The 230686-nt window shown below is 69.2% G+C and carries 201 protein-coding genes, 2 pseudogenes and 1 riboswitch (2 of these 204 only partly in view); of the genes and pseudogenes, 123 read left to right on the plus strand and 80 right to left on the minus strand.

The genetic code is table 11. The features are described from left to right. Positions 1–460 carry the 3' portion of a phosphonate ABC transporter, permease protein PhnE gene (phnE, locus tag HNR09_RS09380; RefSeq protein WP_218881911.1) on the plus strand. The gene continues 368 nt to the left of window position 1, outside the view, so 460 of the gene's 828 nt are visible here — the last part of the coding sequence; its start codon lies beyond the left edge, outside the window; it ends in the stop codon at positions 458–460. Positions 461–513: 53 nt separating this feature from the next. Continuing rightward, positions 514–1092 (plus strand): dCTP deaminase, encoded by a 579-nt coding sequence (gene dcd, locus HNR09_RS09385; protein ID WP_179541792.1) that lies wholly within the window; start codon positions 514–516, stop codon positions 1090–1092. Positions 1093–1221: 129 nt separating this feature from the next. Here dcd and HNR09_RS09390 read toward each other — a convergent pair whose 3' ends face one another. Continuing rightward, positions 1222–2613, minus strand: coding sequence for an MFS transporter (locus HNR09_RS09390; protein ID WP_179541793.1), 1392 nt, complete (start codon positions 2611–2613; stop codon positions 1222–1224). 236 nt (positions 2614–2849) lie between these two features. Between HNR09_RS09390 and HNR09_RS09395 the strand changes: the two genes are divergently transcribed. From HNR09_RS09395 to mnhG, 6 genes are read left to right on the plus strand one after another with little or no spacing between them, the layout of a single operon-like run. Next, complete coding sequence (locus tag HNR09_RS09395; protein ID WP_179541794.1) at positions 2850–5879, plus strand: Na+/H+ antiporter subunit A; 3030 nt, start codon at positions 2850–2852, stop codon at positions 5877–5879. Further along, the gene (locus tag HNR09_RS09400; protein ID WP_070160239.1) at positions 5876–6415 is read left to right on the plus strand and encodes a Na(+)/H(+) antiporter subunit C; all 540 of its coding nucleotides are present in this window, start codon (positions 5876–5878) and stop codon (positions 6413–6415) included. Before HNR09_RS09395 ends, HNR09_RS09400 begins: the two co-directional genes overlap by 4 nt. A 3-nt stretch (positions 6416–6418) precedes the next feature. Beyond that, positions 6419–8125: a Na+/H+ antiporter subunit D gene (locus HNR09_RS09405; protein WP_179541795.1), complete on the plus strand. Its 1707-nt coding sequence runs from the start codon at positions 6419–6421 to the stop codon at positions 8123–8125. Next, the gene (locus tag HNR09_RS09410; protein ID WP_179541796.1) at positions 8122–8787 is read left to right on the plus strand and encodes a Na+/H+ antiporter subunit E; all 666 of its coding nucleotides are present in this window, start codon (positions 8122–8124) and stop codon (positions 8785–8787) included. Before HNR09_RS09405 ends, HNR09_RS09410 begins: the two co-directional genes overlap by 4 nt. Next, positions 8787–9479 carry an MrpF/PhaF family protein gene (locus HNR09_RS09415; protein ID WP_246349222.1) on the plus strand — a complete coding sequence of 231 codons (693 nt, stop codon included), beginning with the start codon at positions 8787–8789 and terminating at the stop codon, positions 9477–9479. The genes HNR09_RS09410 and HNR09_RS09415 overlap by 1 nt, the downstream gene beginning before the upstream one ends. Next, positions 9476–9883, plus strand: coding sequence for a monovalent cation/H(+) antiporter subunit G (mnhG, locus tag HNR09_RS09420; protein ID WP_246348775.1), 408 nt, complete (start codon positions 9476–9478; stop codon positions 9881–9883). Before HNR09_RS09415 ends, mnhG begins: the two co-directional genes overlap by 4 nt. A gap of 48 nt (positions 9884–9931) precedes the next feature. On the opposite strand, the gene HNR09_RS09425 is transcribed toward mnhG, so the two are convergent. Beyond that, a complete protein-coding gene (locus tag HNR09_RS09425; RefSeq protein WP_179541798.1) occupies positions 9932–10204 on the minus strand; it encodes a DUF4235 domain-containing protein in 273 nt (90 codons plus the stop codon). A 430-nt stretch (positions 10205–10634) separates the two neighbouring features. Between HNR09_RS09425 and HNR09_RS09430 the strand changes: the two genes are divergently transcribed. From HNR09_RS09430 to HNR09_RS09475, 10 genes are all read left to right on the plus strand, one after another. Continuing rightward, positions 10635–11288 (plus strand): ECF transporter S component, encoded by a 654-nt coding sequence (locus HNR09_RS09430; protein ID WP_179541799.1) that lies wholly within the window; start codon positions 10635–10637, stop codon positions 11286–11288. Positions 11289–11307: 19 nt separating this feature from the next. Then, positions 11308–13836 carry an ATP-binding cassette domain-containing protein gene (locus HNR09_RS09435; protein WP_179541800.1) on the plus strand — a complete coding sequence of 843 codons (2529 nt, stop codon included), beginning with the start codon at positions 11308–11310 and terminating at the stop codon, positions 13834–13836. A 714-nt stretch (positions 13837–14550) separates the two neighbouring features. Beyond that, positions 14551–15546, plus strand: a complete 996-nt coding sequence (locus HNR09_RS09440; RefSeq protein WP_179541801.1) for an ABC transporter permease subunit — start codon at positions 14551–14553, stop codon at positions 15544–15546. 4 nt (positions 15547–15550) lie between these two features. Next, positions 15551–16495: an ABC transporter permease gene (locus HNR09_RS09445; protein ID WP_179541802.1), complete on the plus strand. Its 945-nt coding sequence runs from the start codon at positions 15551–15553 to the stop codon at positions 16493–16495. Next, positions 16492–18651: an ABC transporter ATP-binding protein gene (locus HNR09_RS09450; RefSeq protein ID WP_179541803.1), complete on the plus strand. Its 2160-nt coding sequence runs from the start codon at positions 16492–16494 to the stop codon at positions 18649–18651. The genes HNR09_RS09445 and HNR09_RS09450 overlap by 4 nt, the downstream gene beginning before the upstream one ends. Before the next feature lie 142 nt (positions 18652–18793). After that, the gene (locus tag HNR09_RS09455; protein WP_179541804.1) at positions 18794–20656 is read left to right on the plus strand and encodes an ABC transporter family substrate-binding protein; all 1863 of its coding nucleotides are present in this window, start codon (positions 18794–18796) and stop codon (positions 20654–20656) included. Between the two features lie 188 nt (positions 20657–20844). Further along, a complete protein-coding gene (locus tag HNR09_RS09460) occupies positions 20845–21429 on the plus strand; it encodes a DinB family protein (protein ID WP_179541805.1) in 585 nt (194 codons plus the stop codon). Positions 21430–21507: 78 nt separating this feature from the next. Beyond that, positions 21508–22347 (plus strand): carbon-nitrogen hydrolase family protein, encoded by an 840-nt coding sequence (locus HNR09_RS09465; RefSeq protein ID WP_179541806.1) that lies wholly within the window; start codon positions 21508–21510, stop codon positions 22345–22347. A gap of 99 nt (positions 22348–22446) precedes the next feature. Continuing rightward, a riboswitch (TPP riboswitch) is annotated at positions 22447–22542 on the plus strand. Positions 22543–22643: 101 nt separating this feature from the next. Continuing rightward, the gene (locus HNR09_RS09470) at positions 22644–23459 is read left to right on the plus strand and encodes a 3-oxoacyl-ACP reductase (protein ID WP_179541807.1); all 816 of its coding nucleotides are present in this window, start codon (positions 22644–22646) and stop codon (positions 23457–23459) included. Between the two features lie 2 nt (positions 23460–23461). Next, positions 23462–24820: an LLM class flavin-dependent oxidoreductase gene (locus HNR09_RS09475; RefSeq protein ID WP_179541808.1), complete on the plus strand. Its 1359-nt coding sequence runs from the start codon at positions 23462–23464 to the stop codon at positions 24818–24820. Here the strand turns inward: HNR09_RS09475 and HNR09_RS09480 are convergent. Beyond that, positions 24801–25754, minus strand: coding sequence for an aminodeoxychorismate lyase (locus tag HNR09_RS09480; RefSeq protein ID WP_246348776.1), 954 nt, complete (start codon positions 25752–25754; stop codon positions 24801–24803). The genes HNR09_RS09475 and HNR09_RS09480 overlap by 20 nt on opposite strands. A gap of 116 nt (positions 25755–25870) precedes the next feature. Between HNR09_RS09480 and cls the strand changes: the two genes are divergently transcribed. The 4 genes from cls to HNR09_RS09500 all read left to right on the plus strand — a co-directional run bounded on the left by cls (position 25871) and on the right by HNR09_RS09500 (position 30975). After that, a complete protein-coding gene (gene cls, locus HNR09_RS09485) occupies positions 25871–27364 on the plus strand; it encodes a cardiolipin synthase (RefSeq protein WP_179541810.1) in 1494 nt (497 codons plus the stop codon). Positions 27365–27550: 186 nt separating this feature from the next. Then, entirely contained in the window at positions 27551–28342 is a 792-nt protein-coding gene (locus tag HNR09_RS09490; RefSeq protein WP_179541811.1) for a hypothetical protein, read from the plus strand. A gap of 267 nt (positions 28343–28609) precedes the next feature. Further along, complete coding sequence (locus HNR09_RS09495; protein ID WP_179541812.1) at positions 28610–29962, plus strand: hemolysin family protein; 1353 nt, start codon at positions 28610–28612, stop codon at positions 29960–29962. Further along, positions 29959–30975, plus strand: coding sequence for a CNNM domain-containing protein (locus tag HNR09_RS09500; RefSeq protein ID WP_179541813.1), 1017 nt, complete (start codon positions 29959–29961; stop codon positions 30973–30975). The genes HNR09_RS09495 and HNR09_RS09500 overlap by 4 nt, the downstream gene beginning before the upstream one ends. A 15-nt stretch (positions 30976–30990) precedes the next feature. Here HNR09_RS09500 and HNR09_RS09505 read toward each other — a convergent pair whose 3' ends face one another. Both HNR09_RS09505 and HNR09_RS09510 read right to left on the minus strand, forming a co-directional pair. After that, positions 30991–32652 (minus strand): anthranilate synthase component I family protein, encoded by a 1662-nt coding sequence (locus tag HNR09_RS09505; protein ID WP_179541814.1) that lies wholly within the window; start codon positions 32650–32652, stop codon positions 30991–30993. Positions 32653–32661: 9 nt separating this feature from the next. Beyond that, the gene (locus HNR09_RS09510) at positions 32662–32916 is read right to left on the minus strand and encodes a hypothetical protein (protein WP_179541815.1); all 255 of its coding nucleotides are present in this window, start codon (positions 32914–32916) and stop codon (positions 32662–32664) included. Between the two features lie 38 nt (positions 32917–32954). Between HNR09_RS09510 and HNR09_RS09515 the strand changes: the two genes are divergently transcribed. Together HNR09_RS09515 and HNR09_RS09520 are read left to right on the plus strand one after the other, a co-directional pair. After that, positions 32955–33566 carry a TetR/AcrR family transcriptional regulator C-terminal ligand-binding domain-containing protein gene (locus HNR09_RS09515; RefSeq protein ID WP_218881913.1) on the plus strand — a complete coding sequence of 204 codons (612 nt, stop codon included), beginning with the start codon at positions 32955–32957 and terminating at the stop codon, positions 33564–33566. Between the two features lie 219 nt (positions 33567–33785). After that, positions 33786–36422: an MMPL family transporter gene (locus HNR09_RS09520; protein ID WP_179541817.1), complete on the plus strand. Its 2637-nt coding sequence runs from the start codon at positions 33786–33788 to the stop codon at positions 36420–36422. Between the two features lie 121 nt (positions 36423–36543). Here HNR09_RS09520 and HNR09_RS09525 read toward each other — a convergent pair whose 3' ends face one another. Further along, entirely contained in the window at positions 36544–37374 is an 831-nt protein-coding gene (locus HNR09_RS09525) for an HAD-IIA family hydrolase (protein WP_179541818.1), read from the minus strand. A gap of 198 nt (positions 37375–37572) precedes the next feature. Here HNR09_RS09525 and HNR09_RS09530 point away from each other — a divergent pair, with 198 nt between their 5' ends. The 3 genes from HNR09_RS09530 to HNR09_RS09540 are packed head-to-tail and all read left to right on the plus strand — an operon-like array spanning position 37573 to position 39694. Continuing rightward, positions 37573–37962 carry a GntR family transcriptional regulator gene (locus tag HNR09_RS09530; RefSeq protein ID WP_179541819.1) on the plus strand — a complete coding sequence of 130 codons (390 nt, stop codon included), beginning with the start codon at positions 37573–37575 and terminating at the stop codon, positions 37960–37962. A 32-nt stretch (positions 37963–37994) separates the two neighbouring features. Further along, positions 37995–38882: an ABC transporter ATP-binding protein gene (locus tag HNR09_RS09535; protein ID WP_179541820.1), complete on the plus strand. Its 888-nt coding sequence runs from the start codon at positions 37995–37997 to the stop codon at positions 38880–38882. Further along, positions 38879–39694: a hypothetical protein gene (locus HNR09_RS09540; protein ID WP_179541821.1), complete on the plus strand. Its 816-nt coding sequence runs from the start codon at positions 38879–38881 to the stop codon at positions 39692–39694. The genes HNR09_RS09535 and HNR09_RS09540 overlap by 4 nt, the downstream gene beginning before the upstream one ends. Before the next feature lie 399 nt (positions 39695–40093). On the opposite strand, the gene HNR09_RS09545 is transcribed toward HNR09_RS09540, so the two are convergent. From HNR09_RS09545 to HNR09_RS09555, 3 genes are all read right to left on the minus strand, one after another. Next, on the minus strand, positions 40094–40474 hold the full coding sequence (locus tag HNR09_RS09545) for a Rieske 2Fe-2S domain-containing protein (protein ID WP_179541822.1): 381 nt from the start codon (positions 40472–40474) through the stop codon (positions 40094–40096). A gap of 128 nt (positions 40475–40602) precedes the next feature. Continuing rightward, entirely contained in the window at positions 40603–40980 is a 378-nt protein-coding gene (locus HNR09_RS09550; RefSeq protein WP_179541823.1) for an RNA-binding S4 domain-containing protein, read from the minus strand. Between the two features lie 239 nt (positions 40981–41219). Next, positions 41220–41960 carry a hypothetical protein gene (locus tag HNR09_RS09555; RefSeq protein ID WP_179541824.1) on the minus strand — a complete coding sequence of 247 codons (741 nt, stop codon included), beginning with the start codon at positions 41958–41960 and terminating at the stop codon, positions 41220–41222. A gap of 871 nt (positions 41961–42831) precedes the next feature. Here HNR09_RS09555 and HNR09_RS16595 point away from each other — a divergent pair. After that, a pseudogene (locus HNR09_RS16595) lies at positions 42832–43206 on the plus strand (M23 family metallopeptidase); the annotation flags it as partial. Between the two features lie 260 nt (positions 43207–43466). Here the strand turns inward: HNR09_RS16595 and HNR09_RS16165 are convergent. Then, positions 43467–43607 carry a hypothetical protein gene (locus HNR09_RS16165; RefSeq protein WP_246348777.1) on the minus strand — a complete coding sequence of 47 codons (141 nt, stop codon included), beginning with the start codon at positions 43605–43607 and terminating at the stop codon, positions 43467–43469. A gap of 31 nt (positions 43608–43638) precedes the next feature. Here HNR09_RS16165 and HNR09_RS16600 point away from each other — a divergent pair. After that, positions 43639–43704, plus strand: a pseudogene (locus tag HNR09_RS16600) (hypothetical protein); the annotation flags it as partial. Between the two features lie 50 nt (positions 43705–43754). Here HNR09_RS16600 and HNR09_RS16170 read toward each other — a convergent pair. The 3 genes from HNR09_RS16170 to HNR09_RS16370 form a co-directional block, all read right to left on the minus strand. Further along, entirely contained in the window at positions 43755–43952 is a 198-nt protein-coding gene (locus HNR09_RS16170) for a hypothetical protein (RefSeq protein ID WP_246348779.1), read from the minus strand. Between the two features lie 87 nt (positions 43953–44039). Further along, the gene (locus tag HNR09_RS16175; protein WP_246348780.1) at positions 44040–44252 is read right to left on the minus strand and encodes a hypothetical protein; all 213 of its coding nucleotides are present in this window, start codon (positions 44250–44252) and stop codon (positions 44040–44042) included. Positions 44253–44339: 87 nt separating this feature from the next. Beyond that, the gene (locus HNR09_RS16370) at positions 44340–44468 is read right to left on the minus strand and encodes a hypothetical protein (RefSeq protein ID WP_281366346.1); all 129 of its coding nucleotides are present in this window, start codon (positions 44466–44468) and stop codon (positions 44340–44342) included. On the opposite strand from HNR09_RS16370, the gene HNR09_RS16375 reads away from it, so the two are divergent. Further along, positions 44467–46329, plus strand: a complete 1863-nt coding sequence (locus HNR09_RS16375) for a transglycosylase family protein (RefSeq protein ID WP_281366347.1) — start codon at positions 44467–44469, stop codon at positions 46327–46329. The two genes, HNR09_RS16370 and HNR09_RS16375, sit on opposite strands and share 2 nt — an antisense overlap. Before the next feature lie 539 nt (positions 46330–46868). Here the strand turns inward: HNR09_RS16375 and HNR09_RS09565 are convergent. Then, positions 46869–47618: an IclR family transcriptional regulator gene (locus HNR09_RS09565; RefSeq protein WP_179541826.1), complete on the minus strand. Its 750-nt coding sequence runs from the start codon at positions 47616–47618 to the stop codon at positions 46869–46871. Between the two features lie 146 nt (positions 47619–47764). Between HNR09_RS09565 and HNR09_RS09570 the strand changes: the two genes are divergently transcribed. Genes HNR09_RS09570 through HNR09_RS09585 form a run of 4 tightly spaced genes read left to right on the plus strand, consistent with a single transcriptional unit; the run spans position 47765 to position 52192 of the window. After that, positions 47765–49108, plus strand: coding sequence for an RraA family protein (locus tag HNR09_RS09570; protein ID WP_179541827.1), 1344 nt, complete (start codon positions 47765–47767; stop codon positions 49106–49108). A 39-nt stretch (positions 49109–49147) separates the two neighbouring features. Beyond that, complete coding sequence (locus HNR09_RS09575; RefSeq protein WP_179541828.1) at positions 49148–50125, plus strand: Bug family tripartite tricarboxylate transporter substrate binding protein; 978 nt, start codon at positions 49148–49150, stop codon at positions 50123–50125. 38 nt (positions 50126–50163) lie between these two features. Next, positions 50164–50631, plus strand: coding sequence for a tripartite tricarboxylate transporter TctB family protein (locus HNR09_RS09580; RefSeq protein ID WP_179541829.1), 468 nt, complete (start codon positions 50164–50166; stop codon positions 50629–50631). Between the two features lie 34 nt (positions 50632–50665). Continuing rightward, complete coding sequence (locus tag HNR09_RS09585; RefSeq protein ID WP_179541830.1) at positions 50666–52192, plus strand: tripartite tricarboxylate transporter permease; 1527 nt, start codon at positions 50666–50668, stop codon at positions 52190–52192. Between the two features lie 115 nt (positions 52193–52307). Here HNR09_RS09585 and HNR09_RS09590 read toward each other — a convergent pair whose 3' ends face one another. Both HNR09_RS09590 and hisD read right to left on the minus strand, forming a co-directional pair. Further along, a complete protein-coding gene (locus HNR09_RS09590) occupies positions 52308–53060 on the minus strand; it encodes a phosphotransferase (protein WP_179541831.1) in 753 nt (250 codons plus the stop codon). 119 nt (positions 53061–53179) lie between these two features. Then, the gene (gene hisD, locus HNR09_RS09595; RefSeq protein WP_179541832.1) at positions 53180–54487 is read right to left on the minus strand and encodes a histidinol dehydrogenase; all 1308 of its coding nucleotides are present in this window, start codon (positions 54485–54487) and stop codon (positions 53180–53182) included. A 269-nt stretch (positions 54488–54756) separates the two neighbouring features. Between hisD and HNR09_RS09600 the strand changes: the two genes are divergently transcribed. Both HNR09_RS09600 and HNR09_RS09605 read left to right on the plus strand, forming a co-directional pair. Further along, the gene (locus tag HNR09_RS09600; protein WP_179541833.1) at positions 54757–56373 is read left to right on the plus strand and encodes a mechanosensitive ion channel domain-containing protein; all 1617 of its coding nucleotides are present in this window, start codon (positions 54757–54759) and stop codon (positions 56371–56373) included. Positions 56374–56481: 108 nt separating this feature from the next. Next, positions 56482–57309, plus strand: a complete 828-nt coding sequence (locus HNR09_RS09605; protein WP_179541834.1) for an AMIN-like domain-containing (lipo)protein — start codon at positions 56482–56484, stop codon at positions 57307–57309. Positions 57310–57366: 57 nt separating this feature from the next. Here the strand turns inward: HNR09_RS09605 and HNR09_RS09610 are convergent, their stop codons facing one another. After that, complete coding sequence (locus HNR09_RS09610) at positions 57367–58479, minus strand: SDR family NAD(P)-dependent oxidoreductase (RefSeq protein WP_179541835.1); 1113 nt, start codon at positions 58477–58479, stop codon at positions 57367–57369. A 180-nt stretch (positions 58480–58659) separates the two neighbouring features. Here HNR09_RS09610 and HNR09_RS09615 point away from each other — a divergent pair, with 180 nt between their 5' ends. Further along, the gene (locus tag HNR09_RS09615) at positions 58660–59067 is read left to right on the plus strand and encodes a hypothetical protein (protein ID WP_179541836.1); all 408 of its coding nucleotides are present in this window, start codon (positions 58660–58662) and stop codon (positions 59065–59067) included. Between the two features lie 82 nt (positions 59068–59149). Here the strand turns inward: HNR09_RS09615 and HNR09_RS09620 are convergent, their stop codons facing one another. Together HNR09_RS09620 and HNR09_RS09625 are read right to left on the minus strand one after the other, a co-directional pair. Next, the gene (locus tag HNR09_RS09620; RefSeq protein ID WP_179541837.1) at positions 59150–60370 is read right to left on the minus strand and encodes a cation:proton antiporter; all 1221 of its coding nucleotides are present in this window, start codon (positions 60368–60370) and stop codon (positions 59150–59152) included. 21 nt (positions 60371–60391) lie between these two features. Continuing rightward, entirely contained in the window at positions 60392–61285 is an 894-nt protein-coding gene (locus HNR09_RS09625) for an MBL fold metallo-hydrolase (protein WP_179541838.1), read from the minus strand. A gap of 69 nt (positions 61286–61354) precedes the next feature. Here HNR09_RS09625 and HNR09_RS09630 point away from each other — a divergent pair, with 69 nt between their 5' ends. Then, positions 61355–62509, plus strand: a complete 1155-nt coding sequence (locus HNR09_RS09630; protein ID WP_179541839.1) for a glutathione S-transferase family protein — start codon at positions 61355–61357, stop codon at positions 62507–62509. A 60-nt stretch (positions 62510–62569) separates the two neighbouring features. Here HNR09_RS09630 and HNR09_RS09635 read toward each other — a convergent pair whose 3' ends face one another. Then, positions 62570–63451 (minus strand): NAD(P)-dependent oxidoreductase, encoded by an 882-nt coding sequence (locus HNR09_RS09635; protein ID WP_179541840.1) that lies wholly within the window; start codon positions 63449–63451, stop codon positions 62570–62572. A 179-nt stretch (positions 63452–63630) separates the two neighbouring features. On the opposite strand from HNR09_RS09635, the gene otnK reads away from it, so the two are divergent. From otnK to HNR09_RS09700, 13 genes are all read left to right on the plus strand, one after another. Further along, a complete protein-coding gene (gene otnK / locus HNR09_RS09640; protein ID WP_179541841.1) occupies positions 63631–64938 on the plus strand; it encodes a 3-oxo-tetronate kinase in 1308 nt (435 codons plus the stop codon). Next, the gene (gene otnI, locus HNR09_RS09645) at positions 64935–65762 is read left to right on the plus strand and encodes a 2-oxo-tetronate isomerase (protein ID WP_343047507.1); all 828 of its coding nucleotides are present in this window, start codon (positions 64935–64937) and stop codon (positions 65760–65762) included. Before otnK ends, otnI begins: the two co-directional genes overlap by 4 nt. Continuing rightward, complete coding sequence (locus HNR09_RS09650; RefSeq protein ID WP_179541842.1) at positions 65759–66556, plus strand: DeoR/GlpR family DNA-binding transcription regulator; 798 nt, start codon at positions 65759–65761, stop codon at positions 66554–66556. Before otnI ends, HNR09_RS09650 begins: the two co-directional genes overlap by 4 nt. A gap of 35 nt (positions 66557–66591) precedes the next feature. Further along, positions 66592–67551, plus strand: a complete 960-nt coding sequence (gene denD / locus HNR09_RS09655) for a D-erythronate dehydrogenase (RefSeq protein ID WP_179541843.1) — start codon at positions 66592–66594, stop codon at positions 67549–67551. Positions 67552–67603: 52 nt separating this feature from the next. Next, positions 67604–69010 carry a GntP family permease gene (locus HNR09_RS09660; RefSeq protein ID WP_179541844.1) on the plus strand — a complete coding sequence of 469 codons (1407 nt, stop codon included), beginning with the start codon at positions 67604–67606 and terminating at the stop codon, positions 69008–69010. A 48-nt stretch (positions 69011–69058) separates the two neighbouring features. Beyond that, positions 69059–69676: a 3-oxo-tetronate 4-phosphate decarboxylase gene (gene otnC, locus HNR09_RS09665; protein ID WP_179541845.1), complete on the plus strand. Its 618-nt coding sequence runs from the start codon at positions 69059–69061 to the stop codon at positions 69674–69676. A gap of 133 nt (positions 69677–69809) precedes the next feature. Next, complete coding sequence (locus tag HNR09_RS09670; protein ID WP_179541846.1) at positions 69810–70601, plus strand: SGNH/GDSL hydrolase family protein; 792 nt, start codon at positions 69810–69812, stop codon at positions 70599–70601. A 161-nt stretch (positions 70602–70762) separates the two neighbouring features. Continuing rightward, positions 70763–71257 carry a hypothetical protein gene (locus HNR09_RS09675; protein ID WP_179541847.1) on the plus strand — a complete coding sequence of 165 codons (495 nt, stop codon included), beginning with the start codon at positions 70763–70765 and terminating at the stop codon, positions 71255–71257. Then, positions 71254–72822 carry a multicopper oxidase family protein gene (locus HNR09_RS09680; protein WP_179541848.1) on the plus strand — a complete coding sequence of 523 codons (1569 nt, stop codon included), beginning with the start codon at positions 71254–71256 and terminating at the stop codon, positions 72820–72822. The genes HNR09_RS09675 and HNR09_RS09680 overlap by 4 nt, the downstream gene beginning before the upstream one ends. A gap of 129 nt (positions 72823–72951) precedes the next feature. Further along, positions 72952–73281, plus strand: a complete 330-nt coding sequence (locus HNR09_RS09685) for a helix-turn-helix transcriptional regulator (protein WP_179543128.1) — start codon at positions 72952–72954, stop codon at positions 73279–73281. A 2-nt stretch (positions 73282–73283) separates the two neighbouring features. Next, positions 73284–73670, plus strand: coding sequence for a DUF1048 domain-containing protein (locus tag HNR09_RS09690; protein WP_179541849.1), 387 nt, complete (start codon positions 73284–73286; stop codon positions 73668–73670). Further along, on the plus strand, positions 73667–74467 hold the full coding sequence (locus tag HNR09_RS09695) for an ABC transporter ATP-binding protein (protein ID WP_179541850.1): 801 nt from the start codon (positions 73667–73669) through the stop codon (positions 74465–74467). The genes HNR09_RS09690 and HNR09_RS09695 overlap by 4 nt, the downstream gene beginning before the upstream one ends. Further along, complete coding sequence (locus HNR09_RS09700; protein WP_179541851.1) at positions 74464–75225, plus strand: ABC transporter permease; 762 nt, start codon at positions 74464–74466, stop codon at positions 75223–75225. The genes HNR09_RS09695 and HNR09_RS09700 overlap by 4 nt, the downstream gene beginning before the upstream one ends. 173 nt (positions 75226–75398) lie before the next feature. Here HNR09_RS09700 and HNR09_RS09705 read toward each other — a convergent pair whose 3' ends face one another. Further along, positions 75399–76661 carry an aminotransferase class III-fold pyridoxal phosphate-dependent enzyme gene (locus tag HNR09_RS09705; RefSeq protein ID WP_179541852.1) on the minus strand — a complete coding sequence of 421 codons (1263 nt, stop codon included), beginning with the start codon at positions 76659–76661 and terminating at the stop codon, positions 75399–75401. 171 nt (positions 76662–76832) lie between these two features. Here HNR09_RS09705 and HNR09_RS09710 point away from each other — a divergent pair, with 171 nt between their 5' ends. The 5 genes from HNR09_RS09710 to HNR09_RS09730 all read left to right on the plus strand — a co-directional run bounded on the left by HNR09_RS09710 (position 76833) and on the right by HNR09_RS09730 (position 82927). Beyond that, a complete protein-coding gene (locus HNR09_RS09710; RefSeq protein WP_218881915.1) occupies positions 76833–78323 on the plus strand; it encodes an NAD-dependent succinate-semialdehyde dehydrogenase in 1491 nt (496 codons plus the stop codon). 320 nt (positions 78324–78643) lie between these two features. Then, positions 78644–80503, plus strand: coding sequence for a molecular chaperone DnaK (dnaK, locus tag HNR09_RS09715; RefSeq protein WP_179541853.1), 1860 nt, complete (start codon positions 78644–78646; stop codon positions 80501–80503). Between the two features lie 13 nt (positions 80504–80516). Next, the gene (locus tag HNR09_RS09720; RefSeq protein WP_179541854.1) at positions 80517–81251 is read left to right on the plus strand and encodes a nucleotide exchange factor GrpE; all 735 of its coding nucleotides are present in this window, start codon (positions 80517–80519) and stop codon (positions 81249–81251) included. Positions 81252–81422: 171 nt separating this feature from the next. Next, positions 81423–82373, plus strand: coding sequence for a DnaJ C-terminal domain-containing protein (locus HNR09_RS09725; RefSeq protein WP_179541855.1), 951 nt, complete (start codon positions 81423–81425; stop codon positions 82371–82373). Between the two features lie 125 nt (positions 82374–82498). Further along, positions 82499–82927, plus strand: coding sequence for a heat shock protein transcriptional repressor HspR (locus tag HNR09_RS09730; RefSeq protein WP_179541856.1), 429 nt, complete (start codon positions 82499–82501; stop codon positions 82925–82927). A gap of 63 nt (positions 82928–82990) precedes the next feature. On the opposite strand, the gene HNR09_RS09735 is transcribed toward HNR09_RS09730, so the two are convergent. From HNR09_RS09735 to trmB, 4 genes are all read right to left on the minus strand, one after another. Beyond that, a complete protein-coding gene (locus tag HNR09_RS09735) occupies positions 82991–84229 on the minus strand; it encodes a M20 family metallopeptidase (protein WP_179541857.1) in 1239 nt (412 codons plus the stop codon). An 84-nt stretch (positions 84230–84313) separates the two neighbouring features. Then, a complete protein-coding gene (locus tag HNR09_RS09740) occupies positions 84314–86023 on the minus strand; it encodes an AbgT family transporter (protein WP_179541858.1) in 1710 nt (569 codons plus the stop codon). A 223-nt stretch (positions 86024–86246) separates the two neighbouring features. Beyond that, positions 86247–88403: a BCCT family transporter gene (locus tag HNR09_RS09745; RefSeq protein WP_179541859.1), complete on the minus strand. Its 2157-nt coding sequence runs from the start codon at positions 88401–88403 to the stop codon at positions 86247–86249. Between the two features lie 111 nt (positions 88404–88514). Beyond that, complete coding sequence (trmB, locus tag HNR09_RS09750) at positions 88515–89384, minus strand: tRNA (guanosine(46)-N7)-methyltransferase TrmB (RefSeq protein WP_343047508.1); 870 nt, start codon at positions 89382–89384, stop codon at positions 88515–88517. Positions 89385–89630: 246 nt separating this feature from the next. Here trmB and HNR09_RS09755 point away from each other — a divergent pair, with 246 nt between their 5' ends. From HNR09_RS09755 to HNR09_RS09770, 4 genes are all read left to right on the plus strand, one after another. After that, positions 89631–90602 carry a TetR/AcrR family transcriptional regulator gene (locus HNR09_RS09755; RefSeq protein WP_179541860.1) on the plus strand — a complete coding sequence of 324 codons (972 nt, stop codon included), beginning with the start codon at positions 89631–89633 and terminating at the stop codon, positions 90600–90602. A 192-nt stretch (positions 90603–90794) separates the two neighbouring features. Next, entirely contained in the window at positions 90795–91709 is a 915-nt protein-coding gene (locus tag HNR09_RS09760; protein WP_179541861.1) for a beta-keto acid cleavage family enzyme, read from the plus strand. Beyond that, positions 91706–92674, plus strand: a complete 969-nt coding sequence (locus HNR09_RS09765) for a 3-hydroxyacyl-CoA dehydrogenase NAD-binding domain-containing protein (RefSeq protein ID WP_246348781.1) — start codon at positions 91706–91708, stop codon at positions 92672–92674. The genes HNR09_RS09760 and HNR09_RS09765 overlap by 4 nt, the downstream gene beginning before the upstream one ends. Continuing rightward, the gene (locus HNR09_RS09770; RefSeq protein WP_179541862.1) at positions 92671–93117 is read left to right on the plus strand and encodes a thioesterase family protein; all 447 of its coding nucleotides are present in this window, start codon (positions 92671–92673) and stop codon (positions 93115–93117) included. The genes HNR09_RS09765 and HNR09_RS09770 overlap by 4 nt, the downstream gene beginning before the upstream one ends. Positions 93118–93190: 73 nt before the next feature. On the opposite strand, the gene HNR09_RS09775 is transcribed toward HNR09_RS09770, so the two are convergent. The 3 genes from HNR09_RS09775 to HNR09_RS09785 form a co-directional block, all read right to left on the minus strand. Beyond that, positions 93191–95152, minus strand: coding sequence for a penicillin-binding transpeptidase domain-containing protein (locus HNR09_RS09775; RefSeq protein WP_179541863.1), 1962 nt, complete (start codon positions 95150–95152; stop codon positions 93191–93193). Positions 95153–95227: 75 nt separating this feature from the next. After that, positions 95228–95959: an HAD-IA family hydrolase gene (locus HNR09_RS09780; protein ID WP_179541864.1), complete on the minus strand. Its 732-nt coding sequence runs from the start codon at positions 95957–95959 to the stop codon at positions 95228–95230. A 48-nt stretch (positions 95960–96007) separates the two neighbouring features. Beyond that, the gene (locus tag HNR09_RS09785; protein ID WP_179541865.1) at positions 96008–96949 is read right to left on the minus strand and encodes a DMT family transporter; all 942 of its coding nucleotides are present in this window, start codon (positions 96947–96949) and stop codon (positions 96008–96010) included. Here HNR09_RS09785 and HNR09_RS09790 point away from each other — a divergent pair. Further along, positions 96948–98360, plus strand: coding sequence for an aminotransferase-like domain-containing protein (locus HNR09_RS09790; protein WP_179541866.1), 1413 nt, complete (start codon positions 96948–96950; stop codon positions 98358–98360). The two genes, HNR09_RS09785 and HNR09_RS09790, sit on opposite strands and share 2 nt — an antisense overlap. A 4-nt stretch (positions 98361–98364) precedes the next feature. Here the strand turns inward: HNR09_RS09790 and HNR09_RS09795 are convergent, their stop codons facing one another. From HNR09_RS09795 to nirB, 3 genes are all read right to left on the minus strand, one after another. Then, complete coding sequence (locus tag HNR09_RS09795; RefSeq protein WP_179543132.1) at positions 98365–99486, minus strand: uroporphyrinogen-III synthase; 1122 nt, start codon at positions 99484–99486, stop codon at positions 98365–98367. A gap of 101 nt (positions 99487–99587) precedes the next feature. After that, positions 99588–100418 carry a uroporphyrinogen-III C-methyltransferase gene (cobA, locus tag HNR09_RS09800; RefSeq protein WP_179541867.1) on the minus strand — a complete coding sequence of 277 codons (831 nt, stop codon included), beginning with the start codon at positions 100416–100418 and terminating at the stop codon, positions 99588–99590. After that, complete coding sequence (gene nirB / locus HNR09_RS09805) at positions 100415–103153, minus strand: nitrite reductase large subunit NirB (protein WP_179541868.1); 2739 nt, start codon at positions 103151–103153, stop codon at positions 100415–100417. The genes cobA and nirB overlap by 4 nt, the downstream gene beginning before the upstream one ends. 214 nt (positions 103154–103367) lie before the next feature. On the opposite strand from nirB, the gene nirD reads away from it, so the two are divergent. Further along, the gene (nirD, locus tag HNR09_RS09810) at positions 103368–103763 is read left to right on the plus strand and encodes a nitrite reductase small subunit NirD (RefSeq protein ID WP_179541869.1); all 396 of its coding nucleotides are present in this window, start codon (positions 103368–103370) and stop codon (positions 103761–103763) included. Positions 103764–103965: 202 nt separating this feature from the next. Here nirD and HNR09_RS09815 read toward each other — a convergent pair whose 3' ends face one another. The 4 genes from HNR09_RS09815 to HNR09_RS09830 form a co-directional block, all read right to left on the minus strand. After that, entirely contained in the window at positions 103966–104325 is a 360-nt protein-coding gene (locus tag HNR09_RS09815) for a DoxX family protein (RefSeq protein WP_179541870.1), read from the minus strand. A gap of 157 nt (positions 104326–104482) precedes the next feature. Beyond that, positions 104483–106174: an FAD-dependent oxidoreductase gene (locus HNR09_RS09820; protein WP_179541871.1), complete on the minus strand. Its 1692-nt coding sequence runs from the start codon at positions 106172–106174 to the stop codon at positions 104483–104485. After that, positions 106174–108447: a molybdopterin oxidoreductase family protein gene (locus HNR09_RS09825; RefSeq protein WP_246348782.1), complete on the minus strand. Its 2274-nt coding sequence runs from the start codon at positions 108445–108447 to the stop codon at positions 106174–106176. The genes HNR09_RS09820 and HNR09_RS09825 overlap by 1 nt, the downstream gene beginning before the upstream one ends. Positions 108448–108508: 61 nt before the next feature. Next, positions 108509–109981 carry an MFS transporter gene (locus HNR09_RS09830; RefSeq protein WP_179541872.1) on the minus strand — a complete coding sequence of 491 codons (1473 nt, stop codon included), beginning with the start codon at positions 109979–109981 and terminating at the stop codon, positions 108509–108511. Between the two features lie 282 nt (positions 109982–110263). Between HNR09_RS09830 and HNR09_RS09835 the strand changes: the two genes are divergently transcribed. Further along, entirely contained in the window at positions 110264–111241 is a 978-nt protein-coding gene (locus HNR09_RS09835; RefSeq protein ID WP_179541873.1) for a hypothetical protein, read from the plus strand. Positions 111242–111268: 27 nt separating this feature from the next. Here HNR09_RS09835 and HNR09_RS09840 read toward each other — a convergent pair whose 3' ends face one another. Together HNR09_RS09840 and HNR09_RS09845 are read right to left on the minus strand one after the other, a co-directional pair. Next, positions 111269–112381 (minus strand): CPBP family intramembrane glutamic endopeptidase, encoded by a 1113-nt coding sequence (locus HNR09_RS09840; RefSeq protein ID WP_179541874.1) that lies wholly within the window; start codon positions 112379–112381, stop codon positions 111269–111271. 139 nt (positions 112382–112520) lie between these two features. Continuing rightward, positions 112521–113306 (minus strand): methyltransferase domain-containing protein, encoded by a 786-nt coding sequence (locus tag HNR09_RS09845; RefSeq protein ID WP_179541875.1) that lies wholly within the window; start codon positions 113304–113306, stop codon positions 112521–112523. A gap of 136 nt (positions 113307–113442) precedes the next feature. On the opposite strand from HNR09_RS09845, the gene HNR09_RS09850 reads away from it, so the two are divergent. The 3 genes from HNR09_RS09850 to HNR09_RS09860 all read left to right on the plus strand — a co-directional run bounded on the left by HNR09_RS09850 (position 113443) and on the right by HNR09_RS09860 (position 117230). Next, positions 113443–114918, plus strand: coding sequence for a hypothetical protein (locus tag HNR09_RS09850; protein WP_179541876.1), 1476 nt, complete (start codon positions 113443–113445; stop codon positions 114916–114918). Between the two features lie 402 nt (positions 114919–115320). Continuing rightward, positions 115321–116049 (plus strand): DUF6318 family protein, encoded by a 729-nt coding sequence (locus HNR09_RS09855; protein WP_179541877.1) that lies wholly within the window; start codon positions 115321–115323, stop codon positions 116047–116049. A 416-nt stretch (positions 116050–116465) separates the two neighbouring features. After that, entirely contained in the window at positions 116466–117230 is a 765-nt protein-coding gene (locus HNR09_RS09860) for a hypothetical protein (RefSeq protein ID WP_246348783.1), read from the plus strand. A gap of 27 nt (positions 117231–117257) precedes the next feature. Here the strand turns inward: HNR09_RS09860 and HNR09_RS09865 are convergent, their stop codons facing one another. The 3 genes from HNR09_RS09865 to HNR09_RS09875 all read right to left on the minus strand — a co-directional run bounded on the left by HNR09_RS09865 (position 117258) and on the right by HNR09_RS09875 (position 119767). Further along, the gene (locus tag HNR09_RS09865; protein ID WP_179541878.1) at positions 117258–118355 is read right to left on the minus strand and encodes an NAD(P)H-dependent flavin oxidoreductase; all 1098 of its coding nucleotides are present in this window, start codon (positions 118353–118355) and stop codon (positions 117258–117260) included. 10 nt (positions 118356–118365) lie between these two features. After that, complete coding sequence (locus tag HNR09_RS09870; RefSeq protein WP_179541879.1) at positions 118366–119298, minus strand: DMT family transporter; 933 nt, start codon at positions 119296–119298, stop codon at positions 118366–118368. A 103-nt stretch (positions 119299–119401) separates the two neighbouring features. After that, the gene (locus HNR09_RS09875; protein WP_179541880.1) at positions 119402–119767 is read right to left on the minus strand and encodes a metal-sensitive transcriptional regulator; all 366 of its coding nucleotides are present in this window, start codon (positions 119765–119767) and stop codon (positions 119402–119404) included. 117 nt (positions 119768–119884) lie between these two features. Here HNR09_RS09875 and HNR09_RS09880 point away from each other — a divergent pair, with 117 nt between their 5' ends. The 5 genes from HNR09_RS09880 (at position 119885) to HNR09_RS09900 (ending at position 126372) form a co-directional block, all read left to right on the plus strand. After that, positions 119885–120106: a heavy-metal-associated domain-containing protein gene (locus HNR09_RS09880; protein ID WP_179541881.1), complete on the plus strand. Its 222-nt coding sequence runs from the start codon at positions 119885–119887 to the stop codon at positions 120104–120106. After that, complete coding sequence (locus HNR09_RS09885; RefSeq protein WP_281366348.1) at positions 120103–122445, plus strand: heavy metal translocating P-type ATPase; 2343 nt, start codon at positions 120103–120105, stop codon at positions 122443–122445. The genes HNR09_RS09880 and HNR09_RS09885 overlap by 4 nt, the downstream gene beginning before the upstream one ends. Before the next feature lie 127 nt (positions 122446–122572). Continuing rightward, positions 122573–123619, plus strand: coding sequence for a siderophore-interacting protein (locus HNR09_RS09890; protein ID WP_179541882.1), 1047 nt, complete (start codon positions 122573–122575; stop codon positions 123617–123619). Positions 123620–123697: 78 nt separating this feature from the next. Next, positions 123698–125020, plus strand: a complete 1323-nt coding sequence (gene rlmN / locus HNR09_RS09895; RefSeq protein ID WP_179541883.1) for a dual-specificity RNA methyltransferase RlmN — start codon at positions 123698–123700, stop codon at positions 125018–125020. Positions 125021–125148: 128 nt separating this feature from the next. Beyond that, positions 125149–126372 (plus strand): pyridoxal phosphate-dependent aminotransferase, encoded by a 1224-nt coding sequence (locus HNR09_RS09900; RefSeq protein WP_179541884.1) that lies wholly within the window; start codon positions 125149–125151, stop codon positions 126370–126372. A gap of 32 nt (positions 126373–126404) precedes the next feature. Here the strand turns inward: HNR09_RS09900 and erm are convergent, their stop codons facing one another. The 3 genes from erm to HNR09_RS09915 form a co-directional block, all read right to left on the minus strand. Next, positions 126405–127226 (minus strand): 23S ribosomal RNA methyltransferase Erm, encoded by an 822-nt coding sequence (erm, locus tag HNR09_RS09905; RefSeq protein ID WP_179541885.1) that lies wholly within the window; start codon positions 127224–127226, stop codon positions 126405–126407. Positions 127227–127581: 355 nt separating this feature from the next. Beyond that, a complete protein-coding gene (locus tag HNR09_RS09910; protein ID WP_179541886.1) occupies positions 127582–128010 on the minus strand; it encodes a VOC family protein in 429 nt (142 codons plus the stop codon). Positions 128011–128209: 199 nt separating this feature from the next. Continuing rightward, positions 128210–128995, minus strand: coding sequence for a TetR/AcrR family transcriptional regulator (locus HNR09_RS09915; RefSeq protein WP_179541887.1), 786 nt, complete (start codon positions 128993–128995; stop codon positions 128210–128212). Between the two features lie 80 nt (positions 128996–129075). Between HNR09_RS09915 and HNR09_RS09920 the strand changes: the two genes are divergently transcribed. The 3 genes from HNR09_RS09920 to HNR09_RS09930 are packed head-to-tail and all read left to right on the plus strand — an operon-like array spanning position 129076 to position 131763. After that, entirely contained in the window at positions 129076–130038 is a 963-nt protein-coding gene (locus HNR09_RS09920; RefSeq protein ID WP_179541888.1) for an ATP-binding cassette domain-containing protein, read from the plus strand. Next, positions 130035–130871 carry an ABC transporter permease gene (locus HNR09_RS09925; protein WP_179541889.1) on the plus strand — a complete coding sequence of 279 codons (837 nt, stop codon included), beginning with the start codon at positions 130035–130037 and terminating at the stop codon, positions 130869–130871. Before HNR09_RS09920 ends, HNR09_RS09925 begins: the two co-directional genes overlap by 4 nt. Before the next feature lie 58 nt (positions 130872–130929). Continuing rightward, positions 130930–131763: a glucosamine-6-phosphate deaminase gene (locus HNR09_RS09930; protein WP_179541890.1), complete on the plus strand. Its 834-nt coding sequence runs from the start codon at positions 130930–130932 to the stop codon at positions 131761–131763. A 31-nt stretch (positions 131764–131794) separates the two neighbouring features. Here HNR09_RS09930 and purB read toward each other — a convergent pair whose 3' ends face one another. Beyond that, positions 131795–133258: an adenylosuccinate lyase gene (gene purB, locus HNR09_RS09935; RefSeq protein WP_179541891.1), complete on the minus strand. Its 1464-nt coding sequence runs from the start codon at positions 133256–133258 to the stop codon at positions 131795–131797. Between the two features lie 249 nt (positions 133259–133507). Here purB and HNR09_RS09940 point away from each other — a divergent pair, with 249 nt between their 5' ends. Both HNR09_RS09940 and HNR09_RS09945 read left to right on the plus strand, forming a co-directional pair. After that, complete coding sequence (locus HNR09_RS09940) at positions 133508–133975, plus strand: hypothetical protein (protein ID WP_179541892.1); 468 nt, start codon at positions 133508–133510, stop codon at positions 133973–133975. 97 nt (positions 133976–134072) lie between these two features. Continuing rightward, positions 134073–135980, plus strand: coding sequence for a hypothetical protein (locus HNR09_RS09945; RefSeq protein ID WP_179541893.1), 1908 nt, complete (start codon positions 134073–134075; stop codon positions 135978–135980). Between the two features lie 31 nt (positions 135981–136011). On the opposite strand, the gene HNR09_RS09950 is transcribed toward HNR09_RS09945, so the two are convergent. Next, the gene (locus tag HNR09_RS09950) at positions 136012–136407 is read right to left on the minus strand and encodes a phage holin family protein (protein WP_179541894.1); all 396 of its coding nucleotides are present in this window, start codon (positions 136405–136407) and stop codon (positions 136012–136014) included. A 55-nt stretch (positions 136408–136462) separates the two neighbouring features. Here HNR09_RS09950 and HNR09_RS09955 point away from each other — a divergent pair, with 55 nt between their 5' ends. From HNR09_RS09955 to HNR09_RS09970, 4 genes are read left to right on the plus strand one after another with little or no spacing between them, the layout of a single operon-like run. Beyond that, positions 136463–137608: a histidinol-phosphate transaminase gene (locus tag HNR09_RS09955; protein ID WP_179541895.1), complete on the plus strand. Its 1146-nt coding sequence runs from the start codon at positions 136463–136465 to the stop codon at positions 137606–137608. 21 nt (positions 137609–137629) lie between these two features. Beyond that, the gene (locus HNR09_RS09960) at positions 137630–138793 is read left to right on the plus strand and encodes a thiamine pyrophosphate-dependent enzyme (RefSeq protein ID WP_343047511.1); all 1164 of its coding nucleotides are present in this window, start codon (positions 137630–137632) and stop codon (positions 138791–138793) included. Positions 138794–138798: 5 nt separating this feature from the next. Beyond that, complete coding sequence (locus HNR09_RS09965) at positions 138799–139962, plus strand: alpha-ketoacid dehydrogenase subunit beta (protein ID WP_218881917.1); 1164 nt, start codon at positions 138799–138801, stop codon at positions 139960–139962. A gap of 34 nt (positions 139963–139996) precedes the next feature. Then, positions 139997–141466: a dihydrolipoamide acetyltransferase family protein gene (locus tag HNR09_RS09970; RefSeq protein WP_179541896.1), complete on the plus strand. Its 1470-nt coding sequence runs from the start codon at positions 139997–139999 to the stop codon at positions 141464–141466. Positions 141467–141526: 60 nt separating this feature from the next. Here HNR09_RS09970 and HNR09_RS09975 read toward each other — a convergent pair whose 3' ends face one another. Then, on the minus strand, positions 141527–142198 hold the full coding sequence (locus tag HNR09_RS09975; RefSeq protein ID WP_179541897.1) for a GerMN domain-containing protein: 672 nt from the start codon (positions 142196–142198) through the stop codon (positions 141527–141529). A 505-nt stretch (positions 142199–142703) separates the two neighbouring features. Between HNR09_RS09975 and HNR09_RS09980 the strand changes: the two genes are divergently transcribed. The 5 genes from HNR09_RS09980 to HNR09_RS10000 all read left to right on the plus strand — a co-directional run bounded on the left by HNR09_RS09980 (position 142704) and on the right by HNR09_RS10000 (position 147601). Continuing rightward, positions 142704–143549, plus strand: coding sequence for an HpcH/HpaI aldolase/citrate lyase family protein (locus HNR09_RS09980; protein ID WP_179541898.1), 846 nt, complete (start codon positions 142704–142706; stop codon positions 143547–143549). A 3-nt stretch (positions 143550–143552) separates the two neighbouring features. After that, positions 143553–144818 (plus strand): multidrug effflux MFS transporter, encoded by a 1266-nt coding sequence (locus HNR09_RS09985; protein ID WP_179541899.1) that lies wholly within the window; start codon positions 143553–143555, stop codon positions 144816–144818. Positions 144819–144985: 167 nt separating this feature from the next. Further along, positions 144986–146095 carry a 3-hydroxyisobutyryl-CoA hydrolase gene (locus HNR09_RS09990; protein ID WP_179541900.1) on the plus strand — a complete coding sequence of 370 codons (1110 nt, stop codon included), beginning with the start codon at positions 144986–144988 and terminating at the stop codon, positions 146093–146095. Then, positions 146088–146870: an enoyl-CoA hydratase gene (locus HNR09_RS09995; protein WP_179541901.1), complete on the plus strand. Its 783-nt coding sequence runs from the start codon at positions 146088–146090 to the stop codon at positions 146868–146870. The genes HNR09_RS09990 and HNR09_RS09995 overlap by 8 nt, the downstream gene beginning before the upstream one ends. Positions 146871–147070: 200 nt before the next feature. Next, on the plus strand, positions 147071–147601 hold the full coding sequence (locus tag HNR09_RS10000) for a DUF1648 domain-containing protein (RefSeq protein WP_179541902.1): 531 nt from the start codon (positions 147071–147073) through the stop codon (positions 147599–147601). Positions 147602–147606: 5 nt separating this feature from the next. Here HNR09_RS10000 and HNR09_RS10005 read toward each other — a convergent pair whose 3' ends face one another. Further along, the gene (locus HNR09_RS10005) at positions 147607–149406 is read right to left on the minus strand and encodes an AMP-binding protein (RefSeq protein WP_179541903.1); all 1800 of its coding nucleotides are present in this window, start codon (positions 149404–149406) and stop codon (positions 147607–147609) included. Between the two features lie 278 nt (positions 149407–149684). Between HNR09_RS10005 and HNR09_RS10010 the strand changes: the two genes are divergently transcribed. Next, on the plus strand, positions 149685–150860 hold the full coding sequence (locus HNR09_RS10010) for an acyl-CoA dehydrogenase family protein (RefSeq protein ID WP_179541904.1): 1176 nt from the start codon (positions 149685–149687) through the stop codon (positions 150858–150860). Positions 150861–150893: 33 nt separating this feature from the next. Here HNR09_RS10010 and ald read toward each other — a convergent pair whose 3' ends face one another. Then, positions 150894–152009 carry an alanine dehydrogenase gene (gene ald / locus HNR09_RS10015; RefSeq protein ID WP_179541905.1) on the minus strand — a complete coding sequence of 372 codons (1116 nt, stop codon included), beginning with the start codon at positions 152007–152009 and terminating at the stop codon, positions 150894–150896. Positions 152010–152318: 309 nt separating this feature from the next. Here ald and HNR09_RS10020 point away from each other — a divergent pair, with 309 nt between their 5' ends. The 4 genes from HNR09_RS10020 (at position 152319) to HNR09_RS10035 (ending at position 155018) form a co-directional block, all read left to right on the plus strand. Continuing rightward, positions 152319–152831 (plus strand): DUF456 domain-containing protein, encoded by a 513-nt coding sequence (locus tag HNR09_RS10020; RefSeq protein ID WP_179541906.1) that lies wholly within the window; start codon positions 152319–152321, stop codon positions 152829–152831. 238 nt (positions 152832–153069) lie between these two features. Beyond that, positions 153070–153933: a winged helix-turn-helix transcriptional regulator gene (locus HNR09_RS16380; protein ID WP_343047512.1), complete on the plus strand. Its 864-nt coding sequence runs from the start codon at positions 153070–153072 to the stop codon at positions 153931–153933. A 36-nt stretch (positions 153934–153969) separates the two neighbouring features. Then, a complete protein-coding gene (locus HNR09_RS10030) occupies positions 153970–154524 on the plus strand; it encodes an acyl-CoA thioesterase (RefSeq protein ID WP_179541907.1) in 555 nt (184 codons plus the stop codon). Positions 154525–154562: 38 nt separating this feature from the next. After that, positions 154563–155018 (plus strand): DoxX family membrane protein, encoded by a 456-nt coding sequence (locus HNR09_RS10035; protein WP_179541908.1) that lies wholly within the window; start codon positions 154563–154565, stop codon positions 155016–155018. 14 nt (positions 155019–155032) lie between these two features. On the opposite strand, the gene HNR09_RS10040 is transcribed toward HNR09_RS10035, so the two are convergent. Both HNR09_RS10040 and HNR09_RS10045 read right to left on the minus strand, forming a co-directional pair. Further along, on the minus strand, positions 155033–156391 hold the full coding sequence (locus HNR09_RS10040; protein WP_179541909.1) for a hypothetical protein: 1359 nt from the start codon (positions 156389–156391) through the stop codon (positions 155033–155035). A 269-nt stretch (positions 156392–156660) separates the two neighbouring features. Then, entirely contained in the window at positions 156661–157665 is a 1005-nt protein-coding gene (locus HNR09_RS10045) for an aldo/keto reductase family protein (protein WP_179541910.1), read from the minus strand. A gap of 221 nt (positions 157666–157886) precedes the next feature. Here HNR09_RS10045 and HNR09_RS10050 point away from each other — a divergent pair, with 221 nt between their 5' ends. Beyond that, on the plus strand, positions 157887–158408 hold the full coding sequence (locus HNR09_RS10050) for a ferritin (RefSeq protein ID WP_179541911.1): 522 nt from the start codon (positions 157887–157889) through the stop codon (positions 158406–158408). Between the two features lie 122 nt (positions 158409–158530). On the opposite strand, the gene HNR09_RS10055 is transcribed toward HNR09_RS10050, so the two are convergent. Next, positions 158531–159280, minus strand: a complete 750-nt coding sequence (locus tag HNR09_RS10055) for a TetR/AcrR family transcriptional regulator (protein WP_179541912.1) — start codon at positions 159278–159280, stop codon at positions 158531–158533. A 118-nt stretch (positions 159281–159398) separates the two neighbouring features. Between HNR09_RS10055 and HNR09_RS10060 the strand changes: the two genes are divergently transcribed. Together HNR09_RS10060 and HNR09_RS10065 are read left to right on the plus strand one after the other, a co-directional pair. Next, complete coding sequence (locus HNR09_RS10060) at positions 159399–160367, plus strand: ATP-binding cassette domain-containing protein (RefSeq protein WP_179541913.1); 969 nt, start codon at positions 159399–159401, stop codon at positions 160365–160367. Beyond that, entirely contained in the window at positions 160364–161260 is an 897-nt protein-coding gene (locus HNR09_RS10065) for an ABC transporter permease (RefSeq protein ID WP_179541914.1), read from the plus strand. Before HNR09_RS10060 ends, HNR09_RS10065 begins: the two co-directional genes overlap by 4 nt. 56 nt (positions 161261–161316) lie before the next feature. Here the strand turns inward: HNR09_RS10065 and HNR09_RS10070 are convergent, their stop codons facing one another. From HNR09_RS10070 to HNR09_RS10080, 3 genes are all read right to left on the minus strand, one after another. After that, positions 161317–162012: a GntR family transcriptional regulator gene (locus tag HNR09_RS10070; RefSeq protein ID WP_179541915.1), complete on the minus strand. Its 696-nt coding sequence runs from the start codon at positions 162010–162012 to the stop codon at positions 161317–161319. A 154-nt stretch (positions 162013–162166) separates the two neighbouring features. Next, a complete protein-coding gene (locus HNR09_RS10075; protein WP_179541916.1) occupies positions 162167–162829 on the minus strand; it encodes a response regulator transcription factor in 663 nt (220 codons plus the stop codon). Then, positions 162826–164052, minus strand: coding sequence for a sensor histidine kinase (locus HNR09_RS10080; protein WP_179541917.1), 1227 nt, complete (start codon positions 164050–164052; stop codon positions 162826–162828). Before HNR09_RS10080 ends, HNR09_RS10075 begins: the two co-directional genes overlap by 4 nt. A 132-nt stretch (positions 164053–164184) precedes the next feature. Here HNR09_RS10080 and HNR09_RS10085 point away from each other — a divergent pair, with 132 nt between their 5' ends. Further along, positions 164185–164634: a hypothetical protein gene (locus tag HNR09_RS10085; protein WP_179541918.1), complete on the plus strand. Its 450-nt coding sequence runs from the start codon at positions 164185–164187 to the stop codon at positions 164632–164634. A gap of 36 nt (positions 164635–164670) precedes the next feature. Here HNR09_RS10085 and HNR09_RS10090 read toward each other — a convergent pair whose 3' ends face one another. Both HNR09_RS10090 and HNR09_RS10095 read right to left on the minus strand, forming a co-directional pair. Then, entirely contained in the window at positions 164671–165423 is a 753-nt protein-coding gene (locus HNR09_RS10090; protein ID WP_179541919.1) for a maleate cis-trans isomerase family protein, read from the minus strand. A gap of 74 nt (positions 165424–165497) precedes the next feature. After that, positions 165498–166268: a maleate cis-trans isomerase family protein gene (locus tag HNR09_RS10095; protein WP_218881918.1), complete on the minus strand. Its 771-nt coding sequence runs from the start codon at positions 166266–166268 to the stop codon at positions 165498–165500. 218 nt (positions 166269–166486) lie between these two features. On the opposite strand from HNR09_RS10095, the gene HNR09_RS10100 reads away from it, so the two are divergent. The 5 genes from HNR09_RS10100 to HNR09_RS10120 all read left to right on the plus strand — a co-directional run bounded on the left by HNR09_RS10100 (position 166487) and on the right by HNR09_RS10120 (position 175271). After that, on the plus strand, positions 166487–167479 hold the full coding sequence (locus HNR09_RS10100; RefSeq protein WP_179541920.1) for a D-2-hydroxyacid dehydrogenase: 993 nt from the start codon (positions 166487–166489) through the stop codon (positions 167477–167479). Between the two features lie 114 nt (positions 167480–167593). Further along, positions 167594–169030, plus strand: a complete 1437-nt coding sequence (locus HNR09_RS10105; RefSeq protein WP_179541921.1) for an amidase — start codon at positions 167594–167596, stop codon at positions 169028–169030. Between the two features lie 39 nt (positions 169031–169069). Then, on the plus strand, positions 169070–169576 hold the full coding sequence (locus HNR09_RS10110) for a DUF3830 family protein (RefSeq protein ID WP_179541922.1): 507 nt from the start codon (positions 169070–169072) through the stop codon (positions 169574–169576). Between the two features lie 103 nt (positions 169577–169679). Continuing rightward, positions 169680–172715 (plus strand): FAD-binding and (Fe-S)-binding domain-containing protein, encoded by a 3036-nt coding sequence (locus HNR09_RS10115; protein WP_343047513.1) that lies wholly within the window; start codon positions 169680–169682, stop codon positions 172713–172715. Positions 172716–172805: 90 nt separating this feature from the next. Further along, positions 172806–175271, plus strand: a complete 2466-nt coding sequence (locus HNR09_RS10120) for an AAA family ATPase (protein WP_179541923.1) — start codon at positions 172806–172808, stop codon at positions 175269–175271. A 13-nt stretch (positions 175272–175284) separates the two neighbouring features. Here the strand turns inward: HNR09_RS10120 and HNR09_RS10125 are convergent, their stop codons facing one another. After that, the gene (locus HNR09_RS10125) at positions 175285–176271 is read right to left on the minus strand and encodes a DMT family transporter (protein WP_179541924.1); all 987 of its coding nucleotides are present in this window, start codon (positions 176269–176271) and stop codon (positions 175285–175287) included. Positions 176272–176353: 82 nt separating this feature from the next. Between HNR09_RS10125 and HNR09_RS10130 the strand changes: the two genes are divergently transcribed. From HNR09_RS10130 to rpsN, 5 genes are all read left to right on the plus strand, one after another. Continuing rightward, positions 176354–177298: a LysR family transcriptional regulator gene (locus tag HNR09_RS10130; RefSeq protein WP_179541925.1), complete on the plus strand. Its 945-nt coding sequence runs from the start codon at positions 176354–176356 to the stop codon at positions 177296–177298. Between the two features lie 15 nt (positions 177299–177313). Next, a complete protein-coding gene (locus HNR09_RS10135; RefSeq protein WP_179541926.1) occupies positions 177314–178537 on the plus strand; it encodes an acetyl-CoA C-acetyltransferase in 1224 nt (407 codons plus the stop codon). 472 nt (positions 178538–179009) lie between these two features. Then, complete coding sequence (gene rpmB, locus HNR09_RS10140) at positions 179010–179246, plus strand: 50S ribosomal protein L28 (RefSeq protein ID WP_179541927.1); 237 nt, start codon at positions 179010–179012, stop codon at positions 179244–179246. After that, positions 179246–179413: a 50S ribosomal protein L33 gene (rpmG, locus tag HNR09_RS10145; RefSeq protein ID WP_022872124.1), complete on the plus strand. Its 168-nt coding sequence runs from the start codon at positions 179246–179248 to the stop codon at positions 179411–179413. Before rpmB ends, rpmG begins: the two co-directional genes overlap by 1 nt. Positions 179414–179415: 2 nt before the next feature. Next, a complete protein-coding gene (gene rpsN, locus HNR09_RS10150) occupies positions 179416–179721 on the plus strand; it encodes a 30S ribosomal protein S14 (RefSeq protein WP_179541928.1) in 306 nt (101 codons plus the stop codon). A gap of 111 nt (positions 179722–179832) precedes the next feature. On the opposite strand, the gene HNR09_RS10155 is transcribed toward rpsN, so the two are convergent. Together HNR09_RS10155 and HNR09_RS10160 are read right to left on the minus strand one after the other, a co-directional pair. Continuing rightward, entirely contained in the window at positions 179833–180402 is a 570-nt protein-coding gene (locus HNR09_RS10155; RefSeq protein WP_246348785.1) for an NUDIX domain-containing protein, read from the minus strand. A gap of 32 nt (positions 180403–180434) precedes the next feature. Continuing rightward, positions 180435–182591, minus strand: coding sequence for an alpha-galactosidase (locus HNR09_RS10160; protein ID WP_246348786.1), 2157 nt, complete (start codon positions 182589–182591; stop codon positions 180435–180437). Positions 182592–182951: 360 nt separating this feature from the next. On the opposite strand from HNR09_RS10160, the gene HNR09_RS10165 reads away from it, so the two are divergent. The 8 genes from HNR09_RS10165 (at position 182952) to HNR09_RS10200 (ending at position 193557) form a co-directional block, all read left to right on the plus strand. Then, entirely contained in the window at positions 182952–185576 is a 2625-nt protein-coding gene (locus tag HNR09_RS10165; RefSeq protein ID WP_179541930.1) for a glycoside hydrolase family 2 protein, read from the plus strand. Between the two features lie 23 nt (positions 185577–185599). Next, positions 185600–186538 carry an N-acetylglucosamine kinase gene (locus HNR09_RS10170; protein ID WP_179541931.1) on the plus strand — a complete coding sequence of 313 codons (939 nt, stop codon included), beginning with the start codon at positions 185600–185602 and terminating at the stop codon, positions 186536–186538. Then, positions 186535–187872, plus strand: coding sequence for a mannose-6-phosphate isomerase, class I (gene manA, locus HNR09_RS10175; protein WP_179541932.1), 1338 nt, complete (start codon positions 186535–186537; stop codon positions 187870–187872). The genes HNR09_RS10170 and manA overlap by 4 nt, the downstream gene beginning before the upstream one ends. A 153-nt stretch (positions 187873–188025) precedes the next feature. After that, a complete protein-coding gene (locus HNR09_RS10180; RefSeq protein WP_246348788.1) occupies positions 188026–189801 on the plus strand; it encodes an ABC transporter substrate-binding protein in 1776 nt (591 codons plus the stop codon). 27 nt (positions 189802–189828) lie between these two features. After that, the gene (locus tag HNR09_RS10185) at positions 189829–190818 is read left to right on the plus strand and encodes an ABC transporter permease (protein WP_179541933.1); all 990 of its coding nucleotides are present in this window, start codon (positions 189829–189831) and stop codon (positions 190816–190818) included. Between the two features lie 11 nt (positions 190819–190829). Next, complete coding sequence (locus HNR09_RS10190; RefSeq protein ID WP_179541934.1) at positions 190830–191867, plus strand: ABC transporter permease; 1038 nt, start codon at positions 190830–190832, stop codon at positions 191865–191867. Continuing rightward, positions 191864–192754 carry an ABC transporter ATP-binding protein gene (locus HNR09_RS10195; protein WP_179541935.1) on the plus strand — a complete coding sequence of 297 codons (891 nt, stop codon included), beginning with the start codon at positions 191864–191866 and terminating at the stop codon, positions 192752–192754. Before HNR09_RS10190 ends, HNR09_RS10195 begins: the two co-directional genes overlap by 4 nt. Next, on the plus strand, positions 192751–193557 hold the full coding sequence (locus HNR09_RS10200) for an ABC transporter ATP-binding protein (protein ID WP_179541936.1): 807 nt from the start codon (positions 192751–192753) through the stop codon (positions 193555–193557). The genes HNR09_RS10195 and HNR09_RS10200 overlap by 4 nt, the downstream gene beginning before the upstream one ends. An 18-nt stretch (positions 193558–193575) precedes the next feature. Here HNR09_RS10200 and HNR09_RS10205 read toward each other — a convergent pair whose 3' ends face one another. Continuing rightward, complete coding sequence (locus HNR09_RS10205) at positions 193576–194490, minus strand: LacI family DNA-binding transcriptional regulator (protein ID WP_179541937.1); 915 nt, start codon at positions 194488–194490, stop codon at positions 193576–193578. A gap of 118 nt (positions 194491–194608) precedes the next feature. On the opposite strand from HNR09_RS10205, the gene HNR09_RS10210 reads away from it, so the two are divergent. After that, positions 194609–195874 carry an ROK family transcriptional regulator gene (locus HNR09_RS10210; protein ID WP_179541938.1) on the plus strand — a complete coding sequence of 422 codons (1266 nt, stop codon included), beginning with the start codon at positions 194609–194611 and terminating at the stop codon, positions 195872–195874. 57 nt (positions 195875–195931) lie between these two features. On the opposite strand, the gene HNR09_RS10215 is transcribed toward HNR09_RS10210, so the two are convergent. Together HNR09_RS10215 and HNR09_RS10220 are read right to left on the minus strand one after the other, a co-directional pair. After that, positions 195932–196471, minus strand: coding sequence for an ASCH domain-containing protein (locus tag HNR09_RS10215; protein ID WP_179541939.1), 540 nt, complete (start codon positions 196469–196471; stop codon positions 195932–195934). A 201-nt stretch (positions 196472–196672) separates the two neighbouring features. Further along, a complete protein-coding gene (locus HNR09_RS10220) occupies positions 196673–200122 on the minus strand; it encodes a pyruvate carboxylase (protein ID WP_179541940.1) in 3450 nt (1149 codons plus the stop codon). 433 nt (positions 200123–200555) lie between these two features. Between HNR09_RS10220 and HNR09_RS10225 the strand changes: the two genes are divergently transcribed. The 7 genes from HNR09_RS10225 (at position 200556) to HNR09_RS10255 (ending at position 209237) form a co-directional block, all read left to right on the plus strand. After that, positions 200556–200840 carry an HU family DNA-binding protein gene (locus HNR09_RS10225; RefSeq protein WP_179541941.1) on the plus strand — a complete coding sequence of 95 codons (285 nt, stop codon included), beginning with the start codon at positions 200556–200558 and terminating at the stop codon, positions 200838–200840. A gap of 218 nt (positions 200841–201058) precedes the next feature. Next, the gene (locus HNR09_RS10230) at positions 201059–201673 is read left to right on the plus strand and encodes a hypothetical protein (protein WP_179541942.1); all 615 of its coding nucleotides are present in this window, start codon (positions 201059–201061) and stop codon (positions 201671–201673) included. A gap of 116 nt (positions 201674–201789) precedes the next feature. Beyond that, the gene (locus HNR09_RS10235; protein ID WP_179541943.1) at positions 201790–202650 is read left to right on the plus strand and encodes a copper resistance CopC family protein; all 861 of its coding nucleotides are present in this window, start codon (positions 201790–201792) and stop codon (positions 202648–202650) included. Positions 202651–202660: 10 nt separating this feature from the next. Next, positions 202661–204865: a bifunctional copper resistance protein CopD/cytochrome c oxidase assembly protein gene (locus HNR09_RS10240; protein WP_179541944.1), complete on the plus strand. Its 2205-nt coding sequence runs from the start codon at positions 202661–202663 to the stop codon at positions 204863–204865. Beyond that, a complete protein-coding gene (locus HNR09_RS10245) occupies positions 204862–205686 on the plus strand; it encodes a hypothetical protein (protein WP_179541945.1) in 825 nt (274 codons plus the stop codon). Before HNR09_RS10240 ends, HNR09_RS10245 begins: the two co-directional genes overlap by 4 nt. Positions 205687–205780: 94 nt before the next feature. After that, positions 205781–207766, plus strand: a complete 1986-nt coding sequence (locus HNR09_RS10250) for an NHL domain-containing thioredoxin family protein (protein ID WP_179541946.1) — start codon at positions 205781–205783, stop codon at positions 207764–207766. Between the two features lie 118 nt (positions 207767–207884). Continuing rightward, positions 207885–209237: a dicarboxylate/amino acid:cation symporter gene (locus tag HNR09_RS10255; RefSeq protein ID WP_179541947.1), complete on the plus strand. Its 1353-nt coding sequence runs from the start codon at positions 207885–207887 to the stop codon at positions 209235–209237. Between the two features lie 46 nt (positions 209238–209283). Here HNR09_RS10255 and HNR09_RS10260 read toward each other — a convergent pair whose 3' ends face one another. From HNR09_RS10260 to HNR09_RS10270, 3 genes are all read right to left on the minus strand, one after another. After that, the gene (locus tag HNR09_RS10260; RefSeq protein ID WP_179541948.1) at positions 209284–210402 is read right to left on the minus strand and encodes an ABC transporter permease; all 1119 of its coding nucleotides are present in this window, start codon (positions 210400–210402) and stop codon (positions 209284–209286) included. Continuing rightward, positions 210399–211361 carry an ABC transporter ATP-binding protein gene (locus tag HNR09_RS10265; protein ID WP_179541949.1) on the minus strand — a complete coding sequence of 321 codons (963 nt, stop codon included), beginning with the start codon at positions 211359–211361 and terminating at the stop codon, positions 210399–210401. Before HNR09_RS10265 ends, HNR09_RS10260 begins: the two co-directional genes overlap by 4 nt. A gap of 170 nt (positions 211362–211531) precedes the next feature. After that, entirely contained in the window at positions 211532–212476 is a 945-nt protein-coding gene (locus tag HNR09_RS10270) for a helix-turn-helix domain-containing protein (protein WP_179541950.1), read from the minus strand. Between the two features lie 129 nt (positions 212477–212605). Between HNR09_RS10270 and HNR09_RS10275 the strand changes: the two genes are divergently transcribed. Beyond that, on the plus strand, positions 212606–213700 hold the full coding sequence (locus tag HNR09_RS10275) for a carbon-nitrogen hydrolase family protein (protein ID WP_218881919.1): 1095 nt from the start codon (positions 212606–212608) through the stop codon (positions 213698–213700). Positions 213701–213851: 151 nt separating this feature from the next. Here HNR09_RS10275 and HNR09_RS10280 read toward each other — a convergent pair whose 3' ends face one another. Further along, the gene (locus tag HNR09_RS10280) at positions 213852–214637 is read right to left on the minus strand and encodes a response regulator (protein WP_343047514.1); all 786 of its coding nucleotides are present in this window, start codon (positions 214635–214637) and stop codon (positions 213852–213854) included. Continuing rightward, positions 214634–216061, minus strand: a complete 1428-nt coding sequence (locus HNR09_RS16385; RefSeq protein ID WP_179541951.1) for a sensor histidine kinase — start codon at positions 216059–216061, stop codon at positions 214634–214636. Before HNR09_RS16385 ends, HNR09_RS10280 begins: the two co-directional genes overlap by 4 nt. A 190-nt stretch (positions 216062–216251) precedes the next feature. On the opposite strand from HNR09_RS16385, the gene HNR09_RS10290 reads away from it, so the two are divergent. After that, a complete protein-coding gene (locus tag HNR09_RS10290; protein ID WP_179541952.1) occupies positions 216252–216728 on the plus strand; it encodes a flavodoxin domain-containing protein in 477 nt (158 codons plus the stop codon). Positions 216729–216836: 108 nt separating this feature from the next. Here HNR09_RS10290 and HNR09_RS10295 read toward each other — a convergent pair whose 3' ends face one another. The 8 genes from HNR09_RS10295 to HNR09_RS10330 form a co-directional block, all read right to left on the minus strand. Then, on the minus strand, positions 216837–217847 hold the full coding sequence (locus HNR09_RS10295; protein WP_179541953.1) for a transketolase family protein: 1011 nt from the start codon (positions 217845–217847) through the stop codon (positions 216837–216839). Next, positions 217844–218761 carry a transketolase gene (locus HNR09_RS10300; protein WP_378939184.1) on the minus strand — a complete coding sequence of 306 codons (918 nt, stop codon included), beginning with the start codon at positions 218759–218761 and terminating at the stop codon, positions 217844–217846. Before HNR09_RS10300 ends, HNR09_RS10295 begins: the two co-directional genes overlap by 4 nt. A 31-nt stretch (positions 218762–218792) precedes the next feature. Continuing rightward, entirely contained in the window at positions 218793–219680 is an 888-nt protein-coding gene (locus HNR09_RS10305; RefSeq protein ID WP_218881920.1) for a sugar phosphate isomerase/epimerase family protein, read from the minus strand. Then, positions 219673–220455 (minus strand): SDR family oxidoreductase, encoded by a 783-nt coding sequence (locus HNR09_RS10310; RefSeq protein WP_179541954.1) that lies wholly within the window; start codon positions 220453–220455, stop codon positions 219673–219675. The genes HNR09_RS10305 and HNR09_RS10310 overlap by 8 nt, the downstream gene beginning before the upstream one ends. 71 nt (positions 220456–220526) lie before the next feature. After that, positions 220527–221798 (minus strand): TRAP transporter large permease, encoded by a 1272-nt coding sequence (locus tag HNR09_RS10315; protein WP_343047515.1) that lies wholly within the window; start codon positions 221796–221798, stop codon positions 220527–220529. Next, positions 221791–222420, minus strand: coding sequence for a TRAP transporter small permease subunit (locus HNR09_RS16205; protein WP_179541955.1), 630 nt, complete (start codon positions 222418–222420; stop codon positions 221791–221793). The genes HNR09_RS10315 and HNR09_RS16205 overlap by 8 nt, the downstream gene beginning before the upstream one ends. Then, entirely contained in the window at positions 222417–223508 is a 1092-nt protein-coding gene (locus HNR09_RS10325; protein WP_179541956.1) for a DctP family TRAP transporter solute-binding subunit, read from the minus strand. The genes HNR09_RS16205 and HNR09_RS10325 overlap by 4 nt, the downstream gene beginning before the upstream one ends. Before the next feature lie 280 nt (positions 223509–223788). After that, positions 223789–224439, minus strand: coding sequence for a GntR family transcriptional regulator (locus tag HNR09_RS10330; protein ID WP_179541957.1), 651 nt, complete (start codon positions 224437–224439; stop codon positions 223789–223791). A gap of 155 nt (positions 224440–224594) precedes the next feature. Here HNR09_RS10330 and HNR09_RS10335 point away from each other — a divergent pair, with 155 nt between their 5' ends. After that, complete coding sequence (locus HNR09_RS10335) at positions 224595–225344, plus strand: class I SAM-dependent methyltransferase (RefSeq protein WP_179541958.1); 750 nt, start codon at positions 224595–224597, stop codon at positions 225342–225344. Here HNR09_RS10335 and HNR09_RS10340 read toward each other — a convergent pair. The 5 genes from HNR09_RS10340 to HNR09_RS10360 form a co-directional block, all read right to left on the minus strand. Continuing rightward, on the minus strand, positions 225331–226110 hold the full coding sequence (locus HNR09_RS10340) for a GolD/DthD family dehydrogenase (RefSeq protein ID WP_343047516.1): 780 nt from the start codon (positions 226108–226110) through the stop codon (positions 225331–225333). The two genes, HNR09_RS10335 and HNR09_RS10340, sit on opposite strands and share 14 nt — an antisense overlap. Beyond that, on the minus strand, positions 226107–226580 hold the full coding sequence (locus tag HNR09_RS10345; protein WP_179541959.1) for a ribose-5-phosphate isomerase: 474 nt from the start codon (positions 226578–226580) through the stop codon (positions 226107–226109). Before HNR09_RS10345 ends, HNR09_RS10340 begins: the two co-directional genes overlap by 4 nt. A gap of 68 nt (positions 226581–226648) precedes the next feature. Beyond that, entirely contained in the window at positions 226649–228355 is a 1707-nt protein-coding gene (locus HNR09_RS10350) for a dihydroxyacetone kinase family protein (RefSeq protein WP_179541960.1), read from the minus strand. A gap of 93 nt (positions 228356–228448) precedes the next feature. After that, positions 228449–229948 carry an RbtT/DalT/CsbX family MFS transporter gene (locus HNR09_RS10355; RefSeq protein ID WP_179541961.1) on the minus strand — a complete coding sequence of 500 codons (1500 nt, stop codon included), beginning with the start codon at positions 229946–229948 and terminating at the stop codon, positions 228449–228451. Then, positions 229945–230686, minus strand: partial view of a zinc-binding dehydrogenase gene (locus tag HNR09_RS10360; RefSeq protein WP_179541962.1) — the 3' portion only. The gene runs 449 nt beyond the window's last position; the window shows 742 of its 1191 coding nt (coding positions 450–1191); its start codon lies off the right edge, out of view — the gene reads right to left on this strand; the stop codon is at positions 229945–229947. The genes HNR09_RS10355 and HNR09_RS10360 overlap by 4 nt, the downstream gene beginning before the upstream one ends.

Genomic DNA, 230686 nt, shown 5'->3' on the forward strand with positions numbered 1-230686 from the left:
TCTGCGTGCGGTGCCTGATCTGGTGTGGGCGATGATCTTCGTGATCTCGGTGGGGCTGGGGCCGCTGGCAGGGATCCTGGCGATCGCGGTGGATGTGCTCGGATTCGCCGGGCGGTTCTTCGCCGAACGCGTCGAGGAGGTGGACCGTGGTCCGTTGGACGCCCTGCGCTCCACGGGGGCGAAGACCTCTGCCGTGGTCGTCGGGGCGGTGCTGCCGGCCTCCCTGGCCTCTTTCACCGGCACCAGCCTGTACTGCCTGGAGAAGTCTGTCCGCGGGGCGGTGGTGCTAGGCCTGGTCGGCGCGGGTGGCATCGGCGTCGAACTCAACGTGGCGTTTCAGATGCGGCAGTTCGACACCGCCTTCACCATCATCATCCTGATCCTGGTGGTGGTCCTGGTGGCGGAGCGTCTCAGCTCGGCGGTGCGTCGGCGGATGATCGGTGCCGACCAGCTGGTGTGACATGTGCCGGCTCCCGCGCGGGTGCGCGGGGGCCGGTGCGGTACCTTGGCACCGTGCTGCTTTCAGACCGTGACATCCATGCCGAGCTCGACGCCGGACGCATCCAGCTGGATCCGCTCGACGAGAGCATGATCCAGCCCTCGAGCGTCGACGTGCGCCTGGAGCGTATGTTCCGGCTGTTCGACAACCACAAGTACGCGCATATCGACCCGTCGGTGGAGCAGCCCGATCTCACCCGGCTGGTGGAGGTCGACCCGGACGAGCCGTTCGTGCTGCACCCGGGGGAGTTCGTCCTGGGAGCCACCTATGAGGCCGTCTCCCTGCCCGACGACGTCGCGGCCCGCCTGGAGGGGAAGTCCTCACTGGGGCGGCTGGGTCTGCTGACCCACTCCACCGCCGGATTCATCGACCCGGGCTTCTCCGGCCAGGTGACGCTCGAGCTGTCCAACATGGCGACCCTGCCCATCAAGCTGTGGCCGGGCTCGAAGATCGGACAGCTGTGCTTCTTCCGCCTGACCTCGGCGGCCACCCACGGCTACGGCAGCGGCGCACACCAGTCCCGCTATCAGGGCCAGCGGGGCCCGACGGCGTCGCGGTCGCATGAGAACTTCCACCGCACGATCATCCGCTGAGGCGAGTGTCCCGCACGCCCTCCGCACCTACCTCTCCGTCGAGTGGGGGATCTGTGTACACCTACCGGCCGGTTCGGGCGAGTTAGCTGCACACAGATCCCCCACTCGACGGGACGGGTCCGCTTCGAGTCAGCTCCGGATGCGGTGCTCACGCATCTTTGCTGGGCCGGTGGGGTTCTTCACCAGCAGCATCGCGGCCAGCCCCATCAGCAGGATCGTCACGACGCCGAGGATGATCGCCTTGTCTCCGCGTTGCACGTCGGTGTCTTCGGCGCTGGAGATGAGCAGGATCAGCGAGATCAGCGCCGGAGTGAGGAAGCTGACGCTGCGCCCGGCGGTGGCATAGAGGCCGAAGAGCTCGGCGGCCCGCGACGGCGGCGCCAGCCGCCCGAGGAAAGCGCGCGATGACGCCTGGGCCGGTCCCACGAACAGGCACAATCCCAGGCCGAGGATCCAGAACGCGGTGGTCGGCTCGAGCACGAAGAGCCCGACGTCGCGTTCGACGTCGAGGAAGTACATGACGCCCGCGATGAGCACCAGGGCGGTCACACAGGTCATGATCACCTGCCGGGGGCCGATCCGATCGTCGAACCACCCGCCGGCGAAGGCGCCCAGCGCTGCGGCGATGTTGCCGGCGATGCCGAACAGCAGGATGTCCCCGGTGGTGAAGCCGAAGACCGTCACGCCCAGGATCGCTCCGTAGGTGAACACCGCGGAGAGGCCGTCGCGGTAGATCGCTGAGGCGAGCAGGAACCACAGGGTGTTGCGGTCCTCCTTCCAGAGGCCGACGATCACGTGGATCAGCCGACGGTAGGACTCGGCGATGGAGACTTTGTCCTGGACCACCTCGGTGTCGGCGGTCTTGACGTTGGTGAACAGCAGCGGCAGGGCCCACAGCAGGAACCACGCCGCGGCGACGACGGCGACCATGCGGATGTTGATGGCCTCCTCGTCACCCAGCCCGAACCAGTAGGGCGGATCCCCGGCGACCAGCCCGAAGTAGACGATGGCGAGGATGACGATTCCGCCCAGGTAGCCTGCGCCCCAGCCGATCCCGGAGACCCGGCCCATGCGCTCGTGATCGGCGATGTCGGTGATCATTGCGTTGTAGTTCAGGTTGGCGAGCTCGTCGAACAGCGTCATGGTGGCCATCAGCGTGACCCCGAGGACCAGGTACCCCTGTTCCGGCTTGATGAAGAAGCAGGCCGCCACGAGCCCGACGACGATGAACGTGTTGATCGTCAGCCACAGCCGACGGCGCCCGGCCCGGTCCGCGCGCTGGCCGATCACCGGGGCGGTCACCGCGATGATGCCGCCGGCGATCGCGTTGGCGGTGGTCAGGTACTGGGTGCCCTGTCCGCCGGGGCCGACGGCGTCAGCGATGTAGGTGCCGAAGACGAAGGTCACCATCACTGCGCTCACGGTGGCGTTGCCCCAGCTCCACAGGCTCCAGGCCGCGATCACCCGCTTGTGCAGCGGCTGGCCGGAGGCGGGGTCATCAGCGTGGACGGCAGAGGTCATAGCCGCATCGTATCGCTGGTCGGGTCGGCGTCCGGGGAGGCCGCCGGTGGACGAATGGCAGATGACTGCGCGATGAATAGTTCAATATTCTCGAAATGATTAAATATTCTTTGAATGAATCACGTTGTTTCGGGGGTAAAGGACAACCGTGTTAACATGGGACGACTCCTCCTCAGTGCGGCTGACGTGGAGCATCCCGCGCCGCACAGCCTGGTCCTCGACGCGGAAGGACACCTATGCTGCTGGTGCTCGCTGTGCTCTTCGCAGTGAGCCTCGCGGCGCCCTGGCTGTTCCGCCGATTCGGACGGTCCTCCTTCCATATCCTCGCCGCCATCAGCGCACTGGCCATGGTGTGGGTGCTGACCTATCTCCCGCAGGTGCTGCGCGCCGATCAGGGGGCTCCCTCCGGGGCGCCGAACGCGCCGCCGTCGGAGATCACCGAGTGGATCCCGGAGCTGGGGGTGGAGATCGCCTTCCGGATCGACGCGCTCGCGCTGATCATGTCCCTGCTGATCCTCGGGGTCGGTGCGCTGGTGCTGCTCTACTGCGCCCGCTACTTCCGATCCTCGGAGGCCTCTGCCGGACCCTTCGCGGGCCAGCTCTTCGCCTTCGCCGCGGCGATGCTCGGCCTGGTGCTCAGCGACGACCTGGTGATGCTCTTCATCTTCTGGGAGCTCACGACCGTCCTGTCCTTCCTGCTGATCGGCTATTCGGCGCATCGCCTCCTGGCGCGCCGCTCGGCGATCCAGGCGCTCGTCGTGACCACCTTCGGCGGCCTGGCCATGCTGGTCGGGCTGCTGTGGCTGGGCGAGCTCGCCGGCAGCTACCGGCTCTCCGAGATCCTCGCCTCGGCCGACCAGCTGCAGGGCACGGCGGTCGACGTCGCCCTGTTTCTGATCCTCATCGGTGCGCTCTCGAAGTCTGCGCTGGTGCCCTTCCACTTCTGGCTGCCGGCTGCGATGGCCGCTCCCACCCCGGTCTCGGCCTACCTGCACGCCGCCGCCATGGTGAAGGCCGGGGTCTACCTGGTGGCCCGCATGGCCCCAGGTTTCCACGAGACCGCCCTGTGGATGCCCACAGTGCTCGGCGTCGGGCTGGCCACCATGCTGGTGGGAGCCTGGCGGGCGCTGCGGCAGACCGACATCAAACTCGTGCTGGCCTACGGCACCGTCTCCCAGCTGGGCTTCCTGGTGATGATCAACGGCCTGGGCACCGAGGACGCCGCCCTGGCCGGGCTGGCCATGCTGCTGGCCCACGGGCTGTTCAAGGCGGCCCTGTTCATGGTGGTCGGCATCATCGACCATGAGACCGGCACCCGTGACCTCACCCGCCTCTCCGGGCTGGGACGCACCCAGCGCGCGCTGTTCTGGATCTCCGCCGTCTCAGTCGCCTCCATGGCGGGCCTGCCCCCGCTGTTCGGCTTCGTGGCCAAGGAGGTCGTCTTCGAATCCTTCTACGGCTACGCAGAGGTCCACCCGGGCTGGGGCTGGGTGGTCATGGTCGGCGTCGTCGTCGCCTCCGCGCTCACCGTGGCCTATTCGGCACGCTTCCTGTGGGGCGCCTTCGGCACGAAACGCGGAGCCACCGGCGAACCGCTGGAGACCACGCACTTCCACGCGCCGGCCGGGGCCGTGTTCCTCGCCGCCCCGGCGCTGCTGGCCGTCGCCACTGTGCTGCTGGCGCTGTGGCCGGCTCCGGTGCAGCGGCTCATCGACCCGTTCGTCTCGCTCTTCCACCCGGTCTCGGAGGGTGCCCCCGGCACCTACCTGGCGCTGTGGCACGGCCTGACTCCCGTGCTGGGCCTCTCGGTGCTGGCCTGGGGGCTCGGCCTGGGGCTGTTCGCGGTGCGGGAGCGCTTCGGCCGCCTGCAGCAGCGCACTCCCGCCGTGTTCGACGCCGAACGCGGCTACCGCTCCTCGGTGAAGGTGCTCGACGTCGTCGCCGTCTGGCTGACCTCGGTGACCCAGCGGGGATCGCTCGCCTGGTATCTGTTCATCATCATCGCGGTCGCCACCGGGGTGGTCTCCGGAGTGCTGCTGTTCACCGCCCACCAGGTGCCGCAGAGCTGGATCATCGCCGAGCAGCCGCTGCAGCTGGTGCTCGCCGTGGTCATCGTCGCCGGCGCGATCGGTGCGGTCTGGGCGCCCAAGCGTTTCATGGCGGTGCTGATGGTCTCCCTGTGCGGCTACGGCATCGCCGGGCTGTTCGCTTTGCAGGGCGCTCCGGACCTCGCGCTGACCGTGCTGCTGGTGGAGTCCATCGTGCTGGTGGTCTTCGTCCTCGCGCTGCGCAACCTGCCGGCGGGGATCTGGACCCAGAATCCGGCACGGTTCAAGATCGGCCGTGTGGTGCTCGGCATCGGCTTCGGGCTGGCCATGATGGGCGCGCTCGCGGTCGGCATGGATTCGCGGGTGGCGGTACCGATCTCCGAGGAGTTCCCCTGGATGGCCTACGAGGTCGGTCAGGGCGCCAACATCGTCAACGTCACACTGGTGGACATCCGCGTCTGGGACACCTTCGGGGAGATCACCGTGCTGGCGGTCGCGGCCACCGGGGTGGCCTCGCTGATCTTCGTCAAGCGCCGGGACGCACGACGCCGCAGCCTCCACGAGGTGCCCACCGGCTCGGTGGGCCGGGTGCTCAACGAGGACAACCTGACCCCGCGGCAGGCCAAGGAGATCCGGGTGGCCCGGAGCTTCTCCACAGTGGCCCGTGAGGCCTGGCTCGTGGCAGGACGCACGGTGGCCCCTGAGCACCGCTCGATCATCTTCGAAGTGGTGACCCGGCTGATGTTCCACGCGATCATCCTGCTCTCGCTGTATCTGCTCCTGGCGGGGCACAACCTGCCCGGAGGAGGCTTCGCCGGCGGTCTGCTGGCGGGCCTGGCCCTGACTCTGCGCTACCTGGCCGGAGGGCGCTACGAGCTGGAGGCGGCAGTGCCGTTCAGCGCCTCCTCCCTGATGGGCTGGGGTCTCGCGCTGGCCTGCTCCACCGGACTGGTGTCCCTGCTGGCGGGCGGGCACATCTTCCAGTCCGCCATGCTGGACGTGGACCTGCCGGTGTTCGGTGAGCATCACGTCGGCTCGGCGATCATGTTCGACGTGGGCGTCTATCTGGTGGTGGTCGGACTGATCCTGGACATCCTGCGCAGCCTCGGCTCCGAGATCGACGTGCGCTCCGAGATGGAGAACCGCGCCGCCGAGCGGGGCGACCCCTACCACGGGCACGGGCTCCACTCCGAGACGACCATGGGGGTGGCCCGGTGACGCTGAACCTGACTCTGCTGATCCTGATGGGCGTGATGTTCGCCGTCGGGATCTACCTGCTGCTGGAACGCTCGCTGACCCGCGTGCTGCTGGGCATCATCCTGATCTCCAACGGCGTGAACCTGCTGCTGCTGCAGACCGGCGGCCGGGCGGGGGACTCTCCGTTGGTGGTCGACGGCGACGTCGACGCCCCCTTCTTCGATCCGTTGCCGCAGGCGCTGCTGCTCACGGCGATCGTGATCGCCTTCGCCCTGGTCAGCCTGATGCTCGCGCTGATCTACCGGTCCTGGGTGCTGGCCCGTCAGGATGAGCTCTCCGATGACGAGGAGGACCGGCGGGTGGCCTCCCAGCCCATCTATGACCCGGAGGAGGACTCCGAAGTGCCCACCGAGACCACCGAGTTCGCGGTCGAGGACCTGGAGTCGTCCCGGCTGCTCAACCCGCGCACGGGGCGGGACGAGGACCTTCCGGTGGCCTCCGCGCACACACCTGAGGACGACGGCGACGGCCGCCCCGATCACGGGACGGGGCGCTGACCCATGCAGACCAACTTCGTGGAGCTGCTGCCCCTGGCGGTGCTCCTGCCGTTCTTCGGCGCCGGCCTCGCCTTCGCCTTCTTCCGGCAGCGGACCACCCAGCGGGCGATCACCATCGGCACGCTGGTGCTCACCGTGGTCCTGGAGATCACCCTGTTGGCGGAGACCTGGGACGGCGGGGCCCATGCGGTGCATCTGGCCGGCTGGCCGGCGCCCTTCGGCATCTCGATGGTGATCGACCGGTTCTCCGCGCTGATGCTGGTGGTCTCCTCGATCATCACCCTGGCGGTCCTGCTCTACGCGGTCGGCCAGGGCGCCGCGGAGGAGGGCGACGACGCCGGCCCGGTCTCGATCTTCTACCCCACCTACCTGATCCTGGTGGCCGGGGTGTCCAACGCGTTCCTGGCCGGGGACCTGTTCAACCTGTACGTCGGCTTCGAGATCTTCCTGACGGCGTCCTATGTGCTGCTGACCCTCGGGGGAGGGGAGTCTCGCATCCGGGCGGGGGTGACCTATGTGGTCGTCTCGGTCATCTCCTCGATGCTGTTCCTGATCACCATCGGTGTGGTCTATGCGGCCACCGGCACCGTGAACATGGCGGACCTCGCGCTGAAGCTGGGCGATCTGGACGGCGACATGCAGCTGCTGCTGCACGTGATGCTGCTGGTGGCCTTCGGCATCAAGGCGGCGGTCTTCCCGCTGGCGTTCTGGCTGCCGGACTCCTACCCGACTGCCCCCGCCCCGGTGACGGCGGTCTTCGCGGGCCTGCTGACCAAGGTCGGCATCTACGCGATGATCCGCACCGAGACGCTGCTCTTCCCGGGGGAGCGGATCAACACCGCGCTGATGATCGTCGCGCTGCTGACGATGATCGTGGGCATCCTGGGTGCGCTCGCCCAGGGCGACATCAAACGGATGCTCTCCTTCACCCTGATCAGCCACATCGGCTATCTGGTGTTCGGACTCTCGCTGGTCTCGATCGTGGGCATGTCGGCCACGATCTACTACGTGGCCCACCACATCACCATTCAGACCACGCTGTTCCTGGTCACCGGACTGATCGAGCGCAGAGGCGGGTCCTCCAACGTGGATCGGCTGGGGGGCTTGGCGAAGATCTCCCCCGCTCTGGCCGTCCTCTTCTTCATCCCGGCGATGAACCTGGCGGGGATTCCGCCGTTCTCCGGATTCATCGGCAAGCTGGGGATGATCCAGGGCGGGATCGCGGAGGGCACCTGGATCACCTGGACCCTGGTGGTCGGCTCTGTGGTGACCTCGCTGCTGACTCTGCTGGCCGTGGCCCGGATCTGGGCGCGCGCGTTCTGGCGCAAGGCCGAGGACGCAGACTCCCCGGACCGGCTGCTGATGTCGAAGACGTTGGCGCACGCGCGGGCGGCGAACAAGCGGCTGCTGCCGATGTCGGTGGTGGCGCCGACCGCCCTGCTGGTGACGATGTCCCTGGCGTTCACCGTGTTCGCCGGGCCCCTGATGTCCTTCTCCCGAGCGGCCGCCCAGGACATGTACGAGCGCACCCCCTACCTTGAGGCGGTGCTGGGGGAGGAGCGCGTGGACGGGGTCCGCGAGGAGCTGGAGGACCTGGCCTCGCAGATCCCTGACCTGGACACCGGCGACGGCGGCTCGGACGAGTTCGCCCCGGTGCGGACCTCCCTGGAGCCCGAGGACGAGTCCGTGCAGGAGGCTGATGACCGATGAAGCGACCCCGGACCCCGCTGCCGCTCGAGCTGCCGCTGATCGCCTTCCTCAGCTTCCTCTGGATGGCGCTGTGGCAGGACTTCACCCTGGGCACCCTGATCGTCGGGGCCGTGTTGGGCACTGCCGTGGTGCGGCTGTTCTACCTGCCGCCGCTGCGCGGCTCGGGTCGGATCAACATCTGGTGGGTGCTGGTCTTCACTCTCCGTTTCCTGGCGAAGATGGTGGCGGCCTCCTTCCAGGTGGCCTGGATCGCCGTCGTGCGCGGACCTAAGGTGCGCAACTCGATCATCTCGGTGCAGCTGCGCAGCCATGACGACTTCATCGTCACGGTGACAGGCCACGCGCTGGCACTGGTGCCCGGTTCGCTGGTGATCGATGTGGACCGCACTACGGCGACCCTGTACCTGCACTGCCTCAACGTCACCGATGACCACGACGCCGAGCGTATCCGGCAGGATGCCCTGCACACCGAGGCCTTGGTGCTCCGCAGCTGCGGGAACCGATCGGACCTGGCGGTGGTGAAGGCCGAGAAGCGGCTGGGGCGGGTCAGCGGCTTCTCCAAGACGGAGCGCGACCAGGCGATCCCGACGCGTTCCGCGGCTCCGGCGTCGGCGAGGCAACGTCGCGGCCCCGCCGGCGTCTCAGAGGAGGGAGGACGGTGATGCTGACCTACGCCTACTGGATCACCCAGGCGCTGCTGACGGTGGCCGTTTTCTGCTCCGTCTTCCGCGTGTTCCGAGGGCCTTCGGTGCTGGACCGGGTGATCAGTGTGGACGTCATCCTGATCATCGTCTCCTCGATGCTGATCACGGACATGGTCGCCCGAGGGCACCAGGACTTCATCCTCTTCGTCGTGGCCACCGCTGTGATCGGTTTCCTCGGGGCCGTGGCGATCGCTCGGTACGTGGCGGTGCGTCGGCCGGAGGACTCCGGGGTGAGCGTGCTCACCGGGGCGCTGCCGCAGGTGGCCACGAGCTCCGGCGACCCTTCGGGCGCACCGGACGGTGCGGATGCCGGGCCCCGAAGCGGTGGAAGCCCCGCCGGCCCCGGCATGTCGGGCGCCGCCCCCGCCGGTGATGGTGGCGCCATGGACGGGGGGCGGGCCCCGTATGCGGCCAGCCCTTCACGGCTCGGCGGGATGGATCCGGTGGATCCCCACGGCGGCACTCTCGCTCCCCGCGGCTACGGGGAGGACGAGGACCCGGCCACCTCGTGGTTCCGCGAGCTGACCCGCTCCGGCTTCACCACGCGTCGTCGCCGTGCGGCGGAAGAGGCGGAGGAAGAGGCTCAGCACGAGGCTGAGGAGCCCTCCGGAGAGACTCCCGACCAGGAGCCGGGGGAGGGGACACGATGATGGACCTTGTGGACGTGGAGCTGATGGATCAGATCCTCGACGCCGTGGCCGCCGTCTTCCTGGTGATCGGTGGGCTGATGTCGCTGGCGGCCGGAATCGGACTCGTGCGGCTGCCGGATCTGCACTCACGGATGCATGCGGCCACGAAACCTCAGGTTCTCGGCCTGCTGAGCCTGCTGCTGGCCGCGGCGATCACCTGGCGCAGCTGGAGCGGCCTCGTGCTCGTCCTGCTCGCCTGGGGTCTGCAGATCCTCACCGCCCCGGCGAGCGCCCATGTGGTGGGGCGCGCCGGGTACCGGACGAAGCACTTCAAGTCCGAGCAGCTGGCGCAGGACGAGCTGGCCCGGGCAGTGGACCGGATCTCGCACGGCCATGGAGCCCGCCGAGAGATCGACGGTGGCTGAAACCCTCGACGGGGGTCCGCGGTGTCGTGCTGTTGTGCTGCGCGCCGCTCAGACCTCGGCCTTGTTCGCGTAGGCGGCCTTGATCTTCTTCACCGAGGCCTTGGCTCCGCGCTGGGAGAGCACCTGGACGCCTGCGGAGATCGCGGCGGAGGAGATGGCGAACACCAGGGCCTTCTGCAGCGAGATGTCCTCTTCCTCGCTGGCCCGGGGAGTGTCCTCGCCGGTGGCCTGCCGCCAGGCGAACTCGAAGGCTTTGGTGGCGGCGTACCCGCCGGCCAGGGAGATTCCGGTGGTCAGCAGCTTGTCCATGATCTTGTCCATCGGCACTCCTGGGGATTCGGATGTGGGATTCGGATGTCGGGGTTCTCACGCGAGTCTGGCACAGGGGCGACGTCGGCGTCCCACTCGAGGGCGGGGATCATCGGTCACCTGCTCAGCCTCCAGCCTAACGGGCCGGGCCGCCAGGAGGGAGGGGATGCGCTACTGTGGGGCACGTCATTCGAGACACGACAGGGGAGCGCTCCCCGTCGCCCCCTGCGGGAGACGGAATGCGCTGAGAGTGGGCTGACGGCCCAGACCCTCGAACCTGATCAGGACAACCCGGGCGCGATGCCGCCCGATCAACGCCTGCGAAGGAAGTCGAGCTGTCCTCGGATGCCGGACCTGCACGCCGTCATCGGCTGTCCGCGGCGGCAGGTACGGCTCCCTCCCTGCGTGCTCGTGGTCCACGCTCGTCACACGAGGGAGCATCATGAGCAGCACGCACCGCACCACTGCACCGGCACGCGCGGGGACCCGGCCGCGGACCTTCCGCTGGTCGGTCTCCGACATCGTCGTCGCCTCCACTCTGGCGGTGGCCTCCGGGGTCATCTTCTGGGGATGGAACCTCAGCTACCACGTCGTCGGCGGGCTCTTCGCCGCCTACCCGCCGGCCGCGACGCTGGTCCACGGCATGTGGCTCTTCCCCGCCGTGCTGGGGATGCTGATCATCCGCAAACCCGGTGCCGCGATCTACTGCGAGATGGTCGCCGCCGTGGTCTCCGCCCTGCTGGGCTCCCAGTGGGGACTGACCGTGCTGTCCTCCGGCTTCGTGCAGGGGCTCGGCGCGGAGCTGATCTTCCTGGCCTTCCTGTACCGCCGGTACACGCTGGAGGTCGCGATGCTCGCCGGCGCGCTCTCCGGGTTCTTCGGCGGAGCGACCTATCACTGGATCATCCCCATGTACGCCTACGCGCCGCTGGAGACCTTCATCCACATCGGCTGCTTCACGCTCTCCGGGGCGATCATCGCCGGGCTGCTGTCCTGGCTGGCCACCCGCGGGCTGGCGGCCACCTCGGTGCTGGGTCCACTGGCCTCCCGCCGGGCGCATCAGGAGCCGGTGCTGCGCCGTCGTCGTGAGGGCTGAGCCGATGGCGCAGGACCGCATGACGACGTCGGCGCGCCCTCCCGGGAGACTCACCGGCGGTGCCGCCGTCGAGGTCCGGGGCTGGCGCTACCAGCACGCCGACCGGTCCGCCCCCGCCGTGGACGGGCTCGACCTCCACCTGGACCCGGGGGAGAAGGTGCTCCTGGTGGGGGCCTCCGGGGCCGGGAAGTCCACCCTGCTCCACGGCCTGGCCGGAGTGCTCCATGATGAGGAGGCCGTCTCCTCCGGTGAGCTGCTGATCGACGGACTCACCCCGGAGCAGGCCCGTGGCCGGATGGGCCTGATGCAGCAGGACCCGGAGTCCCAGGTGGTGCTCTCTCGGATGGGTGACGACGTCGCCTTCGCCCCGGAGAACCTCGCGGTGCCTGCGGACCAGATCTGGGACCGGGTGCGACAGGTGCTGGTGGAGACCGGCCTGGCCGGCTCGGGGGAGCAGGCCCACGCACTGCTGGACCATCCCACCGCGCGGCTCTCCGGCGGGCAGAAGCAGCGGCTGGCGCTGGCCGGGATCCTGGCCATGCGCCCGGCCCTGCTGCTCCTCGACGAGCCCACCGCCAACCTGGACCCCGAAGGCACCCGAAGAGTGCGGGACGCGGTCATCGAGGCTTCCGTGCGCCACGGATCCACCCTGCTGGTGGTGGAGCACCGGCTGTCCACCTGGGCGGACCATGTGGACACTCTGATCGTGCTCGACACCGCCGGAGGCGTGCGCCACCGGGTACCCGCCGGGCGGATCCATGACGACGCCGATCTGCGGGCGGATCTGGTGGAGCTCGGACTCTGGGTGCCGGGCCATGATCCGGTCCCGGACCTGCTTCTGGACACCGATGCCGGTGCCCAGCCTGAGGGCGCCACTGCGGGGCCCGAGGCCCCGAGGCCCCGGGTCCTGCTGACCGGACGGGAGCTCGCCGTCTCCCGGGAGAGGCCGCGGCGCCGTCAGTCCCGTCGTCCGGCACCGGTGCTTCAGGGGATCGACGTCGACCTCCCCGCCGGCCGGGCGCTGGGCATCACCGGACGCAACGGGGCGGGGAAGTCGACCCTGCTGCTGAGCCTGGCCGGGCTGATCCCCGTCCACGAGGGCGAGCTCGTCGCCACCGGACAGCTCAAAGGGCCGCGTGGCGAGGCGTTGACGGATGACCCGCACCGCTGGCGCTCGGCGGATCTGGTGGCTCGGATCGGGATGGTGTTCCAGGAGCCGGAGCATCAGTTCGTCCGGCCCACGGTCCGCGAGGAGCTTGCGCTCGGCGCCCGGCAGGCGCGGCAGCCCGGCGAGGACGCGCCGCTGTTCACCTCAGAGGACGTCGAGCACCGCGTGGATCGGCTGCTCACCCGGCTGGGACTGGCGCATCTGGCGGAGGTCAACCCGTTCACCCTCTCCGGTGGGGAGAAGCGCCGGCTCTCCGTGGGCACGGTGCTCGCCGCCGGGCCGGAGGTCCTCATGCTGGACGAGCCGACGTTCGGGCAGGACGCCCACACCTTCGCTGCACTGATCCGGCTGCTGCGCGAGCACCTCGACGACGGCGGCACCGTGGTCGCGGTGACCCACGACGAGGCGTTCCTGCGTGCCCTGCAGGCCGAGGAGATGCCGCTGCGTCCGGAGGCGACCGGGCAGGCCGCCGCGGAGGACGCGCTCGAGGAGGACGACTGCGCTGACGGGCGGACGCGGCGTGACGGCGTCGTCGACCACCGGGCCTCCCGCCCGCGCGGCACCGCCGCCCCGATGCTGACCGGGGTGCGCTCCGAGTCTCGGCTCGGGGGCGCCAACGCGCTGGCGAAGCTGCTCGCGGTGCTGCTGGTGACGGCCGCGCTGGTCTCCACCATGGACTGGGTCAGCTCCTCGGTGGTGATCGCGGCCAGCTTCCTGCTCCTGCCGCTGGCCGGTCTGCGGCTGGGCCAGTTCCTGCTGCGGATCTGGCCCTTCGCGATCGGATCCGTGGTGGCCGTCTGGGGCACGGCGATCGCTGCTGAGGAGTCCGGGGCGGTGCTGCTGGACTTCGGATTCACCACGGTCAGCGAGGGATCGGTGGAGCTGGGCATCGCGATGGGGGCCCGCGCGCTCGCCGTGGTGCTGCCCTCGGTGATCATCTTCTCCACCACCGATCCCACCGATCTGGCCGACGCGCTGGCCCAGCAGATGCGCCTGCCCGCGCGGTTCGTGCTCGGGGCGCTGGCGGCGATGCGGCTGCTGGGGCTGCTCGCCGAGCACTGGACCACCATCGGGCTGGCGCGGCGGGCGCGCGGCGTGGGCACGCAGGGCGGGCTCCTGGGCAAGGTCCGGGCGACCTGCTCACAGGCCTTCGGGCTGCTGGTGCAGGCGATCCGGGTGGCCACCCGGCTGGCGGTGACCATGGAGTCCCGCGGCTTCGGCGCGTCCTCAGGTGCCTCCGGGCCTGCGCCGGCCCGGACCTGGGCCCGCCCGGCGAGCTTCAGCGTCGTCGACATCCCTGTGGTGCTGGGCGGCGCGCTGCTGGCCGTCGGTGCGCTGGCGGCTGCGGTGCTCAGCGGCCACTGGAACCCAGCCTGGTGATCGCCGATCGACAGGTCACCGCCGGGGCGCGATCGTCACATTGTGTCTTTTTTCTCGGGCCCGCCCTGCGTGCCGGGGTGGGGAGGCGACGTCTCGCCATGTGACGCTCGCGTCACCAGCGTGTGACGGCCCGCCCCCTGCCCGGGGCGCCCACCATCGCCGGGCCACCTCTGATCGGTGCTTCTCGACCCCAGAATCACGCGGAACTTTGAAAGATGTGTTGCAGGTCTCCGATGATGCTGGCATGTTTCACACAGGGTGACTCCTGAGTCGTGACAGCAGATGGGGAATCGGTATGGATGACACTCCTGCGTCCTCCATCGCCGAAGCTCATGCGGCTGACCCCCGTCATCCCTGCTCAGACGGGCTCGTCCACGCGTAGGGTGGGCATCACCTTGTTCAGATGTTAGATACGTCACTTGAGCTGATCGCACCGGCGCCGAGACGACATCACGAGATTCACCGTCCGATGGCCTGGCCCGTCCCCTGGGATGTCCGGGTCGGGCGCCGGAGCCTTCTGCTCGAGCGACGACGAATCGCCGCCGCCGGATGGCGGACTGCGTCATGTGAGGAACGCCCGTCCGTGAGTACGTCGACCATCAGCCCCCGGGGCGCCCCGGCTGAGCGAACTGCCCAGCCCGCCGCCCCAGCCGCGCCGGGACTCGCCCGTCGTCCCTGCCGCCGCCACGGGGGCCCACCGCAGGAGGGATGCCTGTGCTGAAGTTTCTCTCCTTGCGCCTGGTGCGCTACGCCGTGATGACCTTCGCGGTGACCTCGCTGTCCTATCTGATGGCCGTCAGCTTCTTCAATCCCGAGGCGCAGCTCATGGACATCATGGGCGGAGGCCTGGACCCGGAGGCCAGCCGGGCGAACGCCCAAGAGTCGCTGCGCCGTCTCGACCTTGATCCCGAGCAGAACATGCTCCAGAGGTACTGGGTGTGGATCACCGGCATCATCACCGCCTGGGACTGGGGTCGGATGCCCAACGGCGGCTTCGTCAACGACGAGTTCGCCATCCGCGTCTGGATCTCCACCCAGCTGACCCTGCTGGCGACCGTGCTGACGATGGTCATCGGCATCATCCTGGGCGTCTACGCCGCGGCCCGCCAGTATCGGATGGGGGACCGGGTGACCACCTGGTACTCCTACTTCACGATGATCGTGCCCGTCCCGGTGGCCTACCTGCTGGTCCAACGGGGCGCCATCTGGGTCAACGAGCTGACCGGCCGACAGATCTTCTACGTCACGGGGTTCCGGAGCATCGGCGTGGAGGGCACCTGGAACCAGTTCGTGGACATGGCCGCCCACTACACGGTGCCCACTGTCGCGATGACGCTGTTCGGCTGGGCTGCGATGCAGATCTCGCAGCGGCAGTATCTGCTGGACTTCGTCAACGCGGACTTCGTCCGGACGGCACGAGCCACCGGTCTGACCCGGAACCAGGCGATCCGGAAGCACGCCCTGCGGGTGTCCTTCGTGCCCACCGCCCAGTCGATCGCCTTCACCATTCCGGCGCTGTTCACCGGCACGGTCATGGCCGAGATGGTCTTCAACTGGGACGGCCTCGGTTCCTGGGCACTGCGCGCGCTGCACGCCCACGACGTCAACTCCACCGTGATCATCGTCTTCTATGGCTGCATCATCTTCGCCATCGGTGCGATCCTCGCGGACTTCTTCACCTCCCTGGTCGACCCGAGAGTGAGGCTGTGATCCCATGTCCATCACTCCGCTCAGCACTGTGCAGAACACCCGTGCCTCCGCTGAGGAGATGCCCGGCCAGTCGGTGAGATTCCGACCGATGGGCAAGAAGCGGCTGATCCTCACCCGCTTCCTGCGCAACCGCCTGGCTGTGTTCGGCGTCTTCCTGCTGGCCCTGCTCAGTGCCTTCGCGCTCTTCGGGCACCACCTGACCCCCTGGCAGTACACGGAGCAGGACTTCCTCAACCTCGGCACCGGGCCCAGCGCGGAGCACTGGCTGGGCACCAACTCGGCCGGGGTGGACATGGTCGCCCTGCTCGCCCAGGGCACCCGGACCTCGTTGATGATCGGGCTGATCGTCGGCGTCCTGACCCCGCTGATGTCTCTGCTCGCCGGCTGTGCGATGGCGTATTTCGGCAAGTGGGTGGACCGCACCCTGATGTGGCTCATCGAGGCGCTGATCATGTTCCCGCAGATCATCCTGATCGGCATCATCATGACCGGGCGCGACGGCGGGCCGGTCACCCTGGCGTTCATCATGGTCTTCTTCGGCTGGATGGCCTCCGCCCGACTCATCCGAGGCATGTCGCTGTCCTTCGTGGATCGGGACTTCGTCAAGGCGGCCCGGTTCATGGGGGTCCACCCGCTGCGGATCGTCTGGCGGCACCTGGCGCCCAACTTGGCCTCGCTGGCGATCATCAACGCCACCACCAGCGTGTGGGGCGCGATCCTCGCGGAGATCTCACTGTCCTTCCTGGGCATCGGCGTCTCCGTGCCGGAGACCTCGCTGGGTCTGCTGATCTTCCAGGCGCGCAGCTACGTGTTCGGCCAGCAGCCGTGGATGTTCTGGGCGCCGGTGATCGCCTTCGGCCTCATCGTCGCGGCCCTGATGCTCATCAATGACGGGCTGCGCGACGCCCTCGACCCCGAGTCGCGTGCAGGAGGGAGGGCCACGGCATGAGCACCACATCAGTCGACGCCTCACCGCGCCCCCCGGGCGAGCAGTCCGAGGTCGTGCTCTCCGTGCGGGACCTCAACGTCCGTTTCCCGTCGGAGGCGGGCACCGTGCATGCGGTGCGCGGGATGGACTTCGACCTGCGGGCCGGGCAGGTCCTCGGGATCGTCGGCGAGTCCGGCTCCGGGAAGTCCGTGACCTCGATGGCCATCATGGGGCTGCTTCCGCAGAACGCTCGCATCGACGGGGAGATCCGCCTGGGCGGGGAGTCCCTGCTGGGACTCAGCGACAAGGAGATGAGCCGGCACCGGGGCAACACGATCTCCATGGTCTTCCAAGATCCGCTGAGCTCGCTGACCCCGGTACTGTCCGTCGGGCAGCAGATCACCGACGCCATCGGCAACCACAACCCGCAGATGACCCGGGAGCAGAAGGAGGCGCGCGCGGCCGAGCTGCTCGACAAGGTCGGTATCCCCTCCCCGGCGGAGCGGCTGAAGAACTTTCCGCACGAGTTCTCCGGAGGCATGCGGCAGCGGGTGATGATCGCCATCGCGATGGCCAATGACCCCGCGGTGATCATCTGCGACGAGCCGACGACGGCTCTGGACGTCACCGTGCAGGCCCAGGTGCTGGAGCTGCTGAAGGTGGCACAGCGGGAGACCGGGGCGGCGATCATCATGATCACCCACGATCTGGGCGTCGTCGCCGGTCTGGCCGACGATCTCATCGTCATGTACGCAGGGCGTCCGGTGGAGAAGGGGACGACCCGAGAGGTCTTCGCACGCCCGTCGATGCCCTACACCATGGGGCTGCTGGCGGCCGTCCCGCGTCTGGACGTCCACGCGGAGCATGCGCTGGCGACGATCCCGGGCCGGCCGCCGAATCTCACCGATCCGCCCAGCGGCTGCCCCTTCGCGCCGCGCTGTCCGATGGCCACCGGTCTCTGTGAGGAGGGCGAACCGGTGCTGCGGCCGGTGCCCATGCCGGGCGCGGACGGCGTCGGGCCGGTGCACAGCGCCGCCTGTGTGCGGCTCGAGGAGACGCATCTGTCCGACCCCCGGGTGGTCTACGGGGTGGAGAAGGTCGCCCCGTCGGCCATCGAGCTGACTCCACGGGAGTCGCGCCCGACGGTGCTGGAGGTCGCGCATCTGAGCCGGCGCTTCGAGCTGCGATCCCGGCTGCTGAAGCGCCGGCTGGGCACGATCCAGGCAGTGGATGACGTCAGCTTCGAGGTGCGGGAGGCCGAATGCTTCTCCATCGTGGGGGAGTCCGGCTCGGGGAAGAGCACCACGCTGCTGGAGATCATGGAGCTGGACCCGCCCGAGGGCTCCACGATCCATCTCGCAGGAACGGAGATCCTCGGCTCGAGGAAGAAGCACCGGGCGTCCAAAGAGCAGCGTGCCGGGATCCAGATGGTCTTCCAGGACCCCACCGGAGCTCTCTCCCCACGGCAGACCGTCTACGAGCTGCTCGCCGAGCCGATGCAGGCCCAGGGGTGGAAGCCGGAGCGCATCACCGCCCGGGTCTTCGAGCTGGTCGAGATCGTGGGCCTGCAGCCGGATCACCTGGACCGGTTCCCCAACGCCTTCTCCGGAGGGCAGCGGCAGCGCATCGGCATCGCCCGGGCGCTGGCCCTGGACCCGGAGGTCATCGTCCTCGACGAGCCGGTCTCCGCCCTGGACGTGTCCATCCAGGCCGGGGTCATCAATCTGCTGCAGCGGCTGAAGTCAGAGCTGGGGCTCTCCTACGTGATGGTCGCCCATGATCTCTCGGTGGTGCGCCACATCTCGGACCGGGTGGCGGTCATGTACCTGGGACGCCTGGTGGAGATCGGTGACGTCGAGCAGATCTATGAGAACCCGCGGCACCCCTACACGCAGGCTCTGCTCGCGGCGATCCCGGTGCCCGACCCTGAGGTCGAGACCCGCAGGAGACATCTCGTGCTGGAGGGCGATCTGCCTTCGCCCACGGACGTGCCGGTCGGCTGCAGCTTCCGTCCCCGGTGTCCTCTCTACGCGATGCTGCCGAAGGACAGGCAGACCGTGTGCGAGGAGGTCGAGCCCGAGCTGGAGCATCTGGACGGCAGAGGCGATGTCGACCAACGGGTGGCCTGCCACCATCCGACCGATCTGCTCGGTGTCCAGCAGACCTCGCTGAGCTGAGCGGCGATGTGCTGAAGAGTCTCCGGCCGGGGAGCCCGCCCGCCCCGACCGGTCAGTGGCCCTGAGACGGCGAAGCCTCGTCGGTCAGGGAGGGAAGAGCGGAGCTTGGGCGTCCGTGCATTCGTACTGGAGGAGAGGACAGATGACATTTCCGAAGAGAAGGACCCTGCGACGCAGGGCAGCGCTGCCCGGTGCCGTGCTGGCGATCGGCGCGCTGACCCTGTCGGCCTGCGGTGACGGTGACGGGGGAGGCGGTGGATCTGCTCCCGATGAGGCCTCACTGAGCGGCGACCTCGAGGAGGTCTATGACATCAACGCCCAGCCTGCCGACGCCCTCCAGGAGGGCGGCCAGCTCACCCTGCCGATCGGTCACTTGGGTCCGAACTTCAACGGTCTGACCAATGCGGGCAACGCGCAGGACACCCGGCAGATCCTCAGCGCCGTCCACACCGCCAGCGCCTGGAGGTTGGACCCGGAGGGCGACTACGTCCTGAACGAGGACTACTTCCTCTCCGCAGAGCAGGAGATCACCGACGACGGCGTCCAGCTGCTCCACTATGAGCTCAATCCGGAGGCCGTCTGGAACGACGGCACGCCGATCGACTTCGAGACCTATGAGCACACCCTCGCCATCCGTTCGGGGGACGAGGAGGGCTACGACCTGGTGAGCACCACGGCCTATGACCAGGTCGAGAGTGTCGAGCAGGGTGAGGATGAGTGGCACTTCACCATCACCATGGAGGAGATGTATCAGCCTTGGCAGAGCATCTTCAACGGGGGCAGTCAGGGGGACAGCCCCATCATCCACCCGGACGTTGACACTCCGGAGGAGTTCAACGACGGATTCGTGAACGACGTCCGTCCCGAGTTCCTCGCGGGCCCCTTCACCGTGGACACCATGGATCTGGCCGCCAATGTCATCTCGCTGGTGCCCAACGAGAACTGGTGGGGTGAGGCGCCGGTGCTCGATCGGCTGAACTTCGCCACCTATGAGACCAGTGCGACCATCCCGGCGTTCCAGAACGGCGAGATCGACGCCACCAGCGTCGCGACCCGGCCCCGCTACGAGGAGCTCACCGAGTGGTCCGAGGACGGTTACGACATCCGTCGGGGCCAGCGCATGGCCACCTGTGGCTTCGTGCTCAACGGGGACGCCACCAACCTCGACGACGTGGCGGTGCGTGAGGCGATCTTCCGCGTCCTGGACCGCGGGCAGCTCGCCGCCATCCAGTTCGAAGGCATCAACTGGGACGAGGAGACTCCCGGGTCCTGGCTGATGATGCCCTTCGATGAGCGCTATGAGGACGCCTACCCGGTCGAGGACGACGACCCGGAGGGTGCCGAGGAGGTGCTCGAGGAGGCCGGCTGGACCTTCGAGAGCGACGACGACGAGTTCCGCAGCCGCGACGGTGAGGAGCTCCGCGTCGTCTTCAACACCTTCGGGGATGACCCGATCAACCAGGCCATGGTCCAGGCCGCGCAGAGCATGGCGGCCGGTGCCGGGATGAACCTGGACGTCAACAACCAGGGGTCGGGGCAGTTCGGCGAGGTCGTCGGCGGACGTGACTTCGGCCTGGTCAACATGTGCTACGGCAAGGCCGGGGCGGACCCGACCAGTGCCCCCAACCAGTTCTACTCCACTGGTGACGGAAACCTGACCGGGCTGGGGAACGAGGAGCTCGACGACCGGATCAGCGAGCTGTTCGGCATCGAGGACGACGATGAGCGCTTTGCCGAAGCGCAGGCCCTGGAGCAGGAGGCGCTCAGCGAGTACTTCCACTACCTCGCCTACGCCAACGGTCCGGTGATCACCGCCTTCCGGGAGGGGCTCGCGAACTACGGTCCGAGCCTCTTCGAGACCACGGATTGGACTCAGGTCGGCTGGGAGGACGACGCCGGCCACGACGGCACCGACACCGGCGTCGACGTCGAGGAGCTCGAGGACACGGATCCCGAGGACGCGGACGAGGATGCTGACGAGGAAGACGCGGACGAGGAGGACTGAGGCTCTCCGGCCCCCGCGACGCGTCATGTGTCCCCGTCTTGTTCGTTCGTCCCCGTGCAATTCCACGGGGACGAACGAACAGGGCGGGGACAAGACGCAGAGCAGAGAGAGCCCGCCATGTGCGGGTGGTGTCAGGGTGCGGCCGGGGAACGGTGCCGTGGGAATGAGGCAGCTCTTACAGTTCCCCCATGAGCGATGATGATGCTGAGCCAGAGATGCTGCTGCGCTACCTGCAGGGGCTCCGTGAGGCCCTGCTGTGGAAGCTCGACGGCGTCCCGGAGCATGACGTCCGCCGGCCGCTGACGGCGACCGGGACGAACCTGCTGGGCCTGGTCAAACATGTGGCCAGCATGGAGATGGGCTACTTCACCGCACCGCTGGGCCGTCCCAGTCCGGTGCCGATGCCGTGGCTGGAGGCCGGCGCCGCCCTCAACGCGGACCTCTACGCGACTCAGGAGGAGAGCCGCGAGTGGGTGCGGGACTTCTACCGCACCTCCTGGCGGACCACCGACGACGCCGTCGCCGAGCTGGGCCTGGGTGCGCCCGCCCAGGTGCCCTGGTGGGGAGAGAACGGGCGCACCACTCTGGGGCGGCTGCTGGTCCACCTGATCGCTGAGACCGCACGGCACGCGGGTCATGCCGACATCCTGCGTGAGCAGCTCGACGGCGCCGTGGGCATGCAGGACGGCAATGACAACATGCCCCCGGCCGAGGATGCCGAGTGGCAGGACCATGTGGTGGAGCTGCAGCGCATCGCTGACGAATTCCTCTGAGCTTGAGGCGTCTGCGGAACCAGGGGAGGGATTCGGCCCGCGCTCCCGGGACGCGGCGCTGCGACGTAGGCTGGGCCCATGCGTATCGCAGCAGCACAGATCGTCACCGGTGAGGACCCGCAGCAGAACCTGGCGCTCGTGGAGAAGTGGACGGCGCAGGCCGCTGAGGCCGGCGCCCGTCTGGTGGTGTTCCCCGAGGCCGTGCAGCGCGCTTTCGGACACTCGCTGACGCCCATCGCCGAGCCTGTCGACGGAGCCTGGGGCACCGAACTGCGTCGGATCGCGGAGCGCCACGGGGTCGCGATCGTCGCGGGCATGTTCACCCCCGCACAGCCGGGGGAGCAGGGCCGCGAGCGGGTGACGAACACCCTGCTCGTGGTGGACGGCGCAGTGGACGGCACCGGAAACGGCGTGCTGGCCGCCTACGACAAGATCCACCTCTACGACGCCTTCGGCTTCCAGGAGTCCAAGACCGTGGCTCCCGGCGAGGCCCCGGCCCGGTTCGCTCTGGACGGGCAGACGCTGGGGCTGGCGACCTGCTATGACATCCGCTTCCCGAACCTGTTCACCGCCCACGCCCGGGCCGGCGCGCTCGCCACCATCCTGCCGGCGTCGTGGGGTGCCGGGCCGGGCAAGGTGGACCAGTGGCGGCTGCTGGCTCGTGCCCGGGCGCTGGACTCCACGCAGTACGTGATCGCCTGCGGCCAGGGCCTGCCCTCGGCCGCCGGCGTCGAGGCGGTGGAAGGGGCGCCCACCGGGGTGGGTCACTCGATGATCGTCTCGCCCACGGGAGAGATGCTCGCCGAGGCTGGCGAGGCCCCGGAGCTGCTGGTGGCCGACCTCGACGCCGACGTCGTCACCGCTGCCCGGCAGAGGCTCCCGGTGCTGGCCAACGCCCGGGAGATCCCGCAGGGCTAACGTTCACGGAGCCCAGAGGGCTCAGGAGTCTGCGGGACGCCGGCTGACGGCCCGTCCTGTCATCGACTGGCTGTGACGCCCGCCATGTGATGAGATGAAGGCTGTGACACGGGGTGCCGCGCACTGCGGCTGAGATGACACCCGTCGAACCTGATCCAGTTAGCACTGGCGAAGGGATCGTCCGGCTGGTGCGGCGTTTGGCCGCATCGCGGCGGTGAGCATCGGTCCGCAGATGGCCGCAGGCTCACGTCGCACATCGCCTGCGGGCTGCCTTCGCCTCGAGACGAGAGGCACGCATGAGCACCGCCACCATCACCACAGAAGTCACCTCCCAGCACGACGACGGCGCGCTGCCGCTGAGCGAACAGGTCGTCGTCGTCACCGGCGGCGCCCGCGGCCTGGGCGCGGCGATCACCCGCGCCTTCCTCAGCGAAGGCGCCCGGGTGGTGGTCAACTACCACTCCTCGCAGGCCGCCGCCGAGGAGATCGCCGCCGCCCACCCGGAGCGGGCGCTCGCGGTGCAGGCCGACGTCCGCGACGCGGAGCAGGTCCGCAGCCTGATCAGCACCGCGAGGGAGCATTTCGAGCGTCCGGTGACCACGGTGGTGAACAACGCCCTGGTGGACTTCGCTTTCACCGGCGACGCCCGCTCCAAGGCCGATGCGATCACCGCCGAGGAGTTCGAGGCCCAGTTCGCCGGCTCCGTGACCGGTCCGCTGAACCTCATCCAAGCGGCACTGCCCGGGATGCGCGAAGCCGGCCAGGGCCGAGTCATCACCATCGGCACCAACCTCTTCCAGCACCCGGTGGTGCCCTACCACGACTACACCGCCGCCAAAGCGGCCCTGCTCTCGCTGACCCGCACCTTCGCCGACGACCTCGGCCCCGAGGGCATCACCGTCAACATGGTCTCCGGTGGGCTGCTGCGCACCACCGACGCCTCCGCCGCCACTCCGGAGGCGGTCTTCGACGCCATCGCCGCCGGCACTCCGCTGCGCACGGTCACCACTCCGGAGCAGCTGGCTGACGCCGCGCTGTTCTTCGCCTGCCCGTGGTCCCGCGGGGTCACCGGACAGAACCTCATCGTCGATGGCGGGCTGGTGAAGGGCTGAGCATGGGAGCGGTCGCACCGGAGGTCAAGCTCAACCTGTTCCTCTTCGGCGTCGGGCACCACAAGGCCGCCTGGCGCGCCCCGGACTCCGCTGTCGAGCGCCTCGGCGACGTCGACTATTACATCGACCTGGCCCGCACCGCCGAGCGGGGGAAGCTGGATGCGGTGTTCTTCGCCGACGGCCACTCGCTGGGCATCGGCGCTGTCGAGGACGGCCCCACCTGGTTCCTGGAGCCGCTGACGCTGCTCTCCGCCATGAGTCAGCACACCGAACGGATTGGGCTGGTCAGCACGGTCTCCTCCACGTTCTGGACCCCGTTCCACGCGGCCCGGCTGCTCGCCGGCCTGGACCATATTACCGGCGGGCGCATCGGCTGGAACGTGGTGACCTCCATGTTCGACGCCGAGGCGCAGAACCACTCCTATCCGTCCATGCCTGCCCATGCAGAACGCTACGCCAGGGCCGAGGAGTTCATCGACGCCGTCATCCGGCTCTGGGACTCCTGGCCGCAGGAGTCCCTGCTGCACGAGCGGGACGGCCGCTACGCCGACGGTGGCATGATCGCGCCCATCGACCACCAAGGCGAGCACTTCCAGGTCGCGGGGCCGCTCAACGTGCCCCGCCCGCCGCAGGGCCGGCCGGTGCTCTTCCAGGCCGGGGCCTCGGAGCAGGGCAGGGACCTCGCCGCACGTCACGCGGAGGCGATCTACGCCGTCGCCTACGACGCCGAGGCCGCACTGGACTACAGCACCGACGTACGACGTCGGCTCGCCACCGTCGGCCGTGAGCCCCGCGGCACCGCGATCATGCCCGGGCTGGTCACCTACGTGGGCTCGACCATAGCTGAGGCGCGGGCCAAGCAGGCCGCTCTGGACGAGCTGCTGCCCACCGAAGCCTCGTTGCGCCAGCTGAGCGTGTTCATCGGTCAGGACGCCTCGGGCTGGGAGCTGGACGCGCCGGTCCCGGATCTGCCCCCGTTGGAGGAGTTCACCGGGCCCAAGGGCCGCTACGCGACGATCCTGCGGATCATCGCCACCGAACAGCCCACGGTCCGGCAGCTGCTGGGACGGCTCGCCGCCGGGGGAGGGCACTGCACCATGGTCGGCACCCCGGAGTCCGTCGCAGACGAGATCGAACGCTGGGTCGACTCCGGCGCCGCCGACGGCTTCAACCTCATGCCGCCCACCCTGCCGGGAGGGATCGAGGACTTCGTGGAGCACGTGGTCCCGGAGCTGCAGCGCCGTGGCCGGTTCCGGAGCGAATACACCGGCACCACGCTGCGCGACCACCTCGGCCTGCAGATCCCGGAGCGGCGCGGCTCCGAGGTGCAGGAGTCCGCGCTCAGTCCAGCGGGTGGTTGACAGGGAGGTCCTCGGCGAGCAGATCGATCAGCTCAGCGGTGAGCTCGTCGTCCACGGCCAGTTCGGCGTCGTCGAGGCGGGCCACCGGGGAGACCAGGCGCACGGAGGAGGCCAGGAAGAGATGGTCGGCGTCGAGCAGGTCCTGCGGAGTCAGCGGCCCGTAGCCCAGCTCCCACCCGGCCTTCTCGGCGGCGGTGAAGATCGCGCCCTGGGTGGTGCCGGGCAGGATGCCGGTCTCCAGCACCGGGGTGGTGAGTCGGCGGGCGCCGTTCGCCCCGCGGGTGACGATCAGCACCGTGGAGGTGGGTCCTTCCAGGACCTGCCCGTCGGAGGTGGTGTAGATGACGTCGTCGAAGCCATGCTGCCTCGCCCAGCGCAGCGAGGCCATGTTGACCGCGTAGCTCAGCGACTTCGCCCCCAGCAGCAGCCAGGGTGCGCGTTCGGCGGCGGTGGAGTCATAGCCGCGGTCCAGGAGGGTCACGCCCACCGGCTGGCCCCGGGTGGCGCGCATCGCCTCGGTCACCGGGCTCAGCAGCGCCCAGTACGTCCCGGCAAAGGCAGGATCGTCGGAGGCCGGCTCGCCCTCCACCCCGCGGGTGGCGACGAGCTTGATGGTCAGCTCATCCGGCAGGGCGCCGCGGGTGCGGTACTCCTCGAAGCCCAGTTCGACGGCCGCCCGCCAGCTCTGCGCCGGAGGGATGCTGATGTCCAGGATGTCCGCAGAGCGGGCCAACCGCTCCAGGTGGGCCTCGATCTTGCGGACCCGGCCCTCCACCGCGTACATGGTCTCGAAGACCCCGTCGCCGCGCACGGCACCGAGATCCGTGACCCGCAGCTGCGGCTGGTGCGGGTCAAAGATCAGTCCGTCAGGGTGCTCGACGTCGATCCGCACGGCGACGGCGGCGACGGAGTCCTCGTGGAAGTGCTCAGCCATGTCCCTCAGCATAGGCCGCTCAGAGGGCCGGAGAGAACACCTGACACCGTAGGATGGTGAGCCGTATGCGGCGCTGATCAGGGCGGAGCGACGATGAGAGACGGACGGAGCTGACGATGCTGTGGCCACTGAGCGGGCTGGGGATCGAGGGACTCCCTGAGTGGATCCTGCTGATCATCCTCGTGCTCGAGGTCGGTGTGCGACTCGCCGTGCTCGGCATCATCCCTGACAACCGCCGGCCCAACACCGCCATGGCCTGGCTGCTGGCGATCTTCTTCATCCCGATCGTCGCCCTGCCGCTGTTCCTGCTGATCGGCCGCAACAAGCTCTCCGCACGGCGTCAGGAGCGTCAGCGCAGCATCAACGAGTCCCTGCTGGAGGCGACCAGCCACATGGACCTGTCTGACCAGCTGCGGGACAAGGACGAGCAGTTGGGCGCCACTGCCGCGCTGAACCGCAAGCTCGGTGCCTTCCCCATCCAGGAGGGCAACCGCATCGAGCTGATCTCGGACTACAAGAAGTCCTTCGAGTGGATGGTCGAAGCCATCGACGGGGCCGAGGACTACGTCCATGTGCTCTTCTACATCGTCGGTGACGACTCCGAGTATGCCGGCCCGGTGTTGGACGCCATGGAGCGCGCCGCCGAGCGCGGGGTCCAGGTGCGGTTCCTCTATGACCATCTGGGCACGATGCGAGTCAAGGGATACCACCGCCTCAAACGCAGGCTTAAGCGTTCCAGCATCGAATGGCACCGGGTGCTGCCTGTCCGGCCGCTGCGCCGCCGGTTCTCCCGGCTGGACCTGCGCAACCACCGCAAGATCGTCGTGGTGGACGGGGAGAAGGCGTTGACGGGGTCCACCAACCTCATCGAGCCGCACTATCAGCGCCCCTCGGCCTTCCGGATGGGGCGCCGCTGGGTGGAGCTGAATGTGGTCCTCGCCGGACCTGCCGTCACAGGCCTGGACATCGTCTTCGCCTCGGACTGGTACGCCGAGACCGGGGAGAACCTGGGTGAGGAGCTGCTGGTGGACACTGAGGCCGACGAGGCGGCCGCAGGCGGGGCGTTGGCCCAGGTGGTCCCCTCGGGCCCCGGTTTCACCGATGAGAACAATCTTCGCCTGTTCAACGACCTCATCTATCAGGCCACCGATCGACTGGTCATCTGCACCCCCTATCTGGTGCCCGACGACTCGCTGCTCTACGCGGTCACCAATGCTGCGCACCGGAATGTGGAGGTCATCCTGCTCGTCTCGAAGAAGGCCGATCAGTTCACCGTCCAGCACGCCCAGCAGTCCTACTATGAGGCGCTGCTGGCCGCTGGGGTCCGGATCTTCCGCTACCCGGACCCGGACGTGCTCCACGCGAAGTTCATGATCATCGACGACGACGTCATGGTCATCGGGTCCTCCAACATGGACATGCGCTCCTTCTCGCTGAACTTGGAGGTCACGCTGATGGTGGCCGACGAGCAGAAGGTCCTGGAGGTGGAGGAGGTGTTCGCCGGCTACATGGCGATCTCGACGGAGCTGCATCTGGAGGAGTGGAGGCAGCGTCCCTGGCACGTGCGATACCTGGACAACGTCTTCCGGCTCACCGCCGCCCTGCAGTGACACCATCGCGGGCCCTCCACGGATGAGGTACTGTCAGAGGTTGTCTGCGCCATGCTGAGCTGATGTTCGACGCTGAGGCGCGCTCGCACGCAGGACAGACACCCAGGTGAGGCCACCAGTGGAGGGGCGATGAGCCGAGATCGCATGGTGCCGCCGGCAATGATGTCCGGCGCACGGAGATCCGCCGTGCCTGCAGCACTGCTGTCCGGCCTGCTCGCGCTCACCGGGTGCGCCGCGGGGGAGGAGGCCTCGGGGCCGCGGGACACGTTGGCCGCAGTCTCGTCCGCCGAGTCCGGGCCGCAGGAGGATGCGGATCAGGGTGACGAGATCCAGGACGCCACTCTCGAGGCTGACGACACCCCTGTCGAGGCTGCTGCCGGTCTGGGTCCTCTGCTGGAGGAGGAGATCTCCACGCTGCTGCTGGAGGAGGATGAGTTCCCCTTCGATCCCGACTCCTTCCTCGAGGAGAGCGGGGTCGACTACTTCCACGAGCACATCGGCGTCGTCGGAGACACCTACGTGAGTGGCTTCGGGGAAGACGAGTGCGCTCGCCAGATGGACGGGATCAACGAGCACCTGGTCGGCGACGATCCCCAGGACGGCGTGATCCGACAGGCGCTTCGCGACCGGCCCGCCGGCGAGGCGCGGGTCTACCTGTGGATGCTCAGCTTCACGAACCCCGTGGACAGTGCTCAGATCTGGGACGAGGTGCTCGACGCCTGTGAAGGACGACGCCTCGAGGACGGTGCGGACACCATCGACTTCGACGCCTTCTCCGCAGGGGGATTCCGCGGGCTCACCATGGAGATGGGAGTGGAGTCCGACGGCTCGACTGTCGAGATAGAAGGATTTTCCGCTACCCGTGACCTCGGCAGCAATCTGCTGATGATCAGTGCGGTCAACGTCGACGCCGCCACCTTCGACGAGGTCGTCGAGGCGCAGTCCGCCAAGATCGACGCACGCCTCGGCACCGGCTGAGCAGCCGCCGGGCGCAGCTCCGGGACGCTCGGGATGTCGACGGTGTGCAGCTGAAGACCTCTATGGCGCTGACCCGCTATGCTGAGATCGTCTCTCCCGACCACCGACGAAAGGGCCCGAGTCCCCCGTGGATCACGATCAACTCCTGGTCGTTCGTCCCCGAGGACGGACGGCCGAAATCTCCGCTGATCGTCCCGGCAGCCTCATCCACGGTGCCGGTCTCCCGCAGGCCGGATTCCTCGACGCGGCCCAGGAGAGGGCCCGTATATGACGGCCATCCTGCTCCTCGCGCTGGGCTGTTTCGTGATCCTGCTGATCATCGCGGCAAACGCGTACTTCGTGGCCCAGGAGTTCGCCTACATGTCCGTGGATCGGACTCAGCTGCGTACCCGTGCGGCTTCCGGGGATGTTGCCGCGTCACGGGCTCTTGAAGTCACAGATCGCACGTCCTTCATGCTCTCCGGTGCCCAGCTGGGTATCACGGTCACCGGGCTGCTCGTGGGCTACGTGGCTGAGCCGTTGGTCGGGGAGGCGCTGGGGGACCTGCTCAGCATGGCTGACGTCCCCCGCGCCGCGGCCGTCGGTGTCGGTACGGTCGTCGCGCTTGCCGTCTCTACCGTGGTGCAGATGATCTTCGGGGAGCTCTTCCCCAAGAACTACGCGATCGCGAACCCCACGGTGCTCGCCCTGCGGTTGGCGGGATCGACGCGAATGTATCTTGCGGTGTTCGGGTGGCTCATCATGTTCTTCGACCGATCTGCCAACGCCCTGCTCAGACTGCTCCGCATCGAGCCGGTCCACGACGTCAACTCCACGGCCGACGTACATGACTTGGAGCATATCGTGGACGAATCCCGGCAGAGCGGAGAATTGCCCGAGGATCTCTTCCTGGTGCTCGACCGGGTGCTCGACTTCCCTGACCACGATGTGGAGCACGCCATGATTCCACGCACCCAGGCCGGAATCGTGGCTCCGGATACGACCATCGGCGAGGTGCGGGAGCTCATGGCCGATGAGCACACCCGGTACCCGATCATTGACGCCGCGGACGCTCCCGTCGGCGTCGTGCACCTCCTCGATGTCCTGGCCACGTCACACCCGCGCAGCGCTCCAGTCACTGAGCTGATGCGACCGCCCGTGATTCTGCCGACCCTGATGCCGATGCCCGAAGCCGTGGAGGAGCTCCGCTGCCACCGGTCCCAGTTCGCCTGTGTGATCGACGAGTACGGAGGGTTCGCCGGGGTGATCTCCCTGGAGGACCTCGCCGAGGAGATCCTGGGGGAGCTCACGGACGAGCACGACGAGGAGATACCGCTCGCCATCGTCCCGATCGGTGGCTGTGCATGGCAGATGGAGGGCGCAGTCCACGTCGACGAGGTTGAGCGCGCTGTCGGTCACGATCTGCCGCGCGGGGACTTCGAGACCCTGTCAGGGCTCATCATCCATGAGGCCGGAGGGCTTCCCAGCCCCGGAGACCGGATCTGCATCGACCTTCCCTGGGCCGGAGTGCCGATGGCCGATGAGCCTCCCCTGCACCGCTGGCTCGATGTCGAGGTATGTACGGTGCAACGCCATGTGCCGCACACTGTGACAGTGGAGCTGAAGGAGGCTGAGCTGTGAGCGAATGGCTGCTCCCGTTGCTGGGCACGGCGGTGATCATCGCCCTCTCCGCGTTCTTCGTGGTCGTCGAATTCTCCTTGCTGGCCGCCCGTCGGCATCGTCTCGAGGACAAGGCGCAGCGCAGCGCCTCCGCTCGAGCTGCGGTCCGCGGGCTCGACCAGCTGACGGTCATGCTCGCTGCCGCGCAGCTTGGCATCACGGCATGCACATTCGCGCTCGGTGCGATCACCAAGCCGGCCGTGCACCACCTGCTCATGCCTCTCCTTGCGTTCCTGCCTGTGTGGGTCGCCGACGTCGTGGCCTTCACCCTGGCGCTGCTGATCGTCACGTTCCTCCACCTAGTGGTCGGGGAGATGGCGCCCAAGTCCTGGGCGATCGCCGATCCGGAACGATCAGCCACTCTCATCGCGTTGCCTGCTCAGCTGTTGGTCAGGCTGTTGGGGCCGGCTCTCCGGCTGATCAACGCCCTGGCCAACCGGCTCGTGAAAGCTGCGGGAGTAGAGCCGGTGGACCGAGCCGCGGCGGCCGGGTACGACTCGGAGACGATCCGCACTCTCGTGGAACACTCCACCGAAGCCGGTACTCTCGATGCTGAGTCCGGGCGGCAGATATCCGATCTTCTGGGCCTGGGTGTCAGGTCTGTGGACGAGATCGTCGAGGCGCACGCCCGGGAGGTGCCGCTCCTGCCGGCCGGTTCGACGGCCGGAGACGTGCAGGAGGCCTGCCGACAGTCTCGCCGCCTGCGAGTGTTGATCGAGGTGCCTTCCCCATCCCGCCTTCAGGTGGTCCACGTCCGAGACACCCTCCGGGCTGACCCTGACGACCTCGTGCAGGGCGTGGCACGCGCAGTCCTGGTCATCGCCTCGGGGACGACCGTCTACGACGCGCTGCAGGAAATGCGGGCCGCTGGTGAGCAGCTGGCCGTCATCAAAGCCCCTGGACGGATCGTGGGGATCATCACGTGGAAGGACATCCTCGACGAGCTCTGGCCGGGAGTCTCGAGGATTCAGTGAGCTGCCGACTCCAGCTCAGCGGTGCGGGAACTCCGTGCCCAGGGCGCCGAGCACTCCGGCGGACTTGGTGACCACCTCGTCCCATTCGGCCTCCGGGTCTGAATCCGCCACGATCGCCCCGCCCAGGCCCAGATGGAGGCCGACGACGTCGTCCTGCGCCTGGGCCGAGATCACCAGTGTGCGGATCAGCACTGACAGGTCCGCCGATCCGGTGGTGCTGAAATAGCCGGCGACCCCGGAGTAGGGGCCGCGTCGTCCGGTCTCCAGTCGCTGCAGGATGTCCATGGTGGAGATCTTCGGCGCCCCCGTCATCGAACCGGGTGGGAACGCGGCGGCGACGACGTCGGCGCGGGCCGTCTCCGGGCTGATCCGGGCGCTGACCGTGGAGACCATCTGATGGACCGTCGGGTAGGACTCCACGGCGCAGAGCCGTTCGGTCCGCAGTGTGCCGGGGATCGCATGGATCGAGAGGTCGTTGCGCACCAGGTCTGTGATCATCACGTTCTCCGCACGGTCCTTCGGGTGCGCGGCCAGATCCTCGCGCAGAGCGACGTCGGTCTCTGGGTCCTCACCGCGCGGCCGGGTGCCCTTGATGGGCTCGGAGCGCACGGTGCCGGCGACGTCGATGCTCAGGTAGCGCTCCGGCGAGGTGGAGACGACGTCGAACCCCTGCCGTCCCGCCTGCGGCCGGCCCTCGCCCGCAGGCGCCGGATCTCGGCGGCCGGGGCCCAGGCGCAGCAGCTGGGTGAACGGGGCGCGGTTGGCGGCCCGGAGCCGCCGGAACAGCGCCACTGGATCGGCCTCGTCCGCCGCGGCGAGCCCGGTGACCGCCGTGGTCAGACAGGCTTCGTAGGTGTTGCCGTCATAGATCTCTCGCTGCGTCTCCGCGATCGCCGCCAGGTGCTCCCGGCGGGTGTCCCGCACGCGCATCTCCCGCAGGTGAGGAGCTGGGGATGCGGGGGCGACGGCGTCCTCGGTGGTGATGGCCGCGACCAGCCGCGCCACGTGATCCCGCCACTCGGGGTCTGCACCCAGCGACTGAATCTCCACCTGGTCGGCCGCGTGGTCGATCACCACCGCATGGGTGGCGCGGAAGAGGTGGGCGTCGTCGTCGGGGGTCTCCGAGGGGGCACCGGCGTCCTGAACGTTGTGGCCGCGGGGGTGCGGTCCGGGGGAGGCTGGTTCCGGGGAGGCCGGTTCCGGGGAGGGTAGATCAGGGGAGCCGACCTCGCGACGGAGCTCATAGCCCAGCCAGCCCAGCCAGCCCAGTTGGAAGGGCTCAGCAGGGCCTTCTCCGGAGCCCTGGGCTTCGGCCCGGCCTGCGGGCGAACCTTTGTGTGGCCAGGCCTGGCGCAGCCAGGAGAAGAACGGGCCCTCGGTGCGGCGCAGAGGCTGCTGGGAGTGGTCCGGATGGTGCTCCACCGTGACCCCGTCGTGGTGGCGCACCTCCAGGGCGCACGGTCCGGCGGAGAAGGCCAGGATGCTGCGCCGACTGCGCTCGAGGGCCGCGGTGCGGGCATGGTCGCTGGAGTCCAGCAGAGCCGCAGGTGCCGTGGGCATGGCGGCGGACAGACGTTCGAAGAGCAGGATCGCGGCGTCCTCCGGCAGAGCGGCGGCCAACCGGTGGCGGTGCACCGTCGGCAGATCTCCGACGCCGGCGTGCTGAGACTCGTCCATGGACGTGCGTCAGCCGTCCCTGCCGAGGAGGCGTCGGCGTCGCAGCAGATGGCGGCCGCCGTCGCCGATCATCCAGATCCCCACGGCGACCTGCAGCACCGAGAACCACGTCCAGTCATGCCCGATCCAGAGGAAGTAGGCGCCGGTGGCGGCGATGCAGAAGCCCGCGATCAGCGTGAACCAGGACAGGCGGCTGGTCTGGACGGATCGGGCGGGCCCTGGGTCTGGCTCCGAGCCGGGGCGGCGCGAGGGGTCGGCGGGCATGGGCACCAGTCTACTGGGCACCCGATACGATGACGGGCGTGACTGAGGACGTGCCCATCGCAGAGACCCGCCGCGGCCGGCCGCGTAGCGCTGCCGCGCACCAGGCGGTGCTGGCCGCCACTGCCCGGCTGCTGACCTGCGGAGATCTGGAGTATGACGATCTCACGGTGGAGGGCATCGCCGCCGAGGCGGGGGTGGGTAAGCAGACGATCTACCGCTGGTGGCCCCAGAAGGCCGCCGTGGTGCTGGAGGCCCTGCTCACCGGGCACCTGCAGCTTGACTTCGCGCAGGTCCCTGACACCGGCGACCTGCGCGCCGACCTGCACACGTGGGTGGACCAGACCCTCGACGAGGCCTTCACCGAAGGGTATCGGTCCATGGCTCGCAGCCTGATCTCCGCGCTGCTGGCCGGAGCCGCGCACAATGAGGGGTTCCAGGCCGTCACCCGCATCTGGGAGGACTCGCCGGTGGCGGACCGGCTCCGCCAGGAGAGGGAGGCCGGGCACCTGCGTGCCGACCTCGACGCCAGCTCCGCCGCCGCGGCGATCGCCTCTCCGCTGGTGCTGCGCCTCCTCACCAGCGGTCGGCCGGAGGCCGCCTGGGCTCATGCGTTGGTCGACACCGCCTTGGACGGTGCCCGCACGCGGTGATCCAGGGTGGCGCCTGCCGCACCGAAGCGCTGAAGTGATCTTGCTCGCATTTCAGTCCTGGATCATCTCGACGTATTTGTGAGACGGCTCGTTCCGTTTATCCTAGGAGAGTGCGGCGAGCCTGCCGGGGTTTCGCGCACCCTGCGTGCTGAGTGTCGCTGAAGCGCGTCATCTTCCTCATCATTTCCTGCCATTCTCGACGGAGACGGACACCACCCCATGGCCAGACTCCTCCACCGACTCGGACTCTTCGCCGCCCGCCGGGCCAAGACGGTCATCGCCGCCTGGTTCGCCGTGCTGGCCATCGCCGTCACCTCCTTCCTGTCCTTCGGCGGTCAGCTCACCGACCAGATCACGCTGCCTGACCTGGAGACCACCCGCGTGGCGGACAGGCTCGCCGAGGAGCTCCCCGACGCCGGCGGCGGCAGCGCGATCGCCGTGCTGCAGACCGAGGACGGCGGGTCCTTCACTGAGGGGCAGCGCGACGCGGTCGCCGGCCTGACTGAGGACCTCGAGGCCCTGGACCCGGTCAACAGCGTGACCGACCCGTTCGTCAGCGCCCAGGAGCGCGCCGAGGGCGAGGAGGAGCTCACCGAGGCCCGCCAGGAGCTCGTCACCGGACAGGAGGAGCTGGAGGCCGGTCGTGAAGAGGTCGAGGACGGCTACGCCGAGCTCGACTCCGGCCAGCAGCAGCTCGATGAGGCCCAGGAGGAGCTCGACGACGCCTTCGCCCAGGCTCCGCCCGGCGGCCACGACGAGGCCACGCAGGCCCAGCTTGATGCGACACAGGCCGAGCTCGACGCCCAGCAGGCCGAGCTCGACGCCGGCCGTGAGGAGCTCGACGCTGCTCAAGACGAGCTGGAGTCCGGGGAGGAGGAGATGGCGACCGGCGAGCGGGAGCTTGAGCGCGGCGAGCAGATGATGGAGCTCACCGACGCCGTGCAGACCGTCTCCGCCGACGAGGACGTCGCCATCCTCACAGTGAACTTCCACGAGGAGCTGCAGTCCGTGGGCACCGGGGACCTCACCCTCGTCTCCGACGAGCTCGCCGACACACAGATCGACGGCGTGGAGATCCTGCCCTCCAGCGACCTCGCCTTCGAGATGCCGCACCTGTTCAGCACTGCTGAGGTCATCGGGCTGATGATCGCCGCGGTCGTGCTGCTGGTCATGCTCGGCACCTTCATCGGTGCGGGCCTGCCGCTGCTCAATGCGTTGATCGGCGTGGGCATCGGCGTCGCCGGCGCGATGTCGCTGTCCGGGTTCGTGGACATGATGAGTGTGACGCCGATCCTGGGGCTGATGCTCGGCCTCGCCGTCGGCATCGACTACGCCCTGTTCATCCTGCACCGGCACCGGAACCAGATGAAGGACGGCATGGAGCTGCGCGCCTCCATCGCCCTGGCCAACGGCACCGCCGGCAATGCCGTCGTCTTCGCCGGCGCGACGGTGATCATCGCCCTGCTCGCCCTCAACGTCACGGGCATCGGGTTCCTGGGGCTGATGGGCTCCATCGCCGCAGTCTGCGTGTTCATCGCCGTGCTGATGGCGGTCACCATGACTCCTGCGACGCTCTCACTGACCGGCCGACGCATCCTCGCCCGCAGGGAGCGCCGGTACATCGGGCTGCGGAAGGCCCGTCGCATCACCGAGCCGATGAAGACCCCGCGGGCGCTCGGCATCGCCGCGCTGGCCCTCGTGGGACTGGCCGTGCTGGCGATTCCAACCTTCTCCATGCGCCTGGGTCTGCCTGACGCGAGCTCAGAGTCCGCCGACTCCTCCTCCTACCAGGCTTATGTGGCCACGGAAGAGGCCTTCGGCGCCGGTCAGAACGGACCGCTGCTGATGGTCGCTGACCTGCCTGAGGGGCTCAGCGCGGGGCAGGCGACCGATCTCCGGATCGCCGTAGCTCAGGAGCTGGATCAGCGCGACGACGTCGCTGCCGTCGTCCCCGCCGCGATCAACGAGAGTGACGACGTCGCCGTCTTCCAGGTCATCCCGGAGGAGGGGCCCGCCTCGGAGTCAGTGGAGCAGCTGGTTCATGACCTGCGTGGCGATGAGGTGCTCACCGGCGAGGAGTTCGCCGACGTGGAGGTCTCCGTGGCCGGCATGACGGCGGCCAACATCGACATCTCCGAGGTCATCGCCGATGCGCTGCCGCTCTACCTGGTGGTCGTGGTCGGGCTGTCCCTGCTGCTGATGATCATGGTCTTCCGGTCCATTCTGCTGCCGGTGGTCGCCACCCTGGGCTTCGTCGGCTCCTTCGCCGCGGGGTTGGGCGGCGTGGTCGCCGTGTTCCAGTGGGGATGGCTGGGAGAGCTGTTCGGCATCACCGAGCCGGGGCCGATCCTGACCTTCCTGCCGATCATCATGGTGGGCATCCTCTTCGGGCTGGCGATGGACTATCAGCTCTTCACCGGCTCCGGTATGCGGGAGGCGTACGCGCACGGGGACTCGGCGCGGCTGGCGGTCCGCAAGGGCCTGCATGCTGGGCGCTCCGTGGTCACCGCAGCGGCGCTGATCATGGGCTCGGTGTTCGCCGGATTCATCTTCACTGACGATCCGATGGTGACCTCCATCGGTCTGGCGCTGGCTCTGGGCGTGCTGCTCGATGCCTTCGTGGTGCGCCTGGTGCTGGTGCCGGCCCTGCTGCACCTGGCCGGCCCCGCCGCATGGTGGCTGCCGAAGTGGCTGGACCGCCTCCTGCCCGATGTCGACGTCGAGGGCTCGGCGCTGGAGCGTCAGGTCATGGAGGTCGAGGACTGGGACGGCGCCGACTCGGCGGAGCAGGATTCGGCGGAGCAGGACTCGGCCCGGGTCGCGGAACCGGTCGACGCCGGCCCCGATAGGCGCTGAGGCCGGACTGCCGACCCAACGCATCGAGTGGCCGAGAATCACCCCACGTCCCCGACGACACGCCGCGTCGCGGGGTCAGGTGTCGGGATTCTCGGCCACTCGATGTGCTTCTGGGTCCGTCTCAGGCGGAGCCGCGCACGTCGACGTCGGCGTCGCCGATGAGCGGCTCGTCGAGCAGCTCGAAGACCCCGTCGATGATGCGGTTGGGGCGGAACGGGAAGTCCGCGATGTCCGCCCGGCTGGAGAGTCCGGAGAGCACCAGGATGGTGTGCATGCCGGCCTCCATCCCGGCCACGATGTCGGTGTCCATGCGGTCACCGATCATGGCCGTCTGCATCGAGTGGGCCCCCAGGTGGTTCAGGGCGGAGCGGAACATCATCGGATTCGGCTTGCCCACCACGTAGGGGTCGCGCCCAGTGGCCTTGGTGATCAGTGAGGCGATCGCGCCGGTGGCCGGGAGCACGCCCTCCGAGCTGGGGCCCGTGGCGTCCGGGTTGGTCACGATGAACCGGGCACCGTCGTTGATCAGCCGCACGGCCTTGGTGATCGCCTCGAAGGAGTAGTTGCGCGTCTCGCCGACGACCACGTAGTCAGGATTGGTCTCGGTCATGATGAATCCGGCCTCATGCAGCGCGGTGGTCAGGCCCGCTTCGCCCACCACATAGCAGCTGCCCTGTGCGTTCGACTCCGGCGAGATCTGGTTGGCCAGGAAGGTCGACGTGGCCAGTGCGGAGGTCCAGATGCGGTTCTCCGGGACCACCAGGCCAGAGTGGCGCAGTCGGGCGCTGAGATCTCGGGCGGTGAAGATCGAGTTGTTCGTCAGGACCAGGTAGGGGAGGTCCTTGCGGCGCCACTGCTCCAGCAGCTCCGCGGCCCCCGGGAGGGCCTCGTGCTCACGGACGAGCACGCCGTCCATATCGGTCAGCCAGCATTCCACAGAGTCACCGTTCATGACTTCATCCTATGCAGTCCCTGCCGCGCTGCCCATGCCCGTCCTCGTTGAGCTGGTGTGTTTCCGCCCAAATGCGGCGATCCCCAGGTCGATTCCGGCGGAAACTCACCAGCTCAACCTCGCGGGGGCCCTTGACGGGATCCTCGCCTCTGTGGTTAATTAGTGGAGTAATGAACCACAGAGGTGGTGAACTGGAATATGCTGGGTGAACTCCTGAAGGAAGGTGAGGCAGTGGAAGAAGGCCGTGCACTCTTCGTGCAGATCGCCGAGCACGTCGAGGCATCTGTGCTCGACGGCGCGCTCGCCGAAGGTGAGCGCGCGCCGTCAACCAATGAGCTCGCGGCGTTCCATCGCATCAACCCGGCTACCGCGGCCAAGGGGGTCAACCTGCTGGTAGACCGCGGGATCCTCATCAAGCGGCGCGGTCTGGGTATGTTCGTCGCCGAGGGTGCCCGTGAGGTCCTTCGAGCCGAACGGCGTCAGCAGTTCGCCGATCACTACCTCGACCCGATGCTCACCGAGGCCCGCGCAGTCGGGCTCACCACTGAGGCCGTCATCGAGATGATCCGCAGCCGCGCAGATCGCTGAGCGGCATCCCGTCACCAGGAGAGGAGGCGTCCATGAGCACCGCGATCGAAGTCAGCGGAGTCACGCGACGCTACAAGAACACGATGGCGCTGGACCAGGTGTCCGTCGCTTTCGAGAAGAACATGATCCATGGGCTGCTGGGCCGCAACGGAGCCGGCAAGACCACGCTGATGTCCCTGATCACCGCGCAGGACTGGCCCACTGCCGGAGACATCCGCGTCTTCGGCAAGAGCCCGCACGAGAACGAACAGATCCTGCCGCACATCTGCTTCGTGCGTGAAGAGCAGCAGTACATGGACGACGCCAAGGCGCACCACGCCTTCCGGGCGGCCGCGCTCTCGTTCCCGCAGTGGGATCAGGAGCTCTGCGACCGCCTGATCCGGGACTTCAAGGTTCCGCCCAAGACACGGATCAAGAAGATGTCCCGCGGCCAGCGTTCCGCGGTCGGCGTCATCATCGGTCTGGCCAGCCGAGCAGAGGTCACGTTCTTCGACGAGCCCTACATGGGCCTCGACGCCGTGGCGCGGCAGCTCTTCTACGACCGGCTGCTGGAGGACTACGCTCAGCACCCCCGCACCATCGTGCTCTCCTCGCACCTGATCGACGAGGTCGCTCATCTCATCGAGAACGTGGTGCTCATCGATCAGGGGCGGATCATCCTCGACGAACCGGTCGAGGACCTGCGCGACCGGGCGGTGACGCTGGTCGGTCGAGCTGAGGCCGTCGCGGAGATTGCGGCCGGCCGGGAGGTCCTGCACGAGGAGACCATGGGCCGCATGGCACGCACCACGGTGCTGGGAGCCCTCGACGACGGCGATCGCCGTCGGGTCGAGGTGCTGGACCTCGACGTCGTGCCGGTCTCCCTGCAGCAGCTGGTCGTCCGGCTCACCGAACGGGAGCAGAAGGAGGTCGCACGATGAGTCTCGAGATCAAGGAGCAGAGGATGCAGGCCGGAACATCGAGGATCGACGATCGAGCACCGACCGCTGATGCGCGTGAGGTCATGCCGGGGTCGCGCTCCAGCTACGCGCGCATCCCGGCCGCCTTCCGCCTGCAGTTCATCGTCCCGACCCTCATCTGGGTGCCGCTGCTGGTGTTCATGGCCTCGTGGGCGATCGCTCTGGTGATCGGATTCTGGGGTGACGCGATATCGGATGACCGGATCGCGGCCCAGGACCCCATCTACACGGGCGCTTCCCAGGCGGCGCTCTGGTGCCTGCTGTTCATGGCGGCGTACGCGGGGACGCACAACTTCCCGTTCTCGCTGGCGCTGAGCTACAGCCGGCGCGTCTACGTGATCGGCACCTTCCTCGCCTTCCTCGCCGTCTCGGTGGGGTTCGGCATCGCCTTCGGCCTGGTCGCCGCCATCGAGCAGTGGACCGACGGGTACGGCATCCATCTGTACAACTTCGCCCTGCCCTACCTGATCGGCGACGGTCTGTGGGCCGGTGGCCTGTTGGCGGCGACGGTCAGCCTGCTGCTGATGCTCGTCGGCTTTGCCTCGGTGATGTTGTACAAGCGGTTCAGCGTCGCGGTGCTGTGGGCGCTCATTCTGGGCCTGGTGGCGGTGCTCGCCGTGGCGGCGATGCTGATCACCCAGTCCCAAGGCTGGACGACGGTCTGGCAGTGGATGACCGAGCAGACAGCGCTGAGCTGGACGGCCTGGCTGGTTCTGCCGATCGCCGTGCTTACCGGTGGCAGCTACTGGATGATCCGCCGCGCGACTGCGTGAGGAGATTCGTCGTGAACCCCCTTGAGGGCGTCCTTCCTTCGGGAGGGCGCCCTCTTCGGTCTGCCAGGGCTGGGATTCAGGGCCCAGGTTGTCTTGGAAAGGGGAGAACCCCGAGCTGACCTGCGTGAGGGGGACGCATATGAGCGGTCAGCTCGGGGTTCTCGTATCACTCGCACCTTGATGAGGTGATAGTTACTCTAGGGACCTATCTTGATGGTTCGCCTGATAATCCCTGGGAGTTTCCTGAAATTTGGTGACCTTCGAGGGGGATTCAGGCGAGCTGTCCATGTGAACGCGGATCCCTCCACGTCAGCGCCGCGCCCAGGAGGTCGGGGACAGTTCGGTGACCTCACGCACAAGTGGCCCGGCGTGCGGCCTGAAAGGTCTGTGGCGAGCGGTTCAGGACCCCTGAGCTTCGGGGCGCGGAGTGCCCGGGTGGAGCATGATGTGGTCATGCTCCACTGTGACCAGGTGGGTCTTCACCGGGGTGAGCGCCGGAGGCGTCTCTGGGACCCCGGTGCGCAGGCAGAAGGCCGAGGCGTGCATGGGGCACTCCAGGGTGTTCTCCTCCACGAATCCGTCGGCGAGCGAAACCGACTCGTGGCTGCACTCGTCATCCAGTGCGTAGAACCCGCCGTCCTCGGCGTGCACCACGGCGATGTCAGCCTCATAACCGGAGTCCTCGGCAGCCACGCGCATCACCTCACCTTCTTCGAGGGTGTCGACGGGGCCGAGGTCGAGCGCGGTGCGTGTGAGGTCGGCGTCGGGGGACTGGGTCATCAGGACTGCCTTTCGAGTGGATGCAGCGCTGCGGCCGGCGGGTCGCAGCGCCTCTTTCGTGCAGGGTCATTCTTGCAGGATCGAGGGGGCCTCGGATCTGTGCGACTCAGTGTCGACTCAGTGTCGGCTCAATGGCCGCGAAGCTGCTCGAGCTGGCGGCGTTCGCGCTTGGTGGGCCGTCCGGCGCCACGCGCCCGCACCGGCAGGCCCACATCGCGCGGCCGGACGCGCTCCTCCGAGTGGTCCCGGTAGGCCTTCTGCGCCACGGGGGCGCCGACACGCTTCGACAGAGTGTGGACGACCTCGAGGACCAGCTCATGACCTGGGCGGCGCACACGAACCACGGTGCCCGGGGAGATCTTCGCGGAGGCTTTCATCGGCTCACCGTCGATCTTGACGTGGCCCGCACGGCAGGCCGTGGTGGCGGCCGAGCGTGTCTTGAAGATGCGCACCGACCAGAGCCACGCGTCGACGCGGACCGGAACTGTCGGGGCGTTCGCAGGCATGCCTCCAGTCTACGGTGCCGGGCTGGACGGGTGCAGCGGGCGGTCCGGACAGAGAAACAGGCCCCGTGCTGGGAGCGTAGAGGGGGGACGCTGCTTCCCAGCACGGGGCCTGCTGTATCACTCGCACCTTGAAGAGGCACTACCTACAGTACGGACCCATCGTGAACACTCAATGGGTGCTCCCTGGGAGTCTCCTGGGATTCTCTGAGCACGGCGCGTTCCATGGGTGCGGCAGGAGCTCAGCCCTCGCCGTCGTCAGCGGCAGAGGCATCGGCGTCCTCCTCGTGCTCCGGGGAGTCCTGCTGGTGATACTGGCCGTCGCAGGTCTCCAGCATCCAGGTGTCCAGCGGTTCGAGCTCGGTCAGGACGGACTCAGTGTCGACGGCGTCGTGGTCTGCTTCGAGCAGGCTCGCGATGCTCTCGAACGGGGCGCGAAGGTCCTCGGGCACGAGCAGGTATGTCTGCTCCACGGCCTCGTAGGCGCCGTCGGCGTCCTGCTCGGTCTCCAGCCCGTTCTCCATGTCATCGCGCAGCCCGTCCACGGTGGAGCCGACCGTCATACAGGCCTCCTCCTCTGAGAAGAAGGCCCCCAGCTCCTCGGTGCGCTCGACGTCGAGGGTGGTCTCGGGGTCGGGGAGCCCGTCACGGGTGATCGCCTCCTGGGAATCGTCGGCCCCATCCTGACTCTCGACGTCCTGAGCGCCGTCCTCGGAGGCGTCACCGTCGTCGTGAGGGTTGTCGTCGTCGGGGCTGGGGTCCTCAGCGGGCTCCGAGGTCGCCTCATCCCCATCCGCCTCCGCGGGACGGTCGTCGTCCCCGGTGTCAGCGGCACAGCCCATGAGCAGCAGCGGCGCGATCAGGGCGACGGCGGCTGCTGAAGGCCAGTGTCGACGCGAGGGGCGGGTGCCCTCGGCCTGGTGGAGCAGGACGGCGGTGGAAGGGGTCCGGGCGCTCTTCTCAGCGAGGATCTCGAAGTCCATGGAGATCAGTCTTGCATGCCTGAGGACTTCTGGGTCACGTTCTTATTACGATGTCACCTGAGGTTCCTGTCTGGCTCCCCCGCTCGCCAGGGAGGATGGAATAGTGGAGCAGGAAGAGGGCAGTGCGGCGACCCTGACGAGTGTCCTGCGGTAGTGGCATTCGACATGCCGCGCTGCCCTCCTCTCTCTTATCGCCGGAGGTTCCGCAGCGAGGCGATCGGACCCCGTCATTCCTTGTGAGCGCCAGTGATTCCCGCAGTGCGGGCCTCGGATGCTCCCGGTCTGCGCGAAGACGTTCCCGGCCCGGCAGATCACCGTCGGGCGACAGGACCATCACAGAATGGTTGAAGCTGAGGTCGAAGCTTTCTGAATCTTTCCTTGCTTTCCGCTGTGCATGCCGGGTTACAGTGGTGCCGACTTCTGATATGTCCGCTGAGACGCTTCCCATCGTGATCAGGTGCGGGCATGTTGGTTCCCCAGGTCGCATGTCAGCCTGCGAAGCGAGGGCTCTTCACTTCGAAGGACGGCGTGCTGATGCGTCGTGCCACGGCGTCCGGTGCTCCCATCACCGGGCGGAGATCCGTGACCGAAGCGGCAGCGCGACCGTGGTGCCTTCACAGCTTCAAGGGGACGGTTCTGCGCGAACGTCTAGTGAGGTAAAGCTGTGCCGAATAAGATCTCGACGGCCATTGTCGGCACTCTCGCCGTCGGCCTGACGCTGCCCCTCCACACTGGTGTGGCCACCGCCGCACCAGTGTCCCCACTCAGCCCGACGCTGCCTGGAAGCGGTTCGACCCTCCCTGCCACCGGTCTAGCCGGTGCGCTCGACGGCGTGGACATCACGACGAATCGCAGCGCCACTGACTTCCGCATGCCGCTGTCTGCCGGTTCCTACCGATACTCCTCCGAGTACGGCCCGCGGTGCATCCCGATCCAGGGTGGCTCCACGAATCACCTGGGGCAGGACCTCGGAGCTTCTGAGGGAAGCCCGATCTACGCCGTCGCCGAGGGCACAGTGGTCCGCACCTTCAGCGGAAACCGCTACAACTCCGGCTACGTCGTGCTTCAGCATCAGATCGATGGGAAGACCTTCCACAGCGCCTACTACCACATGTGGAATGCCAACACGCATGTGCGAGTCGGACAGACTGTCTCAGCCGGACAGACCATCGCGCTGGTGGGCAACTCGGGTCCCTCCACCGCCCCACATCTGCACCTCGAGGTCTGGGAGGGGGCGTGGCTCAACGGCACCTCCCACAACCCGACCTCCTGGCTGGCGCAGCGCGGGGTCGACCTGCGCGGGAGCGCCCAGCGGGTGCTTGACCTGGCCACTCCGAGCTCCTGCTCCTACTTCACGGCCCAGGACACCCAGCTGCGAGCGGCCGCGAGCTCCGGTGCGCAGGTGCTGGCTCAGCTGCCACGGGGCACGGAGATGACTTCTGTGCCTGGGGACATGAGCAACGGCATGGTCCGGGTGCAGGTTAACGGGCGCAGCGGCTGGGTCCCTCATCCGCACATCACCCCCACCCAGCCCTCGGTGCCGGCGGGCGACACCGGATCGAACTCTGGGTCGAACTCCGGGTCGTCGAACTCTGGGTCGAGTTCGGGTTCGTCGAGCTCGTCTGTGGCGGGGACGTATCGGACCACGACGGGGTTGAATGCTCGGTCGGATGCTTCGATGCGTGCCTCTGTGGTGACGGTGCTTAATCGTGGTGCTCAGGTCGAGGTGACCGGCACGAAGAACGGTTGGTACGCGATCCGTCACAATGGGCGGACTCTGTATGTGGGTCCGAGCTACCTGGAGCGGGCTTCGGGGTCGAACTCCGGCTCCTCGAACTCTGGGTCGAACTCTGGGTCGAACTCGGGTTCTTCGAACTCTGGGTCGAATTCGGGTTCGTCGAGCTCGTCTGTGGCGGGGACGTATCGGACCACGACGGGGTTGAATGCTCGGTCGGATGCTTCGATGCGTGCTTCAGTGGTGACGGTGCTCAATCGTGGTGCTCAGGTCGAGGTGACCGGCACGAAGAACGGTTGGTACGCGATCCGTCACAATGGGCGGACTCTGTATGTGGGTCCGAGCTACCTGGAGCGGGCTTCGGGGTCGAACTCCGGCTCCTCGAACTCTGGGTCGAACTCGGGTTCTTCGAACTCTGGGTCGAACTCGGGTTCTTCGAACTCTGGGTCGAATTCGGGTTCGTCGAGCTCGTCTGTGGCGGGGACGTATCGGACCACGACGGGGTTGAATGCTCGGTCGGATGCTTCGATGCGTGCTTCAGTGGTGACGGTGCTCAATCGTGGTGCTCAGGTCGAGGTGACCGGCACGAAGAACGGTTGGTACGCGATCCGTCACAATGGGCGGACTCTGTATGTGGGTCCGAGCTACCTGGAGCGGGCTTCGGGGTCGAACTCCGGCTCCTCGAACTCTGGGTCGAACTCGGGCTCCTCGAACTCCGGATCCAGCTCGACCTCGAACAGCCGTACTGCCGCGGCGACCACCTGGGTGAACATGCGATCCGGCGCGGGGAACAGCTACGGCGTCGTCCGCGTGCTGAGCCCGCAGCAGTCGGTCCGTGTGATCTCCGGACCGCGCAATGGGGGCTGGTATCAGGTGTCGGTGGGCGGTCGCACCGGATGGGTCTTCGGCACGTTCCTCAACTTCGAGTCCGGCGGCGAGGTCCATCACGCGGACATGGAGAACATCGAGCCCACCGATGTCGTCACCACGCAGGAGACCGTCTTGCGGGCGCAGCACGACGACGACGGCGCCTCGCTCGCCACGGTGCCTGAGGGGGCGAAGCTGACCGCAACCTCGTTGGTGGAGGGCTGGTACTTCGTGCACCACGAGGGCCAGGGCGGCTGGATCGATGCCGCCCACGCCGAGATCGTGGACACCGAGGCGGCGTCTGATTCGGACGTGTCGCAGAAGCCCGCCGAGAAGCCCGCCGAGAAGCCGGCTGAAGAACCGGCGGAGGACCAGGCGGAGTCTCAGGCTGAGGACGATGCACCGGCGGAGAAACCGGCCGAGAAGCCTGCGGAGAAGCCGGACGAGGAGCCTGCTGAAGAGGAGCTTGAAGCTCCCGGCGACGAAGACAACGACGCTCCGGCAGGGGACGAGGACGACGTCGTCGCGTCGCATTCGCTGGCCGACTACTTGCCCGACACTCGTGCCCTGGTCGCACAGCTTGCCGAGCTCGAGGGCTCCGATGCCGAGACGCTCTTCGACGAGCTCATCGGGGAGGAGGCCTTCACCGACGACGACGGCCTCCTCGACCACGATGCGCTCCGGGATCGCCTGGACGAGCTGAAGCCTGTTGAGGAGGAGCCTGTCGAGGAGGAGCCTGTCGAGGAGGAGCCTGCTGAGGAGGAGCCTGGGTCGATTGTCGCTGGGCACACCCTCGACGACTACCTGCCGGCTACCCGTGCCCTTGTCGAGCAGCTCGCTGAACTTGAGGGACAGAGCATCGACTCGCTCTTCAACGACCTTCTCGGGGACGACTCCTTGACGGATGATGCCGGTGCTCTCGACCACGCCTCTCTGCAGGGACGTGTCGACGAACTCAGCCCGGAGCCGGAGCCCGAGCCCGAGCCTGAGCCGGAGCCTGAGCCTGAGCCGGAGCCGGAGCCGGAGCCGGAGCCGGAGCCTGAGCCGGAGCCTGAGCCGGAGCCTGAGCCGGAGCCGGAGCCTGAGCCTGAGCCTGAGCCGGAGCCTGAGCCGGAGCCGGAGCCGGAGCCTGAGCCGGAGCCGGAGCCGGAGCCGGAGCCGGAGCCGGAGCCGGAGCCGGAGCCTGAGCCTGAGCCTGAGCCTGAGCCTGAGCCTGAGCCTGAGCCCGAGCCCGAGCCCGAGCCAGAGGACTCCACCCCGCCGCCGTCGTACAACTCGGTCTGGGACCGACTGGCCATGTGTGAGGCGACCGGCGACTGGAGCATCAACACCGGCAACGGATACTACGGCGGTGTCCAGTTCTCTCAGCAGTCCTGGGAATGGGTCGGTGGCACCGGAATGCCCCACCAGGCCTCAAAATACGAGCAGATCTCCCGCGCCTATGAACTCTGGAAGATCCAGGGCTGGGACGCGTGGCCCGGCTGCAAGGCCAAGTTGGGGCTCTCCGGGGACCCCGGCGGCGTCGACAACTATGAGATGGGCAGCAACGCGAGCACCGTCTCCAGCTCGGCGAACATCTGGAACGCGAGCTTCAGCGTCCCGCTGCGGGAGGATGCCGACTCCGGCAGCTCGAAGCTCGCACAGATCCCACGTGGCGCCGATGTCGAACAGCTCGACACCGAGGGCAGCTGGATCCAGGTGCGCTACGTCGAGGACGGTGAGACCCACATCGGCTGGGTGAACACCGGATACCTCTCCCACGCCTGAGATGGCTGACGATGTACGCTGAGGGGCGCTGATCTCTCGGCGTCATCGTCAGCCCTTTCGGGCTCCACACACTCCGTCGGCGGCTTCTCTCATGCCGCTGGCCGGTTGCGGATCGCTGCCCATCCATGTCGGGTGGCTCGCCGTGCGGCGGACGGCGCCGGTGCAGTTCTTCCGTTCGCGGGAAGAGCCGCACCGGCGCCGTCGTCGTGTCAGGCCCCCCATCTGCCTCCAGTGGCCGAGAATTCCTGCATCCTTCCGATGGCACGCCGGTCATGGGCCTGAGATGTCGTCATTCGTGGCCACTGGATCCGTCGGCCGTCGGAGGCACCGACGTCGGCGTCGGCGTCTCCTCGTGACAGGAGGATCCCCACCCTGTGGCGGGCGGCCATCACGTCGTCGTTCACGGCGAGCCGTTCCCCGGTGGCCGCGCCCTCGGTGTCCTCCAGAGTGCGCAGTCAGCCCAGCTCCTGATCGTTGCCGGTCCCTGATCCTGCGGGGCAGCTGAGGACAGCGACGCGTCCAGCGCCGTTTGCCTGGTCCTACACCTGCTGCCCGATGAGCTCGGCGGCCCGCAGCACTTCGGGGACCCGCCGTCTCAGCGCCTCGACGCTGACGGTGTCGTCGTGGGCGACGATGTTCAAGACGCCTGCGACCTCGCCGCGTGCACTGCGTATCACGGCCGCGACGCTCACCGTCCCGAGTACGCGCTCGGAGAGGCCCAGATGGTACCCCGTCTCGCGGATCTCGCTCAGTTCGGAGCGCAGACTCTCGGCAGTCTGCTGTTCTCCCGAGGCGAGCCGGGGTCCGGAGTAGTCCTCGAAGTACTCCTGCAGCTCCTCATCCGGGAGGTGCGCGAGCAGCGGCTTGCCAGCTCCGACGTCGAGAGGGAGTCGTCGGCCGATTGGGAACTGGTAGCGCATCGGCTCCGGCGCCTCCACGCGTGCCGTCAAGATTCGATCAAAACCGGAGCGCACGAAGATCGACGCCGTCAGGCCGGTCGAGTCCGAGAGCTCGGTCAGGACGGGGCGTGCGGCCTTGACCAGTGGGTCCTGCAGCACGAAGGCGTGAGCCTGAGCCAGCGCCACGGGGCCGAGCGTGTATCCGTTCTCCGAGGTCTGTGCGTAGCCGCTGTTCACCAACGTGGCCATGATCCGCTGAGTGGTGGCGATGTGCAGCCCTGTCTCACGGGAGACCTCGCTGAGCCTGATCGGTGACCGCGCGTTCTCCAGGCTCCGCAGCACGTCGAATGCACGCTCGAGTGTGCGTCCTTTGTTGCCCGACGTGTTCATAGAACTCCTGTCGTCTCGACGGTGGCACCTCTTCATTCTCCACGAGTGTGCCTCTCGCGGAGGTGTGGTTGACAACACGCGCGATGCCGTGTGATTGTAGGCACACTCATAAGATGAGAGTAACTATCACTCAGCGAGAGGCATTGATGACTGTAGCAGTTCTGGGGCTCGGCGAGGCGGGCCAGGTCTTCGCACGGGCCTTCAACCAGGCGGGAGTACACGTCGTGGGGTTCGACCCTGGGCCGGCCACGACTCCCGACGGCGTGCGCCGTGCAGCCACTGCAGCCGAGGCCGTCGTGGAGGCGGACTTCGTGCTGTCGCTGACCACCGCGCGCTACGCCGTCTCCGCGGCAGAGGAGTGCCGAGCGGCCCTGCGCCCCGGCGCCCTGTACCTGGACCTCAACGCTTCCTCTCCTGCAGTGAAGAAATCTGTGGCTGGAGTCCTCGACGGCGCCGCGCAGGTTGTCGACGGCGCGGTCATCGGCTCCGTGCGGGCCTTCGGAGCCACCGTTCAGGTCCTCCTCTCGGGGAAGGCGAGCGGGGAAGCCGAGCAACAGCTCAGGCGAGTCGGCACCCGCACCGAGATCCTCGGTGCGGAGGTCGGCGACGCCTCGCGGCGCAAGTTGCTGCGCAGCATCTTCATGAAGGGCCTCAGCGCGCTGGTGCAGGAGTCCCTGGAGGCCGCGGCCGGCGCCGGCGACGAACAGTGGGTGCGTCAGCAGATGGCGGAGGCGCTCGTCGGAGGTGAGTCCACAGTGGACCGTCTGGACAGCGGCATCCGGATCCACGCCCGTCGGCGCAGTCAGGAGCTGGCCGACAGCCTCGACCTCATCCAGGACTTGGAGGGCACCTGGCCCATGACCTTGGGGGCACGGGAGCGGCACCTGCTGCTGGCCCGACGGGCTGAGGACGTCTCGCCCGCTCTCGAGGTGCTGCGGCGCACGCCCACCGCCGCTCTCGGCGACGGCAGCGACCGGCTGGGATTCGTCGGCGCGGACCTGCACCCGGTGTGGGACTGCCCGCAGATCGCAGGACCGGCGCTGACGGTCCAGACCCAGGCCGGCGACAACTTCGCCATCCACCAAGCCCTGGCCTGTGTGAAGCCCGGGCAGATCCTCGTCGTCTCCGGAGAGCGGGGACGCGAACGGGCACTCATCGGGGACCTGATCGCTGAGCGGGCGAAGAAGGCGGGCGTCGCCGGGATGATCCTCGACGCCCCGGTGCGCGATGCCGCCGGCATCGCCGAGGTCGGCCTGCCCGTCTGGGCGGCCGGCATCTCGGCCGCCGGACCTTATAAGTCAGGCCCCGCCAGGCTGGGGCGGCCCGTCGCCGTCGGGCATGCTGTGTGCAACCCCGGTGACATCGTGGTCGCTGATGCCGAGGGCATCCTCTTCCTGGCCCCGGAGGAAGCCACCGCCGCGGCGGAGGCCGCCGAAGCGGTTCTGGCAGACGAATCCGCGCGGCGCGAGTCCATTCGCAGCACCACCTAGACCACGACCACGACGCCATTCCACAACTTGGGAGGAACCATGAAGGACACCCACACCCGCACCACACTCATCACCGGGATACTGGCCGTGCCGGCGCTGGCCCTGACCGCCTGCGGCGGTCAGGCTGACGGAGACGACGCGGAGAGTTTCCCCGACGAGACCATCACCTTCATCACCGCCTTCGCCGCAGGCGGGGCGAACGACTCGCTGGCCCGCATGCTGGCCGAGCACACCGAGACCGTCGACGAGGACTACGACTTCGTCATCGAGAACATCGACGGCGGGTCCGGTTCCGTGGGTCAGGCCGAAGGGGCCCAGGCGGACCCGGACGGGCACACCCTGCTGCTGGTCACGCCCTCGATCATCACCAATCCGATGTTCAACGACGTGCCGTACACCCACGATTCCTTCGAACCGGTCATTCTCATCAACAGCGAGCCCCACGTGCTGCTCGTCAACGCTGACGCTCCCTATGACGACTTCGCCTCCTTCGTCGAGCACGCCGAGGAGAACCCTGGACAGGTCAGCATCGGTGTCTCCGGGGCTGAGACCACCACCGCTTTCACAAGCCGTGACCTGGCCAGCGCGGCTGGGATCGAGACCACCACGGTGCCTCACGACGGGACGGCCGACGCCCTGCTGCAGGCTCAGGGTGGACACATCGACGGCGCGGTCGCCGGGGGACTCACCGAGGCACAGTCCGCGATCGACGAGGGCAGTCTGAAGCCCATTCTGGTGTTCGACGACGAGCGGCTCGAGGATATGCCGGACGTCCCCACGGCGAGCGAGCAGGACCTGGACACCATGCACAGCTCCTGGCGTGGCGTTGCCGTGCCCGAGGGCACGGACCCGGAGATCATCCAGGCCCTGCACGACGTCTTCCAGGAGGCGCTGGAGACCCCGGGCTACGAGGAGGCCTCCGAGAACCTGAATCTCTCCATCGACTACGCCGGCCCGGAGGACTTCCAGTCGCTGATCGATGCCACCTACGAGACCTACTCGGACTATGAGGACTGATCCTCATCGTGCGTGTTCTCGACCAAGGACGGTGAACCATGAAGGTCAGATCGGTTGAGCTGATCGTGCTGCTCGGCCTCGCGGCGGCCGGGGTCTGGTATCTGGTCAGCGCAGTGGATTTCCTGGAGGCCGAAGAGCAGGACTATTTCCTGAACCCTGGGTTCTTCCCCACCATTCTGGGCTGTGTGCTGCTGCTGTTCATCGCGGTCAGCCTCCTGCAGACGCTGCTCAGCAAGACCAACAGGGAGGCATTTCCGGAGAGCAACACCCGCCGGGTGATCCTGGTCATCGGGCTGACGGCCGCCTACCTCCTGCTCTGGAGCATGATCGAGCCGCTGTTCTACCTGTTCACCGTCCTGTTCTTCCTGGCGGTCTCCCTGGTGCTGACCCTGAAGAGAGGAGCCCCGCTGCTGCCGGCGATCGCCAGGCTCGGGCTGGTCGCCGTCCTGCTCACCGGACTGGTCTACCTCATCTTCGACGTCACGTTCGGGATCTCCCTGACATGACGGCCGCCTCGCCGCCCCGAAAGGACGTGTACACATGGGCTTGACGGAATTCGACGTCTCGGTCCTCTTCGATCCGCTCAACATCGTCGCCATCCTGGTCGGCTCCCTGGCAGGCATGTTCTTCGGTGCCATCCCGGGTGTCGGAGCGATGGTGGTGCTGGTCCTCTTCCTGCCCATCTCGTTCCTCCTGCCGCCACTGCCTGCGGTGCTCCTGCTGCTGGCCGTGTATCAGTCGAGCGAGTACGGCGGGTCGATCTCCAGCATCATCCTGGGGATCCCCGGTTCGCCGTCGAATGTGGCGACGATCCTCGACGGGCATCCGATGGCACAGAGCGGGATGCCGGGGAAGGCGCTGGGGTACTCGCTGTGGGCGAGCGCGATCGGCGGTCTCGTCGGAGGGCTCGCGCTGCTCTTCCTGGCGGTCCCAATCGCGGCCTTCGCGATGACGCTCAGCTATCCGGAGTACTTCCTCCTGGGGATGCTCGGCATCCTCGCCGTGGCGGTGATCAGCTCCCACGATCTGGTCCGCAGCATCATCTCGGCGATCCTGGGACTCATGGTCGGCACCGTGGGCATGGACCTCATCACCGGCGCCCCGCGGTTCACCGGGGGCCAGATGGAGCTCTACAGCGGGTTCACACTCGTGGCGATCATCCTCGGAATGTTCGCTTTCTCCGAGGTCATCACGATGATCCGTGACAACGGGAGCCAGCCGGCACCCGATACTCTGTCGGTGAAGACGAAGGTCCCGTTCGCGGAGCTGAGGACGACGGCCAAGGCAACCACCGGGGGCAGCATCATCGGCTCGCTGATCGGGATCTTCCCCGGCACGGGCTCTGGGACCGCTTCGTGGTTCGGCTACAGCCTGGCGAAGAAGCTCTCCAGGAACCCTGACAGATTCGGCAAGGGGAGTCCCGAGGGCATCGCCGGCGCTGAATCCGCCAACAACTCCTCAGTGGGCGGGTCCCTCCTGCCGCTGCTGACCCTCGGGGTCCCCGGGTCGCCGGCCATCGCGATCGTGATGGGAGCCTTCCTCATGCATGGCATCGTGCCCGGCCCCAACATCTTCGCCGAGGAACCCACTCTCACCTACGGAATCCTCTTCGGCTTCCTGCTCACTTCAGTGGCGATGTTCTTCTCCGGGAAGCTGGTGACGCCCATCTTCTCGCGGGTGCTGAAGATTCCCAGTGAGATGCTCATCCCCGCCGTCCTGCTCATCTCGATCGTCGGCGTCTATGCGGCGAACACCTCGAGCTTCGAGCTGTGGGTCGCACTCACCGTCGGTGTGATCGCCTACTTCATGAGGAACCTTGGTTTCTCGCTCCCTGCCTTCGTGCTGGCGTTCGTGCTCAGCGGGATCATCGAGGAGAACTTCCGCCGTGCCCTGCTGGTTTCGGGCGGGGACCTTACGATCTTCGTGACCAGGCCCTTCTCTCTCGTCCTGGTCCTGATCATCGTCGGTCTCGTGGGCCTGGGCATCTGGGGCAAGGTCAGGGGCACTCGGCGCGAGAAGATCCTCGCCGAGGTGCAGGGGACTGACGAGCAGGAGTCCAAGGCCTGACCTGTCCTCCACCCGCATCCAGTGGCCACGAATCACGGGATCTGCCCGGTGACACGCCGGTCAGGGGCCCGAGATGCCGGGATTCGTGGCCACTCGATGCAGTGAGAACACTTCTTCAGCGGCGGGGCCGCAGCGCCTCACGCCAGATCCGCTCGTGCGCGAGCACATATGCGGTCGCCGCAGCCCAATGCGCGCCGTGGCCCGTGAGGTACATGCTTCCCCACGGCTCGCGGCCGCTCGTGTGGGATTCGCGCAGCAGCCGGCACATGGCTGCGGTGCGGTCGCCCATGGCCTCGGGGAGGGCGGAACGCAGCGCGTGGTCCGCGCCGTACCCGTCGACGAATGCGGCGAGTCGGGCAGCCGCCGTCTCCGGATCCTCCGCAGGGTCATTCGCGGTGAAGGCCTGTGCGGAGTAGGCCAAGTCCCAGAGCCGACTGCTGGGTCCCGCGCCGTCCCAGTCGATGAACACGAAGCGCTCGCCGACCACCAGGTTCCAGGGGGCGAGGTCGTTGTGGCAGATCAGCTCGTGCTCCGGGGCGGGGAGGACGTTCTCCCAGGGAGCGTCCTCGTCGGGACGGTGCTGCGCGGCGACGTCGTGGATGCGCCGCACCAACGCGCCCACTCTGTGCAGCTCGTCAGAGGTGAGTCGACGAGCCTCGACCATGGGACCAGGGATGAACTCCAGGATCTGGCGGCCTCGGCTGTCCCTGCCCAGCACTCGGGGCACGTCGATGCCATGGTTCCCCAGATGGGTCAGGAAGGCGTGGACGCTCGCCGTCGCAGAGCTCCACGGCTTGCGGACCGTGCCTCCGACCCGGACGACGTCGTCGCTGACATTGCCGCCGGTCAGCGGCTGCTCGTGATCCACAGCTCCAGGCTAGTGCGTCGCCCCGCCCATCCAGTGGCCACGAATCACGGGATCTGCCCGATGACACGCCGGTCAGGGGCCCGAGATGCCGGGATTCGTGGCCACTCGATGCGGAGGCGTCAGCGGAAGCGGACCTCCACTGCTTCCCCGTGCGCCGGAAGCCCTTCGGCGGCGGCCAGGGCACTGACGTGGCGGGCCACCTGACCTAGTCCCTCGCGCCCGTAGCGGATGACCTGCTGGGAGCGCAGGAAGCTGGTCACGTTCAGCCCGGAGCTGTAGGCGGAGGCTCCGCCGGTGGGCAGTACGTGGTTGGAGCCGGCGCAGTAGTCGCCCAGCGAGACCGGAGTGTAGGAACCAAGGAACACCGCCCCGGCATTGTGGATACGGTCGGACAGGGCGACGTCGTCGCCGGTCATGATCTCCAGGTGCTCGGCCCCGTAGGCGTTGGCGACCTCGACCGCCACGTCCAAGGAGTCCACCACCAGCACCGCCGACTGCGAACCTGTCAGCGACTGCTTCACCCGGTCGACATGCGGGGTCTGCGCGGCCTGCTCATCCACTGCGGTGAGGACCCGCTCGGCCAGCGTCATCGAGTCGGTCACCAGCACTGCCGCGGCCAGCTCGTCATGCTCGGCCTGGGAGATCAGATCCGCCGCCACCAGGGAGGGATCTGCGGAGTCGTCGGCCAGCACCATGATCTCCGTGGGTCCGGCCTCGGCGTCGATGCCCACCACGCCCTGCACCGCACGCTTGGCGGTGGCCACGAAGATGTTTCCCGGGCCGGTGATGAGCTTCACCGGCGGGCACACCTGGTGCCCGGCGGCGTCACGGGCGCCGTAGGCGAACATCGCCACCGCCTGTGCGCCGCCGACGGCGTAGACCTCCTCGATGCCGAGCAGGTGCGCCGCCGCCAGGACGGTGGGGTGCGGGTACCCGCCGAAGTCCTTCTGCGGCGGGGAGGCCACGGCCAGCGAGCTGACGCCGGCGACCTGGGCCGGCACCACGTTCATCACCACCGAGGAGGGGTACACCGCCTGGCCGCCCGGTACGTAGAGCCCCACCCGTTCGATCGGGACCCACCGGTTGGTGATCCGCGCATCCGGGCCCGGCGACACCACCGACGCGGCAGGCAGCTGGGCCGAATGGACCTCCCGGGCCCGCTCGATCAGGGTCTCCAGCGCCTCCCGCACCTGGGCGTCCAGGTGGGCGAGGGACTCCTCCAGCTTCCACTGCGGCACCCGCAGGGATGGCGGGCGCACACCGTCGAAGGTCTCGGAGAGCTCGGTGAGCGCCTCGACGCCGCCTCGGCGCACCTTCTCCAGGATCGGCGCCACCGTCTCGACGGTGGCTGAGATGTCCTGTTCGGCGCGGGGGAGCACGGTGCTGACGTCTGCGGTGCTGACGCGGAGATCCTTGAGGGTGAGCATGTTCCTCCTCGGGGCGGATGGATTCATCGCCCATTCTCTCCCGTGGAGACGCAGGACGCAGAATCACATGACAGCAGGTCTCTACCCGCCGGGACGAGGGTGTGCGCGCCCCGCCCCGGAGGGGACGTGGCCCGGCTTCGGTTGCGATCCAGGCTGGCATGACACCATGCTGGGTGATCGCGTACCGGCAGATGCCGACGGTGCGGTCCCGCTCGAACTGTCTGCCGCCCGGCAGTGACCGACATGTGTGAGGAGAGTCCGTGATCGCCATGACCACTGAAGAGCCGGTCCCTGACGAGGATCTCAACACCATCGTCGACGACACGGTCCCTGAAGGGGTGCAATCCCTCGTATCCGGCGCCGGGCCCGTGCTGGGAATCTTCCTCGGCGTGGGGATCGCACTGCTCGTGGCGCTGGCCATCACAGTGGTCTCCTCCCTGGCGATGAAGCAGATATTCCGTCGCAGCTCCGAGGTCAAGCGGGCGATCAACCGGACCAGGCTCCCGTTGTTCTTCGCGCTCACGTTGATCGGCACGCGGGTCACCCTGCGCCTCGCCGCCGGCGATGCCGCGTGGTACTCCTGGCTGGCGTTCATCCTGTTCATCGTCATCGTGATCGGCATCGCCTGGTGGGCGATGCGTGTGGTGGGTGTGGTCGAGGCCGCAGTGCTGGCCCGTTACACCGGGGAGAACGACATCGACGACCGGCGGGGCCGCCGGCTGCAGACCCAGGTCTCACTGATCCGTCGGATCCTCGCCGCGATCATCATCACCGTGGCCTTCGCCGCAGTGCTGCTGAACTTCGAATCGGTGCGGGCGCTGGGAGCCGGTCTGCTCGCCTCGGCGGGTGTGGTCTCCGTCGTCGCGGGTCTGGCCATGCAGTCCACGCTGACCAACGTCTTCGCCGGCATCCAGCTGGCGTTCACCGACTCGATCCGGGTGGGCGACGTCGTGGTGGTCGAGGACACCTTCGCGACCGTAGAGGACATCACGCTCTCCGCCGTGGTGCTCAAGGTCTGGGACGAGCGGCGGGTCATCTACCCCTCCAGCTACTTCGTGGCCACACCCTTCGAGAACTGGACCCGGGTGGGCACCGAACTGATGGGTACCGTGGAGCTCGACGTCGACTGGCGGGTGCCGATGGATGAGCTGCGGGGCCGCCTGAAGCGCCTGCTGGACTCCACGGAGCTGTGGGACGGCAAGGACTATTCGATGCAGGTCACCGAGGCCACCGGCGGCATGGTGAAGGCCCGAGTGGTGGTCTCGGCCCGGAACTCCGGAGAGCTCTGGGATCTGCGCTGCCTGGTGAGGGAGGACCTGGTCAACTACCTGCGCGCGGAGCATCCCTACGCGGTGCTGACCCAGCGCATGCTGGTCTCGCACGAGGAAGCGCTCACCGGAGGGCCGTATCAGGTTCGGACCGGCCAGTTCGGCACTGTCGAGGAGCCCGCCGAGTCACGCATCGGGGACACCCGGGAGCAGCCGCAGGTGCCCGCCGCAGATTCCCGTGATGGTGCGCGGCCCGGAGCCGCCGGTGGCCGACGCCCCAGCCCTGAGGAGCAGGAGTTCATCCGCCGCTACGGCTCATCGGCCGAGTCCGCGGGGCATCCTTCTGCGGCAGAGGAATCGGAGGCTCCGGGGGAGGGCCCTGCTGCGGCACCGGCCTCGAGCGAGACTCCGCTGACCCAGGCGGGGGAGGGGGCCTCGGTGTTCACCGGCTCCATCACCGCCGTGGAGCGCAACCGTGAGTTCTCCGGTCCCGGTGAAGGCGCCTACCGGGAGCGCAGGGAGCGCCAGGAGGAGCACGACGGCGGCGACGAGGCCGATGAGGAGGAGTCCGAGTCCCAGGAGAACGCGCCCCGGTCCCGCGAGGTCGGCGACGACTGAACGGTCAGTGGTCAGGGATGCGGGGAGCCCGGAACAGTCTCGGACCGGCATGGACGGAGGTGACCTCGAGACCTCGGGGGTTCAGCTCGGCCGAGGCGACTGGGTACGGTGAACGGAACCCTGACCCCGATCTTCAGCTGGGTGGTCACCGTGCATCCCCGAGAACTCGATCCGAAGACACTGCACGACGACGGGCGGAGGTCCTGGTGGGCGCAACCGACGGCGCGCTCACGCCGCGCGGGTGTCCTCGGCGCCGGACTGCTGGCCGCGAGCCTGGTCGCCTGCGGCGCCGCCGGAGAGGATGAGCCGGCCGAGCAGGACTCACCGGAGGAGGAAGCCGTCGACGATGCGGGAGTCGCCGATGAGGGCGACTCCCGCGAGGACCCCGCTGAGGACCCCGCTGAGGACCCCGCTGAGGACCCTGCCGAGGACCCTGCCGACGACCCTGAGCTTCGAGAGGGTCTGAGCACGGACCGGTTCGGCACCCAGACCCGGCAGAGCGACGGCTTCCCGGACACGCTCCTCCCGCCGTCCGACGGAGACACCCTGCTGCTGAGCGAGGTGCGCCTGGGCGCCCATGACGGTTACGACCGGCTCGTCTTCGACCATGACGACGCAGGCCTGCCCGGCTGGCACGCAGAGTACGTCGATGAACCGACCGAGCCCGGCAGCGGGCACGCGATCGACATGGAGGGCACGGCCTGGCTGGCCATCAGCGTCACCGGGCTGAGCCCCGGCAACGCCGGTGAGGACCAGGGTCACCTGGTCATGCAGACCGACTGGCCGCAGGAGGACACGATCGTGGAGGGCACCGCGACCACCTTCGCCTACGAGGCGGGCGCCAGCTACTACATCGCGCTGGAGGACGTCCACGACTTCGACGTGTTCACCATCGAGGACGGCTCACGGCTGGTGGTCGACATCCTGCATCGGTGACGCTCTGCGGTGCCAGCTTCCTGCTGGGCTCGTCCCCGCGTGGGCGAGCCGGCAGGCTCACTTCTTCAGCGGGTTCCGCCCATTGAGCCTCATGCTGCCGGAAGACTCAGGCTCCCCGTGGGTGGTGGACTCCTCGGCGCGGACGGTGGAGGTCGGCGTCGTCGGCACCTCAGAGGTGGAAGTCTCAGAGCTCGCAGTCTCAGAGCCCTCTGCTTCAGGGCCCGCTGCCCCAGTCTCGGAGGAGCGGGGTGCCGCCGCGTCCCGGCCACGGCTGTCCTGGGCCTTGGCGGCCTTATAGGCGTCCACGGTGCGGGTCGCCTCGCTGGTCGGCTCGGCGGTGCCGTCGCCGCCGTGCCGCCGTCCTCCTCCGGACTCCAGCTGCGCCATGGCCTCGCCCTCTGTGGGGACCCCCACCCGGCGTTCCATCGCCCAGCGGACCATGGTGTCGGGGACGAACTTCAGCGAGGCGGTGAGCATCTGGTAGCTCCGCGAGGGCACGCACATCGAGGCACCTTGGGCGCTGGCGGTCAGCGCCTCACGGACGACGTCCTCGGCATCGAGCCACATCCAGCGCTTGGCGCCTTTGACCTTGATCCCCGAGCGTTCGTGGAACTCCGTGCGGACCAGACCGGGGCAGAGAGCGGTGACCGTGATGCCGTCACCGCGCAGCTGCTGGTGGACGGACTTCGTGAAGTTGATGACCCAGGCCTTGGCGGCCGAATAGGTGCCGGTGGGGGTGAACCCGGCCACCGAGGCCACATTGATGATCCGTCCGGCACGACGACGGCGCATCGCCCGGGCGGCGGTGTGGGTGAGCTCCATGGTGGTCTGCACGTGCAGCCGCAGCAGATCCCGCTCGGCGTCGAGCTCAGACTCCACGAAGTCTGTGGGAAGCCCGTGGCCGGCGTTGTTCACCAGCAGGTGGACGGGGTGGCGCGCATCGGTCAGCCGTTCCTGGACGGCGCCGACGCCGTCCTCGGTCACCAGATCGGCGACGAGGACGGTGATGCGCACACCGTACTGCGAGGTGAGGGATTCTGCCTGCGCCTGCAGGCGGTCGCCGTCGCGAGCCACGAGCACCAGGTCATAGCCCTGGGCAGCGAGCTGGCGAGCGAACGAGGCGCCCAGGCCGGATGTCGAGCCGGTGATCAGAGCGGTATGGGTACTCATGTCAGTATCCTAGGGCGACAGGCTGTGGTGCGCCGCCGATTCCGTTCAGCTGATGTTCAGCCGGTTCGGCGAGTGCGCCTGTGACGACGGCTCTCGGGTCGATGAATCCCGGGAGCCGCGTCAAGATGACGCGACGACGATGCATTGTTACTGCGAATCAGAGCTCAGGAGGAGGGGCCCATGCGTTGGCGCCAGAGGAACGACTGGGGGCCGCGGGCCCTCGCCGGGGACGAATGGGCGGTGCTCGAGGCACAGATCGACGCCGACGACCTCGACGCTGTCGAGAACGCGGTCGAGGAGCTCACCGGATTCATGGACTCGTTCCGGGAGGACGTCGACGGGCGCCCGCTGGTGGGCGTGACCGACGGGCAGCTCTCCGTGACCCAGCACTACACCGAGAACCGGCGCGGACGTCGCGTACTCCAGGTGATCTTCTATGCGACGGGTCCGGTGGGGGTGGGCCAGCCCCACGCCTTCGACAGGCTCGGCTCCGCGGCCACCTCGCTGGTGGACCACCTCCAGGCCGACGGCATCGCGCTCTCCGAGATCCGGTGGACCGAGCGCCCCTATCAGAAGCGCCCGTTCTGACCTACGGAGGGCCTGCCAGGACAGGTTCAGCGGGACAGGTTCAGCAGGACAGGTTCAGTCGGGGCAGCCCTGAGCAGGGTGCTCAGGCCGCGTCGAAGCTCGGTGCGGAGGCGCGGCCCTTCTCCACGATCTGGGCGAGCAGCGGGAACAGCAGCACCGTGATCGCCCCGCCGGTGACCATCACCGAGGCCATGGACTCCTCGATCAGCTCCGAGGAGACGGCGATCTGGGTGACCGCCACGATGATCGGCAGACCGGTGGAGGCATAGAGGGCCAGCGCCAGGCGATCGCGGACGGTGCTCAGCTCGGAGTGGGTCTCGGTGAGCTGCTCGCGCAGGAACACCGGCAGCCCGCGGACCACGGCGATCGAGAGCACGAAGCCCAGCAGCACCGGCCAGTGCGAGACCACCGAGCCGATGTCGATGGACATTCCGCTGGTCACGAAGAAGATCGGGATCAGGAAGCTGAAGCCGATGGTCTCCACCTTGTGGACCAGGGCGCGACCATGCTCTGCGGCGGCCCCGGCCAGCACGGCGTTGAGCAGCATCCCGGCGGCGAACGCGCCCAGTGCCACATCGAGCTGCAGGACCGCGGTCAGCAGCATCAGGGTGATCAGGATGAGCACCGTGAAGCGCAGCGTGGTCTGCATGGTGGTGTTAGCGCCGGCGGCCATGGCACGGCCCAGCAGGGGGATCCGGGTGAACAGCCGGTGCGGCACCAGCACCACCAGGACTGCCGCCAGGGCGAATGCCACCAGGACCAGGGCGGCGGCGAGCGTGCCCCGGGTGGAGAGCAGCAGGGACATGGCCACAATCGGGCCCAGCTCACCCAGGGCGCCGTGCAGCATGGTGGCTGAGCCGAGCGGGGTGACGGCCTTGCCGGAGTCCTTGAGGATCGGCAGCAGGGTGCCCAGCGCCGTCGAGGTGGAGGCGATGGCGAAGACGATCGCCACATGCAGCTCTCCCTGGGCGACGAGCAGCCCGGCGCCGATCCCGAGCACCAGGCAGATCACCCAGGTCAGCGCTGCGGAGCGCCCCTGCCGTCCGCGCATCTGACCGGTGTTGATCTCGAGCCCCGCCAGCAGGAACAGGAATCCCATGCCCAGCTCGCGCAGGAACTCCACCGCCTCGGTCTGCTCGGCGAGCTGCAGGCCGAAAGGGCCGATCAGCATTCCCAGGAGGAGCAGCCAGACGACGTCGGGGATCTTGCGCCGGGTGCCCAGGGCCAGCATGGGGGCGAGGAAGGCGGCGGCGACGATCCACCAGGTGGAGAGCAGGTTCTCCACGAGCATGTGTTCACCCATGAGGCGAGCCTACGCCGATGCTCAGAGTTCGCCGAGGTGGCGCAGGTGGTCCAGCTGCGCAGCAGCGATCTTGGTGGTCACCCGCGGCGGCAGGGTGCTGTGTTCCCCATAGAGGATCCGGCCCAGCGCCTCGGGGTCGGCCTCGCCGTCAGGGGAGAACGGTCGAGCCTCGGCCAGCAGAGCCCGGACCTGGTCGAGGCGTTCGTGCCGGTGAGCCAGGTAGGCCCGCGCGGACTCGGCCAGCGAGGGCCGGGCCGGACCGTGGGCGGGGAGCATGAGCACGTCCCCGTGACCTAGCCGGTGCTGGTCCTTCTGCCTGTCCCCGAGTTGGGCGAGGCGGTCGAGGCTGGTCAGATAGTCGGTGAGGGTGCCGTCAGGATGGTCGAGCATCGTGGTGCCCCGGCCCAGGATCGTGTCCCCGGTCAGCATCATCGCCGCCGGTTCCGGGGTGACGTGTCCCAGGCGGTCGTCGCCGGTTTCGTCGACCACCTGGGCCCGAGGCAGGAACAGGCATATCGAGTCGGAGGTGTGGCCGGGAGTGTGCACCACCTCAGCCACAGCACCGCCGAGATCGAGGCGCTCGCCGTGGGTCAGCGGCGCCGGGGTGAGGCTGTCTGCCCCCGGCAGGCACTGCTCCGGGTCAGCGCCCCGCACCGGTGCCCCGGTGCGCTGTGCGAGCACGGAGGCGGCACCGGTGTGGTCGCGGTGTCGGTGGGTCACCAGGATCTGGGTCACCCGGCGCTTCCCCAGGGCGGAGAGGATCGCCTCGAGATGCTCGGGGTGGCCGGCGGGTCCGGGGTCGACCACGGCGACGGCGTCCTCGCCGGCCAGGAGGTACGTGGTGGTGCCCTCCAGGGTCATGGGAGAGGGGTTCTCGCAGAGCAGGCGTGTCACCGACGTCGTCGTCATGGTCATGCCACCACTTTAGGACGAGGTGAACCTGCCGCTGTTCCACCGGACGGGGCCTCGTCGTAGGCTGGCGGAATGGCACCTGCACAGGACAGCACCACTGAGACCACCGACCCGCAGCCCACCGCCGGCACCGAGCATTCCACCTCCGGCGCGTACGTCACCGGGGGAGAGTTCACCCGGGACACGAACTACATCGAGGACCGGGTGGTCGCCGACGTCGACGCCGTCACCGCCGCTCCGCGTGAGGAGAGCTCGAGCATCGGCGACCCGCGGACCGCCGGACTCACCGAGGACGCGGAGGCCTGGCCAGTGGAGCCGGGGCGCTACCGGCTGGTGGCCGCCCGCGCCTGCCCCTGGGCGCACCGGTCGATCATCATCCGCCGGCTGTTGGGCCTGGAGGACGTCATCTCGCTGGCCACTCCGGGGCCCGTGCATGACGCACGGTCCTGGACCTTCGACCTCACCGAGGACGGGCGGGACCCCGTACTGGGGACGGAGCGGCTGCAGCAGAACTACTTCGCCCGGTTCCCCGACTACCCCCGGGGGATCACCGTGCCCGCGCTGGTGGATGTGCCCTCGGGCGGGGTGGTGACCAACAACTATCCGCAGCTGACGTTCGATCTCTCCACCCAGTGGCAGGCGCACCATCGCGCGGGTGCGCCGGATCTGATCCCCGCCGAGCTGATCGAGGACATGCTTCCGGTGATCAAGCGGATCTTCACCGAGGTCAACAACGGGGTCTACCGGTGCGGGTTCGCCGGCTCCCAGCGTGCGTACTCCGAGGCCTATGAGCGGCTCTTCACCGCACTGGACTGGCTGGAGGAGCGGCTCGACGACCGCCGCTACCTGATGGGCGAGCACATCACCGAGGCCGACGTCCGTCTCTTCACCACGCTGGTGCGCTTCGACCCCGTCTACCACGGGCACTTCAAATGCAACCGCAACAAGCTCACCGAGATGCCGAATCTGTGGGCCTATGCCCGGGACCTGTTCCAGACCCCCGGCTTCGGGGACACGGTCGACTTCGACCAGATCAAGGAGCACTACTACGTGGTCCACGAGGACGTGAACCCCACCCAGATCGTGCCGCAGGGACCGGACCTGGAGAACTGGCTCTCCGACCACGGCCGGGAGAAGCTCGGCGGCTCACCCTTCGGCGCGGGCACCGCCCCCGGGCCGGTGGCGGAGGAGGAGCGCCCGCCCGGGGCGAACCCGCTGCACGGTTGACGACGGCGGCACGGAGCGTGGAGGTCCCGTTCGATGAACGAGGAGGGGGCGTGGCGAGACTCAGCGGTAGGTCTGGATGACCTGGGAGTCGTCGCGGGCGATCAGGCCGGCGTCGGCGGCCTCGACGTACTTGGCCTGGGCTGCGTGCAGCAGCGGAGCGTCCAGACCCAGGGACCCGGCGATCTCCGCCACCATCCCGGAGTCCTTCACGAAGATCCCGACGGCGCTGCGGACCTCGGCGTCGAGGCCCTCCAGCATCCGCGGGCCGCGGTCGGCCAGCATCCAGGAGCCCGCGGCTCCTGAAGAGACCGCCTCGAGCACGGCGTCCTGCTCCAGCCCGAGCCGCTCGGCCAGTGCCAGCGCCTCCGCCGCGGCCACGATGTGCACGGAGCACAGCAGCTGGTTCACCGCTTTGAACGCCTGGCCGCGGCCGACCTGATCACCGCACCCCACCACGGTCCCCATCGCTCCCAGGAGCTCCGCGCTGTCCTCGAGGACGTCGGCCGCACCGGAGGCGAAGAGACGCAGGGCTCCTTTCTGCGCGCCGCCGACTCCGCCGGTCACCGGGACGTCGAGCAGCCGCACCCCGTGCTCGGCGGCCGGCGCCTCCAGGGCACGGACCGGTTCCGGCCCCACGGTGCTCATCACGATCAGGGTCGTGCCCTGACGCATCCGTGCCAGCAGCCCTTGCTCGCCGAGTGCGGCGGCGTGCAGCTGGTCCGGGGTGGCCACCATGACGACGACGGCGTCGGCCTCCGCCGCCGAGCTCGGGATCTCTTCGACGACGAGGCCGTGCTCGGCGGCCAGTGTCCGCCGCTCCGGGGAGGGGTCGACGCCGGTCACGGCGTGTCCGGCCTGAGCGACCTGCTGGGCCATGGGCAGGCCGATCGCGCCGACACCGACGAAGGTGACGCGCAGGGGCTGGGGCGGGCGGATGCTCATGATGTCTCCTGAGGGTTCATCGGGCGGCTGAGGTCGCGGTCGGGGCGGCGAGAATCGTGAGGTGCTTCACAATCTTGATGCGATGATGTTAGCGTATGTGAACTCGCAGCGCGAGATTCACATATCAGAACATCCAGGGTGGTGGTGCCGTCCTGGGCACTCCAGGAGAGGTGGGCAGGATGCCGCTTCGACTCGGCGTCATCGCCGATGACTTCACCGGCGCGACAGACATCGCCGGCTTCCTCGTGGCCGCCGGCCTGCGCACGGTGCAGCTCAACGATCCGAGACCGGGAACGTACCTGCCCGCCGATCCCGACGCCGTCGTGATCAGCCTCAAGACGCGCTCCATTCCCGCAGCGGACGCGGTGGCGCAGAGCCTCGCCGCCTGCCGCCTGCTCGAGGAGCTCGGTGCCGAGCGCATCGTCTTCAAATACTGCTCCACCTTCGACTCCACAGCGGAGGGCAACATCGGCCCGGTCACCGACGCGCTGCTGGACCGGCTCGGCGAGGACCTCACGGTCGTCGTCCCCGCGCTGCCGGTCAACGGTCGCACCGTCTACCAGGGGCACCTCTTCGTCTATGACCAGCTGCTGCACGAATCCGGCATGCGTGACCATCCGGTGACCCCGATGCGGGACTCGAACCTCCTGCGGCTCCTGGAGGCGCAGAGCACCGGACGGGCGAGGAACATCCCCTACACGGTGGTCAGCGCCGGTCCGGAGGCCGTCCGGGAAGCCCTGGCCCAGGCCCGGCGAGACGGCGTACGCTACGCCGTCCTCGACGCTCTGGACATGAGCCACCTGGACACCATCGGTGCAGCCACCGCGGACATGCGCCTGGTCACCGGCGGTTCAGGGCTCGGATCCGGCATCGCACGCGCGCTGACCGGAGCATCCGATGCGAGCCAGGACGCGGCGCAGCATGCTCCTGAGAAGAGCTGGAGCTTCACCGCCGGACACACGGTGGTGCTCTCCGGGTCCTGCTCCGAGATGACCCGGCGGCAGGTCGCCGCGTACCGTCCGCTGGCACCCAGTCTGACCGTCGACGTCGCCGAGGTCCTCGGCCGGGGAGCAGACTACGTCGCCGAGGTGGCCGCCTGGGCGGAGGACGCCCAGCGAGGCACCGAGTCTGCGCCGCTGGTCTCCGCGACCGCTCCGCCGGAGGAGGTCCGGGGCTGGCAGGACCGGTACGGCGCGGCGCGCGTCTCCGCCGCCGTCGAGGAGTTCTTCGGCCGCCTCGCCTCCGCGCTGCACGCACGCGGCACCACACGGTTCATCACCGCCGGTGGGGAGACCTCCGGCGCGGTCACCCAAGCGCTGGAAGTCACAGGCTTCGAGGTGGGGCCGCAGATCGCGCCCGGCGTTCCCTGGACCCGCACCCTCGACACCGGTGCCGATCGGGTGGACCTCGCCCTGAAGTCGGGCAACTTCGGCACGGAGGACTTCTTCTCCGCAGCCCAGCGCCTCGTCACAGGCAGGCACACGTGACCGCCCCGCAGCCCACCAGAACCGGAGACCCGATGCCCCGCTTCGCCGCGAACCTGAGCATGATGTTCACCGAGCTGCCTTTCCTGGACCGGTTCCAGGCCGCAGCCGACGCCGGGTTCACCGGCGTCGAGTACCTGTTCCCCTATGACCACGAGGCCTCGGTCGTCGCCGAGGCGCGCCGCCGTGCCGGCGTCGAGCAGGTGCTCTTCAACATGCCCCCGGGAGACTGGGCCGCCGGTGAGCGCGGCCTGGCCACCCTGCCCGGCCGCGAGGACGAGTTCCGCGCCGGCGTCGAGACGGCGCTGTGGTATGCCGAGGCGCTGGGCTGCCGGCAGCTGCACGCGATGGCCGGGGTCCCCGGCGCTGACGCCGGCACGCCGCAGGAGCTGCGGGAGCGCTACGTCGCACGGGTCCGGCACGCCGCCGAGCAGGCCGCCGCCCACGATGTGCGGGTGCTGATCGAACCGATCAACACCCGCGACATGCCCGGCTACTTCCTGGACTCCGTGGACCTCGCCCGGGACCTGATCCAGGAGATCGACCACCCCGCCGTCGCCCTGCAGCTGGATCTCTATCACGCCCAGGTCATCCAGGGTGACCTCACCGAACTCATCCGAGCCACCGCGGGGATCACCGCCCACGTGCAGATCGCCTCCGTGCCGGACCGTCACGAGCCCGACGGCGGCGAGCTGGACCTCACCCACCTGCTCAGCGTGCTGGAGGAGACCGGCTACACCGGATGGATCGGCTGCGAGTACCGCCCAGCGGGGGAGACCCAGGCCGGCCTCGGCTGGCTGCAGCAGGTCAGGGAGGCGCACCGATGATCCCCGACGAGCGACGCCGCCGGCTGTTGCACCTGGTCGAGGAGCAGGGCTCGGCCAGCATCGCCGCGCTCACCGAGGCCTTGGGCGTCTCCCATATGACGGTCCGCCGCGACGTCAGCCGCCTGGAGGAGGCCGGCCGGCTCGTCTCGGTCGCCGGAGGGGTGACGCTGCCCTCCCGCATCGCTCTGGACGCCACCCACCAGACCAAGCTGGGGCTGAGGCCCTCGGAGAAGGAGCACATCGCTGCCCGGGCTGCGCAGCTGGTCGGCGATGGCGACGTCATCTACCTCGACGCCGGCACCACGATGCTCGCCCTGGCCCGGCAGCTGGTGGATCGGGCCGTCGAGCATGCCCGGCAGGATACCGGGCCGACAGGCCCCGGGGACATCATCACCAATGACCTCGCCGTGGCCGCCGCCGCGGGAGAGCACCCGACCGCCCGGGTCCACGTGCTGGGCGGCCAGCTGGACAGCGCGAACCTCTCCACGCAGGGGCCGCTCGCCGCCGCGGAGCTGGACGAGTACAACATCGACCTCGCCTTCGTCTCCGCCTCCTCCTTCGACCTGCGCGGACTGTCTGTGCCATCGGACGCCAAGACCGTGGTCAAGCGCGCCCTGGTGGACAACGCCACCCATGCGTACCTGGCCACCGACAGCAGCAAGTACGGGAAGGTCGCGGCGTTCCGCGCCGTCCCCTTCGGCGCGTTCGACGGTCTCATCACCGACTCCGACCTGCCCGAGGCCGCTCGTGAGCGTGCCCGGGATCTCGGCGTCGAGCTGCTCATCACCGACTGACCCGCCCCCCCCACCTCCTGCGAAAGGACCCATCCATGCACGTCATCGTCACCGGGGGTGCCGGCTTCCTCGGAAGCCGCGTCATCACCGCCCTGCTGGAGTCCCACGACGCTGGAAGCCTCGGCTTTCCAGTGGAGAAGGTCACCTCCCTGGATCTGGCCGAGAGCCCGGTGCCGGACTCGCGCGTCGTCTCCGTGGTGGGCGACGTCGCTGACCCGCAGACGCTCTCCGACGTCGTCGAGACCGACACTGCGGCGATCTATCACCTGGCCGCAGTGCTCAGCGGAGGCTCGGAGGACGACTTCGACCTCGCCCACCGGGTCAACGTGGACGCGACCCGTCACCTGCTCGAGGCCGCCCGTGCGCTGGGCACCGCCCCGCGATTCGTGTTCACCAGCTCCATCGCCGTCTTCGGCGGGACGATGCCCGACGTCGTCCCGGCGAACCTGGCCGTGCAGCCCGAGTCCACCTATGGGGCCACCAAGGCCATCGGAGAGCTGCTGGTCAACGAGTACTCCCGGCGCGGATTCGTGGACGCCCGGATCTGCCGGCTGCCCACCATCTCGGTGCGGCCCGGTCGCCCCAACACTGCCGTCTCATCGTTCGCCAGCGGGATCATCCGCGAGCCGCTGCAGGGCGAGCCTTCCGTGTGCCCCGTGCCTCGGGACACCCGCCTGTGGCTCTCCTCCCCGGACACCGTGGTCGCCAACCTGGTGCACGCCGTCCGGCTCGACCCCGCTCAGCTGCCCGGCTGGAGGGTGCTCAACCTTCCCGGCGTCACCGTCACGGTGGCCGAGATGCTGGAGAGCCTCGAACGCGTGGGCGGAGCCGAGGCGCTGGCGCTGGTCTCCCACGAGCAGGACGAAGAGATCAGCCGGATCGTCCGCTCCTGGCCGGGAGCCTTCGACGTCGACCGCCTCCTCGCGCTGGGCTTCCGCCCGGACTCCAGCTTCGAGGACGCGGTGAAGCAGTACCGAGACGAATTCGTCGCCTGATGAAGGAACACCCGTCCCACCCTGGGGTCGGGAGCGTGTCAAGGAGGACACCATGACAGAGACAGACACTGCAGGGCTCACCGAGATCACCGCCGTGATCGGCCTCGCGGCCGCGGTCGCGCTGCTGATCTTCCTCGTGCTGCGGACGAAGGTCCACGCCGTGCTCGCCCTGATCATCGCCGCCTCGATCGCCGGCCTCGCCGCCGGCATGGCGCCAGCGAGCGTCGTCGAGGCCATCACCACCGGCTTCGGTGCGACCCTGTCCACCATCGGCCTGGTGATCGGGCTGGGCGTGATGATGGGCCGCGTGCTGGAGGCCTCCGGCGCGGCAGAGAAGCTCGCCGTCACGCTGATCCGCTGGCTGGGGAGGAAGAAGGAGGAATGGGCGCTCGCCGGAGCGGGATTCATCATCTCCATCCCGATCTTCGTGGACAGCGCCTTCGTGATCCTCTCCCCGCTGGTGAAGTCACTGAGCCGCACCTCCGGCCGGTCCCTGCTGACCCTGGGCATCGCGCTCGCCGGGGGCCTGACCGTCACCCACCATGCGGTGCCGCCCACCCCGGGCCCGCTGGGCGCGGCCGGGATCTTCGGCGTCGGCGTCGGGGAGATGATCCTCTGGGGCGTGATCCTGACCATTCCGTCCCTGCTGTGCGTGGTGCTCTACGCGAAGATCATGGGGCCGCGCATCGAGGCGATGATCGAGGCGGACACCGGGGAGAAGCTGTCTCCCCAGGAGGCCTTCGCCGAGTTCGAAGATCGCGCCGTCGAGCGGGAGCGCGAGCTGCCCTCGCTGACGATCTCCGTGATGCCGATCTTCGCGCCGATCGTGCTGATCTTCCTCAACACCTTCTCCACCAACCTGACCGAGGCCGGTGTGCTCGCCCTGCCGGAGTGGCTCGTGCAGGGTGCGGCGTTCCTGGGGAACCCGGTGATTGCCCTGCTGATCGGTGTGCTGATCGCCGTCTACGGACTGACCCGCGGGCAGGACCGCCAGGGCACGATCGCGGACCTGGAGAAGGGCGTGGAGAGCGCGGGCATCATCCTGCTGGTCACCGGTGCCGGTGGTGCGCTGGGCGCGGTGCTGCGTGAGAGCGGCACCGGCGACGCGATCGGGGAGTGGGCCGCCGGGCTGGCGCTGCCGGCGGTGCTGATCCCCTTCGTCATCGCCACGATCGTGCGGGCGATCCAGGGTTCGGGGACGGTCGCGATCATCACCGCGGCCTCCATTTCTGCTCCGATCATGGCGCAGATGCCAGATGTGAACATGGTCCTGGCCGCCCAGGCGGCCTGCCTGGGATCCATGTTCTTCGGCTATTTCAACGACAGCCTGTTCTGGGTGGTGAACCGGATGCTGGGAGTCAAGAACGCCAAGCATCAGATGCTCACCTGGTCGGTGCCCACCACCATCGCCTGGGCGGTGAGCCTGGTGACCCTGCTGATCATCAGCGCCGTCGTATGATCGCAGACGCGATCGGACCCCAGCACCCGCAGACGAGAGGACACCGCATTGACGGAGCAGCAGCTGCGTGAGCAGCTCGTGGAGATCGGAGCCAGCCTGTTCGACCGGGGGTTCTCGGTGGGCAGCGCCGGGAACCTGAGCGTGCGCACCCGTGACGGCTTCCTCATGACGCCCACGAACTCGTCGCTGGGACGGCTCACGGCGGACTCGCTCGCGGAGCTGGACCATGGGTGGAACCATGTGGGCGGGCCCCGGCCGTCCAAAGAGGTGGTGATGCATCGAGCGCTCTACGAGGTGCGTCCCGAGGCCCAGGCCGTCGTGCACCTGCACTCCACCTACGTGACGGCGGTGAGCTGCCTGGCCGAGGAGGGCCCGGTGATCCCGGCCCTGACACCGTACTTCGTGATGCGGGTGGGCCGTGAGGTGCCGATGGTTCCCTACTTCCGTCCTGGGTCGGCGGAGGTGGACGTCGAGCTGCGCGCCGCCGCGCGGCAGGGGCCGGCGGTGGTCCTGGCGAACCACGGATCGATCGTGGCCGGAGAGTCGCTGGAGGCGGCGTCGAACGCCGCCGAGGAGCTCGAGGTGTCCGCACAGCTGGCGTTCCTGGTCAGGGATCGCTCGGTGCGGCCGTTGACCGAGGCTCAGATCCAGGAGCTGCTGGACTGAGCTCGCCCGCTTCGCCCCGCCTTCACGTCGAGTGGGGAGGAGGGACCGTCCCTGAGGCCGTTCGGTGGTCCGGTCCGCCTCGCCCGCGATAGTGTGAAGGTTGGTGAACCTTCGTCTTCCGAGGAGCTCGTGCATGTCAGCAGCAGATGAACTCGACGGCCCGTTCGAGAAGCGGTTCGTGGCCCTGGGCGATTCGTTCACCGAGGGTGTCGGGGACATCGACCCTTCGAGCCCCAACGACTGCCGCGGCTGGGCCGACCGGGTCGCCGCGCAGCTGATCGCCAACGACTCCTCCTGGGGATACGCGAACCTGGCGATCCGAGGGAAGAAGATCGGCCAGGTCCTCGACGAGCAGCTCGAGACCGCGCTGGCCATGGAACCCACGCTGGTGACCATCTACGCCGGCGGCAACGACATCCTCCGCCCGCTGGTCAACATCGACGGTCTCATGGCCCGCTACCGGCATGCGGTGAAGAAGCTGGTGGACTCCGGCGCCAGGGTCGTGATGTTCACCGGATTCGACTCGGCCAAGGCGCCGCTGTTCAAGGCCACCCGCGGTCGCACCGCCATCTACAACGAGCACGTGCGCAAGATCGCCGATGACCTCGACATCGATCTCGTCGACTTCTGGCACATGAAGGAGTTCCAGGACTGGCGATACTGGGATGTGGACCGCATGCACCTGGGCATCGCCGGCCACACCCGCATGGCGAAGGCGGTCCTGAAGGTGCTCGGGGAGACCGACGAGATCGACGACCCGGAGATCGAGGAGCTTCCGCCGCTCTCCCTGCTGGAGAAGACCGTGGACAACGTCAGCTGGGGCCGTGAACACGTCTACCCGTGGGTGAAGCGGCGCCTGACCGGGCGCTCCTCCGGCGATGACATGTCTCCGAAGTACCCGGAACTGACCTCCCGCATCTGGTGAGGTCCGGAGCCTCGAGCCGCCGGCGCTGATCCGGGCTGCGGCAGGGCTTCCGCTCAGGGTCGGCTCAGGGTCGGCTCAGGGTCGGATGTCGACGCCCGTCGACACCGGCTGTCGCCTGGGGGCGAATGTGCGGTGATCCAGGGCTCCGTAGCGTCGGAGGCATGGATCGACCAGCCACCCAGACGACGGTTCAGCCCTCTGGTTGCCCCCGCCGCTCGCCGCAGGGCCTCGCCGTCGGCGTCGCCCTGACCTGCCGGTGGCTGTTCACCGGTGCGGTGGTGGTGCAGACGCTGATGGTCCTCGTCCAGCCGTTCCTCGCCGGCGGAAGCTTGGACGGGCATGCTGCGGCGCTGACGGCGCACGCCATCATCGGCGGTCTCCTCGTACCGGCCTCCATGGCCCTGGTGATCCTCGGCGTGCTGTGGTGGAGACCCGGCGGCGGCACCGTCTGGGGGCCGTCCCTGGCCCTGCTGCTGGTCGTGATGGTGATCGGCCAGGTCGCACTCGGGCACCTGCATCTGCTCAGCGTCCATGTGCCCCTCGGCGCGGTCATCCTGCTGGTGACGTGCCTGCTGTGCCTGCTCGCTCTCCGGGGCGTCTCCGGGCGCCGTGCCGCGCGGACCCGGTCCGGGCTCCAGGCCGAGGGCGTCCGATGAGCCCTGCCGACCGACTGCTCGGGCGTCGCCACGTCCTCAGGCTCGGAGTCAGCGGGCTCGGCCTGGCCGCCCTAGGGGCTGCGGGTTGCGGGTCCGCGCCGGTGCGCACCGCTCGCAGCACCGTGGGGCAGGTGGACTTCCGGCACGCCCTCCACATCCCGCCTCTGGCCGAACCGACCCGGGTACAGGGCGACGACGGCGCGCGTCTCACCTTCGACCTCGCCGCCCAGGAAGGGCGCGCGCACATCGTCGACCAGGGCGAGACCCGGACCTGGGGCATCAACGGGGACCACCTGGGCCCCACCCTGCGGGCGCGACGCGGGGACACGGTGATCGTCCGGTTCACCAATGGGCTCTCCGAGACCACCACCCTGCACTGGCACGGGATGCATCTGCCCGCAGAGGCCGACGGCGGCCCCCATCAGATGGTCGAGCCGGGGGAGAGCTGGGAGCCGTCCTGGCGCATCGCCCAGCCTGCGGCCACCCTCTGGTACCACCCGCACCCGCATGGGGAGACGGAGGCGCATGTCCATCGGGGGATCGCGGGCCTGTTCCTCCTCGACGACGACGAGGAGGAGGCGCTTGATCTGCCTCGGGAGTACGGCGTCGATGACATCCCGGTCATCGTCCAGGACCGCACCTTCGATGCACAGGGCCAGCTGGTGGAGACCTCGCACCGCAACAACGGGATGCTCGGGGAGACGGTCCTGGTCAACGGCACCGCCGACCCGGTCCTCGAGGTCTCCGCCGAACGCACGCGGCTGCGGATCCTCAACGGCTCCGGTGCACGCAGTTACGCCTTCGGCTTCGAAGACGGGAGGACGTTCGCGATGATCGCCTCAGACGGGGGACTGCTGCCCGCCCCGGTCCGGATGGAGAGGATCATGCTCACGCCCGGGGAACGCGCCGAGATCCTCGTGGACATGGAACCCGCCGAGGAGGTGGTCCTGCGCTCCTTCCCGCAGGACCTGGGCCTCACGCGCGGCATGGCGGACAGCACCGGGTCGGGGGACGAGCTGGACATCATGCTGCTCCGCGCTGCTCAGACGCTTCGCCCTGCCTCTGCCCTGCCGAGCATCTTGGCGAGGCTGGAGGCGCTCGAGGAGACCGCAGCCTCCACGGTCCGCGGCTTCGAGCTGCGCACCAACCGGATCAACGGACGGTCGATGGACAGGGGCCGGATCGACGAGGTCGTCACGGCCGGCACCACCGAGATCTGGGAGGTGTGGAACGACCACGGCCAGCCGCACAACGTCCACATCCACGATGTCCAGTTCCAGATCCTCAGTGTGGGAGCCGAGCCTCCGCCTCCGGAGCTGGCCGGATGGAAGGACACCGTCTACCTCCCGCCCCACGAGCGGGTCCGGCTGATCATGCGGTTCAGCGACTACACCAGCACCGAGATCCCCTACATGTACCACTGTCACCTGCTCTGGCATGAGGATCAGGGCATGATGGGCCAGTTCGTGGTCGTGGCCCCCGGGGAGGAGGACGACGTCGACGTCGCACCTCGCCTGGGTGACGATGGCTCCGGTCCGCGGGAGCCTGGCCCCCACGGCCATTGACTCCGTCCGACCCCGCCTCGAGAAGCCGGAGGGGCCCCTCGAGAACGGATCGTCTCACCCTCTTGCATCACTGGTACTCAGTGTTACTATGTACCAGTAATCAGTGTCACTGAGTAGTGGGGAGACATGGTGGGCAGACAGGTGACCGAGATGCTCAAGGGCACGTTGGAGGGCATCGTGCTGGCCATCCTGGCCGGCCGCCCCGCCTACGGCTACGAGATCACCGCGTGGCTGCGCGACCAGGGGTTCGCCGACATCGCCGAAGGCACCATCTACGCCCTGCTGGTCCGGCTGGAGAAGCGGCAGCTGGTGGATGTGGAGAGGACCCCCTCGGAGAAGGGCCCGCCGCGCAAGGTGTACACGCTCAACGATCAGGGTCGGCAGCACCTCGATGAGTTCTGGAGGAACTGGACGTTCCTGGCCGAACGCATCGAGCAGCTCCGTGAGGAAGGGAAATAGACATGGTCGAGAGAAAGAAGTGGTTCGAGTGGCTGATCGGCTCGCTCGAGCAGAAGAGGCAGTACAAGCAGCAGCAGGCCCGCGTGAAGCAGCTGCCGGCGAGCTACCGCCAGGCCCAGGAAGCGATCCAGCGCTACCTCCTGCACCGGGGTGGGATCAGCAACGGTGAGGAGCTGCTGCAGATGCTCGAAGATCTCACCGAGCTCATGGAACGCGCCGCGGCCGACGGCACGTCCGTCGCTGAGGTCTTCGGCGAGGACCCGGTGGACTTCGCCGAAGAGTTCCTGGCCAACTACACCGACAGCCAGTGGATCAACAAGGAGAAGGACCGCCTCAAGAAGTCCATCGACGAGGCCGTTCGCATCGAGAACCAAGGGAACACGTCATGACCACGACGACGCTCCCCGAGCCCGCTGTCGACGTCCGTGACCTGAGAAAGGCCTACAAAGATCATGAGGTGCTCCAAGGGGTGGAATTCGCCGTGGCGCCCGGAAGCATCTTCGGCCTCCTGGGCTCCAACGGTGCAGGCAAGACCACCACGGTGCGCATCCTGTCCACGTTGTTGACGGCAGATTCCGGCGCTGCGCGGGTCAACGGCTTCGACGTCGCGCAGGACCCTGGAAGAGTGCGGGCATCCATCAGTCTCACCGGTCAATTCGCGGCCGTGGATGAGGTGCTCACCGGTCGGGAGAATCTCATCCTGGTGGCCCGCCTGCGGCACCTGACGAACTCCGGCGCCATCGCCGATGTGCTGCTGGAGAGATTCTCCCTCACTGATGCGGGCGGACGCAGAGCCTCCACCTATTCCGGCGGCATGCGCCGGCGGCTGGACATCGCCATGAGCCTGATCGGCGACCCCGAGGTCATCTTCCTCGATGAACCCACCACGGGCCTGGACCCGCAGTCTCGGCTTGATGTGTGGGATTCCATCACAGAGCTGGCCCGCGGCGGCACCACCATTCTGCTCACGACGCAGTACCTCGACGAAGTCGAGCAGCTCGCCGACCGGATCGCCATCCTGCATGAGGGCCGGATCATCGCCGACGGCACCCTCGCCGAGCTCAAGGATCTGCTGCCTCCCGCTGAGGTGGAGTACGTGGAGAAGCAGCCGAGCCTGGAGGAGATCTTTCTGTCCATCACCAGAGAAGAGCCGCGGACACGGGCGACGGCAGAGGACAGCTCATGAGCACCCAGGCCCTCAGCGAGACCCGTACCCTCTTGGGACGCTCCCTGCGCCACATAGGGCGCAGTCCTGACACGATCATCACCACGGCGATCATGCCCATCGCCTTCCTGCTGCTCTTCGTCTACGTCTTCGGCGGCGCGATCGACGCTGGCGCTGACGACTACGTGAACTACCTGCTCCCAGGGGTCCTGCTGATCACCGTGGCCTCAGGCATCGCCTACACCGCATACCGGCTTTTTCTGGATCTGCAGGGTGGCATCTTCGAGAGATTCAGCTCGTTGCCGATCGCTCGTTCCAGCGTTCTGTGGGCACACGTGCTCACGTCTCTGGTGTCCAACACAGTCTCGCTGGTCATCGTGATCGGTGTGGCGCTGCTGATGGGCTTCCGCTCCGGCGCCGGCGTACTGGCATGGCTGGCGGTCGCCGGGCTCCTGGTGGTGTTCACCCTCGCGCTGACCTGGCTGGCGGTCATCGCCGGGCTGTCGGCCAAGACCGTGGACGGCGCCAGCGCGTTCTCCTACCCGCTGATCTTTCTGCCCTTCCTCAGCTCAGCCTTCGTGCCGACCGACTCCATGCCCGCTCCGGTGAGGCTCTTCGCCGAGAACCAGCCTGTCACCCCGATCGTGGACACGCTTCGGCACCTGCTGGGTGGGACGCCTGTGGGTCTTGAGGTCTGGGTCGCGCTGGCCTGGTGCGTCGGGGTGGCGGCTGTCGGCTGCGTCGTCGCAGCGAGCATCTATCGCCGCCGGGTCTCGTGATCGGTGAGGTCGGCGGGCTCCGCGCATGAGCCGCACAGCCGGTGGGAGGCGGCGGCCACAGCCGCTCCCAGGGCCACGCCCGCCGTGGGGAGGTGAGATGCACGTCGCTCGTGGTCGGCCCCGTCGGACGAGGTCGGCCACGAGCGACGTGCGTGGGTTCAGGGTGCGGTGCCTCAGTCGAGCACGGCGGCCAGGGTCTCCTCCCAGAGCTCCAGCGCCTCGTCCACCTCGGTCTCGCTGACCACCAGCGCCGGGATGAACCGCACGTTCTGCCCATACATGCCGTTGTTCAGCAGCAGCAGGCCCCGCTTGGCCGCCTCCTGCTGGACAGCCGCCGACGTCGCGCCGTCCGGTTCGCCGTCGGCGTCGACGAACTCCACCGCCAGCATCAGGCCGAGTCCGGTCACCCCTGCCACCTGTGCATGCTGTCCGCCGACCCGTTCCAGTCCGGCACGAAGCTGGTCTCCGCGTGCGGCTGCGTTGTGCACCAGGTCCTCCTCCTGGATGACCTCCAGGGTGGCCAGCGCCGCGGCGCACGCCACCGCGTTGGCCCCGTAGGTGCCACCCTGGGAGCCCGGCCGGGCCTTGGACATGACCTCCTCGGAGGCCGCGATGCCCGAGATCGGAAAACCCGAAGCGATCCCCTTGGCGAACATCATGATGTCCGGTGAGACCCCGAAGTGGTCGAGTCCCCAGAATTCACCGGTCCTTCCGAAGCCGGTCTGCACCTCGTCGAGGATCAGCAGGATCCCATGCTCGTCAGCCCGCTGGCGCAGCCCTTCGAAGAAGCGGCGGTTGCCGGGCACGTATCCGCCTTCGCCCAGCACCGGCTCCACCAGGAACGCCGCGGTGTCCGCCGGTGCCGACTGGGTCTGCAGGACCAGGTCCAGTTCGCGGAGTGCGAAGTCGGTGGCCTGCTCCGCGTCGAAGCCGTAGGCGCGGTAGTGCCGGGGGTTCGGGAAGGGCGCGACGACCACGCCGGGCATCAGCGGGGCGAAGCCGGTCTTGAACTTGGTGCCAGAGGTGGTCAGCGAGGCCGCGGCGACGGTGCGTCCGTGGAATCCGCCCTGGAACACCACGATGTTCGGCCGTCCCGTGGCCTGCCTGGCCAGGCGCAGAGCGGCCTCGGCGGCCTCGGAGCCGGAGTTGGAGAAGAACAGCGAGTCGAGTCCCGCCGGCAGCACGTCGCCGAGCCGCTCGGTGAGACGCTGCAGCGGTTCGTGCATGATCGTCGTGTACTGGCCGTGGATGAGCTTCCCGACCTGGGCCTGCGCGGCCTCGACCACCTTCGGATGGCAGTGGCCGGTGCTGGTCACCCCGATGCCCGCGGTGAAGTCCAGATGCCGCCGGCCCTCGGTGTCGTACAGGTTCACGCCTTGGCCGTGCGTGGCGACCACGGGGGTCGCCTGCTTCAGGAGGGGGGAGAGAGTCGCCACCGGTGCACCTCATTCTGATTGTTGACAATCCGTTCGTGGCCTAGGCTACTTGGGGGAGCGCAGAATGTCAGCCCGCCGCCGGGACCGGTGTCGTCGCACCCGTGACCGGCCGTGCATGGCGGGCGTATCGTGAGCACCACGCCGTGAGAACAAGCGTCAGAAGGAGTCCAGATGACAGGCAGCACCACTGAGACCGTGACACCCAGCCGTGAGGCCGACGTCGTCGCCCAGGCCCCGAAGCAGCTCTTCATCGACGGCCAGTGGGTCGATGCCCGCGGCAGTCGCACCCTCGACGTCGTCGATCCATCCACCGGGGAGGTGCTGTGCGCGGTCGCCGATGCTTCCGTCGAGGACGGCTGGGACGCGCTGAAGGCTGCCGAACGCGCCCAGCCGGACCTGGCCGCGCTGCCGCCGCGCAAGCGGGCCGACATCCTGATGCGGGCCTTCGAGCTCATGCACGAGCGCGTCGACGACCTCGCCCTGCTGATGACCCTGGAGATGGGCAAGCCCCTGGCCGAGGCCAAGGGGGAGGTCCGCTATGCGGCCGAGTTCTTCCGGCACTTCGCCGAGGAGGCCACCCGCATCGACGGCGGCTACCAGACCGCCCCCACCGGAGGCTCCCGCTTCCTGGTGACCCGTCAGCCGGTGGGGCCCTCCATCCTCATCACCCCCTGGAACTTCCCGCTGGCCATGGGCGCCCGGAAGATCGGGCCCGCGCTCGCGGCAGGCTGCACCTCGGTGACCAAGCCGGCCGCCCAGACCCCGCTGTCCATGCTGGCGCTGGGGGACATCCTCGCCGAGGCCGGCGCCCCCGCCGGCAGCGTGAACATCCTGGCCACCTCCACCTCCGGGAAGGTCATGGAGCCGCTGATCCGGTCCGGGATCGCGCGCAAGCTCTCCTTCACCGGCTCCACCGAGGTGGGCCGGAGGCTGCTGGAGCAGTGTGCGGGCAAGGTGCTGCGCACCTCCATGGAGCTCGGCGGCAACGCGGCCTTCGTGGTCTTCGAGGACGCCGACCTGGAGAAGGCCGTCGACGGCGCCATGCTGGCCAAGATGCGCAATTCCGGGGAGGCCTGCACGGCGGCCAACCGGATCTTCGTGCACCGCAGCGTGATCGAGGAGTTCGGCCGCCGGCTCGCCGAGCGGATGTCCGAGATGACGGTCGGCCGCGGCGTCGACGACGGGGTGAAGGTCGGGCCGCTGATCGACGTGAACCAGCGGGACAAGGTCGCCGAGCTGGTCCAGGATGCGATCTCAGGCGGTGCGCGTGTGCTCACCGGAGGCAAGGTGCTCGACGGCGGCGGGTTCTTCTACGCGCCCACCGTGCTGGCCGACGTCCCGGCCTCCGCCCGGATGCGCGACGAGGAGATCTTCGGGCCGGTGGCGCCGCTGACTCCATTCGACACGGAGGAGGAGGCGGTGGCCGCGGTCAACGCCACCGAGTACGGGCTGGTCAACTACGTCTACACGGAGTCTCTGCGTCGCGGGCTGCGCGTGGCGGAGGCGGTGGAGTCCGGCATGGTCGGCCTCAACCAGGGCGTGGTCTCCAACCCGGCGGCTCCCTTCGGTGGAGTCAAGGAGTCAGGGCTGGGGCGCGAGGGCGGCCCCACCGGCATCGACGAGTTCCTCGAGACCAAGCTCATCGGGATCGCGATGGACTGACGTCCGGAGCGCCCACACTGTCTGCACATCGAGTGGGGGATTCACTGCCGCTATCGCGCCGAATGTGGCCGATAGCGGCAGTGAATCCCCCACTCGACGTGTGTCTGGGGCGGGCACGGGTGAGAATGCGCGGGCGTCGGGAATGAGTCGGGAATGAATCGACGGACCTCTCCGTTGGACACAGCATGCAAAGTTGAGTCGACTTGACTCAAGTCAGTTTGACACCTCGGCAGCCGAGGTGGAGACTTGAGCCTGGTTCACTCAAGCAGACCTGCGCTCCACCCCCGGAGCGAGAACGTCCACCGAAGGGAGTCCCCCACATGTCACGTGCAGTCGGCATCGACCTCGGAACCACCAACTCCGTCGTCACCGTCCTCGAAGGCGGCGAACCCACTGTGATCGCCAACGCCGAGGGTGCTCGCACCACGCCGTCCGTCGTCGCCTTCTCCAAGGATGACGAGGTCCTGGTCGGAGAGATCGCCCGCCGCCAGGCCGTCAACAACCCGGACCGCACCATCGCTTCGGTCAAGCGCCACATGGGCACTGACTGGAAGAAGGAGATCGGCGGCAAGACCTACACGCCGCAGGAGATCTCCGCCCGCACGCTGATGAAGCTCAAGCACGACGCCGAGTCCTACTTGGGCGAGGACGTCACCGAAGCCGTCATCACCGTGCCCGCCTACTTCAACGACGCCGAGCGTCAGGCCACCAAGGAGGCCGGTGAGATCGCCGGTCTGAAGGTCTCTCGCATCGTCAACGAGCCGACAGCCGCCGCCCTGGCGTACGGGCTGGACAAGGGCAAGGAGGACGAGCTCATCCTCGTCTTCGACCTCGGAGGCGGCACGTTCGACGTCTCGCTGCTCGAGGTGGGCAAGGATGAGGACGACTTCTCCACCATCCAGGTGCGCTCCACCGCCGGTGACAACCGCCTCGGCGGCGACGACTGGGACCAGCGCATCATCGACTGGCTGGTCCAGCAGGTCAAGAACAAGGAGGGTGTTGACCTCTCCAAGGACAAGATCGCCGTGCCGCGTCTGAAGGACGCCGCCGAGCAGGCGAAGAAGGAGCTGTCCTCGGCGACCTCCACTGACATCAACCTGCAGTACGCCGCCATGACCGAGAACGGTCCGGTGCACGTCAACGAGACGCTGTCCCGCGCCAAGTTCCAGGACCTGACCGCTGACCTGCTGGACCGCACCAAGAAGCCGTTCCAGGACGTCATCACCGAGGCCGGCGTCAAGGTCTCCGAGATCGACCACGTGATCCTCGTCGGCGGCTCCACCCGCATGCCGGCCGTGGCCGACCTGGTCAAGGAGCTCTCCGGCAAGGACGCCAACAAGGGCGTGAACCCGGACGAGGTCGTCGCCGTGGGCGCCGCTCTGCAGGCCGGTGTGCTCGCCGGTGAGCGCAAGGACGTGCTGCTGATCGACGTCACTCCGCTCTCCCTGGGCATCGAGACCAAGGGCGGAGTGATGACCAAGCTGATCGAGCGCAACACCGCGATCCCGACCAAGCGGTCCGAGGTCTTCTCCACCGCGGAGGACAACCAGCCCTCCGTGGCGGTGCAGGTCTTCCAGGGCGAGCGTGAGTTCACCCGGGACAACAAGGCGCTGGGCACCTTCGAACTGACTGGGATCGCCCCGGCTCCGCGGGGTGTCCCGCAGATCGAGGTCACCTTCGACATCGACGCCAACGGCATCGTCCATGTCTCCGCCAAGGACAAGGGCACCGGCACTGAGCAGTCCATGACCATCACCGGTGGCACCTCCCTGGACAAGGAAGACATCGACCGCATGGTCGCCGACGCCGAGACCCACGCGGAGGAGGACAAGAAGCGCCGCGAGGCCGCCGAGCAGCGCAACGCCGCCGAGACCACCGCCTACTCGGTGGACAAGCTGATCAAGGACAACGAGGACAAGCTCCCCGCCGAGGTCAAGGACGAGGTCCAGGCCGACGTCGACGCCCTGAAGAAGGCCCTGGAGGGTCAGGACAACGACGACGAGATCAAGGCCGCGTTCGAGAAGCTGCAGGCTTCGCAGACCAAGCTCGGCGAGGCGCTGTACTCGCAGGCCGGTGCTGACGCGGCCGCCGACGGCGCGCCCGCAGGCGACGCCTCCGGTGAGGACGAGGACATCGTCGACGCCGAGGTGGTCGACGAGGACGCCGACGAGAAGAAGTGAGAGGTCATCCCTGATGGCAGAGCAGGACCAGAACCCGGGCCCGGACGGCGCTGACCGTCCGGAGTCCGAGGAGCCGATCCGCTTCACCGACAAGCGTCGGATCGACCCGGAGACGGGTCGGCCACGCCACGCCGAGGGCGAGACCGGCGTCGAGGAAGGGGCTGCTGCAGCCTCCGCCGCGACGCCGGCCGACCCCGTGCGGGACCCCCTCGCCCAGGCTGAGCAGATCCTTCGGGACCTGCCGGGTGAGAGTGCTGAGGGAGTCGACGGCGAGGTGCTCGAGGAGCCGGAGCTGCAGGAGGTCCCGCTGGAAGCGGCTTCTGCGGGCGACCGCGAGGCCGAGCTGCAGGCCGACCTGCAGCGTCTCCAGGCGGAGTACGTGAACTACCGGCGCCGTGTGGAGCGGGACCGGAGTGTGGAGCGCACCCGCACCGTCGGCCAAGTCATCACTTCCCTGACTCCGGTGCTGGATGACATCCACGCCGCCCGTCAGGCCGGTGATCTGGTGGACGGTCCGTTCGCGGCGATCGCGGCGAAGCTGGAGTCACTGCTGGAGCAGCAGGGTCTGGAACGGATCGATGAGGAGGCTGTGCCCTTCGACCCCTCGGTCCACGAGGCCCTGATGCAGCAGCCGCACCCGGAGATCCCGGCGGACCACGTGGCCGCCGTGCTGCGGGCGGGCTACCGCCACGGCGACCGTGTGCTGCGCGCCGCGCAGGTGATGGTCTCCACCGGCCCGGCTGAGTGAGCCAGGCCTGACGCGGGACGGCTCCCGGAGAGCCGCCCCGCGTCCCGGGCGGGCGCCGGCGTCGTCCGCATCAGGACGACGCCGGCACCCGGCGCCACAGACAGGACAGCAGCGCAGACCCCGCCCCTTCGGGCGGCAGGACCGCACAGATGAAGCAGGGAGGGAGGCGCCGTGGCCTCGCAGGACTGGATCAACAAGGACTTCTACGCCATCCTCGGCGTCTCCAAGGACGCCTCTGAGGAAGAGATCAAGAAGGCGTACCGCAAGCTTGCCCGCACCTACCACCCGGACAAGAACCCCGGTGATGAGGCGGCCGAGCAGAAGTTCAAGGACGTCTCCGAGGCCAACACCGTGCTCTCTGACAAGGAGCAGCGCGAACAGTACGACGCCATCCGCGCGATGGGCTCGGGCGCCCGCTTCTCCGGTGCGCCAGGAGGTGCTGGCGGGGCATCCGGCTTCGAGGACATCTTCGGCGGGCTCTTCGGAGACGGCGGAGGCTTCGGCCGGGGCCGCAGCGGGCCCGACTTCTCGGACATCTTCGGCGGGATGGGCGGACGGTTCGGCGGCGGCGCGCCCGCCAAGGGTGCCGACCGTACCGCGAAGACCACCATCTCCTTCGCCGGAGCCGTCCGCGGCACCACTGTGGGACTGCGCGAACCCGACGGCAACGTCATCGACGTGCGCATCCCCGCCGGGGTGAAGGAGGGCCAGAAGGTCCGGGTGAAGGGCAAGGGCCAGCCGAGTCCCGGCGGCGCCGGTGACCTGCTGGTGGAGGTGTCCATCTCGCCGCACCGGTTCTTCGAGCGTGACGGTGACGACATCCGCATCCACCTGCCCACCTCCTTCGACGAGGCGGTGCTCGGCACCACGGTGCAGGTCCCCACCGTCCACGGAGAGAAGGTGCGCATCAAGATCCCGGCCGGGACGACGTCAGGGCGCACACTGCGGCTCAAAGGCCATGGGGTGCGCCGGAAGTCCAGCCAGGGCGACATGCTCGTCGTCGTCGACGTGCAGGTGCCCAAGGATCTTCCGGAGGAGGCCGTGGAGGCCGTGAAGGCCTACGCGGAGGCGACCCGCGACGTCGACCCCCGCGAAGATCTGGAGGCCCGCGCCGCATTGTGAGACGGCGGATGCGCGATGATGGAGGCATGACACAGGCCTGATCCCGGGCTGCCGGGACGGGAGCCAGGAGGTGACCAGCAGTGGTCAGGAGACGCCGGCCCCAGATCGGGGGCGAAGACCCTCGGATGATCGAGGTCGAGCATCGTCACGCACCCCTGTTCGTCATCTCGGTGGCCGCGGAGCTGGCGGACATGCACCCTCAGACGCTGCGCCAGTACGACCGCATCGGGCTCGTGACGCCTCGCCGACAGGGCGGTCGGCACCGGCGGTACTCGCCCTACGACGTTGAGCAGCTCCGGCAGATCCAGCAGCTCTCCCAGGAGGGCGTCTCGCTGGAGGGGATCCGGCGGATCATCGAGCTGCAGAACCGTGTGCTGGAGCTGGAGGAGACAGTCGACGCGCTGCGCTACGAGCTGCGCGAGGCCGAGCGGCACTCCACCAAGCCTCGGGTCTTCGCCGTGGGACCCGGTGGAGACGTCGTCACCGTGGCACGCGGGCGGCGCGCCCGGTCGAGCACCCAGGCTCTGGTGCTCTGGGACCCCCGCCGCCGGTGAGCCGGCTGCCCGTCTCCGATGGGCAGGGCGGGACACCGGGCGGTGGCGAGGCGTGGCCCGGTGTCAGGGACGCTGTGCGACGTCGGCCAGCAGCCCGGCCAGAAGCGCGGTCTGCGGTGCGATCTCCGAGAGCAGGATGTGCTCGTGGATCGCGTGGGGCCCTTCCCCGACCGCGCCCAGACCGTCGAGCACCGGCAGGCCGAGGGCGGAGACGAAGTTCGCATCCGAGGCGCCGCCCACTGCCGCCGGAACGATCGTGCGCCCCAGGGCGGCGGCGAGACGTCCGAGCCGGGCCATGGCGTCCTGCGAGGCCGGCGTCGGGTTCATCGGCGGTCTGTTGGCATCGACCTCGACCACCAGGTCCAGCCGGTCCTCGGCGTCGTAGGGAGCCGGCAGTCGCAGCCCGCGCAGGGCACCGGCCACCCGTTCCTGCTCGGCAGGGTCGGTCACCCGCACATCCACCTGGCACTCCGCCCGCCCGGCGATGACGTTGCGGCTGGTCCCGCCGTGGAAGGTGCCCACGGTGACCGTGGTGCCTTCCTCCGGTGCGGCCAGTCCGACGATGGCGGGGACCACCGCGGCCAGGGCGTGGATCGCGCTGGCGCCCTTCTCCGGTTCCAGACCCGCGTGGGCCTGCACCCCGTGGACGGTGAGATCGGCGAAGACCATGCCTTTGCGGCGGTCCTTCGGCTGGCCGCCGGCGCTGGGTTCCGGCACCAGGGTCAGGGCCGATTCGCGCGCCGCGGCCTCGATGGCCGGTCGCCCCGCCGCAGAGCCGATCTCCTCATCGCCGGTGAGCAGCAGCCGCACCGGAGGGTGCGGGACGCCCAGCTCACGCAGTGCGCGCAGAGCCCAGAGGGTCTGCACGATCCCGAACTTCATGTCCAGCACGCCCGGGCCGGTGAGCCGGTCCCCGTCGGCGGTCAGCGGCCAGCCGGCGAGCGTGCCGGCGGGCCAGACGGTGTCATAGTGACAGACCGAGAGCACCGCTGCGGCCGGATCGTCGACTGTGCCGCCGTCGTGGCCCTGTCCGGGCCAGCGCAGATCCAGGACATCGCCGTGGACGCCCCCAGGGATGCGGGTCTCTGCGACCGGTTCGCCGAGGCGTTCGGCCGCCAGGGTGCGGATCTCCTCGAGGCCGGCATCGAGCAGCGCCTTGTCGTGGCTGGGGGTCTCGCAGTGCACGATCCGCTGCAGGTCCTCCAGGAACTCGTCGTGGTGGGCGGCTGCATGCTGGCGCAGCGCCTGCAGGGGGACCGTGGGCTGTGCGTCGGCGGGGCCCGCGGACGAGGTGGATGTCATGGGGCGGTTCTCCAACGGGGTCCTCTCTGTCCGGATCTGCTGTCCTGGCTGATCGTCTCATCCCGCCAGGGAGGGATGCCCATGTCATCTCACGGGCACGCCGGGACCCAGAGGGATGCCCACCGTCCACCAGAGCACGAAGAACAGGAACCACGCGCACAGCAGGGCCACGGAGAGGGGAAGGGTCAGCGAAACCAGGGTGCCGATGCCGGCGCGCGGGTAGTAGCGCTGCAGGTATCCCAGCACCAGAGCGAAGTAGGGGCTCATCGGGGAGATGATGTTGGTGGGGGAGTCGCCCATCCGGAACAGCATCTGGGTGACCTCCGGAGAGATGCCCACGAGCATGAGCATCGGCACCAGCACCGGGGCCATGAGGGTGTACTGCGCGGAGCCGGAGGTGATGGTCAGATTGAACAGCGCCACCAGCAGGACGACGCCGGCGAACATCACGAGCACCGGCAGGTCGAGTCGCTCGAGGAGGTGGGCCCCCTCGATGGCCAGCACCATGCCGATGTTCGACCACCCGAAATAGGCGATGAACTGGGCGGCGGCGAAGAAGAGCACCACCACCCCGGAGAGCTCCTTGACGGATCGGGCCATCAGCTCCGGGATGTCGCGGGGCCGGGTGATGGTGCCGGCCTTGATGCCGTAGGTGATGCCGACGGCCAGGAAGGCCAGGGCGATCGGCACGGCGATGTCGGTGAGCAGGGGTGAATCGAGCACGTCCCCCGTCTCCGCGCTGAACGGCGAGCCCGGCACGAGCAGGAAGGTGAAGTACACCGCGAGGAACCCCGCCAGGGCCAGCAGCGAGGCCTGCAGTGCGGAGACCTCTCGGCGACTGTAGGTCAGCAGTGAGCTGTGGTCCGAGATCGGAGCGGCCTGGCCGTCGTCAGTGGTGGGGGACGACGGCTGCTCGCCGGGACGGTCAGGGTCGAGGTGCGCGCCGGCCTGGTCGTTACGCTCGACATCGACGTCACGGCCGGCGGCGAGCACCGCCGTGGCCGCTCCGCCCGAAGCGTCCTCCTCGTGCTTCATCCGCTCGGTCATCCGCACCAGCAGCAGCTCGGTGACCAGGGTGACCACCAGTGCCAGGATCACTGCGGAGGCGGCGGAGAAGAAGTAGTTGGCCACCGGGGAGACCACGTAATCGGCATCGATCAGCTGGGCCGCCGAGGTGGAGATGCCTGCCAGCAGGGGATCGCTGGCAGTGATGAGCAGGGAGGCGTTGTAGCCGGCCGAAGCCGCTCCGAAGGCGACGACGGCGCCCAGCACCGCCGAGCGCCCACTGGCCTTGAACGCCGCGGCGGCCAGCGGGATGAGGATGACGTAGATGGCGTCCGAGGCCACTGAGCCGGTGACGCCGGCCAGGGCGACCGTGAAGGTCAGCCAGCCCCGGGAGACCCGCGAGACGACCACTCGGATCGCCGCGCTGATGAGCCCGGAGCCTTCGGCCACGGCCACCCCAAGCATCACGGTGATGATCAGCCCCAGCGGCGGGAAGGTCACGAAGTTCTCCACCGCATCGGTGACCATGCGCTGGAAGCCCTCCGAGGTGAGCAGGCTCTGCACCGCGATGTGCTGGCCGTCGGCAGGGTTGTCCGCCCCGACGCCGAGTGCCTCCAGCACTGCGGAGAGGAGGACGACGACCACGGCGAGGATGATGAACAGCCAGAACGGATGGGGAAGCAGGTTGCCGATCCGCTCGATCCACCGGAGGAGCCGGACCAGGAGGCCAGGGTTCTCGTTGTCCCGCCGTGATCGCCGGCTCGTCGTGGAGGTGGTGCGTTCGGCCATGGCGCGTTCCTTCCGACCTCGCCCGGATGCCAGGGCTCTTGAGGTGTCGAGACCTTGCAGATCGCGTCAGTCTAGCCACCTCCGGGAGCCGGGGGAAGACGTCTGGGCATCTCCGGATGCACATCGAGTGGGGGATCTGTGGCCGCTGTCGGCCCGATGGGGCGAGGCAGCGGACCCAGATCCCCCACTCGATGGAGTGAGGAGGTCGAGCCGGCGTCGGGGATCAGCGCGGCGGCGTCTCCTCCGCCTCGGCGTCGTTCTCCGCGGCGGGGACGATCGGCAGCGAGGAGGTGGCCAGGGTGGTCGCCGGGGTGTAGGCCCCGGCGTCACCGTGCCAGTCCTCGTCGCCCTCCGGGGTCCAGCCGTCCTCCCACGTTCCGGTGGTGAAGTCGTAGCCGACGGGTTCGCCGTTCTCATCGGTGCGCTGGTACCACTCGGTATAGATGTCGTCCTCCGAGTCCACTCCGGCTCCGGCTCCGAGTCCCGGCTCGGTGGGCGCCACCTGCAGGCTGAAGTCGTCGCCGTACCGGTCCACACCATCGATGACGGCGTCGCGCAGGGCCTTCTCCGCGTATTTGGTGCGCAGCGCCCGCGGGTCGGTGCGCACATCGCGCAGCCAGGCCACCATGATCAGCAGCATGATCACCGCGAAGGGCACTGCGGTCACCGTGACCAGGTTCTGCAGTCCCTGCAGCGCGGTGTCTCCACCGGTGAGCAGCATGACGACGGCGACGCCGGTCATCACGAGCCCCCAGAAGACCACCACCGATTTGCGGGGGTTGAGATCACCGCGCGTGGAGAAGATGCCCATGACCACGGAGGCGGAGTCGGCGGAGGTGATGAAGAAGATCGCCAGCACCACCATGATCACCGCGGGCAGCCACTCCACGTAGGGCAGATGGCTGATGATGGTGAACAGCACCTCGGCGGCGGGCATCTCGTCGTTGAAGCCCTCGAGGCCCTCGCGGTACATCCAGATGGAGGTGCCGCCCATCACGCCGTAGGCCACGAACAGCAGCGAGCTGGGGATGAGGATGACGCCGAGGACGAACTGGCGAATGGTGCGGCCGCGGGAGATGCGGGCGATGAAGACTCCGACGAACGGGGACCAGGAGATCCACCAGGCCCAGTAGAAGACCGTCCATGCGGACTGGAAGTCCATGGTCTCCTGACCCCAGGAGGAGGACCGGCCCATCATCTCGAACAGCGAGCCCACGTACTCCACGAAGGAGGAGGGCACCAGGTTCAGCAGGAACAGGGTCGGGCCGAGGAGGAACACCAGCGAGATGATGCCGATCGTCAGCACGATGTTGATGTTCGACAGATAGCGGATGCCGCGGGCGACTCCGGAGACGGCGGAGACCACGAAGCCGACCGTCAGGATGGCGATGACGACGATCAGCAGCGTGTTGGTGACCTCGTTGCCGGAGACGATCGTCCAGCCCTGACCGATCTGCATCGCCGCGATGCCCAGTGAGGCTGCGGTGCCGAAGAGGGTGGCGATGATCGCGAAGATGTCGATCAGTTTGCCCGCGAAGCCCTCGGTCTGCCGCTGGCCGAAGAGGTTCCGGAAGATCGAGGACATCAGCGGGACCCGTCCGCGACGGTAGGCGGCATAGGCCACCGCCCCGCCGACCAGGGCGTACATCGCCCAGGCGTGTACACCCCAGTGGAAGTAGGTCTGCGCCATCGCAGAGTGCAGGGCCTCTGTGGACTCGGCCTCGGCGGTCAGCGGGGCCGGAGAGTGGAAGTAGGTCAGCGGCTCGGAAGGGCCGAAGAACAGCACTCCGATGCCGATACCCGCCGCGAAGAGCATCGAGGTCCAGGAGAACGTGGAGAACTCGGGCTTCTCCCCGTCCCGCCCCAGCGGGATCCGCCCGTACTTGGAGAACGCCAGGCACAGCAGGAAGATCAGCACCACGATGGCGACCACGTTGAACAGCCACCCGAGGTTCTCCATCGTCCAGGTGAAGGTCGCTCCGGCGACCTCGGCGACGTTCTCCGGGTTGGAGACTCCCCAGATCACGAAGGCCACCGTCAGCAGTCCTGCCAGCAGGAAGACGACTCGGTCCACGGAGTAGCGCCGCCGCTGCTCGTCGATTCCGAGGCCGGGGACCAGCGCTGGGTGGATGTTGTGCGGGTACTCGCCTTGGGAATACACGTTGAGCCGCTTCAGGGCTGTGCCGGCCCGCCGCGTGGCGGTCCCGGCCTTGCCTGCGGCCGCGGCGGTCTTCTCCACGGGGGAGCGTCGGGGGTGGGCCGCAGCTGTGCTGTCCGGTGACTCCTGCTGGGCCTCATGGGCCCCATGCTCGGGGTCGCGGCCCTCGTCTCGGCGGGAGCCCTCGTCTGGGCGATGGTGGGGTGGCTGAGAGTCAGCCATGCTGATCACACCTCTGGTGTCTCGGGGACGGTTCTCTCATCGGGCAGAATCTCGTAGTCGCGCACCCCGCCCCGTCACCTGTCAGGTCTTGGTGTCGCGGGAGGGGCAGGCTCATGTGCGTGGAGTTCGTACGAAGGTCAGGTCGAAGATCTTCCGGCCTGCTTTCAGCGCCTTGGTCTCGAAATCGGTCTGGATGCGCCCCTCGAAGCGTGGCGCCCAGCCGCCGACGTCGTCGACGGCCTCGTCCAGCGGCAGCGGTTGCGGGGTCTTGCCCATGCTCCGCGCGTCGAGATCCTCGAGGCGCACAGCCGTCAGCGGAGACTCCTGACCGACGCGCTGGCCGGCGTGAGCGTTGGTGAAGGCGCGCGAGGCGGAGATGGTGTCCCGCATCTGCACGGCGTAGCCCGACCAGTCGGTGGCCAGCCTCCAGATCCCGCCGTCGGGCAGCACATGGGCGATCTTCTCCACGAAGGAGTCTTGGACGAGGCGGCGCTTGTTGTGCTTCTTCTTGTGCCACGGGTCCGGGAAGAAGACCCACAGCTCAGCGACAGAGTCCTCCGGGAGGAGCTTGTCCAGGACCTCGGTGGCGTCGACGTTGGCCACCCGCACGTTGCGCAGGCCCTCGCGGCGCAGGCGGCTGACCAGCTGGGCGACGCCGGGCCGGTAGACCTCCACGGCCAGGAAGTTCTTCTCGGGGTGCTGGGCGGCGGCGTGGGCGACAGCCTCTCCCGAGCCGGTGCCGATCTCCACGATCAGCTCGGCATCCCGGCCGAACTCGGTCTTCCAGTCGATGCGGAAGTCGTCGGCGACGGCAGTGTCCCGCTGGCCCTGGGGGATGTCCAGGAGCTCCTGGCCCAGGGCGGCGTCCCAGGCGCGCTGGCGGCGCGGCGTCAGCCGGTTGCTGCGACGTACGAAGGACAGCGGGTGGCGCATATGGCTCCGGGCGGGGGTCTGCTCGGGCTGCTGACTCTCAGGGGACACGGATCTCTGGCTCTCTGGTCGGGTGCGGGTGCTGCCGCTGGGGCCATGGTTCTGCCCGCTGGTCCTGCGGCATGGCGACGACACGTCATCGTAACGGAATACTGCCCGCCGGCTCAGGGGTCTGCGGGCCGCGGACCGGGTTCAGACAGGGGTCACCACGGGGCACCGAGGGTGAGCATATCGCAAGTTCTGATCAAAAGTCAGGTGACTTGCGATTCCGTGCTGGGGCTCAGTACGCTGATCGCCATGTCCAGGACGACGACGGGCCGCCCCTCTACGGATCGGGTGCGCGCTGCCATCCGCGCCAGCGGGCGCTCTCAGCGCCAGGTGGCCGCCGAGATGGGGATGGACGAGACGAAGCTCTCCAAGTCGCTGTCCGGGCAGCGTCGTTTCACCGACGACGAGTTCGTCACCCTGGCACGTGTCACCGGTGTGCCTGTCGGCGAGCTGCTCGAGCAGGGGCCGGGAGAGGCGCCGGTTTCGGTGGCTCCGCCGGAGACTGACCCGAGCGGAGCCTCGCCCTCGACCCCGGAGCAGGCTCGCCGCCGTCTGGAGATCATCGAGTCCGCGTGGCGGCTCTTCGCCCGGACGGGCTTCGAGGCCGTCCGCGTCAGCGACATCGCGGCGGCGGCCGGAGTCTCCAGCGCTACGGTGCACTACTACTTCCCGGCCAAGCCGGATCTCTTCGCGATGGCCCTGAGTCATTCGGTGAAGCTCGCCTATGACCGGCAGGTCGCTCGGCTCACCGGCGTCCAGGATCCGGTGGAGCGGCTATGGAGGCTGTTGGAGATGCAGTCGCCCCATGGAGAGGCCGGTCGGCTCGACTGGTCCATCTGGCTGCAGTCCTGGAACCGGGTGGCGTTGGCTGGCGGCCGGGACGAGGAGTACGTGGAGATCTACCGCCGCTGGTCCGAGACCGTCCGCAGCGCCATCGATGCAGGCCAGCGCGCAGGGACATTCCAACCGGGCCCCAGCGAGGACCTCACCGGAGAGCTCACCGCGTTCGTGGACGGCCTGGGCGTGCAGGTGCTGACCGGTGTGCTCTCCGAGGAGGACATGGAGCGGCGCCTTCGGGAGCATCTGCGACGTCGGATCCTCCAGCCCGACGTGGACCTGCCCGGTGAGGACCTGCCTGATGTGGACCTGCCCGGTGAGGACCTGCCGATCGAGCGCCCCGTGCCCTCCTCGCAGGGTTCGCCGCCCGCCGTCGAGGCGTGAGCGGCCGGAGGACGACACCCCGGCTGAGGCCGCCGTCCCCGACCCGACCGCATCTGCAGTCCTGACGTCGAGTGGGGGAATCCCTGACGGCCAAAGTCCCAGATCCGGCTCTCAGCCGCCATGAATCCCCCACTCGACGGTGGGTCATCCGTCTGCACCCGACCACCCCCCCCCCGAGAAGGAGCCCCCTCCATGCCACGCAGAGTCATCATCACCTGTGCGCTCACCGGAGCCGGAGACACCGCCGGCCGCAACGAGAACGTCCCGGTCACACCGGAGGAGATCGCCGCCGACGCGATCGCCGCCGCCCGAGCCGGAGCATCGATCGTCCATATCCACGTCCGTGACCCGCAGACCACACTGGGTTCCCGCGAGGTCGCCCATTATCGAGAGGTCGTGCGGATCGTCCGGGCCTCCGACGTCGACCCCGTCCTGAACCTCACCGCCGGGATGGGCGGTGACCTGGTCCTCGACCCGCAGCGCCCCACCACGCAGCAGGAGGGCACGGACCTGGTCAACGCCACGGACCGGCTGCCTCATGTGGAGGAGCTGCTGCCGGAGATCTGCACCATCGACTGCGGCTCGCTGAACTTCGGCGAGGGCAGCAACCTCTACGTCTCCACCCCGGACATGCTCCGCGAGGGAGCAGCGAGGATCCAGCAGCTCGGGGTGAAGCCGGAGATGGAGATCTTCGACACCGGGAACCTGTGGTTCGCCAACGTCCTGGTGGAGGAAGGGCTGATCGACCCGCCTCCCATGTACCAGCTGTGCATGGGCATCCCCTACGGCGCTCCCGCCGACCCGGGGCTGCTGCAGGCCATGGTGCACATGCTTCCCGCCGGCGCGGAGTTCACCTCCTTCGCCCTGGGCCGGAATCAGCTGCCATGGGCGGCCCGGTCCGTGCTGGCCGGAGGTCACGTCCGGGTCGGCCTCGAGGACAACCTCTACCTCTCAAAGGGAGTCAAGGCCACCAACGCGCAGCTCACCGAGCGTGCGGTGGGACTGGTGGAGTCCCTCGGCGAGAACGTCGCCACCCCGGACGAGGCCCGTGAGATCCTCGACCTGACCGTCCAGGTCCCCTCCGGCGGAGAGGGGGCCCGAGGATGATGGCGCCGGGACGCAGCATCGACGACGTCGGCACGATCGCCTGCATCGGGGCCGGCACCATCGGCGGCGGCTGGGCCGCCTACTTCCTCGCTCGCGGGCACCGGGTCAAGGTGTGGGACCCCGCCCCGGATGCGGAGGCCCGCCTGGCCCGTCTGATCGAGGCCGCCTGGCCCGCACTCGAGCAGCTCGACATGCTCGAGGGGGCGGACCGGGACGCCTGGAGCGTCCACACCGACCTGGCGGAGGCGGTCGACGGCGTCGGCTTCGTCCAGGAGTCCGCCCCGGAGGATCTGACGCTGAAACGTCGGCTGCTGGCCGAGCTGGATGCGGTGACCGCGCCCGAGGTCGTCGTGGGGTCCTCCACCTCGGGCTACGGGATGACGGAGATGGCCGCGGAGGTCAGCCGGCCGGAGCGCTTCGTGGTGGGGCATCCGTTCAACCCGCCATACCTGATCCCGCTGGTGGAGGTCGTCGGCGGTGAGGGCACCTCCCCGGAGGTCGTCGACTGGGCCGCGCAGTTCTACACGGCGCTGGGCAAGTCGGTGATCCGCATGGACCGCGAGGTGCCGGGATTCATCGCCAACCGGCTGCAGGAGGCCCTGTGGCGGGAAGCGCTGCACATGGTGGACAACGGCGAGGCCACCGTCGAGCAGATCGACCGCTCCATCAGAGACGGGCCCGGTCTGCGCTGGCCCATGCATGGCCCGATGCTCACCTTCCACCTCGCCGGAGGCGAAGGCGGAATGGCACACATGCTCGATCACTTCGGTCCCTCGCTGAAGTCGCCCTGGACACGGCTTCAGGCCCCGGAGCTCACCCCGGAGCTGCGGGGCGACGTCGTCGCCGGCTGCGAGGTGGCCAGCGAGGGTCGCAGCGTCACCGATCTGGTGGCTGAGCGCGATGCCGGGATCGTCGCCATCCGGCGGCTGCTGGGCCGGGACGAGTCGCCGGAGGTGCCGTCATGACCGCGTCCCGGCTGCCGGTCCACGAGAGCCAGGTGGCCCAGGAGTGGATCGACTACAACGGCCACATGTCCGAGGCGTACTACGTGCTGGTCTTCGGCCACGCCACCGACCAGACCATGGATCGGCTCGGGATGGGCCCCGAGCATCGGGCGGCCCAGGGCTGCTCGCTGTTCACCGTGGAGGCCCACATCCGGTACCTGCGGGAGGTCGGACTCGACACGTCCCTGACCGTGCGCACCCGAGTGGTCGGCCAGGGGCCGAAGAAGCTGCACCTGGCTCATGAGATGCACGCCGACGGCGAGCTGATCGCCACGGAAGAGGTCATGGGCCTGTACGTGGATCAGCAGGCCGGCGGCACGGTGCCGTTCCCGGACGCGATCGCCGAGGCGATCCGCGCGCACCTGGAACCGGCGCCGTCCTGGTGCGGCCGGCGGATCGGCTGAGCCGGATCGGCTGAGCCGGATCGGTCAGCAGGACTGAACAGCAGGGCCGGTCAGCCGGGGCAGCTCCAGCGGGTCAGTCGAGGACGTCCCGGGCTCCGGTGAGGAACTCCTCGAGCAGCGGCCCGTTGGTGGAGGAGCCGAACTCGCCCTCGTCCACGAAGATCGCCACCGCCAGGTCGCCCTGGAAGGCGATCACCCACGTGTGGGCGTACACGTCATCGCCGTCCCCGGCCTGCGCGGTGCCGGTCTTCGCGTAGATGTGCTCGCCGGGGACGTCGACCAGCCCGGAGAGGGTGCCGTACTCGATGGTGTCGTGCATCAGGGTGCGCAGGTCCTCGGCCTCGTCCTCGGTGAGGCCGGACTCCTCAGCTGACTCCTCGGACTCCGCCGCGGGGCCCGCCAGATACGGGTGGACCGTCTCTCCGGCGGCCACAGAGGCCGCCACCGTGGCCATACCCAGGGCAGAGGCCTCGACCACTCCCTGACCGAAGAGGTTCGCCGCGTGCAGGTTCAGCTCAGAGTCGTCTGGGATGCTGCCGAAACGACTGGCCAGTCCGATCCCCTGGCTCTCGTCGTCGAGTCCGAGGTCGAAGGCGGCCTCCTGCAGCTCGGCGGAGGAGACGTCGTCCCACGCGTTGACGAACAGCGTGTTGCAGGAGGTGGCGACCGCCTCGTCGAACTCCACCGAACCGGTGTGCTCGGCGGGGAAGCCTTCGTAGTTGCGGAAGACCTGACCGTGGACCTGGGCTGAGCCAGGGCACTCGACCGTGGAGTCGGGTGTGAGGCCGTCACGCAGCATCGCCAGGGAGGAGACGACTTTGAAGCTCGAGCCCGGTGCGTAGGTCGACTGGGTGGCGGTGGAGACCCAGGCGTCCTCCGGGTGGTGATCGGCGGCGGCCAGGATCCCGCCGTCGGAGGGGCGGATGGCGACCAGGGAGGCGATGGAGTCTTCGACTCCGTCAACGATGTCCTGCGCGAGGTTCTGCAGTCGCGGGTTCAGCGTGGTGTCCAGGTCCTCGCCGGACACCGGCTCGGTGGAGAAGAGCGTTTCGCCATCCATATGGATGCGCAGGCCGGGGGAGCCGCGAAGCGACTCCTCGTAGGCCGCCTGGAGCCCGGAGGTGCCGATCGTGTCGCCGGCGCTGAGGCTGGGGTCCTCCTCCAGGTGCTCGGCGGTGACCGGCCCCACCCGGCCCAGCAGCATCGGCGCGAAGTCGGCGGACTCCGCCAGCGGCAGTTGGTCGTCGGCGATATGGACCCCCGGGATGTCGGCGAGGTCGGCGGCGGTCACCTCGTCGGAGTCGCGCCGATGCACGATGGCCTCCACGAACGCCTGGTCTCCGTGGGCGACCACACGGTCCGCATAGGTCTCGGCGTCGATGCCGAGCACCTCGGCCAGCTGCTCGGCGACATCGCGCTGGGTGTCCTCCTCGGGGGCCTCCTCGCCGGTGGTGAGCTGGGACTTGTCGATGCCGATGCGCACCACGTCCCGGTTGTAGACCATCGCGCGGCCGGCGTCGTCCATGATCCTGCCGCGCTCTGCGGGCACCGTGGAGATGCCGATGCCCTCGTGCCCTGAATAGCCGGGCAGGACGATCTCGGAGTCGGGCTCCAGCCGCCACTGCTCCGCTTCAGCGTCGTAGGTGAACTCAGCCCGGGTCTCGTAGGTCCAGGTCTCCTCGTCCAGCCCCAGGTCCTCCAGGTTCCAGGAGTGCTCCAGGTCCACTGCGGCGCTGGGCGGACGGGGGGAGTCCTCCGGGGGCTCCTCCACGGCGATCTCGCCGACGGTGACCTCCGGGGCCAGGTCGCCGAAGGGGGCGTGGAGGGCGGCCACGGCGTCGTCGAGCTCCTGGGCCCCGGCGTCGGTGCGCACGGCGACCTCGGAGAAGTCTCCGGTCTGCAGCGCGGAGGCCAGCGCCTCGGCCTGAGACTCAGGGGTGGGGCGCGCGTCTCCGCAGCCGGTGAGCAGCGCCAGCGTACCGGCGGCCACCACGCTCAGACTGAGCAGGCGACGAGGGTGCGAGGTGAACGGCATGGGCACCAGTATGCCTGGCCTCTGTGACAGGAAGGGTGCTGACGTGCGGGGTGGGGTCGAGCTTTCGTGGTGGTGTCAGCTCCTGTCCCGGAAGGCCGCGGCGGTCGCCGCGGCGAACTCCTGCATCGAGCGGAATTCGGCGCCGTAGCTCCAGCCTTCCGCGGGTTCCGGCGTCGCGCCCCAGCCGGGGCGATCGTGGCGCCGGTTGATCCACACCGAGTCCAGCGCGTGACGGCGTGCCGGGACATGGTCGTGGAACAGGCTCTGGGCCACATGCAGCAGCTCTGACCGGGGTGTTCCCCGGTCGTCGAGCCAGGCCTCCAGCGACTCGAAAGGGGGCGCGGCCGGCTTGTAGGCGCCCGCGTCCTCGGCGGTGATGATCGCCGCGAAGTCGCCGCGGAGGTGCCGGTTGCTGCCGGCGAAGCCGGCGCGGTGCACGTTGGAGAGGATGACCAAGTCGTAGTGGCGGCCCAGGGACGCGAGCGCGGCGGCCGAGTCAGGAAACATCGGCCAGTCTGGGACTGAGTCGCCGAGCCGCTGCGCCCAGGAGTCGCTGACCGCCGTGCCCAGGTGACGGCCGGTGCGGCGGAAGGCCTCGGCGAGCACCTGCGGGTAGAGCCAGGAGGGGTGTTCCCGCATGACGGCGGCCTCCTGGGCCGAGTACGCCGTCAGAAGGTCCTCGGTGTCGAGTTCGAGGCCCTGCTCCTGCGCCCAAGGGGCCAGCACGGAGGAGAGCCCGGCCTCCCAGTCGATGAGCGTGCCGTAGCAGTCGAAGCTGAGGGTCGTGTAGGCGGTCAGATCCTTCATGGGCTCTCCTCGTGGTCGGCTGTGCGGCTCAATCTACCGATCATGGGATCAGCCGGATCGCAGCCGCACCCGCACCGCCGCCGCGGCGCAGAGCACCACGGCCAGGCCGCCCACCATCGTGGTCAGAGTGATCCGTTCTCCCAGGAGCACGGTGGCCCAGATCAGCGTCATCACCGGCTGGGTGAGCTGGATCTGGCTGACCTGGGCGATCGGCCCGATGGCCAGCCCGCGGTACCAGGCGAAGAAGCCCAGGAACATGCTGACCACCGCGAGGTATCCGAAGCTGGCCCACTGAGCGGGGGAGGCCTGCGGCACCTGGCCGTCCAGGCTGAGGGCCGTCAGCAGGATCGTCACGGGCAGGGCCGCCACCAGCGCCCAGGAGATCGTCTGCCAGGCCCCCAGCTCGCGTGCCAGCAGACCGCCCTCGGCGTAGCCGAACGCCGCGGTGACCACCGCGGCGAAGAAGAGCAGGTCGGTCCAGTGCAGGGACCCCACCCCGCCATGGACTGAGGCGAAGGCGACGGCGGCCGCCGCTCCGCCGCTGGTGGCCGTCCAGAACAGCGGCCCGGGGCGCTCCCCGGTCCGCACGACGGCGACCACGGCGGTGGCCGCGGGCAGCACCGCGATGACCACCGCCCCATGGTTCGCGGTCGCGGTGGTCAGCGCCAGGGAGGTCAGCACGGGGAATCCCAGGACGATGCCCAGCGCGACGATGCCCAGCCGGAGCCACTGCCGCCCCTGGGGCAGTCGCTGACGGGCGAGCAGCAGGGCCGAGCCTGCCAGGAACCCGGCGACGACGGCACGTCCGGCTCCGACGAAGAGCGGGTCGAGACCGCCACCGGGGACCCCCTCGGTGACGGCGATGCGGGTCAGTGGGACCGTGAAGGAGAAGGCCACGACGCCGAGAAGCCCCCACCAGACGCCCGAGGGTGGCGTGACAGGCGATAGCGGTTCCCTGGCAGTGAAAATATCGCTACTATGTCCCTTCATGACAGATAGTAGCACTCGTGTCGAGGAGCACCTGCGGCGCTGGATGGCATCGGCGCCCCCCGGCAGCCGGCTGCCCAGCAGCCGTGCGCTCGTCGCCCAACTGCACGTCAGCCCGGTCACGGTGCAGAGCGCCGTCGGACGCCTGGCCGCTCTGGGCCTGGTGGAGAGCCGACCCGGTGCGGGGACCTTCCTCCGCGGCACAGGCCCCCGCACGGCCAGCGACCACCGCTGGCAGACCGCCGCGCTGGCGCTGACCGGGGGAGAGCCCCGCGGCCTCCCCGCGGCCCTGCGACCTGCCGCCGAGGGCAGGATCGCCCTGCACGCCGCCTACCCTGAACCGGATCTGCTGCCCCGGCGCCTGCTGCAGTCGGCCTGGTCCCGGGTCGGCCGGACAGAGTCGGCGCTGCGACGACCCCCGGCCGCGGGGCTTCCGGAGCTGCGCTCATGGTTCGCGCAGGCGATCGGCGGGAGCGCAGGCACGGGTGCGCCGTCGTCGACCGACGTCACCATCGTGCCCGGGAGCCAGAGCGGACTGGCCGCCACCTTCGGCGCGCTCGTCGGCGCAGGCCGTCCGATCCTCATGGAGTCCCCGACCTACTGGGGAGCGATCCTCGCCGCCCGGCACATCGGCGCCCGCATCGTCGCCGTGCCGACCGGCCCGCAGGGGCCGGATCCCGATCAGGTGCGGATGGCCTTCGAAGAGACCGGCGCCCGCACCTTCTACGCGCAGCCGGCCTGGGCGAACCCCACCGGCTCCTGCTGGGCCCCGGACCGGGCGCGCGCGATCATGGAGATCGTCAGATCCCGGGGCGCCTTCCTCATCGAGGACGACTACGCCCGTGACTTCGGGATCGCTCCCGGCCCGGAGCCCCTGGCCGCCGACGACCCCGACGGGCACGTCGTGCACCTGCGCTCGCTCACCAAGAGCGTCTCACCCTCGGTGCGGGTGGCGGCGGTGATCGCCCGCGGGCCGGCCCGGGCCCGCATCCAAGGAGCCTGCCAGGCAGAGTCGATGTACGTCAGCGCCGCCCTGCAGGAGGTGGCGATGGAAGTGGTCACCCGCCCGGCCTGGAAGACGCACCTGCGGCATCTGCGCGGGGAGCTGGAGCAGCGCCGGGACGCGATGGTCCAGGCGGTCCATCAGCACATCCCCGAGGCCCGGCTGGAGACGATCCCCACCGGAGGCCTGCATCTGTGGCTGCAGCTGCCGGAGCTCGGCGACATGCCTGACTTCATCGCGGCCTGCGAGGCCCGCGGCGTCGTCGTCGCCGGGGGCGACGAGTGGTTCCCCGCCGAACCGGCGGGCAGCCATCTGCGGCTCAGCTACTCGGGGCCGCAGCCCGAGGAGCACCAGGAGGCGGTGCGGCGCATCGGAGAGGTGCTGCGGGAATGCCTCGAGGCGCAGGGCTGACGGCTCACACCGCCAGCCGGTAGCCCCGCTTGACCACCGTGGTCACCACTCCGGAGGCGGGCAGCGCCTTGCGCAGCCGCGAGACCCACATCTCCAGGGCATGCTCGGAGTCGCAGTGGCCCAGCACCTGCAGCAGATGCTCCCGGGAGAGCACCGCGCCTTCGGCCTTGACCAGCGCGCGCATGAGCGCGAGGGGCCCTGGGGCCAGACGCACCGGCCGCTCGGTGACCTCCGGGAAGCGGACCTCGGAGCCACGCATCTCCACCGGGCCGTGCCGGGTCTCCAGGCGCAGCGTCTGATGCTCCTCGAGATGCTCACAGACCAGCCGGATCATCGCGCCCAGCCGCCAGCGCTGGGGCGTGATCGGCCGGACCCCGGACTCGTGCAGCGGCGCAGCCGTCACGTCCCCGACGGCGGCGGAGACGACGTCCGAGCGGAACGCCTCCAACAGGGCGGCCGCCCTGCCGTACTGATGGGCGACCTCCAGGAACGCGTCCACCGCGGGAGCTGCGGTGAAGGTGACGATGTCCAGCTGCCGTTCGATGACGGCGTCGATCATCCGCAGCAGCGCGGAGTCCTCCTCCGGCTTCGCCCAGGCGTAGGGCATGACCGTGATCACCCGCGCGCCCGCCGACTCGATGCGGGCGATCTGCTCGTGGTCGGTGCGGCCGTGCAGCTGGAACGCCACGGTCTTCCCGGTGAGGTCCCGGGCCAGCAGCATGTCGATCACCGTGGCGGTGCGCTCGTCGTCGGCGGCGCCGTCGTCGTCGAGCCCGGCGGCTCGCACTGCGCCGCGCGCCTTGGGGCCGCGCACCAGGATGCTGGAGCCCTCCAGGGCTTCGTGGAGCTCGGTGCCCAGACCGTAGGCGTCGGCGGCCTCGGCCCACCGGCGCATTCCGTAGGCGGTGGTGATGATCGTGTGATCGGGACGCGCCTCGGTCACCAGTCGGGTGTCCCGCTGCAGCGTCACCGATTCGGTCATCGGTGCGATGCGCAGCGCCGGGGCATGCATGACCTCCGCGCCACGCCGCTCGAAGGCGGAGATCAGATCCTCGCTGCGGCGGTCCGAGGTCACGCCGATGCGGAAGCCTGCCAGCGTCTGCGGCAGTGCGGAGGCCGCCGGCAGCGCAGGGGAGGAGGCGCTGGCGGCAGAGGAGGTGCCGGCGGCAGGGGAGGGCCGCGGTGTGGGCCTGACCTCGGCGGAGGCGGGAGTGCTGGCGTCCGGACTCACCGCACGGCCCCCGCGAGTGCTCGGATGTGCTGCACGCCGTCCTCGCTGACGAGCATTCGCTCCGGGCCCCGCCGGGCGGCCTCCCCGGTGTCGGGCTCCACAGCGGCCAGCCGGACCACCTCCCCGATCACCAGCACCGCCGGGGAGCTGATCCGTGCCGCGGCGGCTACGCCCAGGATCTCACCCAGCGGCGCGATCGTGACGCGCTGCTCGGCGCTGAAGCCCTTCTCCACGATGCCCACCGGGACGCCGTCGGCCATTCCGTGGCGGCGCAGGCCGGTGACCGTGTGGCCCAGGGTGCCCACGCCCATCAGGATCACCGCGGTGCCCCCGACGCCGACCAGCCCGGCGAGCTCCTCCTCGCTGAGCAGGTCATGGCCGGAGATCACGGTGAACGCCTTGGAGACGCCGCGCGCGGTCACCGGGATGCCGGCGGCCGCGGGCACGGCGATGGCCGAGGAGATCCCCGGGACCACGGTGACCGGGACGTGGGCCTCGCGGCAGGCGGCGACCTCTTCGCAGCCGCGCCCGAAGACGAACGGGTCCCCGCCCTTGAGACGCACCACCGTCTTCCCGGTCCGCGCAGAGTCGATCATCATCTCGTGGATGGTCTCCTGCGGAACCCGGTGATGTCCAGGACGTTTGCCGACGTCGACCAGCTCCGCACGGGGGGACCAGCTGGGGAGATCATCGGTGGGTGCCAACCGGTCGAAGTAGACGACGTCGGCGGTGGCCAGCGCATCACGGGCGCGGACCGTCATCAGGTCCGCGGCACCTGGTCCGCCGCCGACCAGGGTCACCGAGCCGATGGCGGCAGCGGCGCTCATGACGGCACCCCTGCCGGTGTGACGTCGGCCCGGGCGACGTCGGTCCGGCTGAGCGCGGAGCTCTCACGCACCGGGATGCGCGGACCGGAGAGCAGCACCGGGCCCTCCCCGGCGGCTGCTGCGGCACGTTCCTCCTCCGTGGCCGGACGGCGCTGGTCGCGCTCGAGCACGTAGGCCAGCCCGGTGTCGGGGGCGTCCGGGGCGTTGACGAAGCTGCGGAAGCGCCGCAGCTTCTCCGGATCGCGCAGCGTGGCCGCCCATTCGTCCTCATAGCGGTCCACGTGCGTCGCCATGGCGGCCTCGAGGTCTTCGGCCACGCCCAGGGTGTCCTTCACCACGACGTCATGGATGTGCTCCACCCCGCCGGGCAGCTCCTCCATCCACCGGGCGGTGCGCTGGAGCCTGTCGGCGGTGCGCACGTAGTAGATGATGTAGCGGTCGATGTAGCGCAGCAGGGTCTCATCGTCCAGGTCCTTGGCCAGCAGCTCGGCATGGGCCGGGGTGGCGCCGCCGTTTCCTCCGACGTACAGGTTCCAGCCCTCGGAGGTGGCGATGACGCCGACGTCCTTGCCGCGGGCCTCGGCGCACTCGCGGGCGCAGCCGGAGACCCCGAACTTCAGCTTGTGCGGGGAGCGCAGCCCTCGGTACCGCATCTCCAGCTCGATGGCCATCGCCACGGAGTCCTGGACGCCGTAGCGGCACCAGGTGGAGCCTACGCAGGACTTCACGTTGCGCAGCGCCTTGCCGTAGGCCTGCCCGGACTCGAAGCCCGCGTCGACCAGCTTTCGCCAGATCATCGGCAGCTGCTCCAGACGGGCGCCGAACATGTCGATGCGCTGGGCGCCGGTGATCTTGGTGTAGAGGTCGAACTCCTGGGCGACCTCGGCGATGGCAGCGAGTTTGGCCGGGGTGATCTCCCCGGCGGGCACGCGTGGCACCACCGAGTAGGTGCCGTCCTTCTGCATGTTGGCCAGGGCCCGGTCGTTGGTGTCCTGCAGGGCGCCGCGGCCGCCGTCGAGGATGTACTCGTCGTGCTGGGCGGCCAGCACCGAGGCGATGACCGGCTTGCAGATGTCGCAGCCGAAGTTCACGCTCGGATCGGCCGGAGTGCCGAAGCGTTCGATGATCTCGGTGAAGGAGGACAGCCCGGTGGCCTGCACCGCCTCGAAGAGCTCGGCGCGGGAGAGGTCGAAGTGCTCGCACAGGGCGTGGGAGACCTCCATCCCCTGGGCGACCATCTCCTTCTCCATGATCTTCTTCGCCATCGGCAGGCAGGAGCCGCACTGGGTGCCGACCTTGGTGCACTTCTTCAGCGCACCGATGTCCGCGCACGGCGGGGTGGCGCCGTCGCCGGCCACGGCCTTCCGGAGGGTCCCGGCGCAGATGTCCTTGCAGGAGCACACCTGGGCGTCGTCGGGCAGCTCCAGCTCGGCGACGTCGCCGCCGGCCGCGGAGAGGAAGGCGCCGGGCTCGGCGGGAAGCTCACGGCCCAGCAGCGGACGCAGCGAGGAGTAGGGAGAGGCGTCGCCGACGAAGATGCCGCCCAGCAGGGTCCTGGCGTCATCGGAGACGACCAGCTTCTGGTAGACGCCGTCCGCGGGGTCGGCGTAGACGACCTCCAGGGCTCCCTCGGTCTCGGCGAAGCCGTCGCCGAAGGAGGCCACGTCCATGCCGGCGAGCTTGAGCTTCGCGGCGGTGTCGAAGCCGTCGAACTCAGCGGCCCCTCCGGCCAGCCGATCCGCGACCACCTCTGCCATCGCGTTGGCCGGGGCCACCAGGCCCATGCAGATGTCCTCGAAGCAGGCGACCTCACCGATGGCCCACACATGATCCGCCGACGTCGCGCAGGTGGCGTCGATGACCGCGCCCCCGCGGGAGCCGAGCTGCAGCCCGGCATCCCGGGCGAGCTCGTCACGGGCGGTGATCCCGATGGCGGCGACGATCAGGTCCGCCTCCACGGTGTCCAGGGTGGGGAAGGTCAGGGCGTAGCGGGGCTGGGCTGATCCTGCGCCCGGGGCAGCGGACGTCTCGGCGGCCGCGTCACGGATCTCCAGGCCGGCGGGGCGCTCGCCGCAGTGGAGGTCGTAGCCCTCCTTCTCCAAGAGTCGGTTCAGGGTGCGGCCGCCGAACTCGTCGAGCTGGGCGTTCATCAGCCAGCGCTTGGAGTGCACCACGGTGACCTCGGCGCCCAGGCCCTTGAGCCCTCCGGCGGCCTCCAGGCCCAGCAGTCCGCCGCCGATGACCGCGCACTTCGGGGTGCGTCCCAGTTCGACGCCGAGCTCGGCCACGCGCAGTCGCAGCCAGTCGACGTCGTCGAGGGTGCGGTAGACCGCGATCTGCTCGGCGCCCTCTAGCCCGGGGCGTGGTGCCGACGACCCGGTGGCCAGGACGAGCTCGTCGTAGCCGAGGGTTTCGCCGTCGGCGGTGGTGATGGTCTGGGCCGCGGTGTCCAGGCCGGTGACGGCCCGGGAGGTGTGCAGCGTGAGGCTCGGGGACTCCCACAGGCCGGGTTCGCCGAGGAGGAGGTCGTCGTCGGTGGCGAAGCGCTTGGAGAGGCCCACCCGGTCATAGGGGGGAAGCGCCTCCTCGGTGAAGACGCTGATCCGTGTGCCGGGGAGCTCCCGGGAGACGAGGGCTTCGGTCAGCCGGTGGGCCGCTGGGCCGCCTCCGACGATGACGATGTGCCGCGGGGCGGCGTCGGTCGGGTTCGGGCTCGCTGTGCTGGGTGCAGACATGGATCCTCACCTTGCCGGTCGTGAGGAGCGCAGCGGGTGAACGGCGCTCCAGGGTGGTCCCAGCCTAGGGAGGCGCGATTTCCCTGCCGTATCGCCTTTGTAAAGCCAGTATGTCGGGGTGTTCAGTGACCGAGAGGCCGCTGCTGAAGCCCTTTTCACCACCTGGAAACATGCGCGCACGATGAGGGAAACCCTGTGCGCCTAGCGTGGAGCCATGACTACAGCACTGCACCTCACCGAAGAGCAGGCCCAGCGGCTCGGCACGGCCGGGGGACAGGCGCCCGAGGACCGTCCTCATGCGGTCTGCCGGCTCGGGGACCTCGAGCCGCTGTGGGGTGAGGCGGCGCTGGTCGACGGTGCGCAGGTCGCGTTGATCCGCGTGCCCGGGGACCACGTCTACGCCGTCTCCCAGTGGGACCCGGTCGCAAAGGCCCACGTGATGGCGCGTGGGATCGTGGGCACCAAGGGCGGGCGCCCGACGCTCGCGTCACCGATCCACAAGCAGGTCTACGACCTCGAGACGGGGCGGTGTCTGAGCGAGGACGGGTTCGCGCTGAGTGTCTTCGCGGTCGCCGTCGATGCCGAGGGACTCGTCCACGTCACGGCCTGAGTCGTGCCGGGGCTCCGCCCTCCCCTCCGGCCCTCCTGGCGCGGTTCGCCGACATCCGGCGACGTTCGGCCGACTCTGACCAGAGAACGACGTTCGGCCGTTTCTTCCCCTCCAGAGGCGCGCTGACGCGCTTTCGCAGGGGAAGAAACGGCCGAACAACGCGGGAGGGACATTCTGGCCGAGCCTTGGTGGGGCCGACCGTTCAGAGCACGAGCGTGAGGATCAGTGTGGCGGTGGACAGGGTGAGCATGCCCAGGCAGTTGATCCAGAACTCTGACTCCAGGAAACGGGCCTTCACGTGGGCGACGCCGGCCGCGATGAAGTAGGCGATCACGCCCACGTTCGCCGCGATGCCGACGCCGGGGAACCAGAACCCGGCGACGAGTCCGATGACGGCAAGGACCTTGACGTAGATGAGGACCCACCACCACTCACGGGGGAGGTTGACACCGGTGAGGCATCGGGCGATGAAGGTGGCCGGTCTGAGTGACAGGAGCACATCACTGAGCACGACGGCCGCCAGCAGGGCTGCAGGCCACCACGGGGTCGATTCGATGACCATCGTTGTCCTCCCTCGAGAGCCGACACGTGGTGGCGGTCCCGGCCCGTACCGTGGGTATGGTGCGGACGATACCAGCGCACGGCGTTCGGCAGGGATGCCTGCGGAACCCTGCACGTACTGACCTCACTCGCAGAGCGATGTCCGGGACGACGGATGCTCAGACGACCGCGGGTTCGGCGGGCTCTGCCGCACCTTCCAACATCTTCTCGATGTTCCGATGGCAGGTGCCGCAGCCGGTGCCGGCGCGGCAGGCCGCCCCGACCTCCTCCACGGTGGAGCAGCACGACGCCGCCTCCTCCACCTGGCGGGCGGTCGCCCCGGAGCACCGGCACAGCACGTCGTCGGGACCGAGCTCCGCCTCCTTGGTGGCGTGCTCTGCGGCCAGCAGCGCCGTGCGGTCGGCCACCGGCAGGGTGCCCCGGTTGCAGTGCAGCGCCAGCTCCGCGGCCGAGCGGGGCATGCCCACCGCGACGAATCCCAACAGGCGCTCGCCTTCGGTGACGATCCGCAGGTACTGCCCGGCCTTGGGGTCGGACCAGGTGGACACGGTCGGGGACTCCGGATCCCAGGGGTCGACGGCGGTCTCCCCGGCGCAGGCCACCGAGAGGGTCCGCGACTTCACCAGGATCACATCCAGCTTCCACGGCGCCGTGCCCTCTTGCTGTGTGCTCGCATCCTCGGCCGCGGGCGGCATGGAACCGGCCAGGTCGACGGGCCGGCCGGCGGCATCACGTTCCACTGCGGCGGCCAGCTCCAGGTCTGTGCGGATCGCCTCCGCGGCGGCCTCGGCCTGCTCCCAGCCTGGGGCGATCAGCCCGCTGGGGTCACGGCCTTCGACGGCGGCGCAGTCGCCCACTGCGAAGACGTGGGGGTCCCCGGTGCTGCGGGACTGCCGGTCCACCGTGATGCCCCAGGCAGTGGGCAGCCCGGCGTCGTGGGCCAGGCCGTCACGGGGCCGCACCCCGGTGCAGGTGAGCAGCAGGGAGGTCTTGATCTTCTCGCCCAGGGAGGTGCGCACGGCCGAGAGCCGGCCGTCGTCGGCGACCACCGTGTTCACATCGCAGGCGGAGCGCACGTCCACCCCGGCGGTGAGCAGCTGGCGGCGCAGCAGTATCCCGGAGTCGGTGTCGATCTGACGGCCCATCGGCACGGTCCCGCGGTGCAGCAGGGTCACCGCGCCGCCGACCTCGGCGATCGCCAGGGCGGCCTCGACTCCGAGCACGCCGCCGCCGAGCACCACCACGGGCTCTCGCCGCTGCACGATCGTCAGGATCCGGCGGGCGTCGTCGAGGTCACGCAGCGCCATCACCCCGTCCGGGTAGCGCCGCGGCTCCTCGGGCTGCGCCTGCGGTGCGCGGGAGCGGCGGCCGGCGGAACGACCATTGGCCTTCATGGTCAGCTCGGCATCGATGTGTCCGTCGCGGCGCATCTCCAGCGTCATGCGCGGGGTGGTCGGCTCCGCGCCGGTGGCGAGGACCAGCTTGTCGTAGTGCAGGATGCCGCCGTCGTCGAGGGTGACGATGCGGGAGGCGGCGTGCAGCGCGGTGGCGGTGACCCCGCAGCGCACCTCGACTCCGGCGCCGCGCAACTCGGCCTCATCGGCCAGCGCCAGATCCTCCGGTGCCGCCCGCCCCACGCTGACATCGCCGATCTTGATGCGCTGATAGGCCGGGACGCATTCGGTGCCCACCACGGTCAGGCGCAGTCGGCCCGAGGCGACATGCCCGCTCAGCTCGTCGACCAGTCGGGCGGCCACCGGGCCGAAGCCCAGCACCACCACATGCGGGGCGGCATCGGGGCCGGATCCGGAGCGGGTGCCGGCGGGCAGGGAGGAGGTCGACGGGGACATCACGGGGTGGTCTCCTTCGAGGATGTGGTCTCGGACCGAGCAGCGCCGGCGACGCCGGCCGGGCGAATCGTCACCGGGGTGTTCTTGAACTCGGGCATCCCGCTCTGCGGGTCGGTCAGCGCCCGGGTGAGCAGGTTCGCGGTGCCCTGCCCGGCGTAGTGGAAGGGCGCGAAGATCGTGTCGGTGCGGATTCCGGCGTCCCACACCACGCGGGCGGTCATCTCACCCTGGGCGTTCGCGATGACGGCGTCTGCGCCCTCCTCGAGGCCGTGCTCCAGCGCCGTGGCGGGGTGGACGGCGATGGTCGCCTCCGGGTGGGCCTCCAGCAGCGCCGTCACGCGTCGGGTCTGGGTGCCGGATTGGTAGTGCTCCATGTGTCGCCCGGTGGTCAGCGTCAGCTCGCCTGGCGCCGGGGCGGGTGTGCGGCCAGGTGTGATGGCGATCAGCCGGGCTCTGCCGTCCGCGTGGGCGAAGCGTTCCAGGAACATCCGGGAGGTGCCGATGATCGGCTCCCCGGTCAGAGAGGACTCCCCGCCGAGCAGTGCGGACGGGACCGGCCAATAGGCGGCGTGGCCGTCGTCGAGGAGCTGCCAGTCCAGCCCGGAGTAGTCTGCGGCCGCCCCCTCGGTGGCCTGTCGGATCTCCGCGAACACCTCGGCGGGCTCCACAGGGAAGGTGCTGGAGCAGCCGAGACGGCGGGCCAGCTCATGCCAGATCCACAGTTCGGAGCGTGGTCCTGAGTCCGGTGCGCCTGTGCCCGGCCCCTCGGAGCCCGGTGCGGACGACGGCGGCTCCACCAGCTTCCGCCGGCGCAGCACCCGCCCTTCCAGACTGGTCATCGTGCCGTCCTCCTCGGCCCACTGCAGCACCGGCAGGACCACGTCAGCCTCCGCGGCGGTCTCGGAGAGGAAGAAGTCGGCGACCACCAGCAGCTCGAGCGCCCGCAGGTTCTCCACCACGCGGGCGGCGTCGGGGGCGGAGATGGCCACGTTGGAGCCATGGACGAGCAGCGCACGGACGCCGTCGTCGTGGCCCATGGTGTGCAACAGCTGTGCGGCGGGTCTGCCGGGGCCCGGGAGTGCCTCGGGCTCCACACCCCAGATCCGCGCCATATGGGCGCGATCGGAGGGGTCGGTGATGGAACGGATGCCGGGCAGCTGGTCGGTCTTCTGGCCCATCTCGCGCCCGCCCTGCCCGTTGCCCTGCCCGGTGAGGGTGCCGTAGCCGCCGGCGCGGGTGCCGGGCAGGCCGAGCAGCAGGGCGAGGCTGATCGCCGCGCGGGCGGTGTCGGTGCCGTCCTTGTGCTGCTCCACCCCACGGCCGGTGAGGATGTACACCGGGTCGCCGCCGTTGCGCGCCGCGCGGGCGGCGTGGCCCAGTCGGCGGGCGATCAGGCGGATCTGATCCGCCCCGACTCCGGTGAGCGACTGGGCGCGCTCGGGCCACCACTGGGTGACCGAACGGCGGAAGGAGTCGAGCCCGCTGACCCGCTGCTGCAGGTAGTCGGCATCGGCCAGACCCTCCTCCAGGACAACCTGCGCCACGGAGAGCAGCAGCACCAGGTCCCCGCCCGGGGCGGGGGCGATGTGCAGGCCGCCGCCCTCAGCGGTCAGCTCGGCGGTGTTGCTGCGCCGCGGGTCCACCACGATCAGCCCGCCGGTGGCACGGGCGCCCTCCAGATGCTGGACGAAGGGCGGCATGGTGTCGGCGACGTTGGATCCCAGCAGCAGCACGGTGCAGGCGGAGTCCAGATCAGTGAGCGGGAACGGCAGGCCACGGTCCAGGCCGAAGGCCAGGGTGGAGGCTTTGGAGGCGGAGGACATGCAGAATCGGCCGTTGTAGTCGATCTGTGCGGTGCCCAGAGCCACGCGGGCGAACTTGCCCAGGGCATAGGTCTTCTCATTGGTCAGCCCGCCAGATCCGAAGACGCCGACGGCGTCAGCGCCGCGCTCGCCCTGGATGCGGCGGATCTCGGTGGCCACGCGCCCCAGCGCCTCCTCCCAGGAGGCTGGGTGCAGTTCGCCGTCCTCCCCGCGCAGCAGCGGGGAGGTGAGCCGGTCGTGACGGCGGGTCAGCAGCTCGGCGGCGGTGCTGCCCTTCCGGCAGAGCCGGCCCTTGTTGGTGGGGAAGGAGGCTCCCTCCACCGCGAAGGTGTCCGGCTCGCCGGGACGTTCGGTGACGGTCAGGTTCATGGCGCACTGCAGGGCGCAGTACGGGCAGTGCGTCTGCACGGTCCTGCGTGGCATGGTGCGGGTGTCCGCCGTCGTGGTCATCGGGGAAGCTCCTGCTCGATCAGCTGGGCTCTGTCTGCCTGGCCGTGGGGTGCTCGGCCGCTCAGACGTTGGCCTTGGCGTAGATTGTGCCTGGTCGCATGTAAACGGCCCATGTCAGGAATGCAAAGCCGATGTACGCGGCGGCGAAGCACCAGAAGGCGACGTCGAAGGTGCCGGTGGCGTTGTGGGAGAAGTTGAGGATCTGCGGGATGGCGAACCCTCCGTAACCCCCGACGGCGCCGATCAGGCCCAGCGCGGCCGAGGCCTTGCGCTCGTGGCCGACCCTGTCTTCGGGCTTGACGGAGAGCCGGAAGACCAGCGGGATCATCCGGTAGCTGGAGCCGTTGGCCACTCCGGTGAGGGTGAACAGCATCAGGAACAGCAGCAGGTAGAGCCAGAAGCTGGCCATCGGCAGGGTGAGCACGACGCCGGCGGTCACCACGGCCATGATGAGGAAGCAGACCACGGTGACCCGCGCGCCGCCGATGCGATCGGCGAGCCTGCCCCCGTAGGGGCGGGACAGCGAGCCGACCAGGGGACCCATGAACGCCAGCGAGAGCGCGGCCCCCAGGACCTGGAAGCTGGAGAACTCCGGGAAGGTCATGTTGATCAGGGTGGGGAACACCGAGCCGAAGCCCATGAAGGAACCGAAGGTGCCGATGTAGATCACGGCGATGACCCACATGTGCTTCTCCTTCAGCGTGGAGAGCGAGCCCTTGATGTCGTTCTTCGCGTGGGACAGGTTGTGCATGTACTTCCAGGCGCCCCAGGTGGCCAGCAGGATGAACGGAATCCAGAACAGCCCGGCCATGGGTAGGTTGGGCTGGAAGGTCCCGAAGGCGAAGGCGGTGACCACGATGGGCACGGTGAACTGGGCGACGGCGACTCCGAGGTTTCCGCCGGCGGCGTTGACGCCCAGTGCGGCGCCCTTCTCCTTGGCCGGGTAGAAGAAGGTGATGTTGGCCATCGAGCTGGCGAAGTTGCCCCCGCCGAAGCCGGCCGTGGCGGCGATGGCGAAGAGCACCCAGGTGGGGGTCTCCGGGTTGCCGAGGGTGAAGGCCATCGCGGTGGTGGGGATGAGCAGCAGAAGGCCGGAGACGATCGTCCAGTTCCGGCCGCCGAACAGGGCGACGGTGAAGCTGTAGGGCACGCGCAGAGTCGCTCCGACCAGCGGCGGCAGAGAGACCAGCCAGAACTGCTGGGAGGTGGTGAGGTCGAAGCCGACCTGCGGCAGGAACACCACGGTGACCGACCACAGCTGCCAGACGGCGAAGCCGAGGAACTCGCAGAACACCGACCAGATGAGGTTCAGCCGTGCCGTGACTCGGCCGGGACCTTCCCAGAACCTCACGTTCTCGGGCTGCCAGTTGGTGATCCACCGGCCGCGCTCCACGACCAGCCGGTCCTCGGGGCCGGTGCTGCCCTCCGTCGGGCGGGGCGGAGCGGCATCGGGTGCTCCGGGGCTGCGGCCTGTGTCGGCGAGCTCGTGCTCGGCGTCGGTGGTGGGTCCGGTGCTGTAGGGCTGCGGGGTCATGATGTCCTGCTCTCCTCCGCGCAGTGGCGGGCACGTGATGGAACCTGCGGGGTCTCGTTCGGAGGGACGGATCGTCCTCACGGTGATGTCCAGAGTGCCAAGGTGGTGTTTCGCCGTGTGCATCGGGGAGTTTCAGGCAGGAAAAACCAGCCTCATCACGGAGTGATCCCAGGGTGAGGTGCCCAGGAGGTGGGCTCCCATCCCTCCCGGCAGGGGTTCGGGGATTGCTATGGTCAGGCCCAGCGGCGGCAGACGGACGCCGGGCGAAAGGGCGGGGTCATCATGCGCAGACAGAGCGAGTGCGGGCAGCGGGTGGTCTCAGGAGTGCCGGCACGGGCGCTGAAGCCTGGGTCCACGGCACGGGCGGTCGGCGTGCTCTCCGCGGCGGCGTTGATGCTCACCGGCTGCGTGACGTTGGGGGAGGAGGACCAGACCGCCGATGGTGGGGTCGAGGAGCCTCAGGATGTCGAGGAGCCGGATGAGGAGGAGCCCGAGGGGGAGGAGCAGGACGCGGCCGACGAAGGCTCGCTCGAGGACGACACGGACCGCGCGGGCGACGAAGACGAGGATGACGACGAAGACGACGGCGAAGATGAAGACGACGGCGACGACGACGAAGGTGAAGACGAGGAAGACGACGATGAGGACGGTGGGGAGGACGGCGCTGGGGAGGACGGCGCCGGCCCCGCCATCGAGCAGGACATCCTCTCCGGTTACCTCGGCGAGTCTGAGCTGCCGGACGGCTGGAGCTACTACGACGGGCCGACCCCTTACCTGACCGAGATCGAGCCGGACGAGGACATGATCAGCTATGACTTCGCGCTCGATTGGTCCGGCTACGCGGTGGACGAGACCTGTGAGGAGGCGCTCGCCGACATCGACGATCTCATCGCGATGGCCACGGGCTCCGCAGAGGCGGTGGTCTACGACGACGGTCTCGGCACCGTCGAGGTCGACGTCTTCACCTCAGATCGCAGCCTGAACCTGGTGGAACCCTACGGGGCACTGCCCGAGGCCTGCCCTGAGCTGGAGTCCGAGGACGGGGACGAGGCGTTCCTGGAGGGCTGGGACAACGGTGACGTCGGCGGCTTCTGGGCCGAGGAGTTCTTCGCGGGCCACGCGATGAGCTCCGGGCTGGCGGTCTGGGACGGGGACGGGGTCCATTTCTACATGTTCCTCGAGGACATGGAGGACAAGGCCGTCGCCGAGGAGTACCTGGAGGCTCAGATCGAGGCGCTCGAGGAGATCGACTTCCGGTGAGGGGGCGGGCTCGCCTGCTGCGTTGGCTCAGGCGCTCGCGGGGGCGAAGCTGCGGCGGCGGGCCAGCAGCAGCACGCCCAGCAGGGCGGCAGGCAGGAGCCATCCGGACCAGCCCTGCAGCGTGGAGTGCCGGAAGTCGAGCTGCTCGCCGAAAGCGGTGAACCAGTAGGCCAGGATCGTGGCCGCAGTGATCATCGACTGGGCGAAGGCCGCCGGCCAGATTGAGCCGGAGCGCATCCGCAGCCACGCGAGGATCCCCCCGATGACGATGCAGAACCCGATCATCAGCCCCATGGCCTGGAACACGTTCGCCTGGTCATAGAAGAACCCGACCGCCAGCAGCGGCGCGAACCAGAGGCCGTTGGCGGCGCCGGTGATCAGCACGGCACGCGTCGTGCCCCAGCGCAGCTGAGCACGGGGGAAGAACCAGCCTCGCCAGCCGATCTCCGTGCCGACGTGCAGGAACACCAGGCCGACGGCGGAGGCGAAGATGACCCCGGCCTCCACGAGGAGCCCCGTGGCGATGAACTCGGTGGGTTCATGGCCCAGTCGCTGGCCCAGATCCTGGACGAACACCGGCATGGAGGGGTCGAAGGCGTAGACGCCGAGCAGCCCGCCGATGGGGAGCGCAGCCATGCTGAAGACGAAGAAGAGCATGATCCCCAGGATCGACCAGCTGATCATCCGGGAGACGGGGCGCAGCGGGGTGATGCCCAGCGCGTCGGTGAAGCTCTGAGGGCGCAGCCGTGTGGTCTGGTCCTCTGGCGCCTCTGCACTCGTGGCGTCGTCGGGGTTTTGAGGGGAGGCGAGGTGGCCGTAGAGGACCCGTGCCGACTGGCGCCGCTCCAGCAGGTGGACCACCACCGCGGCCAGCGTCGGACTGAGCATGAACAGGTTGTAGAAGAGGTCCAGCGGTGCTTCGAGGCGGTCCGGCGGGTCCATCAGCACCAGCGGCAGACCGATCAGCCAGCCCAGCGCCAGCGTCAGGATCACGAAGGTGCTCAGCAGCACCAGCGGTGTGCGCGGGGTGGCCGGTGCGGTGCGGCGGCTCGTCCTGCTGGCGGCGGCATCCGACGGTGCGGATCCGTCGTCGTGCCGCCCTCCGGTGGCCGGAGGAGCGTCAGGGCTGTGGTGCGACATGGGAGGCCTCGCTGGTCTCACGGGTCGGGGAAGTTGCGGTCCAGCCCTCGATGATACGGGTTCCGGCTGACCTCCCGACGCCAGGGCCGGCCCTCCGCGGCGGTGTCCGAGGAACCGTCGCGGAGGACCGAGACGCGGCTCACTCCTGCGGACGGCGCGCGATGAAGAACAGCCGGCGGAACGGGAGGATGGTCCCCAACGCGGTCTGCGGATAGGCCTCGCGCAGGGCCGCCTTGTACTCCTCGGTGAAGCGGCTGAGCTCGGGCTCCGGCAGAGCCTGCAGCACCGGCCGGGCGGCGGCCGCGGAGATCCACTGGAACACCGGGTCCTCCCCCTGCAGCACGTGGTGATAGCGGGTCTCCCAGGCCTCGACTTCCCAGCCGGAGCGAGCGACGTCGAGCATGTAGTCGGTCAGCTCGTGGGTGGGCTGGAGCAGGGAGGCCTGGTCCAGGTGGCGGGCGTAGGGCTCTCGGGACGCGAACTCGGCCAGCAGCGCGTGGCTGGGTGCGCTGAAGTTCCCCGGGACCTGCACGGCCAGGGCGCCGCCTGGGGCGACGAGGTCCAGGATGTGGGGCAGGACCTTCCGGTGGTCGGGCAGCCACTGCAGGGCGGCGTTGGAGACGACCAGGTCCACCGGCTCAGCGATCTCGAGGTCTCGGATGTCGGCACGGACGTAGTCGATGCGGTCGTCATCCGTGGCCTCCCGCGCGCGGTCGAGCATCTCGGCGCTGGAGTCGACCCCGGTGATCTCCGCGTGGGGCCACATCCCGCGGAGCACCGGCATGCCGTTGCCCGGGCCGCAGCCGAGGTCCAGGATGGTCCCCGCCTGCGGGAGGCGGACGCGCTGGAGGAGGTCGATGAAGGGCTGGGTGCGTTCGGACGCATAGGTCAGATAGGCACCCGGGTTCCACTGGGTACTGGGCATGGTTGTCATTCTATGGAGGCCTGTCCCTGGGGTCGCGGGCGGCAGACACAAACCGACACCTGGTGCGGGGCGGGCCGGCGTCACAGGAATGCGAACGGTTTGCATTTGTTGCGAATCGTTCGTGATAATGAGTCGCATGAATAGGAACGCACTCACTCTCACCTCCCTTGCCATGGCCTCGGCCCTGGTCCTCTCCGCCTGCGGCGACGACGGCGCCACGAACAGCGACGACGAGGAGGAGCTGGATCCCGCAGCTCAGACGGAGGACACCGATGGTGGCGACGGCGACGGCGACTCTGGCGAGGAGGAGCGCATCGAGCCCTCCGACCGTGAGACGCATGAGGCCGGCGGCCCGACCACTCGCGTGGCCGTGACCTACGACGGCGGCGTCGCGGTCCTGGACGGTGCGACCCTCGAGGTGCTCGGGGAGTTCGACGTCGAAGGGTTCACCCGAGTCAACCCCGCCGGAGACGGGCGGCACTTCTTCCTCACCGAAGGTGAGTCCTTCCGCCTGATCGACGGCGGCAGCTGGGGCTCTCCGCACGGGGACCACGATCACTACCACACCACCGATCCGCTGCTGACAGACATCACTGTCGATGGGCCAGAGCCTGGACACGTGGTGTCCCATGACGGCATCGGCACACTGTTCTTCGACGGCAACGGTGAGATCCACAGCTACGACCTGTCCACGCTGGACGCCGAGACGGAGATCGACGCCGAGGTCTCAGAGACCGATGATGCCCACCATGGTGTGGCCGTGGTGAACGCCGACGGCTCCCGCTTCGAGACTCTGGCTGACCGCAGCGGCGCCCGCTTCCTGGACGCCGACGGAGAGGAGGTCGCCAGCAGCGAGGACTGCCCGGAGGTTCACGGCGAGGCGGCTCTGCCGGACCACTCGCTGGCCGTCGGCTGCGAGGACGGGGTTCTGCTCTTCGACGGGGAAGAGTTCACCAAGCTGGAGACCGGCGAGGAGTTCTCCCGGATCGGCAACCTGTTCCCGCACGACGAGTCGCCGGTGCTGCTGGGCGACTACCTGCTCGACGAGGACCGTGATGAGCCGATGACCTCGGTGGCACTGGTCAACTCCGAGACCGAGGAGATCGTCCTCGCCGACATCGAGTCGCCCTACAACTTCCGTTCCCTGGCGCGAGGCCCGGAGGGTGAGGCGCTGGTCATGGCCGAGGACGGGCAGCTGCACGTCATCGACGAGGAGACCGGCGAGCACATCGACCAGCTGCAGGTCATGGACGAGTGGACCGAGCCGGAGGAGTGGCAGCAGCCTCGCCCGGCGATCCGCGTGGTCGACGACATCGCCTACATCACCGAGCCTGATGCTCAGACCATCCACATGGTGGACCTGACCGAGCTGGAGATCATCAACGAGGCCGAGTTCGACTTCACGCCGAACGAGATCGCCGCCGTCGACGGCCGCCCGGTGGAGGGCGTGTCCGACGACTTTGAGGGCGATGACGACGAGGACGACCACGGGGATCACGATCACGATGACGACGATGATCATGACCACGGTGACGACGACCATGACCATGATGACGACGACGACCATGACCATGATCATGCTGACGATGAGGACGACGAGGACGACAACTGAGTGGAGCGCCTCTGATGGACTCGGGTGGTTCTGCCAGACCCGATACCGCTGACATCGTCAGCGGACTCCTCCTGGCAGGTGCGAGATGAGGGTGGCGCCTCGTCGCCTGGGATTCTTGGGCGGATCCTGGGGATGACGGCGAGGTGCACAACACCCTGAGCAAGGTAGGTGGGCGGCGGCCCGGCACGGAGCTTCGGCTCCGGGTCGGGCCGCCGTTCTGCGTGGGGTGCCCCGTCTGCCGCCCCCGCCTGCTGCCCCGGCCTGCTGTCCCGGCTCCAGCACGCCCGAAGATCGTCTTTCTGTGGATGGACGGTCGGTTCCGGGATCAGGTTTTCCACAGGTGGCGACATGACGGCCCGTCGGGCGGCGGGCTTGTCTACACTGCCCAGAGGGGAGCGGTGCGTGACCAGATTCGGCGTGGCGCCGCGGAACACCAGAGAACTGCAGAACAGGAACGGAAAGGGACGGATGGTCAGCGACGACGCACGGGGCCTGAGCCAGGGGTGGATCAGGCCCATCACGGGATTGCTGCTGGTAGCCGCACTGGCTCTGACCGGTTGTGGGACTGGTCCGGAGGCGGCAGGGACGGCGGAACCTGACGGCGGAGAGTCTGTGGAACCGCAGGAGACCCGGTCCCAGGGTGCTTACGAGAAACCTGGCGAGCAGGGACCCGAAGACATTCCCCAACCGGAAGAGCCAGCCGAGGTTCACGAGCAAACCATCGCGGCAGCCGAGGAAGTGTTGCGCTACTGGATGGACCTGTACGTGTATGCCAGAAACACTGGTGACGTGGTGGCACTGGAAGATCGATCGCACGAAGACTGCGCATCGTGTGACGCCCATATAGATCGCATCTCCGAGGTTTTTGACTCTGGAAGCTGGTTCGTCCAAGAGCCCTACGAGATCCCCTACGTCGAGTTCACCGAACTGGACACCGGCGCAGTGGGAGGCCTTTTCATGCTCAACGAGACTGACTTCGACGTGTATTGGCAGGGTGAATTCGACGGCACTAACGAAGGCACTCTGGAGCAAATATGGACCGGGCACTTGGATTTTACGGACGAGGGCTGGCAGGTGCTGTCAGTGCGATACGAGATGCCCGCAGCTGAGCGGGAAGACGAGACGCCCTGATGTCGACTATTGCGATTCGTCGCGGGAAGGCATTGATTCCTCTGGTTGCCCTCGCCTTTCCAATGGCTAACTCGGAGAGTCTCGTGAGGGATGAATTGTACGAGGGCTTCGATGAGGAGAGCGAGAGGGCTTGGGTTGAGATTATTCGAGAAACGGACAATATCTCGGGGGATGAGCCAGAGGAGCCGGGCTCCCAGCCGGAATCTCGGCAGAATGATGACGGCGGAGTGGAACCGGACCCGGGTTCACCTTCGTCTGAGTCGCCCGGCGGGCGTGGAGGCTCGCAGAACCCTGGCCCTTGGATTGAGAATCAGCCGGCCGTCCAGGAGGAGAATCTCTGTGTCGACGGCGAGGTGGTCAACGGAGAGTGCGTTGAGCTGTCCCAACGCATCTGTGGAGTTCCGGGTCCGGTCAGCATGCCCACCTCGGAGGACCCCAGCGGTGGATTGAACTTCGCCCCGACCTTCTGCCCGCCCGATGAGGAGGACGAGCCGGAGGAGGAGTCCGAGGAGCCGCAAGAGCCCGAGGAGCAGGCCGCCGAGTCGGAGGAGGCCGAGGCGGAGGATGCACCACCGCCTCCGCCGACCATCACCACCAGTGACTTCCTGGACCTGCCCTTCGAGCCCGCCGGTGTCTCGTTCGAGCCCGATCTCGTCGGCTTCGGATACCTCAACCGGCACGTGAACATCTTCGCCGAGGTCGAGACCCAGGTGATCTCTCAGGAGATGCTCGGCTACGACGTCGACATCCGGGCTCTGCCGTCGCAGTTCCACTGGGACTACGGCGACGGCACCACGCGCACCACGAGCGACCCCGGTGAGCCGCTGCCGGAGTTCGACTCTGCCGGCTTCGAGGTGAACAGGACCGACACGGAGACGATCACCTCGCACGCCTACTCCGAGACCGGTCGCTTCCCGGTCACCGTGGACACCGTCTTCCTCGGCGAGTACCGGATCGACGGCGGCCCGTGGATCGCGATCCCAGGCAGCGCGACCCTGACCTCCGAGCCCGGCGAGGCGGACATCTGGCGCATCTCGTCACGGAACGTCTCCGGGCCATGTGAAGACCTCGGATCCTGGGGCTGCAATGGTCCGATCGAGCTCGACGAGGGCGATTCACCCCCGAAGATCTTCGAGGATCAGTACGACGACCACGGCAACTGGATCGGCCAGCAGGGCTGAACGGGACTTCTTCGTGGTTCAGGTCGTTCAGGGCGCGAGGCGGGCCAGGATCTCGGCGGCGGACTCGTCCCGGCATTCTGCTGTGCGAGTGCCAGCCCAGAGGCTCAGATGCTCCGGATCGCCAGCGGCGCTCGCAGCGGCTCGCAGCGGCGCCGTCATGCGGTTCACCTGCGGATAGCCGACCACCGCCTGATCATCCAGCTCATCGATGAACAGATTGCGCAGCCCTCGCGCCGGACGGCCGGAGAAAGCTCGCGTCACCACGGTCTCGGAACGCCCCGGATCCAGCACCGCCTGTCGGTGCGCCGCGCGGGTGCCTGCCTCTCGTGCGGTGAGGAACTGCGTACCCACCTGCACCAACCGGGCGCCCGCGGCCAGCAGGTCAGCCACGTCCTGCGCCGTCCCCACACCACCGGCGGCGATCAGCGGCGGCACCGTCCCGACGCCGTCGTCTCCACCCGATCCGGGATGGCCGCCCAGCGCCGCGCGCACCGCACCCAGCAGCTCCAGGGTGTCGATCGGCTCCGGCTCATCGTGCATGGAGAGCACCGCTCGGTGCCCACCTGCCTGCTGCCCCTGCACCACCAGCGCATCCGGGCCCAGCGCCGCAGCTCTTCGGGCGCCCGGCACACCCGCCACGCTCAGCACGACGGTGACACCCGCCTCCTGCAGAGCACGCACGGCCGGGGCCTCCGGCAGTCCGAAGGTGAACGACACCGCCGCCGGCGGGTGGGACAGCAGCAGGTCCAGCTTGGCCGGGTAGTCGTCGTCGGACCAGGCCGGCACCTGCGGGACCTCCACACCCAGGGCCTCTGCCGCCGGCCTCAGTGCGAGGCGGTAGCCCTCCAGGGCACCCGGGTCGGCGGCGTCAGGGTCCGGGACGAAGAGATTCACACCCACAGGCAGCAGTCCGGACTCCGTGCGGTCGCCCTCCAGCAGGTCATCCACGTCATCGAGATGCCCGGCCAGGGTCTCGGCGGTGAGGTTCCCCCCGGCCAGCTGTCCGAAGCCGCCGGCCCGGTGCACAGCTGCGGCCAGTGCCGGTGTCGACGGACCTCCGGCCATCGGGGCCTGCACGATGGGGGAGCGGAGCTGGTCCGTCAGTGCCTCGAGGCGTGTGCTCATGTCCCAGAGGCTACTCCTCCGTGACGTCCGACCCCAGCCCGCGGGCTCTCCGGGACCTGTGAGCCCGGTGTGAAGCAGAGGATGCCCACCATGCGCCCACGATGATCACCGCGCAGCCGAGCAGCTGCCACGGGGTCGGGATCTCGCGCAGCACCACGGCGGCGAGTCCGAGGGCGAAGACGCCCGGCAGCAGCAGGAGAGTGCTGGTGGCGGTCTCGGAGATCCCGGTCATGCCTACGTTCAAGCACCAGAAGACCACCACCTGCCCCAGGAAGGCCAGTGCCAGCAGCTTCACCCAGGTGCTCGGTTCCTGCGGCCAGTGAAGCCCGCCGGTCACCAGCGCGGCGAGGCTCGCGGCCGCCCCAGCTGACAGGCACACCAGGGCCAGCACCGTGAAGGGCGCCGGCTTGGCGGTGGCCGGGGCAGTGCGACGGATGACAGCAAGGTAGATAGCATAGGCCGTGCCGGCGGCGAGCCCGGCGAGGACGCCGCCCAGCTGGATGCCGCCGACGTCGAACGCTCCGGCGGTCAGCACCACGCCGAGGAACATCAGCGGGATGATCAGCGCCAGCTGCCGCATCGGCCGAGCTCGTTCCACCAGCCAGGCGATCAGCGGCAGGGCGATGAGCTGGATGTTCAGCAGCACAGTGGCGATGCCGGGTCCGACCAGTCCGATGGAGGTGTTCCAGAGGCTGTAGTCCACTCCGAGTGCGGCTCCGGCCACCAGGGCGCCGACGACAGTTCGGCGCGGCAGCGTGACGCTCCGGTCGATCCGGCGAAGCTCCCAGACCACCATCGGCAGCAGCATCGGGACCGCGAGGAAGCAGCGCAGCGCGGCGATCACGGAGGGATCTGCGGGGATCGTGGAGATCAGCAGCGAGGTCCCGCCCAGGGCTGACGTGCCGGCGATCACCAGCAGCGTGCCCTTCCGTGCAGTGACCATGCGGCCAGTCTCGCACAGGGCCGCAGCCACGATTCAGCCGTCCCCCGTGCCGTCCGGATGGTGGATGGTGCCCCTCAGGCAGGAGGTGTCGAGACAGGCAGGGTCAGGACTTCACGAGCCGTCGAATGGCTTCGGACGCCTCCTTGAGCTTCTCCTCCGCGTCATCGCCTCCAGCCGCCACGGCGCCGGCCACGCAGTGCTTGAGGTGGTCGTCCAGGAGTGCCAGTCCGACGTTCTCCAGCGCTGACGTCATGGCGCTGATCTGGGTGAGGATGTCGATGCAGTAGGTGTCATCCTCGACCATCCGGTGGATTCCGCGTGCCTGCCCCTCGATCCGGCGCAGCCGCGCGAGGTACCGGGACTTGTCTGACATGTACCCGTGGTGGGAATCGTGCGTGTGCGCGCCGTGCTTGCCCTCGGCGGGGGCGTGGCTCTCGGCCGGTGCATCGGCCGCCGTCGTCTCGCTCATGGCTCATGGCCTCCTTATGCTGTGAAGTGTACCGGAGGAGGGTATGCAAATGTACCCCCTAGGGGTATAGTCGACGGTATCGGAGCACCGCCCCGTCCTCATCACCGAAGGAGCATCATGTCCACCACGCTGAGCTACTCCGTCACCGGAATGACCTGCGCCCACTGCGAGAACGCCGTGCGCCAGGAGGTCGAGGCTCTCCAGGGTGTCCAGAGCGTCGAGGTCAGCGCCGCACGAGGCAGCCTCCGCCTGGACGTGGAGGACCCCCAGAAGGTCACCGACGACGCCGTCGTCGCCGCCGTGGACGAGGCCGGCTACCAGGCGGTGCGCACCGCATGACGTCGGAGACCGAGGTACCCCACGGCGACGCATCAGGGCAGTCGGAGCCTGCAGAGCGCATCGAGCTCGCGATCGGCGGGATGACCTGCGCCTCCTGCGCGAACCGCGTGGAGAAACGGCTGAACCGCATGGAGGGAGTGACTGCGTCGGTCAACTATGCCACCGAAAAAGCCTGGGTCAGCGCCGACGACGTCACGGACCGTCAGGAGCTCGTGAAGTCCCTCATCGCCGCGGTGGAGAAGACCGGCTACACCGCTGAGATCCCCGTCCGGCAGGACGCCGAGGAGGAGGGCCGAGTTGATCGCGAGCTGCGTGGCATCCGGCTCCGCCTGCTGGTGGCCGCCGTGCTCAGTGCGCCCGTCGTCGTCTGGGCCATGGTCCCGGCCACCCAGTTCGACGGCTGGGGCTGGGCCTCACTGGCGCTCAGCCTGCCTGTGGTGCTCTGGGCCGGCTGGCCCTTCCATCGTGCCGCGGCGCTCAATGCTCGTCACGGCATGGCCACCATGGACACGCTCATCTCCCTGGGTACCCTGGCTGCGCTGATCTGGTCGCTCTACGCTCTGGTGTTCGGCACCGCCGGAGACCCCGGCATGCGCCACGAGTTCAGCCTCTTCCCCGAGCATGTCGACGGTGCCGCCAACATCTACCTCGAGGTGGCCACCGCCGTCACCGCCTTCCTCTTGCTCGGCCGCTATCTGGAGAAGCGCTCCAAGCGTCAGGCCGGGGCCGCACTGCGGTCACTGCTGCGGATGGGTGCCAAGGAGGTCTCAGTGCTGCGGGAGGATCAGGAGATCCGCATCCCGGTGGAGCAGCTCGACGTCGGCGACGAGTTCATCGTCCGCCCGGGGGAGAAGGTCGCCACGGACGGCGAGATCCTCCACGGCGTCTCAGCGATCGACATGTCCATGCTCACCGGGGAGTCCCTTCCCGTCGAGGTGGCTCCCGGAGGCTCGGTCGCCGGTGCCACCGTCAACACCTCCGGTCGGCTGGTGGTGCGCGCCACCCGCGTCGGCGCCGACACCCAGCTGGCCCAGATGGCTCGCCTGGTCGAGGAGGCGCAATCCGGTAAGGCCGAGGTCCAGCGCCTCGCCGACCGCATCTCGGGCGTCTTCGTGCCCGTGGTGCTCGGCGTCGCCGTCCTCACCCTTGTTGCCTGGATGCTGCTCGGAAACCCGGTGGAGGCCGGATTCACCGCCGCCGTCGCGGTGCTCATCATCGCCTGCCCCTGCGCGCTGGGCCTGGCCACCCCCACGGCGCTGCTGGTCGGCACCGGCCGCGGGGCCCAGCTGGGGATCCTCATCAAGGGTCCTGAGGTCTTGGAGTCCTCCCGCACCATCGATGCCGTGGTTCTGGACAAGACCGGCACCGTCACCACCGGCTCCATGCGGCTGACCGCTGTGCACTCCGCACAGGGTGCGGAGGTGACGAGCGACGGTGACCGGACCAAGGTGGACCACGCGGAGGCCGATGGTCAGCTGCTCCGGCTGGCCGGGGCCCTGGAGGCATTCTCCGAGCACCCCATCGCCCGGGCGGTGGCCGCCGCCGCTCGCGAGACCCACGGCGTCCGCAGCGGCTCGTTGCCGGAGGTCGAGGACTTCCGCAGCCATCAGGGTCGAGGGGTCTCGGGACGCGTCGACGGCCGGAAGGTCGCCGTGGGCCGGCGCAGCTTCCTCACCGAGTGCTCCGTGGAGCTGCCATCGGAGGTCCTGGACATGTCCGCCGCCGTCGAACGCGACGGCCGCACTCCCGTGATGGTCGCCGTCGACGGTTCCTTCGCCGGCGTGCTGATCGTCGCCGACGCCGTGAAGGAGACCTCGCCGGAGGCTGTGGCCCAGCTGCGGGAGCTCGGGCTGATGCCGGTGCTGCTCACCGGTGACAACGCTGGCACCGCCCAGCGCGTGGCCGAGGAGGTCGGCATCGCCGAGGTCATCGCCGAGGCGCTGCCGGAGGACAAGGTCGAGGCCGTCAAGCGCCTTCAGCGGCAGGGGCGGACGGTCGCCATGGTGGGAGACGGTGTCAACGACGCCGCCGCCCTGGCCCAGTCGGACCTCGGCATCGCGATGGGTGCCGGCACCGACGTCGCCATCGACGCCGCTGACATCACCATCATCCGAGGCGATCTGCGCAGTGTGGCCGATGCCGTCAGGCTCTCCCGGAAGACCTTCACCACGATCCGTTCCAACCTGTTCTGGGCCTTCCTCTACAACACGGCGGCGATCCCGCTGGCCGCTCTCGGGCTGCTCAATCCCATGCTCGCAGGTGCGGCGATGGTGCTCTCCTCGCTCTCCGTGGTGGGCAACAGTCTGCGCCTGCGCGGCTTCCGTGGTCTCGCGCGCTGAGACGACACCCTCGTCACAGAAGGTTTCGTCATTGCGGGGTTCGCTAAATGGCGTCTAGTCTGGTGAGGCGAACCTTCCCTGTGGTGTCCGAGTGATCCTGCAGGTGCCCCGTCAGATGGAGGAGTCCATGAGCGCCCAGCCGGTCGACGTCGCCGAGGAACGGCCCGCCCGTCCGCAGATCCGCGCAGTCCCGGACGCCGAGAAACCTGCCGCCGACGTCGACGTCCGCGAGTTTCCTCCGACCCGTGCCTTCCGCACCACGGTGACCGCCGTCCTCGCGCTCAGCCCGCATTTCACCCGCGTCACGCTGAGTGCCGATGACCTGCGACACTTCCACCCCGGTGGGCTCGATCAGCGCATCAAGGTCTTCCTCCCGCGTGAGGACGGCGAGTACCCGGAGATCGGGCTGTTCGCCGACCCTGCGCCGAGCATCATGGAGTGGTACCACCGCTGGCGGGACCTGGACGAGGCCGAGCGCAACCCCATCCGCACCTACACGGTCCGCGCCATCCGCCCCGAGCAGGCGGAGATCGACATCGACTTCGTCGTCCACGGCACCGAGGGCCCGGCCTCCGCCTGGGCCAGCACCGTCTGCCCGGGCGACGAGCTGATCGTCATCGGCCCCGACGCCCGCGCCGAGGAGCACGGCGGGGGCATCGAGTGGAACCCCGGCACCGCCCGGGACGTCCTGCTCGCCGGTGACGAGACCGCCGTGCCCGCCATGTGCGCGATCCTCGAATCGCTGCCGGAGGGCATCACCGGTGAGGCCTACCTGGAGGTTCCCAGCAGCGCCGACGCCCTCGACGTCGAGACTCGCTGCGGGGTCACCATCCACTGGATCGGCCGCGACGGGGCACCGTTGGGGGAGAAGCTCACGGCCGCGGTCAGCGACTGGGCCCGCCGCCGCGCGGAGATCTTCGCCGAGCGGCAGGCCGCCTGCGAGCCGGCCCGCACCGCCGTCGGCGCTCCCGAGGGCGGAGAGCTCCCCGAGGTGGACGAGGACGCCGTGCTGTGGGAGGTGGCCGAACCGGACGGCTTCCGCGAATACGCATGGCTGGCGGGAGAGGCGGGAGTCATCACCACACTGCGCCGCCACCTGGTCAAGGGCATCGGCATGAGCCGCAAGCAGGTCTCGTTCATGGGCTACTGGAAGAGGGGCCGCGCCAGCGCCTGAGCGGTCCGCCGGGCCGGTGCGCTCCCTCGGGCGCACGGCGCGAGCCACCGAGGCGCCAGGCGTGGGACACTGGTGTCGATGTCGACTTCATCGAACACCCCGCAGACGCCGCGCGCCACCGAGCAGTCGAGCCCTGCCCGTCAGGACGAGGCTCGTCCCCAGGTCATCCCCAAGCCTGAGGGCTGGATGCAGCCGATGGGCCCTGACGGCCGTCCCCAGCTGCAGTTCGCCCAGTCCAAGCGGGTCAAGCAGCCGCCGCAGCACCTGGCCGACATGACCCTGCCGGAACGCATCCAGCGGGCCAAGGAGCTCGGCTATCCCGGCTTCCGCGCCAAGCAGCTCTCCGTGCATTACTTCCAGCACTACACCTCGGACCCGGCGCAGATGACCGACCTGCCGGCCGGCACCCGCGATGAGCTGGTCAACGAGTTCCTGCCCCCGCTGCTCACCGAGGTCCGGCGGCTGCGCACCGATGACGGCGCCACCATCAAGTTCCTGTGGCGGCTCTTCGACGGTGCCCTGGTCGAGTCGGTGCTCATGCGGTACCGCAACCGCATCACCCTGTGCATCTCCTCCCAGTGCGGCTGCGGGATGAACTGTCCGTTCTGCGCCACCGGCCAGAACGGTCTGACTCGCAATATGTCCACCGGCGAGATCGTCGACCAGATCGTCCAGGCCAATCGCGCGATCGTCGCTGGGGAGCTGGATGCCCCCACCGCGGCAGAGATCGCCGAGGAGGCCGACCACGCCGGACTGGGCGAGGAGGCCGAGTTTGCCGGGGAAGTCGAACGCACCGGCCCTCAGCGCGTCTCCAACATCGTCTTCATGGGCATGGGAGAGCCGCTGGCCAACTACAAGCGGGTCATGAACGCGGTCCACCGCATGGTCGACGACGCCCCCGAAGGGCTGGGCATGAGCGCCCGCGGCATCACCATCTCCACCGTGGGCCTGGTGCCGGCGATCCGTAAGCTTGCTGCTGAGGACCTGCCGATCACCTTCGCGCTGAGCCTCCACGCTCCCGACGACGAGCTGCGCGATGAGCTGATCCCGGTGAACTCTCGGTGGAAGGCTGATGAGGCCATCGACGCGGCCTACGAGTACTACGAGAAGACCGGACGTCGGGTCTCCATCGAATACGCGCTGATCAAGGACATGAACGATCACGGGTGGCGCGCGGATCTGCTGGCGGACAAGCTCAATGCCCGCGGCCGCGGCTGGGTCCATGTGAACCCGATCCCGTTGAACCCCACGCCCGGTTCGATCTGGACATCCTCAGAGCCTGACATCACCCGGGAGTTCATCGCCCGGCTGGAGGCCAAGGGAGTGCCCACCACCTTGCGGGACACCCGTGGCAAGGAGATCGACGGTGCCTGCGGGCAGCTCGCCGCCTCGGAGGACTGACCTCCCGCTCCCACTGCGGCACCTCTTGCGTTGGCTCCGCGGTGTGGGCCCTTCTCAGCGCTGACAGCGCTCGAAAAGGGCCCACACCGCGGAGCCAACGTCGTCTGCGGACCGTTAGGCTGGCGGGCATGAAACCGTCGCAGCGCTCCGAGGTCCCCGGCTTCCAGGTGATGAGCATCCTGGCGAAGATCGACTCCCTGCGGGCGCAGGGCCGCGACGTCGTCTCACTCACCGCCGGCGAACCCGGCTCGGGCGCCCCGCCGGCGGTCAACCGCGCGGCCGCCCTGATCCACGCCCAGGACACTGTGCTGAACTACAGCGCAGCATTGGGCATCCGGCCGCTGCGCGAGGCAGTGGCCGCCCACTGCGTGGACTGGTATGGGGCCGAGGTCGATGCCGACCGCATCGCCATCACCACGGGCTCCTCCGGGGCGTTCATGCTGAGCTTCCTCGCGGCCTTCGACGTCGGCGACCGGGTGGCCCTCGCGCGCCCTGGCTATCCGGCCTACCGGAACATCCTGGCCAGCCTGGGCATCGAGGTCGTGGACCTGGACTGCGGCCCCGAGGTCCGCTTCCAGCCGACGGTGGAGCTGCTTGAGGATGCGGTGGCCCAGGGCGGTCCGATCGCAGGACTCATCCTGGCCTCCCCGGCGAACCCCACCGGCACCATGATCGGCCGTGAGGAGCTCGACTCGCTGGTGGCATGGTGCCGCGAGCGGGAGGTGCAGCTCATCAGCGACGAGATCTACCACGGCATCACCTATGCCGAAGCAGGAGCGGAGACCGTCGCTGCGCGCGAGGCCTCCGCCGGCCCACCTTCCCCCGGGGTGAGCGCGCTGGAGCTCACGGATGAGGCCGTCGTCGTGTCCTCCTTCTCCAAGTACTGGGGCATGCCGGGCTGGCGGCTGGGCTGGGCGGTGCTGCCCGAGCACCTGGTGGATCCGATCTCTCGGCTGGCCGGCAATGTCTCGCTGTGCCCGCCGCACGGCTCGCAGCTGGCCGCCGTGGAGGCGTTCAGCACGGAGTCGATGGCCTTCGCCGCCTCCCAGGTGGAGCATTACGCCGCCGCTCGCCAGCAGGTGCTGGACCGGCTGCCGGAGCTCGGCTGGGGCGAGGTGGCGCCCGCCGACGGGGCGTTCTATGTGTATGCGCACATCGGCGAGCACCTCGCGCAGTTCCGGGACGCCCAGGCCTACTGCCAGGCCGTCCTGGAGCAGGCCGGGGTGGCGATCGTCCCCGGCACGGACTTCGACCCGGTGGCCGGACATGAATGGGTGCGTCTCTCCCTGGCACCCGGCCCGGAGGCCGTGGCCCGCGGGCTGGATCGGATCGTCGCCTTCCACCGCGGCTGAGGAGCTGCGCGACGCTCCGCGCCCGGATCACGTCATGGTGCCCGGCGCCAGAGGGCCGTCCACTGCTCCGCAGTCAGATGGGAGGGCGTTGCGTCGCGCCGGACCCCTGCCGATCCCAGAAGCGGGCCGACCTCCCGGCGGGAGATCCGCAGGCCTCGCTGCAGGATCTGGCCCATCCCGTGCCCCGAAGCGGTGAAGGCCCCGTGCACGAATCCGGCGTATCCCTTCCGGTCCTTCCAGGGAATCAGCGGCCGTTCGCGACGCGAGATCGTGAGGATCCCGGCGTCGACGCTGGGCCGCGGCCGGTACGCCGCGGCAGGGATCCGACCGCCCAGGCCGAATTCGTAGTACGGCGCCCACTGGGCGGTCATCATCGAGGAGCCGCCGACGCCGGCACGGCGCCGCGCGACCTCCCACTGAGTGATCAGGACCGCCTCCTCCCAGCTGGAGTCATGCAGCAGACGCCGCAGGATGGACGTGGTCAGGTGGAAGGGCAGGTTCCCGACGACGACATGCGGCTCCCGCGGCAGCCGGTGCCGCAGGAAGTCTCCCTCGAGCACGCGGGTGCGCCTGCCCACACGGGACTGCAGGCGCCGGACCATCCGAGGATGGATCTCGACGGCGGTGATGGGACGTCCGAATCTCTGCATCGGAAGGGTCAGAGCCCCTTCGCCGGGCCCGATCTCCAGGATGGGCCCGTGGGTGCGGGCGACGAGATCCACCACGGAGCGGATGGAGCGAGGGTCGGTGAGGAAGTTCTGGCCGTTCTCATGACGGCCGTGGGTGAAGGTGTGCACAGTTGATCTCCGGGAGGTGAAGGGACCACCCGGGCAGCACGACGTGCCGCCCAGCATGACGTTCAGCTGAGGCGGCGGGAGCAGCAGACAGTTGCTCGGCGCGGGATCGCAGGAGTCGGCGGCCTGGTCGCGACGGTGCCCACAGTGGGTGCGCGTGCGCGCGGGCAGGCGGAGATCACCGGTGATCCGGCGGGAGGAGAGAACCTCGAGGGAGGCGGCGCTCAGATCAGCGCCGGGCGCGAGAAGATCGCGCCGACATCTCGAGGGGTCAGCTGCTCATCGCCGCTGAGCCCGTACGGGGACGGGCCACGGCGATGATGTAGATGGCGTTGAAGGAACCCATGGGCATGAGAATAGCAGAGCGTCAGTGCTCAGGAGCAGCTGCGGCGATCCGCCGTTGGCTCCACCCCGCTCAGCCTTGGGAGGCGGTCTCTGCGGTGTTGAACATCCAGGTGACGCCGAAGCGGTCCTTCAGCATCCCGAACCGGTCTCCCCAGGGCGCGGCCTCCAACGGCATGAGCACCTCGGAGTGCTCGCTGAGCCCGGTCCACCACCGTTCGAGCCGGGTGTTCTCGGCGGCGTCGGGCTCGCCCACGCTCAGCGCGAGGGTGCCCAGCCCGTTGCTCTGCATCCCGGGCGGCAGGTCCGCGGCCATCACGTGCAGTCCGCGGTCCACGAACAGCGAGCCGTGCATGATGTGGTCCTTGGTGTCGTCCTCGGCACCCATGCCCTCGGCATAGGTCAGGGTGCTCAGCTCGCCGCCGAGGATCGAGTGGTACAGCTCGAGCGCCTCCCGGGCCGTGCCGGGGAGTTGAAGGTAGGGGGTCAGAGCGACGGCCATGTTGATGCCTTCCACGAGGTGGCGCCCTGTCGGCGGGCGCGCCAGATGATGGGTGGGTGTCGGACGCCCGACGTAGGCGGGCGCCTGCCGGGCCGAGGTCCGGATGGCGTGCCGAGGGACGTGAGCGGGTCGACGTCGCCCATCGTGCTCCTCCTGCTCACCCCAGGGGAAGCCTTCGTGCCCGAAGGGCTCAGGGGAGTCAGGAGGTGCTGCTGGCCGCCTGGATGCGGATCTCGAGTCCAGCGATGAGCAGGTCCAGGCCGAAGTCGTACTCGGCCTCCACGTCCTCCGCCGGGGCCTCCGCGGCGTCCCCGGGTCCGGGCGGCGGGGCGGCGCCGGGGACGTACTCTCCCGTCTGCACGAGCGGGGCCACATGAGGGAAGCGCTTCTCGGTGATGACCTCGCGCAGCTGATCGACACCCTCCTCGGAGACCCGCAGCTCACCTTCGTCGGCCAGCGAGAGCTCCAGCTCCACCATGGAGGCGACATGCTGGGAGACCACCAGGATGATGCCGATCTTCTCATCCCGGCTCAGCGGCAGGGACACCATGGCGGCGAGGCCGAGGTCAGCTATACGCACGGAGTTGGGCATGAGCACCGAGGCCTGCCCTCGGGGGATCTCGAGCAGCCAGGAGTGGGTTCGCCACGCTTCCCGGAGGAGCGAGGCCCACTGGCGCAGCGCCTGCCGCCAGTCGGGGGAGAGGCGGACCTTCTCGGGCAGCTGCGCACCGGCGTCACCCATCAGGCGCAGCAGCTCATCCTTGCCGGAGACATAGCGGTAGAGCGACATCGTGGTGAACCCCAGGGATTTCGCCACGGCCTGCATGGTGACCGCACTCAGCCCGTCGGCGTCGGCGATCTCCATCGCGGCGGCGACGATCCGCTCGTGGCTCAGTCCGCGACTGGGGCCGCGCTGGGGCGTCTCCTGCATCCCCCAGGCCACGGCGACGGCGCGGGGGAGCCCGGTCTCTGTGGTGTCGGCCATGCGCGCATTCTCTCACCTGGACGGCGCGCGACCCAGGCATGACTGTGTACGGACTACACTGTGTATGGCATACTCGGTATATGCGATACACGGAACACCCTCATGAAGCGCCCCCTGACAGCACGACACCGCTGATCCAGATCTCCGGGCTGACCAAGAACTACGGGCGGCAGCGGATCCTGGACGGGTTGGACCTCACCCTCCGGCCGGGAGTCCACGCACTGCTGGGCCCGAACGGCGCCGGCAAGACCACCTTGGTCAACATCCTGTCCACCCTCATCCCACACGACGCCGGCCAGGTCCGTGTGCTCGGCCTCGACCCCGCCACAGACCGCCGCCGGATCCAGCGGCTCATCTCACTGACCGGTCAGCACGCCGCCGTCGACGAGAGCCTGACCGGTTGGGAGAACATGCTGCTCATGGGCCGGCTCTTCGGGCTGAGGAAGGACCGGGCCAGGGCCCGCGCCGAGGCCCTGCTGGCCCGATTCGAGCTCACCGAAGCCGCAGGGCGTCGGGCCAGCACCTACTCCGGAGGGATGCGCCGCAAACTGGACATCGCGGCCGGCCTCATCCCCGAACCGCGGCTGATGTTCCTGGACGAGCCCACCACCGGCCTGGACACGCGCAGCCGGCAGGCCCTGTGGGATGAGATCACAGCGCTCGCGGAGCAGGGCACATCGGTGTTCCTCACCACCCAGTATCTGGAGGAGGCTGATGTGCTGGCCGATCAGATCGTGGTCCTGCACGCCGGGAAGATCGTCGCCGGCGGCACCGCCGAGCAGCTGAAGGCCCGCGTCGGCGGCTCCACCATCGAACTGCGCGACGCCGCCGGCCACGTCCTGGAGGAGATCCCCACCGGCGGGGAGGTCGACGACGTCGCCCGAACCCTTCGGGAGGTCGCGGCCCGTCGGCCGGAGCTGCGCGTCACCGTCCGTCGTCCCACCCTCGATGAGGTCTTCCTCCAGCTCACCGGTGCCGACGACCGGCCCGGCGGCGGTGCCGACACGGCGCACCACCCCCACCATGAGGAGGTTCCGGCATGACCACGCTGACTCAGGAGCGGCACCGCACGGCTCCGCTCCCAGACGATGACGGCGGCGCACCCGGTGCCGGGCTGCTCAGCAGCATCGGCCTGTTCACCCTGCGCAGCCTGCGGCATTCTTTCCGCGACGCCGAATCCGTGCTGATGGCCGTGCTGCTGCCGGTGATGCTGATGCTCGTCTTCACCTTCGTGCTGGGCGAGTCGATGGCGGTCGGTGATGGCACCCGCGCCGACTATCTGGCCTTCGTACTGCCCGCGATCGCCCTGACCACCGCCGGATTCGGCGCCTCCTACACTGCCGTCGTCGTCAGCAACGACGTCACCACCGGTTTCATGGACCGGCTGCGGACCATGCCCTTTCCCGCGGTGAGCGTGCTGCTAGGGCACACGGTCTCCTCGATGGTCCGGAACCTGCTCGCCACCTCCGTGGTGCTCCTGCTGGCGTTCGCGCTGGGGTTCCGCACGGAGGCGAGCGCGCTGGAGCTGGTGGCAGCGGTCGGTCTCATCGCGATGTGGATCCTGGTGATCACCTGCGTCTTCGCCCTGCTGGGGCTGGTCTCCGGGTCCGCGGAGGCGGCCAACGGCTACGGCTTCATCCTGTTGTTCCTTCCCTACGTCTCCAGCGGCTTCGCTCCGGTGGAGTCCATGCCGAGCTGGCTCCAGGGATTCGCCGGGCACCAGCCGATGACGCCGATCATCGACGCTTCCCGGGCTCTGATCACCGGGGGCGAGGTCGGCTCGGACTGGTGGATCGGGACACTGTGGTGCATCGGCTTCATCGTCCTCTCGGTGTGGATGACGGCGGTGGTCTTCCCACGGAAGGTCGCGCGCTGAGGATCGGTCCGGGAGGCGAGCCCTGCACAACGGGGTGCGACTCAGCGAGGATGGACCCGTGCAGATCATGATCCTTCCCGACTCCGCGGCCATCGGCGTGTGGGCCGCAGGCCACATCATGCGCCGGCTCGCCGACCGTCGACTGCGGGTTCTGGGCGTGGCCACCGGATCCTCCCCGCTGCCGGTCTACGACGCACTCGCTCTGCGCCTTCCACGCTCGGGAGGCAGGAACGTTCGTGCGGACCCCGAGTCAGATAAGGATGCACGGGCAGAGGCGAGTCTGAGGAGCCTGACGGCCTTCGCTCTGGACGAGTATGTCGGGATCTCCCCGGACCGGCCTGAGAGCTACCACGCCGTCATCCGGGGGGAGGTCACCGAGAAGCTCGGGCTGGACCCCGCGCGGGTGCATGTCCCGGACGGCACGGCGGGGGACCTGGAGAAGGCCTGCCGTGAGTACGAGCAGCTGATCGCCGAGGCCGGGGGAGTGGACCTGCAGATCCTCGGCATCGGTGCGACCGGCCATCTGGGGTTCAACGAGCCGTCATCCTCGTTCAGCTCCCGCACGCGGGTCAAGACGCTCGCCCCGCAGACTCGGCGGGACAACGCCCGCTTCTTCGCCTCGGAGGAGCAGGTGCCGCTGCACTGCGTCACCCAGGGGCTTGGCACCATCATGGAGGCCTCCGAGCTGCTGCTGGTCGCTTACGGGGAGCACAAGGCTCCGGCGGTGGCCCGCGCGGTGGAGGGGCCGCTGACCAGCATGTGCCCGGCTTCGATCATCCAATGGCATCAGGACGCCGTCGTGCTGCTCGACGAGGCGGCCGCCTCGCAGCTGGAGCATCTGGACTACTACCGGCATGTCCAGGAGCACGACCTGCTGCCCGACCAGGACTGATCGTCCGGGACGGCCGGCGTCCACGGCGGTGTCAGCTCGTGGCGGCGAACTCCCGTGCCAGCTGGGCCGCCAGACCCGTGTACTGGGCAGGGGTGAGCTCCTTCAGGCGCGCCTCCGCGGCAGGGCTCAGGCCGAGCCCGGTGACGAACTCCTCGAGCTTCTCGGCGTCCACGCGACGCCCGCGGGTCAGCTCCTTGAGCCTCTCGTAGGGGTTCGCCATGCCCTCGGTGCCGGCGATGGCCTCGGCCCGCATCACGGTCTGGATGGCCTCGCCGAGCACCTCCCAGTTGGCGTCGAGGTCGGCGGCGATGGTCTCCTCGGCGACGGCGAGCTGCGTGAGCCCCTTGGTCACATTGCTCAGCGCGAGCACCGAGTGGCCGATGCTGGTGCCGATGTTGCGCTGCCCGGAGGAGTCGGTGAGGTCCCGCTGCCACCGCGACTCCACGAGCGTGGCGCCCAGCGAGTCGAGGAGCGCGTTGGAGATCTCCAGGTTGGCCTCGGCGTTCTCGAAGCGGATCGGGTTCACCTTGTGCGGCATCGTCGACGAGCCTGTGGCGCCGGCGACGGGGATCTGGCGGAAGAACCCGATGGAGATGTAGGACCAGATGTCCACACACAGACCGTGCAGGATGCGGTTGAACCGGGCGATGTCCGCGTAGAGCTCGGCCTGCCAGTCATGGGACTCGATCTGGGTGGTCAGCGGGTTGAACGTGAGGCCCAGCTTCTCCACGAAGCGCTGGGCCAGCGCGGGCCAGTCGAGACCGGGGGCGGCGGCCAGGTGCGCGGCGTAGGTGCCGGTGGCGCCGTTGATCTTGCCCAGGTGCTCCTGAGCCTCCACGCGGCGGAGCTGCCGGGTCAGCCGGTGGACGAAGACGGCGATCTCCTTGCCCAGCGTGCTCGGAGTGGCGGGCTGACCGTGGGTGCGGGAGAGCATCGGCACCTCGGCGGCCTCGGCGGCCAGGTCGCCCAGGCCCTTCAGGGCCGTGCGCGCGGCCGGCAGCCACACCTGCTCGACGGCGTCACGGATGCCCACCGCGTAGCTGAGGTTGTTGATGTCCTCGCTGGTGCAGGCGAAATGCACCAGAGGTGTCAGCTCGGCCAGGCCGAGGGCGTCCAGCCGACGGGCGATGAAGTACTCCACGGCCTTGACGTCGTGGACAGTCTCGGCCTCGATGGCGGCCAGCTCGGCCACCTCCTCCGGACCGAAGCCCGTGACGATGCCGCGCAGTCCGGCGACCTGCTCCTCGCTCAGGCTCGGCAGCCCCTCCAGCGCCTGCTCGGCGCAGAGATGAATGAACCACTCCACCTCCACATGGATGCGGTTGCGGTTCAGCGCAGCCTCGGAGAGGTGGTCGATCAGCGGCGCGACGGCGGAGCGGTAGCGGCCGTCGAGGGCGCCGAGTGCGATCTGCGGCTCAGCCGCCGCGAGGCTGACGCGGTCCTGGTGAGCGGACAGTGGCGTGGACACGGCAGGGAAGGAGACAGAGTTGGCCATGGCTGACATTCTTCCACGACTCGCGCACCCCGGTGCAGGAGCTGTTCCTCCACAGAGAGCCCGTCCAGACCGTGACATGCCCGGACTGTCCACAGAGGTTCTCCGTAGCGAGCGAGGAGCCGGGCAGGAGCATAGCGTCGGAGCCATCACCGTGGTCATCACCGTGGTCGCCGTCATCGGCGGAGCGTCCCGCCCCTGGGGGCCGTCCGCTCTGCCGCCGCGTCGGCTGCCCTGCCCCGAGGAGCTTCCGTGTTCAGCGCAGCCGCCGCACACCTGGACCGCACCGCCGCGATCTACGACGGCGTGGCCGTGAGATACCAGCGCGCCGCAGACCAGGGCACCGGTCATCGCGCCCAACTGGTCCTGGCACGCGACGTCGTGCAGTGGAACTCCCAGGCGGGGGACGCGTTTCGGGCGGTGCTGGACCTCCTGGTGAGCGACAGCACCGCGGTCCAGGAGGAGGCCGCCGCCCTGGCCGGTGAGGCCACCGCCATCGCGGGGGCCCTTCGTGAGTGGGCTCAGGTGGGCCGCAGCCTCGCGGCCGTCCTGGAGGTGATCACCGGTGCCGATGTGGCAGGCGCGGCGGGGGAGATCCTGCTGCGGCGGGCGCGTGCTGCGGTCGAGGACGTCACCTCCCTGGTGAGCTTCATCCAGGACTACGGAGGCCTGCCCGCCGGCCTCCGGGAGGCCGTCTCCGAGGTCCTGCATTCGGACTGAGACCTGCCGCACCACAGCTCGCCGCAGAATGTCATCGGCTGCACCTGTCTCCTCGCCCGGACCTGTCTGGTCCGACCACCGTCCCTCAGGAGTCACCATGGATCCCTCGTCCCTGAAGCCCACGATCACCGGACCGCTTGTTCCGGGGCCGACCCACCCCGGATCATTCACCACCCAGGTCACGGGCGGTCCGACCTGGACGGAGGTCTTCTGGGAGACGCTCATGGAGTCGGCGGCGCATCTGTCCCGTGCACGCGAGATCTCCGACGCCCAGTCGTCCGACATCGCCGCCAACAACACGCTGCTGATGACCCCGCTGGCCGCGGCTCCGCATTGGCGCATCCCGCTGCTGGGCGTGCGTGGGGTGGTCCTGGCCGGCCGGATCGTCCTCGTCGGCGAGATGGTCCAGGCCTATCTGCACGGGGTCCAGACATGCCATGACGCGTACCGTGACGCGGAGTCGCTGGTCCGTCGCTGGCTGCAGCTCGCGCGCCTCCTCGAGGAGACCCCCTACGTCGTGGGGCAGGGAGTCCAGGGGGACACCGGGCTGGTCGGCGACTGGGCGCGCAGCGTCGGGGTGCTGGGCGGCAGGGAAGCGATGCGGGTGCTGATGCTCACGCTCTCCCGGGGTCGTTCAGGTCTCGGGGGTGCGGGCAGGCAGGGGCTCGGCAAGGCCTGGGATCGGGCCTCGAGCACCGGCTTCCTGGCGATCGAGGCGCTGAAGGAGAACGACGGCCTGAGCACCTACGAGATGGACCGGCACCTGCTGGAGCTGCGTGGTGAGACCGGCCGGTTCATCCATGAAGGAGACGGCACCCTGCATTCCTGGTACGCGCAGATGCAGGAGGTCCCGTCGCAGGGCGACCTGGCTGTCACCTCGGTCGCCGACGACGACGGCGGCACCACGTATCTGGTCCACCTTCCGGGTCTGGACATGGATGTGACAGACATGAACCGCGAGGATGGGCGGGGTTATCTGGGGCTGGTCGACGCCGTGTTCAACGACGCCGAGCAGGTCAGCGAGGCGGTGGACCAGGCGCTGCAGGCCGTCGGAGCCGAGGAGGGGGACGCCGTCGCCCTCTCCGGCTACAGCCTGGGCGGGATCGGCGCGTCCAATGTGGTGCGCAACGGCCGGCTGGGGCAGAAGTACAACCTGCTCGCCGCCACGAGCCTCGGGGCCCCGGGGCAGCAGGGGAGCTACCCTCCGGGGACGCAGACCTCCACGACCCACATCCAGGATCGCCGTGATCCCGTCCCGCACATCCTCGGGGAGCACCAGGGCACCGGAGTGAACCGACAGGTGATCGATGTCGCCCACCACAACGAGGATCTCGACCTCGAGGGCCTGTCCCTGTTCGGCGATGCCCATTCCTATGAGCACTACCTGGACATCGTCGAGGAGCTCGAGGCGGACCCGGAGGAGCATCTCGGCGAAGACGGTGACACGCTCCTGCGTGACTTCGCGGCGCTCTACGACGGCGAGGCGGAGACCGTCGTCTTCGAGACCGGGTGGAAGGAGGACCCAGATCACGAGGTGCACCACCCCTTCCAGAAGGAGTTCTGGGAGGAGCCCGATCTCGAAGAGATCATGCAGGAATCCCTGGACGGCCTGGGCATGTCACGCATCGGGGACGTGTTCGGGCCGCTGACCTCAGTCTATCCTCCGACGGCTGCTGAGGCCGGCTCCACCGGGAAGGCGCCGGAAGTCACGGCGGCCGAGGGCGCGCACGAGGTGAGAAGTCCTCTGGCGCAGGAGACCACCACGGCACAGGAGAGCACCCCTGGGCAGGAGGACAGGTCGGGGCAGGAGGGCAGGCCGGGGCGGGAGGCTCAGCCGCTGCCTTCAGGTGTCATGGGGCCGCGCGTGCGGGGACCGGGCCATCCGGATCTCGACACCCCGAATCTCGACACCCCGAATCTCGACACCCCGAACCTGGACACCCCGGGGAGCCCGTGGGCGGAGGTGGAGATGCCGGTTCATGCCCACGGGGCGCAGAGCCGGTGAGCAGGGCCGGTGAGCAGGGCCCGCAGCGGCGTCAGGCCGGTCGAGCGGCCGGTGTCATCAGAAAACGGTTCAGCAGGGCAGAGACCACCGCGACGATGACGGCGCCGAGGATGGCATCCCAGAAGAAGGAGTCCACCACGAAGCTCATCGGGAAGAAGGAGGTGACCCAGGCGGTGAGCATGAGCATCGCCGCGTTGATGACCACCGCGAACAGGCCGAGGGTCAGGCAGGTGATCGGCATCGCGAGCAGGGAGAGGACCGGTTTGATCACGGCGTTGATGATGCCGAAGACCGCGCCGACGAACAGGTAGGCCAGCAAGGTCATTCCGATCTCGTCTCCGACGCCCTGGACACCGATTCCGGGCAGGAGGAGAGCTGCTGCGCCCAGAGCGCAGGCATTGAGCACGATCGCCAGTAGGATTCTCACGAGGACGATCATCTCATGACAGAGATGAGAGAACCCTGAGAGGACCATGCCATCCATGAGCACCACTGACCACGACGCCGCCCGTGCGGCTCACGGGCTGACCCGCAGCGTCGCGGGCTCGGTCACTCCGCGTCCCGCGCTGTCACTGCTCCCGGTCTATGCCGCGGGGAAGCCCCCTCGCCCGGCCGAGGGCCTCACGCCCTACAAGCTCTCCTCCAACGAGAACCCGCTGGGCCCCGTGCCCGCGGTGGAGCAGGCGCTCGCAGAGGTGGACACCGTCCATCGATACCCGAACCCGGGCGCCGAGGCGCTGCGGGCCGTGCTCGCCGAGACTCTCGAGGTGCCGGAGGAAGACATCGTCACGGGCACCGGGAGCCTCGGCGCCCTCACCCAGATCATCAACGCCTTCGCGGGCACCGGCCCCGACGGAGCGGCCGATGAGGTGCTCTACGCCTGGCGGTCCTTCGAGGCCTACCCGATCGTCGTGCGCACGGCCGGGGCGCGGGACGTGGCCGTCCCCGTCACCGAGGACGGCCGGCACGACCTCCCCGCGATGCTCGCCGCCATCACCGACCGCACACGGGTGATCCTGCTGTGCACCCCCAACAACCCGACCGGCCCGGCGCTGAGGCATCAGGAGGTGGTCGACTTCCTGGCCCAGGTTCCGCGCGACGTCGTCGTCGTGATCGACGAGGCCTACCAGGAGTTCTTGCGCATCGACGATCCGGTCGACACCCTCGCGCTCTACCGCGAGCGCCCCAATGTCGTGGTGCTGCGCACCTTCTCCAAGGCCCACGGGCTGGCGGCGCTGCGGGTCGGCTACTCCATCGCCTCGCAGGAGGTCACCCAGCATCTGCGCAAGGTGGCGGTGCCCTTCGGCGTCTCCACTCTCGGAGAGGTCGCGGCGATCGCTTCGCTCAGAGCCCTGGACGAGGTGACCGCCAGGGTGCAGAATCTTGTACAAGAACGACAAAGAGTCCGGGACGCCCTGCTCGAGGCTGAGTGGAACGTTCCGGACGCGCAGGGCAACTTCATATGGCTGCCGTTGCGGGACCACGCAGGCGACTTCGCCCACGAGGCCGGGCTCCGTGCCCTCGCCGTGCGGGCCTTCGACGGTGACGGTGTACGAGTCAGCATCGGCGAATCCGAAGCCAACGATCGGCTCATCGAGTTGTGTAGGACCTACACACGGAAGAGCTGACGGCAGCTGACAGAATGAACGGTGGCCCACCCTGACGCCACCGGAGAGGAGCACGCCGTGCAGCCCATCCAGCTGCTCGCGCCCGACGGAACTCTTGCCGAGCACGAGGTGTACAGCCCGTACATCTCCCAGCTCGGCGAGCAGGACCTGCGCGATCTGTATCGACTCATGGCCACGGAGCGGCGCATGGACGCCGAGGCCACCTCACTCCAGCGCCAGGGCCAGCTCGCCCTGTGGGTGCCTGCCCTCGGGCAGGAGGCCGCCCAGGCCGGGACCGTCTCTGCGCTGAGGTCCACGGACATGATCTTCCCGACCTACCGGGAACATGTCATGGCCCTCCACCGCGGCATCCGCCCGGACGAGCTCATCCAGCTCTTCCGCGCCACCGCTCACAGCGGGTGGAACCCCCACGACCACGCGATGAACACCTACATGGTGGTGCTCGGGGCCCAGACGTTGCATGCCGTCGGCTGGGCGATGGGCATCCAGCGCGACGTCGCGGCCGGGGGCACCGATCAGGGTCACGGCGCGGACGAACTCGTCCTGGCCTGCCTCGGCGACGGCGCCAGCAGCCAGGGCGATGTCCACGAGTCCATGGTCTTCGCCAGCTCCTACGAGCTGCCGGTGCTCTACTTCATCCAGAACAACCACTGGGCGATCTCCGTGCCCGCCTCGACCCAGTCCCGGGGGCCGCTGGCCGACCGGGCCGCAGGCTATGGCTTCGAGGGCGTGCAGGTGGACGGCAACGATGTGCTGGCCAGCTACGCGGTCGCCGCCCACCTGGGCGGCCAGGTGCGTCAGGGCGGTCCGAAGCTCATCGAATCGATCACCTACCGCATGGGCGCCCACACCACGGCGGACGACCCGAGCAAGTACCGCAGCTCGGAGGAGGTCGAGTCCTGGAAGGCCAAGGACCCGATCGAGCGCTATCGACGGTGGCTGCAGGCCGCGGGCCATGCCGATGAGACCTACTTCTCCGAGGTGGACCAGGAGGCCGCTGACGTCGCCGCCGACCTGCGCCGCGCCGTTCAGGAGCTGGAGCCGCTTCCGCTGGAGGAAGCCATGGACGCCGTCTACGCGGAGCCGCACCGTCAGGTCGAGACCGACAAGTCATGGTTGAAGGAGTACGAAGCCGGGTTCGCCGAGGACGGCGCGCCGGCCCGTGGAGAGGGTGGGGCTCGATGACATTGATGAACCATGGACAGGCCCGCCGGGCGGACTCCCACCCGGCCTCGCCCCGCAGCTCACGGCACGGATCTCGCGGCGGGCGTGCCGCCGAGTCCACTCCGGCATCTCCCGACGTCGCCGTCCCGCCCGGGGAGGAGGAGACGGCTGATCACGGTGCCGACACCGGCGAGCAGCCGGCGCCTCCCCGTGAGCTCGTGCTCGCCAAGGCGATCAACGCCGCCCTGCGCGACGAGCTCACCGAGGATGCCAAGACCCTGCTGATCGGGGAGGACATCGGCGCCCTGGGCGGCGTATTCCGCGTCACTGAGGGCCTGCAGAAGGAGTTCGGCCCGCAGCGGGTCGTCGACTCCCCGCTGGCTGAGTCGGGCATCATCGGCACCTCCATCGGTATGGCCATGCGCGGCTACCGCCCAGTGGTGGAGATCCAGTTCGACGGATTCGTCTTCCCTGCGTTCAACCAGATCACCACCCAGCTGGCCAAGATCCGAAGCAGGACCCTGGGGAAGGTTGCGGCTCCGCTCACCATCCGCCTGCCCTACGGGGGTTCCATCGGTTCCATCGAGCACCATTCGGAGTCCCCGGAGGCGCTGTTCGCGCACACGGCCGGACTGCGGGTGATCACCCCCTCCAACGCCCACGACGCCTACTGGATGACCCGCCAGGCCATCCGGTGCGACGACCCGGTGATCATCCTCGAGCCGAAGCGGCGCTATTGGCTCAAGGGCCTCGTGGACTTCTCCACCCCGGCCCAGGACGCCTTCACCGCGCAGGTGGTGCGTGAGGGGACCGATGCGACCATCGCCTGCTACGGGCCGCTGGTGCCGGTGGCGTTGGCTGCGGCGCAGGTCGCCGCAGAGGACGGCAGAAGCATCGAGGTGGTCGACGTCCGATCGATCAGCCCGCTCGATGATGAGACCATCGCACGATCCGCGGCGAAGACCCAGCGGCTCGTCGTCGCGCACGAGGCGCCCACCTTCGGCGGCTTCGGCGCAGAGATCGCCGCCCGGGTCGGTGAACGGGCGCACCACCGGCTGGCCGCGCCGGTCCTCCGAGTCGGAGGCTTCCACATGCCGTATCCGCCCTCGCAGCAGGAGCACCGTTACCTGCCGGACATCGACCGCATGCTGGAGGCTGTGGATCGCAGCTTCAGCTACCCGCGCCGCTGATCCTGGACCCCTGAGATTCGAGGAGAGACTGAGCATGGTCGACACCTTCAACCTGCCTGACGTCGGCGAGGGCCTCACCGAGGCCGAGATCGTCTCCTGGAGGGTGGCAGTGGGGGACACGGTCGAGGTCAACGACATCGTCGTCGAGATCGAGACTGCCAAGTCCCTGGTGGAGCTTCCCATCCCGTATGCGGGGCAGGTCGAGGAGCTCGTCGCAGAGGAGGGCGAGACCATCGAGGTGGGCAGTCCGCTGATCCGCATCACCGCGGCGGGCTCCGGCGCAGAATCCTCCGACGGCGGCGCGGAGAGCCCGGGCACGGAGCAGGGTGGCTCGGGCTCCGGAGACGCGAAGGGTCCGGACCCCGCGCAGGAGGTCACCTCGGACACCGCCCCGACGGCCCCGCAACGGACCCCACAGAAGGACGCGCGGAAAGACCAGAAGAAGGCCGGCGGGGAGGACGCTCTGGTGGGTTCCGGCCCGAAGGCCGACTCCGCCCGGCGCCGGCCACGGACCAGGTCCACCGCCCCGGACCTGGTCGACGTCACAGACCTGGGCCTCACCGACACCGTCCCCGCTCCGGCGTCGAGCACCGGTGCACCCGACATCGGGGACCTGGTCGCCAAGGCCAGCCCGCCGGTGCGGGCACTGGCCAAGCGTCTCGGCGTCGCAGTCTGGGAGCTGGTCGGTTCAGGCGGCAACGGGAAGATCACCCGCGACGACGTCGAACGTCGCGCGCGCCAGAAGAACGGCGAGAAGGCCCCGCCGCCGTCGACCCCGGCGGAGCCGCCCTTCACCGGGCTGCTGCGGGAAGGCCCACGTGATGAGGATGTGCAGGTCCGCGGCGTCCGGAAGGCCACGGCGGCCAACGTGAGCGCCTCGGCCTCGCAGATCCCGCACGTCTCCGTGTTCAAGGAGATCGACGTCACCCGCACCATGGAGCTGCGCACGGTGCTGAAGAAGGACCCCAGCTATGAGGGTCTGAGCGTCTCGCCTCTCCTGTTCGCCGCCAAGGCGATCATCTGGGCGGCACGCCGCAACCCGCAGGTCAACGCCACCTGGCATGACACCTACTTCACAGTGCGCAACTACGTGAACCTGGGCATCGCGGCGGCGACTCCGCGCGGACTCATGGTGCCGGTCATCCATGATGCCCAGACCTACAGCACCAAGGGGCTCGCCGCGGCGATCACCCAGCTCACCGTGGACGCCCGAGACGGCAAGACCGCCCCGGCGGACATGCAGGGTGGCACGGTCTCGATCACCAACATCGGCCCGCTGGGACTCGACGGCGGCACGCCGATCCTGCCTCCCGGTCAGGCCGCGATCGTCGCCCTCGGGGCGGTCCGACGCAAGCCCTGGGTGGTGGACGAGCAGATCGTCCCGCGCGATGTGATGACCATCGGAGGCTCCTTCGACCACCGGCTCATCGACGGAGAGCACGCCGGTCGCTTCATCAGCGACGTCGGCGCGGTTCTGGAGCAGCCAGGTCTGCTGCTGGAGTGAGGTGGGCGGTCTCGCCGAGCGGCAGCGTCGCCTGCTGCTCGTCCGGGGCCGAGCACACGTTCAGCGGAGGACCTCGGTGACCCGCTGAAGGGTCACCGGGACCTCCCCGACGTCGATGCCCAGGCTGATCGTCAGCGGCTCGCCGTCCAGCAGGATCTCGGACCGGTCGGCACCGGTGGCGGCCCGCGCCGTGGCGTCGAGCTGCGTATAGATCTGCCAGGACTCGCAGGTGCTGCGCACCGCCGGCTGGCCGCTGAGCTCCACGGTGACGACGTCGCCGTCGACGGCCACCGTCTCGACCTCAAGTTCATCCGAGATCGCCAGCGGGTTCCGGAACGCCGGCTCCCCGTGATGGTAGTGCTGGTCCTGCAGGAGGAACTCGACGGCCGCCTGGGCGGGGTCGTCGGTCACCATCGGCACCGTGGCGATCACCGAGACGGTGTCGTCACAGCCGAAGGGGGCGGTCCGGGCGACCTCGGTCTGCTGGACGCTGCCGGCCTCCTCCTGGATCTCCACCTGCCCGTCCTCGCTGATCGGGGCGTTGACGCTGTGGCCTTCGGGGCTGACGAGCCCGATGGGCAGGCGGACCGAGTCGTCGGCCTCGTGCTCCGGGACAGGGATCGCCTGCTCGGGGTCCGGAGGGGAATCGTCCTCGTCTCCACCGCATGCCGCGAGCAGGAGCACCGCGGCCGCGGCGACGCCGCACAGGCGGTGGGATCGGCGGATGGTCATAGATGCCAGAATACGAGCCGCGGCAGGGTTCGGCGAATCCGTGGGTCCGACCGTGTGGATGCCTTCAGGCACGCAGGTGTCCGGCGGAGGAGGGCGGGCGGGGGCCGGAACGGGGGATGGCCCCCGCCCGCGGGCGAGAAGGAAACCGGGTGCGTCTCAGGGGTGGGATGACGCTCAGCCGGTCAGCAGCCCTTCTCGCGGGGCAGAACACGACGCCCGAGGGAACGGATGCTCAGACGTCGATTTCTGTCGGGCGGGAGACGAGGGGGGTGTCTCCTCGACGCTTCACAGTGTGAAGGTCGGCCCGCACCCCATATTCCTCCGCCCGAGAGCCCCTGTCAATCCGTGCGCGGGGCCTGGTGGGAGGGCTTCTGGAGACCTTCGTCACCTGGGCTTTCGGCGCGGACGACACGCTGGGCCGCGGGGTCCATGAGGCCTGTTCTCAGCATGCGGTCCCACGGTGCATCAGTCCCCCGGCGCGGCGGGGGAGCGATAGGCTGGGGTCATGCCGATTCGCAACCGACGTGCCGCCGCTCTGCCTGCCAAGCTCTCCCGTTCCTGGTTGCTGATCAACGCGGCCAAGCAGGAGGACTTCGCCCCCGGCCTCGCCAGTGAGGCGGACTCGGTGATCTTCGACCTGGAGGCTTCGGTGCCCGATGACGGCAAGGACGCCGCCCGGGCCGCGGTGCTGGAGGCGCTCAACGGGGGCATGACCGCCTGGGTGCGCATCAGCCCCACCTCCTCCCCCCACTGGGAGGACGACGTCGCCGCGCTCTCCAAGGCGGGAGGCCTGCGCGGAGTGATGCTGGCGGAGACCGAGCGGCCTGAGCAGGTCACCTACACCGCCATGCGGCTGAGGGCCGGCACCCCGGTGATCGCCCTGGTGGAGTCCGCGCTCGGCGTCGAGAACGCCACACAGGTCGCCTCGGCCCCGGGCACCTTCCGCCTCGCGTTCGGCACCAATGACTTCCGCAAGGATGTGGGTGTCTCCGCTGATCCGATGGCGCTGGCCTATGCCCGCTCCCGACTGGTGATCGCCTCCCGGGTGGGCGGGCTGCCCGGCGCCATCGACGGCCCGACCCCGCCGGACGCCGACGAGGACGCCGTGGCCGCGGCCTGCGCGGTCACCGCCTCGATGGGCATGACCGGCAAGCTCTCGCTGAACCGTGGACAGGTCGACGCCGTCAACCTGGGTCTGAGCCCTTCGGAGGACGAGCTGAACTGGGCCCGGGAGCTGATCACCGCCCATGAGAGCGGTGCCTCCATCGGTGACGGCTCCTATCTGCCGCGTCTGGCCCGTGCCCAGAAGATCGCCTCCCTGGCGGACTCCTACGGGCTCTGGAACGCCTGATTCATGCAGGACGCCCAGCTGAAGGCCGCCCCGACCGCCGGAGAGCGATACACCCCGGGCCAGCGGCTCCGGCTGATCCTCGTGCTGGGCGTCCTCATCGCCCTCGGTCCGCTGACGGTGGACATGTACCTGCCGGCGCTGCCGGCGATCAGGGATGACCTGATGACCACCGAGGCCGCCGTGCAGCTCACCCTGACCGGCACGCTGGTGGGGCTGTCTGTGGGTCAGCTGCTGATCGGTCCGCTCTCTGACGCGGTGGGGCGCCGTCGTCCGCTGCTGATCGGTGTGGCGGTCCACATCGTGGCCTCCATCGGCTGCGTGCTGGCCCCGGACCTGGCGGCCCTCGGCGGGATGCGTGTGCTGCAGGGGCTGGGTGCCGCCGCGGCCGCCGTCGTCGCGATGGCTGTGGTGCGGGACCTGTTCGTGGGGATGGCGGCGGCGAAGATCCTCTCCCGACTCATGCTGGTGATGGGCGCAGCCCCGGTGCTCGCACCCACTCTGGGCGGCTTCGTGCTGGCGCTGGTCTCCTGGCGCGGGGTGTTCGTGGTGCTCGCGGTGTTCGGCGTGGCGATCATGGTTATGGCCGCAGCGATGCTTCCGGAGACTCTGCCGCAGGAGCGCCGGCGTCGGGGAGGCCCGCTCGGCACGCTGCGCGACTGCAGCCGGCTGCTGCGTGACCGGCCCTATGTGGGGCTCATCCTGGTGGCCGGGCTGGCGATGGCCTCGTTGTTCGCCTACGTCTCCGGCTCATCCTTCGTCTTCCAGCAGGTCTACGGGCTCGATGAGCAGCAGTACGGGGTGGTCTTCGGCCTCGGCGCGGTCGGGCTGATCATCGCCACGCAGTGCAACGTCCGGCTGCTGCGCCGCTTCGGGCCCGCGCAGATCATGACCGGCGCCCTGCTCGGCGGGACCCTCTCCGGACTGGGGCTGCTGCTGTGCGCGTTCACCGGCTTCGGCGGGCTGGTCGGGCTGTTGGTGCCGCTCTGGCTGGTGCTCGCCGCCTGCGGGCTGGCGCTGCCCAACGCGCCCGCCCTGGCGCTGTCCCGGCATGGCGAGGCGGCAGGCACGGCCGCGGCGCTGCTGGGTGCGGTCCAGTTCGGCGTCGCCGCCGCGGCAGCTCCGCTGGTCGGAGTGTTGGGCACCGGGGCGACCTCTATGGCGGTGGTGATCGCCGGCGGGATGGCGGCGGCCACACTCGTGGCCCTGCTGGTGGTGCGGCCCTGGCAGGTGGAGGCCGCGCCCACCGACGAGGGGACCGTCCCCCACTGAGCCGAGCTGCTCCGCCGACCGGAACGTCCTGATCAGCCCGGTGCCGGTGCTCCTGTCACGCGTTGAACGCGCCTCTGCCGGCCGGTACATTGTGATGAGACCCGGGTCACGGCCTGTGACCGTCGGGTCTCACCGACGGACGGTTCCAGGACCGGCAAGGAGGCGTGATGGGCAGGGAGACATTCACCGGCGACGTCGCATTCGAGGTTCGAGGTCATCTCGGGATCATCACGCTGAACCGCCCCAAGGCGATGAACGCCCTGACCCAGCTGATGTGCGAGTCGGTGCACATCCAGCTGGAGGAGTGGGCCTCCGACGACGCCGTCGCCCAGGTCCTGGTCCGAGGCGCGGGGGAGCGGGGGCTCTGCGCCGGCGGTGACGTCATCGGTGTCTACCGCGACATGGTCGAGCATCAGGAGCGTGACGGCGGTCCGCTGCTGCCGGACGGGACTCCCGCCTACCGGGCGCATTTCGCCACCGAGGACTTCTGGGCGGTCGAGTACCGGATGAACCTGCTGATCGCGCAGTACCCCAAGCCGTACATCGCGCTGATGGACGGGCTGGTGCTGGGCGGCGGGATCGGGATCTCCGCCCATGGATCGCACCGGATCGTCACCGAGCGCACGAGGGCCGGCATGCCGGAGACCACCATCGGCTTCTGCCCTGACGTCGGAGGCTCCTACCTGTTGGGCCATGCGCCGCGGAAGGTGGGGCTGCACGCCGGAATGCTGGGCGCACACCTGGACGCCGCCGATGCGATCCACGCCGGCCTGGCGGACACCCGCATCGACTCAGCCTCCATCGATCGGCTGATCGCCGAGCTGACCAGCGGGTCGGCGGACGAGGTCCTTCCCCGGTTCGCCGTGGACCCCGGCGACTCCTCGCTGGGGGCGGCCGAGTGGATCAACCATGTGTACTCCGGCAATGACGTCGACATCATCCTGGCCCGCCTGGACGGGGTCGCCGGTGAGGTGCCTGAGGCCGCCGAGGCTGCGGCCGAGCTGCGTGCTCGGTCCCCGCTGTCGGTGCGCGTGGCCCACCGGGCGATCACCACGGCGGCCGAGCTCTCACTGCCCGGGGCTCTGATCCAGGAGTACACGGTGGGAATGCACATGCTGCGCTCCCACGACTTCCGGGAAGGCATCCGCGCCCAGCTGGTGGACAAGGACCGTAGCCCCTCCTGGAACCCGGCCCGCTTGGCCGACGTCGACGACGACCTGCTCGACCATTTCTTCACCCCGGTGCCCCACAAGATCTTGGAGCTGCCCCATGACTGATCCGACGTACACCACCATCAAGGTCTCCTCCGCCAAACGGGTCGGGAAGATCCAGCTGAACCGGCCGGCGGCGCTCAACGCGCTCAATGCCGAGACGATGGAGGAGGTGGTCACCACGGCCGTCGCCTTCGACGCCGACCCGGACATCGGGGCGATCCTCCTCTCCGGCTCGCAGAAGGCCTTCGCCGCGGGCGCGGACATCAAGGAGATGTCCGAGCAGTCCTTCACAGACATGTACGCCGCCGACTGGTTCCGCCGCTGGGAGGAGCTGACCCGGCTGCGCACCCCGGTGGTGGCCGCCGTCTCCGGCTACGCCCTCGGCGGCGGATGTGAGCTGGCGATGATGGCGGACATCATCATCGCCGGCACCAGCGCGAAGTTCGGTCAGCCGGAGATCAACCTGGGAGTGATCCCCGGCATGGGCGGCTCACAGCGACTGACCCGCTCCGTGGGGAAGGCCAAGGCGATGGACATGGTGCTCACCGGTCGGCACGTCGACGCGGAGGAGGCCGAGCGGATCGGCCTGGTCTCCCGCGTGGTGCCTGACGGAGAGCTCGACGCCGAGGCCAGGACGGTGGCCGAGCTGATCGCCTCGAAGTCGAAACCGGCAGCGCAGATGGCCAAGGAGGTCGTGGCGGCGGCTTTTGAGATGCCGCTGGCCAGCGGACTTCAGTTCGAACGCCGGATCTTCCACTCGTTGTTCGCCACCGAGGACCAGGCCGAGGGCATGGACGCCTTCGCGAACAAGCGCAAGCCCAGCTGGAAGCACCGGTAGCTCAGCCGGAATCATCCTTCCGACTGATCCGCGTCGCCGCCTTCGACCGGCGGCACTCTGCCGTGAGTCGGGCGCTCGGTGGTGCCGCCGTCGTGATTCCTCCTGGTGGCGCTAGTGTTCGGCCGTGGTACCGCGTGCGCGGGGCTCTGGAGCGAGGAGCTGGACAATCACACACCAGCAGGACGCTGGAGGGGAGAAGCATGACGCACGGACGTGAGCAGGCGGGAAGCACCGAGTGGCCGGAGGTCTACGGAAGCTTTCGGGAGCGTCCGGCCCGGGACTATGAGCTGGGCGCAGGGCTGAGGCTGCTGCGCGAGGTCAGCGTCGTGCTGGGGGCGTTGCCCGTGGTGCTGATCGCCTGGCACGCGATGAACAGCCCGGACCAGGTGCCGGTGCACTTCGGCTTCGACGGCACGGTGAATCGTGACGGTTCACCCTGGGAGCTGTTCTGGACCGCACTCCTCGTCTGGGTGACCTGTGTGCTCGGCATGGCGGTCCTCTCCCGCCACCCACGGCTGTTCAACTTCCCTCAGGTGCTCACCAGCGAGAACGTCCAGCGGCTCTACCGGCTGGGGGAGACCTCGCTGATCTGGCTGGCCTTCGCCGCAGCGCTCATGGTCTGGGGCATCGCCGGGTCTCTGGGGTACCCGACGTTCTGGCTGCTCTGGGTCGGTCTCGGGGTGATGACGGTCGCCGTGGTGCTGCTCGTCTGGCGGTCCGCCACCTCCTGAGGCGCTCAGGACATCCGTGGCGCATCACCTCCGGAAGGCTGGCAGCTCGGCGTCGCGGAATTCTTCGACCCCCGCTCGCCGCCGCGGCTCTCCTCAAGCGCGCGGAGCTCCACTCGGCGGATCTTCCCGGAGATCGTCTTGGGCAGCTCGATCCGCTCGATGCGTCGGATCCGTTTGAACGGCGGCAGCTTCTCCCGGCAGGAGGTCAGGATCGACGTCGCGGTCTCCGCGCTCCATTCCCAGCCGGCGGCCAGCACCACATACGCCTTCGGCACCGCGAGTCGCAGCTCGTCCGCGGCGGGCACGACGGCGGCCTCCGCCACCGCCGGGTGCTCCACCAGCACCGACTCCAGCTCGAAGGGGGAGATCCGGTAGTCGCTGGACTTGAAGACATCGTCGCTGCGGCCCACATAGGTCAGTACTCCGTCCTCGTCTCGGCGGACCACGTCCCCGGTGTGGTAGAGCCCGTTCCTGAACACTTCGGCAGTGCGCTCGGGGTCTCCCGCGTAACTCTTCATCAGGCCCACCGGGCGAGCAGGTCCGGACTGTTCGGCCCGCAGGCACAGCTCGCCCTCCTGGGCCTCCTCGCCGGTGTGTGGATCGATCAGCACCACGTCGAAGCCCGGCAGCGGACGGCCCATGGAGCCGCGCACCAGCGGCTGGCCAGGGGTGTTGGCCACCTGGAGGGTGGTCTCTGTCTGCCCGAAGCCGTCGCGGATGGTGCATCCCCAGGCGCGCTCCACCTGGTCGATGACCTCCGCGTTCAGCGGCTCCCCGGCGGAGACCGTCACCCGGGGCGGGCGGCGCAGCTGGGTCAGGTCGGCCTGGATGAGCATCCGCCACACGGTGGGCGGCGCGCAGAAGCTGCTCACTCCGTGGGCGTCCATCTGGGTCATCAGTTCGGCGGCGTCGAAGCGCGCGTAGTTGTAGATGAAGATCGTCGCCTCCGCGATCCACGGGGTGAAGAAATTCGACCAGGCGTGCTTCGCCCAGCCAGGGCCGGCCACGTTGAGGTGCACGTCCCCCGGCTGCATACCGATCCAGTAGAGCGTGGACAGATGCCCCACCGGGTAGGAGGTGTGGGTGTGCTCCACAAGCTTGGGCAGCGATGTGGTCCCGGAGGTGAAGTAGAGCAGCAGGGTATCGTCGGCGCTGGTCGGCTCGCCGGGAGTGAACGTCGCCGCCGCCTTCCGGGCGGCCTCATAGTGCAGGACAGTACGCGGAGCACCTGACGGCGCGTCGATCTGCGGCGCGGGCTCGTCAGGTGTGTGTGCCCCGGGCACGTGGATCAGCGTCAGCTCCCCCTCGACGTCTCCGAACTTCTCCAGGTCGGCCGGGCCCGCCACGGCCCAGCGGGCTTCGCCGCGCCTGACCCGGTCCTGCAGGTCTACGGGGCCCATCTGGGTGGTGGTGGGGATCAGCACGGCGCCGAGCTTGATCCCGGCGAGCATCAGCTCCCACAGCTCCACCTGATTGCCCAGCATCAGGATCATCCGGTCCCCGCGGGCCATCCCCTGGGCGGAGAGCCAGTTCGCCACCCGGTTCGAGTCGGCGCTCAGCTGCGCGAAGGTGCGTCGGAGCACCGTGCCGTCGTCCTCAGCGATCACCAGCGCCTCCTGATGGGCGCGTTCCCCTGCGGCGATGCCGTCGAACCAGTCCAGGCCGAAGTTGAAGTGCTGGAACCGGGGCCAGCGGAACTCCTCGCGGGCGCGGGAATGGTCCTGCTGGAGGGCGACGAGTCGATCGCGGGCCTCACGGAGCTCAGCGGCTGCGTCGCGGCGGGTGGGCGTGTCTGTGCTGCTCATGTGGGGGAGCTCCTCCTCGGGGAATGATGCAGAGTGTGGGACCAGGGGCCTGTGGCGCGGGCCGACGCCGCCAGCCTACGACACCACCCCTGATGGTGTGATGCGCCTCACTGACGTGGTCCTATACTGAGGGTCCCGGGGGCAGGGGCGCTGAGACCCGGCGCTGCCCGGGACGCGAGACCGAGGTGGGTTCCCGCGACGGGCGCATCTCCTCATACCAGCCTGCGGGTGGCTCACCACGGCCTGCCGCAGAGGTCGGCGAGTACGCAAAGGAGCTGGTGACGGTGGCCGCTGCACCCCAGTACCCGGACGGGGACCTCCTGGAGGTCCGACGCCGTCTGCCCGCAGAGGAGGAGGAGCGGCTCCAGGAGATCGAGGCCTACGCGCAGGCGAACCTCCGCGCACCCTCCATCGATGCATGGAACGAGGAGCGCTTCCTCACCCAGGCTCTGCCTGCCATGGCGGATCTGGGGCTCGCCGGGCTGGAGGTCGATGGCAGCTCGCGGCTGTTCAAGGGGCTCGCGCATGCCGCCGTCGCTCAGGCGGACGTGTCCATGTCCGCTGTGATGGGGATCCACAACGAGCTGATCGTGGGCCTGATCCACGCCTTCGGCTCCGCGGCGCAGCGGGACACGTGGCTGGCTCGGCTCACCCGGTTCGAGACTCTCGGGGCGTTCTGCCTCACCGAGCCCGACCACGGCTCGGACATCGCCGGCGGTCTGGCCACCACGGCCAGGCGTGACGGGGACTCCTGGGTCCTGAACGGCACCAAACGCTGGATCGGGATGGCCACCATCGCCGACGTCGCTCTCGTGTGGGCTCGGGACGTCGACGACGATGCCATCAAGTGCTTCCTCGTGGAGACCAACACCCCCGGATATCACGCCGAGATCATCCGTCACAAGATGGGGCTGCGGGGCATCCCCAACGCCGATGTCGTCCTCGAGGACCTCCGGGTCCCTGCCGAGGCTCTGCTGCCCGGTGCGCGCAGCTTCGCCGACACCAACGTCCTGCTGCGCAGCTCCCGCGCCTGGGTGGGGTGGCAGGCTGTGGGGCTGCAGCATGCGGTGCTAGACGTCGTGCGTGATTATGTCGCCGGGCGCGACCAGTTCGGTCGGCCGCTGGCCTCCTTCCAGCTCATCCAGCAGGCCATCGCGGAGATCACCGGGAACCTGACGTCGTCCACCGCGCTCATGGTGCAGGTGACCGAGCTGCAGCAGGCCGGCCGGCTGGAGATGGTGCACGCCGCGACGGTGAAGTCGACCACCACACGGCTGGCCAGGGCCTCGGCGGCGATCGGCCGGGAGGCTCTCGGTGGGAACGGGCTGACCTCCGAGTATGAGGCGTCGAAGCTTATGGGCGATGCCGAGGCGATCTACACCTACGAGGGTTCCTACGGCATCAATTCGCTGATCGTCGGCCGGGCGATGACCGGAGTCTCAGCCTTCGTCTGAGCGGCGCCCCGCGACGAGCGTGCAGGCGGAGGGTCAGTCGGCCAGGGCCGCCTCCAGCGGCATGGCCTCCTCGCCGAGGGCCTCGGCGACCGGGGCGTGGGTGAGCCGACCGGCATGCACGTTCAGACCCGCGGCCAGATGCGGATCCGCGGCGAGTGCCGCCTTCCAGCCCTTGTCCGCGAGCTTGAAGATGTAGGGAAGGGTGGCGTTCGTCAGCGCGGCCGTGGCGGTGTGCGGCACAGCTCCGGGCATATTCGCCACGCAGTAGTAGATCTGCTCCCCGACGGTGAACGTCGGCTCCGCGTGGGTGGTCGGCTTGGAGCCCTCGAAGCATCCGCCCTGGTCGATCGCGATGTCGACCAGGACCGAGCCCGGCCGCATCGCGGCGGCCATCTCTCGGGTGACCAGCTTCGGAGCCGAGGCTCCGGGGATCAGCACCGAGCCGATCACCATGTCTGCCGCGGCGACCTCCTGGGCGATGGTCAGTGTGTTCGACGCCAGCGTCGTCAGCCCGCGGGCGGACATCGCCGAGAGCTCGCGCAGCCGCTCCAGGTTCAGATCGATGACGGTCACGTCGGCGCCCATGCCCATCGCGATGATTGCTGCCTGCTCGCCGGCCTTGCCCCCGCCGACGACGACGACCTTCGCCGCGCGTGCTCCCGGCACTCCGCCGATCAGCATCCCTGATCCGCCCTGGGAGTGCATCAGGTGGTAGGCGCCCACCTGCGGGGCCAGGCGCCCGGCGACCTCGCTCATCGGGGCCAGCAGCGGCAGCCCCTTCGGGCCGGTGACGGTCTCGTAGGCGATCGCGGTGACCCCGCGCTCCTTCAGCGCCGCCGCGCACTCGGGCTCGGCTGCCAGGTGCAGGTAGGTGAACAGGACCTGTCCCTCATGCATGCGGGGGAACTCCTCGGCCTGCGGCTCCTTGACCTTGAGCACCAGCTCGGCGCGGCTCCAGACGTCGGCGACCTCGGGCACCAGCTCCGCACCGGCGGTGCGGTAGTCCTCGTCCGAGAAGCCGGAGCCTTCGCCGGCGCCGGACTGGATGAGCACGGTGTGGCCGCGCTGGGTGAGATCCACGGCGCCTGCGGGGGTCAGGGCCACACGGAACTCGTTGTTCTTGACTTCGGTCGGGACTCCGATGATCATCTGGTCTCCTTGCTCCGCGCGCCTTGTGGGCCTGCGGTCACTGATGTGCTGGACGGCGGATCCTTCGGTGTGCCTCAGTCTGGCATGGCCGTATGACGCCGTCGTCACCGGCCCTGCACAGGTGCTCAGATCACCGCACGCCGGCCTGGACGTGGTGACCCAGGCCTCACAAGGTTATGGCCCCGCGTGAGCTCCTGCCAAGTGCGCGCCGCGGGGCCCGACGCCGTCGAGGAATCCCCGCCATGGCGCGGGTCCCGGCGCCTGTGCGTGCGGCGCGCGCTGGCTCGAGGGGTGTGGCAGGCTGGCCCCATGCTCGAAGGACTTCTTGCCGAAGGCGTGGCCACCGGTGCGGCCCTCATCCTGCTGCTGGTCGGCATGGCCGGTGTCGTGCTCCCGGTGCTGCCCGGCAGTCTGCTGATCATCCTGACCCTGCTGACCTGGGCCGTGCTGCTCGGCGGGACCGCGGCGTGGACCGCAGCAGTCGTCGGGATGATGCTGGCAACCTCCGGCTGGGTCGCCTCCACGGTGCTCACCGGACGGGTGCTGCACCGGGAAGAGATCCCACGGGGGCCGGTCCTCGTGGCGATCCTCGCCGCACTGGTCGGCATGGTGCTGCTCCCGCCGCTGGGGCTGTTCATCGGCTTCGGAGCCGGACTGTTCGGCGCAGAGTTCGTCCGGCGCGAGCGGGACTGGCAGGCGGCCGGACAGGCGAGCCTGAAGGCCCTGCGAGCGATGGGGCTGGGCATCCTTCTGGAATTCGGGCTTGCCGGGCTCGCCGTCTCCAGCTTCCTGATCGGCACGCTGGTCCACCTGCTGGCCTGAGCTTCTGGCGTCCCGCCCCAGGCGATGTCTTATCTCGTGATCACAGGCCCGTCAGGGCGCTCACCAGGGATGATGGCAGTGCAGGGATCCCGCTGGGCGGGCGCCCACGGGGTGTCGGACGGCACAGAAGTGGGCTATCTTGGCACTCTGTACGGAAGCTGAGAGTCGCCTGCACCCGGGGCCGCCCACCAGGAGCGCGTCGGGTGATCATGCTGAGAAATGTCGGACGGAGGGTGCTGTGGAGGCAGAGCGCGGGGGAGTCGGGAACCTCGACGACGCCGGCGAGCCTGAGCTGCATATCTCCTCGCCCGTGCTGATCCTCGCGGGTCCCTCGCCTGCGGTCTCCGAGCTCACCCAGCGGCTGCGGTCCCTGGACGTGAAGGTCCTCCACGCGCCGAACGGTGATACGGCGCGGCTGCTCATCACGGAGGACAAGCCGCAGCTGGTGGTGGTCGATGCGCGGGCCAGTCGCCGCGTTCCCGACTTGGAGAGCGTCGTGCGTGAGATGCGCCGCCACTTGGAGGACGCCGCCGCACTGGTCTGGTTCGACACCGACGTGGACTTCCCCGCGGTGGCCAAGCTGTGTGAGCCCGTGGACGACCACATGGCCGCCCGCATCGACGTCGAGGAGTCGCTGCGGCGGCTGCACTTTCTCGCCGGGCGCCTTCCGGAGCGCCGGGAGGGTGAACGCCTGGTGGTGGGCGATCTGCTGATGGACACCGCCGCGCGCACAGTGCAGCGCGGAGAGAAGGACATCGATCTCTCGGACACCGAGTTCCGGCTGCTGCGCCTGCTCATGCGCCATGCGCGCACCGTCCTGCCCAAGACCGAGATCCTGCAGCAGGTCTGGGAGTATGAGTTCGCGGGCCAGGCGAACATCGTCGAGCTCTATATCTCGTACGTCCGCAAGAAGATCGAGGCGGACATGCCACGGATGATCCACACGGTGCGGGGCGCGGGCTACGTGCTGCGCCCTGCTGAGACGCTCGCCGAGGACGAGACGCAGGAGCAGGTGCGGACCGATGGCGGCTCCGCCGCTGCGACGCTCGAGGGAGCGCCCGAGTCAGCACCCCAGGTGCCGGGGGACGCGTCGAGAGAGTGATTACCGAGCGGTAGCTTCTGTGGCAGACTGGTCTCCATGTATGTGATCTTCCGCACCCTGATGACCTTATTGCGCGCCCGACGGCGCTCGCCGCTGACCCCCTGGGAGACCTCCACGATCACCCTGCGGGCGCTGCCCACCGACGTCGACATCGCGATGCACGTCAACAACGGGCAGTACCTCTCGCTGTTCGACCTCGGCCGGTTCGACCTCATGGCCCGCGCAGGGATCTGGAAACAGATGCGAGGCCGCGGATGGTCCCCCGTGGTCCAGTCCGAGCAGATCACCTTCCGGAGGTCTGTCACCTTCATGACCCGTTTCGAGATCCACACTCGGATACTGGGGCTGGACGAGAAGAGCATCTACTTCGAGCAGCGTGCCGTCGTCGACGGAGAGATCTACGTGCGCGCGCAGATCGCCACACGTCTGGTCTCGGCTCAGGGGCCGGTGAGCAATGAACAGATCCTGGAGATGATCCGGGAGCTGGGGCATGAGGTGCCCGAGGACCTCTCCGTCGATGAGGAGCTGCGCTGCTGGAGAGAGTCTGCCGCGCTGCCCTCGAGCAGGAAGCCTGCGCCCAACGTGTGGTGAAGCACGCATCAGTCCTGGCCAGGTGTCAGAGTGGTGTCATGCGGAATGTCTTCAGCGTCGATCTCGGTCTTCTCCTGCTCCGCCTCGCAGCGGGCATCCTTCTGCTGGTCTCCGGCCTGCGCAAGTCGTCCTGGCTGGGCTTGGACGGTGCGAGCGACTACGTGGCCGGCCTCGCTGTGCCCTTCGCCGAGCACATCGGCACGGCGCTGCCGTTCGTCGAGATCATCGGGGGTGCTCTGCTGGTCCTGGGCCTGCTGACCCGCCTGGCCGCTGCGGTGATGATGCTGCTCGCTGGGGCCGGAGCATACCTGCTCCTCGACGCCGGCCCTGTCTTCGTCAACGTGCATGGGTGGAATGAGCCGTTCCTGCTGCTGCTGGGGAACCCGCTGGAGTTCATGATCCTCTATGCGGTGCTCAGCCTCGCCCTGGTCTTCACCGGGCCGGGCGCCTTCAGCGTCGACGCCCCGGCCTGGCGGTCGATCCGGCGGCGCTGATCTGGGCAGGGCGCTCAGCTGCGGGCGCGGCCACGCCGGTGGGCGCCCCATACGGCGAGCGAGCCGATGGCGACCGCGACGGAGCCGATCAGGCCGGCGGCCATCGTGTGCGGCTCCGCCCCGGTGGCGGCCAGGCCAGCGTCGTGCTCGTCGTCCGAGTCGCTCTCTGCGGAGCTTTCGGCCGACTGTGAGCCGTCAATCTGCTCCTCCGGAGACCCCGGGACGTGCGGGACCAGCGGCCGAGGGCTCACGGTGCTGTGCAGGTCCTCATCCTCGTCCTCATCGTCATCCGAGGCCTCCGGCTCCGTAGTGTCCGGGGCGCCGGGGACTGCGGGAGGGCCTGTTCGGGTGGGAGACGACGTCCGCTCGACATCCTGGGTGGACTCGTCTTCAGGCGGTGAGGCAGGGTCCTCGTCCTGTGCAGGGTCATCCTCCTGGGAGGAAGGGCTGCTGGAGACGTTCGGGTACACGGTCAGCGTCCCGGAGCAGTTGGCGGTCTGACCGTCCTCGGACTCCACGGTGACGGTCACGGTGTCCTGCATGATCTCAGTGATCTCCCGATCCAGCACGTACTGGACAGTCAGTCCGTCATAGGAGGAGCTCCCGCCGCGGATGCCGGTGCTCACCGAGACGATGCGCGCATCCGGGGTGCTCACGGTGACCTCGAAGGAGAGCGCATCGCCCGGGTAGCCCGTCGCCGAGCCGCAGACGGGCTCCAGAACCGCAGGGTCTTCCGGCGAAGGAGTCGTCCCGTCGCCTGCCCCGTCGTCGCTGCCGCCTCCGTCGTCACCCTCGCCTGTCTCTTCCTCGCCCTCCGGCGGGATCGTGCCAGGCTCGGTGGGCTCGGGCTCGGGCTCGGGTTCTGGCTCCGGGCTCGGGGAGGAGGTGTCCTGGCCGTCTTCGCTGCCGTCGTCGCTTCCGGCATCGTCGCCGGACTCGTCACCATCGGTCGGTGGATCCGTCTCGTCGTCTTCGGCGGGGGAGTCCTCGTCGGAGTCCTCGCCGTCCTCCCCCGAGGTCTGCTCATCGGAGGGGGTGGGAGAGGGGCTCTCGGTGCCGGACTGCTCTTCGCGCTGTCCATCCAGCCGGTCGTCGTCCTCGGAGTCCTCCTCCTCGGAGTCCTCGTCTGCGGAGTCGTCGTCGGAGCTGGTGGAGTCGGTGCCGTCCTCAGCGTCGCCCTGCTGGTCCTCAGGCTCGTCTTCCTGAGTGCTCGACCCCACCTGCGCGGACTCGGCGGTCGGCTCAGCCTCGGCGTCCTGGGTGGTCGCTGAGGCGGGCGCCGTGCCGCAGAGCAGCAGGCCGCCGGCAAGCGCGGTCCCGCAGAGTGCGGGCGTCAGGCGCGGGTGTCGCCTGACATCGGAAGCGTGGCTCACGCCTGACCACCTTTCACCCCAGTGCAGATCATTTCAGAATTCACAGTGTACGCATGATCGGCGAGGTTTCATAACGATTTGGTCACTGCGCGCGCTGCAGGTCTCTGACCTGGGGAAACCTTCAGCTGAGCCTGAATTCACTCCTCCAGGACCAGCTGAACCACGGGTGGAGAACCCGGGAACAGGGCGGGTCGAGGTGAAAGGTCACGGTGGCCGTGATCCGATGCGTGACCTTCGTGGCGGTTGCGCCTCGGACGTCGACTGACGGGTCAGGCCACCCGGGCCTCCGGCGACTTCGTCAGCGCGGGGTCGTCCTGGGCCAGGTGGCCGACGACCGAGTCGATCGCCTCCAGGGTGGCCCCGTCGAGAGTGACTCCGGCGGCCGCCACATTGGAGGCGATCTGCTCCGGGCGAGAGGCGCCCACCAGGGCGGTCGCCACGTTCGGGTTCTGCAGCACCCAGGCGATCGAGAGCTGCGCGAGGGTCAGCTCCAGCTCCTCGGCGATGGGCTTGAGCTTCTGCACCGCCTGGAGGATCTCATCGTCGAGGTATCGCTGGATGAACTGCGCGCCGCCCTGCTCATCGGTGGCTCGGGAGCCCTCGGGCAGGGGCTGGCCCGGCACGTACTTGCCGGTGAGGACCCCTTGGGCGATCGGCGACCAGACGATCTGCGAGATGCCGAGCTCCTCGGAGGCCGGGATGACCTCCGGCTCGATCACCCGCCACAGCATGTTGTACTGCGGCTGGTTCGAGATCAGCTGGAATCCGAGCTCCTTGGCCAGGGCGTGGCCTGCACGCAGCTGCTCGGCGTTCCACTCGCTGACGCCGATGTAGAGCGCCTTGCCCTGGCGGACGATGTCGGCGAAAGCCTGCATCGTCTCCTCCAGCGGAGTCTCGACGTCGAACCGGTGCGCCTGGTAGAGGTCCACGTAGTCAGTGCCGAGGCGGCGCAGCGAGCCGTCGATGGACTCCATGATGTGCTTGCGGGAGAGGCCGGTGTCGTTATGCCCCTTCGGCCCGGTGGGGAAGTACACCTTGGTGAAGATCTCCAGCGATTCCCGACGCTGACCGGCCACGGCGTCACCCAGCACCTGCTCGGCTACGGTGTTCGCGTAGACGTCAGCAGTGTCGAAGGTGGTGATGCCGGCGTCGAGCGCGGCGTGCACGCACCGGGTGGCGGTGTCGTTCTCCACCTGCGACCCGTGCGTGATCCAGTTGCCGTAGGTGATCTCCGAGATCTTGAGGCCGCTGTGGCCGAGGTACCTGAACTCCATGCTGCACACACTATCGATACGGTGCGCCGCTGAACAGGGAATCGCAGGTCCCATGACGAGTCGCCTCGAGCATCGTGTGATGCGCGCTGAGTGCATCGGCGCTGGTGAGGCCTGCCTTTCCTGCGTGGTCACGGGAGGTGGCGCTGGCTAGAGTGGCGCGCAGGGGCGCCGTCGTCCGACCGTGCCCGCCCTGGACAAGAGGCAAGGAGAGTGTTCTCGCAATGGCAAAGCTCACCGGCACGCTGGAAGAGGCCTTCAATGAGCAGGTCACCCTCGAGCTGGAGGCCTCGTTGGTCTACCGGCAGCTCGGGATCGAGATGGACATGCTCGACCTGCCCGGATTGGCCTCCTGGTTCCGCGCGCAGGCCGACGAGGAGGTCGTGCACGCGAACAAGTTCATCGACCACATGACCGACCGCGGCGCCCATCCCCGCATCCGGGCGGTGCCCGCCGTCGCGGCCCAGGCCGAGACTGTGCTGGAGGCCTTCGAGGCGTCCCTCGCCCACGAGGAGAAGGTCTCGGAGTCGATCCGCAACCTGTATCGCCTGGCGCAGCAGGAAGGGGACATCGACGCTCTGCCCCTGCTCAGCTGGTTCATCGACGAGCAGCTGGAGGAGGAGGCGACGGTCTCCGAGCTCATCGGCAAGATCCGGCTCATCGGCGACGACGGGCCCGGCCTGCTGAAGCTGGACGATCGGCTGGGCGTCCGGCAGTCCAACGGCACTGAGGCCGCCGCCCAGTAGGGCTGGGCCGGTCCGTCGAGGGTGGGGATCTGCTGCTGCCGGCTCGCGTGACCACGAGGCAGGAAGCAGGTCCCCCTCGTCATGCGCGGGGCGGGCGCCCGGGCTCCTGATCGGCCGCCCGCTCAGCCCGCTTCTGAGGAGCGCCGGTTGAGCTTCTGCTCGAGTCCGTCCAGGAGGAGATTGAGCCCGAAGGCGAAGCTGTCCTCCCAGCTGCCGCTGAAGGTGTCCTCGGAGAGCGCGGCCATAGAGGGGAAGCGGCCGGAGGCCATGACCTCCTCCAGGATCGGAAGCTGGTGGTTCCAGAACTCCTCGTCGGTCATGCCGGTCTCTGCGGGGGCGTTCTGCCACAGGATCTCCTGGCGGACGGTCCCCACGGCATAGGAGTCCAGCGCCGTGATGATGCTCATCTTCTCCTGATCGGTCATCGGGAGGTCTTTCAGCCCTGTCATGAGCAGCTCCATGTCGGCCAGGCTGTTCGGGCCCAGCACGGGGCGGGTCCAGTTCACCTGCAGCAGCCAGGGATGGTCCAGGTAGAGCCGGCGTCCTCCCCAGCCTGCAGCCTCCAGGCATGCACGCCACCCGGCCTCCACTGAGGCCTTCCGGGCATCATTCGGCCCGCTGACGGCGTCGAGCATCAGGTTCAGCAGCTCGGTCTTGGACGGCACGTAGCGGTAGAGGGACATCGCCCCCACGTCGAGCCTGTCGGCGAGCTTGCGCATGGACAGGGAGTCGAGCCCCTCGGCGTCGGCCAGCTCGACCCCGGCGGCCACGATCCTCTCCAGGGTGAGTTTGGGCTTCGGCCCCTTCTTCGCCGGGGGGAGGCCGTCCCACAGCAGCTGCAGGGACTTTGCCAACGGGTTCGGATCGTTCATCGTGCCTTCCGGGACGCCATGCTTGCTTATTGCGTTCACTGTACGCTACCTTAGCTGCGTTCGAAGTACTCAGAACACTGTACGCAGATCATCGCATGGAAGAAGGAGGTGGTGTTCCATGGTTCCACCAGACCTCGCGGTGGAGGCCCTCGGCCTCACCAAGAGATACAAGGGGAAGGCGGCGCTCGAGGGTGTCGACCTGGCCGTGCCGCGAGGCACGGTGCACGGACTGCTCGGACCCAACGGGGCGGGCAAGACGACGGCGGTCCGCATCCTCGCCACGCTGACGGACCCTGATGCCGGCCAGGCCCGTGTGGCCGGCTACGACGTCGCCGCCCAGCCGCGCGAGGTGCGTCGCAGCATCGGACTGACGGGTCAGCAGACCGCGGTCGACGACCTGATGACCGCGCGGCAGAACCTGACGATGTTCGGCAGGCTCTTCCGACTCAGCAAGGCGGACGCCCAGCGGCGTGCCGACGAGCTCCTGGAGGTCTTCGGGCTGACCGGTTCGGCCGATCGCTCCCCGAAGAAGTTCTCGGGCGGCATGCGCCGTCGACTGGACCTTGCCGCGTCGATGATCCTGGCTCCGCAGGTGATGTTCCTGGATGAGCCGACCACCGGTCTGGACCCGGCGGGGCGTCGGGAGGTGTGGGAGTCCGTGCGGAACCTGACCATCCAGGGGACGACGGTGTTGCTGACCACCCACTACCTGGACGAGGCGGACAAGCTCTGTGACCGGATCAGCGTGATCGATCAGGGGCGGAACTTCATCGAGGACACCCCGTCCGGGCTCAAGCGGCGGATCGGCGACGAGCGGCTGGAGGTCGTCGCCGCCGAGCCGGGCGACCTGGTCCGTCTGCAGGAGCTGATCACCCGTGTGGTCGACGTCGAGCCTTCTGCTGACGAGGCCGAAGGCAGTCTCAGCGTGTCCGTGCCGGACGGCGTCGCCGCACTGACCGCCGTGGCCGCGGAGATCAGGACGCTGGGGATCGACGTCGCCGACATCGGCCTGCGTCGTCCGACCCTCGACGAAGCCTTCCTGCACCTGACCTCCGATGCAGGCCCGACACGCCAGGAGGCGCGATGACCACCAGGACACAGAGCACGAGCACACAGGCAGCCAGCGCACCCACCACCACGGCACAGACTGCCGCGCCGCAGACCCTCAGCCCTGAGGGGCCGCTCTGGGCGGCCCGCGACTGCTGGACGATCGTGCTCCAGGAGTTCACCCACCTGGTGCGCCAGCCCAGCACTTTCGCCTGGCAGATCGGCTTCCCGGTGGTGATGGTGCTGATGTTCGTCTACGTCTTCGGCTCCGCCATGGACGTGACCGGTCAGGGCGCGGGGGAGGGCTATGTGGACTTCGCCATGCCGGGGATGTTCGCCATGACCATGGCCTTCGGGTTCATGGACACCGCCTATGCGGTGACCCACAACAAGGAGAAGGGATTCATGGACCGTTTCCGGTCCATGCCGATGTCCTCCTCCGCCCCGGTCACCGGACGGGCGGTCTCCGATGTGATCCGTGCGGCCGTGGACCTGGCCGTCATCGCCGGTGTCGCCCTGCTGATCGGTTGGCGTTCGGGCGGTAGCCTGGGCGCCACCCTTGCGGCGTTCGCGCTGCTGCTCTGGCTGCGGCTGGCACTGATCTTCGTGGGCATCTTTCTGGGGCTGTGCATCAAGAACACCGAGACGGCGGGGATGCTGTTCGCCGTCGCGTTCCCGTTGGGGTTCATCTCCTCGGTGTTCGCCCCGCCGGAGATGATGCCCGGCTGGCTCGGTGCGATAGCCGCGTGGAATCCCGTGTCCTCGACGGCGGCGGCGATCCGTGAGCTCTTCGAGACTCCGGGTATGGGGAATCTGGAGCCCGCCTTCTGGATCGACGGCCATGCGCTGGCCGGCGCGCTGATCTGGCCGGCAGTGATCATGCTGATCTTCCTGCCGCTGGCCGTGCGTCAGTTCAAGAACCTGAGTCGCTGAGCACGGCACCGCGTGGACGGGCATGTGACGGAGGAGCGAGGTGGGCGGTGCCCCCCTCATTCCTCCGTCACGTGCTGACCGTGGCGGATGAGCCGCTCCAGGGCCTGGTGCATATGGTCGTCGATCTCGCTGAGCACGGTGGCCTCATCGCCGGCGGACACGGCGTCGGCGATCCGTCGGTGCTCCTCCGCCTGATCGTCAGGATCGAGGTAGGTCCCCTGCAGGGCCGTCAGGCACATCCGGGTCTCCACCATGAGAGTCTCGTGCATGCGTCGAAGCCGGGGGCTGCCGGAGGCCGTGACCAGCGCCTCGTGGAAGTCGAAGTCCGCGTCCGAGAGCGCAGAGAGATCGTCGGCGGCGACCGCGCGCCGCATCGCCTCGCAGGCGCTGCGCAGCTGCTGCACCGCCCCGGGGATCCGTTCTCGGATGATCATCAGTGCCGCCGCCGACTCCACGGCGCTGCGTGCCACGTAGAGGTCCCGGATCTCCTCGGCGTCGAGCTCCTTGACGAAGAGTCCGCGGTTCGGCTCGCTGCGCACCAGCCCCTCCTGCACCAAGCGCTGCATGGCCTCACGAAGCGGTCCTCGGCTGACGCCGAACTCGGCGGACAATCTGGCTTCGGAGAGTTGGGTGCCCGCTGGCAGGCTGCCGTACATGATCCCGTCGCGCAGCTGCCGGGTGATCAGGGACGCCGTCGACTCGCGGTTCACCCGGGTGAAGCTGCGGGGGGAGTGGGCGGCGGTCGTCGGCATCGGGGCTCCAGCGGGTCGAGGTGGGATCTGGCGGCCGGGCAAGGGGGCGGTGGTGCGGTGGACACGGACGGAGGGGAGACCGATATCACGTGATCCGTGGATTGTTGACAATAATCATACAACGGCTGGGGCGCCCGTGTTCACCGGTGCCTGTTCACCGGTTCGTGCGGGGGAGTCCAGCACGGTGGGCGATGATCGCCAGCTCCGTCCGGTCTCGAGCCTGCAGCTTGGCGAGGATGCGGCTCACATACGTCCGTGCCGTGGCGGGGCTGAGGAACAGAGCGGCTCCGATCTCCGCGTTCGTGTCTCCATGGCCCACCCGGGTGAGGACCTCGATCTCCCGGTCGGTGAGCTCGGAGAGGTCCACCGAGGTCTCGTCCTGCGGTGACGGCGCGGAGGCCATATGTTCCATGACCTTGCGCGCGATCGTGGGGGAGAGGAGGTTCCCGCCGGCGGCGGCCGTGCGGACCGCCGTCCGGAGCTCCTCGGAGGCGATGTCCTTGAGCAGGTACCCGGCGGCGCCGGCACGGACGGCATCGATGATGTCCTGATCCTCGTCGAAGGTGGTCAGGATCAGAATGCGGCTGCCATCGAGCTCGGGGTCCGCGCAGATCCTCCGAGTGGCCTCGATGCCGTCCATGACGGGCATGCGGATGTCCATGAGCACGACGTCGGGACGGTGGGCCTGCACGGCCCGGACCGCGTCCTGGCCGGTCCGAGACTCTGCGACGACCGTGATCTCCGGATCGTGGGTGAGCAGCGCGCGCAGACCAGTGCGCACCAGGACCTGGTCGTCGGCGATCAGCACGCTGATCATCGGCCCTCCTCAGCGGCAGGCCGGGTGGCCGGGGTCTGGCTGAGGGAGATGACGGCGGGCAGCGTCGCATGGACCGCGAAACCGTCCCCCTCGGGCCCGGCGGCCAGACTGCCGCCCAGTGCCTCGGCCCGTTCGCGCATCCCGTGGAGCCCCAGGCCCGCCGCCTGCTGCGCGGAGCGCTCGCGGGGCGGTCTCGCCGGCCCGGGATCCCGGACCGTCACCTGCAGCCGACCGTCGGTGAGCGTCACGGCCACCTCAGCGGAGTCGGCCGCGGAGTGCCGGACCACATTGGTCAGCGCCTCCTGGACGATCCGGTACGCGGCGGCTTGCACATGGTCGGGAGCGAGGCGCTCGTCGTCATGGGTCTGGATCCGCGCGTGGACCTCTAGCGGCAGGAGGTCGAAGACTTGGCCCTCCAGGGCGTCGAGGGAGAGCGGGCTCCGGGGGTCCTTCTGGCGTCGCAGCATCTGTACGGTCCGGCGCATCTCGTCCATCATCTCGCCGCTGGTGCTCTTGACCACGTCGAGGGCGTCCTCCGCCGCACGGCGGTCGCGGTCGAGGGCCTCGCGGGCGACGTCGGCGTGCAGCGAGATGACCGTGGTCCGATGCCCCAGGGAGTCGTGCAGCTCCCGTGCGATGTCTGCCCGTTCGGTGGCGATCGCCGCGGCGGCCTGGCTGCGTTCATGGGCCTCGGCCGCCTCCAGCAGTCTCTGGGTGTTCTCCCTGAGCTCCCGGCGCAGACGCATGCTCACTCCCAGGGCTATCGCCGCGGTCATCAGTGCCACGTGCCCGGAGAGCTCATAGCCGACTACACGGGTGGGGTCCTGCCCGGCGATCACCAGGCGGTAGAAGTAGCTGCCGCCCAGCAGCAGCACCGCGGCCGAGACGGCCCAGACCGCGCGGCGGAACTCAGCGGCGGAGTAGAGCGCGGCGGCGGTCGGCACACTCAGCCCGATCGTCGGGTAGCCGACCATGTAGTAGGCCCAGAACGCCACGAACGTCAGCCCCAGGACACCCAGGGGGAAGCGTCGGCGGACCAGCATGAGCGCTCCCAGCCCGAACGCCCACAGATAGGCCAGCGGCTCAGCGTCGCGGTCGCCGGCGACGTCGGCGGAGATCGTCCCGGCCACCGCGCCGAAGACGGCCACTCCGAGCACGGCGTCCACGAGCCACCGCTGGACGCGGGCAGACGGATCCGGCTCAGCGCCGACAGGGGCAGGCATGACACCAGTCTAGGAGTGTCCTGGGCCTCCGGCAGTCGCCTGCAGGCGACTGAGGGAGACGCCGCGCGACGACACCTGAGCAGGACGCCGCGCGGATGTGGCGCGCATCGTCGGCTCCGTAGCGTCGAGGTCATGAACCCAGCTGCTGGATCGCACTTCCGCCCCTCCTTCGACGAGGCCCCGCGAGGGAGGCTTCCTTGGCGGCTCATCCTCCTACTCGGTGCTGTCGCGCTGCTCCGGCCGCTGATGCACATCACCGGTGTCTCCGGCGGCGACGGCCTGCCCAAGGGCCTCTTTGCGGTGGGCGCCACCGTGGTGATCTCGGCCGTCTGGATCGGCGTCGTCCTGCTGGCTCGGGTCTCCAGGCCCTTCCTCACGCTGGTGCTCGCCGGGCTCGCCTATGCCGTACTGAGCATGGTGCTCTCGGCGGTCCTCTCTCCGGTGCTCGGCGGCGAGCTGCAGGGCCCCTTCGCACAGCCGATCGCGATCCCCATGGTCCTGATCGTCAATGCGATCTGGGGTGCCGTCGTCGGCGGCATCGCCGCGGGCCTCCGGGCGGCGCTGGTCGCCCGGCATCGTTGACCCGCCGATCTCCGCAGCTGCTCGCTCAGGGGCGGGTCACGCCGGCCGGCCCGGAACAGAGTCCAGGCGTCCCAGCATCGGCAGGGCGGGCGCCGGCCGGCCGGTCAGCCGCAGGCCCTCCCAGATGGTCACCTGGTTCGCGGTGAGCACCGGTTTGCCCAGCGCCTCCTCCAGCTCTGGGATCCAGCCGAGTGAGTGCATCGCCGTGTCCGGGACGAGCATGGCCTCCGCCTGGGGCACATCCACGGCGCGGATCATCGCGATGACGTCATCGCGTCCCATCAGGCCGACCTCCGCGGCCGTGAAGATCCCGTGCGCGGCGAAGGTCACGACGTCGACCCCGGCTCGCCCCAGCAGTGCGCGGAAGTGCTCGGCCAGGTCCGCCGGGTAGGAGGCCGTCACCGCGACGTGCCGCACGTCGAGGGCCTCCAGCGCGTGCAGATACGCCAGTGACGTCGAGGATGCCGGAACGCCGGCGACCTCCTGAACGGCCCGGGCCTGCTCGGCGGCACCGTCATGGCCGTAGACGAAGCTGCCCGATGTGCAGGCCCACATCACCGCGTCCACCGTGTGATCGGCGAGCAGGCGCGCCGTGCCCTCGGCCAGGCGTGCGGCGGAGCCGGTCTCCAGCAGGGCCTCCGGGGTGTGTTCGTCCACTCCGATGGTGGTGTGCACCAGGGGAAGCCGAACGGCGCCCCCGGCGGCCTCCTCGAAGGCGGGGTAGTCGTCCTCCGCGGCATGGCCGGGGTAGAGGATGCCGATGGTGGGGGCGTGCTGAGAGTCGGTCAAGGGTCCTCCTTCGAGAGGGCGCGTCGGACTGGTGGGTGGCAGATGGCGGCCGGGGCTGAAGGGGCGCACCCGGGTCAGACCACCGCCGCCGAGGGCTCCTGTCGGGCCAGTGCCCGGCCGGGCCCGTAGTAGGGGAGCCCGAAGTGCTGCAGCACCGCCCACACCGTCGCCTGGTTGGCGGAGATGACCGGTTTGCCGAGGTCCTGCTCCAGCTGGGCGAGCACGTCGTAGGTCGGCAGGTTCGTGCAGGAGACCACCACTGCCTCGGCCTGGTCGGAGTCTGCCTCCCGGACCAGGTCGTAGGTGCGCTGGGAGGGGACCTCCCAGATGCGGCCCGAGAGTCCGAGGTTCGAGTTGCTCATCAGGTGGATCCCGGACTCGGCGAAGAAGGCGGCGAACTGGGCGGTGATGGCGTCGTCGTAGGGGGTCGCCGTCGCAAGGGTCCGCACGCCCAGCGCCTGGACCGCGGCGAGCAGGGCGCCGGAGGTGGTGAAGCAGGGCGCCCCGCCGGCGTCCGTCATGGCCTGCACCAGGTCGCGCTCGCCGGAGATCCCGCGGACGAAGCTGCCCGAGGTGCAGGCGTAGAGGTAGGCGGAGGGGGTCACCGCAGAGACGGCGCGGACGCAGTCCGCGATCGCCTTCGGGCGGGAGATCGCCCGAGCCTGCTTGACCGTCACCGCCAGGGGCTCGTGCCGGGTGCGGGTGAACAGCAGATCCAGCTGCTCGACGCCGTCTGCGTCCTGGGTGAAAGTGCGCAGCTCTCGGTCCAGAGCCATGTCATAGGGGACCACGACACCGATGGCGGGTGCCATGCGGTCGGATCCGGGAAAGGGGGTGAGGGCCATGGGCCGCTCCAATCCAGAGGCGGTGCAATCATCTCCTGCAAGATTGTTGACAATCTTCGTGAGGTCTTCATAGCATAGCGGCACGGTCCCTGCCTCGGAAAGCCCTTCCGGGGAGGGGATGTCGCGGTCTCCGGGAGATGTTCCTCACAGGTGCTCCCGGCCGGCCACGAGGTCCCCGCACCGCGCTCAGCCCACCCCTTCCGGAAGCGAGGTGACGGATGGCGGACTCCCTGCCGGTCATCACGGTCCTATGTCCCGACGACGACGGCCCCTACGCCGTGCCGCCCGGCCTGGATGAGCTTGAGGACCGGGCCGAGATCCGCCGGACCACCGCCGCGGAGCTGAGCGAGGCGCTCTCCGGCGCCGACGTCCTCTTCCTGTGGGACTTCTTCTCCCGCGCAGTCTCTGACGCCTGGCACGCCGCCGACGCCCTGGACTGGATCCACGTGGCCGCCGCCGGAGTGGACAAGCTGCTCTTCGACGAGCTGGCCGAGTCCGAGGTCACCGTCACCAACGCCCAGGGCACCTTCGACCGACCCATCGCCGAGTACGTGCTCGGCGCTGTGCTCGCCCGTGCCAAGGACATGCCCGGCAGCCTCCGGCGCCAGCAGACCCGCACCTGGGAGCACCGCGAGACCCAGCGCGTGCAGGGCCTCACCGCCCTGGTCATCGGCACCGGCGCGATCGGCCGGGAGATCGCCACGCTCCTGCGGGCGGTCGACGTCGAGGTCTTCGCCGCAGGACGTACCGCCCGAGACCAGGATCCCGACTTCGGCACGGTGATCGCCAGCGACCACCTCCCGGCCCATATCGGTGCCGCCGACGTCGTCGTCAACGCGGCACCGCTGACTCCGCAGACCACCGGGCTCCTCGACGCCCAGGCGCTCGCTGCCGTGAAGGACGGCGCCCACCTGATCAACATCGGCCGGGGGGAGACCGTCGACGAGGTCGCCCTCGTCGAGGCCCTGGATCACGGGCCTCTCGGATTCGCCACCCTGGATGTCTTCGAGCAGGAGCCGCTCCCGCAGGGCTCTCCGCTGTGGGAGCGCGAGGATGTGCTGATCACCGCCCACATGTCCGGGGACGTCATCGGCTGGCGCGACGCGCTCGCCGAGCAGTTCCTCGACAACGCCCGGCGCTGGCTCGCCGGAGAGACCCTGCACAACATCGTCGACAAGCAGAAGGGCTACGTGCCCCGCCCGCAGCCCTGACGTCGCCCCGACACCGGGCACGCCCCAGAGGGCGGCGCGGACGGCGGCGCCGCACCCCTGGCACATCACATCAGGCCCACACCCGGCACATACCCGGCACACAGGAGGTCAACCATGGACCGTCGAACCCCGAGCAGCCTCGCGGAGATGACTGCGACCGAGCTCCTCGCCGGCTACCGCGCTGGAGATTTCAGCCCGGTCGACGCGACAGAGGCCGTGCTGGAGCAGATCGCTCGGCACGATGACGTCCTGAACGCCTTCGTGCTCGTGGACCCTGAGTCCGCTCGCACCTCCGCGGAGGCCTCTGCCCGCCGCTGGCAGGCCGGAGAGACCCTGGGCCCCGGTGACGGCCTGCCCACCTCCATCAAGGACATGTTCCTCACCAAGGGTTGGCCTACCTACAAGGGGTCGACGCTCATCGGTGAGGACGGCCCCTGGGACGTGGACGCTCCCTGCGTGGCACGGCTGAAGGAGACCGGTGCGGTGCTGGTCGGGAAGACCACCACCCCGGAGTTCGCCTGGAAGGGCACCACAGACAGCATCCGCTGCGGCGCGACCGGCAACCCGTGGGACCCGAGCACCACCGCAGGCGGCTCCTCGGGAGGCGCTTCGGCCGCCGTCGGCGCCGGAATGGCCCCCTGGGCCGTAGGCACCGACGCCGGCGGGTCGGTGAGGATCCCCGCCTCCTTCACCGGGACGGTCGCGCTCAAGGCCACGTACGGCCAGGTGCCCATGTTCCCCGCCTCGCCCTTCGGGACTCTCGCCCACGCCGGGCCGATGACGCGCAGCGTCACCGACGCCGCGATGCTGATGGACGTCATCACCGGCTTCGACTCCCGGGACTGGGCCGCGCTCCCCACGCCGACCTCGTCCTACCTGGAGGGCCTCGAGGACGGTGTCGCAGGTCTGCGCATCGCCTACTCACGAAACCTGGGCTTCGTGGAGAACGACCCCGAGGTGGAGCGCCTCGTCACCGACGCGGTCTCGCTGCTGGAGCGGGCGGGTGCCGTGGTGGAGGAGATCGACCCCGGCTTCGAGGACCCGGTGGAGGCTTTCCACGTCCTCTGGTTCAGCGGTGCGGCAAAGGTGCTCGAAGCCTTCGGGCCGGACGCCGTGGACCAGGTGGACCCCGGACTGCGGGCGGGCATCCGGCGCTACGCCGAGGCCTCTGCCCTGGACTATCTGGGCGCCACCGCCGTCCGCATGGACCTGGGTGTGCGCATGGGGGCTTTCCATGAGAACTACGACCTGCTGGTCACCCCGACCATGCCGATCACCGCCTTCGACCACAGCAGGCAGGCCCCCGAGGGCTGGCCCTCGGACCTGTGGACGTCCTGGACGCCCTACACCTACCCGTTCAACATGACCCAGCAGCCGGCGGCATCGGTGCCCTGCGGCGTCGCCTCGGACGGGCTGCCGGTGGGGCTGCAGATCGTCGGGGCACGCACCCAGGACCGTCTGGTGCTGCGGGCCGCTCGGGCTTTCGAGAAGGCCTCCGGGGAGCAGTTCATCCGCCCGGTGGAGCCCATGGCGCGCACCTCGGCCGTCTGAGGCCGCGCGAACGGACGTCCGGACTGCTCGAGGAGGACCATGGCCCGCTACATCAGCATCACCTTGACCGCACGCGGAGTCAGCTGCACCGCGCGGCTGCTCGACGACGTCGCGCCGCGGACCTGTGCGGCCGTGTGGGACGCGCTCCCACAGGCGGGGCAGGTCTACCACGGCAAGTACGCGCGCAACGAGATCTACAACCTGCTGCCGGGCTTCGCCGAACATGATCCCGGCAAGGAGAACACCACGGTCACCCCGATCCCGGGGGACGTGTGCTGGTTCCGGTTCGACTCGGACGACCTCGGCAATCCAGGCTACGGCTACGAGGAAGCCGCAGGGGTGCGGGAACGGCGCGAGATCATCGATCTGGCGCTCTTCTACGGCCGGAACAACCTGTTGATCAACGGGGATCAGGGGTGGGTGCCCGGCAACGTCTTCGCCACTGTGGTGGACGGGCTGGAGACCATGGCCGAGGCCTGCCAGTCGATCTGGATGGACGGGGCCCGCGGGGAGACGCTGGCCTTCGCCCGTGCTGGAGAGGACTGACCGCGCCACCGACCCCGCGAGTTGGTCCGCAGTTCCGCATACTCGACTCGATCGAGTCGAGTTCCGGTAAGTTCGGACCCACTCGGCGAAAGGAGACGACGACGTGACCTCGACCGTTCCACCCGCCATCGGTGAGCGTCCCGCCCAGGACGCGGGCCGTGAGATCGCCCAGCAGCTGCGCGGTGCGGGTGTCTCCCGCGTCGACGACTCCGCCCTGGCCCGTGGCATGTACTCCTCTGACGCCAGCCTCTACCGGGTGGTCCCACAGGTCGTGACCCGGCCGCAGCACGTCGACGAGCTGCACGCCGTCCATGAGGTCTCCCGCTCCACCGGGGTGCCGGTCACCCTGCGTGGGGCCGGTACCTCCATCGCGGGCAACGCCGTGGGTGCCGGGATCGTCGTCGACACCCGTGACCTCGACCGCATCCTGGAGATCGACCCGGAGGCTCGTACCGCCCGGGTCGAGCCCGGTGTCATCCACGCGGTGCTGCAGCGCGCCGTCTCGCCGCACGGGCTGCGCTTCGGCCCGGACCCCTCCACCCACACCCGCTGCACGATCGGCGGGATGATGGGCAACAACGCCTGCGGATCCCGCGCTCTGGGCTACGGACGCACCGCTGACAACGTCGAGGCCGCCACGGTGCTGTTCGGCAACGGTGAGGTCGGTTCTTTCCACGCCGGCGGCAGCACGACGACGGCGGGCCGCGGAGCAGGACGAGCCGCCGTCGCCTCCACAGGCTCCACCGCCGAACAGCTGCTCCGCCTGGCGGAGACGAACCTGGGCCATGTGCGGACCCATTTCGGCCGTTTCGACCGGCAGGTGAGCGGCTATTCCCTGGAGCACCTGCTGCCTGAGAACCAGGGGCGGGTCGATCGCTTCCTGGTGGGCACCGAGGGAACCTTGGGCACGGTGCTGGAGGCCACCGTCAATCTGGTGGCCGATCATCCGCGCCGACTGCTGATGGTGCTGGGCTACCACTCGGTGGCCGAGGCCGCCGACGCCGTGCCGCAGCTGCTCGCCGCGGCCCCGGGCCGGCTCATCGCCTGCGAGGGCATGGACTCTCGGCTGGTGGCGCTGGTCCGAGGGGCGGGCAAGCAGGTGCCGCCGCTGCCGGACGGGGAGAGCTGGCTGTTCGTGGAGGCCGCCGGGGACGACGCCGATGACGTCATCGCCACGGTGCGGGCCGCCTCCGGCTGCGTGGACTCCGGCCTGGTGGACGACGCCGCCCAGGCGGCCGCGCTGTGGCGGATCCGTGAGGACGGCGCCGGGCTGGCCGGCGTCAGTCTGGCCACCCCGGCCCATTCCGGGTGGGAGGACGCCGCCGTCCCGCCGGAGCACCTGGGCGCGTGGATGCGCGAGTTCGAGGAGCTGCTGGTCGACTTCGGGCTGCAGGGCTACCCGTACGGGCATTTCGGAGATGGCTGCATCCACTGCCGCATCGATTTCCCCTTCGCCCACGGCGACCCCGGAAGCACCGGGGTCTTCGCCGAGTTCCTGCGCACCTGCGCGGAGCGGCTGGCCGTCTACGGAGGGTCGCTCTCCGGCGAGCACGGGGACGGCCGCGTCCGTTCCGAGCTGCTGCCGTACATGTATGACGAGACCTCGATGGACCTCTTCGCCCGGGCTAAGCGCATCTGCGACCCGCAGAATCTGCTCAACCCGGGGATCATCACCGATCCTGCCCCGCACACCGCTGACCTGCGGCCCACCCAGGCCACCCGGGGGCTGCCCTGGCCGGGGCTTCGGCACACCCACGACGACGGCGACTTCGGGGCTGCGGTGCACCGCTGCTCCGGGGTGGGGAAGTGCGTCGCGCCCTCCACCTCGGGGGTGATGTGCCCCTCCTACCTGGCCACGAAGGAGGAGAAGGACTCCACACGGGGGCGCGGACGGATCCTGCAGGAGGCCATGGACGGGACCCTGGTGAAGGGTCTGAGCGACCCGGCGGTCCACGAGGCCCTTGATCTGTGCCTCTCCTGCAAGGGCTGCGCCTCGGACTGCCCCGCCGGGGTGGACATGGCCGCGTACAAGTCTGAGGCGCTCTACCAGACCTACGACGTCGGCGGGAGCGAGGGGGCCGGGGAGCGCGGTCGACGTCGTCGTCGGCTGCGTCCGCGATCCCACTACCTGCTGGGTCGAATGCCGTTCTGGGCGCGGCTGGCCGCCCCGGTGGCCCCGCTGGTCAACACGATGATGAAGGTGCCTCCGCTGGCCGCGGCGGCGAAATGGACCGCTGGGATCGATCCGCGGCGCTCGGTGCCGGCCTTCGCCCGGAGGACGCTGCGGCGGACCGCGGCACGACAGGACCGTGCTGGGAGCGCCGTGCCCGGGGAATCGGACCCAAATGGCAGCCGGGTCGAGCTCGGGGCGTCTGCCGGTCAGTCCGCCGGGGCCCGTCCCCAGCCTGACGTCTGGGTCTGGGCGGACTCCTTCACCGACCATTTCTTCCCGCAGTCCGGGCTGGCCGCGCTGGAGTTCCTGCGTGGCCAGGGGCTGGACGTGCGGCTGCTGCAGCGACGGGCCTGCTGCGCGCTGCCCTGGATCACCACTGGTCAGCTGGATCAGGCCCGCAGGCTGCTCGACGGCGCGGTGGACGCGCTGCTGGAGCCGGTGGAGTCCGGGGTGCCGGTGATCGGACTGGAGCCCTCCTGCACCGCGACGCTGCGCAGTGATCTGGTGCAGCTCTCGGACCGCCCCGAGGCTCAGACCGTCGCCGACGGGGTGCTGACCTTCGCGGAGCTGACCCACCGGCTGGTGGACGAGGGGAAGGTGCGGCTGCCTGATCTGAGCGGAGTGCGGGTGGTCGCCCAGCCGCACTGCCACCAGCGTGCGGTGATCGGCTGGCAGGCCGATCAGGCGCTGCTGGAGCTGGCCGGTGCAGAGGTCACCGCAGTGCCGGGCTGCTGCGGGCTGGCCGGCAACTTCGGGGTCGAGGCCGGCCACTACGAGGTCAGCGTCGCCGTGGCGGAGACCAACCTGCTGCCGGCGGTGCGCAGAGCCGCCGAGGAGCAGGACCCGCCCGAGGCGACGGGGGAGACCGTGGTGCTGGCCGACGGGATGTCCTGTCGCATCCAGCTCGACGATCTCGCCGACGTCGAGGCCATCCACCTGGCGGAGCTGCTGGCCGAGCGCAGCTGATCGAGCCCCTGACCCGCCGGGGAGGCGGGTACACTCTCCCGGAGTTCGCCGGGCACGTCTGACAGCCCGGCTCCCGCGGGGAAGGGACCCATGGCCGCTGAGATCATCCTCACCGAGGAGTTCCATGAAGCTCTGGCCCGCCTGGAGGCCGGAGAGTCGGTCTTCCTCACCGGCAAGGCGGGCACGGGCAAGTCCACGCTGATCCGTGAGTTCCTGCGCCGCAGCGAGGACAGCGCCGCAGACCGCCACGTCGTCGTCGCCGCGCCCACCGGCATCGCCGCGCTGAACGTGGACGGCTACACGATCCATCGGCTCTTCGGCTTCCACCCGCAGATCACCCTGGAGGAGATCCGCCACGGCCGCTACTACCCGGCGCGGTTCGCCGGGACGCTGAAGGCCCTGGACACGCTGATCATCGACGAGGCCTCGATGGTCCGGGCCGACCTCCTCGACCAGCTCGTCGCCGCGTTGGAGCGGTTCGGCCCTCGGCCGGGGCAGCGCCTCGGCGGGGTGCAGCTGGTGCTGGTGGGAGACCTGCTGCAGCTCCCCCCGGTGGTCACCGAGTCCGAGTGGCGGCACTTCGAGACCCGCTACCCGACCCCCTACTTCTTCTCCGCGGACAGCTACCGGGAGGAGGACTTCCCGACCGTCTCGCTGACCACCGTGTTCCGGCAGCTCGGTGACGACCAGCTCACCGCGGTGCTGAACTCCATCCGGGAGGGGGTGCTGCTCGGCTCCGCCCGTGAGGACCTCAACCAGCACGTCGACCCGGCCTTCGAACCGCCCGACGGCGAGTTCTGGCTGACCCTGGCCACCACCAACCGCATCGCCTCCGCCCGCAACCGCCGCCGCCTGGAACGGCTCCCCGGGGACGAGCACGTCTGCCGCGCAATCACCCGCGGGGAGCAGGACGGATTCGACCGCCCGGTGGAGGAACGGCTGGTCTTCAAAGTCGGGGCGCAGATCATGTTCCTCACCAACGACCCGCTGGGCCGTTGGGTCAACGGCACCCTGGGGCATGTGGTCGGTGTCGAGGTGGACGACGACGGCGAGCCGCTCGTCCAGGTGGCGCTGCGCGACGGCGCGGTGGTCGACGTCGGGCCGCACACCTGGGACATCACCCGCCCCGAGGTCCATGGCGGGACGTTGACGCATCTGGTGGTGGGCACCTACCGGCAGCTGCCGTTCAAGCTCGCCTGGGCGATCACCGTGCACAAGAGCCAGGGACAGACCGCAGACCGCCTGATCGTGGACCTCTCCGGTGGGACCTTCTCCTTCGGGCAGCTCTATGTGGCGCTGAGCCGGGTGACCTCGTTGGCCGGGCTGGTGCTCACCCGCCCGGTGTTCCCGAAGGATATGAAGACCGACCGGCGGATTCTGCGCTTCCTGCGCGGCAGCTCCGGGAGCGGATCCGCTCGGCGGCGCTGTGCGCTCGCCGTGCTCACCGTGGGGGACGAGGGGCGGATGTCCCGACCTCGGCCGGTGGAGATCGCGGTGGCCTTCGAGGACGGCACCGGGCTGAGCACGCTGGTGAACCCGCAGCGGGATCTGGCGGACGCCCGGACCACGTGCGGAATCAGCACCGAGGACATCCTGGTGGCCCCCACGCTGGCCGAGGCCTGGGCGGTGCTCTCCCCGGTGATCGCCGGACACGTCCCGGTGGGGGAGCAGATCGACCGCACCCTCGGGCTCATCGACTTCGAGCTCAAGCGGCTCGGACAGGTGGAGCTGATGCCCTTCGGGGCCGAGGCCCCGCGGACGGTCACGACGCGCGTCCCGCGGGCCGGCAGCCCGGCGCCGGCACGCGGCGCGGCCCCCGCGCGTGCCCTGGACGCGGCCCGTCAGGTCATGGACGCCCTGCTCCTCGCCGAGGCGGAGAGCCCCGAGGTTGTGGACCGCTCCGCCACCGGCTTCGAACCCTCCGAGGATTCGGTGCAGGGCACCGGGCACCTGCTCACCCGGGACCCGGAGACGGCCTCACCCTCCCTCGAGGAGATGCCGGGTCTGGGGGCGCTGCTGGATGTCAGCCGTCAGGTCGGGGCGCTCCTGCTGGGTGCCGGGGACGCCGCCGTCGGGTACAGGTGCGGATCCGGGCCCGGTCAGGGGGAGGAGCGGCAGCCTGACTCCTGGCACGCCGGTGCCCGGCAGGCGGTGGCGGAGCAGATCTCCCGTGCCACGGCCCGGGTGACGCTGACCCCGCAGCTGCGGGATCGGCTGGTCGCCGTCGGTGATCTGCTCGGACGTGAGGTCGTCACCGAGGAGCAGCTGATGTCCGGCACTGGTGAGGACGTGGAGCAGATCCTGGTCCCGGGAGCCCGGGTCTGCTTCACCGGTGAGGCGGTCTCCGCCGACGGGCGGACCTGGGGGCGGGAGCAGATGACGACGCTGGCCGCCTCTCTGGGGCTGACCCCGGTCAATACGGTCACCAAGACGCGCTGTGACCTGCTGGTGGTCGCCGAGGTCGGCACCCAGTCGGGCAAAGCCCGCAAGGCCCAGGAGTACGGCAAGCCCGTGCTGGCCGCCGAGCAGTTCTTCAGCTGGGCCGGGGTGGGCTGAGGCCGGCACCGCCTCAGCGACGGCCGAGCTGGGCGACCCCGACGCCGACGAGGCACAGCGCGCCCCCGACGATGGCCAGCGGCGTGGGCACCTCGCCGAGGGTGAGCGCGGACATCGCGACCGCCACCGCCGGTACGGCCAGCGAACACGCCGCCAGACGTCCGGTGGGCATCCGGGTCTGCGCGAAGGCCCAGAGTGAGAAGCCCAGGGCCGTGGCGCCCACACCCATGGACACCGCACCCCAGATGGCTGCCGCCGGGGCGGCCTGCAGCTCGGTCCAGGCCTGCCCGGCCCAGGGGAGCACCGCCAGCGTGCCGGCCGCACAGCCCAGCCACACCACGGTCAGCGGGTCCATCCCGGGCAGCACCGCCCGCTGCAGCAGCATCGCGATCGAGTAGGTGACGGCGGCGACGAGCGCCAGCACCACGCCCACCAGAGAGATCTGTCCGTCGCCGGCGGCCAGGGTGATCAGCGCGATGCCGGCCAGGGCCACCGCCATCCCGGCGAAGAGCGAGCGCGGCCAGCCCTCACGGAACAGCAGTCCGGCCGAGACCGCGACCAGGATCGGGGAGACGTTGACGACCATGGCCGTGGTGCCGGCGTCGAGATGATGCCCGGCATGGTTGAGGATCACCGTGTAGGCGGCGAACCACAGCGCCCCGTAGACCACGATCATCGCCAGCACGCGCAGCCGGGGGAGCCGCGGCATGCGACGGCGCAGCACGAGCACCATCAGAGTCAGCATCGCCACACCGGCCACCAGCCTGATCAGCGCCAGCGGACCCGGGGAGAACACCGGGGCCGCCCAGCGGATGATCACGAAGGAGGAGGCCCACAGCGTCACCGTGACGGCGACGGCGGCGGGTGCGGCCAGCCGCGACCAGCGGCCGGGGGCGGTGGTGCCGCTGGCGGCACCCGGGCGGATGCCCTCGGGGCCCGGGCCGGCAGGGGGAGCAGCGGCCGGATGAGCAAGGGCATCAGCGGCGAGGAGGCGGGTCATAATGATGATCCTCCCGCCTGAAACTCAACAGCACAAGCGAACATCTCTGGACGACCATTCAGTACTGCTTTATGATTCATCCATGATCGACCTGACCAGGCTGCGGACGTTCCGCGCCGTGCTCGCCGCCGGCTCCGTCCACGCGGCCGCAGTCAATCTGGGGTACACCCCGTCGGCGGTGAGCCAGCAGCTCCAGGCCTTGCAGAAGGACACCGGCCTGGAGCTCTTCATCCGCAACGGGCGCGGCCTGGCCCCCACCGGGGTGGCGCGGCGCTTCGCCGAGGAGGCCGATCGGCTGCTCGGCCAGGCCACGCGTCTGGAGGAGCTGGCCGTCGACCTGCGGGAAGGGCGGACCGGGTCGCTGGTGATCTCGCACATCGCCTCGGTCGGTGTGACCTGGATGCCCGCCGTCGTCGCGGCGATCTCCGCCGAGTTCCACGACCTGCGACTGGACCTGCGGCTCTGGGAGGCTGCGCAGGGGCGCGACGAAGACGTCGACGTCGAGATCTGCGTGGCCCACCGGGACCTGCCCGATCGGCCGGGCTTCGACGTCGAGCCGCTGCTCACCGAGCCCTATGTGGCGGTGGTGCCCGTGGGGCATCCGCTGGCAGGGCGGCGGGAGGCCGCCTTGGAGGAGCTGGCCGGCTGGCGGTGGGTGGACAACGACCTGACCCGCGGAACCTGCCGACAGATCCTGTTGGAGGCCTGTGCTGCGGCCGGCTTCACGCCCGGCTTCCAGTACGAGACACAGGACTACGGTTCCGCGGTGGCGCTGGTGGCCGCCGGAGTTGGCATCACGGTGATGCCCCGGCTGAGCTTCTCCTCGGTGCGGGCGGACCCCGCGCAGGTGACCGCCGTCGAGCTGTCCGGGGCGGCGCTTCGGCGGACCATCATGGTGCGCTCCCGGGGCAGCCTGTGCGAGTCACCGGCGGTGCGCCGCGTGCTCGAGATGCTGCGCGGGCTGGCCGACGACGGTGGGGTGACGGCTCCGGCAGGCGATGTTACTCTGGGGTCACAATCGTTCTGAGAGGGAGATCACATCATGGCTGAAGCCGTCATCGTGTCCGTGGCCCGGTCGCCGATCGGCAGGGCGCGCAAAGGTTCCCTGGTGGATCTGCGCGCCGACGACATGACCGCCCAGATGGTCCAGGCCGCACTGGAGAAGGTGCCGCAGCTGGATCCCGGGAAGGTCGAGGATCTCATACTCGGCTGCGGCCTTCCCGGCGGCGAGCAGGGGTTCAACATGGCTCGCATCGTGGCGGTCCTCGCAGGCATGGACCACCTGCCCGGCACCACCGTCACTCGCTACTGCTCCTCCTCCCTGCAGACCACCCGCATGGCCTTCCATGCCATCCAGGCCGGCGAGGGTGACGTGTTCATCTCCGCCGGAGTGGAGGCGGTCAGCCGATTCGCCCAGGGCACCTCCGACTGGATCCCCGGGGCCGAGCTCGAGAATCCGCGCTTCGCCGAAGCCATGGCCCGCACGGCCAAGACCGCCGAGGGCGGAGCCGTCTGGCACGATCCGCGCGATGACGGGCAGCTGCCCGACGCGTACATCACCATGGGGCAGACCGCCGAGAACGTCGCCCAGCGCACCGGGGTCACCCGGGCCGAGCAGGACGAGTTCGCCCAGCTCAGCCAGAACCGTGCCGAGAAGGCCATCGCAGACGGGTTCTTCGCCCGGGAGATCACCCCGCTGCGCCTGCCGGACGGCACCACCGTCGACGCCGACGACAGCCCCCGCCCCGGCGTGACCGCCGAGGCGCTCGCCGGCCTGGATCCGGTCTTCCGCCCGGACGGGACGGTCACCGCCGGCAATGCCTGCCCGCTCAGCGACGGTGCGGCCGCGCTGGTCATCATGAGTGACACCCGAGCCCGTGAGCTGGGGCTCGAGCCGCTGGGGCGCATCGTCTCCACCGGGCTGACCGGGCTGTCTCCCGAGATCATGGGGATGGGACCGGTCGGTGCCAGCCGGCAGGCCCTGGAGCGGGCCGGGCTGGGCGTCGACGACGTCGACCTCGTGGAGATCAACGAGGCCTTCGCCGCACAGGTGATCCCCTCCGCCAAGGAGCTCGGCGTGCCGTGGGAGAAGCTCAACGTCCACGGCGGGGCGATCGCCCTCGGTCACCCCTTCGGCATGACGGGGGCGCGGATCACTGCGACCCTGCTCAACGGTCTGCGCGCAGGCGACGGCCAGTACGGCCTGGAGACGATGTGCGTGGGAGGCGGCCAGGGCATGGCGATGGTCATCGAGCGGCTGAGCTGAGCACGGCTGAGCTGGGGATCGTCGGGAGCGGAGCGCCGGGAGCCGGGCCGACGTCGTCGTCGGCCGCGGAATCCGGGCTCCGCTTTGCCGTTCTCGCGCCGTCCGGCTACTATTGACAGTCGCAAGCCGTGCTGTGCTGTGCCTGAAGCATGCCCGGTGGGTGATGGATCCGAGATGCTCTGATCCACGTCCGTCGGGAAGGCTGGGGCTCGGCGACGGAAAGCAGTGCGGTGAATTGTGAAGCCTGGATTCCAGCGCACCACAAGGCAAGCACCACCGTCTTTCGTCCGCGATGAGAAGGCACTTCGGTTGGATCTCACCCAGCCTGGTCCGTCCTCGTAAGTCACGGTGTCACAACTGGTGGCGGGACTCGGCTCAACGACCGCATGGTCTTATCAGGTCTGACCTGGGGATCCGTGTGTTCGCGGGCACCGCCCGGAGATATATTCGTACTTATGTTGGAGGAGTGATCATGGCAGCTCGTTGCCAGGTAACCGGAGTGGGGCCGCAGTTCGGCCACAGCATCTCCCACTCGCACCGTCGCACCAAGCGCCGGTTCGACCCGAACATCCAGAAGAAGCGTTACTGGGTGCCCTCGCTGGGGCGTCACGTCACGCTGAACCTGTCCGTGAAGGGCATCAAGACCATCGATGTCCGCGGCATCGACGCTGTCGTCGCCGAGCTGATTGAGAAGGGTGAGAAGCTCTAATGGCCAAGGACAAGGACGTACGTCCCATCATCAAGCTGAAGTCGACGGCCGGCACCGGGTTCACCTACGTGACCCGGAAGAACCGCCGCAACAACCCCGACCGCATCGTGCTGAAGAAGTACGACCCGGTCGTCCGTAAGCACGTCGACTTCCGAGAGGAGCGCTGATCATGGCCAAGAAGTCCAAGATCGCAAAGAACGAGCAGCGCAAGATCATCGTTGAGCGCTACGCCGAGAAGCGCGCTCAGCTGAAGAAGACGCTGACCGACCCGAACGCCTCCGACGAGGACCGCGAGGCTGCTCGCGTGGGCCTGCAGAAGCTGCCCCGCGACGCCAGTCCGATCCGTGTCCGCAACCGCGACTCCATCGACGGTCGTCCGCGCGGCACCTTCCAGAAGTTCGGCATCTCGCGCATCCGTTTCCGCAACATGGCGCACAACGGCGAGCTGCCCGGGATCACCAAGTCGTCCTGGTGACGATGTCCTGGTGACCAGCTTCGGCTGATCTGCCAGACCGCTGACAAGGGCGGGATCACCTTCGGGTGGTCCCGCCCTTGTCGTCTCCTGGAGAGGGCCGTGGGCTGTGCCTCAGGCGGCGCCCAGCTCGGTCAGCACGCCACGCAGGCGAGTGTCGAGCTCGGCGGCGACGCCCGCGGGAAGCGCCTTCACAGGCCACCAGCGCAGCTCCTCGCTCTCCTCGCTGACCACCAGCTGGGCCCCGCGCGGAGCGACGGCGGCGTAGCCCACGTCCCAGTGGGCGGTGCAGTGGGAGAAACCTGATCCCAGCGCATGCACATTGAGGTCCACGGGGCGGCGGCGCAGCGGCCGCAGCGTCTGCAGCCCGCTCTCCTCGGCGGCCTCGCGGAAGGCCGCCGCGGGCACGGAGCCGTCGCCGTCCTCGATGTGGCCGCCCAGCTGCACCCAGAACTGGCCCTTCCGGTGGAAGCAGAGCAGCACCTGGGTCAACGCCTCGTCGAAGACGAAGCAGCTCGCGGTGAGATGCTCGCGCCGGGGACGGCGCCGGAACGGCTCGTCACCCTGGTCCGCGAGGGCCAGATACTCCTGCTTGAGCCGCTCCTGCTGCGGCATGCGCGGGTGCCAGCTGCGCAGGTCCGCGACGAATCGTTCAGCGAGGGGCGTGTGGACGGTGCGGGGCATGCCCGACATCCTACTGGCCGATCGGGCTCAGGTCAGGCCGCCTCTGGTGCGCCGCCGAGGGCGCTGAGCTGGATGATCAGGGCCTGGGCGGGCCACAGCGGGGGCAGCTGCAGGCCGACCTCGATCAGCGCACGGCCCGGCAGCGCCACCTCTTCACCGCTCATCCAGTCGGGTGTCTGCGGCCCCCATCGTGCCGGGCCCGCTTCCTCGCGCAGGCTGATCCTGTAGGTCCGACGCGGGTCGAGCCCGTCCAGCTGGATCCGTTCCGGAAGGGCCTCCCGCAGGGCGGCCGTCGTGGCGATCGTGTACAGGGCCTCCGAACCGTCCTGAGCCACGACCCCGCGGACGCGCAGTCCGGGATCGCCGGTGTCCGGATGGACCACGGACCCGCCGTGCAGCAACGGCCGGAGCCGGCGGTAGAGCTGGCCGAAGGCCGTGATCCGGGCCGTCTCCTCCGGCGTGCAGCTCAGGATGTCCCATTCGAACCCTGCGGAGCCCTGGAGGGATGTGGCCGCGCGATAGGAGAGATCGGTCACCCGCCCGGAGCTGTGTGCGGGGGAGGGGCCCACATGTGAACCGATGAGCTCGGGCGGCAGGATGAGCTCGGTCCACCGCTGGATCTCCTGGCGCTCCAGCGGGTCGTTGGAGTCGGAGGCCCACACCCGGTCCGCATGGGCGAGGATGCCCAGATCCGTGCGCGCTCCCCCCGAGGAGCAGGACTCGATCTCCAGTCCGGGATGCTCCTCCTTCAGCCGGCGGATCATCCGGTACGCCGCCCGGGTCTGCGCATGCGTGCCGGGGATGCCCGCATGGACAGGTTCGACGAGGTCCCGATTGTGGTCCCACTTGATGAAGTCGATGCCCAGCTCGGAGATCAGGGCGGAGATCCGGCTGTGGACATGGGACCACGCGTCGGAGTCGGCGAGGTCGAGCACGTACTGATGTCGGAACGAGAGGCCGTCCGGGGACGGCACGGAGGCGGGGTTGCCCAGGATCCACTCCGGATGGCGATGGGCGAGCTCAGAGTCCAGGTTGACCATCTCGGGCTCGAACCACAGGCCGAACTCCATGCCCAGCGAATGGACCAGCTCCGCCAGGGGGCCCAGGCCCTGCGGCCAGACGTCGGTGGCCACCGTCCAGTCGCCGAGCCCGGCGGTGTCGTCGCGGCGGGCCGGGAACCAGCCGTCGTCGAGGACGAAACGCTCGACGCCGACGTCGGCGGCGCGCCTGGCGAGCTGCTCCAGCCGCTCGGGGTCGTGGTCGAAGTAGACCGCCTCCCAGGTGTTGAGGACCAGGGGGCGTGGAGTGCGGGGATGCTGCCGGCGGCTGCGGATCCAGGTGTGGAAGCGCGCGGAGACGCCGTCGAGACCCTGGGCGGAGTGGGCGAAGAAGGCCACCGGGGTGGTGTACCGCTGGCCTGGCTCGAGGACGATCTCCTGAGGGCGCAGCAGCTCGCCGGCACCCAGGCAGCCAGGATGCTCGGTCAGCCGGTCCACCCGATGGCGCAGATCGGCGCTCCAGCCGAGGTGGACCGACCAGATCGCTCCGCTCCGGTTCCGCGGGGCCTCCGGGGAGAGCATCGTCACCCAGGGGGAGTCGTGGCCGGCCCGGCCGCGCCGAGTCTCGCGGACCGTGGTCCCCGGCGGGGCGCATGCGGTCACGGGGCGCTTCTCCCCGGTCCACCGACCGGTGAACGTGGTGATCTGCTCAGCGGAGGCGGGCACTGGGAGGGTCGCCTCGAGCCAGTGCAGCTCCACCGGCTCACCGCCGGTGTTCTCCAGCGTGTGGGTGAGCGTGACCAGGCCGCCGAGCTCCACGCGGAGCTGGGAGATCAGCTGGAGACCGGCTGAGGAGTCTACGCTGTGCACCGTCAGCGTGTGCTCGTCCGGCTGCTCGGTGGTGGCCTGCCAGCGCGGAAAGACGGGGCCGTTCGCGGTGGAGGCGAGCAGGCCGGGGCGGCCGGCCCAGCCGTCAGAGTCCTGGGGCACCAGGGGGACCCGCCAGGCGGCGTCGAGGCTCTCTCCCTGGGTATGACGTGCCGTGGCCCGGTCCAGTGCCTCCAGCTCCTCTTCGGTGAGCGGACCGGGGTCTGCGCCCCAGTGGATGACGGCGGGCAAGCCCTGAGCGGGATGCGTCAGGATCAGGGCGACCCCCTCTCGGCGCAGCAGGGACCAGCGGATGGTGTTCAAGGGATCCTTCCGGTTCGGGCAAGCACTCTCAGTATCTTCACTGGCTGAAGTTACCGCGTCAACGGCGGCTGTCCTCGCGACGGCGTCGACGTCGAAGGGAAACGCGCCGGATGGGCTGATGGCAACGTGAGACATTCCTGACCAGAATGGGACATTCAGTGGGACATCGGTGCAGGCGGGGCCAGGAAATCTGCACGTCAAAAGCAAGATTCGGAAGGAGGTGGCGCGGGTAACCTCGCGGGACAGCATGTGTCACAGATCACAAAAACTCTTGTAGGTGCGCCTCGTGTGTCCTACGATGTCATGCACATCGACGGTGCTGTTCCGCCGCCGCAAGACCACAGCTGAGGAGAACCATCCGTGACCGTCGTCCGACGCTCTCTGACCGATGGCTGGACCGTCCAGGCCACCGGTGGAGCCCAGTCCGCCCTCGTCGGCGATCGGGCCGTGCCCGCCGTCGTCCCCGGGGAAGTGCACCTCGACCTGCTGCGTGAGGGCCTCATCCCGGACCCCTTCCTCGACGACCACGAGGCCCTCACTGCGTGGATCGGGCGGACCGACTGGACCTATCGGAGCACCTTCACCCTCACTGCCGAGGATCTCGCGGCGCACGCCCGTCATGACCTGGTCTTCGCGGGGATCGACACGGTCGCGCGCATCCTGCTCAACGGTCGGCCCCTGGCCCACGTCGCCAATCAGCACCGCGGCTGGCGGTTCGACGTCACCGACGCGCTGAGCGCCGGAAGCAACGAGCTCATCGTCGAGATGCGCAGCCCGGTGAGCTACGCGAACGAACAGAGCCAGGCCCTGGGGCCACGCCAGCGTCCCTATTCGCTGCCCTATGAGGCGATCCGCAAGGCGGCCTGCAGCTTCGGCTGGGACTGGGGGATCTCCACCTGTTCCGTGGGGATCTGGAAGCCCGTCACTCTGGAGTCCTGGAGCGTGGCGCGGCTGCAGGAGGTGAGGCTCCGCACCGAGACCGAGGACCCTGCCCCTGATGGAGCCCCTAGTGCCGCCCCCGCAGTGCAGCAGAGCAACGGTCGCCCTGGGGAGCTCGGCTCGGGACGGGTGCTCGCCGAGGTCCTCGTCGAGCGGGAGAGCCCGGGCGACGCCGGCGAGGAGCTCGCCCTGGAGCTGGAGCTCGAGGAGGGCGGAGGTCGATCCGAAGTCCGCGTCCCCGCCGGCACGGGATCGATCGTGCTCGATCTGGCAGCCGGACAGGTGCGCCGGTGGTGGCCCGCCGGTCACGGTGAGCAGCCGCTCTATGACGTGACGCTCCGGCTGCGCAGGCCGGATGACGGCGCGGACTCTGCTGATGATGCGCCCCTCGACGCCGCCTCGCGACGTGTGGGCTTCCGCACCGTGGCCTGGTCCAGCGACCCCGACGAGCACGGCACGCCTCTGCAGCTGCTCGTCAACGGGCGGCCGGTCTACGTCAAGGGCGTCAACTGGATCCCCGACGACGCCTTCTTCACCCGGGTGGACCGCGACAGGTATGCCCGCCGGCTGCAGCAGGCGCGCGACGCTCACGTGAACCTCGTGCGCGTCTGGGGCGGCGGCATCTACGAGTCCGATGACTTCTTCGATCTGTGTGACGAACTGGGTCTGCTCACCTGGCAGGACTTCCTCTTCGCCTGCGCGGGATACCCCGAGGAGGAGCCCCTGCGAACCGAGGTCGAGGCGGAGGCGCGCGAGAACATCGCGCGGATCGGCCACCACGCCTCACTGGTCATGCTCTGCGGCAACAACGAGAACCTCTGGGGTTATGAGGACTGGGGCTGGAAGGACATGCTCGACGGCGCCAGCTGGGGCGCCGAGTATTACCACAGGCTGCTGCCGGCGCTGGTCCAGGAGATCGCCCCGCAAGTGCCGTACTCCCCGGGCAGCCCGTTCAGTCCCGGGGGCCAGCACCCCAACGACGAGAGCCACGGCTCGGTCCACCTCTGGGAGCAGTGGAACCAGAAGGACTGGAGGACCTATCGCGAGCACCGCCCACGCTTCGTCGCGGAGTTCGGCTGGCAGGGGCCGCCGGCCTGGTCCACGCTCACCCGGGCGATCTCTGACGCTCCGCTGACCCCGGAATCTCCGGGGATGATCGTCCACCAGAAGGCCGAGCACGGCAACGACAAGCTCACCCGGGGGCTCCTGCCGCATCACCGCGTGCCACGTGACATGGAGCTGTGGCACTGGGCCATGCAGCTCAACCAGGCCACGGCGGTGGCCACGGCGCTGCGCTGGTTCCGCTCGCTCGCACCGCTGAACTCCGGCGCCGTGGTGTGGCAGCTCAACGACTGCTGGCCGGTCACCTCCTGGGCCGCAATCGACGGCGACGAGCGCGAGAAGCCGCTCTACCATGCGCTGGCCGGAGCCTACGCGCCCCGACTGATCACCCTGCAGCCGACCGATGGCGGGCTCGAGGCGGTGCTGTGCAACGACACCGCGGAGAGCTGGGAGGGCCCGCTGCAACTGGCGCGGCTCGACCTCGACGGAGCAGCGCTGGCCGAGGTGGAGATCGAGGTGCGCGTCGCGCCCCGCGGGACCGAGCGGGTGACGCTGCCGACGAGCCTGGCGTTTCCGCAGGATGCCACGCGGGAGCTGGTCAGGGCGGGCCTGCACGACCTCGCCGATCACTGGTTCTTCGCAGAGCCGCGAGACTCCGCACTGCCTGATCCCCGATTCAGCGCCACGCTCCGGACAGTGGAGGACGGAGTGGCCCTCGACGTCACCGCTGAGACCCTGCTGCGGGATCTGACCCTCCTGGTGGACCGGGTCAGTCAGGACGCCCGGGTGGGCACCGGGCTGGTGACCCTGCTTCCGGGCCGGACGGCGACCTTCCGCCTCACCCCGGCGATCACGGTCGGTGCCGGACGGCGTGGCGATGTCGCAGCCGAGCTGGCCGGGCTCCACGTCGAGACGCTGACCGCCGCGCATGTGCTGCGCTCGGCCAACCAGCTGCGCTCGGCCGACCAGATGGTCCAGGCGTGACCGGGGGCCGCGAGGACCGGCACATGGCCGCCCGGCCGCTCATCGCGATGGATGTGGGGCAGACGTCCACCAAAGCGATCCTGTGCGACTCCGCCGGAGAACGCCGAGAGGTGCTGGACGGGGTGCAGACCGACCAGCCGGTGCTGCCGCAGCTGCGGTCTCTGGTCGCGCAGACCCTGGCCGATCTGGGCCAGGATGCGGTGGTGGCGCTCGGCGTCTCCGGGCTGACCGGCCCCGACTCCCAGGCCGAGCATCTCCTCGACCCCCCGGGAACCCTGCGCCCGCTCGAGATCCATCTGGCCCATGATTCGGTGACCGCCGGTCTCAGCGCGCTGGGTCGGTCCCGAGGCGCGGTGATGGCAGCCGGCACCGGCGCCGTGGCGCTGGGCGTGGGTCAGCGATCCGTGGCCCGCGTGGATGGATGGGGCAACGTGATGGGCGATGCCGGCAGCGCGTACTGGATCGGTCGGTCCGCGCTCGATGCCGTGATGAGGGCACATGACGGGCGCGGCCCGCAGACCACCTTCACCGCGGCGGCCGTCCGGCGCTGGCCTGACATCGAATCGGCCTATCTGCAGCTGCAGAACGACGCCGACCGGGTCAGCACGGTCGCCGCCTTCGCTCGGGAGGTCTCTCGTCACGCGGACACCGACCCGGTGTGCGCGGAGATCTGCCGCCGGGCCGGCCGCGAGCTCGCCCACACGGTGCTGACCGCCCTGCGGCGGGTCGGTGAGCCCCGGGGCGGGGAGCCCACGCTGGTCGCCTCCACCGGGGGCGTGTTCGGGTCCTCCCACGTCCGTGAGGAGTTCTCCGCGCATCTCCACCGCTCGCTGCCGCAGGTCCGGCTCCTGGACTCCGAGGCCGAAGGGGTCGACGGGGCCGCCCACATGGCCCAGCTGCCCGAAGACCATCCGCTGCGTCCCCTCATCTCCTCCGCAGCTCCGAAGGAGTGTCTGCGATGACCGAGCGCCTGCGACTGCTGCGGATCGACAACGACTGCATGCCCTATGCCTGGGGCGCACCCGGCCGGATCAGCGCCCTACTGGGATGCCTCGCCGCGCCGGGACCCGAGGCCGAGCTGTGGCTCGGTGCCCATCCGCGCTCACCCAGCCGGCTCCTCGACGCCGACTCTCCCTGGGCCGACACCCGAGAGTGGGAGCAGGCGACGGGGCACCGGCTGCCGTTCCTGCTCAAGATCCTCGCCGCAGAGCAGCCGCTGTCCCTGCAGGCCCACCCTGATGCCGAACGAGCCGCACGAGGGTACGCCCGGGAGGAGGCGGCCGGAGTCCCCGCCGACGCCCCCGAGCGCATGTACCGCGATCCCCGGCCCAAGCCCGAGATGATCCTCGCCCTGGAGGACGGGTTCGAGGCGCTGTGTGGCTTCCGCCCGGTCGACGAGCTCCTCGGGGTCGTGAGCGAGGCGCTGGCCGCCCTTCCCGAGGATGACGCCTCCGCACCTCACCGACGGGCGCTGTCTCACTGGCTGGACCAGGCTGAGCGGCTCCAGCAGCGACCGGGAGGCATAGGCGACATGGGCGACATGGTGTCCTGGCTGCTCTCCGGTGAGTCCACCTCCGCGGCCGTCGTGCCCGCACTGCTGCACGCGGCGGATCGGCTCTCCGTCAATGGCCCCGCTGGACACACCGGATCTTCCGGACAGGCGCTCAGCCGACTCGTCCATCATCTCCAGCGGCACCATCCCGGGGATCCAGGGATCGCGGTGGCTGTGATGTTGAACCACGTGACGCTGCAGGCGGGCGAGTCGCTGTGGCTGCGTGCCGGCGTCGTCCACGCGTATCTCCAAGGGCTCGGCATCGAGCTGATGGGTCCCAGCGACAACGTGCTGCGCGGAGGGCTGACCGGCAAGCACATCGACGTCGTCGAGCTCCTGCAGGTGGCCGAGCTCGCCCCCGGCCCGGCGGTGCCGATCGTTCCGCAGACGATCGGTGCACACCAGGTGGCGCATGGACCCGCCGCACCTGACTCCTCGCCGTTCGAGCTGATCGAGGTCACCGGCCAGGCAGCCGTCCGCGCCTCGGGGCCGAGCATCCTGGTGGTGCTCGAGGGCGATCTCCGCATCACGGCGGGGGAGACCGTCCCGCCGCAGGGCGAGCCCTCGGAGCCGGCCGTGCGCCGCCGCGTCCGGCGCGGAGACATGCTCCTCGTGACGGAGGCCGCGCGCCTGCAGGTGGAGGGCCAGGGCAGAGCTTTCCTGGCCGTGCCGCGAGGCGAGGGCCACCGGCGCCCGTCCACCGCCGTCGCGTCGCACCGGATGACAGGAGGGGATCAGAGATGAGTACGTGTGAGACCTCCGCCGAGCCACCGGCGCGGCGGGCCACGGTGTTCGACGAAGGGAGGCAGCGTCGCTGAACTCTGCCAACACAGTAGTTAATCAACTAAAGAAAGTTTCAGACCCTAGGTCTGTCACACCGATACGGATGAGGGAACCATGACCAGCACGAGCACCCCCACACCCCGCACCACACTTTTCCCCCTCGACGACCCGGCAGCCGAGGAGCTCGCACCACGGCCGCCGGCGCGCCGGACGACCCGGCGCAGGATGCGCGCGGCGGGCCTCGGCACCGCCATGCTGATGGCGCTGACCGCATGCGCCGGTGATGCCGCGAGCGGCGACGGCGGCGACGGCGGAGACAGTCCGTCGAGCATCACTGTCAACGGCGCCGACGGAACCATCAGCGAGAACTGGAACCCCTTCTCGCCGACGGCGCTGCAGCCCACGCTCGGAGTGATCTACGAGTCGCTGTACTGGTACAACCTCGCCGACGACGTCGAGCCCCAGCACATGCTCGCGACCGGGCACTCCTGGAACGAGGAGGGCACGGAGCTGACCGTCACCCTTCGTGAAGGTGTCACCTGGAGCGACGGCGAGCCGTTCACCGCCGACGACGTCGCCTACACCTTCAACAGGATCCAGGAGACCCCCGCGCTGAACACCTCGGGACTCTCCGCGAGCGGAGAGACCGTGGACGAGCACACGGTGCTGCTGTCCTTCCCCGACACCTCCTTCATGCAGGAGGCCGCAGTGCTGGGCAACCAGGCGATCGTGCCGGAGCACATCTGGTCCGAGGTGGAGGACCCGGTGGCGTACATCAACCAGGACCCGGTCGGCACGGGGGCGTTCATGCTGCGGGAGTTCACGGATCAGAGCTTCGTGCTCGAGGCCAACCCGGACTACTGGAGCGAGGACGGGCCGCACCTGGACGAGGTGCGCTACGTCGGCCTCGAGGATGCCGACGCCGCCGCGGCGGCGCTGACCGCCGGCGAGATCGACTGGATGAGCACCTTCCTCCCCGGCATGGAGGATCTGCTCGCCACCCACGAGCAGCTGAGCTGGGTGAACACCCCGGCCCTGACGACCTCGGTGTTCACCTGCTCGAGCGAGGAGCTGGGCTGCGAGGGACCGCAGACCGACCCGGCCGTCCGGCAGGCGATCTACTGGGCCATGGACCGTGAGCAGCTGAACAACCTGGCCGGCGCCGGCTACGGGGGGACCGCCTCCCCGACCCTGCTGCTCCCGGATCGCGACGGCGACTGGATCAGCGATGACGACATGCAGGAGGTGCCGCAGGCCCCTGAGGCGGATCAGGCCGCCGAGATCCTCGAGGAGGCCGGCTGGGAGATCGGCGACGACGGCATCCGCGTCAAGGACGGCGAGAGACTCTCGATGACCATCCAGACCGTCTCCGGCTGGTCGGACTACATCACCATCAACGACACCCTGGCCCAGCAGCTCGCCGAGGTCGGCATCGAGCTCCGGTCGACCCAGGTCGCCTGGAACGAGTGGAACGACAACCAGATCCAGGGGCAGTTCCAGCTCTCGCTGGACTCCATCGGGCTGGGAGCGTCCTCGAACCCCTACTTCACCTACGACCCCCGCTATGTCAGCCACAACTCGGCACCCGTGGGCGAGGCGGCGCTGGGGCAGAACATCGCCCGCTACGAGAACGAGGCGGTGGACGAGGCGGTCCTGGCAGCCAGCCAGACCGAGGACCCGGTGGAGCAGGCGGAGCAGTTCGCGATCGTGCAGGAGCAGATCGTCGAGGACATGCCCTACATCCCGATCTACATCAACTCCACGCTGACCCAGTTCAACAACACCCGCGCCACCGGGTGGCCCTCCAACGAGGATCCCTACGCCTTCGCCGCCGCGTGGAAGGCCTGGGACAACGGGATCGTGCTGCAGACGATCGAACCGTCCGAGTGATCTCGGTCTGAGAGGAGAGGACACTCGATGAGGTTCCTTCTGCGGAAGCTGAGCTTTTACGCGCTGGCCCTGTGGGCGGCGCTGACGCTGAACTTCCTGATCCCCCGACTGATGCCGGGGAACCCGGTCGACCAGCTGATCTCGAGGCTGTCCCAGCGGGGCCAGGTCACCCCTGCCACGCGGGACGCCCTCGAGCTCATGCTGGGCACCAGCACCGGGGACCCGCTCTGGCAGCAGTACCTGCAGTACCTGGGGCAGCTGGCCCGTGGAGACCTCGGCGTCTCTGTCTCCTACTTCCCGGCGCCGGTGTCCCAGGTGATCGGGCAGACCCTGCCCTGGACGCTGGGACTGGTCGGTCTGGCCACGGTGATCTCCTTCGTCCTGGGCATCGGCCTGGGGACCCTTGCCGGCTGGAAGCGCGGCACCTGGCTGGACAGCCTGATCCCCGCGACCACGATGCTCCAGTCTGTGCCGTACTTCTGGCTGGCCCTGGTGCTGCTGTACCTGCTCGGGTCGGTGTACACGATATTCCCGCTCTACGGCGGGTATGACGTGACCAGCACGTCCCCCGGGCTGAGCTGGGAGTTCATCTCCTCGGTGATCTACTACGGCACCCTGCCGGCGCTGACCATCGTCATCTCCTCGGTGGGCGGCTGGCTGCTGGGGATGCGGAACATGATGGTCTCCACCCTCTCCGAGGACTACATCACCACGGCCGAGGCCAAGGGGATCCCCCGGGGCCGGATCATGCGGTCCTATGCCGCCCGCAACGCGGTGCTGCCCTCGATCGCCGGGTTCGCCATCTCGCTCGGATTCGTGGTCGCCGGGTCCATCGTCACCGAGGCGGTGTTCTCCTACCCGGGCATCGGCTCGGCGATGCTCGCGGCGGTCGGAGCCAATGACTACGCCCTGCTGCAGGGGATCTTCCTGGTGATCACCCTGTCGGTGCTGGGTGCCAACCTCGTGGTCGACCTCCTGTACTCCGTGATCGACCCGCGCACCAGGGCAGAAGTGTGAGAGGAGCAGCCATGTCCACCACGTATCACCATGAGCGCACCGAGGACGCCGCCTCGGGCAGCGCTGATCCCCGAGGCCCTGAGGGCCCGACGACGTCGGGCGCCGCAGGACGGGCTCGAGGCAAGGACGGGCCGCCGAGGAGCCGACGCCGGAACCTGCCCCCGCTGACGCCGAAGCTCATCATCGGGCTCGTGCTGGCCGGCGGGACCATCCTGTTCGGCGTCCTGGGGCCCTTCCTGGTGCAGAACCCCAGCACCATCGACAACATCGGCATGACGGCCCCGGGGGAGGGGCACCTGCTGGGGACCACACAGACCGGTCAGGACGTGTTCGCCCAGCTGGCGCACGCCACCCGCGGCTCCCTGCTGGTGGGGCTCATCGTCGGGGTCCTCACCCTGCTGCTCTCCGCCTTCTTCGGCGTGGTCGGCGCCTACGTCGGAGGCTGGCTGGACGAGTCGTTCTCCTGGTTCACCAACGTCATGCTGGTCATCCCCGGGCTGCCGCTGGTGATCATCATCTCCAGCTACATGCCCGAGAAGAACATCCTGTTGGTCGCCGTCGTGCTGGCGCTGACCAGCTGGGCGGGCGCGGCCCGGGTGCTGCGCGGCTACACGCTCTCGGTCCGCAGCCGGGACTATGTGCTGGCCGCCCGGGTGGCGGGCGAGCACCGGTGGAGGATCCTGACCGTGGAGATCCTGCCGAACCTGGTCCCGCTGCTGGCCACCCAGACCATCATGGGGGTGATCTTCGCGATCCTCGGAGAGGCAGGACTGTCCTTCCTCGGCCTGGGCGCCACGGACTCCTTCACCTGGGGGACCATGCTCTACTACGCGCAGAACGGGCTGGCCCTGCGGCTGGACGCCTGGTGGTGGTTCGTCCCGCCCGGGCTGATGATCGCCGTCTTCGGCGCGGCGATGGTGATGATCAACTTCTCCATCGACGAGATCATCAATCCCAAGCTGCGCACCCAGACACGCCAGACGCGCAAGCACTGGAAGCTCGAGCGCCCTGACGCGACCGGCCCTGTCACCAAGGAGGACCCCCGATGACCGAGACCCGTGCAGCCCACGTGCCGACGAGTCCGGCCACGGTGAGCCCCGAGCCGGTGCTCACGGTCGAGGACTTCTCCGTGGAGTACCGGGCGCTCAGCGTGGTGCAGGCCGTTCGCGACGTCTCGCTGCGCCTCGGGCGCGGCGAGGTCCTCGGTCTCGCAGGGGAGTCCGGCTGCGGGAAGTCCACTCTGGCCTATGGGATCAACCGGCTGCTGCGACCCCCGGCGGTGATCACCAGTGGAGGGATCCGTTTCCACCCCAGGGACGGAGACGACGTCGACATCCGGGCTCTGGAGGGCGAGCAGCTGCGCCGCTTCCGGTGGGAGCAGATCTCGATGGTGTTCCAGGGCGCGATGAACTCGCTGAACCCGGTGAAGAAGATCAGTGCCCAGCTGGAGGACGTGTTCACCACGCATCGGCCTCAGATGAGCCGCAGCGAGCGGCGAGAACGGTGCGGAGATCTGCTGGAGAGGGTCGGGGTCGAACGTCGCCGGCTGAGCTCCTATCCCCATGAGCTCTCCGGAGGGATGCGACAGCGCGTGATGATCGCGATGGCCATGGCATTGGACCCCCAGGTCATGATCATGGACGAACCCACCACGGCGCTGGACGTCGTCGTGCAGCGAGAGATCCTGCAGGAGATCTCCCGGCTGCGCTCCGAGCTGGGGTTCGCCGTCATCTTCATCACCCACGATCTGCCGCTGCTGCTCGAGATCAGTGACCGGATCGCGGTGATGAAGGAGGGGCGGATCGTGGAGATGGAGGACGCCGGGGTCCTCTACACCCGCCCGCAGCACGACTACACCCGCCAGCTGCTGGGCTCCTTCCCGTCGCTGACCGGGGACCGCGGGGACTTCATCCGTCACGGCAAGGAGGAATCATGACAGTGCTCCAGATGCAGGACGTGGTCAAGGACTATCAGCTGCGGTCGGGCTTCCGGTCCTCCACGCTGCGCGCGGTGGACCACGTCTCGCTGACCCTGGAGCCGGGGGCCACCACGGCCCTGGTGGGTCAGTCGGGATCCGGGAAGTCGACGATCGCGAAGATGCTCATGCAGCTGGAGCGGCCCACCAGCGGGAAGATCCTGCTGGACGGACGGCCGGTGGGGCGTGGCCGGGCGGCACAGCACGCCTACCGGAGTGCGGTCCAGATGGTCTTCCAGGACCCGTTCGCCTCGCTCAACCCGTACCACACCATCGAACACCACCTCAGCAGGCCCCTGAGCCTGCACCATCCTGGGCTGACCTCGCGGCAGATCCGTGGCCGCGTCTACGAGCTCCTCGAGCGGGTGCGGCTCTCCCCGGTGGAGGAGTTCGCCGCGCGGCGCCCGCATGAGCTCTCCGGCGGCCAGCGACAGCGGGTGGCGATCGCTCGGGCGCTGGCTCCGAACCCCGGTGTCCTCGTGGCAGATGAGCCGGTGTCCATGCTGGACGTCTCGATCCGGCTCGGGATGCTGAACCTGCTGGCGGAGCTGCAGCGGGAGGAGGTCCTGGGAGTCCTGTACATCACTCACGACCTCGCCACGGCCCGCCACTTCAGCGACACGATCCTGGTGCTCTACCAGGGGCAGGTCGTTGAGCGGGGTCCCGCGGACCAGGTGATCCTCGACCCGCAGCACGAGTACACCCGGCGGCTGCGGGAGGCCTCCCCTGATCCGGAGCGCCGCCTGCGCGAGCTGCAGGCCTGAGGGCGGCCCCGCTCGTGCCTAGTGTGGGTGAGACGGCGGCGTCCGGCGCGGCTCGGCCGGCGGCGCCGCCGTGGTCCCGCGGGCCACGAACACCGGAGTGGGCGGCGGGGTGCGGTCGGCGACCGGCTCCCCGCCGAGCGCGCTGATCAGCTGTTCGGCCACCCGGTGTCCCAGGGCGACGACGTCGTGGCTCATCGCGGACAGCGGCGGGTCCGTCAGGGCGCACAGCGCGGAGTCGTCCCAGGCCAGCACCGAGAGGTCCCGCGGGACGCGCAGCCCGAGCGTGAGGGCGGCGTCGACACCGGCCGCGGCCATCAGGGCGTTGTCCATGATGATGGCGGTGGGCGGCTGGTCGTGCTCGAGCAGCAGCTTGACGCCCTGCGCCCCGGATTCTGGGCTGTAGTCGCCGTAGGCGGTCCTGGTGCTCAGCCCGAGGTCCTGCGCGGCGTGCGCCAGGGCCTCACCGCGAGCCTGGGTGTGCAGCAGATCAGCGGGGCCGGCCACACGTCCGATGCGGCGATGGCCGAGGTCCACGACGGCGGCGACTGCCGCGCGCATCGCCCCATAGTTGTCCACGGGGACCTGTGGTGCGGATCTGTCCTGAGGCTCAGACTCCGGCTCAGACTCCGGCTCAGACTCCGGGGATTCGCCCAGCAGGACGAAGGGCAGCCCACGGCTTCGGAGCAGCTGGGGCCTGGGGTCCTGCTCGCGGATGTCGGTGAGCACGACCCCGGCCACCGCACCGAGAAGGGACCATCGGCGCAGGCAGCCCAGCTCCTCGTCCAGGTCGCCGACGACCTGCACCAGGCAGGAGAAGCCGTGCTGGTCGGCCACCGTCTCGATCCCAGTGAGGAGCTCGTCGTGGAACGGCTCGGTGTCCAGGGAGCGGGAGCGGCGGGTGAGCGTGATACCCAGGTGCTGACCGGTGGTCATCGGGGCTCCTCGATGTCGTCGTCGCCGGACGGCGGCGGGTCAGGTGCTAGGTTAGCGCAGGGCTGCCGTCCCGGACGCCAGGGCTCCCGGCACGATGCCGGTCAGGAGGGGAGGACCGATGAGATCGAACGCGCCGACCACGGTCACCACGTCCCGCGCCCTCGTCCTGGACCTCATCCGCACCCGTTCTCCGATCAGCCGCGTGGAGATCGCCGCGGCCAGCGGACTGACTCAGGCCACGATCACCCAGGTGGTCCGCGATCTCATGGCAGAGGGCTTGGTGACCGAGGCGGGCCGAGGACGCTCCGTCGGGGGCAAGCCCAGGGTCCTGCTCGACATCATCCCGGAGTCCTGCTTCGCCGTCGGTCTGCATCTGAACCCGGAGGAGACCGTCTGTGTGGCCGTGGATCTCTCCGGCACCGTCGTCGGGCGCCTGCGTCATGGGGACTTCGGAGGAGAGACCACCTGCGAGGGCGTGGTCCAGCTGCTGGCCGAGCGGGTGGCGGAGCTGCTGGCACATCTGGGCATCGACAGGCAGAAGGTGCTGGGGCTGGGTGTGGTCGCGCCGGGGCCGCTCGACGTCGACGCCGGGACACTGCTGGGCCCCTCGGCGCTGCCCGACTTCGTGGGGCATCCGCTTCGTGACGGCCTGCTCGCCGCGACCGGATTGCCGGTGCTGGTCGACAACGACGCCACGGCCGCGGCGATGGCAGAGTACTGGTCCGGGGCCCTGGTGGGCTCTCGTGCGCACTGCACGGTGTTCATGGGGGCCGGCATCGGCGCCGGAATCGTGCTGGACGGGATGATCTACCGCGGGGCGAGCTCGATCACTGGAGAGTTCGGCGCCCTTCCGCTGCTGGGCGCCGAGCAGGACATCCCGGCAGGATCCCTGACGCCGACGTTGGAGGACCTCGCCGCCCCTCATGGGGTGGTCCGGCGGATGCAGTCCCTCGATGCCGCCGGACAGGACGCGGGTGAGCCTGCCGGCACCCAGGACTCGGGCGGGGGGCCGCCGACTCGAGCCGAGATGCGGGAGTTCACGCGCATCGCCTTCGCCGCCGGGCGGGGTGACGCCCGTGCCCACGAGGTGGTCCAGGGATCGGCCGAGCGGCTCGCCCACGGGGTGCTGATGCTGACGAACGTCCTGGACCTAGACTCGATCTCCCTCGCTGGGCCCGGTTTCGCCAGGGCGGGAGGACTCTATGTCGCAGCGGTGCGCAGGGTGGTCCAGGAGGCGTTCTTCGGCCGGAGCCGCCACGACGTGGACGTGCGGCTTGCCACCCATGTCTCCAACGCGGCGGCCGCCGGCGGCGCGGCGCTTGTCCTGCAGCAGCAGCTGGCTCCCCGCGCGCTCGGTCTGGCCCCGGTCATGGCCCGTCCCTGACCCGGCCCGTCTCAATCGGTCGCCCGGCCCGCATCGATCGGGGCGCCCACAAGTGGGTCAGGGTGCGGCCCAGACCACGTCGAAACGCTCCATGAGCACTTCCATATCGGTGCTGAAGCTGCGCCCGGCGGCCGTGCACACCCGCTCCCAGAATCTCCGATGCTCAGTGCGCCAGTGGGCCAGGCTGCGATCCCCCTCGCCCTCCGCCCAGGCGTGTTCGGCGTCGACGTCGTAGAACCTGGCCAGGGCCAGGCCGATGGTGCGCACGATCGCCCGGGGTGCGCCGTGGCCGTCGCAGAATACGGTGTGCGCTCCGATCCCCGGCGGCGTCTCGCCCTCCCAGACGTACTCGGCCAGCAGGCTGGCCGTGGAGGTCTTGCGCCCGGTGAGCACCAGCTCCAGGAGCTCATCGGCCAGCTCGGCGTGATCCCCGAACTGATCGACCAGGAAACCTGGGTTCGCGGAGGCGGCCACCGGATGTGCCTCCGCGTACTCCTCCCACAGGGTGCGCGCGGCATCCTGATCACAAGGGGAGAGTGCACGACGAGGGATCGTCGCCTCGGCGGCTGGGGCGGGGGAGGGGTCGATGCTGGACATGATCGCCAGCGTATCCGCCCGAACCCACATCGAGCCCGAAGCCACATCGAGTGGGGGAATCCACTACCGCTAAACGCCGGAGTCGGCGATGCAGCGGTGGTGGATTCCCCCACTCGATGAGGAGGGGCGACCGGAGTGCGTGCGGTGGTCCGGGCATGCGGGACTCTCCGGATCCTCCGGGCACTCCGGTCCCTCCAAGCCTCAGGCGGGTTCGACCACCACCAGGAGGTCTCCGCCGTCGACCTGCTGGACCCCGTTGAGCACGGTCCGGGCCACGGTCCCGCCCACTGCGGTGGTGATCGCGGCCTCCATCTTCATCGCCTCGATGGTGGCGATGTTCTGCCCCGGCTCCACGGTCTGCCCCTCCTCCACGAGCAGGGAGACCGCGCCGGCGAACGGCGCGGCCACCTGGCCGGGGGTGGAGGGGTCGGCCTTCTCCGCGGCGTGCACGGTGGCCTCCACAGAGTCGTCGCGGACGACCAGGGGCCGGGCCTGTCCGTTGAGCGTGCACACCACGGTGCGCATGCCCTTCTCATCTGCTTCGGAGACCGACTTCAGCGTCACCAGCAGGCGCACCCCCTTGCCCAGCGAGATGGTGTGCTCATGGTCCTTGCGCAGCCCGTAGAGGAAGTCCCGGGTGTGCAGCACCATCACGTCGCCGTAGGCGTCGCGCGCGGACTCGTAGTCCCGGGTCGGGCCCGGGAACAGCAGCCGGTTCAGGGTGGCCTGACGGGTCTCGGAGTCCCCAGCCAGCCCGGCGCGGTCCTCCTCGGTCAGGTCCTCGTCCAGCGGCCGGACGGTGCGTCCTTCCAGCGCCTTGGTGCGGAAGGGCTCGGGCCAGCCTCCTGGCGGGTCGCCGAGCTGTCCGGCGAGGAACTGGATCACCGAGTCCGGCAGGTCGAAGCTCTGCGGGTCCGCCTCGAACTCGGCCGGGTCCACGCCCATGCCCACCAGCTGCAGGGCCAGGTCACCCACCACCTTGGACGAGGGTGTGACCTTCACCAGCCGCCCGAGCATCTGATCGGCCGCGTGGTACATGTCCTCGATGTCTTCGAACCGCTCGCCCAGGCCCAGCGCGATCGCCTGCTGCCGCAGGTTGGAGAGCTGCCCGCCGGGGATCTCATGGCGGTACACCCGCCCGGTGGGGCTGGGCAGCCCGGACTCGAAGGGCCGGTAGATGGCGCGCACTGCCTCCCAGTACGGCTCCAGGGAGGCCACGGCCTCCAGCCCTAGTCCTGTGTCACGCGGGGTGTGCTCCAGGGCCGCCACCAGGGCGGAGGCCGGCGGCTGGGAGGTCGTGGCGGCCACGGAGGCGGTGGCGACGTCGACGGCGTCGACCCCGGCCTCTGCGGCGGCCAGTAGGGTGGCCAGCTGCCCGCCGGCGGTGTCATGGGTGTGCAGGTGCACGGGCAGGTCGAAGCGTTCGCGCAGCGCGGTGACCAGGGTGCGGGCGGCCGAGGGTCGCAGCAGCCCGGCCATGTCCTTGATCGCCAGGATGTGGGCGCCGGCGTCGACCATCTGCTGGGCCAGGCCCAGGTAGTAGTCCAGCGTGTAGAGATCCTCGTGGGGGTCCGAGAGGTTGCCCGTGTAGCACAGCGCCGCCTCCGCCACCGCGGTGCCCGTCTTGCGCACGGCCTCGATCGCCGGGGCGATCTGGTCGACGTCGTTGAGGGCGTCGAAGATGCGGAAGATGTCGACCCCGGTCTCGGCGGCCTCGGCGACGAACGCGTCGGTCACCTCCAGCGGGTACGGGGTGTAGCCCACCGTGTTCCGGCCGCGCAGCAGCATCTGGAGGGGGATGTTCGGCATCTCGGCGCGCAGCAGCGCCAGGCGCCGCCAGGGGTCCTCCGAGAGGAAGCGCAGGGCGACGTCGTAGGTCGCTCCGCCCCAGGCCTCCACGGAGAACAGCCCGGGCACCACATGGGCCAGCGCGGGCGCGGCCGCCAGCAGGTCTCGGGTGCGCACCCGGGTGGCCAGCAGGGACTGATGGGCGTCACGGAACGTGGTGTCGGTGACGGCCAGGGCGGTCTGGTCGCGCAGCGCCTGCGCGAAGCCTTCCGGTCCCTTCTGCAGCAGCACGTCCCGCCAGCCCGAAGGCTTCGGGTGCGAGGAGGGCCCGTCGAAGGGACTGCGGTCCGGCTCGTCGCGCTTGTCGCCGGGGAAGCCGGGGAGCTTGTCGCGTGGGTCGATGCCCTCCACCCGGGGGCCGTGGGGCCGGTTGACGGTGGTGTCAGCCAAAAACTGCAGCACCTTGGTGCCGCGGTCCTTGGATCGGTTGACCTTGGCCAGCTCGGGGCGCTTGTCGATGAAGTCGGTGGCGAGGTCACCGGAGAGGAACTGCTCGTCGTCGAGGACGTTCATCAGGAACGGGATGTTGGTCGCCACCCCACGGATGCGGAACTCCGCCAGCGCGCGTCGGGCGCGACGGATCGCGGTGAGCCGGTCTCGGCCCCGGCTGGTGAGCTTGACCAGCATGGAGTCGAAGTGCGGGCTGATCTCCGCACCGGTGTAGACGGTGCCGCCGTCGAGCCGGATCCCGGAGCCGCCGGCCGAGCGGTAGACGGTCACGGTGCCGACATCGGGGCGGAAGTCCGCGGCCGGGTCCTCTGTGGTGATGCGGCACTGCATCGCCGAGCCGCGCACGCGCAGCTCCTCCTGGCGGATCCCCAGGTCCTCCAGGGTCTCGCCCGCGGCGATGCGCAGCTGGGAGATGACCAGGTCGACGTCGGTGATCTCCTCCGTGACCGTGTGCTCCACCTGGATGCGCGGATTCATCTCGATGAACACGTGCTGACCGGCGCGCTCGCCGGCGGTGTCCACCAGGAACTCCACGGTTCCGGCGTTGCGGTAGCCCATGGCTTTGGCGAAGGCCACGGCGTCGCGGAACAGCGCCTGGCGGATCTCGTCGTCGAGGTTCGGGGCGGGCGCGATCTCCACGACCTTCTGGTGGCGACGCTGGATGGAGCAGTCCCGCTCGAAGAGGTGCACCACGTTCCCCTCACCGTCGGCGAGGATCTGGACCTCTACGTGACGGGGACGCACCACGGCCTGCTCGAGGAAGACCGTCGCGTTGCCGAAGGCAGTCTCCGCTTCGCGCATGGCCGAACGCAGCGCGTCGGGGAGCTGCTCGCGGGTCTCCACGCGGCGCATGCCGCGACCGCCGCCGCCGGCCACGGCCTTGACGAAGATGGGGAAGCCGATGGCGTCGGCCTCGGCGATCAGCTTCTCCGGGTCATCGGAAGGGTCTGAGCTGTCCAGCACCGGGACTCCCGCCTCCCGGGCGGCGCGCAGGGCGCGGATCTTGTCCCCGGTGGACTCCAGCACGTCGGCCGGAGGGCCCACGAAGGTGATGCCGGCCTCCTCGGCGGCGCGGGCGAGCTGCGGGTTCTCGGAGAGGAAGCCGTAGCCGGGGTAGATGGCGTCAGCGCCGGACTCCCGGGCGACCCGGACGATCTCGTCGACGTCGAGGTAGGCCCTGACGGGGTGTCCCTCCTCCCCGATGCGGTAGGCCTCGTCGGCCTTCTGACGGTGGAAGGAGTTGCGGTCCTCATGCGGGTAGACGGCGACCGTGCTGGCCCCGAGCTCGTTGGCAGCGCGCAGGGCGCGGATGGCGATCTCACCGCGGTTGGCCACCAGAATCTTGGAGAACATCCGTTGTCGCTTTCCTCTCATAGGCGGCCGCACATCGTCGTGCGGTCGGGCAGAAGCTCTGCGCGGCGCTGCGGTGGGGCCTGCCCGGGTGCTCACCCGGTGGGCGTCATTGCCCGACGAGCGTCCTCAGCACCTGGATCGGCCCGGGCAGTCCGGGCAGTGTGCACAGGATACCGGCCATGGTGGCCGGCGCCACGTGTCCCGCGTCACATGGAGGCACGTTCGGGCAGAATCCCCGGAGGCGACGACGACCGGTGGGGCACATGGGTGGGGTGGGATGCTTCACAGAGGCTGCACACGAGGGCCCGGACCCTGGAAAATCACTGTGAATCGCCCGGAATCATGCGGTTCTGGGCGTGACGCCGTGGTAGGTTGCCGTTCTGAAAGCCCCTGACACGGGGACTGACACCGAACCAGTCCAGGAGGACACACTATGGCTATGAATCGCAGCGAGCTCGTGGCAGCCGTCGCAGAGAAGTCGGGCAACTCCCAGGCCGCCGTGAACGGCGTGCTGGACGCAGTCTTCGACGTCTTCACCTCGCAGGTCTCCCAGGGCGAGAAGGTCACCGTCCCGGGCTGGCTGGCCGTGGAGCGCACCAAGCGTGCCGCCCGCACCGGTCGCAACCCGCAGACCGGCGAGACCATCCAGATCCCCGAGGGCTACTCGGTGAAGCTGACCGCGGGCTCCAAGCTGAAGGCCGCCGCCTCCGGCAAGTGAGGCGCGGCAGCCGCTCCGGCTTGTGACGTCGGCCCCTGGTCCGCAGCTTCGCGGACAGGGGCCGACGTCGTCTCCGGCGGGTGTCGGGGAAGGGCCTGAGGAGTGCCCATGTCCCCAGCAGGTCACATCGGCCCACCCTGACTTCTACCGAGCGTAGAATTGCTGTCGGTGTCCGGACAGCACCGACGCAGCACGGATCCACGACAGGGAGGTGCACCATGCGTGCAGCCCCGCGGCTCAGCGGCGGCCAGCGCCTGCTCCGCGGCTCCCTGGCGGCCGTCGCCGCCGTGAGCACCGCCGTCGTCGCGCACTCCGCCGCCGGACATCACGCACCGCACCCGCTGGTGGTCCTCCTGGCGCTGGCGGTGAGCTTGCCGCTGTGCACGGCTCTGGCCACCCTGCGATTCGGGCGTCTGCGGCTGGTGGCCTCGGTGCTGATCTCCCAGGCCGTGTTCCACGGTCTCTTCACCTTCCTGCCCGCGTCGGCGGGAGCGGCCGCTCCCAGCGGCGCCGCAGGGGCTGTGCCGCATGCCGAGCACGGCCAGACGGCGCTGAGCGCCGTCCAGGGGGGAGCCCCCGATCTGGGCATGACCTTCTCGCACGGGATGGCCGCCGTGCTGACCATCGTGGTGTTGCGACGCGGTGAACTGATCCTGGACGCCTTCTCCAGCCTGCTCTCGCTGCGACCGGCGCGAATCCTGATGACGCCGCGGGCGGTGCCCCTCGGCGTCGGCTCGGCAGATCTGACGCCGAGCGGCCCGATCCCGCCGCTGACCGACCTCTGGGCAGGGCGCGGCCCCTGCACGGTGCGGGGCCCACCGGTGCCTGTCTGACGCCCCTGCGGCGTCCACGCCGGCCGCAGGACTCTCGGCCGGACTGCACCTGGGGCGTGCGCTCATCGGCGCGCCGCCGAGCGCACGCCACACCCCGCGAACCACCGAAGGACATCATGAACACTTCCACCATCACCGCTGCACCGGCCGGCGTCATCACTCGTGGCCGGTCCCTGCGCCCGCATCGTCGGGCCGCCAGGCTCGCCGCCGCGGCAGGGGGCGCCGCGCTCGGCCTGACCGCGCTGACCGCCGCTCCGGCCTGGGCCCATGACGAGCTGCTCTCGTCCACGCCCGAGGCCGGCGAGGTGCTGACCGAGAGCCCGGAGGAGATCACCCTCCAGTTCACCGGCGAGGGCCTCACCGAGGGTGCGAACATCACCAACGAGATCCGCGTGACTGACGAGGACGGGGAGAGCTGGGAGACCGACACCGTGGTCGACGGCGCCGCCATGTCCACTCCGCTGGACGGGGAGCTTCCCGACGGAGAGTACGAGGTCGTCTACCGAGTCGTCTACTCCGACGGTCACGATGAGGAGGACAGCTACTCCTTCGAGGTCGAGCTGCCCGAGGGCGCGGCCGAGCAGTCCGATCAGGACGCCGATGAGGACGAGGCGGACGCCGGCGGCGACGCTGAGGAGGCGCCTGTCGGTGAGGACACCGCGGGTGAGGACACGGAGGCGCAGAACACCGACGTCGACCCTGCCGCCGATGAAGAACCCGCCACGGCGGAGGGCCAGTTCCCGGCCTGGGCCGCAGTCCTCACCGGTCTGGGCGGCGTGCTGGTGGTCATCCTCGCGGTGGTGCTCATGCGCCGCAAGATGACACAGGTGGAGGAGTGGAAGCAGGCTCCGCGCCAGCCCCGCGAGACCACCGGCGGCACGGACACTGGACCGCACGACGCCGGCGACTCCGCGGATGGCACCGACGGCGCTGATGGCACCGACGGCGCTGACGACCGTCGCCGAGACGAGAAGTGAGGAAGACCCGATGACGCCTGCCGCAGGCGGCCGAGACGCCGCCCGTTCGACTGCGGACGCCCCCGTGCGCGCCGTCTCGCTGCCTGCGGTGGGCGCCGCCCTCTGTCTCGGCCTGGTGGCCGTGGCGGTGGCCGGCCTGCTCACCGGCATCGGCCGCCCGTCCCAGATCGCGGACCCGGGCGTCGTCACCCGGTGGGGCCTGCCGGTGGCCCGCTTCATCCACCACGTGGCCATGGCCACCGCCATCGGCGGGGTCATCCTTGCGGTCATGGCGGTGCCCTCCCGCGTGGGCCCGCGCAGCCGACAGCGCCGTGCGGAGAAACGGCGCGCAGACCGCGCCGGACGGTCCGGGGCCTCCACCGTGATCACGCACCCGCTCTACGCCTGCACCCTGCAGATCGCCGGGGTGGCCGCCGTCGTGTGGACCGTGGCGGCTGTCGCCGTGCTGGTGCTGACCTACTCGGCGCTGGCCGGGCAGCCGCTCTCCTCCGATGACGGCTTCTCCGCCGGGTTCCTGGGGTACGTGCAGTCCATCCCCACTGGCCAGGCCTGGATGACGGTGGTGCTCATCGCCGCGGTGTTCGCCACCCTGGTCTTCGCGGTGCGTGCCCCGGCCGGACTCTTCTTCGTCGCGGTGCTGGGGCTGAGCGGCATCATCCCCATGGCGCTGGTGGGGCACTCCGCCTCGGGTCAGGACCACATGGCGGCCGTGAACTCCCTGGCTCTGCATCTGCTGGGCGTGGTGGTCTGGGTGGGCGGACTGGTGGTGCTGGCCCTGCTCTCCCCGGAGATCCGCCGACAGGCCACCGAGCTGACGGCACGCGAGCAGGGTGGCCCGGAGATCGTGGGCACCCTGCTGCGCCGGTACTCGGTGCTGGCCGGGCTGGCCATCGCCACCGTGGCGGCCTCCGGCATCATCAACGCGGATCTGCGCATCGCCACCCTGGACCAGCTGCTGACCACCCCCTACGGGATCATGCTCGCGCTGAAGTTCGGCGCCACCGTGGGTCTGGCGATCATCGGCTGGATGCACCGCAGCTGGATCATCCCGCGCCTGGCCGGAGCCCATGAGGGTGCCGGCGCGGGAGCCTCGTCCGGTGCGAGCCCCGACCCCACCCGCAGCCGAGCCGTCACCGGTCTGCTGTGGCAGCTGATCCTGGTGGAGATCGCGATCATGTCAGCAGTGATCGGCGTCAGCGCCGTGCTGGGCCGCACCTCCCCGCCGGTCTCTGAGGACCAGCCATCGGACGCCACCCCGGCCCGCATCCTCACCGGCTACGACCTCCCGCCCGAGCCGACCGTGGGACTCTGGTTCAGCCAGTGGCGGTTCGACTGGCTGTGGGTCGCCGTCGTCGTGTTCCTGGCCGCCTGGTACCTGCACTCGATGGTGAAGCTGCGTCGCCGCGGCGACACCTGGTCGATCATGCGCGCGGTGAGCTTCCTGTTCGGGCTGACCGTGCTGCTCTGGGTGACCTCCGGCGGACCGGCGATCTACGGGATGGTGTTGTTCTCCGGGCACATGATCCAGCACATGACGCTCACCATGGTCGCTCCGATGTTCCTGGTGCTGGGTTCTCCGGTGACGCTGGCCCTGCGCTCGCTGTCACCGCGCACCGACGGCACCCGCGGGGCCCGCGAATGGATCCTGTGGCTGGTGCACTCCCGGTTCTCACGAGTGGTGACCCACCCGGTCGTGGCTGCGGTGAACTTCGCCGGCTCGCTCGTGCTGTTCTACTACACCCCGCTGTTCGGCCTCGCCCTGGAGTATCACCTGGGACACGAGCTGATGAACATCCACTTTCTGCTGACGGGCTACATCTTCGCGCTGGTGATGGTCGGCCATGACCCGCTGCCGAAGCGGCCCGCGCATGCGATCAGGCTCGTGATTCTGCTGGCCACCATGGCCTTCCACGCGTTCATCGCGGTGGCGCTCTCCGGGGCTGAGTCCCTGATCCAGGCCAGCTGGTTCGGGAACATCGGGCACGACTGGGGCTTCTCCGCCCTGGACGACCAGCAGCGCGGCGGTGAGCTGATGTGGGGGCTCGGTGAGATCCCCACGATGCTTCTGGCGGTGATCGCCGCCGTGCAGTGGTCCCGGGAGGACAGGCGGGAGATGGTCCGGGAGGACCGCGAGGCCGACCGCACCGGGGACGCCGGCCTGCACGAGTACAACGAGATGTTCGCCCGCATGGCAGAGAGGGACGACCCACGATGAGCAGGCACCACACGCCGACGCCCGAGGCCCCACACACCGGGCCGCGCACGGGGCCGCCGAGCCGTGGAGCCGTCGTGCCGGCGGCCCTGCTGACCGTGGTGCTGGCGTTGAGCGGCTGCGGAGCTGATGAGGGCGCCGGCGAGGAGGGCGAGCAGAGCCCCCGGGCAGGCACGGAGCGGCTCATCGGCGCCGCCGAGGCCGGAATGGAGCGCGCCTCCAGCTTCGGCTTCGACTCTGCCGGGTTCTACACTGAGGCGGCGGTGGAGGAGTTCCGCGACCAGATGGAGGGTTCCCTGGCTGAAGGGGAGGCCGACGTCGACGTCGAACCGGCCTCCTGCGAGGAGCCGCTGGCCGCAGTGGACTGGGCTCCGCTGCTGCTGGGCTCGGACGCCGCGCGTGTGGACTTCGGCTCGGAGACCTTCACCGGCACCGGGTCCATCGAGATCGCCGAGATCGACGGCGAGGACGAGGCCTCCCGGGCACAGGAGCACATGGGCCATGTGCAGGCCCTGGTGGAGTCCTGTCCCGAGGTGCGGCTGACGCAGCTGGACGCCGACTACGTGCTCGCCATGGACGAGGTGTCCCTCGAGACCCTGGAGCCGGCCAGGGGGCAGGGTGAGGGCACTGTGGCCTATTCGAGGTCCCGGACGCTGGCCGAGGGGGAGGATGATGGAATGATCGCGGCGCAGATCCTGTTCACCCGTCAGGGCGACGACGTCGTGATGGTCTCCTTCATCGGGGAGCCGGCGGCGTCCTCGCAGGAGTTCACGACCATGGCCGAGGCGATCACCGTGTCGACGCTGGAGGCGCTCGAGGGCTGAGCGGCTCCGGTCGGCCACCGGTGCGACGTCGGCACGGCACGGACGCGACACGAGCAGGCACACCGGGCAGGAACAGGACTGAAGGAGCACACGCATGACGGAGACGATCCGCCGCACCTCACGGGTGCGGGCCTCCGAGCTGGTCGGCCGCGGATGGCTGAACACCGGAGGGAAGGAGGTCACCCTCGAGGATCTGCGCGGCAAGATCGTCATCCTGGACTTCTGGACCTTCTGCTGCATCAACTGCCTCCATGTGCTCGATGAGATGCGTCCGCTGGAGCAGAAGCACTCCGATGTGCTGGTCACAGTGGGCGTGCATTCCCCGAAGTTCGAGCACGAGGCGGACCCGGAGGCCCTGGCCGCCGCCGTCGAGCGCTACGAGATCGCCCATCCGGTGCTCGATGACCCGAACCTGATCACCTGGCAGGCCTACTCGGCCCGCGCCTGGCCGACCCTGGTCGTCGTCGACCCTGAGGGCTACATCGCCGCCAACCTGGCCGGCGAGGGTCACGTGGCCGGGCTGGAGTCCCTCGTGGAGGAGCTGGTCGCCGAGCACGAGGCCAAAGGCACCCTGCACCGCGGCGACGGCCCCTATGTGCCACCTGAGCCGGTCTCCCGCACGCTGCGCTTCCCGGGCAAGGCCGTGCCGGTCACCCGCCCGCTGGGCGGGGACGACTCCTCGGTGGGCCGCTTCCTGGTGGCGGACACCGGCCATCACCGGATCGTGGAGCTCGACCCTGACCTGCAGACCGTATCTCGCAGCTGGGGCGGCGGGGAGCCCGACGCAGAGCCCGGTGCGGAGAAGGGCCACCGCGACGGCGACGCCGACGTCGCGCTGTTCACCGAGCCGCAGGGCCTGGCCGTGCTCCCGGCTGAGGTGGCCGAACAGGTGGGCTATGACCTCGTCGTCGCCGATACGGTGAACCACCGGCTGCGCGGCATCGACGTGTTCACCGGCCAGGTGACCACGGTGGCCGGCAACGGCGTGCAGCGGCTCATCGACTCCGAGCGGGTGACCCAGACCGAGCGCCCCGAGGTGGGCAGCCTGGGCATGGCACCTCTGGGGGTCTCGCTGTCCTCCCCGTGGGACGTGCTGTGGTCCCCGGTGACCGGCTCGGTGATCATCGCGATGGCCGGCACCCACCAGATCTTCTCCTTCGACCCCGTCACCGGTGAGCTGAAGGTGCTGGCCGGCACCGGGCTGGAAGGTCTGACCGACGGCCCGGCCGACGAGTCCTGGTTCGCCCAGACCTCCGGGCTCGCCGCCGACGCCGCAGGGGATGTGTGGATCGCCGACTCCGAGACGTCCTCGTTGCGGGTGCTGCGGCTCAGCCAGAACCCGGAGGCTCCTGCGGTGGAGACCATCATCGGGGAAGGGCTGTTCGACTTCGGCTTCCGCGACGGAGACCCTGCTGAGGCGCGCCTGCAGCACCCGTTGGGTGTGACCGTGCTGCCGGACTCCTCGGTGCTGGTGGCCGACACCTACAACGGGGCCATCCGCAGGTACCGCGGCGAGCACCGGGCGGCCGACGGCACCACCGTGGCCGCCGCCGTCTCCACTGTGGCCCGTGGGCTGAAGGAACCCTCCGACGTGCTGCTGGACTCCGACGGCACCACCCTGCTGGTGGTGGAGACCAACGCTCACGAGCTGGTCCGCGTGGCCATCCCCGAAGAGTTCCTCACCGTGGACGAGGGCGCGCAGGAGACCCAGCGGCCCACGACCCCGGTGGCCCCCGGCGAGTTCAGCCTGAGCATCGGCTTCGAGGCGCCCACCGGGCAGAAGCTCGACGACCGTTGGGGCGACCCCACCCAGCTGAAGATCTCCTCCTCCCCGGAGGAGCTGATCGCCGAAGGAGCCGGCAACGGTGAGGGGCTGAGCCGCACCCTGCGGCTGAATCCCTCGGTGCCGGAGGGCGTCCTGCACATCACGGCTCGGGCGGCAGCCTGTGACGGGGCTCCGGGTCAGGAGATCCCGATGCATGCCGCCTGCCACCTGTACCAGCAGGACTGGGGGATCCCGGTGACCGTCGAAGAGGGCGGGGACTCCGCCCTGACGCTGGACCTGCGCGGCATCAGGTGAACTGAGCGGGAGCCCCTGCCGCTCCGTGAACGGGCAGGTCAGCCATGTCACACTGGACTCTGCACATTCGTCGGAGCAGCCGGATCGTGACAGGTCCGCCTTACAGGAGAGGCATGACATGGCCGGATCCTCCCCATCCCGCACCGGAGCAGAGGAGCCGACGGCGTCGCGTCGGTCCCCGTGGCGCTGGTACCTGGACGTCCCACTTATCTGGAAGCTCGCTGTCGCCCTGGTGCTCGGCGTCGTCGCCGGGCTGGTGGTCGGACCGCCTATCGCCGTCGTGCAGCCCTTGGGGGACATCTTCCTGCGGCTGCTGACGATGCTGGTGATGCCGCTGATCCTGCTCACCCTCATCGCCGGGGTCGCCTCCGTCTCGCCGAAGACGCTGGGACGTATCGGCGGCAAGGCCTTCGTCTACTACCTGGTCACCACCGCCTTCGCGATGACCATCGGCATCGGCGTCGCGCTGCTGGTCTCTCCGGGCGCCGGACTGAGCCTGCCCGGCGACGCGGAGGTCGACGAGGAGACGGCCCCGCCGCTGGCGGAGGTCCTCACCGGCATCGTGCCGGACAACATCTTCAGCGCTCTCGCCGAGGGCGAGGTGCTGGCGGTGATGTTCTTCGCCCTGGCCGTCGGCGTCGCGCTGGCCTTCATGCAGGACAGCACCGACGACCACCTCGCCGGACTGGCCATGCACCTGCGCCGATTCGTCGACGGAGGCGTGGAGCTGGTGTTCCTGGTCATCCGCGGGGTGCTGCAGTACTCACCCATCGGTGTGTTCGCGCTCATCGCCGTCGTGGTGGGGGAGACCGGCGCCGATGCGCTGCTCCCACTGGCCTCGCTGACCGGTGTGGTCTACGGCAGCATCATCCTGCAGATCGTCGTCTACGCCCTGATCCTGCTGCTGTTCCGTGCCCCGGTGGGCCGGTTCTTTCGTGAGGCCAAGGAGCCCATGCTCACCGGTTTCGTCACCCGCTCATCCAGCGGCACCCTGCCGGTCACCATCCGTGCCGCCGAGCGGCTGGGCGTGCGCAAGGGCGTCTACTCCTTCACGCTGCCGCTGGGTGCGACCATCAACATGGACGGCACCGCCATCTATGTGGGCGCGGCGACGGTGTTCATCGCCAATGTCACCGGCACGCAGCTGACCCTGACGCAGCTGGCCACCGTGGCCGCCGTGGGCGTGCTCGCGTCCGTCGGCACCGCCGGAGTGCCCGGTGCCGGGCTGATCATGCTCACCATGGCCGTCACCGCCGCCGGGCTGCCCATGGCGCCGGTGGCGCTGGTGGCCGGCATCGACGCCATCCTGGACATGGGCCGCACCCTGTGCAACGTCGCCGGCGACCTGACCGGCACCCGGATCATCGCGAAGTCCGAACCCGGAATGCTGGTGGACCCCGACGCCCCGCCGGAGGTCGGCGAGGTCGACGAGGCGGATGAGGCAGGCACCGGCCAGTCCGGCGCCGGCTGAGACTGACACCGGCTGAGACGGGACCGGCTGACATCGGACGGGCGGGTCAGCGGCTTGAGCCCAGGGCCTCCCGCAGGGGGACCCGCTGGCCGGTGCGCAGCAGCGAGCGGCTGTAGACCCGAGCGGCGATGAGCATGAACGCCACGGCTGCGGCGAGCAGCACGGCCAGGGCCAGGATCGGCTCGAACCACATCGCCTCGTTGAAGAACATCCGCAGCGGCATGGCCACCGGCGCGCTGAACGGCACATAGGACGCGATGGTCATGATCAGCGAGTTGTCGTGGAAGAAGACCACCACGAAGTACGGGATCATGCTCAGCATCATCGTGGGCGTGATCACCGCTCCCGAGTCCTCCTGCCGGGAGACCAGTGCCGCACCGGCGGCGAACATAGCGGCGATCAGCACGAATCCGGGGATGAAGAACAGCACGAACCACAGCATCGGCACGGTGAGCATGTCCAGCACGTCCTGCTGTCCGGAGAGCATCAGGGCCGCGGCGGCGGCCGCGGCGATCACCACCGCCTGACCGATGGCCAGCACCGAGTTGCCCAGCACTTTGCCGGCCAGCAGAGACCGCGCCGTGATCGAGGAGAGCAGGATCTCCACGATCCGAGACTGCTTCTCCTGGATGGTGTTCTGCACGATCATCATGCCCGAAGTGATCGAGAGCATCATGAAGACCAGGCCGAACAACATCGCCACGACCATGCGCAGCCCACCGTCGCTCTCGTCCTCGAGCGTGCTCAGCGTCGGGGAGGCGGAGAGCAGCTGGGCGACATCGGCGGGCTCGGAGTCCAAGCCGATCACCTGCAGGCCCACTGGGGAGTGTGCGTCGGCGGTGATGATCGCCTCCACGTCACCGTCGCGCAGCATCTCCTCGGCGGCTGCCATGTCGGCGGCGTCCACACGCTCCAGGCCGTCGGAGGGGAGAGCCTCGGCCGCCTGGCCGGCGTCGACGACGGCGACCTCCGGGGCATCGTCCTCCCCGCCGCCGAAGAGCCCCATGGCCACGATGCCGCCGGCGACGAACAGTATGGTGATGAGCTGGCTGATCAGGAACGCCTTGCTGCGCACCTGGGAGGTGATCTCCCGTTCGGCCACCAGCAGCGAGGCCTGGCCGACGCTCAGCGGCGCGGGGGAGAGGGTGGGCGAGGGGGCGCTCATCGGGCGACCTCCTTCTCCAGGTGGTGGGTGGACTGTTCCGTGCGCGGCTCTGTGGCGTCGACCTGTGTGGCATCGACCTGTGCGGCGACGTCCTTGAAGATCTCACTGAGACTGGGCAGCAGCGGGGTGAAACGCAGGACCGGGCCCTGCTGGGCGGCGCGCTGCAGCACCTGCTGGGCGGTCTCGGCTCCGGCGCGGAACAGCACCCGCCCGGCGGCAGACTCGTCGATCTCGACGTCGGGGACATCTCGGACCCAGCCGGCGTCGTCCTCGGTGACCAGCTCATAGCGCCGGGTGCCGTGCCGCTCGCGCAGCTCCTCCCGCCCTCCCTCCGCCAGGATCCGGCCGGCGCCGATGATCACCAGGTCATCGCAGAGCCGCTCCACGACGTCCAGCTGGTGGGAGGAGAAGAGCACGACGGCGCCCGCCTCGGCCTGCTCGGTGAGCACGGAGAGGACGACCTCGACCGCCATCGGGTCCAGCCCGGAGAACGGCTCGTCGAGGATCAGGACGTCAGGGTCGTGGATCAGGGCCGCGGCGATCTGCACTCGCTGCTGGTTCCCCAGGGACAGCGACTCCAGCGGATCGTCGCCGCGCTCCGAGAGGTCCAGGCGGGCCAGCAGGGCTTCGGCTCGACGCCGGGCCTCATGGCGGTCGAAGCCATGGAGGCGCGCCAAGTAGCTGAGCTGCTCGGCCACCCGCATCTTGGGGTAGAGTCCGCGCTCCTCCGGCATGTAGCCGAACCGGACGCGGGACGCCGGGCTCACAGGGGTGCCGTCGAGCCGGACGGTGCCGGAATCGGCGTCCAGGACGCCGAGGGTGATGCGCATAGTGGTGGTCTTCCCGGCGCCGTTGCCGCCGACGAAGCCGGTCAGCCTGCCCCTCCGGGCGGAGAAGGAGACGTCGTGGAGCACCTGGCGACCGGAATAGGACCTGCAGACGGAGTCGAGTTCGAGCATGCTCCGAGCCTAGGCCGGAGCACCGACAGGCGGATCCCCCGACCGGGGGAACCTGCCGGTGAAGAATGCGGACTTCACGCTCTGGTGACGGTCATCGTCGTATGCGACGGGTCTTCATCGTGGCGGCCGGGTGCCGCTCGCAGGGCTGGCGCAGACGGGGTGTCAGGGGCTCAGCCGGCATGGTGTCGCCCCTGCCGTGTGCGCCATTCGTTCGGCGGCATGTCATGACATCGGCGGAAAGCGCGATAGAAGGTGCGCTCGTCGCTGAACCCCGCCGCATAGCCGATGGCAGCGATGGTGGCGTCGCTCCGGACCAGCAGGCGTTCGGCGCGCCGCAGGCGGGCACGGCGCAGGTGGGCCGCCGGCGTCGTGGCGCCATGGTCGGCGAAGAGCTTCTCCAGGGATCGACGGGAGATCCCCAGGCGGCGCGCCACACTCTCGATGGTGAGCTGTGGGTCCGCGCTGTCCCGTTCCATGATCGCCTGCGCCGAGGCGACGAGGGACTCTCCCGAGAGAGCGCCCTCGACTTCGCCGTCGTCGAGGGTACGGATGCCGTCGGCCAGCAGCTCGAGCACGATGTGGCCATACATCTCGCCCTGCACGGCATCAAGCGACTCCTCGGCTGTGAGCAGCTCCTGGACGATATGACGAAGCACGGTCGTGGACCGTCCAGCCACGGGAATCGCGGTCGATCGTCGGGCCGCAGCTGGGGCGATGCGCACCAGAGATCGGGGAGCCTGGACGACGTACTCGCTCATCGGACGGTCGAAGCGGAGCTCATAGGGTCGGTCAGTTTCATACAGGGCTGCCTGGGACGGAATCAGGTGGGCCTGTCGGCCGCCCTGGGTCACCGTGCCGGCGCCAGCGATCTGGAGCGACAGCAGCACATCTTCCCTCGGTTCGGCGGCGATCAGTCGGCCTGAGCGGACGATCCGCGAGGCCCCGGAGGAGACGTGGGCGAGGCGCACTGGACCCAGGTGACGTGTGGTGATGTGCGCAGTGAAGTCATCATCTGCGCAGGTCGTCAGAGTCCTCGGGCAGGCGAGGAGAGGGACGAAGCTCCTGCTACAGATCTCGCTCCAGTGGCCGAAGCTGTCGGCGACATGGTGCTCCATAGTCTGAGGATAGAGACGAGAGGTCGGCTGGACAAGAGCGGATGCGGCGGACTCACGGACCGGCGGCGGGGCGCAGATCGTCGCAAGGTCCTGCGCAGATCGCCTCTCTCTCCGGCCCCTTGGACGTCCATGATGGTGATCACCAGCACATTCCGAGAGGATCTGGAGACACTCATGGACATCAACTACACGCGCACTGTGCGGGCCGCGGTGGTTCAGCAGGAGCCGGTCTGGCTTGACCTCGAAGGGGCCGTCGAGAAGACAGTCGAGCTGATCAGAGAAGCCGCTGATCACGGTGCTGAGATCATCGCTTTCCCAGAGACCTGGATCCCCAACTATCCCTGGTGGATCTGGCTCGACTCGGTGGCCTGGCAGTCCCAGTTCACCGTGCCCTACGCCGCGAACTCGCTCACCGTCGAGGGGCGAGAGATGAGGGCGATCCAGGATGCCGCCCGCCGGTCCGGCATCGTCGTCGGCCTCGGGTACAGCGAGCGGGACGCCGGATCGCTGTACATGGGACAGGCTGTCATCGAGGCGGACGGCACCCTGGTCTCCGCCCGGCGCAAGCTCAAGCCCACGCATGTGGAGCGTACGGTCTTCGGCGAGGGCGACGGCTCGGACTTGATCGTCACCGAGACGAGTCTCGGGAGGATCGGCTCGCTCTGCTGTTGGGAACATCTCCAGCCCTTGAGCAAGTACGCGCTGTTCTCCCAGCACGAGCAGATCCACATCGCCTCGTGGCCCAGCTTCTCGATCTTCCCCGGGGCCGTGTATGCGCTGGGCCCAGAGGTCAACACGGCAGCCTCGCAGCAGTACGCCGTCGAGGGACAGACTTTCGTGCTCGCCGCATCTGCAGTCGTGGGTGAAGCGGGACTCCGGATCTTCGCCGACACGGAGGAGAAGCGCGGACTCATCCACCCCGGCGGCGGATACGCACGGATCTTCGCTCCCGACGGGCGGATGCTCGCCGAACCGCTTGCGCCGGACGAGGAAGGCATCCTGTACGCAGATCTCGATCTTTCCGCGATCCTGGCCGCTAAGAACGCTGCCGATCCAGTGGGTCACTACTCGCGACCGGACGTCCTGCAGCTGCGGTTCAACGATCAGCAACAGCCCCGCGTGACGCGAGGCGGACACCGAGAGGATCCGCAGATCCTGCCTCCGGAGAGCGGCCTCCAAGAGGCTGGGCAGGAGACGGCGTCCGATGCGGGGGCGGTCGAATGACGCTGTGCCGTCCACGGGGTCGGTGAGACGAGTGAGACGCGCAATGGCCCAGAGTGGTGCGGGTCATCACCGGCACCGTCCTGAGGTGTCGTTCGTCATCTGTGACCGACCATGGTCGCATGCAGGCTGTCAGTCCATCGCGGTCGGGACCTCAGGTGGGGTCTCCGTCCGGGGTGACGATCCGATGGTGGTAGGCGTAGGCGACGGCCTCCACGCGGTTGCGCAGATGCAGCTTCGCCAGCACTCGGGACATATGCGTCTTCACGGTCTCCGCTCCGATGAACAGCCGCACACCGATCTCCGCGTTCGACAGTCCCCGGGCCGCCAGGCTGAGCACCTCCACCTCGCGCTCACTCAGGGGGTCCGGCGCCGTCCCTCCACGGGGCTCCCGGGTGCCCGGGCCGCCGTCGTGGACGTCCGCGTCGCGCGGGTTTCCGGACCTGACCGCTCGGCGGATCAGCGACCGGGTGACCTCAGGGGCCAGCAGCGCCTCGCCGCCGGCCACGGTGCGGATGCCCTCGGCGAGCTGCTCGGGAGAGGCGGTCTTCAGCAGGAACCCGCTGGCGCCGGCCTGCAACGCGCGCAGCAGATAGTCCTCACGGTTGAAGGTGGTCAGCATGATGACCTCCGCCGTCCCGGATCCCCGCACTCGAGCAGTGGCCTCGATGCCGTCCATGCCGGGCATCTCGATGTCCATGCAGATCACGTGCGGGCGCAGTCGCTCGGCGATCTCCACCGCCTCCTGCCCCGAGGAGGCAGTGCCGATCACTTGTAGATCCGGCTGCGCGTCCAGGATCGTGGCGATGCCCTGGAGCAGCAGCGGCTGGTCGTCGGCGAGCAGCACCCGGACGGGGGAGTCGGGTGTCGACGGCGTACCTGACACGGGCGTCTGCGGTGCAGAGACCTGTTGGGCGGGCATCTCCGATGCGTGCGTCACAGTCTCTCCTTGAAGGCCAGGGCCGGCTCCGTGGCGGAGTCGGCGGGGTCGGCTGCCGTACTGGCGGCGGTGTCGACCGCCTCGATGTCCAGCGGCAGCTCGACCCGCACCATGAAGCCGCCCTCGGGGGTGGGGCCGGTCTCCAGGCGCCCCCCGGCGGCCGCGGCCCGCTCACGCATCCCCTGAAGGCCATGCCCTCCCGCGCGGCGTGAGGGCGTCCGGGCACCGGAGGGGTGCTGGGCGGCACGGCCGCCGCCGTCGTCGGTGACCTCGAGCTCCACGGAGGCGCTGCGCCACCGGATCCGCAGGCTCGTCTGGGCGGAGGGGCCGGCATGCTTGCGCACGTTTGTCAGCGACTCCTGGGCCACCCGGTACAGGGTCAGGGAGGCCAGCGGCTCCAGGGGCCGCGGATCCCCGTGCACCTGATGGTCCACGGCGATGCCAGCGCTGCGCAGCTGCTCCATCAGGTCGGGGATGTGCTCGGCGCGCAGGGTGCTGGTGACGGCGTCCTGGTCGTGCGTGCGCAGCACGCCCAGCAGGTGGTGCAGCTCCGCCACGGAGCGTCGGGCGGCGTCCTCCACGCGCCGGATGCACCGTTCGGCCTCGCCGGGATCGGTGGGCAGCACCGTCCGGGCGGCGGACGCCTGGATCCCCATGAGGGAGACGTGATGGGCCACCGAGTCGTGCAGCTCGCGGGCCAGGCGGAGCCGCTCCAGCGCGATGGTCTGCTGGGCGACGAGGGCCCGCTCGGCGCGCAGCTGCTCGGCGCGCTCTTCGGCCCGGGCACGGTCCCGGGCGGACTCCCACGCCCGGTGGCCGAACCAGATGGCGCCGGCGAAGAACAGGACGTTGGTGAGCAGCTGGTACAGGATCATGGCCAGCGCAGGGGTCAGCGCCCCCGGCGCCAGAGGTTCGTCGGAGTCGAACATCGGCTCCACGGAGATGCGGATGAACGAGACCAGGAGCCAGGCCGCCATCGCGGCCACCACCGTCCAGCGCGCGATGCGGGCAGCCCGGTCCCGGGCCCTCCACGCGCCCAGCGTGTAGAGGACCAGGAAGATGGAGATGTTGCTGATGAGCAGCTCCGGCACCCGCAGCTCGCCGCTGAGGATCATGGCCCCGGCCACCACGACGGCGACGACGGCCGGACGCCGACGTCGCCACGCGACCGGCAGGTGCAGCAGCGCCAGGCACAGGACCGAGACCACGGGACCGGCAGGATCCTCATAGAAGCCCAGCCCGCGGCCGAGGGTCAGTGACAGCACCGCCCCGCAGAACAGGGCCAGCGCGATCAGCATGTCGTGGCGCAGCTCCTCCGTGGTGGGACAGCGCCGTCGCCACTCGTGAGAGTCCGCAGAGACCCCGGATCGGGCTGTCGAGGCAGCGGGAGACGTCGCGGCGGATTCAGACTCGGGCGCCGTCATCGGGGTCCTCCTGCAGTGGGCGGCGGCGTGCGGAGCGCCAGGGGGCTCTGGGCGCGATCTCTGTCAGAGGTCACTGAAGGGGAGGGTAGCCGGATCCGTGCGGGCGCGCCATCGTCGTCGCGTTCTGCCCGGGGCTAGGAGTCAGTAGACTCAGAGAAGCATCTCAGGACTGGGAAAGGTGGATGCCCTCATGACCACGTTGGTCGTCACGGCGAGCAAGCACGGCTCCACGGCGGAGATCGGTGAGCGGATCGCCACCACGCTGAATGCCCGCGGCGTCGCCACCCATGTGAAGGACGTCTCCGAGGCCGGGCAGTGGCTGTACGAGGCGGACAACGTCGTCGTCGGCCTGCCCGTCTACCGGCAGGCGCTCTACGGGCCCGGGAAGCTGTTCCTGGACAGCAACCGCACCGAGCTCAGCGGAAAGCCGCTGTTCCTCTTCGCGGTGGGCGGCGGGCCCCGGCTCGACGAGCCGCTCTACGCGGCCCTGCGTCAGCATCCGCACCGGGAGATGGCGTACTTCCGGGGCGCCATCGACGCGGAGAAGATCAGCTTCTTCGAGAAGGTGCAGCTGACCGTCGCCAAAGCTCCGAAGGATGCCGACTTCCGCGACTGGCCGGCCATCGAGGACTGGGCCAGCTCGCTGCTGGCCTACGGCATCAGCTGAGGCTCCTGCACGCCACTCTCCACGTTGCCTCCGCGGTTCGGGCCCTTATGACCGCGAATATCGCGTCATAAGGGCCCGAACCGCGGAGGCAACGCGTCGGGTCGGATCTCAGCCCTGGGCGTCGAGCTCCGTCAGCACGCGCGCGACGACGGCGTCGGTCGAGAGGCCGTAGCGGTCGTGCAGGGTCGGCAGCGCCCCGGCGTCGAGGAACTCATCGGGCAGCGCGATGGGGTGCACCGGTCTGCCCACGGGCCGCCGGGCCAGCGCGGCCGCCACAGACTCGAACAGCCCGCCGATCACCGTGTGGTTCTCGCAGGTGAGCGTCAGCCGCGGCGAGTCGATCTCGGCCAGCACCGTCTCGGCGTCGAAGGGCTTGATGGTGGGGCAGTGCAGCACCGCGACGTCGACGTCGTGGGCGGCGAGCTTCTCCGCGGCCAGCAGCGCGCGCATGGTCATCAGGCCGCTGGCGATCAGCAGCACATCCGTGCCCGGGCGCACCAGCTTCGCCTTTCCCAGCTCGAAGCTGTAGTCGTATTCGTGGAGCACCCGCGGCACGGCTCCGCGCAGCAGGCGGGTGTAGCTCGGGCCGGGGGCGGCGGCCAGTTGGGGGACGGCCTGCTCGATGTCGACGGCGTCGGCCGGGTCCACGATGGTCAGGTTCGGCATGCCACGCAGGATCGAGATGTCCTCGGTGGCCTGATGCGATGGCCCGTAGCCGGTGGTCAGTCCGGGCAGCGCCGCCATGACGTTGACGTTGAGCTCGGGCTCCGCGATGTCCAGGCACAGGAAGTCGTAGGCGCGGCGGGTCGCGAACACCGAGTAGGTGGTCACGAACGGCACCAGGCCGGTCTGCGCCATGCCGGCGGCTGCTCCGAGCATCAGCTGCTCGGCCATCCCCATCTGGTAGTAGCGCTGCGGGTGCTCTCGGCCGAAGATGTGCAGATCGGTGTACTTGCCCAGATCCGCGGTCAGGCCGACGATCCGTTCGTCCCGCGCGGCCACGGCGTTGAGCGCGTGCCCGAAGGGTGCCCGGGTGGTCTCGACGCCGGGGTCGGCGATCGAGGCGATCATCGCCGCCGACCGCAGCGGCTTCTGCTCCGCGGTGTTCGAGGTGCTCATCGGACGTCCTCCTCAGTCTCGTCGGACCTGTGGCCGGCGGTCAGCTGCTCCTTGCAGAGCGGCCATTCCTCCTCGGCGATCTTCATGAAGTGCAGCTTTTCCCGACTCTCGAGCATCGGCACGCCCTTCCCGAGCACGGTGTCGCAGATGATGACATGCGGGCGCCCGGTGGGGGATGCCCCCTCGGCGGCCTCGTCGAAGGCTCGGATGAGCGCCTCGACGTCGTGGCCGTCCACCCGCTGGGCGTGCCAGCCGAAGGACTCCCAGCGCTCTACCTGGGGTTCGTTGCGCATCACGTCCTCAGTGCGCCCATCGGCCTGCATGCCGTTCATGTCCACCAGGGCGATCAGGTTCCCCAGCTGGAAATGGCTCGCGCTCATCGCGGCCTCCCAGGTGGACCCCTCGTCGAGCTCACCGTCGGAGAGCAGATTGAGCACCAGGGGCCGCCCGCGGCCCTGGTGGCGCAGCCCCAGCGCGGTGCCCACGGCGATGCCGAGCCCGTGGCCCAGGGATCCGCCGGAGATCTCCATGCCGGGAGTGTAGGTGGACATCCCCGACATCGGCAGCCGGGAGCCGTCAGCGGCGTAGGTGGTCAGCTCCTCGCGGGGGATCGTCCCGGCTTCAGCCAGTGCGGAGTACACGGCCAGAGCGTAATGCCCGATGGAGAGCAGGAACCTGTCGCGGTCCTCCCAGTCGGGGTTCGCCGGGTCCAGGTGCATCTGATCGGTGTAGGCGACGGCGAGCAGGTCGGCCGCGCCGAGCGCCTGGCCGACGTAACCCTCCCCCTGGGCCTCGCCCTGCTCGAGGACGCCCATCCGAATCTGGTAGGCGGCCTCCTGGGCTGACTTCACCCTGACGTCGAGGCCGCGGTCGCGCATCGGTGCGCGCATACCGGGCTGTGGTGAGGTGCTCATGGTGGTCCTTCCTGTGCGGTCGTGAGGGAGATCAGCGGTGGTTTCGGGCCAGCAGTCTGAGGATCTCGGCGCGGCTGCGCGCGGCGTCGTCCTCGCGGTCCTCCTCGGCGATGTCATGGGTCTCCAGCTCGAGGATGTAAGTGCCGGTGAAGCGTGCCGCCTCCAGCGCGGAGATCACCGAGGCGAAGTCCACCTGGCCGCGTCCGATGCCGAGGTTCAGGTCGCCCGGGACGGCGTCACGCAGGTGGACCCGCTCCACGCGAGGGGCGCAGCTGCGCAGCCAGGCGATCGGGTCGTCCCCGGAGGCCACGATGTGCGAGACGTCGAAGAGCAGCCCGAAGATCTCCTCCCCGACGACGTCGAGGACCTTCTGCGCACGCTCCACCGAGTGCACATAGCGCAGGTGGTGCAGCAGCTCCACCTGCAGCCGCACACCCCGGTCGGCGCAGATCCGCGCCAGCAGACGCAGGTTCCCCGCGATGACCTGCAGATCCGTCTCCTCGTCCTGGAAGGGCTCCCAGGAGGATCGTCCGCAGGGGACGATCAGCGTGCCTCCGACGGCGGCGGCCAGATCGGCCAGTCCCGAGGCCACATGGGTGAGTCTCTCCGGGGCCAGGGCAGGGTCGTTGAGGTCCCCGACGTCGGAGTTCACGGCCCCGCCGTGCAGCCCGTGGTGCTGGAGCGCCTCGACGTAGGAGGCGGGGTCACCGGTGAAGGGGACCGGCACGTGGTCCACCACCGCGGGGATCGCACCGAGGTCCACCTCGGTCGCGCCAAGCTCGGCGATGATCCGCAGGGCGTCCTGGACGGTGCGGTGCCGGAAGGAGATCGTGGAGATTCCGACCCGTGGGTCCTCGACAGATGCGGCGGGCCTCCCCAGGGAAGTCTCCGACGCAGGCTCCTGCGTGGTGTCAGGCAATGTACGCCCCTCCGTTGATGTTGTGGGTGCCGCCGGTGATGTAGCCGGCGTCGATGCCGGAGAGCCACACCACCAGGGCTCCGATCTCCTCTGCGCTGCCCTGGCGTCGCATCGGCACCGCGGCCGAGAGCCGTGCCTCGTTCTCCTCGTCGGTGGCGCCTGCGCGGATGTCGGTGTCCACCACACCCGGGGAGATCGCATTGACGGTGATCCCGTGCTCGGCGACCTCACGGGCCAGCGAGCGGGTCAGCCCCAGGATTCCGGCCTTCGCGGCGGAGTACGGGGTCTTGGAGAACACCCCGCCACCCTGCTGTGCGGAGACCGAAGACATGTTCACCACCCGGCCGTAGCCGTGCTCGAGCATGTCCGGCAGGAAGGCCTGGGTCACCAGGAACGTCCCGGTGAGGTTCACATCCATGACGCGCTGCCACAGCTTGAGGTCGACCTCCAGGAACGGCACCGGCGAGGCCAGCCCCGCGATGTTGGCCAACGCGCCGACCGGCGGCAGCCCGGAGGAGCGCACGGCCTCTGCGGCGGCCACCACGGAGTCCTTGTCCGTCACGTCCACAGGAACGCCCAGCGCCGAGACGCCCGTCTCCTCAGCGATCTCAGCCGCGGCGGCGCTGGCGCCGTCGCCGTCGAGGTCCAGCAGTGCGACGGCCCAGCCCTGGAGGGCATAGCGGCGGGCCGTGGCACGGCCGATGCCGCGGGGCGAGGCTGCGCCGGTGATGACGGCGGTGCGCTGCGGCTCAGGGGCGGTGGAGTGGTGGTTCACGGTGGTGTTCCTTTCACGGATGTCGGGCGGGGTTCGAGCGGGTGGTCAGCTGTTCAGCGGGAGGACATGCCTCAGAGCGTGACCAGCAGCGAGGGGACGAAGGCGATCAGCAGCAGGACCAGCATCGCCACTGCATAGAAGGGGAGAAGGGCTCTGACGGTCTGTTCGACCTTGACCTCACCGATGGAGGAAGAGATGTACAGAGTGGTGCCCACCGGCGGCGTGAACAGGCCGATCGCCAGGGCCAGGACCATCACCACTCCGAGATGCACAGGGTCCATCCCGATGCGGTCTGCCAGCGGCAGCAGCACCGGGGTGAGGAGCAGGATCGCCGGAGACATGTCCAGGAACATCCCCACCAGCAGTAGCAGGACGATCATGGCCAGCATGATCAGCCACGGGGCGTCCACGGTGTCCAGGACCAGAGATGCCAGACGCTGAGGCAGCTCCTGAACGGTGAGCAGCCAGCTCAGCGCGGAGGAGGTCATAATCAGCAGCATCACCACGCCGGTGGCGGCGGAGGTGGAGATCATCGACTGCAGGAAGCCCTTCACCGAGAGGTCCCGGTAGATCGTCACCCGCAGGACCACCGCATAGAGGGCGGCCAGCACCGAGACCTCGGTGACCGTGGCGACGCCGTAGAGCAGCACCAGGCGGATCATCAGTACCGGCAGCACGATCGCGGGAAGCGCGAGCAGCAGGTCCTTCAGCAGCCGCTTCGGGGTCAGCCTGACCCGCACCCGGGGGAAGCCGTTGCGGAGGGCGACGAACCAACAGACGAGCAGCATGCCGACCGCCAGGATGATGCCCGGCACCACACCGGCGGCGAAGACCGCCGCCACCGAGGCGCCGGAGGTCGCCGCGAACAGGATCATCGGGATCGACGGCGGGATGATGACTCCGAGGATCGACGTCGAGGAGTTCACAGCCGCCGCGTAGGAGGCCGGATACCCGACCTTCTTGGTCCAGGGGATCAGCACTCGGCCCAGACCTGAGGCGTCGGCCACCGCCGAGCCGGAGACTCCGGAGAACACCAGCGAGGTGACCACGCTGGACTGCCCGACACCGCCCCGGAAGCGACCCACGATGCGCGTGGCCAGACCGATGACCTGACGGCCCAGGGTGCCGTTGGCCAGCAGGTCCGCAGTGAGGATGAAGAAGGGGATCGCCAGCAGCAGGAAGTCCCCGGTGGGCTGGAAGGAGGCCTGGGTGGCCACGTGGAGCGGGAAGTCGCCCACCAGCAGCAGGCCCACCAGGGTGGCGGCCAGGATGGCGAAGGCCACCGGCACGCCCACTGCCAGCAGCGCCAGCAGGGCGATCATCGCGAATAGGATCTCAGACACCGTAGACCTCCTCCTTCGCGCCGACGGCATCGGCTGTGACGTCATCTGTCCGCCCGCGGGCGAAGGACCAGGCCCGGGCGAAGCTCTGCACCGCGAGGCAGGCCGCCATCAGCATGAAGGCGGCGAAGCTGCCGAATCGTGGCCAGCCCAGGATCGGGGTGATCTGGGCGAGCAGCGGCTCGACAAGGCTCAGCGAGAGCACTGTGATCACGGCGAAGAGCGTGCCGCTGAAGACCCAGATGCCCACCTGGGTGCCCTGTGCGCCGCGCGGCCCGAGCCGGGTGAGCACGAAGTCCACGGCGATGTGGCCTCCCAGGGCCATGGCCACGATGACGCCGCCGGCGATGATCCACGGGTACAGATAGGCGGGCAGCTCGGTGGCGAAGTCCATGGAGGAGCCGGTCGCGTACCGGAGGACGACGGCGACCAGCAGCAGCACCCAGACGATCAGCAGTGAGCTCACCGCGATGGTGGCGCCGACCTTCCGGAAGGCCTCGTTGATCGGATCTCCGGCGCGGGGGATGACGATCTCCGTGTCCGGCCGCTCGATCTCGGCGAGGTCGGCCTCGGAGAGGAAGCGCTCGTCGTCGCGTGTCTCCTGGGAAGTGGGGCGGGTGTTCACGGCGCATCCTCCTCGTGCGTGGCGCGGGTCTGCTCCGCGGCCTCGGTGATCAGCTCGTAGAACTCGGGGTGCTTCTGCCGCCAGGCCTCGTAGACGTCCCCGGTGGCTTCGCGGAAGGCCTCGCGGTCCGGATGGGTGACCTCGAGGGTGTCCTCGTACTCGCTGTAGATCTCCTCGGTCTGCTCCTGCATGAGCGCCCGCTGGTGGTCGCGGGCCTCGATCGCCAGCTCGGAGAGCAGCTCCTGGTCCTCCTCGTCGAGCGTGGCCCAGGTCTGTGTGGAGATGACGAAGGGGTTCAGCTCGTATTTGTGGCCGGTGACGGCCAGATGGTCCTGGACCTCGTGGAGCGAGGAGGAGTGGATGTTCACCACCGGGTTCTCCTGCCCGTCCACCGCGCCCTGGCGCAGGCCCAGGTACAGCTCGCCGAAGGCCATCGGGGTGGGAGAGGCACCGAGGGAGCGGAAGATGTCGATGGTCATCGGGTCGTCCGGGGTGCGGATCTGGAGCCCGCGCAGGTCTTCGACGTCCTCGATGGGGCGGGTGCTGTTGGTGATGTCGCGGATGCCGTTGTCCCACCACGCGAGCACGTGGTAGCCGCGCTCTTCGGCCTCGGCGGCCAGGTGGTCGCCGGCCTCCCCGTCGATGACCTCGTAGGCGTGCTCGCTGTTCTCGAAGAGGAACGGCAGACCCACCAGGTTGGCCTCGGGGACCACCGGAGAGAAGGGCCCCTGGGAGTTCACCGACATGTCCAGAGTGCCGGAGGCGACGGAGACCATCATGTCGCTGTCGGAGCCGAGAGACTCCTGGCCCAGCACCTGGGCCTCGATGCGTCCATCGGTCTCCTCGGCCACGCGTTCGCTGAAGTGCTCAGCGGCCAGGGATCGCGGGTTGCCCGGCTCGGCTCCGTGACCGAGCAGCAGGCGGCGGGAGTCGTCGGCCTCGGCATCGGCGCCGGTGCCGCAGGAGGCGAGGCCTGCGGTGAGAGCCAGGACGCCGAGGGCGGCGGTGGCCCGCAGGCCGCGGCGGGGCCGGGGAGAGCGGCAGCGGAACCGGCCGGGGCCTCGTGGGTCGGAAGGCTGGGATGTCACGGGACACTCCTCGTGTCACAGCTGGGCATGGGGTCGAAGTTCTTCTGCAGGTGGTGCGTATCACGTGTGCTGGCTCACCATCATGCGGGCTCTGGGGTCAACTGTCAACAGTTGGTAAAAAGATGTTGACAGAGCGGGAACGTGCGAATGCTCAGGCAGGAGAGCGCGCATCACCAGGGTGGGCGGGCTGCGGAATCCTCCCAGCGCCGCTCAGGGGGACTGGACGAAGAGAGAGGGGAAGGGCTGGAAGGGTCGGGAGGGGAGGCCCCGAGGCCTCCCCTCAGGCGCTCCAGCGCCGGGCGGCCTCGTCCATGTGGGCGAAGAAGGCCGCTCTGGCGCCGACCGGGTCTTCGGCGGCGATGGCCTCCACCAAGGGGGCGTGATGGTCGGCGTTCATGATGTCGACGGGGTCGCCCTGGCCGGGGGAGAACATGACCACGCGCATCCGGTCCTCCAGGCCGGCCCAGGTCTCCATGAGCGTGGCGTTGCCGGAGAGCTCGCAGAGGCGCTGGTGGAACGCCAGGTCGAGCTCCAGCCGCCGGAGGTAGTCGACGTCGTCCTCCTGGGCGGGCGGCAGGAGGGTGTGCAGCTCGGCGGCGACCGCGGCGGCGTCGCCGCGTGCGATGATCTCCTCCACGGCCAGGGTCTCCAGAGCGGCGCGCACACGGAAGATCTCCCCGATCTCCCCGGGGCTCAGAGTGCGGACCCGGACCTTTCCGCGCGAGTCGCCGGTGACGAGTCCGGCCTGCTGGAGGGTCCGCAGCGCCTCCCGCACCGTGCCGCGGCTGACCCCGTAGCTCTCGGCCAGCTCAGTCTCGGCCAGGTGGTCGCCCGGCCGGAAGGTTCCGCTGAGGACGGCCTCGCGCAGCGACTCGAGCACCTGTTCGCGAAGGGTCATGCGGTTCAGCTTGGGCAGTCGCGGGTTCGGCATGGCGTCAAGCCTACCGGCATGTGTCGACAGTTGACGTGGTCCGGCGTCGTCCACCACGATGCCTCCGCGTTTTGGGCCCTTATGCGGTCTTTGTGGCGCCCATAAGGGCCCAAAACGCGGAGCCAACGCGATCAGGGGCGAGTACAGTGCAGGGCATGCACACTGCCGACTTCTACACCGGCCTGGTGGCCCAGATGTATGCCCCGCTGAAGAGTGAGAGCTTCGACGCCGGCCCCTACGCCGAATTCATCCGCGTCCATGGGCAGCCCGCCCTGGAACTCGGATGCGGCGACGGGGAGCCGATGCTGGAACTGCTGCAGCAGGGACTCGACGTCGACGGCGTCGACTCCTCTCCGGACATGCTGGCCCGCTTCCGCACGGTCGCGGAGATCCAAGGACTGGCACCGCAGCTCCACGCGCAGCGCATGGAGGAGCTGGATCTTCAGCGGAGTTACCGGTCCGTCTTCCTCGCCGGGCCCACCATCCTGCTGCTGCCGGACGATGCCGCCGTCGTCGAGACGCTGCGCCGCATCAGGGAGCACCTCGCTCCTGAGGGAGCGGCGCTCGTCCCGCTCTGGATTCCCGAGCCCGCCGCGGGGGAGGACATCGGCCAGGTGCGGGAGACCGTCGACGACGACGGCGCCGTCCTGCGACTGACTCTGGTGAGCCAGGACCGTGACGAGCGGAGCCGCACCCAGCGGACCGTGCTGCGCTACGAGCGGCGCCGGGGCGACGTCGTCGACGTCGCGGAGCGTGAATGGCTGCTGCACTGGCACACGCGAGCCGGGTTCGCCGCACTCGCCGAACGCGCCGGGTTGCATGCCGAGACACGGGCAGACGGGGGAGACGCCTCGAGCCTCGACTCTCCGGGCAGCAGCTGGTCAGTGCTGCTCAGACGATGGTGAACCCGCCGTCGATGCGCAGATCGGCACCGTTCACCATCGCCGCCTCCTGCGAGGACAGGTAGACGACGGCCGCGGCGATCTCCTCCGGCTCGGCGAACCGTCGGGTGGGGATCTCGGCCTGGTGCGCCTCACCGTGCGGGCCGTCCCAGGCCTGACGGCCCAATTCGGTCATCACCACGGTGGGGGAAATGGTGTTGGCGGTGACCCCGTGGGGACCCAGCTCGCGGGCCAGGGACGCCGTGAGCCCGAACAGCCCGGACTTCGAGGCCCCGTAGGCGGCGTGGTGCTCCAGCGCCACATGCGCCGCCTGGGAGGCGATGTTCACGATGCGCCCGTATCCGGCGGCCTTCATGTGCCGGCCCGCGGCCCGGCAGGCGAGGAAAGTGCCGGTGAGGTTCACCTGCAGCACCTTCTCCCAGGTCTCGACGGGCACCTGCTCCACCGGATCCAGCGCCACGATCCCGGCAGAGTTCACCAGGATGTCCACGGCCCCGTGGTCGGCGACGACGGCGGCAAGCGTCTCCTCCACTGCTTCGGCGTCGGTGACGTCCAGACGCCGCGTGTCCACGCCGTCGCCGTCGGGGTGCGCGGCGCGCAGCTGCTCGGCCGTGGCGGTGAGCCGGTCCGCGTCCAGATCAGCCAGCACGACCTTCGCGTGCTGCCGAGCGAAGCCGTGGGCGATCGCCTGGCCGAGGCCGGAGGCGCCGCCGGTCACCACGGCGACCCGGCCGGTGAGGTCGAACAGTGCGGCGCCGGCCGAGCTCACCCGCAGCTCCCGGTCTGCTCGTACCTGCTGATCGCGGCGACCTTCTCGGCAGAGGCGCTGGAGGTGTCGAACTCGTGGTCCAGCCACTCCTTCGCCAGCTTGCGGGCGAGCTCCTTGCCGACCACGCGCTGACCCATGCACAGCACCTGGGCGTTGTTGGAGAGCACCGAGCGCTCCACGGAGAAGGGGTCGTGGGCGGTGACGGCGCGAATCCCGGGCACCTTGTTCGCGGAGATCGCCACACCGAGACCGGTGCCGCAGATCAGCAGGGCGCGGTCGGCCTTGCCGTCGGCGACCAGTTGGGCCGCGTCGACCGCGATATGCGGGTAGGGGGTGTGGCCGTCGGCGTCCACCCCGACGTCGACCACGGACTCCACGCGGTCATCCGCCTCGAAGTCGGCCTTCAGGGTCTCTTTGTAGTCGTAGCCGGCATCGTCGCAGCCGACCACCAGTCGCAGCTTCCTGCTCATGGTCTGTCCTTTCCTCGGGTGTGTGGTCTGTGATGGGGCAGGGGAGATGTCATCCCTGCGCGGACGGTTCAGCGCAGGTGCTCTCCCAGGCGGTGCAGGATCATCGCCATGGAGACGGCCCCGGCGTCCGGAGTGCCCAGGCTCTTCTCCGCCAGCGGCCGGGCACGGCCGACCGCCGGGCGCAGGTCCCGGGTGGTCTCGGCGGCCCGGGTGGCTTCGGCGCTGGCCTCGGACCAGGCGGTGGCCAGCGGATCGCCGGCGACGACGGCGACCTCGAGAGTTTCGACGAAGGGCACCAGCGAGTCCAGCAGGGTCTTGTCGCCGACTCGGGCGCGGCCCAGCTGCTGCATGGACTCCTGGAAGGCGCGCACCGCCGCGGCGGCATCCTGCGCCGAGTAGGAGTCGGCGTCGTCGTCGAGCGTGGCCGCAGCGGCCTCCAGGGCCGCGCCCCACAGCACCCCGGAGGTGCCGCCGGCGTCGTCGGCCCAGGCCCGTCCGCCTGCGCGGATCACCTGGGACGCGCCGGCATGTGGGGGAACCTGCTCCACGGCGGCCAGGGCGGCGAGGATGCCGCGCAGCATCCCTCGGCCGTGGTCGCCGTCCCCGGCGACGGCGTCGATGCGGCCCAGCTCCTCGGACTTCTCCTCCAGCAGCACGGCCAGGTCGGCGGCCGCGGTGCGCACGCGGGCGGCCAGGTCCTGCCCTGTCTCGCCGGCCACGGGGATCTCGGCCTGCGGCGCCTGGGGGGTGACGCTCGTGCGGGCGCCGGTGCCGGCCGGCAGCGCGGAGGCCACCCGCTTGAAGGCAGGGGTGTAGGCATCGGCGGTCCACCAGCGCTCCAGGTCCTCGTCCAGCCACATCAGGGTCAGCGAGCAGCCGCCCATGTCCAGGCTGGTGACCAGTTCGCCGATCTCGGGCTGGACCACCTCGTAGCCGCGGTCGCGCAGCAGCGCGGCCACGGTGCCCCAGACCAGGAACAGCTCCTCGTACTTGGTGGTGCCCAGGCCGTTGAGCACAGCCGCGACGCGCGTCCCTGCGCCGGCAGGCGCCTCCGCCACCACGCGTTCCACGAACAGGGCGGCGAGCTCCTCGGCGCGCAGCATCGGCACGTCCTTGATGCCGGGCTCGCCGTGGATGCCCAGTCCCAGGCCCAGGTGGCCTTCGGGGACCTGGAACAGCGGTTCCTCGGCCCCGGGCATGGTGCAGCCGGAGAAGGCGACACCCAGGGTGCGGGTCATCGTATTCGCGTGGTTCCCGGCGGCCTCGACGGCGTCGATGTCCAGACCCTCGGCGGCGGCGGCGCCCAGCACCTTGAACACGGTGAGGTCACCGGCGATGCCGCGGCGCTTCTCCGGCTCCTCGGCGGAGGCGATGTCATCGGTGACCACCACGACGCGGGCGTCGATGCCCTCGGCGGCCAGGCGCTGGGTGGCCAGGCCGAAGTTCATGGTGTCCCCGGCGTAGTTGCCGAAGGTGAAGATCACGCCCCGGCCGTTGTCCGCGGCGCGGCCCACGGAGCAGGCGCGGCTGGCCGAGGGGGAGGTGAAGATGTTGCCGATCACGGCGCCGTGGGCCAGCCCGGGGCCCACCAGGCCGGAGAAGGCCGGGTAGTGTCCGGATCCTCCGCCGACGACGACGGCGACCTCGGGGCTGGGCTGCGGCGCGGTGGAGACCACTCCGCCGTCGACACCGTGCAGGCGGTCGGAGAAGGCGTCGAGGAAGCCGGCGAGCTGATCCTCCATGAAGCTGGCCGGGTCATTGAACAGAGTGGTCACGGCGGGGGTCTCCTTGGGCGGGACGGCGGATGGGTGCGTGGGAAGGGCGACGACGGCGGGCCGGCCGGTGTGGCCGGAGCCGCCGTCGTGCGGTCATCGTGTCGAGGCGGTGCGGGGGTCGGTCTGGGCAGGTGAGTCGTCCTGCGGGTCCACCGGCAGAGGCTGCGCGGGGTCGACCGCCTCCTCGGTCAGCGGCACCTGCCGGCGGCCGAAGAGCTTCCCGTGCTTCTCCTTGATCTCGTCCTGGGGGACCTTCAGATGGCGGATCATGACGAAGGCGCAGGCATAGAGGGCGACGAAGATCCACACCACCAGCGAGTTGCGGGCGAAGTCGCTCATCCCGATCCAGCTGGCGACGTTGAACACGATCGCCACCACGGCGGAGCCGACGAAGATCGCACCCCCTGCGGCGGTGGTGTACATCGCCATGGCGGCCCCCCGATGGTCGGGGGCCAGGGCCGGCATGATGGCGCCCATCGGGACGAATCCGGCCAGCAGGCAGCCGAAGATGCAGCCGGCGACCACCGAGAGGACGTAGCCCCAGGTGGATCCGGGCGGCACCATGTGGGGGACGTACCACCACAGCAGCAGTCCGACGGCGGACCCGGTGATGCCGAACCACTTCACGGTCCGGCGCCAGCCCCAGCGATCCCCGATGGCGCCGAAGACGGCGTTGACCAGGATGTTGGTCGCGTAGACGGCCACGGTCATCGCCAGCCAGCGCGACTGGCCCCAGCCCAGGGTCGTGGAGATCACCACGGGCAGCATGATGAACATGCCGAACTGCGGGGCGGTGTTGATCAGGCGGATCATGAAGCCCATCGCGACCCTGCGGTTGGTGAAGGTCAGCCGGATCCCGGCGGTGAGCACCTGGGAGGCGGACTCGCCGGCCGGAGCCAAACGGTGCCGGCCGCGCTCGTCGCGGATCCCGAAGTGGGCCAGCAGGAACCCGAGCGCGACCAGTCCGCCGGCCAGCCACATGGCGCCGGTCTCGCCGACGCCGCCCTCTCCGCCGCCGCCGAAGGCCGGGATCGCTCCGAGGGCGACCAGCGAACCCAGCGTGGGGAGGCCGCCGGTGTACATCACGTAGAACCAGCCGATCGCCGTGGAGTTCCTCTCCGGCGGGGCGGTGATGTTGACCCAGACGATGAAGGCGAAGGCGAACATCGGGAATCCGAAGCCGCGCAGGAAGTAGGTGATCGCGGCCAGCTCCAGACTGCCGGCGGCCAGGGAGACCAGGAACAGCACCTGGAAGACCACGAAGATCACCGCACCGGCGGCCATGATCCGACGGGGTCCGAAGAGGTCGGAGAGGGATCCGCCGAGGTAGGAGGCGATGAGCACCGAGACGGAATGACCGGTGATGATGGCTGAGACGGTGGCCTCGGGGGAGCCGAGCACCTCCACCATGTGCGGGGTGAGGATGTTGGACTCCACTCCGACACCGGTCATGACCAGCAGCAGGCCGAAGAAGCCGAAGCGCAGCACGTGGGGCATGCCCAGCCGGTCCAGCCGGGACTCGTCGGGGTGGCCCGCGGGCAGCGGTCCGGCGCTCGTCGTGCCGGAGGTGCGGGACGTCGTCGAGGTGCTCATGCCTCACCGTCCTGGAGGTTGTTCGCCGTGCCGGCAGGGACCGGGCCGTTGGGCAGGATCGAGACCTTCACCGACTGGCCGGAGGAGTCGGCGACCATGTTCAGGGCGTCCTGGAAACGCTCCAGCGGGTACTGGTGGGTGCAGATGCGCTCCATGGGAAGCTTGTCGTCCTCGATCAGCTTGATCGCCGCGGGCCAGCAGTGCGGGCCGAGGTGAGCTCCGAGGACGTCGAGCTCCTTGTCGTCGGAGATGATCGACCAATCCACGGAGGCCTTGTCCTTGAACACGGAGTACTCCACGAAGCGGCCCAGCTTGCGCAGCAGGTTCAGGCCCTGGCCGACGGCGGAGGGGTGGCCGGTGGCCTCGATGTAGACGTCGGCGCCGTAGCCGCCGGTCAGCTCCTTGACCTTCGCGACGGCGTCCTCCTCGGCGATGTTGATGGTGACGTCGGCTCCGCAGGCTCTGGCCAGCTCGAGCTTCTCCTCGACCATGTCCAGGGCGATGATGCGCAGCGGGTTCTTCTGCCGCGCCCCGGCGATGGCGGAGAGGCCGATGGGTCCTGCGCCGGCGATCACCACGGTGTCCTCGAACTGGATGCCGCCGCGCTCCACGGCGTGCATGGCGCAGGAGAGCGGCTCAGAGAAGGCCGCGAACTGGCCCGGCAGGTCGGTGGAGACCGGGTGGGTCAGCGCCTGCACGGGGATCAGCACGTACTCGGCCATGGCCCCGTCGAAGCCC

This window comes from Nesterenkonia xinjiangensis, from assembly GCF_013410745.1.
Lineage (GTDB): Bacteria > Actinomycetota > Actinomycetes > Actinomycetales > Micrococcaceae > Nesterenkonia > Nesterenkonia xinjiangensis.

Bases quoted from the DNA above. Each gene is read 5' to 3' on its own strand.
- HNR09_RS10335 (WP_179541958.1), top strand. From the start codon at position 224,595: ATGCACACTGCCGACTTCTACACCGGCCTGGTGGCCCAGATGTATGCC.
- HNR09_RS09735 (WP_179541857.1), bottom strand. From the start codon at position 84,229: ATGACATCCACCTCGTCCGCGGGCCCCGCCGACGCACAGCCCACGGTC.
- HNR09_RS09975 (WP_179541897.1), bottom strand. From the start codon at position 142,198: ATGACCATCCGCCGATCCCACCGCCTGTGCGGCGTCGCCGCGGCCGCG.
- HNR09_RS10345 (WP_179541959.1), bottom strand. From the start codon at position 226,580: ATGAGCAGGAAGCTGCGACTGGTGGTCGGCTGCGACGATGCCGGCTAC.
- HNR09_RS10055 (WP_179541912.1), bottom strand. From the start codon at position 159,280: ATGAACGATCCGAACCCGTTGGCAAAGTCCCTGCAGCTGCTGTGGGAC.
- HNR09_RS09820 (WP_179541871.1), bottom strand. From the start codon at position 106,174: ATGTCCCCGTCGACCTCCTCCCTGCCCGCCGGCACCCGCTCCGGATCC.
- HNR09_RS09510 (WP_179541815.1), bottom strand. From the start codon at position 32,916: ATGCCCGCCGACCCCTCGCGCCGCCCCGGCTCGGAGCCAGACCCAGGG.
- HNR09_RS09450 (WP_179541803.1), top strand. From the start codon at position 16,492: ATGAGCACCACATCAGTCGACGCCTCACCGCGCCCCCCGGGCGAGCAG.
- HNR09_RS09920 (WP_179541888.1), top strand. From the start codon at position 129,076: ATGCGATACACGGAACACCCTCATGAAGCGCCCCCTGACAGCACGACA.
- otnK (WP_179541841.1), top strand. From the start codon at position 63,631: ATGCCGCTTCGACTCGGCGTCATCGCCGATGACTTCACCGGCGCGACA.
- purB (WP_179541891.1), bottom strand. From the start codon at position 133,258: ATGGCCAACTCTGTCTCCTTCCCTGCCGTGTCCACGCCACTGTCCGCT.
- HNR09_RS09630 (WP_179541839.1), top strand. From the start codon at position 61,355: ATGGCACCTGCACAGGACAGCACCACTGAGACCACCGACCCGCAGCCC.
- HNR09_RS09670 (WP_179541846.1), top strand. From the start codon at position 69,810: ATGTCAGCAGCAGATGAACTCGACGGCCCGTTCGAGAAGCGGTTCGTG.
- HNR09_RS10095 (WP_218881918.1), bottom strand. From the start codon at position 166,268: ATGGCCCTCACCCCCTTTCCCGGATCCGACCGCATGGCACCCGCCATC.
- HNR09_RS09745 (WP_179541859.1), bottom strand. From the start codon at position 88,403: ATGGCTGACTCTCAGCCACCCCACCATCGCCCAGACGAGGGCTCCCGC.
- HNR09_RS10195 (WP_179541935.1), top strand. From the start codon at position 191,864: ATGACCGAGACCCGTGCAGCCCACGTGCCGACGAGTCCGGCCACGGTG.
- HNR09_RS10355 (WP_179541961.1), bottom strand. From the start codon at position 229,948: ATGAGCACCTCGACGACGTCCCGCACCTCCGGCACGACGAGCGCCGGA.
- HNR09_RS10260 (WP_179541948.1), bottom strand. From the start codon at position 210,402: ATGAGCGCCCCCTCGCCCACCCTCTCCCCCGCGCCGCTGAGCGTCGGC.
- HNR09_RS10020 (WP_179541906.1), top strand. From the start codon at position 152,319: ATGCTCGAAGGACTTCTTGCCGAAGGCGTGGCCACCGGTGCGGCCCTC.
- HNR09_RS16375 (WP_281366347.1), top strand. From the start codon at position 44,467: ATGCGATCCGGCGCGGGGAACAGCTACGGCGTCGTCCGCGTGCTGAGC.
- HNR09_RS09530 (WP_179541819.1), top strand. From the start codon at position 37,573: ATGCTGGGTGAACTCCTGAAGGAAGGTGAGGCAGTGGAAGAAGGCCGT.
- HNR09_RS09840 (WP_179541874.1), bottom strand. From the start codon at position 112,381: ATGTCGCACCACAGCCCTGACGCTCCTCCGGCCACCGGAGGGCGGCAC.
- HNR09_RS09875 (WP_179541880.1), bottom strand. From the start codon at position 119,767: ATGAGCGAGACGACGGCGGCCGATGCACCGGCCGAGAGCCACGCCCCC.
- HNR09_RS10080 (WP_179541917.1), bottom strand. From the start codon at position 164,052: ATGCCTGCCCCTGTCGGCGCTGAGCCGGATCCGTCTGCCCGCGTCCAG.
- HNR09_RS09445 (WP_179541802.1), top strand. From the start codon at position 15,551: ATGTCCATCACTCCGCTCAGCACTGTGCAGAACACCCGTGCCTCCGCT.
- HNR09_RS09660 (WP_179541844.1), top strand. From the start codon at position 67,604: ATGACAGAGACAGACACTGCAGGGCTCACCGAGATCACCGCCGTGATC.
- HNR09_RS09550 (WP_179541823.1), bottom strand. From the start codon at position 40,980: ATGCCTGCGAACGCCCCGACAGTTCCGGTCCGCGTCGACGCGTGGCTC.
- HNR09_RS10290 (WP_179541952.1), top strand. From the start codon at position 216,252: ATGACCACGTTGGTCGTCACGGCGAGCAAGCACGGCTCCACGGCGGAG.
- manA (WP_179541932.1), top strand. From the start codon at position 186,535: ATGACCGAGCGCCTGCGACTGCTGCGGATCGACAACGACTGCATGCCC.
- HNR09_RS09890 (WP_179541882.1), top strand. From the start codon at position 122,573: ATGAGCGCCCAGCCGGTCGACGTCGCCGAGGAACGGCCCGCCCGTCCG.
- HNR09_RS10045 (WP_179541910.1), bottom strand. From the start codon at position 157,665: ATGGAGTTCAGGTACCTCGGCCACAGCGGCCTCAAGATCTCGGAGATC.
- HNR09_RS10030 (WP_179541907.1), top strand. From the start codon at position 153,970: ATGTATGTGATCTTCCGCACCCTGATGACCTTATTGCGCGCCCGACGG.
- HNR09_RS10210 (WP_179541938.1), top strand. From the start codon at position 194,609: ATGAGATCGAACGCGCCGACCACGGTCACCACGTCCCGCGCCCTCGTC.
- HNR09_RS09865 (WP_179541878.1), bottom strand. From the start codon at position 118,355: ATGAGCACACGCCTCGAGGCACTGACGGACCAGCTCCGCTCCCCCATC.
- HNR09_RS10275 (WP_218881919.1), top strand. From the start codon at position 212,606: ATGATGGTGATCACCAGCACATTCCGAGAGGATCTGGAGACACTCATG.
- HNR09_RS09740 (WP_179541858.1), bottom strand. From the start codon at position 86,023: ATGGCCGAACGCACCACCTCCACGACGAGCCGGCGATCACGGCGGGAC.
- HNR09_RS09425 (WP_179541798.1), bottom strand. From the start codon at position 10,204: ATGGACAAGATCATGGACAAGCTGCTGACCACCGGAATCTCCCTGGCC.
- HNR09_RS09395 (WP_179541794.1), top strand. From the start codon at position 2,850: ATGCTGCTGGTGCTCGCTGTGCTCTTCGCAGTGAGCCTCGCGGCGCCC.
- HNR09_RS10130 (WP_179541925.1), top strand. From the start codon at position 176,354: ATGATCGACCTGACCAGGCTGCGGACGTTCCGCGCCGTGCTCGCCGCC.
- HNR09_RS16385 (WP_179541951.1), bottom strand. From the start codon at position 216,061: ATGACGGCGCCCGAGTCTGAATCCGCCGCGACGTCTCCCGCTGCCTCG.
- HNR09_RS09390 (WP_179541793.1), bottom strand. From the start codon at position 2,613: ATGACCTCTGCCGTCCACGCTGATGACCCCGCCTCCGGCCAGCCGCTG.
- HNR09_RS09695 (WP_179541850.1), top strand. From the start codon at position 73,667: ATGACCACGACGACGCTCCCCGAGCCCGCTGTCGACGTCCGTGACCTG.
- HNR09_RS10300 (WP_378939184.1), bottom strand. From the start codon at position 218,761: ATGAGCACCTCACCACAGCCCGGTATGCGCGCACCGATGCGCGACCGC.
- HNR09_RS09635 (WP_179541840.1), bottom strand. From the start codon at position 63,451: ATGAGCATCCGCCCGCCCCAGCCCCTGCGCGTCACCTTCGTCGGTGTC.
- HNR09_RS10215 (WP_179541939.1), bottom strand. From the start codon at position 196,471: ATGTCCAGCATCGACCCCTCCCCCGCCCCAGCCGCCGAGGCGACGATC.
- HNR09_RS09580 (WP_179541829.1), top strand. From the start codon at position 50,164: ATGAAGGTCAGATCGGTTGAGCTGATCGTGCTGCTCGGCCTCGCGGCG.
- HNR09_RS09845 (WP_179541875.1), bottom strand. From the start codon at position 113,306: ATGCCCAGTACCCAGTGGAACCCGGGTGCCTATCTGACCTATGCGTCC.
- HNR09_RS09525 (WP_179541818.1), bottom strand. From the start codon at position 37,374: ATGAACGGTGACTCTGTGGAATGCTGGCTGACCGATATGGACGGCGTG.
- HNR09_RS09430 (WP_179541799.1), top strand. From the start codon at position 10,635: ATGAGCAGCACGCACCGCACCACTGCACCGGCACGCGCGGGGACCCGG.
- HNR09_RS10200 (WP_179541936.1), top strand. From the start codon at position 192,751: ATGACAGTGCTCCAGATGCAGGACGTGGTCAAGGACTATCAGCTGCGG.
- rlmN (WP_179541883.1), top strand. From the start codon at position 123,698: ATGTCGACTTCATCGAACACCCCGCAGACGCCGCGCGCCACCGAGCAG.
- HNR09_RS10105 (WP_179541921.1), top strand. From the start codon at position 167,594: ATGGACCGTCGAACCCCGAGCAGCCTCGCGGAGATGACTGCGACCGAG.
- HNR09_RS09625 (WP_179541838.1), bottom strand. From the start codon at position 61,285: ATGACCATGACGACGACGTCGGTGACACGCCTGCTCTGCGAGAACCCC.
- HNR09_RS09610 (WP_179541835.1), bottom strand. From the start codon at position 58,479: ATGAGTACCCATACCGCTCTGATCACCGGCTCGACATCCGGCCTGGGC.
- HNR09_RS10170 (WP_179541931.1), top strand. From the start codon at position 185,600: ATGGCCGCCCGGCCGCTCATCGCGATGGATGTGGGGCAGACGTCCACC.
- HNR09_RS09995 (WP_179541901.1), top strand. From the start codon at position 146,088: ATGACTGATCCGACGTACACCACCATCAAGGTCTCCTCCGCCAAACGG.
- HNR09_RS09860 (WP_246348783.1), top strand. From the start codon at position 116,466: ATGCCCACCTCGGAGGACCCCAGCGGTGGATTGAACTTCGCCCCGACC.
- HNR09_RS09545 (WP_179541822.1), bottom strand. From the start codon at position 40,474: ATGACCCAGTCCCCCGACGCCGACCTCACACGCACCGCGCTCGACCTC.
- HNR09_RS09570 (WP_179541827.1), top strand. From the start codon at position 47,765: ATGACTGTAGCAGTTCTGGGGCTCGGCGAGGCGGGCCAGGTCTTCGCA.
- ald (WP_179541905.1), bottom strand. From the start codon at position 152,009: ATGATCATCGGAGTCCCGACCGAAGTCAAGAACAACGAGTTCCGTGTG.
- cls (WP_179541810.1), top strand. From the start codon at position 25,871: ATGCTGTGGCCACTGAGCGGGCTGGGGATCGAGGGACTCCCTGAGTGG.
- HNR09_RS10035 (WP_179541908.1), top strand. From the start codon at position 154,563: ATGCGGAATGTCTTCAGCGTCGATCTCGGTCTTCTCCTGCTCCGCCTC.
- HNR09_RS09825 (WP_246348782.1), bottom strand. From the start codon at position 108,447: ATGACCACGACGGCGGACACCCGCACCATGCCACGCAGGACCGTGCAG.
- HNR09_RS10000 (WP_179541902.1), top strand. From the start codon at position 147,071: ATGACGCACGGACGTGAGCAGGCGGGAAGCACCGAGTGGCCGGAGGTC.
- mnhG (WP_246348775.1), top strand. From the start codon at position 9,476: ATGATGGACCTTGTGGACGTGGAGCTGATGGATCAGATCCTCGACGCC.
- HNR09_RS10005 (WP_179541903.1), bottom strand. From the start codon at position 149,406: ATGAGCAGCACAGACACGCCCACCCGCCGCGACGCAGCCGCTGAGCTC.
- HNR09_RS09435 (WP_179541800.1), top strand. From the start codon at position 11,308: ATGACGACGTCGGCGCGCCCTCCCGGGAGACTCACCGGCGGTGCCGCC.
- HNR09_RS10330 (WP_179541957.1), bottom strand. From the start codon at position 224,439: ATGCCGAACCCGCGACTGCCCAAGCTGAACCGCATGACCCTTCGCGAA.
- HNR09_RS09585 (WP_179541830.1), top strand. From the start codon at position 50,666: ATGGGCTTGACGGAATTCGACGTCTCGGTCCTCTTCGATCCGCTCAAC.
- HNR09_RS10220 (WP_179541940.1), bottom strand. From the start codon at position 200,122: ATGTTCTCCAAGATTCTGGTGGCCAACCGCGGTGAGATCGCCATCCGC.
- HNR09_RS09775 (WP_179541863.1), bottom strand. From the start codon at position 95,152: ATGCCGTTCACCTCGCACCCTCGTCGCCTGCTCAGTCTGAGCGTGGTG.
- denD (WP_179541843.1), top strand. From the start codon at position 66,592: ATGCACGTCATCGTCACCGGGGGTGCCGGCTTCCTCGGAAGCCGCGTC.
- HNR09_RS09720 (WP_179541854.1), top strand. From the start codon at position 80,517: ATGGCAGAGCAGGACCAGAACCCGGGCCCGGACGGCGCTGACCGTCCG.
- HNR09_RS09755 (WP_179541860.1), top strand. From the start codon at position 89,631: ATGTCCAGGACGACGACGGGCCGCCCCTCTACGGATCGGGTGCGCGCT.
- HNR09_RS10235 (WP_179541943.1), top strand. From the start codon at position 201,790: ATGAACACTTCCACCATCACCGCTGCACCGGCCGGCGTCATCACTCGT.
- HNR09_RS10155 (WP_246348785.1), bottom strand. From the start codon at position 180,402: ATGCCCCGCACCGTCCACACGCCCCTCGCTGAACGATTCGTCGCGGAC.
- HNR09_RS09690 (WP_179541849.1), top strand. From the start codon at position 73,284: ATGGTCGAGAGAAAGAAGTGGTTCGAGTGGCTGATCGGCTCGCTCGAG.
- cobA (WP_179541867.1), bottom strand. From the start codon at position 100,418: ATGAGCGCCGCTGCCGCCATCGGCTCGGTGACCCTGGTCGGCGGCGGA.
- HNR09_RS09880 (WP_179541881.1), top strand. From the start codon at position 119,885: ATGTCCACCACGCTGAGCTACTCCGTCACCGGAATGACCTGCGCCCAC.
- HNR09_RS09710 (WP_218881915.1), top strand. From the start codon at position 76,833: ATGACAGGCAGCACCACTGAGACCGTGACACCCAGCCGTGAGGCCGAC.
- HNR09_RS09910 (WP_179541886.1), bottom strand. From the start codon at position 128,010: ATGGCCGTCGCTCTGACCCCCTACCTTCAACTCCCCGGCACGGCCCGG.
- HNR09_RS09475 (WP_179541808.1), top strand. From the start codon at position 23,462: ATGGGAGCGGTCGCACCGGAGGTCAAGCTCAACCTGTTCCTCTTCGGC.
- nirD (WP_179541869.1), top strand. From the start codon at position 103,368: ATGACTACAGCACTGCACCTCACCGAAGAGCAGGCCCAGCGGCTCGGC.
- HNR09_RS10265 (WP_179541949.1), bottom strand. From the start codon at position 211,361: ATGCTCGAACTCGACTCCGTCTGCAGGTCCTATTCCGGTCGCCAGGTG.
- HNR09_RS10050 (WP_179541911.1), top strand. From the start codon at position 157,887: ATGGCAAAGCTCACCGGCACGCTGGAAGAGGCCTTCAATGAGCAGGTC.
- HNR09_RS09835 (WP_179541873.1), top strand. From the start codon at position 110,264: ATGCGCAGACAGAGCGAGTGCGGGCAGCGGGTGGTCTCAGGAGTGCCG.
- HNR09_RS09945 (WP_179541893.1), top strand. From the start codon at position 134,073: ATGGATCCCTCGTCCCTGAAGCCCACGATCACCGGACCGCTTGTTCCG.
- HNR09_RS09465 (WP_179541806.1), top strand. From the start codon at position 21,508: ATGCGTATCGCAGCAGCACAGATCGTCACCGGTGAGGACCCGCAGCAG.
- HNR09_RS10100 (WP_179541920.1), top strand. From the start codon at position 166,487: ATGGCGGACTCCCTGCCGGTCATCACGGTCCTATGTCCCGACGACGAC.
- HNR09_RS10075 (WP_179541916.1), bottom strand. From the start codon at position 162,829: ATGATCAGCGTGCTGATCGCCGACGACCAGGTCCTGGTGCGCACTGGT.
- HNR09_RS10205 (WP_179541937.1), bottom strand. From the start codon at position 194,490: ATGACCACCGGTCAGCACCTGGGTATCACGCTCACCCGCCGCTCCCGC.
- HNR09_RS10060 (WP_179541913.1), top strand. From the start codon at position 159,399: ATGGTTCCACCAGACCTCGCGGTGGAGGCCCTCGGCCTCACCAAGAGA.
- HNR09_RS10110 (WP_179541922.1), top strand. From the start codon at position 169,070: ATGGCCCGCTACATCAGCATCACCTTGACCGCACGCGGAGTCAGCTGC.
- HNR09_RS09830 (WP_179541872.1), bottom strand. From the start codon at position 109,981: ATGACCCCGCAGCCCTACAGCACCGGACCCACCACCGACGCCGAGCAC.
- HNR09_RS10270 (WP_179541950.1), bottom strand. From the start codon at position 212,476: ATGGAGCACCATGTCGCCGACAGCTTCGGCCACTGGAGCGAGATCTGT.
- HNR09_RS09815 (WP_179541870.1), bottom strand. From the start codon at position 104,325: ATGGTCATCGAATCGACCCCGTGGTGGCCTGCAGCCCTGCTGGCGGCC.
- HNR09_RS10125 (WP_179541924.1), bottom strand. From the start codon at position 176,271: ATGACCCGCCTCCTCGCCGCTGATGCCCTTGCTCATCCGGCCGCTGCT.
- HNR09_RS10070 (WP_179541915.1), bottom strand. From the start codon at position 162,012: ATGCCGACGACCGCCGCCCACTCCCCCCGCAGCTTCACCCGGGTGAAC.
- HNR09_RS10240 (WP_179541944.1), top strand. From the start codon at position 202,661: ATGACGCCTGCCGCAGGCGGCCGAGACGCCGCCCGTTCGACTGCGGAC.
- HNR09_RS09785 (WP_179541865.1), bottom strand. From the start codon at position 96,949: ATGAAGGGACATAGTAGCGATATTTTCACTGCCAGGGAACCGCTATCG.
- HNR09_RS09410 (WP_179541796.1), top strand. From the start codon at position 8,122: ATGAAGCGACCCCGGACCCCGCTGCCGCTCGAGCTGCCGCTGATCGCC.
- hisD (WP_179541832.1), bottom strand. From the start codon at position 54,487: ATGCTCACCCTCAAGGATCTCCGCGTCAGCACCGCAGACGTCAGCACC.
- HNR09_RS10180 (WP_246348788.1), top strand. From the start codon at position 188,026: ATGACCAGCACGAGCACCCCCACACCCCGCACCACACTTTTCCCCCTC.
- HNR09_RS09965 (WP_218881917.1), top strand. From the start codon at position 138,799: ATGAACCATGGACAGGCCCGCCGGGCGGACTCCCACCCGGCCTCGCCC.
- HNR09_RS09540 (WP_179541821.1), top strand. From the start codon at position 38,879: ATGAGTCTCGAGATCAAGGAGCAGAGGATGCAGGCCGGAACATCGAGG.
- HNR09_RS09765 (WP_246348781.1), top strand. From the start codon at position 91,706: ATGATGGCGCCGGGACGCAGCATCGACGACGTCGGCACGATCGCCTGC.
- HNR09_RS09460 (WP_179541805.1), top strand. From the start codon at position 20,845: ATGAGCGATGATGATGCTGAGCCAGAGATGCTGCTGCGCTACCTGCAG.
- rpmB (WP_179541927.1), top strand. From the start codon at position 179,010: ATGGCAGCTCGTTGCCAGGTAACCGGAGTGGGGCCGCAGTTCGGCCAC.
- HNR09_RS09700 (WP_179541851.1), top strand. From the start codon at position 74,464: ATGAGCACCCAGGCCCTCAGCGAGACCCGTACCCTCTTGGGACGCTCC.
- HNR09_RS10225 (WP_179541941.1), top strand. From the start codon at position 200,556: ATGGCTATGAATCGCAGCGAGCTCGTGGCAGCCGTCGCAGAGAAGTCG.
- HNR09_RS09505 (WP_179541814.1), bottom strand. From the start codon at position 32,652: ATGGACGAGTCTCAGCACGCCGGCGTCGGAGATCTGCCGACGGTGCAC.
- HNR09_RS10295 (WP_179541953.1), bottom strand. From the start codon at position 217,847: ATGAGCACCTCGAACACCGCGGAGCAGAAGCCGCTGCGGTCGGCGGCG.
- rpmG (WP_022872124.1), top strand. From the start codon at position 179,246: ATGGCCAAGGACAAGGACGTACGTCCCATCATCAAGCTGAAGTCGACG.
- erm (WP_179541885.1), bottom strand. From the start codon at position 127,226: ATGCTGGGCGGCACGTCGTGCTGCCCGGGTGGTCCCTTCACCTCCCGG.
- HNR09_RS09780 (WP_179541864.1), bottom strand. From the start codon at position 95,959: ATGAAGGATCTGACCGCCTACACGACCCTCAGCTTCGACTGCTACGGC.
- HNR09_RS09675 (WP_179541847.1), top strand. From the start codon at position 70,763: ATGGATCGACCAGCCACCCAGACGACGGTTCAGCCCTCTGGTTGCCCC.
- HNR09_RS10250 (WP_179541946.1), top strand. From the start codon at position 205,781: ATGACGGAGACGATCCGCCGCACCTCACGGGTGCGGGCCTCCGAGCTG.
- HNR09_RS09680 (WP_179541848.1), top strand. From the start codon at position 71,254: ATGAGCCCTGCCGACCGACTGCTCGGGCGTCGCCACGTCCTCAGGCTC.
- HNR09_RS09615 (WP_179541836.1), top strand. From the start codon at position 58,660: ATGCGTTGGCGCCAGAGGAACGACTGGGGGCCGCGGGCCCTCGCCGGG.
- HNR09_RS09620 (WP_179541837.1), bottom strand. From the start codon at position 60,370: ATGGGTGAACACATGCTCGTGGAGAACCTGCTCTCCACCTGGTGGATC.
- HNR09_RS09455 (WP_179541804.1), top strand. From the start codon at position 18,794: ATGACATTTCCGAAGAGAAGGACCCTGCGACGCAGGGCAGCGCTGCCC.
- HNR09_RS09555 (WP_179541824.1), bottom strand. From the start codon at position 41,960: ATGGACTTCGAGATCCTCGCTGAGAAGAGCGCCCGGACCCCTTCCACC.
- HNR09_RS09565 (WP_179541826.1), bottom strand. From the start codon at position 47,618: ATGAACACGTCGGGCAACAAAGGACGCACACTCGAGCGTGCATTCGAC.
- HNR09_RS10230 (WP_179541942.1), top strand. From the start codon at position 201,059: ATGCGTGCAGCCCCGCGGCTCAGCGGCGGCCAGCGCCTGCTCCGCGGC.
- HNR09_RS16370 (WP_281366346.1), bottom strand. From the start codon at position 44,468: ATGTTCACCCAGGTGGTCGCCGCGGCAGTACGGCTGTTCGAGGTCGAG.
- HNR09_RS09985 (WP_179541899.1), top strand. From the start codon at position 143,553: ATGCAGGACGCCCAGCTGAAGGCCGCCCCGACCGCCGGAGAGCGATAC.
- HNR09_RS09850 (WP_179541876.1), top strand. From the start codon at position 113,443: ATGAATAGGAACGCACTCACTCTCACCTCCCTTGCCATGGCCTCGGCC.
- HNR09_RS09770 (WP_179541862.1), top strand. From the start codon at position 92,671: ATGACCGCGTCCCGGCTGCCGGTCCACGAGAGCCAGGTGGCCCAGGAG.
- HNR09_RS09790 (WP_179541866.1), top strand. From the start codon at position 96,948: ATGACAGATAGTAGCACTCGTGTCGAGGAGCACCTGCGGCGCTGGATG.
- HNR09_RS10085 (WP_179541918.1), top strand. From the start codon at position 164,185: ATGAACCCAGCTGCTGGATCGCACTTCCGCCCCTCCTTCGACGAGGCC.
- HNR09_RS09955 (WP_179541895.1), top strand. From the start codon at position 136,463: ATGAGCACCACTGACCACGACGCCGCCCGTGCGGCTCACGGGCTGACC.
- HNR09_RS10255 (WP_179541947.1), top strand. From the start codon at position 207,885: ATGGCCGGATCCTCCCCATCCCGCACCGGAGCAGAGGAGCCGACGGCG.
- HNR09_RS09980 (WP_179541898.1), top strand. From the start codon at position 142,704: ATGCCGATTCGCAACCGACGTGCCGCCGCTCTGCCTGCCAAGCTCTCC.
- HNR09_RS09480 (WP_246348776.1), bottom strand. From the start codon at position 25,754: ATGGCTGAGCACTTCCACGAGGACTCCGTCGCCGCCGTCGCCGTGCGG.
- HNR09_RS10120 (WP_179541923.1), top strand. From the start codon at position 172,806: ATGGCCGCTGAGATCATCCTCACCGAGGAGTTCCATGAAGCTCTGGCC.
- rpsN (WP_179541928.1), top strand. From the start codon at position 179,416: ATGGCCAAGAAGTCCAAGATCGCAAAGAACGAGCAGCGCAAGATCATC.
- HNR09_RS09970 (WP_179541896.1), top strand. From the start codon at position 139,997: ATGGTCGACACCTTCAACCTGCCTGACGTCGGCGAGGGCCTCACCGAG.
- HNR09_RS09535 (WP_179541820.1), top strand. From the start codon at position 37,995: ATGAGCACCGCGATCGAAGTCAGCGGAGTCACGCGACGCTACAAGAAC.
- HNR09_RS10245 (WP_179541945.1), top strand. From the start codon at position 204,862: ATGAGCAGGCACCACACGCCGACGCCCGAGGCCCCACACACCGGGCCG.
- HNR09_RS10065 (WP_179541914.1), top strand. From the start codon at position 160,364: ATGACCACCAGGACACAGAGCACGAGCACACAGGCAGCCAGCGCACCC.
- HNR09_RS09915 (WP_179541887.1), bottom strand. From the start codon at position 128,995: ATGGCCGACACCACAGAGACCGGGCTCCCCCGCGCCGTCGCCGTGGCC.
- HNR09_RS09650 (WP_179541842.1), top strand. From the start codon at position 65,759: ATGATCCCCGACGAGCGACGCCGCCGGCTGTTGCACCTGGTCGAGGAG.
- HNR09_RS09760 (WP_179541861.1), top strand. From the start codon at position 90,795: ATGCCACGCAGAGTCATCATCACCTGTGCGCTCACCGGAGCCGGAGAC.
- HNR09_RS09470 (WP_179541807.1), top strand. From the start codon at position 22,644: ATGAGCACCGCCACCATCACCACAGAAGTCACCTCCCAGCACGACGAC.
- HNR09_RS09900 (WP_179541884.1), top strand. From the start codon at position 125,149: ATGAAACCGTCGCAGCGCTCCGAGGTCCCCGGCTTCCAGGTGATGAGC.
- nirB (WP_179541868.1), bottom strand. From the start codon at position 103,153: ATGTCTGCACCCAGCACAGCGAGCCCGAACCCGACCGACGCCGCCCCG.
- HNR09_RS10135 (WP_179541926.1), top strand. From the start codon at position 177,314: ATGGCTGAAGCCGTCATCGTGTCCGTGGCCCGGTCGCCGATCGGCAGG.
- HNR09_RS09600 (WP_179541833.1), top strand. From the start codon at position 54,757: ATGACCACTGAAGAGCCGGTCCCTGACGAGGATCTCAACACCATCGTC.
- HNR09_RS09405 (WP_179541795.1), top strand. From the start codon at position 6,419: ATGCAGACCAACTTCGTGGAGCTGCTGCCCCTGGCGGTGCTCCTGCCG.
- HNR09_RS10190 (WP_179541934.1), top strand. From the start codon at position 190,830: ATGTCCACCACGTATCACCATGAGCGCACCGAGGACGCCGCCTCGGGC.
- HNR09_RS09885 (WP_281366348.1), top strand. From the start codon at position 120,103: ATGACGTCGGAGACCGAGGTACCCCACGGCGACGCATCAGGGCAGTCG.
- HNR09_RS09495 (WP_179541812.1), top strand. From the start codon at position 28,610: ATGACGGCCATCCTGCTCCTCGCGCTGGGCTGTTTCGTGATCCTGCTG.
- dnaK (WP_179541853.1), top strand. From the start codon at position 78,644: ATGTCACGTGCAGTCGGCATCGACCTCGGAACCACCAACTCCGTCGTC.
- HNR09_RS09925 (WP_179541889.1), top strand. From the start codon at position 130,035: ATGACCACGCTGACTCAGGAGCGGCACCGCACGGCTCCGCTCCCAGAC.
- HNR09_RS09415 (WP_246349222.1), top strand. From the start codon at position 8,787: ATGCTGACCTACGCCTACTGGATCACCCAGGCGCTGCTGACGGTGGCC.
- HNR09_RS09870 (WP_179541879.1), bottom strand. From the start codon at position 119,298: ATGGTCACTGCACGGAAGGGCACGCTGCTGGTGATCGCCGGCACGTCA.
- HNR09_RS09520 (WP_179541817.1), top strand. From the start codon at position 33,786: ATGGCCAGACTCCTCCACCGACTCGGACTCTTCGCCGCCCGCCGGGCC.
- HNR09_RS09575 (WP_179541828.1), top strand. From the start codon at position 49,148: ATGAAGGACACCCACACCCGCACCACACTCATCACCGGGATACTGGCC.
- HNR09_RS10185 (WP_179541933.1), top strand. From the start codon at position 189,829: ATGAGGTTCCTTCTGCGGAAGCTGAGCTTTTACGCGCTGGCCCTGTGG.
- HNR09_RS09730 (WP_179541856.1), top strand. From the start codon at position 82,499: ATGATCGAGGTCGAGCATCGTCACGCACCCCTGTTCGTCATCTCGGTG.
- HNR09_RS09990 (WP_179541900.1), top strand. From the start codon at position 144,986: ATGGGCAGGGAGACATTCACCGGCGACGTCGCATTCGAGGTTCGAGGT.